The following is a 224152-nucleotide window of genomic DNA, read 5'->3' on the forward strand; positions in this document are numbered from 1 at the left end:
TCGAGCTCGTCTTCGCCCCCGGCCCGTTCGTGAACCACGGGCTCACCCCGCCGACCGGGCACGGCCTGACCGTCGGCGTCGTGCTCCTGCAGCCGGAGAGCCGCGGCCGGGTCGGGCTGAACGGCCGGGACGTGCTGATCGACCCCGGCTACCTGAGCGCGGAGGCCGACGTCAAACGCCTGGTCGCCGGGCTGAGGACGGCCAAGCAGGTGTTCGCGACGAGCGCGATGAAGCGGTACGCGGGCGGGCCGATGGCGCCGTACTGGGGGCCGGAGAGCGACGAGGAGCTGGCCCAGTGGGTGCGCGAGCGCGGCGAGACCCTCTACCACCCCGTCGGCACCTGCCGGATGGGCACGGACGAGGGGTCGGTCGTGGACCCGTCGCTCAGGGTGCGCGGCCTCGAAGGGCTCAGGGTGGTGGACGTGTCGGTCATGCCGACGCTCAACCGCGGCCACACCCATGCCCCGGCGATCATGATCGGCGAGAAGGGCTCCGAGCTGATCCTCGGGAACCGGTAGCCGGGCGCCGCGCCCCGGCGGACCTTGACGTAAGTGAGCACTTGCCCAAGGCTTGTACGGTATGACGCTCTCCACGGATCTGGACATCTCGCAGATACCGTTCTGGGGGCTGCCGCAGGCCGACCGCCTGGAGACCTTCCGGCGGCTGCGGGGGCTCGAACGGCCCCTCTTCGTGCCGGAGCAGACCGTGCCGTTCATCGGCGGCGGCCCCGGCTACCACGCCCTCGTGCGGCACGCCGACGTGACCGAGGCCAGCAGGAACGCGGCCGTCTTTAGCAGCGAGCCGTGCTCCAACAGCATCCCCGACATGCCGCGCTGGCTCAGCGTCTACTTCGGTTCCATGATCAATATGGACGACCCCCGCCACGCCCGCCTGCGCCGGATCGTCTCCAGGGCCTTCACCCCGCGCATCCTGTCCAAGATGGAGGAGGACCTGGCCAGGGCCGCCGCCGAGATCGTGGACGAGGCGATCGAGCGAGGGCCGGACGACTTCGTGGCGCAGGTCGCCGCCCGGCTCCCCGTACGGGTCATCTGCGACATGATGGGCATCCCGCCGAAATTTCATGACCTCGTGTTGCGGCGGACCAACGTCATCCTCGGCAACGCCGACCCCGAGTACACCGGCATCGCCCCGAACTTCAGCCGCGTCAACGTCGCCCGCGGCCTGGCCAGGCTGCTGCACGCCGGCTACTCGCTGAACCGCATGGCCGCCCGCCTCGGCGACGAGCGCCGCAGACGGCCGACCGGCGACCTGGTCAGCCTGCTCGTGGGCGGCGAGGAGCGGCTCAGCCCGCAGGAGCTGGGCTCGTTCTTCATCCTGCTGGTGGTCGCCGGCAGCGAGACCACCCGCAACGCGATCGCCTACGGCCTGAAGCTGTTCACCGACCATCCCGGCCAGCGCGACCTGCTGCTGGCCGACTTCGACGCGCGCATCGGCAAGGCGTGCGACGAGATCGTGCGCTACGCGACTCCGGTGATCCAGTTCCGCCGCACGCTGACCCGGGACCACGAGCTGAACGGCGTGCCGTACAAGAAGGGCGACAAGGTGCTGCTCTTCTACAACTCGGCCAACCGCGACGAGTCCGTCTTCACCGACCCGGACGTCTTCGACATCACCCGCGACCCCAACCCGCACGTCGGCTTCGGCGGCCCGGGGCCCCACTACTGCCTGGGCGCCCACCTGGCACGCAGGGAGATGAGCGTGATGTTCCGCGAGCTGTTCACCCGCCTGCCCGGCATCCGGACGGCCGGTGAGCCCGACTTCCTGCTGTCGAACTTCATCAACGGCATCAAGCACCTGCCGTACACGTTCTGACCGCCTCGGCCAGGGCGTCGTCCTCGCCGCGCCAGGCCACGAACCCGTCCGGCCGCACCAGCACGGTCCCGTACGGCCAGCCCTCGACCACGTGCACCGGGACGCCGGGATCGGGCACCGGCGTCCCGGTGAACACGCTGAAATCGGGGCCGACCAGGTCGAGGGTGGAACGCTCGCCGATCCACACGTGCGGCAGCCGTGAGCCGGGCGAGCCGTCGAGGCAGAGCGTCACGTCCTCGGTCGAGGGCAGCCCCTCGGCCGCCGACGGGCCGCCGTAGCGGTAGCCGAGATGCACGATCGGGGCGTTGACCGCGCCCGCCGCCGCCCTGAGCCGGGCGGCCTCCGGGCCGTGGCCGAAGTGCATCCGCAGGTCCCGCATCCGCAGCAGCGACTGCTCCATCGCCAGCAGCGCGATCGGCCGCCGCTCGTCGTGGTAGCTCTCCAGCAGCGCGGGCGCCGACCGGCCGGACAACACCCGGGCCAGCTTCCAGGCCAGGTTGTGCGCGTCGGCGACCCCGGTGTTCAGCCCGAACGCGCCCGTCGGCGGCACGGCGTGCGCCGCGTCGCCGGCCAGGAAGACCCGCCCCTCCCGGAACCGGTCGGCGATCTGGCCGCGGGCCCGCCAGCCGAGCACGCTGACGATCTCGACCTTCAGCCCGGGGTCGCCGATCGCGGTCCTGAGCAGGTCGGGGCTCGGTTCCTGGGCGGTGTGGAAGACCCATTCGGTCGCGCCGTCGATCGCCATGAGCATCCCGGGCGCCTCAGGGTTGGTGATCTCGGCGAGTGCGAAGCCGTACTCGCCGGTCAGGTGGCTCAGGTCGGCGTGGAACATGACGTTGTGCAGCTCGGGGCCGAGCGTGCCGGGGCCGGTCACGCCGATGCCGAGCGCGGCGCGCACTCCGCTGCGCACGCCGTCCGCGGCGATCACGTAGCGGGCGCGCAGGGTGCGGGTGCCGTCCGGGCCGGAGGCGACCGCCGTCACGCCGTCGGCGTCCTGCTCCAGGGAGAGCAGCTCGGTGTCGTACGCGACCCGCGCGCCGCGCTCACGGGCGGCGTCGAGCAGCACCTGGTCCAGCCGGTTCTGCGGGCAGACCCCGCGCAGCCGGGCCGGCGTATAGGTCATCGTGTCGAACGCCTGCGTACGGGTGGGCAGGCCGGCCGCGATCGCGGCGAGGTCGGCGCCGGCCAGGGTGTCCACGGTGATCTTGCCGAGGGTCGCGACGGACATGTCGACGGCCACCTCGTTCACGGCCTGCTCCAGGCCCGCCTCGCGGAGCAGCTCGACCGTCCGCGGGCCGAGGCCGGTGGCGCGGGGGTGCGCCCGTGGGCCGGGCTCGCGCTCGACGACCAGGGCGCGCACGCCGTGACGGGCGAGGAACACGGCCGCGCTCAGTCCGACGCTGCCGCCGCCGACGATCAGGACGTCATGCGTATGTGGGAACACTGTTTCCGTCATGGGAACACTGTAACCACAGGCGTACGATGAAGGCCAGAGGGGGGAGCCGGATGTCACTGGTCTGGAGTCGCGAGCCGTACGCGCCGAAGCGTCAGGCCCTGAGCGTCGAGGCGATCGTGCGGGCCGCGATCGCGGTGGCCGACGCCGAGGGCCTCGACGCGGTGTCCATGCGCCGGGTGGCGACCGAGGTCAAGTCGGGCACCACCTCGCTCTACCGCTACCTGGAGAACCGCGACGAACTGCTCGACCTGATGGTCGACGCGGTGTGGGGCGAGGGCGCTCCTGGCGAGCTGACCGGCGACTGGCGGGCCGACCTGGCCGGGGTGGCCCGTGACCAGCGCGCGGGCGTGCTGCGCCATCCGTGGCTGGCCGCGCTGATGACCAGCAGGCCGGCGCTCGGGCCCAACTCGCTGCGCCGGGTGGAGCACGCCCTGTCCGCCGTCCGGCCGCTGACCTCCGACATCACGCGGGCCGCCGCCGTGATCGGGGTGATCGGCGACTACGTGCTGGGCGCGGTGGCCAAGGAGCTGGCCGAGCAGGAGGCGCGGCGCCGTACGGGGTTGTCGGAGGAGGAGTGGCGGGCCGCGATCGGCCCCTACGTCCGCGAGGTGATGGCCGGTGGCGCCTATCCGGAGTTCAACCGGCGGGTGGCCGAGGCCGACGACCTGAGCTTCAGCGAGCAGTTCGAGTTCGGGCTGGCGTGCCTGCTGCGGGGGTTCGCGGAGCAAGTCCGCTGAGCAGGGCCTCGACGGCCAGGTCGAAGCGCTCCCGGTGGTCCTCGGGCGTGCCGAGGCCGTCGGCGACCGCCCGCGCCAGCACCGGATAGTCCGCCAGGTCCAGGTCGGGCTGCTCCGGGCTGTCCGGGCCCGCCTCGGCCAGCGTGTGCCCGATCACGAACGTGGACACCGCGTTGATCACGTGCAGCGCCTCCTTGGCGGTGAATCCCGCCCCGGTCAGCGCGGCGGCGGCGCGTTCGACCATGCCCAGGGCGCCCGGCGTGGCCACCGGCCTGATCGCCACCACCGGCATGAGCGCGGGATGCCGCAGCAGCTCGGCCCTGATCGACTCGGCGAACGCCTTCGCCCACACCCGCCAGTCGCCCGACGGCTCGACGGTGACGCGGGAGAGCACCAGCTCGACCAGCCCGTCGAGGACCGCGTCCTTGTTCGGCACGTAGTAGTAGAGCGTCATAGCCTCCACGCCGAGCTCCTTGCCCAGCTTGCGCATCGACAGCCCGGCCGCGCCCTCGCGGTCGATGAGGTCGAGCGCCGCCTCCAGCACCCGCTCCCTTGACATCCGCTCTCTCATACACCGTAAGATACTCCCGTCTTACACCGTAAGAGAGAGGGTTCCGGTCGTGATCGCCGAGTTCTTCGCCGCCGTCAACGAACGCCGCCTCGACGACCTGGGCGCCTATCTGGCCCCCGACGTCGTCGACCACAACAAGATCATCTTCGGCGAGCCGGACGAGCCCGGCGCCGCCTTCGAGGGCATCCGGATGCAGCTCGACGCGTTCGACCCGTTCCACATCGAAGTCGAGGAGGTCGTCGCCGAGGGGGAGAAGCTGGTAGCCAGGATCCGCATGTCGGGCACGCACTCCGGCACCCACCCGCGCATGCCCGTCCCCACCGGGCGCAGCTTCGAGGTCGAGGCGATCTTCCTGGTGACCCTGCGCGAAGGGCGCATCAGCGAGATCCGCGCGGTCAGCGACCGGCTGGGCCTGTTCCTCCAGCTCGGCTGGGACTGGCCGGAGGTCGGCTGACGCCCACTTCTCCCCGCCGGAAGAGGGCGAATGCTAGGTTTCGCATTCATGGAGATCAGGACGATCCACGCCAACGGTGTGGAGTTCGCGTATCTGACCGTGGGGGAGGGGCCGCTGGCCCTGTGCCTGCACGGGTTCCCCGACACCGCCCACACCTGGCGGCACCTGATGCCCGAGCTGGCCGAACGCGGCTACCGCGCGGTCGCGCCGTTCAGCCGCGGCTACGCGCCCACCGAGGTCCCGGCCGACGGCGCGTACGAGGAGGCGGCCCTGGTCGCCGACGTGCGCGCGCTGCACGAGGAGCTGGGCGGCGGCGACGACGCCGTCATCGTCGGGCACGACTGGGGGGCCTTCCCCGCCTACGCCCTGGCCGGGCGCTTCCGCAGGGCCGTCACGCTCGCGGTGCCGCCGCCGGGCGCGCAGCTTCCCGGGCTGCTGGCCTACGAGCAGCTCAAGCGGTCGTTCTACATCTTCCTGTTCCAGACCGTGCTGGCCGAGAGCGCCGCCGCCGACCCGGCCTTCCTCGAACGGCTGTGGCGGGACTGGTCGCCCGGCTACGACCCGGCCGAGGACCTGGAGTTCGTCCGGCGCAGCCTCGGGGAGCCCGCCAACCTGACGGCGGCCATCGGCTACTACCGCGCGGCGCTCGGCACCACGCCCCCCTCGGGCCGTTACCCGGACGTCGACCCGGCCATCGCGGGCCCGGTCCTCTACCTGCACGGTGAACGGGACGGGTGCATGGGCGTGGAGATGGCCAAGGACGCGGCCGGGAGCCTGCCGCCGGGATCGCGGGCCGAGCAGGTGGCGGACGCGGGCCACTTCCTGCACCTGGAGCGGCCCGCGGAGGTCAACCGCCTCATCCTCGACTGGCTCGGCCCCGCCTCCTGAGCACGGCGGTCACCGCGTGCCGCCCCGACAGGCTCATCCGGCCCGTCTCCTGAGCACGGTGATCACCGGGTGCAGCCCCGACAGGCTCACCTGGACCGCCTCCTCGACCCCGAACCCGGCCGGCGTCCCGCCGCCGGCGCCGGGATCGTCGTGGAGCAGCGCCACGGCCAGGCCGCCGGGTTCCAGCACCCGGCGCAGCTCCCGCCACAGCGGGTCCAGGCCGTGCCCGAGCAGGCCGCGCGGCGGCACCTGGCGTCCCCAAGGCGGGTTCACCAGCACCCGCCGCACGCTCCCGTCCGCGACCGGGAGCCGTCCGGCGTCGGCGAGCCCCCAGCGGAACGGGCCGGGAGCGGCGGCGGACAGGACCGCCCGCGCGTTCGCGGCCGCCGCCGCGACGGCGGCCGGGTCGCGGTCGAACCCGGCGAGCCCGGCGTGCGGCGCGAGCGCGTGCGCCTCGATGAGCGTCGTGCCCGCACCGCAGCAGGGATCGAGCACGACGCCCCGGAAGTCCGCCGCGTCCAGCCCGGCCAGCCGGGCCATCGCGGCGGCCAGCGGCGGGTGCAGCGTGCCCGGGATCGAGGACGTCTTGTACGGCCTGCGGTGCAGCGGCCGATCCCCGGCCCGCCGGGCGATCACCGCCAGGTCGCCCTCGATCGTCACCCGCCAGGCCATCGCCCCCGACGGCGGCCGGCCGCCGTCCCGCCGGGAGTGGTAGCGCAGCCGCCACGACCGGGCCAGCTCGTGGCCGACGGCGTCCTCGATGTCGTACCTGGTGTAGTTGCGGCGTCCTGCGAACGAGGCCGACACCTCCATGCCGGAGACGCTGGAAGAATCGGAGGGTCCGGACCCGTCGGGGGCGATCCCGCGGGCCGCCCGCGCCAGCCGGGCGAGCGCGGAGCGGCCGTGGCCGACCCCGTCCACCACGGCCGCGGCCAGCAGCACGTCGTCCGCCGTGCGCAACCCCAGGAGCCCGGCTCCGGGCCTGGTCTCGAACCACACCTCCCGACGACGGACGCCGACGACCGCCCCGAGACGGGCACGCCTGATCTCCGCCGCGACCAAGGGCTCGGCGCCACGCACCGCCCTGGCCACCGCCAAGGTGAGCAACTGTTCTTCTCCCACGTCGCGACCCGGGACGGCGACAGGCCGCCCCGCATCACCGGCGGTGGGTCAGCCCACGGCCCGCCGGCGGATCGCTAGCCGAGGAGGAAGAAGAACGTCATGCGCGGCACCCTACAAAGTCCCCGGCCCCAGGAGCCACAGGTTTTCCCGGTGCTGCCACGTACGGTGTACGTGACAACCATTGACGTAAGTGGTCGCTTTCCGAATGATGGCCCTATGACCGTCCTGGACTTCGACCTTTCGGACCGGAACTTCTGGGCCAGGCCCATGAGCGAGCGCGAGGCGGCGTTCGACCGGTTGCGCGCCCGACAGACGCCGGCCTTCTTCGAGGAGATGGAGATGGCCGTCGCGCCCAAGGGGCCCGGCTACTACGCGCTGGCCAGGCACGCCGACATCCTGGAGGCGAGCCGCAACCCCGAGGTCTTCTGCTCCGGCGACGGCGGCGCGACGAACATCCCCGACATGCCCGCCGAGTTCACCGAGTACTTCGGCTCGATGATCAACATGGACGACCCCCGGCACGCCCGGCTGCGCAGGATCGTCTCCCGCGCGTTCACCCCCAAGATGATCAAACAGTTCGAGTCGGACGTCGAGGCCGCCGCCGTACGGATCGTCGACGACCTGGTGGCCGCCGGTCCCGGCGGCGACTTCGTCACCGACGTGGCCGCGCGCCTGCCCTTGAAGATCATCTGCGACATGATGGGCATCCCCGAGCGCGACTACCGGTTCGTCTTCGACCGCTCGAACATCATCCTGGGCGGCTTCGACCCCGAGTACACCGGCGACGACCTCGACCAGCTCGCCACCCGCCTGCTCACCGCCGGCATGGAGCTGCAGCAGCTCGTCCAGGACCTCGCCGCGCACCGCACCGCCAACCCCACGAACGACCTGACGTCCTCGCTGGTCAACGCCAACATCGACGGCGAGCGGCTGACGATGCAGGAGCTGGGGTCGTTCTTCATCCTGCTGGTGGTGGCCGGCAACGAGACCACCAGGAACGCCATCTCCTACGGCCTGCGCCTGCTCACCAAGAACCCCGACCAGCGCGCCCTGTGGCTGGAGGACGTCGAGGGCCGCGCCCCCGGGGCCGTGGAGGAGATCGTCCGGCTGGCCTCGCCGGTGAACTTCATGCGCCGCAAGGTCACCCGCGACCACGAGATGAACGGCCACCTCTATCGCCGGGGCGAGAAGGTGGTGCTGTTCTACTGGGCGGCGAACCGGGACGAGCGGGTGTTCGCCGACCCGTACCGCTTCGACATCACCCGCCACCCCAACCCGCACGTCGGCTTCGGCGGGCCCGGGCCGCACTTCTGCCTCGGCGCCCACCTGGCCCGGCGGGAGATCACGGTGATGTTCCGCGAACTGCTGCGGCGGGTGCCGCAGATCGAGGGCGGCCGGCCCGACCGCCTGCACTCCTCGTTCATCAACGGGATCAAGCACATGGAGTGCACGTTCTGACCCGGGCGCCGCGGCGACGCCCAGGGCCCGGCGTTACTGCGCGCTCAGCTTGAGCTGGTTCATCACCGTACGGATGTCCGGGAGGAGCTGCTTGCCCTCGTCCGGGATCGACACGAACACGATCGCGGGCACGTCGCCGCCGGTGTTGACCGCCATCGTGACGATCGTGGCCTTGGCCGTGCCGGAGGTCATGGCGTACGCGATGAGCCGGCCGGTCGCGGTCCCGACCTTGATCGGCTGCTGCGCGATCTTCCTGACCTTGTTGCCGGCGGGGTAGAAGTCCTTGCGGGCCTGGAGCACCATGCGCTTGATGACCGGCTCCAGGTCGTCCTCCTGGTAGAGGGAGGACAGGTTCGCCGGGAGCGGCCCCGACATGACCTGGGCGAACTTCTCAGGCGCGACCTGCACGTACTGGCGGGTGTCGTAGCCGAAGGTGGACTTGACCGTGGCGCGCTGGTCGAGCTGCCAGGTGCCGCCCAGGCGGGGCAGGGAGACGCCGGCCGCCGCGTCCTCCACCCGCCCGGTCACCGGGGACGCCTTGCCCGGGTACTTGGGCAGGGCGGGGATCGTGGTGGACGGCTTGCCCGTGCCCCCCTTCGTGGGGCCGGCCGAGGCCGCGGGGGAGGAGGCCGTCTTGCTCTCCGGCGTGTCCTCGCCGGCCAGCGGGCCCGCGAGGAACGCCCACAGCAGCGCCGCGATCAGGGCGATCACGACCGAGCCGCCGAGCGCGTAGATCCAGATGGGCTTGCCCGGCTCGTCGTCCAGGGAGTCGCCCTCGTACTCGTCGCCGAAGACGTTGTTCCAGAGCTCCTGCTGGCGGTCGGGAGGCGGGGTGCGCGAGCCGCTGATCTGACCGGCCGTGACGAACCGGCGGTCGGGGTCGGAGGGGTCGCGGTTCAGGTTGGAGCCGGGGCGGTTCTGGTCGTCGGGGTGGCCGTCGGCGGGCCCGCCGGGCATGCCGGGCGCACCAGGGGCGCCGGGCATGCCGGGGCCCGTCGGAGGCGCGCCGACGTGGGCCGCCGCGAGCGGGCCGGGCTGCATCCCGTTGTCGCCGATCCCGATCATGGTGTCGGCCTGGCGGCCGCCGTACATGACGGTGTGCTCGTCGGCCGGGTGGGCGGGCGGCGCGCCGGGGCCGTCGAGCGGCGACGGCCCCGGCCGGACGGGCGCGTCGAGCGGGCCGGGCGCGCGGCCCAGCGTGACGGTGTGGTCCAGCGGGTCGCCGGCGGGTGCGGAGGGGGCGGCCGAGGGGCTGTTGGGCCAGGGCGCGGGCGAGGAGAGGTTGGACCACGCGCCGGGGGACGGCGTCGGCGGCTGCGACCAGGCGGGCACCGGGTCCTGCGGCCGGACCGGCGACGACTGCTCCGGCCAGGAGACGGGGGTCTCCTGGCGGGGCGTCTCGGGCCAGCCCTGCTCCTGCCGCGGCGGCTCCGGCCAGGACGGCCGCGCCGGCTCCGGCCACGACGCGTCGCCGCCCTGCTGGTGCGAGCGCGGGTCGCCGCGCATGTCACTGCGCATGTCGTTGCGCGTGTCACCGCGCGGGTCGTTGCGGGGGGAGCCGTTGCGCGGGGCGTCGGGCCAGGAGGCGTCGGCGCGCGGCGGTTCGGGCCAGGAGGGCGCCTGCGGCGCGTCGGGCCAGGACGGCTGGGCCTGGGCGGTCTCCGGCCACGACGTCGGCACGCCGGGGGGCTCCTGCCCGCCGGACGGCCAGGAGGAAGGTACGTCGTTGCGGACCTCCGGCCAGGACGGTGGCAGGTGCGACGCCCCGGAGCTCGAGGAATTCTCCGTTGCCATTGCTGCCGGCCCTCCCGAGGTTGTGTCCGGATGTGCCGCTATATCCGGATGTGACGTACCAGGCATGATCTCATGGGATTTTCCAGGAGATACGGCTGGTTTCGCAGCGAAACGAGCGAAGCCGTACGGATCGGTTGGCGGATCCTGCAGCGGCAGGTCGCCCTCCGGTCGACTTGGCTCAGCTGGGTACACCACGCGACGACAGTATTCTAAAGGGACATATGAGGTCACAACGGATACATCACCATCAGGTCTCGCTGGACCTGAAGGGTCTATTGTGCCTGCGCCGGTCGTCCGAGTATCTGCATTCCGCGGAAGACGTGCGCTAGGCTTGACACATGCGTTCCGCGACCCTGCTTCTCAGCGGGCCGCGACGGCCCTGAGAGGTCTCGCCGTCGCGGCTACCCCTCGTCGTGCACGAGGGGTTTTCTTATGGGTCCGAGTCAAGCCAGAAGGACAGTAGCCGTGAGTGAGTACGACCCGCAGGCGCTGCAGGCCAAGTGGCAGCAGCGATGGGAGGAACAGGAGCCCTACCGGGCGAGCGAGGACGCGGCCGACCCCCGGGAGCGGCGCTACATGCTCGACATGTTCCCCTACCCGTCGGGCGACCTGCACATGGGCCACGGCGAGGTGTTCGCCATCGGCGACGTCGTCGCGCGCTACTGGATGCAGCAGGGGTACAACGTCCTGCACCCGATCGGCTGGGACTCCTTCGGCCTGCCCGCCGAGAACGCCGCGATCAAGCGCAACGCCCACCCCGCCGAGTGGACCTACGCCAACATCGAGACGCAGGCCAACTCCTTCCGGCGCTACGGCATCTCCTTCGACTGGTCGCGCCGCCTGCACACCAGCGACCCCGAGTACTACCGCTGGAACCAGTGGCTGTTCAACCGCTTCTTCGAGCGCGGCCTGGCCTACCGCAAGGGCGGCCTGGTCAACTGGTGCCCCAACGACCAGACGGTGCTGGCCAACGAGCAGGTCGTGGCGGGCAAGTGCGAGCGCTGCGGCGCCGACGTCATCCGCCGCGAGCTGACCCAGTGGTACTTCAAGATCACTGACTACGCCCAGCGCCTGCTGGACGACATGGAGCAGCTGACCGGCTGGCCCGAGCGCCTGCTGACCATGCAGCGCAACTGGATCGGCCGCTCCGAGGGCGCCGACGTGCTGTTCGAGATCGAGGGTCGCGACGAGCCGGTCCACGTCTACACCACGCGCCCCGACACCCTGTACGGCGCCACCTTCTTCGTCGTCGCGGTCGACGCCGCGCTGGCCGACGAGATCGTCACCGACGAGCAGCGTCCGGCCTTCGAGGCGTACCGCGCCGAGGTCGCCAAGCTGAGCGACATCGAGCGCCTGGCCACCGACAAGGAGAAGACCGGCGTCTTCCTGGGCCGCCACGCGGTCAACCCGGTCAACGGCGAGCGCATCCCGGTCTGGGCGGCCGACTACGTGCTGTCCGACTACGGCCACGGCGCGATCATGGCCGTGCCCGCCCACGACCAGCGCGACCTCGACTTCGCCCGGCGGTTCGAGCTGCCGGTCAAGGTCGTCGTCCACACCGGCCTGGCCGACCCCGGCGAGACCGGCGAGGCCACGCCCGGCGAGGGCACGCTGGTCAACTCCGGCCCGCTGGACGGCCTGACCAAGGTCGAGGCCATCGCCAAGATCATCGAGATCCTGGAGGTCGAGGGCCGGGGCACCGGCGCGGTCAACTTCCGGCTGCGCGACTGGCTGCTGTCCCGCCAGCGCTTCTGGGGCACGCCGATCCCGATCATCCACTGCGCCGACTGCGGCGAGGTGCCCGTCCCCGACGAGCAGCTGCCCGTCACGCTGCCCGACCTGCGCGGCGAGGCGCTGGCGCCCAAGGGCGTCTCCCCGCTGGCCAGCGCCACCGAGTGGGTCAACGTCGAGTGCCCCAAGTGCGGCGGGCCGGCCAAGCGCGACACCGACACGATGGACACGTTCGTCGACTCGTCCTGGTACTACCTGCGCTACACCTCGCCCGGCTACACCGACGGGCCGTTCGACCCCGAGCAGGTGCGCAAGTGGGGCCCGATCGACCAGTACGTCGGCGGCATCGAGCACGCCGTCCTCCACCTGCTGTACTCGCGCTTCTTCACCAAGGTCCTGCACGACATGGGCATGGTGAGCTTCACCGAGCCGTTCCTGCGCATGCTGAACCAGGGGCAGGTGATCAACGGCGGCAAGGCCATGTCGAAGTCCCTGGGCAACGGCATCGACCTGGGCCTGCAGATCGACGAGTTCGGCGTCGACGCCGTCCGCCTGACGATGATCTTCGCCGGTCCGCCGGAGGACGACATCGACTGGGCCGACGTCTCGCCGGCCGCCTCGCAGAAGTTCCTGGCCCGCGCGCTGCGCGTGATGTCGGAGGCGACCGCCGAGCCCGGCGTGCCGTTCGAGGGCGGCGACGCCGAGCTGCGCAAGGTCACCCACCGCACCATCGACGAGGTCACCAAGCTGGTCGAGTCGCAGCGCTTCAACGTCGCGGTGGCCCGCATGATGGAGCTGACCTCGGCCGCGCGCAAGGCCATCGACTCCGGTCCCGGCGCGGCCGACCCGGCGGTGCGCGAGGCCGCCGAGTCGCTGGCCGTCATGTTGTCGCTGGTGGCGCCCTACGTCGCCGAGGAGGGCTGGGAGCGCCTGGGCCGCACGGCTCCGGTCGCCTTCGCCGGCTGGCCGGTCGCCGACCCCGCGCTGCTGGTGCAGGAGTCGGTCACGTGCGTGGTGCAGGTGGCGGGCAAGGTGCGCGACCGGCTGGAGGTCGCCCCCGACATCTCCGAGGACGAGCTGCGGGCCCTGGCCCTGGCCTCCGACAAGGTGGCCGCCTACCTCCAGGGCGCGCCGCGCAAGGTGATCGTGCGCGCGCCCAAGCTGGTCAACATCGTCCCGTAGGCGAGGCCCCCGGGTCTCGTCCGGTCAGATCCGGCGCAGGGCCGGCAGGAGTTCCTTCTCCGCCCAGTCGAAGAACGGCTCCTGCTGGTCGTGCCCGATCTGCACGAGCGCCACGTGGGTGTATCCGGCGTCGGCGAACTTCTTGACGCCCTGCACGACCGCGTCCAGGTCGTCGCCGCACGGCACGCTCTTCGCGACGTCCTCGGGGCGTACCGAGCCGGCCGCGGCGGCGAAGTTCACCGGGCCGGGCAGCTCGGCCATGACCTTCCAGCCGCCGACGCCCGACCAGCGCCACAGCCGGTGCGCCCGCTCCTTGGCGGCCTCGGGGTCGGTGTCGTAGGCGATCGGCAGCTGACCGTAGACCGGCTTGCCGTGGCCGCCGGCCGCCTGGAACTGCTGCACCACCTCGGGCATCGGGTCGTTGACGACGAGCACGTCGCCCAGGTCGGCGGCGATCTCGGCCGACCTGCCGCCGGAGGCGGCGATGCCGATCGGCACCTGCTCCTCGGGCAGGTCGTAGAGCTTGGAGGAGTCGACGTCGAAGAACTCGCCCTGGTAGGTGACGTAGTCGCCGCTGAACAGCTCCTTGATGATCTGCACGGCCTCGGCGAACATCCGGTGCCTGGTGTCCACCGGCGGCCAGCCCTCGCCCACGACGTGCTCGTTGAGGTTCTCGCCGGCGCCCAGGCCCAGGGTGAACCGGCCCTCGCTCAGCACGCCCATCGTGGCCGCCTTCTGCGCCACCACCGCCGGGTGGTAGCGCATGATGGGGCAGGTCACGTACGTCATGAGCGGCAGGCGCTCGGTGACCTGCGCCGCCGCGCCCAGCACCGACCAGCAGTACGGCGAGTGGCCCATCTCCTCGATCCACGGGAAGTAGTGGTCGGAGATGACCGCGTAGTCGAAGCCGACGCGTTCGGCGGTGGCGGCGTAGTCCACCAGTTCGCGGGCCGGGGTCTGCTCGGACATCAAGGTGTAGCCGATTTGCACCATATGGTCGGGCTACCCAACTTCGTCCGCATTAGGGTCGGGCGTCCGGAGATCAATCGTCACTGCGGAGCTCCTCGATCACCAGCCCCAGGCCGATGGCCAGCAGCCAGAGGTCCTTGGACAGGCCGATGCCCTGCTGGGTCGGGCGCAGGCTGCCCTCCTCGCGCATGCCCGGCGTCCTGAGGTAGAGCCCGAGCAGGCCTGCCGCGAACGCGGTCAGCCCCGCGCCGGCCAGCAGCGACGGCACGAACGGCAGGACGAGCGCGGCCCCGAGGGCGAGCTCGCCCTTCGACAGCAGCCTGGTGAAGGCCACCGGGTCCAGACCGCGCAGGAACGGGTACGTGCCCGAGGCCATGCCGTGCAGGCCGGCCGCCGTCTGCTCGTCGGCCTCGGCCTTGCCGAAGCCGGAGTTCAGGATGATGGCGGCGGCGGCCAGGCGGGGCGGGAGCTGGTGCGGGCGGGCGATAAATCTCATGATTCCTCACAGTGTGTGATTTGTGGCGTTCAGCTCCTTCCCTGCCGTTCCTCGCACATCCGGGGCATCGGACGGTCTTGGCTGTTCGCGTACGGTGGAGCGCTGCTGTGAGAGAAAATCTTTAGCTGGTTTGGTGTCTCGCATTAGTGTCTAGCTGTGACATATGGCGCATACCTGAGATACCCGCACCTGTCCGGTGACCTGGTCACCTTCGTCGCCGACGACGATGTCTGGCTCGCCCCCGTCGCCGGCGGCCGGGCCTGGCGCTTCACCGCCGACCGCGTGCCGGTCTCCTCCCCGCGGTTCTCGCCCGACGGCTCGCGCATCGCGTGGACCAGCGGCAAGGAGGGCGCCCCCGAGGTTTTCGCGGCCGAGCTCGACGGCCCCGAGGGCACGCGGCTGACGCACTGGGGCAACGCGATGACCGGCGTCCGCGGATGGGCCGGCGACGACGCCGTGCTCGCGATCAGCTCCACCGGGGAGGCGTCGCGCACCCGGCTCTGGGCGTACGCCGTCCCGCTCGACGGGGGGCCAGCGGCGCGGCTGCCGTACGGATGGGTCGGCGAGGCGGCCGTCAGCGGCTCGAAGGTGGCCACGGTGTCGCCGGTCTGGCGCGAGCCGTCCCAGTGGAAGCGCTACAAGGGCGGCACGGCGGCCAAGATCTGGGTCGACGCCGAGGGCGACGGGGAGTTCACCAGGCTGTTCGCCGACAGCCCGGCCCAGTACTGGGCGATCAACTGGGTCGGCGACCGGATCGTCTACCTGTCCGACGTGGACGGCACCGGGAACCTCTACTCGGCCCTCCCCGACGGCTCCGACGTGCGCCGGCACACCACCCACGACGAGTTCTACGCCCGCCACGCCACGAGCGACGGCCGGCGGGTGATCTACAGCCACGCCGGGGACCTGTGGCTGCTGGAGAGCCTGGACGCGGAGCCGTACAAACTGGACGTGAAGCTCGGCGGCCCGCGGCCGGGACGGGCGCGGCGGCCCGCGCCCACGCGCGTCGGGGGCTTCTCGCCGGACGCGACCGGGCGGGCCAGCGCGGTCGAGCTCCGCGGCACCGCGCACTGGGTGACCCACCGCGACGGGCCCGCGGGCGCGCTCCGGGTGGAACCCGGCGTGCGGGTGCGCCTGCCGCGCGCCCTCGGCGCCGACGGCCGGGCCGTGTGGGTCTCGGACGCCGGCGGCGAGGACGGCCTGGAGGTCGGCACCCCGGGCGGCGAGATCAGGACCCTGGCCGGCGGGCAGCTCGGCAGGGTGCTCGAACTGACCGCCGCGCCCGACGGCAAGCACGCGGCCGTGGCCACCCACGACGGGCGGCTGCTGGTCGTGGACCTGGAGTCGGGCGACCTGCGGGAGCTGGACCGCACCACGCAGGGCGACATCAGCGGGCTCACCTTCTCGCCGGACTCCGGCTGGCTGGCCTGGGTGCACCCCGACCACGAGCCGCTGTCGCAGATCAAGATGGGCCGCGTGGACGGCACGTCCGTGATCGACGTGACGCCGCTGCGCTTCTCCGACTACGACCCGATGTTCACCAAGGACGGCAAGCACCTGGCGTTCCTGTCGGTGCGCACGTTCGACCCGGTCTACGACGCGCACGTCTTCGACCTGTCGTTCCCGGCGGGCTGCCGGCCGTACATCGTGCCGCTGCAGGCCACCACGCCGTCGCCGTTCGACCCGTCGTTGCAGGGACGCGGGTTCAACGGGGAGGACGACAAGCCGGCCAAGGACGACAAGAAGGACGACGCGCCGCCGCGTACCGAGGTGGACCCCGAGGGGCTGGCCTCGCGGGTGGTGCCCGTCCCCGTGCCGGCGGGCCGCTACGGCAACCTCAGGACCGCCAAGGACGCGCTGCTGTGGCTCCGCCACCCCGTCACGGGCCAGCTCGGCGACGGCACCGAGCCGACGAGCGAGACCGTGCTCGAACGCTACGACCTCAAGAAGCGCGCCAAGGCCGAGCTGGGCAAGGAGCTGCGCGCCTTCGAGGTCAGCGGCGACGGCACCAGGCTCGTCACCAACGGCAAGAACGGGCTGCAGACGCGGGCGGCCGGCGAGGGCGACGAGGTCGTCACGATCGACCTCGACCGCATCACCGTCCAGATCGACCCGGTCGCCGAGTGGCTCCAGGGCTACCGCGAGGCCGGACGGCTCATGCGCGACCACTTCTGGCGCGAGGACATGGGCGGCCACGACTGGCAGGCCACGCTCGACCGGTACGAGCCGCTGGTCTCCTGCCTCGGCAGCCACTCCGAGCTGATCGACCTGCTGTGGGAGGTGCAGGGCGAGCTGGGCACCTCGCACGCCTACGCCAGGGGCCACGACGGCGTCACCGATCCGCGCCGCCGTCAGGGCCTGCTCGGCGCCGACCTGGCCAAGGACGAGGACGGGACGTGGCGGGTCGAGCGCATCCTGCCCGGTGAGACGTCCGACCACGCGGCCCGCTCGCCGCTGCTCGCGCCCGGCGTCGCGATCCGTCCCGGTGACGCGATCGTGGCGGTGGGCGGACGTCCGGTCGATCCGGTACGCGGCCCGCTCGCGCTGCTGTCCGGCACCGCCGACCAGCCCGTGGAGCTGACCGTGCGGCCCGCCGCCGGCGGCTCGCCGCGCCGGGTCGTCGTCACCCCGCTCGCCGACGACAGCCAGCTCCGCTACCACGACTGGGTGGAGAACCGGCGGGCCTTCGTCCGCGAGGCGTCCGGCGGCAGGCTCGGTTACCTGCACGTACCGGACATGGTGGCCACCGGGTGGGCGCAGTTCCACCGCGACCTGCGTACCGAGATGGCCTACGACGGGCTGGTCGTGGACGTGCGCGAGAACAGCGGCGGGCACCTGTCGGAGCTCGTGCTGGAGAAGCTGTCGCGCAGGGTCACCGGCTGGGCGCGGGCCCGCGGCTACGAGCCGATGCGCTACCCCGAGGACTCGCCCCGCGGGCCCATCGTGGCCGTCGCCGACGAGTTCGCCGGGTCCGACGGCGACATCGTCAGCGCCGGGATCAAGAACCGCGCCCTCGGCCCGCTGGTCGGCACCCGGACCTGGGGCGGCGTCATCGGCATCGACTCGCGCTACTCCCTGGTGGACGGGACCGTGGTGACCCAGCCGCGGTACTCGTTCTGGCTGGAGGGGCCGGGCTGGGGCGTGGAGAACCACGGCGTCGATCCCGACATCGAGGTCGTGATCACGCCGCAGGACCGGGTGGCGGGCCGTGACCCGCAGCTGGAGAAGGCGGTCGAGCTGGCGCTCGCCGCCCTTGAGGAGCGCCCGGCCGCCACCGCGCCCGATCTGCCGCCGCTGGGCTGATCCTCCCGCCGAGGGGCGGCCCGTCCGGGCCGCCCCTCGGCCTGGCCGGGTCGTTCCTCAGCTCAGCCTGGTGAGGATCTCCGACAACATCGCCTCCGTCGTCGCGAAGTTCAGCCGTACGTAGTCCGCGCCGCCCGGCCCGAACGCCGCGCCGTCGTTGAGCCGCACCTTCGCCTCCCGCTCGATGACCTCGGCCGTGCCCGGCCGTCCGGTGTGCAGCCACGCCAGGTAGGTGGCCTGCGGGACCCGGTACCCGAACCGGTCCGGCAGCCGCTCGGCGATCAGGCGGCGGTTGCGGTCGAGCAGCGCCCTGGTCCTGTCCAGCCAGGCGTCACCGTGCCGCCAGGCCGCGACCGTGGCCTCCACCCCGAGCAGGTTCGCCGACCCGAACAGGAACGGCGGCTGCGCCGCCACGGCCGCGCGCACCTCGGCGGGGCCGATGTGGGCGACCGAGCAGCGGATTCCGCCCAGGTTGAACGCCTTCGTCGCCGAGGTGAGGGTGACCGTGCGCTCGGGGAGGATCGTGGCGAAGGGGATGTGCCGGTGCGGTTCGTACGTGAGGTCGGCGTGGATCTCGTCGGCCAGGACCAGCAGGTCGTGGCGTTCCACGTGCTCGGCCAGCCCTTCCAGCTCGGCGCGGGTGAACACGCGGCCCGTCGGGTTCTGCGGGTTGACCAGCAGGAGCACCCGGCAGCCGGACAGGTCGGGCACCTCGAACCGCCACGCGTCGCCGTCCGGTTCGAGCTGGATGGGGACGAGCGGGCGTTCCATGGTGTCGAGGGTGGTCAGGAACGGGTGGTAGGCGGGGGTGTGCAGCGCGACGCCGTCACCGGGCCTGGTCCAGAGGTGCAGCAGCACCTGGAGGGCCTGGTTGATGTCGCTGAACGTGTGGACGTACGAGGGGTCGGCGGCCCAGCCGTGGCGGGCGGCCATGCGCTCGGCGAACGCCTCGGCCAGGGGGCCGCTCTGCGGCTGGTCGAGCCAGGTCGGGTAGCCGAGGTCGCCGGCGGCGCGGCGGGTCAGGGCCTCGATCACCTCGGGGGCGGTGGACAGGTCCATGTCGGCGATCCAGGCCGGGATGACCCCGGGGGCGGGGAGTGCCCACTTGAGACCGTCATGCGTCTTTTTGAGGTCCTGCATCTCCTTGGAGACGTTGGTCTCTTTGGGGGCATGCGTCTCTTTTGGGGGGTTCGTGTCGGTCACGGGCACATTCTAGGAGTTTGCGGCGTGGCAGGGCCGTGGGGCGTTTGTGGCTGCGCCGGCGGAAGCGGGGCTCGTTGGAGCGGGGGCGCGCTACCGGTCGTCTTTCGCCTTTGGGGCGCCCTGTCGCGGCATGCGTGATGGACCCGGCCGTGTTGCTGCTGTCCGGGCCTGGAGGGGCGCGAGCGGGGCCACGCGGCGCCGCCCTCCTCAGTGAGGCCGGGTGAAGGGCCCCGCCGGGGAGGGCGGCGTCAGGTGCGTGCGACCTGCGAGGAATCGCCAGATGGCGCGAGCGACCGCAGCCCCCGTACGAGGGAGGCCGGATCGTATGGAAGTCGGACGGCGGCCGCGACCCCCGTGGAGGAGGGCGGCTGCCGGTCGGCGACGGAGTGCTAGAGGCGGCGGAGGACGGCCACCACCTTGCCCAGAACGCTGGCCTCGTCGCCGGGAATGGGCTCGTAGTTCGGGTTGTGAGGCACCAGCCACACGTGCCCGTCCTTGCGCTTGAACGTCTTGACCGTGGCCTCGCCCTCGATCATGGCGGCCACGATGTCGCCGCTCTCTGCGACCGGCTGCTGGCGGACGACCACCCAGTCGCCGTCGGCGATGGCGGCCTCGATCATCGAGTCACCGGCGACCTGGAGCAGGAAGAGCGTGCCCTCGCCGACGAGCTGCTTGGGAAGGGCGAAGACGTCCTCCACGCTCTCCTCGGCCAGGATCGGACCACCGGCGGCGATGCGGCCCACGAGCGGTACGTAGGCGGCGGTCGGCCGGCTCACGGGCGCCTCGTCGTCGGTCGCGTCGGGGTCGACCCACAGCACGGGCTCGCCGGGCAGGCGCACCTCCAGGGCGCGCGGCCGATGCGGGTCGCGCCGCAGGTAGCCCTTGCGCTGCAGGGCGGTCAACTGGTGCGACACGCTGGACGTGCTCGTCAGCTGCACGGCCTCGCCGATCTCGCGCATCGAGGGCGGGTAGCCGCGCTGCTGCACCGAATCGCGGATCACTTCGAGGATCTTGCGCTGCCTGGGCGTCAGGCCCAGGGAGTCGCGTCGGCGCACCGCGAGGTCTGTGACCCCGTTCGCGTCTTCCCGCTCGCTCATGCTCTTCCTCCTCGCCTGGCGGCGGCCCGCCTCACCGGCGAACCTCCCGGTCCGTGGTCTTGATGTCGCACACAGCGACCGTATCGCTGTTGAAGATCATCTTCAAACAATTGTTCGAGTCTTCCTCGAAATTGTTGCCAGCGTGGTGTACAACATCGTACGGGAGTTCGATCGACACCGTGTTCGATTTGCTGATCATATTTTGGCCGCTTCCTCGGGCCAGACGGCGGGAGGTCAATCGTGCGAACGATCCCGAGCACCGACACGACCAGCGAAGACGTCAACCGGCTCACTCTCATCGCCGACGCCACCCGGGGTCGGGGCCGACGGGGGGACGACCCGCGTACGGGCTCCGGCCGGCACGAGAACCGGGCAGAACGGCCCGCGCCCGATTCGAACACCCGGCGCCGCCGTGCCGGCGGCTCCGGTGGCGCCGCGCGCGGCTCGGACCGCCCCCGTCTGTGGCTGGTCCCCTCGCCGCGTCCCGACGCGGACGCGGACACCGACCGGGCGGTGTCGCGGGTCGGCGCGGACCCCCGCCCCGCCGACGCCACGCTCACCGGCCGCCGCCACGCGGGCCGGGGCGTCGCTGCCGGGACGGACGTCTCCCAGCTCCGCGACCGCCCGCCCGAGACCGCCTCCGCCGAGCGCGAGCGGGGTTCGGGCCGACGGGCAGGGCGTCTGGCGCGGGGGCGCGAGGGGCGTCGTCCAGGGGCGGACGTGGCCGAGAAGCGAGGGGCCGGGGAGGCTCCGCGCGGCAAACAACGCCGACGGTCACCCGAAGCACGCCGACGACGTCCGGAGGGCGAGGCGGAGGCGACGGAGACGCGAGGCCGGGCGGCACGACAGACAGGACGGGCCTCGGCGGACCTGCCGGACGGCCGTCGGGAACGACGCCCGGACCCCCGAGGCGATCGCCCGTGGGGACGGCGCCGCCCGGGCGAGCCCGTGAGCCGACTCGACGCTCGAAGGCGCCGCGCCGGTGACAGGGCGGCCGAGCAGACGGAGACGCAGGGGCGGCGTCAGGAGGAGACGGGCGGTCGGCTCGACACGCAGAGGCGAGGCCCGGGACAGACGGCGGAGCGGTCCGAGCGGCGGAGAAGGCGTTCGGGCGAGCCTTCTGACGGGGACCGGGGGCAGGTGGCGGAGCGGTCCGAGCGGTGGGGAAGACGTTCGGGTGAGGCTTCGGGGGGAGAGCGGGGGCAGGTGCTGGCCGGGTCGGGGGGTTCGGGGCGTCGGGGGGCGCGAGGGGACGGGAGTTCCGGTGGGGGAGAGGTTCACGGGGGGCGTGAGGTGCTGGGGCGTGTCGTGGGGGTCGGAAGTGCTCGGGCCGGTAACGGCGGAGGGCGTGTGTGGAGTCGACGGGCGTTGCGGCGGCCGGGGCGTGGCGTCGGAGTGATCGTGCGGAGTGGAGGGGGCAAGGCGCCCGCTCCTCCGGTGCGGCTGACCCGGCGGGGGCGGATCGTGCTCGTGGTGGGCATGGTGTTGCTGTCCTTGGGCGGGTTCTGGCTGGGGACGCGGGCGGCTGGGCATGCGGCCGCGGGTGCCGTGGTGCCTGGCCGTGCGGGGATGTCGTCGGTGGAAGCCGTTCTGGGGGCCGGAGTGTGGGGGATCGCGGACGCGCGGTGACCGGCGCCTTGACGGGTTGCCCGGCGCTCCGTTCCAGCGCCAGGCTGCACGTCCCTCCGCGCCGCCGACCGCCGGCCGCCCACCAGCCGACCGTTGACGGCTGACCGCTGGGGGGGCGGGGCCGGTCTCGCCTGGCGCCTCTGGGCGGGGCGGTCCTGTCGCGTCAAGGGGCCGGTTCCGGTGGGTGTGCGTGGGAGCAGGGCTGATCTGTGGTGGTGGCGGGTGCGGAGGTTCTTGTGGGGATTTCGGGGGTAGGGGGGAGGGTCTTTCGGGAGCCGTGGGAGGTGGGGGGAGGGTGTGGGCTCCGGTACCTTTGTGGGGCCTGTTTGGGCTGGTCGTCGTCGGGTGACGGAGGGCGGCCGGCGCGGGCGCGCGGGGGCCTGGCCGGGGCGACACGCCCGGGGCCTGTGTGACTGAGGGGCTGATCAGCGACTTCGGCTCCACGGTGCCGCTCAACTTGCGTTCATGGTCGCGCGCTTCTACGGTTGGACCACAACATCTAGTAGTTACACCGATGTCGGTTCACCACACCTTGTGTTTCCGTGACCGCACCATGGCGAGCCGTGGGGCGTGCGCGAGCGTACCGCGGCGAGGGTTTTACGCGTGTGGTGTGCCGTGCAGGTCAAGGAGGCGAAGCCGTGCACTGTCCGTTCTGTCGCCACCCTGACACCAGGGTCATCGACAGCCGGTCCACGGACGACGGCGCGGCCATCCGGCGCCGCCGTACCTGTCCCGAGTGCGGGCGCAGGTTCACCACGCAGGAGACCGTCCTGCTGATGGTGAGCAAACGCAGCGGGGTGACGGAGCCGTTCTCGCGGGACAAGGTCGTCGCGGGCGTGCGGCGGGCCTGTCAGGGCAGGCCGGTCAGTGAGGACTCGCTGGCGCAGCTCGGGCAGCGCGTCGAGGAGGCCATCCGGGCCAAGGGCGCGGCCGAGCTGCCGTCGAACGAGGTGGGCCTGGCGATCCTCGGTCCGCTCCGGGAGCTGGACGAGGTGGCCTACCTGCGATTCGCATCGGTTTATCGCGGTTTCGAGAGCCTGGCGGACTTCGAAGCCGAGATCTCACAGTTGAAGGCGGAGAAGGGGGAGTCATGACGGACACGGCCAGCGGTTCAGTGGCGCGCGGGGGAAAGAGGCCGCGTAAGGGGTTGCGGATGAAGCGGATCTTCACCAAGCCCGGCGTGCACCCGTATGACGAGGTCCAGTGGGAGCGCCGTGACGTCGTGATGACGAACTGGCGCGACGGCTCGATCAACTTCGAGCAGCGGGGCGTCGAGTTCCCCGAGTCCTGGTCGGTGAACGCGGCCAACATCGTGACCACCAAGTACTTCCGCGGCGCCGTGGGCACGCCGCAGCGCGAGTGGAGCCTGAAGCAGCTCGTCGACCGGGTCGTCGGCGTCTACACCAGGACGGGCATCGAGCACGGCTACTTCGCCAGCGACGAGGACGCCGAGATCTTCGACCACGAGCTCAAGCACGCGCTGGTCCACCAGGTCTTCGCGTTCAACTCGCCGGTCTGGTTCAACGTGGGCACCGCGTCGCCGCAGCAGGTCAGCGCGTGTTTCATCCTCTCCGTGGACGACCAGATGGAGTCGATCCTGGAGTGGTACAAGGAAGAGGGCGTGATCTTCAAGGGCGGTTCGGGGTCGGGGGTCAACCTGTCCCGCATCCGTTCGTCCAAGGAGCTGCTCTCCAGCGGCGGCACGGCCAGCGGCCCGGTCAGCTTCATGCGCGGCGCGGACGCCTCCGCGGGCACGATCAAGTCGGGCGGCGCGACGCGCCGGGCGGCCAAGATGGTCGTGCTCGACGTCGACCACCCCGACATCGAGGAGTTCATCGAGACCAAGGCGCGCGAAGAGGACAAGGTTCGCGCCCTGCGTGACGCCGGTTTCGACATGGACCTGGGCGGCAAGGACATCGTCTCCGTCCAGTACCAGAACGCCAACAACTCGGTGCGCGTCTCCGACGAGTTCATGAAGGCGGTGGAGAAGGGCGACGAGTTCGGCCTGCGCGCCCGCCTGACCGGCGAGGTCATCGAGAAGGTCGACGCCAAGGACCTGTTCCGCAAGATGGCCAAGGCCGCCTGGGAGTGCGCCGACCCGGGTGTGCAGTACGACGACACGATCAACGACTGGCACACCACGCCGGAGACCGGCCGGATCACCGCCAGCAACCCGTGCTCCGAGTACGTGCACCTGGACAACTCCTCATGCAACCTGGCCAGCATCAACCTGCTGAAGTTCCTGAAGGACGACAACACCTTCAACGTCGCCGACTTCGTCAAGCTGACCGAGCTGATCATCACCGCGATGGACATCTCGATCACCTTCGCCGACTTCCCGACCGAGCGGATCGGCGAGACCACGCGGGCCTACCGTCAGCTCGGCATCGGCTACGCCAACCTGGGCGCGCTGCTCATGGCCACGGGCCACGCCTACGACTCCGACGGCGGCCGCGCGGTGGCCGGGGCGATCACGTCGCTGATGACCGGTGTGTCCTACCGGCGCAGCGCCGAGCTGGCCGGCGTGGTGGGGGCGTACGACGGTTATGCCCGCAACGCCGAGCCGCACAAGCGGGTCATGCGCAAGCACGCCGCGGCCAACGACAACCTGCGCACGGTCGGCACCATGGACGCGAAGATCCACGCCGAGGCGTCGCGCCAGTGGTCGGAGTGCCTGAAGGTCGGCGAGAAGAACGGCTACCGCAACGCCCAGGCCAGCCTGCTCGCCCCCACCGGCACCATCGGCCTGATGATGGACTGCGACACCACCGGCATCGAGCCCGACCTCGCGCTGGTCAAGTTCAAGAAGCTGGTCGGCGGCGGCTCGATGCAGATCGTCAACCAGACGATCCCGCGGGCGCTCAAGCAGCTCGGCTACCAGCAGGAGCAGATCGAGGCCATCGTCGAGTACATCGGCGAGCACAGCCACGTCGTCGACGCCCCCGGCCTGCGCAAGGAGCACTACGAGGTGTTCGACTGCGCGATGGGCGAGCGGGCCATCGCGCCGATGGGCCACGTGCGGATGATGGCGGCGACCCAGCCGTTCCTGTCCGGCGCGATCTCCAAGACGGTCAACCTGCCGGAGTCGGCCTCGATCGACGACATCGAGCAGGTCTACCTGGAGGGCTGGAAGCTCGGCCTGAAGGCGCTGGCCGTCTACCGCGACAACTGCAAGGTCGGCCAGCCGCTGTCGGCCGGCAACGGCGCCAAGAAGGACGAGCCGAAGGCCGTCGAGGCCGAGCCCGAGGTCAAGGTCATCGAGGTCAACCGGCCGACCCGGCGGCGCATGCCCAACCAGCGTCCCAGCATGACCACCCGCTTCACCGTGGGCGGGGCCAAGGGCTACATGACCGCTTCGTCCTACCCTGACGACGGGCTCGGCGAGGTCTTCCTCAAGATGTCCAAGCAGGGCTCGACGCTGGCGGGCGTCATGGACGCCTTCTCGGTGGCGATCTCCATCGGCCTCCAGTACGGGGTGCCGCTGGAGACGTACATGAGCAAGTTCGTCAACATGCGGTTCGAGCCGGCGGGCATGACGGACGACCCGGACATCCGGATGGCCACGTCGGTGATGGACTACATCTTCCGTCGTCTGGCCCTCGACCACCTGCCCTACGACGAGCGGGCGGCCCTTGGCATCTTCTCGGCGGCCGAGCGCGCCGCGCAGCAGCGCGGCGAGGACCCGGCGGCGCTGCAGGAGGCGGTCGACCGCGAGGCGCTGGCCCAGTCGGCGCCGATCGAGGAGAAGCCGAAGCCGGAGCCGGTCAAGGAGCTGACGCTGGAGAGCCACCAGCGGTTCACCGCCGACGCGCCGCTCTGCATGACCTGCGGCACCAAGATGCGGCCCGCCGGAAGCTGCTACGTCTGCGAGGGCTGCGGCTCGACCAGCGGTTGCAGCTGATCCGAGTTGCTGAGCTGAGCTGAGGGGGATCCGGGAACGGGTCCCCCTCACCGGCGTTCGCGGGGTCAGGTCTCGGTCAGCACGTCGCGCAGGACGTCGGGCCGGTCGGTGATGATGCCGTCCACCTGGTACGTCAGCAGGCGGCGCATGACGTCGGGGCTGTCGACCGTCCAGGCGAAGACCTTCATGCCGTGGTCGTGGACGAGCCGCACGTACGAAGGGGTGATCGCGGTGTACGGCGGGTTGACGTATGTCGCGAACCTGGACAGGCCGGACAGCGTGTCGGCGTCCGGCGTGCCGAGCAGCCCGATCGGCACCTCGGGCAGCAGCCGGTGGAAGGCGCGCATCGAGTCCCAGTCGAACGACTGCGCCACCAGCCGTCCCGGCATGAGCCAGACGGGATCGGCGCGCAGCGTGCGGACGATGCGTTCCTCGATGCCCGGGTAGAGCCGGGGCTCCTTGACCTCCATCAGCAGGCCGACGCGGGAACCGGCCATCGCGCGCAGCGCCTCCTGGAGGGGCGGGACCCGCTCGCCGGTGTACTCCCGGTCGAACCAGGAGCCCGCGTCCAGCGTGCGGATCTGCGCGAGCGTGAGGTCGCGCACCCGCCAGGGGGCCAGCTCGGGCAGGACGTGCTCGACGTCGGTGGTCCGGGCGAGGGTGGTGTCGTGCATCAGGACCAGCTCGTGGTCCTTGGTCTCCTGGACGTCCAGCTCGAACATGGCGGCCCCCTGGCGGGCGGCGAGCTGGAAGGCGGCGACGGTGTTCTCCGGCGCGTACGCCGACGCGCCCCGATGGGCGACGTCGACCACAGTGCCGACCGCGGCGGCAGGCGGGGAGGCCAGGGCCAGGAGGACGAGGGGCAGGGACAGGGCGAGTCGCCGGAACATGGATCTCCTCGGTTGGGGGAGGGGACCGACAAACCCGACCATGACAAGGCCGGATGACCGTGAGTTGAGGGCTCGGTAACGGAGTGGTGCCCGCCGGATGAGACTTTGACACCGCGGGCGGCAAGGCTTCTGGGACACGCGTGAGGGGCGGGTCGCCCGTGGCGGCCCGCCCCTCCGGTGTGCAGGTGTTACCTGAGGCCACCGTCCAGCGCGGTGGTGAGGACGCCGGTGTCACCCGACATCTCCCAGATCATCGCGCCCAGCAGCCCCTTGCTCTTGAGCCAGGCGGTCTTCTTGCCGATCGACCAGGCGTCGTCGAACGACCACCACTGACCGTTGTTGCCGGTGTAGCAGTAGGTGGCGACGGCCACCTCGTCGTGGCGGACCGTGCAGCCGGGCACCATGGCGAGCAGGTTGCTGTAGCCGCGGGTGCCCGCCTCCTCCTGGAACTGGCCGGGAGCCGCGCCGTGCGCGTCCTGCCACTCGCCGGCCTTGCCGCCGTCGGTCACCTGCTGCCAGCCGCGGCCGTAGTAGGCCAGGCCGATGGTGAGCTTGCGCGGGTTGACACCGGCCTGGAGGTAGACGTCGACGGCCTTCTCCACGCTGAAGTCCGGGTTGTACGGGCTGTCCGCGTCGAGGTACAGGTTGCCCTGGTGGCCGGTGCGGTTCGGCTCCCAGGAGTTGTCGCTGCCCGCGCCGTGGAAGTCGTAGCCCTGGATGTTGAAGATGTCCAGCGACTTGGCCACCTCGGGCAGGTCCCAGCCGGCGGCGATCTTGGCCGGGTCGGCCGGGGTGAACGCCGTGAGCTGGTACCGCTTGCCGGTCGTCGTCGTCAGCGCGTCGAGCTGGCGGCGGAACTCGGCGATGAGCAGCGTGTTGTTGGCCTTGTCGTTGGCGCCCACGTGGTTGCCCGCGTGTCCTTCGGCGCCCGGCCACTCCCAGTCGAGGTCGATGCCGTCGAAGATGCCGGCGGCCGTGCCCGGCCCGCCCTTGCCGTTGTAGTCGGGCAGGTTGCCCTTGATGTAGGTGTCGATGCAGGAGGACACGAACTTCTTGCGCGAGGCGTCGGTCGCCGCCACGTCGGAGAAGTACTTGGAGTACGTCCAGCCGCCGAGCGAGATCAGCACCTTGAGGTTCGGGTACTTCGCCTTGAGCTTCTTGAGCTGGTTGAAGTTGCCCTGGAGCTTCTCCCAGCCGGTGTCGGCGACGCCGTCGACCGACTGGGCGGAGCTGAACGGCCTGCCGTAGTCGGCCTCGGCGTCACCGGCGCCGTCGCCCTGGTTCGGGTCCTGCGGGTCGGACGTGGTGCCCTTGGTGACGCCCTGCAGGCAGGTCAGGTTCTTGGAGTCGATGTTGGCGAAGGCGTAGTTGATGTGGGTCAGCTTCGCCGCGTTCCCGGTGGTGTCGAGGTTGCGGACGAAGTACTGGCGGCCGTAGATGCCCCACTGCACGAAGTAGCCGACGCGGGCGTACCCGGTCTCGACGATGTCCGACGTCGTCACCTTCACCGGGGTGGAGGCGGCCGAGAGGTTGTCGTACAGGTCGCGGGCCTTGACCGTGAAGGTGTACTCGGTCGAGGGGGACAGGCCGGAGACGACCGCCGTGGTGCCCGTGACGGTCGTGGCCAGGGTCGAGCCGACGAAGACGTCGTAGTTGGCGACGCCGGTGTTGTCGGTGGAGGCCGTCCACGCGAGCGAGACGCTGCTGGACGACTTGGCCGTGCTGCGCAGGCCCGACGGCACCGAGGGCGCCTGCGAGTCGTCGGCCGGGTTGCGGGTGGTCACCTTCAGCGGCGCGGAGGCGGCCGACAGCGTGCCCTTGCGGTCCTTGGCCTTGACGGTGAAGGTGTACTCGGTGTTCGGCGTCAGGCCGGAGACGGTGCCGGAGGTCTCGGTGACCGAGGCGGCCAGGGCCGTGCCGTTGTAGATCTCGTACCCGACGATGGGGAGGCTGCCCTGGGTGGCGGCGTCCCAGGCGAGCGAGACGGTCTTGGTGGTCTTGACCGGCGAGCGCAGGTTCCCGGGGGCGCCGGGCGGCACGTCGGGGGTGCCGTCGCAGTTGACGTCGTTGATCCGGCAGCTCGTCGGTTCGGCGTTGGCGGAGCTCACGGTGAAGCTCGGGCTGTAGGGCTCGGTGGTCGCGCCCGCGTTCACGGTGGTGTTGTAGTGGACGGGTGTCAGCGTGACCGTCCGCCCGCTCTGGGTGAGCGAGCCGTTCTGGGCGTTGCTCGCGGTGACGCCGGCGGGCAGGTCGAAGACGATCGACCAGCCGGTCAGCGCCGTCGTGCTGTTGTTGGCGACGATGAACTTGGCGGAGGTGCCGCTGACGTCGTACGTGGCGCTGACCGGGGGCTTGGCGGGCGGGTCACCGCCGGTGCCGTCGCAGTTGGCGCCGTTGATCAGGCAGCTCGTCGGCTGGACGGCCGAGCTCAGCGTGACCTTGGGGCTGTAGGGCTCGGTGTTCTTCCCCGCCTGCACGGTGTTGATGTAGAAAGCGGGGGTGAGCGTCACCTTGGTGCCGTTCTGGCGGATGGTGGCGTTCTGGGGGTTGCTCGCGGTGACCCCGGACGGCAGCTCGAAGACGATCGACCAGCCGCTGACGGCGGTCGTGCCCGGGTTGCTCACCAGGAAGGTGCCCGTGTTCCCGGAGAGGGAGAACGTGGCGATGAGGCGGCTCGCGGCCTGTGCGGGAAGGGTGCACATGCCGATGATCACGAGAACAGCGATCAGGGGGGTGACTAATCGGCGCACGTCAAGGACCTTTCATTAAAGAAAGTTTCCTAACAATTACGCGGATCGTAAGCCCGTCCCACTGAACTTGCAAGAGCCTGTCTGATCTAGCCTGACAAGATGAGAGGGGTGCTGCCGGTCCTGCTGTCGGCGTGGTTCATGGCCCAGTTCGACTTCTTCGTGGTCAACGTGGCCGCGCCCGCCGTCGAGCACGACCTGAACGCCGGACCGGCGGCCCTGGAGCTGATCGTCGCCGGGTACGCCTTCACGTACGCGGCCGGCATGATCACCGGCGGCCGGCTCGGCGACCGCTACGGCTACCGTCGCCTGTTCGTCCACGGCGTGGCCGGTTTCACCGTCGCCTCGGTGTTGTGCGGCCTGGCCCCCGGAGCGGCCTGGCTGGTGGCCGCCCGCCTGCTCCAGGGCCTGGCGGGCGCCGTCATGGTGCCCCAGGTGCTGGCCATGATCTCGGCCGTCTACCCGCCGGAGCGGCGCGGCCGCGCCATCGGCTGGTACGGCGCCGCCGGCGGCCTCGGCTCCATCGCCGGCCAGGTGCTCGGCGGCCTGCTGCTCACCGCCGACGTGCTCGGCCTCGGCTGGCGGGTCATCTTCCTGATCAACCTGCCGGTCGGCCTGGTCGTCGTGCCGCTGGCCCGCCGGCTGCTGCCCGAGGCCGGCCGTCGCGAGCCCGTCGCGTTCGACCTGCCGGGCGCGGCCGGGCTCGCCGCCGGGCTGGCGCTGCTGCTGGTGCCGCTCGGCCTGGGCAACAGCCTGGGCTGGCCCGCCTGGACGTGGGCCGCCATGGCGGCGAGCGCGCCGGTGTTCGCGCTGACCTGGTGGTGGCAGCGGGCCCTGGCCGCCCGCGGCGGGCAGCCGGTGCTCGACCTCGGCCTGCTCAAGGTCCACTCCTACCTGGCGGGCGTGGCGGCGATCGTCGCGTTCATGGCGTACTTCGCCTCGTTCATGTTCACGCTGACGCTGCTGCTGCAGAACGGGCTCGGGCTCACCGCCTTCCAGGCGGGGCTGGCGTTCGCGCCGATGGGCGTGCTGTTCACCGTGACCTCGCTGCTGGGCACCCGCCTGGTCAGCCGGTACGGGCTCGTCGTCGTCATGGTGGGCGGCCTGGTCACCGCCCTGGGGCTGGCGCTGCTGGTGGTGGGGGCCGGGCGCGGGCTGCCGTCCATCATGGTCGCGCTCGTGCTCGTGGGCTCGGGCAACGGTCTGGTCCTGCCCCGGCTCATCGGCGCCGCGCTGGTGGAGGTCGCGCCGCACCAGGCCGGCATCGGGTCGGGGGTGCTCAGCACGGCGCAGCAGTTCGCCGGCGCGGGCGGCGTCGCCGTGATCGGGGCGGTCTACTTCGCGGTCGCCGAGGGCGGCCACCACGCGCGGGCCATGCGCTGGTCGGCCGCCATCGACCTGGCGCTGATCCTGCTCGTGGTCGCGATGGTGGCCTACAACCGGCGGCGCGCCGTCAGGAAGGCGTCGGGAGCAGGGTCCCGTAGAGCCGCCTGACCCTGATTCTGACCACCAGCCGGCGGTCGGCGACCATGCGGTGCAGGAACGCCAGCTCGCCCCCGGCGTCGCCGAACGACGGCTGCATGGCCAGCAGCTCCAGCCCCACCTCGTCACCCGGCCGGTCGCTCACGGGGGACAGCTCGGCCTCGCCCTCGGCGACGGCGTAGGAGCCGAAGTCGTCGCTGGCGACGTAGAGCGCGCAGCGGGCGTCCTTGTGCAGGCGGCGTACCGTGAGCCGGTCGGCGACGGTCGAGATCCGCACCACCCGGGGACTGGGGTCCCAGGTGTAGACCACGGTGGACAGTTGCGGGGGGCCGCCTGAGCCGTTGGTGGCGAGCGCGCCGAAGCGCTGGCCGGCGAGCAGCGCCGACAGAGCCTCCTCGGGCAGCTCCAGCGGCTGTGCCCCCATCGCCCCCATACCGCCCATTGCCTCCTGTGACATCCCTCGACCCCCGTCGTGATGCGGAGCTGTCAGCCTATCCCGAGTTGTCGGGAGAGTGACTGTGCGTCGGAGATCACCCAATATTCGGAGAATCGTCCGTCCGTCGCACGCAGGAGGTCGTGCCCGGAGAACGAGATCCGAGTGCCCGGCGGGGCGCTCGCGCCGGGCAGGCCGCCCCGGTAGGCGCCGCTGAACGTCCACCGGGCGGCGACCAGGTCACCGTCGACGGCCGGGCCCACGTCGAGCGTGACCCGGACGTCGTCGAACGGCTCGCGGCCCTGCCGGATCGCCTCGGCCAGCCCTTCGGGCCCGTGCACGTCCATGCCGGGCCAGTGGCCGACGAATTCCCGGGTGACCAGGTCGGGCGCGAGGGAGAGGTCGCCGTTCCACAGTTCGAGCAGCCAGCGCTCGTACAGTTCGGTCAGCATGGCGGTACGCCTACCCCCGCGCGACGGGCTCAGCCGCAGTTGCCCCAGCTGGTACGGCCACCGCCCGCGATGTGCCCGTTGGTCCCCTGGATCGTGCCCCAGAACTTCACGCAGGCGCTCTTGGCCCAGTATTTGACCGGCCCGGCGTACTGCCCGAACTTGCCGGCGTCCATGCGCACGATCGGGTCCTGCTTCTCGTCCTTGCGCGCCTTGGGCATGACGGTGAGCCTGGCGCTCATCTGCGTCTTCGAGCCGATGAAGCTCGACTTGATCGTGACGACGCAGTTCTCGCCGGTCCCGCGGTTGTAGAGCAGGTAGACCGTGCCGTAGCGCTGGCCGCTCTGGGTCTTGACGGGCTTCGTGCCGTCGGAGATCAGCCCGAAGCCGGAGCCGCAGATGCTCTGCGGGCTGCTCGCGGCCGTGGCGTTCGCCGGAGCCGCGACAACGCCGCTGAGGCCGATCGCCGCCGTGAGAAGGATTGCCTTTGCCGGCATACGCACTAGTACGTCCCTTTCGGTTGGCCTTGACTCAAGATCTCGACAAGCATGCCCGAAACTCGGTTATCGGTCCAGTTTCATGGAGGAAAGCATGGCGACTGTAGGTTTCCGCTATGACTCTCGCCATCATCAACGGATATGTCGTACCGGTTGACGGAGATCCGATCGAGGGCGGCACCGTCCTGGTCGACGACGGGAAGATCGTCACGGTGGGCCGGGACGTGCCGATCCCCGGCTCGGCCACCGTCGTGGACGCGGGCGGCGGCTGGGTCCTGCCCGGTTTCGTCGAGGCGCACGGCCACCTCGGCGTGTACGAGGAGGCCGAGGGCTGGGCCGGCAACGACACCAACGAGATGACCGACCCCAACGGCGCCCGGCTGCGCGCCCTCGACGCCATCAACCCGGCCGACCAGGGCTTCGCCGACGCGCTGTCCGGCGGCGTCACCACGGCCGTGATCAAGCCCGGGTCCGGCAACCCGATCGGCGGGCAGACGGTCGCGGTCAAGTGCTGGGGCAGGTCCGTCGACGAGATGCTGGTCAGACAGCCGGTGAGCGTGAAGAGCGCGCTGGGGGAGAACCCCAAACGCGTCTACGGCGACCAGAAGAAGCTGCCCTCCACCCGGCAGGGCGTGGCCGCGGTGATCCGCGACGCGCTCATGAAGGCGCAGGACTACAGGGCGAAGAAGGCCGCGGCCGAGCGCGAGGACAAGCCGTTCGACCGCGACGGCACGCTGGAGATCCTGGCCCGGGTGCTCGACGGCGAGCTGCCGTGGTGCCAGCACGCCCACCGCGCCGACGACATCGCCACCGCGCTGCGCCTGGCCGACGAGTTCGGCTACCGGCTGATCCTCAACCACGGCACCGAGGGCCACCTGCTGGCCGACACGCTGGCCGAGCGGAACGTGCCGGTCATCATCGGCCCGCTGTTCACCAGCCGGTCGAAGGTCGAGCTGCGGCAGCGCGCCCTGCGAAACCCGGGCATCCTCGCGCGGGCCGGGGTCGAGCTGGCGATCACCACCGACCATCCGGTGGTGCCCATCCACTTCCTCGTCCACCAGGCCACCCTCGCGGTCAAGGAGGGGCTCGACCGGGACACCGCGCTGCGCTCGATCACCGTCAACCCGGCCCGCATCATGGGCCTCGACGACCGGGTGGGCTCGCTGCGGCCCGGCCTCGACGGCGACGTGGTCATCTGGTCCGGCGACCCCCTCGACGTGATGAGCCGGGCGCTGCGGGTGTTCATCGCCGGGCGCGAGGTGTACTCCTACGTGGACGGGGAATCCGTCGTCGCCGATCCCTATTACCGCGAGTCACGGTGATGTAAGCGACTGTCAAGTGTGCGACGGCCGGGAACGCTCATAGTAGGTGCACTCAGTCGGAGAAAGGCGCCCCCCATGACAGCTCCGCAGTTCGCCAAGAGACCCAGCAAGGCGCTCCTGATCGGCCTGGTGGTCTCAGGCGTCCTCGCGCTGATCGTCCTCGGTCTCATGCTGCGCAAGGGAGGGCCGGTCGGGTTCGGGCTGTCGGCCGTGCTGGGGCTGGCGCCGCTGCCGGTGCTGCTGGCCGCCGTGCTCTCGCTCGACCGGCTGGAGCCCGAGCCGAAGCTGCACCTCGCCTTCGCCTTCGCGTGGGGCGCGGGCCTGGCGATCGTGCTGGGCGTCGGGCTGACGCTGGCCGGGCAGGCGCTGTTCCTGCGGGCCGGGTACGGCGCCCAGCTCGTCAACGACGTCGGCACCGTGTTCCTGGCCCCGGTGATCGAGGAGGCGCTGAAGGGCTCGGCGCTGCTGCTGCTCCTGCGCAGGAAACAGGAGATCGACGGCCTGACCGACGGCATCGTCTACGCCTCCATGGCGGGCCTCGGCTTCGCCGCCGTGGAGAACATCGGCTACTACCTGATCGCGTTCGGCCAGGACGGCACCGGCGCCGCGGTGCGGCTGTTCGTGCTCAGGGGGCTGATCGACCCGCTCGGCCATCCCATCTACACCTCGATGATCGGCCTCGGCGTCGCCTACGCGCTCACCCGCCGCACGCCCGCCAGGTTCGCCGCGATCCCGCTCGGCTACCTGGGCGCGGTCGTGCTGCACGGGCTCTGGAACGGCGCCGCCTCCACCCAGTCGCTGGCCTGGCTGGGCACGGCGTACCTGGTGATCATGGTGGCGCTGGTCCTGCTCATCGTGGTCACCGTCGTCGAACGCCGTCAGCTCGTCTCGAAGATGGGCGTCTACCTGCCCGGCTACGGCAGCACCGGCCTGGTCACGGCGGACGACCTCACGATGCTCAGCACGCTCAAGGCGCGCAAGGCGGCCCGCAAGTGGGCCAGGGGGGCCGGGCTCGGCCGCGCGATGAGCGACTACCAGCAGGCCGCGACCGAGCTGACCGTGCTGCACCTGCGGGCCGAACGCCAGGGCATGGACCCGGGCCGGTTCGAGACGGAACGCGCTGCCCTGCTCAGCTCCATGGCCCACGCCCGACGCTGGTAGCCGGGGTCAGGCTCACGGGCGGGTGAGCAGCGCGGCGGGGGCCGTGACGGGTCAGGTTCACGGGCGGGTGAGCAGCGCGGCCAGGGCCGTGGCCGCGCTCAGCACGATGCAGGCCGCCACCGCCACCGTCGCCCCCTGCTCCACGCCGAACGCGCCGACGACCGCCGCCACGCCGGCCGCGCCCAGGGAGGAGCCGACGTACCGGGCGGTGTTGTTGGCGCCCGACCCCATGCTGACCCGGTGGGCCGGCACGCTCTCGATCGCCAGATGGGTGATCGAGGAGTTGATCAGCCCTGACCCGGCGCCGCTCACCACCAGCCCGGCCACGACCAGCGGCAGGTCCAGCGAGCCGCCCACACCCAGCAGGCCCGCGAACCCGAGCGCGGTCAGGCCGAGGCCGAGGGCCAGCCGGGCGGCGGTGCGCAGGCGTACCAGCCGGGACAGCAGCGACACCGCGAACGACGTGCCCGACCAGAGGCAGAACAGCAGACCGGTCTGCAACGGCGTCAGCGCGTGCGCGGTCTGCAGCACGGTCGGCAGGTAACTGAGCAGGCCCACGACCGCCGCCCCGACGACCAGCGCGCCGCCGGTGGCGACCAGGAACACCGGCCGTCCGAACAGCTCCAGGTCGAGCAGCGGCTCCGGCCGCCGGCGCTCCACCGCCACGAACGCCGCCACCAGCACCGCCGCCAGCACGAACGCCCCGATCACCACCGGACGCCCCCACCCGGCACGCCCTTCGGTCACGCCCGCGACCAGCGCCCCGACGCCCAGGCTGAGCAGCAGCACGCCCGGTACGTCGAACCGGCGCGGCGCGGGGGAGCGCGACTCGTCAAGCAAGCGCGCCGACGCCGCCGCCAGGACGACCGCGCCGGCCGACAACACCCAGTAGACCGCCCGCCAGCTCACCGCCATGGCCAGCGCGCCGGAGACCAGCGGGCCCACCGCCGTGCCCAGCCCGATCATGGCACCATAGAGTCCCGTGGCCCGCACCCGCGCGGCGCCGGAGGGGTAGGCATGGCCGACGATCCCCAGGCTGGCGGCCAGCATCGCCGCGCTCGCCCCGCCCTGCACCAGCCTGGCCAGCACGAACACCGGCACGGACGTGCTCAGCGCGGCCGCCACCCCGGCGACCGCCAGCACCGCCGACCCCCACACCAGCACCCGCCTGCGCCCGTGGTCGTCGGCCAGCCCGCCGGAGACCAGCAGCAGCGCCGACAGCCCGAGCGAGATCCCGCCCAGCATCCACACCGGCCCCGTCGCCCCCGCGCCCAGGGACGCGGCCGTCTGCGGCAACGTCACCATCGGGACCGTGTAGTTCGTCAGCACCAGCAGGGGCGCCGAGGACGCCACGGCGAGCGTGCCCGGCCGGACCCGAGTCAGTTCGGTCATTGAACTCATTCGCGCAACGTACCACGGTTCGATGAATGAACTAACATGGGTTCCATGGCGCTCGGCAAGAACTACGAAGGCCAGGACTGCTCGCTGGCCAGGGCCCTGGAAGTGATCGGCGAACGGTGGACGCTCCTGGTGGTCCGCGACGCCATGTACGGCGTACGCCGCTACGGCGACTTCCTCGCCCACCTCGACATCCCCAGGGCGGTCCTGTCCCAGCGGCTCGGCGCGCTGGTCGAGGTCGGCGTCCTGGTCAAGAGCCGCTACCAGGACAACCCGCCCCGCGACGAGTACGTCCTGACCGCCGTGGGCCGCGAGCTGTGGGTCCCCCTGCTGGCCCTGTCCCAATGGGGCGAGCGCAACCTCGGCGGGGCCGGGCCGCGCCGCCTGTTCCACCACGTGACCTGCGGCGCCCGGCTCGACCCCGTGTCCCGGTGCCCGTCGTGCGGCACGGTCGTCGGGGTGGAGGAGATCGAGGTGCGCCCCGGCCCCGGCCTGGAGCACAACAGGGACGACCCGGTCAGCATGGTGTTGCGTGAGCCCCACAGGATGCTCGCCCCGGTCTCCTGACAGAATCGGGCGGTAACCCCCGAAAGGAGATCAGATGAGCTGGGCGGAGATCGGGTCCGAGGAGGAGTTGCGGGAACTGCTGGGCGAGGTGATGCCGCGGGCCGCGACCAAGGAGCGGGTCCGGCTGCACGCTCGCGACCGCGACTGGCTGGCGGCCTCACCGCTCTGCCTGATCGCCACGTCCGACGACAAGGGCAACTGCGACGTCTCGCCCAAGGGTGACCCGGCCGGGTTCGTCCACGTCGTCGACGACACCACGATCGCCATTCCGGACCGTCCGGGGAACCGCCGGGCCGACGGGTTCCACAACGTCCTGAGGAACCCGCACGTCGGGCTGATCTTCGTGGTCCCCGGCCGCAACGAGACCCTGCGCGTCAACGGCCGTGCCCGGCTCGTGCGCGAGGCGCCGTTCTTCGACGAGATGATCGTCAAGGGCCACCGGCCGCGGCTCGCCCTGGTGGTGGAGATCGAGCAGATCTTCTTCCACTGCGCCAAGGCGTTCATGCGTTCGCAGCTCTGGACGCCCGACTCCTGGAACCCCTCCGCCCTGCCCTCGCACGCCAGGCTGATCAAGGAGGTCCAGGTCGTGGAGGAGACGCTGGAGCAGTTGGAGTCGTACTACAGCGAGTCCTACGCCAAGAGGCTCTACGGCTGATCCGTACGGCCGGCGGGGGGAGCCGGTGCCGTCGGACCTCGGGAGTGCGGGATCGTGCGGGTCAGGCGGCGGGCGTCGGCCCGCCGGGGAAGTGGAGCACGTTCTGGCCGCTGTAGGCCCGCAGGTCGACCACCTTGGGGTCGGCGGTCACGGCGCTTCTGCGGCGGGCCGCCGCCCGGATGTCGCGGATCTTGTGCCTGGCGACGTGCGGCGGCACGACCGCAAGCCTCTTCATGTGAGCCCCCCGTGATGTTCCTGTTACCTCTGTTATCTACCGATACAGCCGTAAGTTCGCTGTAAAGGGTAGCTAATAGGGCAACTTTCGCCCCGAGGGGGTGCACAGATCCGGCTCGGCCGGCGGCTGCGGACGTCTCCTGCTCGTGGATCCCAGGACTCCGACGCGCGTCAGGTCCCCGGAACCAGGCGGGCGGTCACGCCGACCCGGTTCCAGGCGTTGATCATCGCGATGGAGACGACAAGCGCGGCGAGCTGCTTCTCGTCATAGTGCTCGGCCGCCTGCTCCCACACCTCGTCCGGCACGGCCTCGCCGCGGTCGGCCAGGCGGGTCGCCTCCTCGGTCAGCGCCAGGGCCGCCCGCTCGGCGGGGGTGAAGACCGTGGCCTCCCGCCAGGCCGCGACCGACCACAGCCGCTCGTCGCTCTCCCCGGCCTTCTTCATGTCCCTGCTGTGCATGTGCACGCAGTAGCCGCAGCCGTTGATCTGGCTGGCCCGCAGCTTGACCAGCTCGATCGTGGCCGCGGGCAGGTCGCTGCCGTGCATGTACGCCTCCACCGCCAGGAACCCCCGGTACGCCTCCGGGGCGAGCTTGGCGATGTCGATGCGCTGGGTCATGGTGATCCTCCCTGTGTCGTCCGCTTCCATGACGGCTTCCATGACACAGGACGAGGTGGCCCCGCGCGATGTGACAGCTCCGGGAGGGGAATTCTCTGGTCTCAGCCCGCGCAGTTGCCCCAGGAGCTGCGGCCGCCCCACGCCTCGACGCGGTTGTCCGGGGTGCGCGTCCAACCCGCGTACTTCACGCACTTCCAGCTACCGTCGATGTGGCCGGTCTCGGCGTAGAAGCGGTAACGCTGCACGTCCTCGCTCCGGCCACCGCCGCGGACCTCGATGGAGGCGCCGGTGACCGTAGGGGTGCCGCGGTAGGCGATCTTGATCGCCGCGACGCAGTTCTTGCCGGCGCGCTTGTTGTACATCAGGTAGACGTGTCCGAGAACCGCTCCGTCGCGCGTCTTCAGCGCGCGGTGGCCGTCCCGCACCCGCTGGTAGCCCGCGCCGCAGACGCGCTCGGGCGTCTCGGCGGAGGAAGCGGCGGAGGCGGAGGTGGCCGAGGCGGCGTAGGCGGAGGAGGGGACGGCGGCGATACCGGCGGCGACCAGACCGGCCGCGATGACCGTGCGCGTCAGCACGATATTCCCTTCGGCGGGGGATAAAAGGACGTCGTCGATCTTTACCGAGACTTGACCGTAATTCAAGGGGGTTGGTGAATGCCGCTCATCGCGGTGTCCGCCGTCTGGGCCGTGTTCTGGGGAGCCTGGTCGGCCCTGCTGCCGGCGGTCAAGCTGGAGCTGGGCCTCTCGGCGGCGCAGCTCGGCGCGGCGCTGAGCGCCGTGCCGATCGGAGCCCTGCCCGCGATGGCGCTGACCGGCCGGCTGGCCCGCGGACGCGAGCGCCGGGCCCTCATGGCGGCGACCGCGCTGTTCGGGCTCACCGTGGCGGGGCTCGCCGCCGTCACCGGGCCCTGGCAGCTCGCGGCCGCGCTGCTGCTGCTCGGCGCGGCCAGCGGCGCGCTCGACGTCACGCTCAACCTGACCACGGGACGCGTCGAGCGCGAGAGCGGCCGGCGGCTCTTCCAGGTGGTGCACGCGGCCTTCCCGGTCGCGGTCATCGTGGCCGCCCCGCTCGCCGGGCTGGCCCGGTCGCTCGGGGTGCACACCGGGACCGTGCTCGTGGTGATCGGGCTGCTGGTGGCGGCGACGTCCCTGTCGCTGCCGGCCCTGCCCGTCGGACGCGGCCGGCCCGCGCCCTCCGGCGACCCCCGCGCGGGACACCGGCTGTGGGGGCTCGCGCTGCTGCTCGGGACGCTGGCCGGCTGCGTGCTGGTGATCGAGAACGCGGTGGAGCAGTGGTCGGTGCTCCTGCTGGAGGAGCACCGGGACGCCACGCCCCTGACGGCCAGCCTCGCGCCCTCGGTCTACATGGCCGCGCTCACGGCCGGCCGGATCGCCGCACATACGCTGCCCCCGGTGCCGCTGCGCGCGTTGTACCTGGTCGCCGGGGCGGGCGGCGCGGCCGGGATCGCCCTGGCCGGGCTCGGCGGCGGCGTGCCGCTGTCCATGGCGGGCTTCGCCCTGACCGGGCTGACGCTCGGGCCGCTGGTGCCCGCCCTGCTCAGCCGTGCGGCCGCCGACGACCCCACCGGGACGCTGGTGTGGGGCGTGTCCACCGTCTCCTACACCGGGTTCGTCGTCAGCCCGCTGCTGGTGGCGGGCCTGACCGGGCCGTTCGGGCTGCCCGTCGCGCTCGCCGCGCTCAGCCTGCTGGGGCTGCCGCTGATCGCACGCTTCGCCGTCATCGATGGTGAATCAGCCTGAATATGGTGCTTCGTTGGGGAAAGCGCACCACGGATCCGGGTATTGCCCGAGGTGATCGGACCGTGAAGAGGGGATCACCATGGCCGTCTGCGACAACTGCGGCAACGACTACGACATGGCCTTCGAGGTGCACGCGCAGGGCGCGGTGCACACCTTCGACTGCTTCCAGTGCGCGATCGAGGCCATGGCGCCGATCTGCGAGCACTGCGGCACCAAGGTCATCGGCCACGGCGTGCAGTCGGGCGAGCACTGGTACTGCTGCGCCCACTGCGCCCGCGAGGAGGGCAACAAGGGCATCGTCGACCGGGTGATGGCGAGCACGTCCGCCTGACCCGCGGGCGCTACGCCTCCTTGAGATCCAGCAGCGACCGCATGCGGCTCAGGGAGCGGTCGAGCGCGTCCTGAGGCACCGGGGCGGCGAGGTCGAGCGTGATGGCGCCGCCCTTGGCCTCCCAGACGCCGGCCACCCGCCCCTCGTGCACCACCACGGGCGAGATCCAGCCCGCCTGACGGCTGACCTTCGGCTTGAGCGGCGGCGGGACGAGCGGGGCGAGGGTACGCGGCGCGCCCAGGATGAACTGGTCGAAGCCCGGCAGCAGGTGGACGTCCGCCGAGGGCCGGGTGGCGGCCAGGTCGTCGGCGTGCTCGGCCAGCGCGTGGAGAACCGTGCCGTCGTCGGCCCTGACCTCCACCAGCTCGGGGGCCAGCCCCTTGACCCACCCCCTGAGCACCGCCTTCCTGGCCACGCCGCCGAACAGCCAGGTGTCGAACATCTCCGGCGTGGCCGGCCCATGGGCGCCCAGGAACGCCCGCAGCACCCGCACCCCGGCCTCTTCCTGGTCGGGGAGCACCCCCGGCCAGCCCGGGACCCACGATCGCGGCGCGGTGAAGGTCACCTTGCCCTCGCGGGGCGGCCCGTAGCACAGCTCGCCCAGGCGGCTCAGCGGCTTGAGCAGCGCCCCCCACCCGGACGTCAGCGCCTCGCGCAGATGGGCCTGCCCGGTCAGCGCCACGACCTCCTCGACCAGCTCCTCGCGGGTCAGCGGCGCGCCCTTCAACGCCTCAGGGACGGCCTCGATGACGGCCTCGATCTCGGCGGCGGTCACGCCGTGGCCGCGCTGCCAGGAGCCCTTCTCCCAGAAGCGCAGCGTGCTCAGCGCCGCGCACAGGCCGGCCAGCTCGTCGGCGGGCACCAGGTGGAGGGTGCCGCGCATGAGCCAGGTCTTGACCAGGGCACGGTCGGCCCACAGGGCCTGGTCGATCTCGCCCGGGACGGGCCGGGTGCTCCGGACCGCCACCGCGAGCTGGGCCGAGGAGGCGACCTGCGCCTGCACCCCGCACAGCCGGCGCACCACCGAGACCGCGTCGGGCCCGTCGGCCGCCGCCACGAACTGCCTGCGCAGCCGCCAGGCGAGGATCTGCGGCCAGGTGAGGTCCATCGTCATGCGTCACTTCTACCGTCTCCCACCGACAGTCCGTACATCCGCGCTCCTCGCGGCCGTTCCGGTCGCCTTCCTCCCGCAGTCCGTCGACCCGCCGCCCGCCGCCGGGTGGACGTGGCGACGGGCGGCATCTTCATCGGGCTCGGCGTGAAGCCGGCCGTGGAGCGCTGGGCGCGGGTCAGCCGGTGAAGCCGATGTCCTCGTAGCGCAGGTCGTAGAAGCCGCGCGCGCCGACGTTGGCCAGGGTCTGCCTGGCCGCCACGTTCTGCGGACGCTGGTAGAGCGGCAAAACGTTGACCAGCTTCCAGATCAGCCCGTCGGCCTCGTTCGTCTGGGTGCGGGCCGCCGCCGGGTCGAGGTTCTGGGCCGCCTTGTCCATGGCCTGGTCGATCTCCGGCGAGCCAGTCCGGCCGAAGTTGGCGTTCCAGGTCTTGCCGTTCGCTGAGTTCGCGTAGATCCCGTAGCTGCTCGAAATCGGATAAGGCGTGCCGATGTAGGCGAAGGGCGTTATGTCGAAGTTCCCGGGGATGACGTACTTGGTGAAGAAGTCGTCGCTCGGCACCGCCTTGATCGTGAGCTTCACCCCGATCTGGGCCAGCATGTTCTGGGCCAGCTCACCCTCCGACTTGCTCAGCTGCACCCCCGACGGCACCACGAACCGCAGGTCGAGCGGCTGCCCGTTCTTCTGCCTGACGGCTCCGTTCAGCTTCCAGCCGGCCGCGTCGAGCATCTGCTTGGCACGGTCGGGGTTGTAGACGCCGAGACTTCCGGCGTTGTCCAGGTATCCCTCCTGGGTGTTCATGAAGAAGTGGTTGTTCAGCGGCTCGATCGGCCAGTCGAGCCCCTGGAGGTCGGACTGCGCGATGGCCTGCCGGTTGATGCCGAGCTGGATGGCCTGCCGCACGTTGACGTCCTTGAGCAGCTCGCTCGACCCGTTGAAGGTGAAGTGCCGGAAGTCGGGCCCGGCGGCCTGGCGCACCTGCGCGCCCTGCGTGGACCTGGCCCGCGCGTAGTCGGGCGCGGAGGGCCCTACGTCGATGAGGTCGAGCTCCCCGTTGCTGAACGCGCCGATCAGCGAGTCCTGCTCCGAGGCCCGGTAGATGATCTGGTCGAGCTTGGCCCGGTCGCCCCACCAGGTGTCGTCCCGGACGATCGTGATGGTCTTGGCCGTCTGGTCGAAGCCCTTGAACTTGAACGGCCCGGCGGTCACCGGGATCTTGTTCAGCCAGGAGGTGTTGAAGGCCTGCGGGGTCCGGTTCGTCGCGGCCGGCAGCAGCGGCCCGAACAGCGACTGCCAGTCGCCGAACGGCTTGACGAAGGTGACCTTCACCTCGTGGTCGTCCTTGCCCCGCTCGACCTTCTCGATGTCCTGGTAGCCGGTGGCCGAGACGATGTGGAAGTCGGGGTTGCGGCCGTTGAGCGCCTGCCACTGGGCCTGGTAGTCGGCCCACGTGATCGGCTGCCCGTCCGACCACTTGGCCTTGGGGTTGAGGGTGTACGTGACGACCTGCTTCGGGCTCTGGTCGGTGACCTTGGCGTCGAGCACGTAGTCGCGGTCGACGGTGATCTCCGCCTTCTCGTCGGAGACGAACGGCGAGGGCAGCAGCGCGTTGCTGATCACGGCCGCCACCGCCAGGTTGCCGTCGACGTGGTTCCTGTTCCACTGGCTGGGGAACTCGTTGATGCCCCAGCGCAGCGTGCCGCCGTCCTTGACCTTGTCGCGCGGCTGCGGGTTGATGTCGAAGGCCCTGATGGTCTTGTGCGCACCTTGCGTGCCGCTCGTCGAGCCGCCCCCCGAGCCGCCGCCGCCACAGCTCACCAGCGACAGCGAGCCCGTCACGGCGACGGCCACGACAAGACGTGAAGGTTTCATCGAGCGCATTCCTCCTGATCTAGACGACGTCGAGCCTCTCGGCGTAATGGCAGGCCGCCCCCTGGTCGTCGGCCACGGGCAGCACCTCCGGCTCGACGCCCACGCACAGCGCGCGCTCGTCGTCGGTGAGCACCGAGCGGAACTTCGGGCACCGGGTGCGGAAGCGGCAGCCCGTCGGAGGGTGGGCCGGACTGGGCAGGTCGCCTTCGAGCAGGATGCGCTCGCGTACGCGCTCACGGGCCGGGTCGGGCAGCGGGATCGCCGACAGCAGGGCCTGCGTGTACGGATGCGCCGGAGCCCCGTAGACCGCGTCGACCTGCCCGATCTCGGCGATCCTGCCCAGGTACATGACCGCCACCCGGTCGGCGATGTAGCGCACCACGGCCAGGTCGTGCGCGACGAACAGGTACGACAGGCCGAGCCTGTCACGCAGCGAGCCCAGCAGGTTGATGACCCCCGCCTGGATCGACACGTCGAGTGCCGAGACCGGCTCGTCCAGCACCAGCAGCCTGGGCTCCAGCGCCAGCGCCCTGGCGATGCCGATGCGCTGCCGCTGCCCGCCGGAGAAGTCCTGTGGGTAGCGGGCGGCGTGCGCCGGGTCGAGGCCGACCAGCGCGAGCAGCTCGCCCACCCGCCGGGCCGGCCGCCGCTGCCCGTGGGTGCGCAGCGGCTCGGCCAGGATGTCGTAGACCGTCATGCGCGGGTCGAGGGAGGCCATCGGGTCCTGGAAGACCACCTGCATGTCCCGCCGGACCGCGGTGCGCTCGGCGCCGTCGAGGCGGGCGGTGTCGCGGCCGAGCACGACCACGCGCCCCTCCTGCGGCGGGACGAGCTCCAGGATCTGGGTGAGCGTGGTGGTCTTGCCGCTGCCCGACTCGCCGACCAGCCCCAGGGTCTCGCCCCGGCGGATGTCGAAGCTGACGCCGGCCACGGCGTGCACCGTGCCGACCCGGCGCTTGAACAGCGCCCCCTTGAGCAGCGGGAAGTCCTTGACCAGGCCGTCGACCTCCAGCACCGTCTGCTCGCCGCGGACCGCGGGCGCGACGGGCTCCAGGGCCGCGTGACGGCCGGGGGCCTCGGGGCGGACGACCTCCCAGCGGATGCACGCCGCCCGGTGGCCCACCCCCACGTCGAACAGCGGAGGCTCGGCCTCGTCGCACGCGTCGATCTTCAGCGGGCAGCGCGGCGCGAACGGGCAGCCCGGCGGCAGCGCGGCGGGGGAGGGCGGGTTCCCGGCGATCGGGACCAGCGGCTGCCGCCCGCCGCGGTCGACCCGCGGGATCGAGGCCAGCAGCCCCGCCGTGTACGGCATGCGCATCCGGTAGTAGATGTCGTCGACGTCGCCCACCTCGACCGGGCGGCCGGCGTACATGACCAGGACCCGGTCGGCGAACCCGGCCACCACGCCGAGATCGTGCGTGATCATGATGATCGCCGCGCCGGTCTCGCGCTGGGCCTTCTTCAGCACCTCCAGCACCTGCGCCTGGATGGTCACGTCGAGCGCGGTGGTGGGCTCGTCGCAGATGATCACGTCGGGATCGTTGGCGATGGCCATCGCGATCATCACGCGCTGCCGCATGCCGCCGGAGAACTCGTGCGGGAAGGCCAGCGCCCGCTCGCTCGGCGACGGGATGCCGACCAGCTCCAGCAGCTCGACGGCCTTGACCGCGGCGTTCTCCTTGCTCACCCGCTGATGGACGCGGACGGCCTCGGCGATCTGGTCGCCCACCCGGTAGACCGGCGTGAGCGCCGACAGGGGGTCCTGGAACACCATCGACACGGTCTTGCCGCGGAAGCGGGTCAGCTCCCGCTCGGGGGCGCCGACCAGCTCCTTGCCGTGCAGGCGCACCGACCCGGTCACCCGGGCGCTCGGCGGCAGCAGGCCCATGACGGCGGCCGAGGTGACCGACTTGCCCGACCCGGACTCGCCCACGATGCCCAGCACCTCACCCGGGCTCACCGAGTAGCTGACCCCGCGCACCGCGCGTACGTCGCCGAAGGACACGTGGAGGTCGCTGACCTCCAGGACCGGGTTCGCCGCGGGCCTCATCGCCGCGCCGCCGGGTCGAAGGCGTCGCGCAGCGCGTCGCCGATGAGGTTGACCGCCAGCACGGTCACCACCAGCAGCCCGGCCACGAACCAGAACGTCCACGGCGCGTAGACCGCCGTGCGCGAGCCGTCGGCGATCAGCGTGCCGAAGGAGACGTCGGGCGGCTGGATGCCGAACCCGAAGTACGACAGCGAGGTCTCGGTCAGGATGGCCGCGCTGACGTTGAGAGTGGCGTCGACGATGAGCAGCGAGGACAGGTTGGGGATCACGTGCCGGAAGATGATCCGCACCGGCGGCACGCCCATGAAGCGGGCGGCCTGGATGTACTCGCGCTCCTTCAGCGAGATCGTCATCCCCCGGACGATCTTCGAGGTCACCATCCACAGGAACAGCGCCAGCATGATCACGAACAGCACCCACTGCCCGGCCCCGAACAGCGGCGACATGATCGCCAGGATGAGGAAGGCGGGCAGCACGAGCAGCAGGTCGGTGATCCAGCTCAGCGCCCGGTCGGTCCAGCCCGGGAAGTAGCCGGAGAAGGCGCCCACCACGGCCGCGACCGCGGTGGAGACCAGCGCCGCCAGCAGGCCCACGATCAGCGACTTCTGCATGCCGCGCAGGGTCACCGCGTAGACGTCGGCGCCCGTCTGGAGCGTTCCGAACCAGTGCTGGGCCGAGGGCGGCTGCAGGAACGCCGTGAAGTCCTTGTCGGTGTAGGACCACCGGCTGAACAGCGGCCCGACGAACGCCAGCAGGAACATCAGCGCCAGCACCGCGAACCCGGCCAGCCCCTGCGGCGAGCGGAAGAAGCGCCCGGCCACCACCCGCAGCCGCGACGGCGCCCGGCCCAGGTCGCCGGTCAGCTCCTCCGCCAGCTCCTCCTCCGAGAGCGTCATCACGCCCGCACCCTCGGATCGAGCGCGGCGTGCAGCAGGTCGGAGGCGAGCGCGGCGCACAGCACGGCCACGGCGGCCAGGAAGGAGATCGCCGCCACGGTGTTGACGTCGTTGGTGAAGATCGAGTTGATCAGCTGCTCGCCCAGCCCGTGCCAGCCGAAGATCTTCTCGGTGAAGGTGGCCCCGGTCAGCAGGCTGCCGAACGTGAAGGCGAAGTAGGTGGCCACCGGGATCAGCGCGGTGCGCAGCGCGTGCCGGGTCAGCGCCTTGCGCCTGCTCAGCCCCTTGGCCCTGGCCGTACGGACGAAGTCGGCGCCGAGCACGTCGAGCATCATGTTGCGCTGGTAGCGGCTGAAGATCGCGACCAGGCCCACGGACAGCGAGATCGTCGGCAGGATCAGGTGTTGCAGCCGGTCGAGCGCGTACCCCCAGAAGCCGGTCTCCAGGCCGGCGCTGTACTCGCCGCTGACGAGCAGCACCTGGCGGCCGAAGACGTTGTCGTTGGCCCAGGCGCCGGCCAGGATCAGCATGTTGGCCAGCACCACCACCGGCACCGCGAGCACGACGAACGACAGGCCCGTCGAGAGCCGGTCGAACCAGCCGTACTGCCTGACCGCCGCGTACGCGCCCACCAGCACCCCCAGCAGGCTCCCGAAGAGCAGCCCCAGGATGACCAGCCGGAAGGTGACCCCCATCCGCCGCCTGAGGTCCTCGTTGACGGGCGAGCCGGTGACCGTCTTGCCGAAGTCGCCGTGCAGCACCCCCGACGCCCACGTGGCGTAGCGCTGCAGCAGCGGGGTCTTGTCGTTGAGGTTGAGCGCGGTGAGCTGGGCGTCGACGACGGCGGGCGGCGGCTTGGGGGTGCGGTCGGCGTAGTTGGAACGCGGGTCGAGCGCCCCGGCGGCCAGCAGGTACGCCAGGCTCGCGGCCACGCCGACCAGCACCACGTAGTTGAGCAGCCTGCGGGCCAGGAACCCCGCCATCGTCCCCCTCCCGGACGCACACGATAGGTAGTCATACTGCTACAGGCGGCAGCATCGTGGCGCGCGGAAATGCCAAAGAGGGGTTAACGTCCGGAAAGTTCGTCCACGGCGGTGCGCACGTCGTCGCTGGTGATCGTCGTGAGGTCGGCGGAGCTGGCCGACCCGCCGCCCGACGCCTGGGCGGCCAGGCGCACGTCGCGGCGCATCGCGGCCCGCTCGAACAGCGACCGGGCGAAGCGGCCGTTGCCCAGGCCGTCGATCAGCCGCTCCTCGCACACCCAGGCGAACACCTCGTCGAGGTCGCGCAGGGCCTGCTCGTCGAAGTTGTCGCCGGCCTTGCCCGCCAGCAGCACCGCGATCTGCGACAGCTCGCGCGGGGAGTAGCTGGGGAAGGCCACGCGCTGGTTGAACCGGCTGGCCAGGCCGGGGTTGGTGGCCAGGAAGGAGTCCATCTCGCGCGGGTAGCCGGCCAGCACGATGACCAGCCGGTCGCGGTCGTCCTCGGCTCGTTTGAGCAGGGTCTGGACGGCCTCCGAGCCGAAGGCGTCGCCGCCCGCGTAGCCGGGGTTGACCAGGCTGTAGGCCTCGTCGATGAACAGCACGCCGCCGAGCGCCCGGTCGACCAGCTCGTTGGTCTTGATCGCGGTGGCGCCGAGGTGCTGGCCGACCAGGTCGGCGCGATGGGCCTCGACGACGTCGGGCCTGGCCAGCAGGCCGAGCGCGGCGAAGACGCGGCCGAGCACCCGCGCGACGGTGGTCTTGCCCGTGCCGGGCGGCCCGGCGAACACGAAGTGGCGCATCTGCGGCGGCGTGGGCAGCCCGCGCTCCTGCCGCATGCGGGCCACCTGGAGCTGGGCGGCGATGGCGTGCACCTGCCGCTTGACCGGCTCCAGACCGGCCATCGTGTCGAGGTCGGCCAGCGCCTCCTCCAGCGTGGGCGTGGCCACGTAGCCGCGGAAGCGGGCGGTCAGCTCCTCGAACGCCTTCGTCACGTCGGGCGTGGTGGTGGTCACCAGGTCCTGTGTGGTCGGGGTGCCGCCGGCGCCCACCACCCGGACGTCCCTGGCCTGCGCGGCGGCCTCGACCAGGCTGCGCACGAACCGGGCGTTGCCCAGCTCGTCGACCAGGCCGCGCCGCTGGACGTCTTCGAAGAGGCCGAGCAGGGCGCGCCCGGTGTCGGGGCCCATCGTGTCGCCCCTGCGCCGCTGGAGCACCTCGGTGATCTCGGCCAGTTCGGGGGCCGAGTAGCTGGGGAAGCGCACGCGGGTGGCGAACCGGCTGGCCAGGCCGGGGTTGCTGGACAGGAACCCGGCCATCTCCTGCTCGTAGCCGGCCAGGATGATGATCAGGCGCTCGCGGTCGTCCTCGGCCCGCTTGAGCAGGGTCTGCACGGCCTCGGCGCCGAACCTGTCGGGCTGACCGTCGGAGGAGTTGACCAGGCCGTAGGCCTCGTCGATGAACAGCACGCCGCCGAGCGCCCGGTCGACCAGCTCGTTGGTCTTGATCGCGGTCGCACCCAGGAACTCGCCCACCAGGTCGGCCCGCTGCGCCTCGACCACGTAGGGGGTCTCCAGCAGGCCGAACGCGTAGAAGATCTTGGCCAGCGCGCGGGCCACGCTGGTCTTGCCGGTGCCCGGCGGGCCGACGAAGACGAAATGCCTGGTCGGGCGTTCGGCGGTGTAGCCGGCCTCGGCCCGCAGCCGGGTGGCCTCGATGGAGGCGGCGATCGAGCGGACCTGCTCCTTGACCGGCGCCAGCCCGATCATGCCCTCCAGTTCGGCCAGCGCGTCCTCGACGGAGATCTGCGGCGGCGCCCCCGCCTTGTCGGCCTGCTGCTCGGGACGGCTCTCGCGGGCGCGCACGCGCACCTGCTGCTCCTCGGCGGACAGCTCGGCCTTGGCCCGGCGCGCCTGGAGGAACCGGTAGACCAGCATGACGACGGCCGCCGCGCAGGCGCCCCAGAGCGCGGCGGCGGCCGACAGGAACGAGAGCCCGAAGGCCAGCACCCCGGCGGGCACGAGCGCCGCCAGCGTGCTCACCCACGGCGTGACCCAGCGGATGAGGTGGGAGGCGGCGGCCACGGGCAGGGCCAGCGCGACCATCGCGTGCAGCGCCATGGATCCGGGCGGGAAACGCCAGGAGAACAGCGGCAGCACCAGCACGACCCAGCCGGCCACGACCAGCGCCGTCGCGGCGGCCCGCGGGAAGCGCATGGTCAGCGCCACGAAGGCGAGCGCCAGCAGGACGAGGGGGAACGTCGTCAGCAGATCCCAGCCGAGCGCCGCGCCCACGCCCATGGCGGCGATGAGCAGCACGGCGTAGAGCACCCGGCGCACGGCCGGGGGAATCTGGAAATATCGCAGCCTCACCTGCTCGAACAGATCCCGCGCCGCGTCCCGCCCCGCGGCCTGGGCCCTGTCGGACTCACGCATCACGCCTCCCCGGTCCGCCCCCGGTTATACCGCACCCGACCGACGATTGGGCGGGCCTGACACGCTAGGTGGAGGTCACGAAACGGGCGATCAAACGTGCGAATTCGGGGCCGGCGTCCTCCTGGAGGAAGTGTCCGGCGCCGGCGATCACCGGATGGGACAGCCCGGCCGTGCCCGCGACGGCCTTGAGCATGATGGGCGCCATGCCGGCGGTGATGGGGTCGCCGTCGGAGAAGGCCACCAGGAACGGGCGGTCGAGCGTCGTGAGGATCTGCCAGGCAGCGCGGTTGGCGGGCGCCGCGGGGTCGTCGGGCGTGACCGGCACGAGACCGGGCATGACACGCGGGCCCGCTTTGTACGACTCGTCCGGGAACGGCGCGTCGTAGGCCGCCCGCACCTCGTCACTGAGCCGCGTCCGGCAGCCGGCCTGGACCAGGCGGGCGATGTCCAGCGTGGGGGCCGCGGCGACGGTGTCCTTGAAGCGGTGCCAGACGTCGGGCATGGGAATGTCACCCGAGGGCAACCCCGTGTTGGCGGCCACGATCCTGGCCACGCGTTCCGGGTGCTCGGCGGCGATGCGCAGCCCGATCAGCCCGCCCCAGTCCTGGCCGACGACGGTGACGCCGTCCAGGCCGAGCGCGTCGAACAGCAGCGCGCGGGTCCACTCCACGTGCCTGGCGTAGGTGTGCTCGGCCGGGTCCACCGGTTTGTCCGAGCGGCCGAAGCCGATCAGGTCGGGGGCGATCGCGCGCAGCCCGGCCGCGGCCAGCTCGCGCATGACGTGGCGGTAGAGGAAGGACCAGCTCGGCTCGCCGTGCAGCAGGACGACCGGCTCGCCGTCCGCGGGGCCCGCCTCGACGTAGGCCATGCGCGGGCCGTCCGGCAGGTCGGCGTGGCGGGGCTCGTAGGGGAAGTCGGGCAGGCCGGCGAAGCGCTCTTCGGGGGTTCGCAGAGTCCGCATAGAACAAAACTCTAGTCACCGTCGCTGGTGCCGGCCGGGGAACTCGCCGACGAGCACCTGCTTGGGGGTGACGCGCAGGACGTCGGGGCCGGGCCGGGCGATGCCCCGTACCTCGACCCAGAACCGCCGTTGCAGCGGGTCGGCCGCGAACACCGCGACGCGCGGGTCGGCCTCGACGCCCTCCCACGCCTCGGGCCCGGCGATCAGCCGCAGCTCGCCGGAGGAGGTGACGGACCCGGCCGCGCCGACGACCCGGGGGCCCATGGGGTCGCCGTAGGCCAGGACGAGGCTCCTGGCGTAGGAGAACGCCTGGCGTACCTCCGAGGGCAGCGCCACCGAGGGCGCGCCGCCCATGGGCAGGTCGCACATGACGAGGGAGGCCCGCCAGGGCCCCGGCGCGCCGCGCCACCACGAGCGCAGGGCGCGCACCGCGTACACCGCCATCGCCGCGCCCAGCGCGCCCAGTCCCACCCGCCAGCCCCAGGCCGACCCCAGCGCGCCCCCCACGGCGCAGCCGAGGGCGGCGAGCGCCACCAGGCAGCCCGCGGCCAGGAGCCACCCGTCGCCCCTGCCGCGGGCGCGCAGCCAGGCCCGCACCATCGGGAACGGCACCGCCACCGCGGCCACCGCGGCCCTGGGCTCGACCGCCAGCGCCCCGCCCACCAGCGGCACCAGCACCGACCAGGTCCTGACGAGGACGATCCACAACGTCACGCCGGCGTTCCTGGCCGCCGTGCGCTCGCCCGGGACGGACCCCAGCTCGGCCAGCGCGGGCAGCGGCCGCCCCCGCCACGCCTCCGCCAGCACCCGCACGACCGCCAGCGCCGGCCACATCAGCACCACGATCCCGGCCAGCCCCGCCCAGACCGGATCCAGCCAGGACGGCGCCGCCGGCACCGCGCCCAGCAGCAGCCAGGCCGCGAACGCCGGCACCGACAGCCCCGCCGACACCACGGCCGCGCCCAGCCAGGGATCACGCCCGGCCATGGCCGGCACGTACGCCCACACCCCCACCCGCCGCGCCTGCCGGACCGTCAGCGGCACCAGCGCGGCCAGCGCGGCGAACCCGCCCGCCCGGGCCCACGCCGCCGCGTCGAGGGCGAGCGCGGCCGCCGCGACGGCGATCACGGCCAGGGCGAGCAGCAGCCTGACCTGGCGGGCCCAGACCTCCAGCGCCCGCCTGGCCCGTCCCGTCTGGCGCGGGTCGACCGGCCAGGCCGGGTCGTGGTGCGGGCGCGGACGGTCCCAGCGCAGCAGGCACAGGGCCAGGTTCACGCGGGCCTGCGGATGGGCCGGTGCCCTGGCCAGCGCGGCGCGGTAGGCCCGCTCGGCCTCCGGATGGTCGTCGCGCAGCAGCGCCAGGTCACCGAGCAGGACCTCGGGATCGGCCTCCTCGGGCGCGAACCGCGCGGCCAGGACGGCGTCGGAGACCGCCTCGGACCAGCGGCCGGGGATCCGGCGGGCGATGGAGGCCAGGCGCACGCGCGCGGACCAGGAGCCGGGTGCGAGGTCCGCCGCGCGCTCGGCCGGGGGAAGGGCGTCGGCGTCGCGGCCCAGGCGCTCGTGGGCCAGGCTGACGAGGCGGTGGGCCCATTCGTCGCCGGGGTCGAGGTCGGCCGCCCGGCGCGCGGCCTCCAACGCCGACTCGGGACGGCCGGCGTTCAGCCTGGTCAGAGCCTCGGTGCACCACTCGCGTGGGGACTTATCGGAAATATCGTCTTTCCCGGCACGTCCATCGTTCCCCACGGCTCCCATGATCCGGCGACGGATGCGCGATGGATAGATACGGACATATTGCTGTATCTCTCTAGAGAGGTGGGGGCTGTCGTGGATCGGCCGATACCGCTATGCCAGGCGCCTGGCATGGCCTAAGCTGCCACGCAAGCCGGAGTGGAGAGCCGCGGCAGAAGAGGGCACGAGATCGCCCCCCGCGAGTTCCGCCGCTTTCGACCATTCTGCAGGTGCAGGCCCAGGTGACCGGATCGGCCTGCGAGGAGGCCCATGACCGTCACACAGGCCGCACCCCTCGTACGGCGTGCCGATCGCCTGCCTCGGGACAACCGCTGGGCCGTCCTCGTCCTGCTCTGCCTGAGCCTGCTGCTGATCACGGTCGACGCCACCGTCCTGCACATCGCGGTGCCCGCGCTCACGGCCGCGCTGGAGCCGTCCGCCGTCCAGCTCCTGTGGATCATCGACATCTACTCGCTCGTCGTCGCGCCGCTGCTCATCGTGTTCGGCACGCTCGGCGACCGCTACGGGCGCAAGCGGCTGGTCCTGGGCGGCTTCGTGCTGTTCGGCCTGGCTTCGGCGGGGGCGGCGTTCGCGCCCACGCCGCTGACCCTGATCCTGGCCAGGGCGCTGCTCGGCGTCGGCGGCGCCATGATCATGCCGGCCACGCTCTCGCTGATCCGCCAGGTCTTCACCGACCGGCGCGAGCGGGCCGTCGCGCTCGGCGTCTGGAGCGCGGTCGCGGCGGCCGGGGCGGCGGTCGGCCCGCTGATCGGCGGCGTGCTGGTCGGCGTCTGGTGGGGCGCGGTCTTCCTGATCAACGTGCCGATCCTGCTGGTGCTGCTGCCCCTGGCCGTCCGGCTGCTGCCGGAGTCGCCGCTGCGCAGGGAACGCCCCTGGGACTCCCCGAGCGCCGTGCTGTCGGTGCTCGGCCTGCTGGCCCTGGCCTTCGGGCTGAAGGAGGCCGGGTCGGGGAGCCTGCTGCCGTTCTGGGCCTCGGTGCTGGTGTTCCTCGCGGGGGCGGGGCTGCTGGTCGCGTTCGTACGCCGCCAGTCCCGCCTGCCGGCGCCACTGCTGGAGCTGGCCCTGTTCCGGCGGCGCGAGTTCACCACCGGCGTGGCCGGCGTGCTGCTGGGCGTGTTCGCGCTGGTCGGCCTCCAGCTCATGCTGGCCCAGTACCTCCAGCTCGTGCTGGGCGACAGCCCGCTGCGCGCGGCGGTCAGGATGTTGCCGCTGGTGCTGTCGGCGATCACCGGCGGGCTCGCGGCGGCCCACCTCCTGCCCAGGATCGGCATGCGCGCCACCATGAGCGGCGGCCTCGGGCTCGTCGCGCTGGCCCTGACGCCCACGCTCGGCTGGGGCGTCGAGGGCCATCCCGTGATGCTGGCGGTCTGCTTCGTGGGCATCGGGTTCGGCGTGCAGGTGGCGCTGCTGGCCGCCTCCGACACGATCATGTCCTCGGTCCCCGAGTCCCGCGCCGGCGGGGCCGCGGCCATCGAGGAGACCGCGTACGAGCTGGGCGCGGGCCTCGGCGTCGCCGTACTCGGCACGATCACCACGATCGCCTACGCGCCCGCGCTGCCCGCCGTGCCCGGAGTGTCCGCGGGCGGCATGGACCAGGCGCGGCAGTCGCTGGCCGGAGCCGCCCACGTCGCCCGCGAGATCGGCGGCAGCACCGGCGACGCGCTGCTCGACGCCGCACGCTGGGCCTTCGTCAACGCCCTGCACACGACCGTGGTCGTGAGCGTCGTCCTGCTGAGCCTGACCGCCGTCGCGGTGGCCATGCTGCTCAGCCGTGATTGAGGTGTGCCATGGCCCGATCAGGGCAGACAAGTACCGTGAAACAGGCCCTGCGTGATGTCGCCGCCTTAGTCGCCCGCGTCGGGGTGGGCGGCATCTTCTTCGCCAACGGCTGGACCAAGCTGGAGGACGGGCTCACCGCCACCGGCGCGAAGTTCCTCCAGCAGGGCGCCCCGGCACCCGGCGCATGGGCCACGGTCACCATGCTCACCGAGCTGATCGGCGGCGCGCTGCTGATCGCCGGGCTGGGCGTCGCCGTCACCGGGCTGATCCTGTTCGCCGAGGCGCTCGGCGTCTTCCTGGTCGCCCCGCCGCTCAACCCCATCAGCCTGAACGAGCTGATCCTCCTCGGAACGGCCTCCATCCTGCTCGCCGTCGTGGGCGCGGGGCGGCTGTCGGTCGACCACATGGTCGTGATCCGCAGGCGGGAGTCGGAGGCGGCCGACGAGTTCGCCGCCGACGCCGAGGCCGACCGGGTGCTCGCCTCGCTGCGCGACTCCGACGCGCCCGCGCGGCAGTCGAAGCCGGCCGAGGACGCCGCGCCGCGGGCCGAGGACGTCCCCTCGCCCATGGCGGACACCGCGCCGCACCCCCGGCCCCGTACGCGGCCCGTCAAGCCGCCGGCGGCCGAGGAGCCCGCGCCCGATCCGGCGCCGGTCCCGGGCGACACGCTGGTGGCCGGCCGCAAGAAGCCCGCGCCCCGAGGCCGCCGTCCCTCATCGGAGGGCTGAGCGGGCGGGCACGCGCAGCGCGCCCTGGGTGAGCGCGATGGCCAGCAGGATGACCAGCGCGCCCACCGGCTGGTTCCAGGTGATCGTCTCGTCGAGCAGCAGCACGCCCGAGATCACCGCGAACACCGGCAGCAGGTACGTCACCGTCGAGGTCGTCGTCACGCCCGCCATGGTCTGCACCCGGTACAGCAGCAGGTAGGCCACGCCCGTGCCGAGCCCGCCGAGGCCCAGCATGCTCCACCAGACCTCGACGGGCGCCGCGGTGTCCACCAGCGGCACGCCCGCCACCAGCGTGATCACCGCGAGCTGGGCCGCGCCCGTCAGGAGCTGCCCGGCGGCCAGCACCACCGGCGGCTCGGGACGCCGCCCGGTGATGAACCGCCCCATGTACGCCCCGCCGATCCCGTAGCAGAGCGCCGCGCCGAAGCAGGCCAGGCTGCCGCCGAGCTGCCCGCCCGCCATGGGCTGCCACACCCCGAGCACCACCATGACGCCCGCGAACCCGAGGCCGAGCCCGGCCGCCCGCGCGGCGGTCGCCCGTTCGGCGCGCAGCACCAGGGTGAAGGCCAGCGTGCACAGGGGCGTGGTGGCGTTCCAGATGGCGGCGACGACCGAGGAGACGTACTGCTCGCCGTAGGCGAACAGGGTGAAGGGCAGCGTGGTGAGCACGACGGAGGCGATCTGGAAGTGCCCCCACAGCCGCGGGTCGCGGGGGAGCGCTCGCCGGGTGACCGCGAGCGCGATCAGCAGGGTGGCCGCGCCGACCGCCATGCGGCCGAACGACACCTGCAGCGGATGCAGCGCCCCCACCGCGATCTTGATGAAGAAGAAACTGTTGCCCCAGATGGCGGCCAGCAGCAGGAACGCGGGCAACCACCTCCCCGCGGCCTCGCTGCGCACGTACGCCTCCCGTAGATGAACCACCGAGGAGCGTAGCGACCAGGACCGACATTTCTGAAATGTGCGGGGATAAGGTCACGTGTCGGCCGTGAGCCGGGCCACCACCCGCATCTTGTTCATCGCGTCCAGCGCCGCCACCTTGTACGACTCCGCCAGCGTCGGATAGTTGAACACCGCGTTGACCAGGTAGTCGACGGTCCCGCCGCAGCCCATCACGGTCTGGCCGATGTGCACCAGCTCGGTCGCGCCCGTGCCGAACACGTGCACGCCCAGCAGCCGCCGGTCCTCGGAGGAGACCAGCAGCTTGAGCATCCCGTACGAGTCGCCGATGATCTGCCCCCTGGCCAGCTCCCGGTAACGCGAGATGCCCACCTCGAACGGGATCCGGTCGCGGGTCAGCTCGTCCTCCGACTTCCCGACGAAGCTGATCTCCGGGATGGTGTAGATGCCGATGGGCGGCAGCTCCCGCAGCTCCTCCACGGGCTCCCCGCAGGCGTGCTGGGCGGCCACCCGGCCCTGCTCCATCGAGGTGGCGGCCAGCGCGGGGAAGCCGATCACGTCCCCGACCGCGTAGATGTGCGGCACGGCCGTGGCGTAGTGCTCGTCCACCCGGATCCTGCCGCGGTCGTCGGCGGCCAGCCCGGCGGCCTCCAGGTTCAGCTCGGCCGTCCTGCCCTGGCGGCCCGCCGAGTACATGACGCAGTCGGCGGGGATGCGCTTGCCGCTCTCCAGCAGGGTCAGCGCGCCGCGCGGGCGGCGTTCGACGGCGGCGACGTGCTCGCCGAACCGGAAGGTCACCGCCAGGTCGCGCAGGTGGTACTTGAGCGCCTCCACGATCTCCAGGTCGCAGAACTCCAGCATGCGCTCACGCCGTTCGACCACGGTCACCTTGGTGCCGAGGGCGGCGAACATGGAGGCGTACTCGATGCCGATGACCCCCGCGCCGACGACCACCATGGTCTCGGGCACCCGGTCCAGGTGCAGGATCGCGTCGGAGTCGATGACCGTGCGCTCGTCGAACTGCACGCTGTCCGGGCGGGCGGGGGAGGTGCCGGTGGCGATCACGATCCGGTCCGCGGTGACCTTGCGCTCCTCCTCGCCCCTGATCCCGACGGTGTGCGGGTCGAGGAAGCGTCCGGTGCCGGGCAGGACCGTGACGTGGTTGCGGGCGAGCTGGCTGCGGATCACCTGGACCTCGCGGCCGATCACGTGCTGGGTGCGCATCCCGAGGTCGGCGACCGTGATCTCGTCCTTGACGCGGTAGCTGGCGCCGTACAGCTCGCGCTGGTTCAGGCCCGTGAGGTAGAGGACCGCCTCGCGCAGCGTCTTGGAGGGGATCGTGCCGGTGTTGATGCAGACGCCGCCGATCATGTTCCGCTTCTCGACGACGGCCACCCGCCTGCCCAGCTTCGCCGCCGCGATGGCCGCCTTCTGCCCGCCGGGACCGGAACCGAGCACCAACACGTCGTAGTCCGCCACAGGGTCCAGTGTGGGCGCGCAGGGGTTACCGGCGGAAGCCCCGTCGGCGAGACTGCGCGTATGCAACGTGCATTCCGTCAGGTCGACGTGTTCACCTCCGTCCCCTATCGCGGCAACCCGCTCGCGGTCGTGCTCGACGGCCAGGGGCTGGACACCGAGGAGATGCAGCGCTTCGCCGCCTGGACGAACCTGTCCGAGACGACGTTCGTGCTGCCGCCGACCGTGCCCGAGGCCGACTACCGGGTCCGGATCTTCACCGGGAGCGGCGAGCTGCCGTTCGCCGGGCACCCGACGCTGGGCACCTGCCACGCCTGGCTGGAGGCGGGCGGGCGGCCGCGCGACGAGGCGCAGGTCGTCCAGGAGTGCGGCGCCGGGCTGATCCGGGTGCGCAGGACCGACGAGGGGCTCGCCTTCGCCGCCCCCGAACTGGTGCGGTCGGGGCCCGTGGAGGAGGAGCTCGCCGAGCGCCTCGCCGAGAGCCTGCGCATCGGACGCGACCGCATGCTGGCCGTCGAGTGGGCCGACAACGGGCCCGGCTGGGTGGTCGTGCTGCTGGCCGCCGCCGAGGAGGTGCTGGAGCTGCGGCCGGGCGTGATCGAGCACATGGTCGGCGTGGCCGGGCCGTGCCGGGAGGGCTCGCCGTACGCCTACGAGGTGCGCGTCTTCGCCCCCGACGTCGAGGACCCGGTGACCGGCAGCCTGCACGCGTCGCTGGCCCAGTTCCTGCTGCGTACGGGACGGGTGAAGGCGCCGTACACGGCGGGCCAGGGGACCACGCTCGGCCGGGCGGGGCGTGTGCGCGTCACCGCCGACGAGCGGGACGTGTGGGTCGGCGGGGCGGTGGTCACCTGCGTCAGCGGCCGGGTCGCGTTGTGAAGCGCACCTCGTCGCCGGGCCGGAGCTGCGCCGCGACCGGCAGGTCGGCCTGCCGCACCACCGCGATCACCGGGTAGCCGCCCGTGGGCGGGTGGTCGGCGAGGAACACGATCGGCTGCCCGTCCGGCGGCACCTGCACCGCCCCGGCGACCATGCCCTCGCTCGGCAGCTCGCCCTGCCTGGCCCGCGCGAGCCCGGGCCCGCGCAGCCGCACCCCGACGCGGTTGCTGTCCTGGCTCACCGCGTACGGCCCCCCGCACAGCGCCTCCAGCGCCCCCGGGACGAACCAGTCGTCCCGCGGCCCGGCGAGCACCCGCAGCACGGCCGGCGCGGGCCCCGGCGGCGGCGCCAGGTCCACCGAGATGTCCTCGACGGCGAACCCGCCCACCGGCAGCAGCGTCCCGGCCCGCAGCGGCTCGGGGCCGAGCCCCGACAACGAGTCGGTCGACCGGCTGCCCAGCACCGGCTCGACCGCGATCCCGCCGCGCACCGCCACGTACGTGCGCAGCCCCCACTCCGGCGCCTCCAGCCGCAGCTCGCCCCCCGGCGGCACCCAGAACGGCACCCCCATCCGCGCCCCCGCCGGAGCGCCGGTCAGCGCCGCCCACGCCCCCTCGCGGAAGCGCAGCCGCGCCTGGCCGAACGTCACCTCGACGCCCGCCGCGTCCTCCCGGTTGCCCACCAGCCGGTTGGCCAGCCGCAGGCTCGGCGCGTCGGCCGCCCCCGAGCGCGGCACCCCCAGGTGGGCGTGGCCGGGCCGGCCCAGATCCTGGACGGTCGCGTACGGGCCCGGCGCGATCACCTCGATCATGCTCGCTCGAACCGCACGCGCATCCCCGGCCGGAACAGCGACGGCGGATCGGCCGACACGTCCCACACCCGCGTGGTCGTGCGCCCCAGCAGCCGCCACCCCCCGGGCGAGGCGGTCGGGTAGACCGCCGAGTACGGCCCCGCGACCGCCACCGACCCGGCCGGCACCGACGTGCGCGGCGTGTCGAGCCGCGGCAGCTCCAGCACCGGGTCGAGCCCGGTCAGATAGGCGAACCCCGGGGCGAACCCCAGCCACCCGACCACCAGCTCGCGTCCGGTGTGCCGGGCGACCACCTCCTCGGCCGAGATCCCGGCCAGCGACGCGACGGAATCGAGATCGGCCCCGTCATAGACGACCGGAATCGTCACCACCGGCCCGGCCACGGCACCCCCTGGCGGCCCGCCCGCCTGCCCGGCGACGGCCGCCAGCCGGGCCCGCAACCGCTCCCGGTCCGCGCCGGGAGCCACCACGAGCACGGTCTCCGGCCCCGGCACGATCTCCACGACCCCTTCGGGCCGGTCGGCGCGCAGGGCCGCGTCCAGCCGGTGGGAGGCCGCCAGTGACCCGGTCTCGACGAGCAGCGCGTGCTCTCCCGCCGTACGGATCACGCGAACGCCTGCAGGACCACTCCGGCCGCCAGCAGGTCGTTGCGCACCGCACGGGCCAGCCCGACGGCGTCAGGCGTGTCTCCGTGGACGCACAGCGAACGGGCGGAGACGGACACCGGACTGCCGTCGACGGCCGCCACGGAGCCTTCCAGGGCCATCTGGCGGGCCCGCGCGGTCACCGCCGCCGCGTCGTGGATGACCGCCCCCGGCTCCCGCCGCGAGACCAGCGCCCCCGCCGCCGTGTACGCCCGGTCCGCGAACGCCTCGCTCACCGTCGGGACGCCCTCCGCCGCGGCCACCTCGTGCACCACCGACACCGGCAGCGTCAGCACCGGCAGCGAGGGGTCGTAGTCGGCGACCGCGTCGATCACCGCCGCCGCCTGCTCCTTGTCGCGGCAGATGCGGTTGTACAGGGCGCCGTGCGGCTTGACGTAGGACACCCGGCCGCCCATCGCCCTGGCGATGCCGTCGACGGCGGCGAGCTGGTAGAGCACCTCGGCGCACAGCTCCTCGGGCTCGACCTCCATCTCCCTGCGGCCGAAGTGGGCCAGGTCGCGGTAGGACACCTGCGCGCCGATCGACACGCCGCGGTCGACGGCCGCCGCGCACGTGCGCCTGATCGTCACGGGGTCGCCCGCGTGGAAGCCGCAGGCGACGTTCGCGCTGGTGACGATGTCGAGCAGCGCGAGGTCGTCGCCGAGCCGCCAGATGCCGAAACCCTCACCGAGGTCGGCGTTGAGGTCGATCGCCATCCCCCCATCATGGCGGCAGCGCTACCTCGGCGCGACGAACAACGTCTGAGTCGCCGCACCGACTTCGCCGCGCTCGTCGTACAGGGTGGTCCGGGTCAGGCCGCGGCCGGACGGGCCGATCGCGGTGGCCGCGTCCATGCAGGTCCACTCGCCGACCGGGGTGCGGAACAGCGAGATCGTCAGGTCGACGTTGACGAACAGGTGGGTGGCGAAGTCGACGGCCGGGCTCACGCCGTTGCCGCTGTCGGCGAACGCGGCCAGCCGCTCGAACGGGGTGATCTCCTCGCCCTCCACCAGCGGCACGGTCAGCCTGCCCCACACCGTGGCCGGGCCGGTCAGCATCGGGCCGCCGGCGGCGAACCGCCAGTCGAACGCCCTGCCGTAGCCGAAGCCCGACACCAGGTAGGACTCCGCGTGCTCGGGCGAGGGCGGCGGCACGGGCGCGGGCGGCTGCGCGGCCGGGGTGGCGGGCGTGTCCGTCTCGCGGATGCGCCACGCGGTGGCCCTGGCGTACTCCCGCCCGCCGGACAGCACGGCCGCCGACAGGCACTGCACCCGCTTGCCGTCGCGGACGACGTCGGTGACGACCTCCAGCTCGGCGACGGGGACCGGGGCGAACACGTCGACCGCCAGCCTGGACAGCGCCAGGCCGGGCCGCGGCGCGGTGCGGTCGAGCTCGTGCGCGATCAGCGCGGCCACCGGGCCCATGTGCTGGGTGCCCGGGTCCCACGGCCCCTGGGTGTGCTCGGAGGCCAGATATCGCCCATGGGCCAGCCTGCGGTACATCGACATGGGGACGAACTCTAGATCTCGTCGGGGATGTCGGCGATGTCGTCGAGCGCCGCGGCCAGCTCGTCGGGGTCGCCGCCGATGCGCTCGGCGATCTCGATCAGCACGTGGAGCACGTCGTGGCGGTCGTGGCCGAGGTCGAGCAGGCGCTGGGCGGCCTCCCACAGCTGCGGCGGGTCGCCGTCCCACAGCCGGGTCGCGATCTCCTCGTGCCAGGCCAGGTGCTCCTGGTCGATCACGCCGTCGTGGTCGATCTCGAGTAACGTGCGCCGGTCGGCCTCGTCGGCCGGGTTGAGCCGGTCGAGGTCGATCCCGTTGTGCCGGCCCTGCAGATACGGGAACGCGAACACCCGCCTGGCCAGCGCCGACAGGTCGCCGTCGGGCAGCAGCCGCTCCAGCAGCGGCCGGTCGAGCCCGAACGACGTCGGGTCGCGGTAGGCCTCGGGGAATTTGCCCGTGGCCTCCCACACCGCGTCGAGCGTGGCCTTGAGCCCCTGCTCGGGCAGCCCGGTGCGGCGCGCGGCGAAGCGCACCCACGCCGACAGCACGTGCGGCATCGCCTCCTGCTCGGCCACGCTCAGCATCACCTTGCGCGGCAGCCAGTCGAGCAGGAACGTCTCGCACTTGGTCGGGCTGACCCGCAGCGGCCGGTTGAAGTCGCGCTCGCAGCCGTAGTCGATGATGTGGTCGGCGCAGCGCGAGGCCGCCGACGGGTCCGACAGGTGCTCGGCCGCGTCGGAGGCGAGGAACTCGGCGGCCAGCATGGCCCGCCGCTCGCGGCTGTAGGGCGCCTCGATGTGCAGCGGCGCCGGACGCTTGCGGCCCGGCGGCAGCGCCTTGAGCCGGGCCCGGGCGAAGGCGTGGTAGGCGCTGTAGCTCTCGCTCACCGGCGGCGGCGTCTTGGGCTCCCTGGTGGCCTTCATGGCCGACTCCAGCAGCGCCCTGGCCTGCTCGGGCTGGATCTCCTCGAACAGCAGCATCGGGTTGCCCGCCGCCTCGGCCCTGGCCTGCTCCAGCAGGTTGTCGACGTGCGAGGACACCCACGCGTCGCGGGCCATCCCGCTCATGTTGTGGTCGACGACCACGACCAGCGCGTGCCGGTCGCTGGGCACCGATGCCTCGTTCCAGCGGTAGGCGAACGTGCAGATCACCGTGTCCTGGTCGCCGTAGGCGTCGCGGGAGACGTAGCAGCCGGTGGGCTTGACCGCGCCGACCTTGTCGGCCCATCCGGGCCTGGCCACGCCCGACTCCATCATCGCCAGCGCCGCGCCCTCGGCCTTGGCGCCCTGGCGGGCGGTGCCCAGGTAGGCCAGGCACACCAGCAGCGTCAGGGAGGCCGGGGTGCCGGCCTTGGCCGCGTAGTCGACCAGGCCCTCACCGAGGACCTGCTCCACGTCACCGCCCCTGACCCGCCTGCCCCACCAGGCCCCGATCATGTCTGAGACCATCAGCTCCGCGTCGAGAGGGCTGCGCACCGCGAGCAGCTCGCGGGCCGCCTGCACCATCTCCTGGAACACGTCGTCGGGCGGGCTGCTCTCCCGGGGATCTCGTCGGTGTCGGCGCACGCCCTCACTCTCTCGTATTCCAGGCGCAAACGGCGAAGAGAACTCGGCCTGGTGACCCCGATGTTATCGGTGGAACCGCGATCAGCGGGGACTTCGGGGCGGCGGGGCGGAGTTCACGATGGCGAGCAGGTGCTCGCGGGCGATGCGTTCCACGACCTCGGGCGTGGCCGGGACGCCGAGATGCTCGGCGCACGCGCACACGTCGGCCACGCACCGGTCGATGGTGTCCACGGGTACGGTCAGGAACTCTTCGGCCAGCCGGAGACTGACCGGCTCCTTGAGGAAGCGTGTGGCCAGAGCGAGCATAGATGTGAGATTCCTCTGGAGACCCGGGAGCAAACCCCCAGGAACGTATGCAGGGTGACTTGCGATCCCATTTCATCTTTTCTCGGCCTTGTGTCAAGGCTCTGCGGCGCCTGTGTTCGCTTCTCGTGCAAAGCTGTTTCCATGCGCATCCAGCTCGTCCAGCGGGACGAGGCAGACGAGCTCCTCGGCCGCAGCCCGCTCGCCCTGCTCGTCGGCATGCTGCTCGACCAGCAGATTCCCATGGAGTGGGCGTTCACTGGGCCGTACACCATCTCGGAGCGGCTGGGGCACGACCTGACCGCCGAGGAGATCGCCGCCTGCGATCCCGAGGCGTTCGCCGCGCTCCTCGCGCAGAAGCCGGCCGTGCACCGCTACCCCAAGTCGATGGCCGCCCGCGTCCAGCAGCTAGCGGCCTACCTCGTCGAACACTACGACGGGCGGCCCGAGGGCATCTGGAGCGACGCGGCCGACGGGAAAGACTTGTTGAAACGACTGCAGGCCCTTCCGGGATACGGCAAGCAGAAGGCCCAGATCTTTTTGGCATTGCTGGGCAAGCAGCTGGGGGTCCAGCCGTCAGGCTGGCGTGAGGCGGCCGGACTCTACGGCGAGGAGGGGTCATACCGATCGGTCGCCGACGTGGTCGACACCGACAGCCTGGGCCGGGTGCGCGCCGCCAAGCAGGAGGCCAAGCGCGCGGCCAAGGGCGAGTAACCTGATCTTGCTGCGCAATGTGGAGCGACTTTGACAGGATGCGTTGACCCTTATGGCGACCGGGCGGCGGCGGGGGCTTCCGTCAGCGCATGCCCATCGCCGATGATGTACTGCAGAATCCGGTCGCCCGGAGCTGCGCTACGCCGATACACAGTTATGGAGATGTGCCGCGTGGGAGACCCTGGCACGCGACGGAGGTGCCGACCATGAGCGCCGAGACCTCCGTTCCCCGTCCCCGGGAGTCGGATGTGGACATCTCAGACTCCGCCCTGTTCAAGGGCATGCTGTCGGAGGCCGAGTTCGCCTTCGCGTTCTTCGACGGCGATGGCCGCGTCCAGCGGGTCAACGACGTGTTCAGCGACGTCGTCAGCGTGCCCGCAGAGCGCCTGGTGGGCCGTGCGCCGATCGAGGTGCTGGCGGCCGACCTGAGCCAGATCATCACCCACGCCGTCCAGGCCGTCATCGAGAGCGACGCCCCGGTCACCGAGGGCCGCGTGCGGGTGCGCTCCGCCGAGGGCGACACCCGCCACTGGTCGTTGTCGTTCTCGCCGGTCCACGACGAGGCGGGCGAGCTGCGCGCCATCGCGCTGGTGGGCCTCGACGTGACCGAGAGCAGGCAGACCGAGGAGGCGCTGCGCCGCAGCGAGGAGCGCTACCGCTCGCTGGTCGAGGCGCAGTCCCAGCTCGTCTGGATCACCTCGCCCACGGGCGCCGTCGTCGAGGACGCGCCCCAGTGGCGCGCGATCACCGGCCAGGGGCTGGAGGAGTACCTCGCCAACGGCTGGCTGGAGGTCGTCCACCCCGAGGAGCGCCAGCAGACCGAGGAGGCCTGGCGCGAGGCGCTGCGCGGCCGCACGATGTTCGAGTGGAACTACCGGGTCCGCACCCGGGCCAGCGGCTACCGCCACTTCGAGGTGCGCGCGGTGCCGATCATCAGGCACGGCAGGGTCGTGGAGTGGGTCGGCGCCAACACCGACGTCACCCCGCAGCGCGAGGCCGAGGAGATGCGCGGCAGGCTGACCGACCAGCTCGGCGCCGCCGCCCTGCGCACCGCCCGGCTCCAGGGCGCCACGGCCCAGCTCGCCGAGGCCCTCACGGTCGAGCAGGTCGTCCAGGTCATCATCGACGTCGGCCGCACCGCCCTGGCCGCCGACCGCTCGGCCGTGGCGCTGCTCGACACCGACCGCGCCGCGCTCAAGCTGGTCAACGGCGAGGGCATCCCCGAGGTCCAGGGCTCGGGCGACGAGATCCCGTTGTCGCACTCCAACGTCATGACGATGGCCGTCAACAGCCGCCGTCCGGTCTTCGCCGAGTCGCCCGAGTCGCTGAAGGCCCAGTTGCTGGAGGCGGGCGACGACGAGGAGGCCCTGGCCGGCTTCATCAGCCAGGGCGACGAGCGGGCCTGGGTGGGCCTGCCGCTGCTGGCCGCCGGCCGGGCGCTCGGCGCGCTGCGCTTCTCGTTCACGCGCCCGCAGAAGATCTCCCAGGAGGACGGCGTCTTCCTGGAGGCGCTGGCCGGGCAGTGCGCCCTGGCCGTCGAGCGGGCCACGCTCTTCGAGCGCGAGCACCGCACCGCCGAGACGCTGCAGCGCAGCCTGCTGCCCGACCGCCTGCCCGTGGTCAAGGGCCTGGTGCTGGCCCAGCGCTTCCGTTCGGGCAGCCGCCACGTCCAGGTCGGCGGCGACTGGTACGACGCGTTCGTCCTGCAGGACGGCCGGGTCGCGGCCGTCGTCGGCGACGTCATGGGCAAGGGCGTCAAGGCCGCGGCGGGCATGGGCCGCATCCGCAACGCCATGCGGGCGCTGGCGCTCACCAACCCGCCGCCCGCGGCCGTGCTCACCGGCCTCGACCGGGTCTTCGAGGCCACGGAAGAGGAGGAGCAGGTCACGACGCTGGCCTACATGGTGGTCGAGCCGGTCACCGGCGAGGGCACGCTGGCCATGGCCGGCCACCCGCCGCCCGTCCTCGTCTCGCCCCAGGGCACGGCGATCCTGTGCGACGCCGAGCCCGGCACGCCGCTGGGCTGGCCCACCAGCCGCCGGCAGTTCCGGTTCGTGGTGCCCCCGGGACACACCGCAGTGCTCTACTCAGACGGTCTCGTGGAGAACAGGAAGCGAGGGCTTGACGCCGGTCTCGCAGAGATTTGCAGTGTTGTGACCGAAGCGCCGCCTGAGGTGGTGAGTAGTCCTCACATGTTGCTGGACTTCCTGGTTGACCGGATGTTGTCGGGATATGAACAGGATGATGACGTTACCGCGCTCGCAATTCACGTTCCGCCGGCCACGAAGAGTGACTGAATGAAACAGTCATAACGGTTGCTTTCGGGTATCAGTGCCCCGCTTACGTACGCACTACTGTCTTGGTCGGCCTAGGGTGGAGGACAACCGCCGGGAGGTGGCCGTATGGAGTGCGGGGTCGTGCCACAATGCTGTGTCGGGTCCGTCGCGCTTCGCACGGCCTCACCGATCTCCGAGAGAGGCAACAGCCCCCAGCGGGCATCTGGGTCCATTGTCGCCACGCGTTCGTTCGAGAGGTGTTCGTGTCGCCTGCAAGTTCGACTCGCTCGAAGCCACAAGAGCTGAACGAGCCCGTCATTCAGCGACTGCTCGAGCGTGGGCGCTCGCAGGGTTTCCTCGAGTCTGAGGATGTCCGTCAGGCCTTCGAGGAGGCGGACATCCCCATGTCGCACGCCGCCGCGTTCTTGCGGAACCTCAGCAAAGAGGGCGTGACCGTGGTGGTGACCGCCGCGGATTCGGCTGCGCCGAAGAAGTCTCGTGGTCCAGCAAAGCGCCGCACCGCTGCCCCCGTCAAGACCAAGACGGCAGCGGCCGCCAAAGAGCAGCAGCCCGAGACCGTGACCGCGGTCGTGGGCGCCGCTGAGGCCGAGCCGGCCAAGAAGCCGGCCCCGGCCAAGAAGGCCGCTCCCGCTCCGAAGAAGGCGGCTCCGGCCGCCGCCAAGAAGGCCAAGCCAGAAGTCAGCGCTGGGCCTGCCGAGACCAAGCCGAAGGCACCCGAGGGCGTCAAGGCGACCGACGCGGACGACGACGATCTCGAGCTCGACGGCGACGTGGAGCTGGAGGACCTCGAGGACATCGAGGTCGACGACATCGTGGCCGAGGACGACTCCGACTCCGAGGGTGACTCCGACTCCGACTCCGACGACGACTCCGACGACGAGCCCAAGGCCGCCGACGTCGCCGCCGCCACCGTGGACAAGACCGAGGACGAGGTCCTCATCCTGTCCGACGACGACGACGACGCCCCGGTCGCCCAGGTGGCCGCCGCCGGCGCCACCGCCGACCCGGTGAAGGACTACCTCAAGCAGATCGGCAAGGTCCCTCTGCTCAACGCCGAGCAGGAGGTCGAGCTGGCCAAGCGCATCGAGGCGGGCCTGTTCGCCGAGGAGCAGCTCGGCGGCGGCGAGACCGAGAGCCTGCCGGTCGACGTCCGGGCCGAGCTCGAATGGATCGCCGAAGACGGCCGCCGGGCCAAGAACCACCTGCTGGAGGCCAACCTCCGGCTCGTGGTCTCGCTGGCCAAGCGCTACACCGGGCGCGGCATGCTGTTCCTCGACCTGATCCAGGAGGGCAACCTCGGCCTGATCAGGGCCGTGGAGAAGTTCGACTACACCAAGGGCTACAAGTTCTCCACCTACGCCACGTGGTGGATCCGGCAGGCGATCACGCGTGCCATGGCCGACCAGGCGCGGACCATCCGCATCCCGGTCCACATGGTCGAAGTGATCAACAAGCTGGCCCGCGTCCAGCGACAGATGCTGCAGGACCTCGGCCGCGAGCCCACGCCGGAGGAGCTGGCCCGCGAGCTGGACATGACGCCCGAGAAGGTCGTCGAGGTCCAGAAGTACGGCCGCGAGCCCATCTCCCTCCACACCCCGCTGGGTGAGGAGGGCGACAGCGAGTTCGGTGACCTCATCGAGGACTCCGAGGCCATCGTGCCGGCCGACGCCGTCAGCTTCACGCTGCTGCAGGAGCAGCTGCACTCCGTTCTCGACACGTTGTCGGAGCGGGAGGCGGGCGTCGTGTCCATGCGGTTCGGCCTCACCGACGGGCAGCCGAAGACGCTCGACGAGATCGGCAAGGTTTACGGGGTCACCCGTGAGCGCATCCGCCAGATCGAGTCGAAGACCATGTCCAAGCTGCGTCACCCGTCCCGGTCCCAGGTCCTGCGCGACTACCTGGACTAGGAGCCACCTCGTCGATCGCCCCGTCCGGAACCTTCCGGGCGGGGCGATCGCCGTTTCGGCGTCCGTCAGGCCGGGTCGGTGACGTGCACGTCGAGGAGCCAGGGGCGGTTCGCCCGCGCGGGCTCGGTGAGGTCGACCGTCCAGCCCAGGTTGCCGAGGGTCTTGGCCAGCTCCTCGGGGGTGCCGGGGGCCTCCTCCTGCTGGAGCAGGACGCGGGCGATCTCACCCCGGGTGGCCTTGGCCATGTGGCTGACGACCTTGCCGTCACGGAAGACGCGTACCGACACCGACCGGTCGCCGGGCTGCCACGCCCCCGCGTACGTGGACGAGCGCAGGTCCACCACCAGCCCCCGTATGCGGTCCAGCTCCTTGGCCAGGTGGGTGCGCCAGTAGGCGGCCAGACCGCCCAGCGGCGGCAGGCTGACGCCCATCGACAGGCGGTACGGGGGCACCTGGTCGGTGACGCGCAGCACGCCCCACAGGCCGGAGAAGATCAGCACGGACTCCTCCGCCCTGGCCCTGGCGGCGTCGTCCAGGGTGTTCAGGCCGAGGTTGTCGTACAGGACGCCGGTGTAGAGGTCGGCGGCGGGCAGGGTGGGGGCGGTGGGCAACGCCGTGTTCTTGGCCGCCTCGCCCGCCAGGCCGGGCGTCAGCCCGAGCACCTGCGCGGCGTCGCGGCGCTTGGAGGCCCGGATGAGCGCGGAGACGACCCGCTTGCGGGCACGGTCGAGCTTGGGGAAGGACAGCTCCCCGAGCGGCGGCCCGCTCCCCTCGGAGGCCTTTCCTTCGGACGGCGGCAGCAGAATCAGCACAACCCCACACCCTAACGGGCCGGTCAGAGGGTGTTCGCGCTGGTCGGCTAGGCTGCGCGGATGAATGTCGACCTGCTGGTGCACCAGGCGTGGCCGGCCTACGAACAGCGTTCGCATGACGGCTGGGTGCTGCGTAGCGCGGGAGGCGTGACCAAACGGGCGAACTCGGTGCTGGCCCTGCACGCCCCCGCCGACCTCGACGCCGCGATCGGCGCCGCCGAGGCGTTCTACGGCGAGCGGGGACAGAGCTGCGCCTTCTCCATCGGCCCCGGCACCTGGCCCGGCCTGGACGCCGAGCTGGCCCGCAGAGGCTACGAGCTGGTCGACCCGACGCTCATCATGGCCGGTTCGCCGCCGGCCGAGTCGCACGGCCCGGTCCGGATCGAGGACCACCCGTGGCCGGAATGGCTGGAGACCTGGTGGTCCGTCGACGGCCGGTACGGCGCCGGCCTGGAGGAGGCCACCCGCATCTGCACCGGCGTGCCCGCCTGGTACGCGGCCGTCGAGGAGGACGGCGTCCCGGTCGCGGTCGGGCGGGTCGTGCCGCAGGGCGACACGGCGGGGATCTTCTGCATGGCGACGTTGCCGAGCGCCCGGCGGCGCGGCCTCGCGCGTACGGTGCTGCGTGCTCTGACCAGGCATGCCGGGGCGAAGAGCGCGTATCTGGTCACCACCGAGCCCAACCGGGCGGCCCAGGCTTTGTACCGCGGCGAGGGATTCCAGACCGTCGGCCGGTACCACTACCGCGTGCGCAACGGCTGAACGCAGAACGGCGACCCCGGCGTGGTGCGCCGGGATCGCCGAGCTGGACGTGCAATATGAGGTTATGTGATCACAACGAACGCGTCAGCGATCGTCGTTGGGGTTCATTGAAGGGGTTTCGCTGAGGCGAGCCGACTCGTCCAGGATGTCGGCGCCCTTTTCGCGCAGCGCTGCGACGTGCTGACGCCCATGGTGGGCGCAGAACAGCAGCTCCCCACCAACAGGCAGGGTCGCGCGAATGTAGGCCTGGGCGCCGCAGCGGTCGCAGCGGTCGAGGGCCGTCAGCGGCTTAACGGGGGCGAGAGCTCCAGTCACGTATCGCCTTTCGGGTCACCCCCGCCGAAGCGAGGATCTGGCGTCAGTCACTTGAGACAACATCTAACCGGACGTGGACGTTCCCAATCTCCGCCTCGCTACGCCCAGAGCAGAATGTGTCCGAAAGTAATGGCGATCAGCCGGTTGGTAACGGCAAACGTGTCGCCATGGCAAGCTTGTACGCGTGCCTAAGGGAAGAACGGTAGGCTACGCACACGTGTTCGATGCTTAGACCAGGGGAGCAAGAGTGACGGTAGTGGAGGCGGGTTACACGGCTCGTCACCTGTCGGTGCTTGAGGGCCTCGAGGCCGTACGCAAGCGGCCGGGCATGTACATCGGGTCCACCGACAGCCGCGGGCTCATGCACTGCCTCTGGGAGATCGTGGACAACGGCGTCGACGAGGCGCTGGCCGGCCACTGCGACCGCATCGAGGTCGAGCTCTACGCCGACGGCTCCATCGAGGTGCGGGACAACGGCCGCGGCATCCCCGTTGACATCCACCCCAAGACCGGCCTGGCCGGTGTCGAGCTCGTCTACACCAAGCTGCACGCCGGCGGGAAGTTCGGCAGCGGCTCCTACGGCGCCTCCGGCGGCCTCCACGGCGTGGGCGCCTCCGTGGTCAACGCCCTGTCCTCCCGGCTCGACGTCGAGGTCGACCTCGACGGGCGGGTCCACGAGATCAGCTTCAGGCGCGGCGTGCCCGGCGTCTTCGACGGCGACGGTCCCACGGCCAAGTTCAAGAAGAAGTCCGGGCTGCGGATCGGCGGCAACCTGCCCAAGAACGTCACGGGCACCCGCGTGCGCTTCTGGGCCGACAAGCAGATCTTCCTGCCCGACGCCGAGGTCTCGCTCGACGAGATCCACGTGCGCCTGCGGCAGACCGCGTTCCTGGTGCCCGGCCTGACGCTGGCGGTCTTCGACAGCAGAGGCGAGGAGCGCACCGGCGAGGAGTTCCGCTTCGACGGCGGCATCTCCGAGTTCACCGAGTTCCTGGCGCGCGACGAGCCCGTCTGCGACGTGCTGCGCCTGCAGGGCGTGGGCCACTTCCACGAGACCGTGCCGGTTCTCGACGACCAGGGCCACATGACACCCACCGAGGTGCAGCGCGAGCTCACCGTCGACGTGGCGGTCCGGTGGGGCAAGGGCTACGAGTCGACCATCCGCTCGTTCGTCAACGTGATCGCCACGCCCAAGGGCGGCACGCACCTGACCGGTTTCGAACGCGGCCTGGTCCGTACGATCAACGAGCTGCTGCGCGAGACCCGGCTGCTGAAGAGCGGCGACGACCCGGTCAACAAGGAGGACATCTCCGAGGGGCTGACCGGCGTGGTCACCGTCCGGGTGCCCGAGCCGCAGTTCGAGGGGCAGACCAAGGAGGTCCTCGGCACCTCGGCGGCCACCCGCATCGTCTCGCACGTCGTCTCGCGCGAGCTCAAGGAGCTGTTCGCCAACCCGCCGCGCGGGTTCAAGCAGCCGCTGCGGGCCGTGCTGGAGAAGATCGTCGCCGCCGCCAAGGCCCGCATCGCGGCCCGTGAGCACCGCGACAACCAGCGGCGCAAGAGCGCCCTGGAGAACTCGGCGCTGCCGGCCAAGCTGGTCGACTGCCGCAGCGACGCCGTCGACCGCAGCGAGCTGTTCATCGTCGAGGGCGACTCCGCGCTCGGCACGGCCAAGCTGGCCCGCGACTCCGAGTTCCAGGCGCTGCTGCCGATCCGCGGCAAGATCCTCAACGTGCAGAAGGCGTCCGTGAGCGACATGCTCAAGAACGCCGAGTGCGCCGCGATCATCCAGGTGGTGGGGGCCGGGTCGGGGCGTTCGTTCGACATCGAGGCGGCCCGCTACGGCAAGGTCATCCTCATGGCCGACGCCGACGTCGACGGCGCGCACATCCGCTGCCTGCTGCTCACCCTGTTCCACCGCTACATGCGGCCGATGGTGGAGGCCGGGCGGGTGTTCGCGGCCGTGCCGCCGCTGCACCGCATCGAGCTCACCAACCCGGGGCGCGGCAAGGAGAAGTACATCTACTGCTACTCCGACGCCGAGCTGCACAAGGTCCTGCGCGACCTGGAGCGGCGGGGCAAGCGCTGGAAGGACCCGGTGCAGCGGTACAAGGGCCTGGGGGAGATGGACGCCGACCAGCTCGCCGAGACCACGATGGACCCGCGGCACCGGGTGCTGCGCCGGGTGCGCATCGAGGACGCCGAAGGGGCCGAGTCCATCTTCAGCCTGCTGATGGGGAGCGACGTGGCGCCGCGGCGGGAGTTCATCGTCAGCAGCGCGGCCGAGGTCGACCGCGACCACATCGACGCCTGATCCGGGACGGGCACCTTCTGAGGCCGGTTGCCCCGGCCTCAGGGTGTCCCCGGTGGCTCCAGAGAGGGACACCAGCCTTGAGAGGGCCGGGGCCGCAGAGGGAATCTGAGGCTCCGAACGGCCCCGGCGCGGGCCCGGTTCTCGGAGGACATACCGGTCCCACGGAATGCCTGAGCGTCAGAGGGTTCCTGGCTCCAGAGGGATCGCGGGCCTCACCGTGATGCGCCTGGTGTCAGCAGGCATCAAGCCGAGCTGGCCTTGAGGTGTGTCGTGCTCGTTGTCGCCGTGTGAGGCGGCCGGGTGGGGCTCTCGGGGGTGTGGGTATGCCGCCTCCGGTGGCGTCGAGGCCTGAGGGTGCCCCTTCGGCTGCTCAGGGGGCCTGGGGGCGACGCCTCGGCGCTACGGCCACTCGTAGAGCTACGGAGGTCCGGGCGGAGGTCGAGGCGCTCCAGGGGCGTTCTGGGGCCGTGGGGGCCCTTCCGGGGGCGAGGCTGCAGGCCCGTCGCGGGCGGCACGAATGACTGCTCTCGGTAATGGTTGGTTGCTTAGTGTTATCGCGGGTCGAGTGGGTACGGGCGGGATGCCGCCGTTTCGCGGGCAATCGGTCAGGGACGAGTTCATGTGGCTCGCCGGCCCCCGATCACGCGCTCGGGGCGTGGTCGCGGGGGAGGGGCGTTCGATGGGGCTGGCTGCGGGAGCGGCGGTGGATCTCGGAGCGGCGCGGATGCAGATGGCGTTGTCGCTCGGCTGGCACATCGTCATCGCCTGTCTCGGCGTCGGGATGCCGGCCATCACGTTGCTGGCCGAGTGGCGGGGGCATCGCACCGGGGACAACAACTACCGGCTGCTGGCGCGGCGGTGGGCCAGGGCGCTCGGGGTGCTGTTCGCGGTCGGGGCGGTGTCCGGGACGATCCTGTCGTTCGAGATGGGGCTCCTGTGGCCGGGCATGATGGGCGTGTACGGCGAGGTCATCGGCCTGCCGTTCTCGCTGGAGGGCATCGCGTTCTTCGTCGAGGCCATCTTCCTCGGCATCTACCTGTACGCCTGGGACCGGCTGCGTCCCGTCCCGCACCTGTTGTCGGGGATCCCGATCGTGCTGGCGGGGGTGGCCAGCGCGTTCTTCGTGGTGGCCGCCAACGCCTGGATGCAGCAGCCCACGGGGTACCGGGTGGAGGGCGGCCGGATCGTCGCCGTCGATCCGTGGGCGGCGATGTTCAACCGGGCCACGCCGCCGCAGACCGTGCACATGATCCTGGCGGCGTTCATGGTGGCCGGGTTCCTGATGGCCGGCGTGTACGCGGTCGCCATGCTGCGCGGCCGCCGGGACCGCTACCATCGCCTCGGCCTGCTGCTGCCGCTCACGGTCGCGGCGGCCGTCACCCCCGTGCAGATCGGCGTCGGCGACTGGGCCGCGCACTTCGTGGCCGAGTACCAGCCGGTCAAGCTGGCCGCCATGGAAGGCGTGTTCCGGACGAGCCGCGACGTGCCGCTGCACCTGGGCGGGATCGCGGTGAACGGCGAGCTGAAGTACGCCCTGGAGATCCCCTACGGCCTGTCCCTGCTGGCCCACTGGAACCCGCACGCCGAGATCGCCGGCCTGACCGAGGTCCCGCCCGCCGACTGGCCGCCGGTCAACATCGTGCACTGGGGGTTCCAGGTCATGGTGCTGCTGGGCTTCGCGCTGCTGCTGCTCGCGGCCTGTCTCGCGCTGTCCTGGAAGCGGCGGCGTGATCTGCCGCGAACGCCGTGGTTCCTGCGCGGTGTCGCGCTGTCGGGCGTGGCCGCCGTGCTGGCGCTGGAGAGCGGCTGGGTGGTCACGGAGGTCGGACGCCAGCCGTGGATCGTGTTCCGGGTGATGCGCACGTCGGAGGCGGTCAACCCCGCGCCCGGCCTGGTGTACGGGTTCGCGCTGGTCACCGCCGTGTACGTGGCCCTGACCGTCGCCACCGTGTACGTGATGCGCCGCCTGTCCCGGGACGTGCCCGTGCCGCTGGCGCCGCAGGAGCCCGACGTCACCGGCTACAAGGTCGTGTGACCATGCCGCTGCCGCAGATCATGCTGGCCGTCACGTGGGTCGGGCTGACGGCGTACGTGCTGTTCGGGGGCGCGGACTTCGGCGGCGGCGTCTGGGACCTGCTGGCCGGCGGCGCCGAGCGCGGCCGGCGGCGGCGGGACCTGGTGGAGCACTCCATCGGCCCGATCTGGGAGGCCAACCACGTGTGGCTGATCTTCGTGATCGTGCTGGCGTGGACCGGAGTGCCGTCGGTGTTCGCCTCGGTCGCCTCCACCCTCTACATCCCGCTCACGCTGGTGGCGCTGGGTGTGATCGGGCGCGGCGCGGCGTTCGCCTTCCGCAAGGTCTCCGCGCGGCTCTGGCAGCGGCGGCTGTTCGGCGCCACCTTCGCCTTCTCCTCGGTGGTGACCCCGTTCTTCCTCGGCGCCGCGGCGGGCGGCATCGCCTCCGGACGGGTGCCGCCCGGCATCGCCAAGGGCGACCTGGTCCGAAGCTGGCTCAACCCCACGTCGATGGCGGTCGGCGCGCTGGGCGTCGCCACGGCCGCGTACCTGGCCGCCGTCTACCTGACCCGCGACGCCCGGCGCGGCGGCGAGGAGGACCTGGCCGAGGAGTTCCGGCGGCGGGCGCTGGGCTGCGGGGCGGTCGTCGGCGTGCTGGCAGTGGTGAGCCTGCTCGTGCTGCGCGCCGACGCGCCCGCCCTGTTCACCGAGCTGACCTCGGGCCGAGCCCTGCCGCTGCTGGTGCTGTCGGTGCTGGCCGGGCTGGCCTCGCTGGTGCTGCTGTGGCGGCGGGCCTACCTCGCGGTACGCGTCACCGCCGCGCTGGCCGTGACGGGGCTGCTGTGGGGGTGGGGCGTGGGGCAGTACCCCGTGCTGCTCCCCGGCCTGACCCTCGACCGCGCCGCGGCCACCGACGCGGTGCTGGGCGCCAGCCTCGGGTCGCTGGCCGTCGGCGCGGTGCTGCTGGTCCCGTCGCTGTGGTGGCTGTACGCCACCTTCCAGCGTGATCGGGGCGAGGCTGTCAGTCGGCGACCGGCATGAGCCGGCCCGTGCGGACGTCGTAGATCGCGCCCGTCACCGGCATGTCGGCGGGCAGGAACGGCGTCGTGCGGATGCGGGTAAGGTCGTGCCGGAGCGCCACGCCCTGGTCGGGGACGGTGTGGAACTCCAGGCTGCGGGTGTCCACCCCGCGGGCGCTGGTCAGCTCGTGCACGTCGCCGTCCGTCACCTTGGTCATCCCGCAGTCGGTGTGCGGCATGACCAGGACCCGCTCGACGCCGAGCAGGTACACGGCCAGGACCAGCGTGCGCAGCACGTCGTCGGTGACGCGGGCGCCGGCGTTGCGCAGGATCTTGGCGTCGCCGGGCTGCAGGCCCAGCAGGCCCAGCGGGTCGATGCGGGAGTCCATGCAGGTCACCACGGCCAGCCCGCGGGCTGCGCGGCCGGTGAGCCCGGAGTCGCCGAAGTCCTTGGCGTACTTCGCGTTGGCGGCATAGAGGTCGTCGAACGCAGTCATGCCTCAGATCTTCCCTTACGTCCCAAAGATGATGCTTTCCGGGGTGGCGACTGGCGCGAGTTCCCGAAGGTCCCACCAAATACACTCACCTTGAGTGATGATGTCGTCACCATCTGTACGTCGTCGAAGAGGTCAGTCGTGAGTAGGTCCGAATCGCTCGCCGCGTATCTCCGCGCTCAGGCCCGGCGCCGCCTCGACCGCGTGGAGTCCAACGACGACGGGCGCAACGCCAGATGCGCGCTGGCCCTGCTCGACACCGCCGCGTACGCCGCCGGCCTGCCCGAGGACGACCCGATCATCCTCATGCTCGACCAGGCGGGCTGCTACGGCCCGCTCGGCTGCGAGGAGTTCGACCCGGGCGAGGCCGGGGTCCGGCTGATCCGGTCGTGGACCGGTGGTGAGCCGCACGAACTGCTGCTCGCGTTGCCCGCCGCCATCGAGGCCGCCGCCTCCGCCTGACACGGTCAGGCCGTGGGCTCGTTCCCCGGCCGCCACTTGATGCCGCAGCCGATCGAGGCGCGCTGGTCGGCCGGGACGGGGTCGCCCGCGAGCAGCGCGTCGACCGCCGCCCGGAGCGAGGAACCCGTCACGGGGACCGGGTTGCCGGGGCGCGACCCGTCGAACTCACCCCGGTAGACGAGCCGCAGCTCGCCGTCGTAGAGGAAGAAGTCGGGCGTGCAGGCCGCGCGGTAGGCCTTGGCGACGTCCTGGGTGTCGTCCAGCAGGTACGGGAACGGGAACCCCGCACGCCGGGCCTGTTCGGCCAGGTGTGTGGGATCATCGTCCGGGTAGTTCACGCTGTCGTTGCTGCAGATGCCCACCACCGACAGCCTGGAGCCGTAGCCGGCGGCCAGCGCTCCGAGGCCCGTCTCGATGTGCCGTACGTAGGGGCAGTGGTTGGACAGGAAGACCACCAGCGTGGCGGGTGAGCCCTTGAGGTCCGCGAGCGAGACGCTGCCGCCGTCGATGGCGGTGAGGTCGAAGGACGGCGCGGGCGCGCCCAGGGGAACCATGTACGAGTTGGCAGCCATGACCTTCATTCTCGTCGGCGGGGACGCCGGCGAAACAAGTCCAGGAGGTGAATGATGGACGGCATCGCGGAGTTCCGCACGACGGTCCTCGACTGCCCGGAGCCGCGGGCGCTCGCCGAGTTCTACTCTCGGTTGCTCGGCTGGCCCGTCACGTACGAGGACGAGGACTGGGTGGTCGTCGAGGACGGCGGCTCGCCCAAGCGCCTGGCCTTCCAGCGCGTCCCCGGCCACCGGCCGCCGACGTGGCCGGACGGCGAGCGGCCGCAGCAGCTCCACATCGACGTCACGGTCACCGACCTGGACAAGGCCGAGCGGCAGGTGCTGGAGATCGGCGCGACCAAGCACGAGCGGCAGCCGAGCGAGGACGACAGCTTCCGGGTCTTCCTCGACCCCGCCGGCCACCCGTTCTGCCTCTGCAAGGACTGAGCGGGCGCCTGTCCCGTCCCGGAGCAAGGCGTGAGCACGCGCCCGCCCCGCACGGAAGCGGGGCGGGCGCGCGGTCAGCGGGCCGCCTGGGCCAGCAGGTCCACGGCCTTGCGCGGGCGGCCGGAGGCCAGTTCGTGGTCGGCCGCCGCCTGAAGGTCGAAGCGCCTGCCCGTGGCCTGGGCGACGTCCCTGGCCACCGAGACCACGGCGTCGTCCACGGCCGCCGAGTCGGTGCGGGAGCGTTCGAGCAGCGAGGCCGACGTCCCCACGGCGGCCAGCACGGCGCGCGCGTCGCGGACCGAGCCGTCGGCGTGCCACGCCCGCTCGCCCAGCGCGAGGGTCAGCGCCGCCGCCGCGGCCCTGGACGGTCCGTCGCCGCCGGCGAGCGTGTCACGGGCGGCCCTGAGCCGGTCCCGCGCCCGATCGGTCCGCAGGCCCCATCCGTACGGCCACAGCGGGTCGTAGGCGGCGTCGCCCACGTTGACGGGCACCTGCGCGGCCGTCCGGAACCAGGTGAACGGCAGCCGCCCGGTGTACGGCACGGCCCCGAACAGCGGGTCGGCCACCCCTGAGCCCTCGGTGCCCGGCAGCCAGGCCGCCACCACCGCCTCGACGCCCGTCAGGTCGCCCAGCGCCAGCGGACGCCCCGACACGACCAGCACGACGCATCTCATCGCCGCGCACACCCGGTCCACCGCGGCCTGGTCGGCCGCCGACAGCTCCAGCGTGCGCCCGGCGCGGCCCACGTCGCCCACACCTTCCGCGTACGGCTTCTCGCCCACCACCACGACCCCCACGTCGTGCCCGGCGAGCGGCGCGGAGGCGTCGGCCGAGTAGGTGACCGACGCGGCGCGGGCCCGGACGGCCCGCAGGATCGTCGTGCCCGGGGTGATCGGGCCGGAGGAGCCCTGCCAGGTGATCGTCCAGCCGCCCGCCTGGGCGCCGAGGTCGTCGGCGTTCGAGCCGGCCACGTACAGCCTGGCGGTGGGGCTCAGCGGCAGCAGGGCGCCGTCGTTCTTCAGCAGCACCTGCGACCTGGCCGCCGCCGTACGGGCCACCGCCCGGTGCGCCGCCGAGCCGACGTCGCCGATGCCGGACCGGTCGGCGTACGGGCGCTCGAACAGGCCCAGCCGGAACTTCTGCGTCAGGATCCTGGAGACCGCGTCGTCGATCCGCGACAACGGCACCCGCCCGGCCTCCGCCTCGGCCTTCAACGCGGCGAAGAACGCCGGGTACGCGTACGGCACCATGATCATGTCCAGGCCGGCGTTGACCGAGGTGCGCAGGTCGCTCGCGTAGTCGCCGGGGAGCTGGTCGATGGCCTGCCAGTCGCTGACCACGAACCCCTTGAAGCCGAGCCGGCCCTTGAGCACGTCGATGATCAGCTCCTTGTGCGCGTGCATCTTCAGCGGGCCGTCGCCGAAGTCCACGCTGGAGAAGGACGGCATGACGCTGCCGACGCCGCGCCTGACCGCCTCGGCGAACGGCGCCAGGTGGAGCGCCTCCAGCTCCGTCCTGGTGGTCCTGGTGACGCCCTGGTCGATCGTGTAATCGCCGGTGGTCGAGGAGCCGTACGCGGTGCCGCCGTCGCCGGCGTAGTGCTTGGCGGTGGCCAGCACGCCGTTGTCCTGGAGGCCGTCCACGATCGTGGCCAGCCTGGAGACCAGGGCCGGGTCCTCGCTGAAGGACTCGTACGCGCGGCCCCACCGGTCGTCGCGCGAGACGCACAGGCACGGCGCGAAGTCCCACGGGACGCCGGTGGCCCTGACCTCGCGGGCGGTGATCTTCCCCTCCTGCCTGACCAGCTCGGGGTCGCGGGTGGCGCCCATGCCCACGTTGTGCGGGAAGATCGTCGCGCCGACGACGTTGTTGTGGCCGTGCACGGCGTCCACGCCGTAGATCAGCGGGATCTGCAGGCGGGTCTGCAACGCTCGGGCCTGGAAGGCGTCGATCATGTCGGCCCAGGCCGCCGGGGTGTTGACGGCCGGGGTCGAGCCGCCGCCCGACAGCAGCGAGCCGAGCACGTACGTGGCGATGTCGCTCTGCTTGGCCAGCGCGCCGCGTTCGGCCTGCGTCATCTGGCCGACCTTCTCTTCCAGGGTCATCCGGGCCAGCAGGTCGGCCACGCGTTGCCGGACCGGGCGGCGCGTGTCCAGGTAGGGCAGGCCGTGCGCGTTGATCACGATGACCGGCTGCTCGGCCGGGGGCCTGGCGCCGGAGCCCGAGAGGGTGAGGGGGATGGTCTCGGCGACCTCGTTCTCGCCGTCGGCGAGCGTCTTGACGGTGAACGTCCTGGACGAGCCGGAGGCCGTGCCCGCCGGGAAGGTCAGCGTGCCGCGCGCCGGGGTGTAGTCCGCGCCCGGGGTGGCCGTGCCGGTGCCGGTGGCGTAGTCGACGGTCAGGGCGGCGGGCAGGGGGGCGCCGTCGGCCGTGGTGAGCGTGACGCCCACCTGGGCGACGCCCTTCTCGTCCACCGTGTAGACGGGCCTGGTGGTGGACAGGCGGGCCGGGCGGGGCGGGGCGGTGCCGTAGACCTGGACGTCGTCCCAGATCAGGGTGCCCGAGGCGGCCGGCAGGCGCATCGAGTAGCCCCACATGGCGACCAGGTCGAGCTCGCCGTCCGTGGGCGCGCCGCCCGGCTGGTAGTCGGCGCGGCGGACGAAGTCGGCGAAGGGCGTCCTGATCTGCCGCCAGCCGGTGGTGTCGTCGGTGAAGGAGGACTCGAACAGCTCGGACGCGCCCGCGCCGGCGCCGCCGTCCTTGATCTCGAAGAAGACCTTCTGGCCGGAGCCGGTGCCGTTCACCCAGAACGAGAAGCCCTCGTACGGGGACCAGTCCTGGGTGGCGGACAGGTCGTGGGACCAGCCGCCCCACTGGCTCACGTCGTAGACCGCCTTGAGCGCCCGGTTCGCCGCGGTGGCGTCCGGGCGGTCCTGGGCGGGCTGCACGGTGAGCGTGGGGGTGGAGGGGGCGTCGTTGCCCCAGGCGGACACGCCTTGGGGGACGCCGTCGGACTCGAAGTCGGTGACCGTACGCGGTTCGGCCGCCGCCTGGGCGGCGGGCGGGACGACGGCCAGCGAGGCGACCAGGGCGAGGGCCGTCCATAACGATGGTCTGGCTCGGAACACGTTACCTCCCAGCAGAGAGAGCGCTCTCACGAAGGGATCGTGCCGCGAGCCGGTTTCATAACAGCCTGACGGGAAACCGCTCTCGCCCGCGTCCGGCGGAGGGGGCCGGGCCCGCCTCCGCCGGACGGCGGTCACTCCTCGTCGGCCGCCTGAGGTGTCGGCGCGTCCGTCTCGGGGCCCGCTGCCAGGGCGCCGCCGACGGCGCCGATGGTGTGCGTCAGGCGCACGCCCGAGCCGTCGCGGCGGCCCACCTCCTCCGGCAGCGGCACCGGCTTGCCCACCGCCGACACCGCCTTGGCGGGCGCGGGGCCGGCCCAGGCGAGCAGCAGCTCGTCCTCGCCCTTCAGGAAGCGCTGGGCCCGCACGCCGCCCGTGGCCCGCCCCTTCGGCGGGAACTCGGCGTAGTCGGAGACCTTGCCGCCGCCGACCTGCGTGCCCGGCAGCGCCGTCGAGGACCCGGCCACGGTGACCACCTGCGACGGACGCGAGGGGTCGACCACGCCGAACCAGACCACCCGGGCGCCGTCGTCGAGCCGGATGCCGGCCATGCCGCCCGCCGGACGCCCCTGGGGACGCACCAGCGAGGCCGGGTAGCGCAGGAGCTGGGCGTCGGAGGAGATGAAGACCAGGTCGTGGTCCTCGGAGTCGAGCTCGGCGGCGCCCACCACGGTGTCGCCGTCCTTGAGGGCGATCACCTCGAAGTCGTCGCGGTTGGCCGGGTAGTCGGGCACCACCCGCTTGACCACGCCCTGGGCCGTGCCCAGCGCGAGCCCGGGGCTGTCGGGATCGAGCGAGCCGAGGCCCACGACCTTCTCGTCCGGCTGCAGCGAGACGAACTCGGAGACCGGATGGCCGCCCGACAGCGTCGGCGGGTTGGCCGAGGGCGGCAACGTCGGCAGATCGACCACCTGGACCCGGATCAGCCGCCCGAGCGAGGTCACCACGCCCACCTCACCGCGTACGGACGTGCGCGCCACCGACACCAGCACGTCGTGCGCGGACCGATCGCCGTCACCCGCCAGCGGAGCGGCGTCGGACGTGCGGGCCAGCAGCCCGGTCGAGGACAGCAGCGCCCAGCACGGGTCGTCGGCCACCTGCAGCGACACCACCGGCGTGCGGGCCACGCCCGGCGCCTCCAGCAGCACGGTACGGCGCGGCGTGGCGTACTTCTTGGCCACCTCGGCCAGCTCGCCCGAGACCACCTGCCGCAGCTTCGTCTCCGAGGACAGGATCTCGGTGAGCGCCGCGATCTCCTGGCTCAGCGTCTCCTTCTCGCTGTCGAGCTCCAGCTTGTCGAACCTGGTCAGCCGGCGCAGCGGCGTGTCGAGGATGTAGGCGGCCTGGATCTCGGTCAGGTCGAAGACCTCCATCAACCGGGCGCGGGCCTGCGCCGAGTCGTCGGAGGAACGGATGACCTGGATGACCTCGTCGATGTTGAGCAGCGCGATGATCAGGCCGTCGACCAGGTGCAGGCGCTCCTCGCGCTTGCGCCGGCGGTACTCGGACCTGCGCCGCACGACCTCCAGCCGGTGGTCGACGTAGACCTGCAGCAGCTCGCGCAGGCCGAGCGTGCGCGGCTCGCCGTCGACCAGGGCGACGTTGTTGATGCCGAAGGTCTCCTCCATCGGCGTGAGCCGGTAGAGCTCCTCCAGGACGGCCTCGGGGATGAAGCCGTTCTTGATCTCGATGACCAGGCGCAGGCCCTTGTGCCGGTCGGTAAGGTCCTTCAGATCGGCGATGCCCTGGAGCTTCTTGTTGGTCACCAGCTCCTTGATCTTGGTGACCACGCGCTCGGGGCCGACGTTGTAGGGCAGTTCGGTGACGATGATGCCCTTGCGCCGCGGCGTGATCTGCTCGACCGCGCACCTGGCCCGCATGCGGAACGTGCCGCGGCCGGTCTCGTAGGCGTCGCGCACGCCCTGCAGCCCGATGATCGAGCCGCCGGTCGGCAGGTCGGGGCCGGGCACGAACTTCATCAGCTCGTCGAGCGTGGCGTCGGGCTTCTTGATCAGGTGACGGGCGGCGGCCACGACCTCGGCGAGGTTGTGCGGCGCCATGTTGGTCGCCATGCCGACCGCGATGCCGGTGGTGCCGTTGACCAGCAGATTGGGGAACGCCGACGGCATGACCGTGGGCTCGGTCTCCTGGCCGTCGTAGTTGGGCTTGAAGTTGACGGTGTCCTCGTCGAGCGACTCCACCATGAGCATCGCCGCCGGGGCCAGCCTGGCCTCGGTGTACCGCATGGCGGCCGGCATGTCGTCGGGGGAGCCGAAGTTGCCGTGGCCGTCGACCAGCGGCAGGCGCATGGAGAACGGTTGCGCCAGGCGCACGAGGGCGTCGTAGATGGCGCTGTCGCCATGGGGGTGGAGCTTGCCCATGACGTCGCCGACGACGCGAGAGGACTTGACGTGGCCGCGGTCGGGACGCAGGCCCATCTCGCTCATGGAGTAGAGGATGCGCCGCTGCACCGGTTTGAGGCCGTCGCGAGCGTCGGGCAGAGCCCGCTGGTAGATCACCGAGTACGCGTACTCGAGATAGCTCTTGCGCATCTCGGAGGAGACGTCGATGTCGACGATCCGCTCCTCGAAGTCCTCAGGCGGGGGTGCAGTCGTACGTCGGGCCATGTCGAACATTGTGCCGAAGAGACTCGGGTGCCCGCGACTCGTCGGCGCGTCTCCTGGCCTTGACCAAGCAATTGCTTGGGTCTTACCGTCGGAGACGAGGACCCCGTCCCCCCGCCTCCGGAGGCTTCGCCATGATCGAGTTCCATCCCGTGACCAAGCACATCGGCGCCGAGGTCACCGGGGTCGATCTGCGCAAACCCCTCTCCCCGGAAGACGTCGCGACCCTGCGCGAGGGGTGGCTGAGGCATCTGGTGCTGTTCTTCCGCGACCAGCACATCGACGACGAGCAGCACCTTCAGTTCGCCCTCAACTTCGGCACACTCAACCATCCGGCGTTCAAGAAGGACTCCGGCAGCCCGATCCACGTCCTCGACCAGACCTCCCCGAAGGGCGAGGGCGGCGACGAATGGCACAGCGACAACACCTTCGAGCCCACGCCGCCGATGGGCTCGCTGCTGCGCTGCATGCAGCTGCCGAGCGTGGGCGGCGACACCTGCTGGGCCAACACCTACCTGGCCTACGAGACGCTGTCGCCGTCGATCCAGCGGCTGTGCGACGAGCTGACGGCCGTGCACGACATCACGATGTCGATGAAGAAGGCGATCTCCAAGGGGCACCCGTTCGACCTGGCCGAGATCCAGGCCAAATGGCCGCCGATCGAGCGCCCGGTCGTCCGCGTGCACGCCGAGACCGGCCGCAAGGCCCTGTTCGTCAACCGCGCCTCCACCACCCGCCTGGTGGGGCTGAGCGACCGCGAGAACGAGGCCCTGCTGCCGATGCTCATCGACCACATCCGCTCGCCCGAGTACCAGTGCAGGCTGAACTGGCGCCCCGGCACGCTCGCCTTCTGGGACAACCGCCCCACCCAGCACTACGCGGTCGCCGACTACACCGAACGCCGCCGCATGCACCGCGTCACGATCAACGCGTTCCCCGAGCACGCGGACGGGCAGGGCCTCACGGCTTGAGGCCCGCCCAGCTCGACAGGGCGAGGAACAGGAGCAGCAGGGCCTCCACGCCGTAGACGATGTTGCGTCCCGTCGGGCCGATGAGCACGTACGCCACGGCGGCCAGCGTGCACCCCACCACCAGGATCACGTCGACGACCCCCAGGACGATGGCCAGCGCCAGGCGTACCAGGAACCACAGGAAGCCCAGGCCGAACCAGCTCGACATCGTGGAGTCGTCGTAGGCCCACCTGGACAGCGCCATGGGGGAGTAGAAGGAGGCGTCCCAAAACTCCTGCCAGCGGTCACCGATGCCCGCGGAGCGCTCTTTGACGGCGGTCTCGGCGTTCCTGAACTCGATGGTCCGCACGGTGCCGTTCGTGACGTCAACGATCACCTGGCGGCGGACGACCTGGATCACGGCCGTCCCGTTGACCACGGCCGTGAACTCGCCGGAGCCGCTGTTCACCTTGTAGATGTGGTCGAAGCCCGCGACGTCCGGGTTGTCCGGGCTCTTGCGGGCGTCGCGGACGACGACGTAGAAGGCGTCGTCGTCCGCCTCGGGCAGGTTGTACGCGGCGCCGATCGAGAAGACGCCGACCGGCGTGACCAGCGAGGTCTCCCCCGAGACCTGGACCATCCCGTCGGACCCCCACTCCAGCTTCACCGGGAGGAAGGCGGGGTGGTAGGAGGCCTTCACGCCGGTTCCGGCGCAGCCCGCCGTGGTGAGGATCATGACTGCCAGGACCACCCTGGCCACCATCTCGAAGTGGTCTTCCATGCTTCTGCGGCGGCGCGTCGTCGCCGCCGGTGCCGCCGAGGTGCAGGCAAGCCCCGTCATCAGCCCTCCTGGGGGCGAAAGCCGCTTGACGACTGCTCAACGTTCCTCCCCCGCCCAACGTTCCTCCCACCCCCGGCTCCCGCCCCCGAGCTCCCGGCCCCGGAGGCCCTTCCGAAGGGACAGGACCGTGACGGCCCTCCGCATCCTTCCCCCTCCCTTCCGGAGGGACAGGGGCCGTGATGGGCCTGTTCCGTCGGTGGGAGCTGGTAATAAGGGGGGCATGATTGAAGCCCCCGACGCGGCGATGCTGCGCGAAGAGGCCGAGGAGCGCCTACGGGCCCTGGCCGGCGACCATGCCCGGCTGCGAGACGACCAGTGGTCCGCCATCGAGGCGCTCGTGCTCGACCGGCGCAGGGTCCTCGTCGTGCAGCGCACCGGCTGGGGCAAGTCCGCCGTCTACTTCGTGGCCACCGCCCTGCTGCGCGAGCTCGGCGAGGGCCCCACGGTCATCGTCTCGCCGCTGCTCGCCCTCATGCGCAACCAGATCGCCGCCGCCGAGCGCGCCGGCATCAGGGCCGTCACGATCAACTCCGCCAACCCCGAGGCGTGGGAGGAGATCTACGGCCAGGTCGCCGAGGGCATGGTCGACGTGCTGCTGGTCAGCCCCGAGCGGCTCAACAACCCCGACTTCCGCGACAACGTGCTGCCCGAGCTGGCCGAGAGCGCCGGCCTGGTCGTCGTCGACGAGGCCCACTGCATCTCCGACTGGGGCCACGACTTCCGGCCCGACTACCGCAGGCTCGCCACGCTGTTCGACGAGCTGCCTCCCGGCATCCCCGTGCTGGCCACCACCGCCACGGCCAACGCCCGCGTCACCCGCGACGTCGCCGAGCAGATGGGCGAGGGCACGTTCGTGCTGCGTGGCGCGCTGGAGCGCGAGAGCCTGCACCTGAGCGTCGTCAAGCTGCCCTCGGCCGAGCAGCGCCTGGCCTGGCTGGCCCAGACCCTGCGCGAGCTGCCGGGCTCGGGCATCGTCTACACGCTCACCGTCGCCGCCGCCCACGAGATCGCCGGCTACCTGCGCGAGCAGGGCCACGAGGTGGCCGCCTACTCCGGGCAGACCGACCCGGCCGAGCGGCTGGCCGCCGAGGAGGCGCTGCTCAACAACAAGATCAAGGCGCTGGTCGCCACCAGCGCGCTCGGCATGGGGTTCGACAAGCCCGATCTGGGGTTCGTCGTGCACGTCGGCGCGCCGCAGTCGCCCGTCGCCTACTACCAGCAGGTCGGCCGTGCCGGGCGCGGCGTCGAGCGCGCCGAGGTCATCCTGCTGCCCGGCGCCGAAGACCGCGAGATCTGGGCCTACTTCACCTCCCTGGCCTTCCCGCCCGAGCCCGTCGTGCGCGCCACCCTCCAGGCGCTCGAACAGGGCGGCGTGATGTCCACCCCGGCCCTGGAGACCGCGGTCGACCTGAGCCGCAGCCGCCTGGAGATGATGCTCAAGGTCCTCGACGTCGACGTCGACGGCGCCGTACGCCGGGTCAAGGGCGGCTGGGAGTCGACCGGCGAGCCCTGGGAGTACGACACCGAGCGCTACGCCCGCATCGCCGCCGAGCGCAAGGCCGAGCAGGACGCCATGCTGCGCTACCTGACCACTGAGGAGTGCCGCGAGCAGTACCTGCGCCGCCACCTCGACGACGACACCGCCACGCCCTGCGGCCGCTGCGACAACTGCACCGGCCGCCACCGTTCACCGGAGATCGCCGCCCAGGCCGTCGAGACCGCCCGCGAACGCCTGAGCAGGCCCGGTGTCGAGATCGAGGCGCGCAGGCAGTGGCCGACCGGCCTCGCCGACCTGTCCGGCAGGATCAAGCCCGAGCTCGGCGCAGAGCCGGGCCGCGCGCTCGGCCGGCTGACCGACATCGGCTGGGGCAACCGGCTGCGCGAGCTGCTCGCCGGAGCCGACGGGCCGATGGCCGACGACATGTTCAAGGCCGTGATCCAGGTGTTGTCGGCGTGGGGCTGGCAGGAGCGGCCGGTGGCCGTGGTCAACGTGCCGTCCGCGACGCGTCCGCAGCTCGTGCGCGGCTTCGCCGAGCGGCTGGCGCAGGTGGGCCGGCTGACCTACCTGGGCGAGCTGGGCTACCGGGCGGGGTCGCCGGGCCGGCAGTTCAACAGCGCCAAGCGCGTCCAGGCGATCAGAGGCACCCTGGCGATGCCCAAGGAGCTCGGAGCCGCGATCGCCGACTGCGGCGGCCCGGTGCTGCTGGTGGACGACCGCGTGGACACCGGCTGGACGATGACCCTGGCGGCGGCCCTGATCCGCCACGCGGGCGCACCGGCCGTGCTCCCGCTCGCGCTGGCCACCACCTCGTAGCGGCGCCAGGGAGAACCCCGGCTGGGACGGCGACGCCCCGGCCGGGGAGGGGACGGGTCAGAACGGGGGACGTGCGCCCAGGTGCATGATCGCCTTGGCCGCGAGCCGGCAACCGGCGGCCAGCGACTCGGCCGGCGGCTTGCCGGCCAGCCACGGCGGCAGGAACCCGGCCGAGAACGCGTCGCCCGCGCCCGTGCCGTCAACGATCTTGTCGACCGGCTCGGCGGCCACCCGGACCGGGTCGGGACGGCCGTTGCTGAACCACAGCGCACCCTCGGCGTTCATCTTGATGATGACCTGCGGGAACCACGCGGTGAGCACCTTGGCGGCGGCCTCGGCCTCGTCGCGGCCGGTCAGCACCTTGGCCTGGTCGATGTTGGCGAACAGCAGCTTCGCGCCGTTGGTCCATTCGAGGAAGGGCTCGGCGCCCGTACGCTCCAGCGGAGCCGACGAGGCGCAGTCGACCGAGATCGACATGCCGGAGCGCCGCGCCATGTCGAGCGCCGCGAGACCGGCGTCGCGCGAGCCCTCGTTGATCAGCGTGTAGCCCGACAGGTGCAGGTGGGCGCCCGAGGTGAACAGGTCGCGCGGCAGGTCCTCCGGCGACAGGGCGGCGTTGGCGCCCGGGTCGGAGAGCATCGTGCGCTCGCCCTTGTGCGTGACGAGCACCACGCAGGTGCCGGTGGGCCGCTCGGGGTCCATGACGAGCCGGGCGTCGACGCCGTAGCCCATCAGTTCCATGTCGCGGTTGCGGCCGGTGATGTCGGCGCCCCTGCGGCCGATGAAGGCCACCTCCGCGCCCTCGACGGCGAGCCACGAGGCGATGTTGGCGCCGGAGCCGCCGCCGTGCATCGTCACGATCGCGGGCGTGTCGCTCGCGCGGGCGAGCGCGTAACGGGCGCGCGCGACCGCGTCGGTCATGAGATCGCCCACCACGACGACCCGCGTCATGATGCCACCACCTTGCTGCCTTCAGAACGACCCTGGCCACGGCAAAACTAACAGCTTCCGGGCTGTTCGTGGGGCTGACCCCGGACACCGGGCAGCAGTCGATGCACAAGCGTTGCCCAATGAGGCCCACCGGTCTTGGCATGTGGGATGCGGGTTTACGCTCGTGGCGTGGAGGCACAGTATCCGGCTCACTGGGAGGCCGACGTCGTTCTGGCCGACGGGGGCACCGCGCACGTACGCCCGATCAGGCCCGCCGACGCCGACCGTCTCCGTGCTTTCTACTCCCGTCTGTCCGCCGAGTCGATCTATTTCCGGTTCTTCGGCCCCCGCCCCCGGTTGTCCGACCGCGACGTCGAACGTTTCACGAACGTCGACTACGACAACCGTGTGGCCCTCATCGCCACCATCGGCGCCGAGATGGTCGCGGTGATCCGCTACGACCGCACCGAGCCGGGCGAGGCCGAGGTCGCCTTCCTGGTCGAGGACGCCCACCAGGGCAGGGGAGTGGCCTCCGTCCTGCTGGAGCACCTGGCGGCCACGGCCCGCGAGCGCGGCATCGAGCGGTTCGTCGCCGACGTGCTGCCCGCCAACATGAAGATGATGGGTGTCCTGCGGCAGGCCGGCTACACCGCGGAGAGCCGGTTCGCCGACGGCGTCGTCCGCATGACCCTCGACCTGACCCCGACCGAGACCTCGGCGGAGGTGACGGCCTCGCGCGAGCACCGGGCCGAGTCCCGGTCGATCGCGCGCCTGCTGGCGCCCGGGTCGGTCGCGGTCATCGGCGCCTCGCGCGAGCCCGGGGGCGTCGGCCAGACCGTCCTGCGCAACCTGCTGGCCGCCGACTTCACCGGCCCCGTCTACCCCGTCCACCGCCAGGTGCGGGCCGTCGCGGGCGTGCGGGCCTACCCGAGCGTGACGGCGATCGACGGCGAGGTCGACCTGGCGGTCGTGGCCGTGCCCGCGGAGGGCGTGCTCGACGTGGTCAAGGAGTGCGCCGAGAAGGGCGTCCACGGGCTGGTCGTGGTCTCCTCCGGCTTCGGCGAGACCGGCGCGTCCGGCCGCGCCAGGCAGGACGAGCTGGCCCGCATCGCCCGCTCCTACGGCCTGCGCGTGGTCGGCCCCAACTGCCTCGGCATCGCCAACACCGCCCCGGCCGTCAAGCTCAACGCCACGCTGGCCGCCACCGTGCCGGGCCGCGGCCGGGTGGGCTTCTTCAGCCAGTCGGGCGCGCTCGGCACCGCGCTGCTCCAACGGGTGGCCCAGCGCGGCATGGGCATCTCGTCGTTCGTCTCGGCCGGCAACCGCGCCGACGTCTCCGGCAACGACCTCCTCCAGTACTGGGAGGAGGACGACGCGACCGAGGTCATCCTGCTCTACCTGGAGTCGCTGGGAAACCCGCGCAAGTTCACCCGCCTGGCCAGGCGCATCGCGCGCAGCAAGCCGATCGTGGTGGTCAAGAGCGGCGGCACCCCGGCCGGCCACTCGGCCGAGGAGCTGGGGCTGCCCGACTCCGCGATCAGCTCCCTGTTCGCCCAGGCGGGCCTGATCAGGGTCGACGACCTCATCCAGCTCTTCGACGTGGGCCAGCTCCTGGCCTACCAGCCGCTGCCCGCCGGGCCCAGGGTCGCGCTGGTGACCAACTCCGACGCCCTCGGCCTGCTGGCCGCCGACGCCTGCCTGGCGGCCGGCCTCGAACCGCGCCCACCGGTCAACCTGGGCGCCGCGGCCGGGCCGGCCGAGTTCGGCGCGGCGCTCGCCGGCGAGCTGGCCGCCGAGGAGGTCGACGCCGCCGTCGTGATCTACATGCCGCCGATCCCCGGCGAGTCGGACGAGGTGGCGGCCGAGCTGCTGCGCGTCTCGCAGGGGTCGGCCAAGCCGGTGCTGGCCACGTTCCGCGGGCATCTCGGCATGCATCCGTCGTTGCGGGTGCCCGGCGACTCCGGCGGCGTGCCCGCGCGGGGCTCCATCCCGTCGTACGCGGCGCCGGAGGAGGCCGTCAGGGCCCTGGCCCACGTGGTGCGGTACGCCACCTGGCGGGCGCATCCGGCCGTGCCGCCGCCCGAGCTCGACGGTCTCGACACCGCCCGCGCCCGCGCGCTGGTCCTGGCCGCGCTGTCCGGCGCACCGGCCCCGGCGGGGGAGGAGCCGGGCGGGTTCGCCGAGCCCGGTCCGCCGGTCGAGATCGACGCCGCCGAGCTGCTGTCGTGCTACGGGCTGACCGTCTGGCCCGCGGAGGTCGTCCGCTCGCCGGAGGAGGCCGTGGCCGCCGCCGAACGGCTCGGCTGGCCGGTGGTGCTCAAGGTGGCCGACCCGGGGGCCTCGCGCCGCGCCGGGACCGTACGCCTGGGGCTGACCGGGCCCGAGATGGTGCGCAACGCCTACGCCGAGTTCGCCGACCAGCTCGGCGAGCGGGTCGAGCTGGCCGTCCAGCGCATGGCGCCGCAGCCGGCCGTGCCCACGGTCGTGGGGGTCGTCGAGGATCGCGCGTTCGGGCCGGTGGTGTCGTTCGGGCTCGGCGAGGTGACCGCCCGACTGCTGCTCGACCAGGGCTTCCGGCTCGCCCCGCTGACCGGCGAGGACGCCGCGGCCCTGGTGCGTTCCGTCCGCGCGGCCCCGCTGCTCTTCGGCCAGTACGGTTACCCGCCCGTCGCCGTCCCCGCCCTGGAGGAGCTGCTCGTACGTGTGGGCCGCCTGGCCAACGACCTGCCGGAGGTGGCCCGGCTCGACCTCGACCAGGTGTTGGTGGGGGAGTCGGAGGTGCTGGTCCTGGGCGCCCGCGCCACCCTGCGCACCCCGGCCGGACCACGCCTGGACGGCGGCCCGCGACGGCTCTCCTGACCACGCCCACCATGTCGTTCATGTCTAGACAAAGACGTTCATAGAGCGTTATGTCTGGCGGGTGAGTGCACTGCGCGGCCCTGGCAGGATGGAGGCATGAGGGAAACCCGAGTCTCAGCCGCGGGCCTGCGTGAAGCGATCGAGCGCAGCGGCTACTACCCCGACCTCGTCACCGATGCGGTCGAATCCGCGCTGGGCAAGGAGGCCGTGACCGCGTTCGTGGTCCACCACGAGGCCACCTTCGATCCCGCGATGGAGGTTCGCAGGCACGTCACCGTCCTGGTGCTGTCGACGACGAGGCTGCTGGTCTGCCACACCGACGAGCACCCGGCGGTGGAGGGCGTCTCGGCCTCCCACGCGTCCACGACGACCGAGGCGGTCCGCCTGAGCCGCGTCCAGTCGGTGGCCGTCACCCGCGTGGTGCCCGACCCGGCCTCCTACGTGCCGGGCGTGCCGCCCACCGAGGTCACCCTGACGATCGGCTGGGGCGCGATCTCCCACGTCGACCTTGAGCCGGCCACCTGCGGCGACGAGAACTGCGACGCCGACCACGGCTACACCGGCGCCATCACGGCCGACGACCTGTCGCTGCGGGTCAGCGAGGCGGCCGACGGTCCAGAGGCGGTCACCCACGTGCTGGCCTTCGCCAAGGCGCTCTCCGAGGCCACCGCCCGAGCCGCCGCCTGACCACACCCGGCCACCCCCACAGCAGCCGCCAGAGCCACCGTCAGGGCCGCCACAGCCATCCGCCGGGCCGCCGCCGGGCCACGGCCGGCCACTAGGATGTGGGGATGCTGCCGGACTACGGCGCCGGGTCGCTGGCGGACCTCCCCGGTTCGCTGCTGGCCGCCCTCGGCCTGACCGAGCCCAACCCGCTGGCCCTCGACCCCGCGGCGCGCGTCTGCCTGCTCCTGGTCGACGGCCTGGGGGTCGAGCTGCTCCGCGCCCACCCCGAGACCGCCCCCTTCCTGTCCACCCTCCCCGCCCGCACCCTCACCGCCGGTTTCCCCGCCACCACCGTCACCAGCCTGTGCTCGCTCGGCACCGGCCTGACCCCCGGCGAGCACGGCATGGTCGGCCTGATGCTGGCCGTCCCCGGCACCGGCCACCTGTTCAACTGCCTGCGCTGGACGCTCCCCGGCGGCCAGACGATGGACCCCGACGAGTGGCAGCCCGCGCCCACCGTCTACCAGCGCGCCGCCGCCCAGGGTGTCGACGCCGTCTACGTCGCCCCCGCCGAGTTCGAGGGCTCCGGCCTGACCAGGGCCGTCTACCGCGGCGTGCGCTACGTGGCCGCCGACGGCGTCGACGCCACCGTCGCCCGCGTCGCCGAGGCCCTGCGTGCCACGCCCCGCGCCCACGTCACCGCCTACTACGGCAACCTCGACGCCGTCGGCCACATGGCCGGGTGGGGTGGCGAGGAGTGGCTGAGCGAGCTGGCCGTCGTCGACGACCTGGCCCGGCGGCTGGCCGAGTCTCTGCCGCCCGGCTCGGCCCTCTACGTCACCGCCGACCACGGCATGGTCAACGCCACCGAGAAGATCGACGCCGAGAGCGTGCCCGCGCTGACCGAAGGGGTGGCGCTGCTCGGCGGCGAGGCCCGGGCCAGGCACGTCTACGCCCGTCCTGGAGCCGCCGGCCACGTCCTGGAGGCGTGGCGCGCGACCCTCGGCGACCGCGCCTGGGTAGTGTCCAGGCAGGAGGCGGTCGAGTCCGGCTGGTTCGGGCCCCGGGTGCGCGAGGCGTGGCTGGGCCGCATCGGCGACGTCGTGGCCGTGCCCCGGGCCGGCCTGGCCCTCACCGCCCCCACCCGTCATCCGATCGAGGCGCTGTTCACCGGCTACCACGGCTCGCTGACCGCCGCCGAGCTCAACGTCCCGCTGCTGGAGGTAACCACCCGATGAGTGCGCTGATCACGCCCGCCGAGCTGGCCGCGCTGCCCGACGTGTCCGTGCTCGACGTGCGCTGGCGGCTGAACGGCCCGCCCGGGATCGAGCTCTACCGCGAGGGGCACCTCGCGGGCGCCGTCTTCTGCGACGTCGACGCCGACCTCGCCGCGCCGCCCGGCGCCGCCGGCCGCCACCCGCTGCCCGGCGCCGGCGAGTTCCAGCGGGCCATGCGGGCGCTCGGCGTGTCCGACGGGCGTCCGGTCGTGGTCTACGACGACGCCGGCTCCACGACCGCCGCCCGCGCCTGGTGGGCGCTGCGCTACTTCGGCCATCGATCCGTACGCGTGCTCGACGGCGGCCTGACGGCCTGGGCCGAGGCCGGCCTGCCGCTCACGAAGGACGAGCCCGAGGTCGTGCCCGGCGACTTCACCGCCAGGCCCGGCGGCATGCCGACCCTGACGGCCGACGAGGCCGCCGCGGTGGCCGCCGAGGGCGTGCTGCTCGACGCCCGCGCCGCCGAACGCTACCGGGGCGAGGTCGAGCCCGTCGATCCGGTGGCCGGTCACGTGCCCGGCGCGGTGAACGCGCCCACGACCGGCAACGTGGGCCCGGGCGGCAGGTTCCTCGCCTCCGCCGACCTGCGTGACCGCTTCGCCGCGCTGGGCGTGCGCGAGGGTGTCCCGGTCGGCGCGTACTGCGGGTCGGGCGTCACCGCCGCCCACGAGGTGCTGGCCCTGGAGCTGGCCGGCCTGCCCGCCGCCCTCTACGTCGGCTCCTGGTCCAACTGGGTCGCCGACCCCACCCGCCCGGTGGCCACCGGCTGAGGCCGGCACCTGGTCAGCCGGCCGGGTAGAGGGGCCGGTCGCCCGCGCCGAAGCAGACGAACCCCAGCAGCCCGGTCTTGGCCGACGCGCAGGCCAGGGCCGCGTCAGGTGCCTGCCCGGAGGCGAGCAGCTCGTGGAAGGCTCCCATCATGGCCATCGCGGCCTCGTCGCCGATGGGCACCATCCCCGCCACCACGCACGAGCTCCCGTGCGCCAGGAACGTGCCCGGCAGGCCCAGCGGCGCCCCCTCCGCCGGCGTGCGGGCCATGCCCGAGTTGCACGCCGACAACACGACCAGCTCCGGCGCGCGGCTCAGGCCCAGCAGGTCGTAGGCCATGAGCTGCCCGTCGCCGAGGGTGATGCCGGACAGCAGCGGGCTGCGGGCGTTGAAGGCGCCGTGCGCGGCCAGGTGGAGGACGTCGGCCGCGCCGAGCGCCGCCAGCACGTCGGCCCTGCGGCCGGGCACCTCCCGCCCACCCGGATGGCAGGCCAGCACGCGGGCCACCTCCTCCTCGGCATGGACCAGCGCCGGCCCGGCCGCCGCCAGCACCACCGGGGCGGCCTCCCGTACGCGGGCCCGCCGCCGCGCCCCCGCCCAGGCCGCCGCGCTCGCCGCCACGCTCACGGGACGTTCGCGCAGCCCCGGCAGCGCGCCCCACGGCAGGGTGTGCAGCGGCCCCACGGGCACCACCACCAGCGGCCGGTCGCCCAGCTCGGCCCTGAGCGGCCCCAGCAGCAGCCGCTCCAGCTCCGCACCGGCGCCGGTCAGCTCCGTGAGCTCCCGCGCGGGACCGGCCACGTCGAGCCCCGCACCCCACTGACGCAGGGCGTGGCGCAGCCGCATGATCGCCTCACGCGCCTGCCGCACGTCGCCCAGCCGCCGCAGGATCAGCCGTTCACCGGTGACGAGCACCGCCAGCAGCGTCTCCTCGTCGGCCACGAACTCCACCAGTGCCGCGCCGTCGAGCGCCGCCCGCACCTGGTCGATCTCGGCCAGGCCGCACGCGTGCTCCGGCGCCGCGACCGCACGCCACCGCTCGGCCCACTCGAACACCTCGCCCACGCACCCGTCGCGCACCGCCAGCCCCAGCCCGAAGGCGGCCAGCCGCTCCCCGGACCGGGCCGCGTGGGCACGCAACGCCGGATCCTCGAACGTCTCCACCTGCCCGCTCACCTCGGCCAGCCCGTCACGGACCGCCCGCAGCGCCCCCGCGACGTCCTCCCGCAGCGCCGCCTCCAGGGCCAGGGCGTGCTGGCGTACAGTCACCGGGATCTGCGCGAGCTGCGTGGGCTGCGGCTCGGGGGCCAGCGAGGTCAGGCGGGTGCCGGCGGGCATCCAGCGCTCGGCGCGCTCGGCGTGCCGGGTGAGCCTGCGGAGCTGCGCCGAGGCCACCGGATGGTCGTCGACGGCCAGCGCCGCCTCGGCCGCGGCCAGCCGCAGCGCCGCGGCGGCGGCCACGTGCGAGGAGACGTCCTCCAACTCGTCGGCGCACCGGATCAGATCGGTGACCAGCGCGGACGTGACCGGCCCGAGCACCAGCCGGGCCCGCAGGACGACCTCCTCAGCCAGCGGCAGCCACGACAGCCGTTCCTGCTCGGCCAGCTCGCGCGCCGCCTGCTCGGCCACCTGCCGCGCCCGGTGGGGGTCGCCGGTGAGCAGCTCGACCTGGGCCAGCTTCAGCCGCGCCTCGGCCAGCGCCACCTGCGCGCCGGAGGACTCCAGATCGGGCACGGCCAGGCTCAGCATGGCCCTGGCCTCGCCGGGCAGGTGGGCCGCCAGCAGCGCGCCGGCGAAGTCGGCCCGCATCGTGGCCAGCCGCTCGGGGAAGCCGAACAAGGTGTCCTCCGCCTCCCGGTAATGCTCGAACGCGCCCGCGATGTCCCCCCGCCGCACCGCGAGGAACGGCAGGTTGGCGGCCGACAGCCGGGCCAGGTGGCGCAGGCCGGCGTTCCGGGCGAGCTGCAGGCAGGCCGCGATGTCGCGCATGGCGGACTCCCAGTCGCCCCGGTAGGCGTGGATGAGCCCCCGGTTGAGCAGGCCGCCGGCCAGGAAACGCCGGTCGTCGACCGTGCCCGGTGCGGCCACGAGGGCCCGCAGCGCCCGGTCGCAGGCGGCGATGGCCTCCTGGTGACGGCCCAGGTGGGCCAGGGCGACCGCCCGCTGCGTGTCGAGCTTGGCGCGGTCGAGCGGGGACAGGTACGCCCATGCCAGGGCGGCCACGCGCAGCGCCTGGAGCGGGTGCCCCCGCTCGGTGCGTACGGTGACCAACGACAGCCGCGCCTGGGCCCGGCGCTCGGCCGGGGCGTCCGGGATGGCGATGGCCTGCCGCAGGCAGTGTTCGGCACTGAGAAGGTCGCCCAGCTCGCGGGCGGCCAGCGCCATGGCGCGCAGCGCGATCGCCTCGGCCTCCGGCGCTCCGGCACGGCGGGCGGCGGCGAGGACGGTGCGGCCGGCGTAAAGGGCCTGTTCGGGATCGACGTGCGCGCGCAGCACGGCGGCCTCGGCCGTCTCGACGAGCGGACCGTGGTCGGCTGCTGATCCTGGTGGGGGTGACGTGACGCTCATGGGGGACTGACCGGCGGGGAGGAGGGGGCGGGGGTGTACGGCGCGGACGTGTGCCTCGGCGGAGGCGTCACGGCCGGATGCGCACCCACCTGGTCTGGACGGGCGCGTGACCGGGACGGTGGCACACCACGCTCAGCCACCCCGGCGGCAGCCCGGTGACCGCGAACCGGCCGTTGTGGGCGATCTGCCGGGTGAGGGTCAGATGCGGGGTGCGCACGTCGACGACGGAGTCTTCCCCGGGGTCGGGGAAGATCTGACCGGCGACGTCGATCAGCCCGTCGCCCACGGTCACCTCCAGGTCGAAGGTGAGACCGTCGGTGACGAACCGCACCAGCTGGGCCCCGTCGTCGAGGTCGGCGGCGACGGACCGCGACGCGCGGCCCTCGGCGGGGTCGGCCGGGTCGGCGGTCACCGCGTGCGGAACGCGCAGCCCGTAGATCTCACGCGCGGAGGCCGACACGTGCCCGGGCATCGGATCCATTCCGGCGGCGAGCCGGAGGGCCGCCAGGAAGTACTCGTCGTTGATCATTGCGCTGTCTCCTGTAGTGAGAGCAGAGTGCGCAGTTTCTCCAGGCAGCGGGCCCTGGTCGGCCCCACGCTGCCCACGGGCAACCCGAGCCGCATCGCCATCTGCTGGTTGCCCAGATCGGTCGCGACCAGCTGCAGCAGAGTACGGCAGGGTTCCTGCAGGGCGGAGACCGACTTCCACAGCAGGCGCCTGCCGTCGGCCTCCAGCACGGCGGACGCGGGATCCGGCTCCTCGACGGCCCCGAAGGTGGGCCTTCCCTCCGGATCGCTGACCAGCAGGCCCGACGACTCCTTCCGCAGCAGGAGGAGCGCCTCACGGCGGGTGGTCGTCATCAGCCAGCCGCCCACCCGCGAGGGGTCGCGGATGTCGTGCATGTGCTGGAGCAGCCGCAGCCAGGCGCCCTGGACCGCGTCGGCGGCATCGGCCTCGCCCAGCCCGCACGAGCGGGCCAGCGCCCACATGCGCGGGCCGAACCGGGACTCCAGCTCGTCCCAGGCGGATCGGTCGCCGTCGGCCGCGTCGAGGAGCAGCTTCGCCGGATCGCGCAAGTCGCTCATGCGGCCTCCTTTCGTCCCACACGGGGAGGTCATCCTGTCTCCTCGTGATTGACTGAGGACTGAGCGTAAACTCTACAGACTCGTGGGTACGAGAACTCCCAGATCGGGAATTTGCCGGGACCGCCGGGAGTCGAGCAGTCGCTCCACGGCTTCCTTGGCCGGTTCGCTCCGGGCGGCGTCGGCCACGGCCCCCGACACCAGGGCGGCGGCGAACGACGTGCCGCTCCAGGCGGCGTAGCCGCCGAACTCGCCCGTGTCCAGGAAACTGCTGGTCAGCCAGTCGCCGCGGGCGCAGGCGTCGACCCAGGTGCCGTACCCGGAGAAGGGCGCGCGGCGCTCCTGCGCGGCGTCGAGGGCCGCCACGCCCACCGCGCACGGCAGGGCGGCGGGCCAGAACGGCCGGTCGGAGGCGGTGTTGCCGGCGCAGGCCACCGTCACCGTGTCCTTCAGCGCGCCGATGGCGTCGGACAGCAGGGGCGGCGGCCGGTCGTCGAAGGAGTGGCAGCCGAAGGAGAGGTTGAGCACCTGGGGCGGGTCCTCGCGCATGCGGTGGAGGGTGCGCACCACGGTCGCCTCGTCGCCCAGGCCGTCGCCGTCGAGCACCCGGCGCACCCGGAGCCTGGCCCCGGGCGCCTGGCGGGTCAGCAGGCCGGCGACGAACGTGCCGTGCCCGGCCTGCGTCCCCTGGACGGCGTCGGCTCCCTCCGGGCCGAGCCGGGTGTACCAGTCGCTGCCCGACCACCACGGATGTTTCGCCACGCCGGTGTCGAGCACGGCCACGACCACGTCGGAACGCGACCTGCCCGCCCGGTACGACACCGGCGGCACGGGGAAGGGCCGGGAGGCCGGGCCGCCGAAGAACAGCGGCTGGCCGGTGACCACGTGGTTGGGCGAGGCACGGAAGCCCCGGTCGCGCAACTCGGCGGTGATCTCGCACGGGTCCACCCCGGCCGACAGATGCAGGACGGTCACTCCGTCGGCCTCGGAGACCGCCTGCGTCCAGCGGGCGGCGACCGACACCGCGCCACGGTCGACCAGCACCTGACCTGGCCTGATGTACGCCTCGCCGACAGATTGCATGTCCATGAGGCGGTATGTTTCCCCGCCTGCCACAACTGTCACGTGACACGCCCGCACCAACTTGGTATGGCCCCCCTCTGGTGTCCGATGGCGACCGACGGTAGTCTCTCCCTAGTCACTTGTGATCATCCCGGGGCGAGGCCGTTGGGGAAGGCGCACCTCGTACCGAAACGGGAGGTCCGGTGTCTGCTCGTGGCGTGCTTTACGTCCACTCGGCTCAGCCCGCGCTGTGCCCTCACATCGAATGGGCAGTCGCGGGTGTCCTTGGCGTGCCCGTTGATCTGACGTGGACACCGCAACCAGCCGCGCCGAACGTCGTGCGCGCGCAGGCGGAGTGGGAGGGCCGCGCCGGCATCGCGGCGGCCATCGCCTCTTCCCTCATGGGCTGGCAGCGCCTGAGATTCGAGATCACCGAGGATCCCTCGCCCGGCGTCGACGGCTCCAGACACGCCTACACGCCGACGCTCGGCGCCTTCACGGCGGTCATCGGCGCGGCCGGGGACATCATGATCTCCGAAGACCGCCTGCGTGCCGCCATGATGACGGCCGCCCAGGGCCGGTCCGTGCTGGAGGACGAGCTCGACAAGCTGCTCGGCCGGCCGTGGGACGAAGAGCTGGAGCCCTTCCGGTACGCCGGCGACGGCGCTCCCGTCCGCTGGCTGCACGCCGCCGTCTGACCCGCCCCACCTCCCGCTGAGCGCCCGCCGAGGGCGGCCGGCATCGGGCCGCCGTGCCGCGCCTTGTGATTCAGGCCATCACCAAGGCGTCAAGCAGCGGAAAGGCCCCGCACCGGGCATCGGTGCGGGGCCTTTCGCGGACGGGTCTACAGCGGGATGTTGCCGTGGGCGCCCCTGGCCGGGGTGGCCTGGGCGAGCACCTTGGCGATGGCGCCGCGCGTCTCGGCCGGCTCGATCACCTCGTCGACGACGCCCAGCTCCTGGGCGCGGGCCAGGCCGCCGGCGAGCTTCTCGTGCTCCTCGGCGAGCCGCTGTTCCAGCGCCGGCCGCTCCTCGTCGGAGGCCGCCGCGAGCTCGCGCCGCTTGAGCACGCGCACCGCCGCCACGGCCCCCATGACCGCCACCTCGGTGGTCGGCCAGGCGAACACCTTGGTCGCGCCCAGCGCCCGCGAGTTCATCGCGACGTACGCCCCGCCGTACGCCTTGCGCGTGACCAGGGTGATCCTGGGAACCGAGGCCTCGGCGAAGGCGTGCAGCAGCTTGGCGCCGCGCCGGACCACGCCGTCGTGCTCCTGGCCGACACCCGGCAGGTAACCGGGGACGTCCACGAGGACAACCAATGGCACCCCGAAGGCGTCACACATACGTACGAAGCGGGCGGCTTTCTCGGCGGACGTGGCGTCGAGGCAGCCGGCCAGCCGCAACGGGTTGTTGGCGACGACGCCGACCGTCCGGCCGCCGAGGCGGCCCAGCGACGTGACGACGTTGGGCGCCCATTTGGCGTGCAGTTCGACGCCGTCCTCGTCGAGCAGGCCGTTGACCAGCGGCTTGACGTCGTAGGCGCGCCGCGCGGACTCGGGCAGCAAGGAGGAGAAGTCGACCTCCTCCACCTCGCCGGGACGCACCCTGCCCTGGTGGCCGAGCAGCGTGGCGAGCCGGCGCGCCTGGAGGTAGGCGTCGGCCTCGGTCTTGGTGACGACGTGCACCACGCCGCTGCGCCTGCTGTGGGGCTCGGGGCCGCCCAGCGCCTCGGCGTCGACGTTCTCGCCGGTGACGCTGCGCACGACGTCGGGGCCGGTCACGAAGATACGGCCGGTGTCGGCCAGGATCACCAGGTCGGTGAGCGCGGGGCCGTAGGCGGCGCCGCCGGCGGCCGGGCCGACGACCACCGAGATCTGCGGCACGACGCCCGACGCCTTGGTCATGGCCGCGAACACCCGGCCGACGGCGTGCAGCGACTCGACGCCCTCGGCGAGCCGGGCGCCGCCGGAATGCCAGATGCCGATGACCGGCACCCGCTCGCGGACGGCCACGTCGTAGGCGTGCACGATGTGCTCGCAGCCCTCGCTGCCCATCGCGCCGCCCTGGAAGCGGGCGTCGCTGCAGAAGGCGGCGACGGGCACGCCCTCGATCCGGCCCATGGCGGCCAGGACGCCGCTTTTGTCCTCTGGGGTGATGAGCCGCAGCGAGCCCTCGTCGAGCAGCGCTGTCAGGCGGACGACTGGATCACGGGGATCGGCGGGCTCCTGGCCGGAGCCCTCACCCACCACCCGGCTGTCCAGTACGGTCATCAAGCCCCCTTGAAGACGACGGTGACGTTGTGCCCGCCGAACCCGAAGGAGTTGTTGACGGCGGCGAGGTCGCCCTGCGGCAGCGGACGGTTCGCGCCGTGGACGATGTCGACCTCGATGCCGTCGTCGAGGTTGTCGAGGTTGATGGTGGCCGGGACGATCCGCTCCTGCAGCGCCTTGATCGTGAAGACGGACTCGATGCCGCCCGCGCCGCCGAGCAGGTGACCGGTCATGGACTTGGTCGAGGTGACCAGCGGGTGGGTGCCGATGGCCTTGGCCACGGCCTGCACCTCGCCCACGTCGCCCGCCGGGGTGGACGTGGAGTGGGCGTTGACGTGCTTGACGTCGAGGCCGGTGATCTCGGCGTCGGTCAGCGCCTGCGTCATCGCCATGATGATGCCGCGGCCCTCGGGCTCGGGCTGCGTGATGTGGTGGGCGTCGGCCGAGTAGCCGACACCGGCGGCGTAGGCGTAGATGCGCGCGCCGCGCGCCTTGGCGTGCTCCTCGGACTCCAGCACCACGATGCCGGCGCCCTCGCCGAGCACGAACCCGTCGCGGTCGCGGTCCCACGGCCGGGAGGCGCCCTGCGGGTCGTCGTTGCGGGTGGACATCGCCCGCGCGGCGGCGAAGGCCGCGATGTTGAGGCCGTGGATGGCGGCCTCGGTGCCGCCCGCGACCACCACGTCGGCGCGGCCGAGCCGGATCATGTCCATGGCGTAGCCGATCGCCTCGGCGCCGGAGGCGCAGGCGGAGACGGTGGCGTGCACGCCCGCCTGGGCGCCCAGGTCGATGCCGATCCAGGCGGCCGGGCCGTTGGGCATGAGCATCGGCACGGTGAAGGGCGACAGCCGGTTCCAGCCGCGCTCCTTCCACGTGTCGTAGGCGGTCAGCGTGGTGGTGATGCCGCCGATGCCGCTGGAGACCACGACGCCCAGCCGCTCGGGGGCCACCTCGGGGGCGCCGGCGTCCTGCCAGGCCTCCCGGGCGGCGACCAGGGCGAACTGCTCGCTGCGGTCGAGACGGCGGGCCTCGGGGCGGGGCAGCACCTCGGTGGGGTCGACCGCCGCCGTCCCCGCGAACCGCACGGGGACGGAGTCGATCCACTCCGTGGTGAGGGTCTCCACACCCGACTGACCGGCGAGGAGCGCCGTCCAGGTCGAGGTGACGTCTCCACCGACGGGCGTCGTCGCGCCAAGCCCGGTGACGACGACACGTACCCGGTTCGCACTCACGTTTTCGCGCTCCTTACTGGTCAGAACTGGTTTGTCAGGCCTGGATGAAGTTGAGGACGTCCTTGACCGTCTTCAGGTTCTTCAGCTGGTCGTCGGGGATCTCGACGCCGAACTCGTCCTGAGCGGCCACGGCGATCTCGACCATGGACAGGGAGTCGATGTCGAGGTCGTCGACGAAGCTCTTCTCCGGGGTCACCTCGCCGGCCGGAATGCCGGTGATCTCGTTGATGATCTTGCCGAGGCCCGCGAGGATCTCCTGCTCGGTGGCAGCCATGTCGCTACTTCTCCTTTATTTTCTGGTTTCTGTACGGCTCTCGCCGTACGAGCTCTGAACAAGTACGGCGGGCGCCGTACCGGATCCTACGGAATCTCGATCACTTGGCCCGCATAGGTCAGACCGGCGCCGAAGCCGAGGATGAGCGCGAGGTCGCCTGAGCGGACCTCGCCGCGCTCCAGCATCCGCGAGAGCGCGAGCGGAATGGAGGCCGCCGACGTGTTGCCCGCGGTGACGATGTCACGGCCGATGACGGCCTTGTCGGCACCGAGCTTGCGTGCGATGGCCTCGATGATGCGCAGGTTGGCCTGGTGGGGCACGAACGCCGCCAGCTCCGAGGGGTCGACCCCGGCGCGGGCGCACGCCTCCAGGGCCACCGGGTGCAGCGCGGTGGCCCAGCGGAAGACCGTCTGGCCCTCCTGGGTGAGGAACTTCGTGCGGTCGGCGATGGAGATGGCCTCGGACTTGTCGCCGGAGCTGCCCCACACCACCGGGCCGATGCCGGGCGTGTCGGACGGGCCGACCACGGCGGCGCCGGCGCCGTCGGCGAAGATCACGGCCGTGGACCGGTCGGTCCAGTCGACCCACTGCGACAGCTTCTCCGAGCCGATGACCAGCACGTTCCTGGCCGCGCCGCCGCGGACCGCGGCGCTGGCGGTGGCCAGCGCGTAGCAGAAACCGGCGCAGGCGGCGTTGACGTCGAACGCGCCCGGGGACTTGATGCCCAGCCGGTGGGCCACGACGGCCGCGGCGTTGGGGATCTGGGTCTCCAGCGTGCAGGTGGCCACGATCACCAGGTCGACCTCGTCGGGGGTCAGGCCGCTGGCGGCCAGCGCCTTGCCGCCCGCCTGGGCCGCCATGTCCTCCACGGACTCGTTGGCGGAGGCGACCCGGCGCTCCTTGATCCCGACGCGGGACTGGATCCACTCGTCGTTGGTCTCCATGGTCTTGGCCAGGTCGTCGTTGGTGACGATGTTGTCCGGCTGGTAATGGCCGAAGGCCAGAATCCGGGCGCCTGGGGCGATGTCGGGGATCCTCATTTGATCAGCTCCCTGGCCGCGTCGAGGTCGTCGGGTGTCTTCAGCGCCACGGTCTCGACGCCCCGCAGGCCGCGCTTGGCGAGCCCGGTCAGCGTGCCGCCGGGCAGCAGCTCGATCATCTTGGTCACGCCCAGCTCGGCCATCGTCGCCATGCACAGGTCCCATCGGACGGGGCTGCTGATCTGCGAGATGAGCCGCTGGACGAACTCGGCGCCGGTGGCGGCGGGCCGGCCGTCGGCGTTGGACAGCAGCGTGACCCGCGGGTCGCCGGGCACGACGTTCCAGGCCGCCTCGCGCAGGGCGTCGACGGCCGGGGCCATGTGACCGGTGTGGAACGCGCCGGCCACCTTGAGCGGGATGAGCCTGGCACGGGCGGGCGCGTCGTCCTTGAAGGCGGCGAGCTGCTCCAGCGTGCCGCCCGCCACGATCTGGCCCGCGCCGTTGATGTTGGCCGGGGCCAGCCCGTGGCGCTCGATCGCGGCCAGCACGTCGGCCTCCACGCCGCCGAGCACGGCCGTCATGCCGGTCTCGGTCACGGCGGCGGCCTTGGCCATGGCCTGGGCGCGCTCGCGGACCAGGCTCAGCGCCTGCTCCGGGGTGAGCACCCCGGCCAGCGCGGCCGCGGCGAACTCGCCCACGCTGTGGCCGGCCAGCACGTCGGGGGAGGCCCCCAGCGCCTCGGCGGCGGCCAGCGCGGCGGCCACGAGCAGCGGCTGGGCGACGGCGGTGTCGCGGATCTCGTCGGCGTCGGCGGTGGTGCCGTAGGCGACCAGGTCGATCCCGGCGACCTCCGACCACGCGCCGAGTCTGTCGGCGAGGCCGGGCAGCTCGAGCCAGGGGGTCAGGAAGCCTGGGGTTTGGGCACCTTGGCCCGGAGCGACGAGTACAAGCACAAAAACCACCATGCCCTGTAGAACTTCGACACGCGGATGGAGATCCGTACGAACTTTGTCCGGGGTGTTTTGTAGGAACCCTACAGTGAAGATTTCGGGAATGTTACGTTAGGGCCCGCCATGCCGCAGCGCCCTCAGAAAGCCTGCCGAGGATGAGGCCGACCTGCAGCGTGAAGGCCGACCTGCCCTCGGTGGGCTGGTAGCCCGTGAGTTCGGTGATCTTCTTCAGACGGTAGCGGACCGTGTTCGGGTGCACGAACAGCAGCCGCGCCGTCGCCTCCAGGGAGGTGCCCTGTTCGAGGTATGTGGCAAGCGTATCGAGCAGGGGTGTGCCGGCCAACGGCAGGTAGACGTTCTCGATGAGCTGCTCCCTGGCGTCGGTGTCGCCGTCGAGCGCGCGTTCGGCCAGCAGGTCCTCGGCGTGCACCGGCCTGGGCGCGTCCGGCCAGCCTGCGGACGCCTTCAGCCCGGCCAGCGCGGCCCGTGCCGACCGCGCGGCGGCGTGCAGATCGGGCACCTCGGGGCCGATGACGATCGGGCCCACGCCGAAGCGCGCCACGACCTGCCGGGCCGCGTCCTGGACGCTGTCGGCGCCGCCCACGATCACGATCAGCCGGTCGGCCTGCACGCCGGCCAGCAGGTCCATGCCGATGCGGCGGCCCTTCTCGCGCAGGCCGTCGATGACCGCGCGGGGGTCGTCGTCGGGGGCGTGCCCGGCGATCACGACGACGGGGGAGGAGGTCCAGCCGAGGGCCGCGGCCCAGGAGTGGAGGCCGTCGTCGACCTCGCCCCGCACCAGCGCGTCGACGATCAGCGCCTCCAGCCGGGCGTCCCAGGAGCCGCGGGCCTCGGCCTCGCGGGCGTAGACATGGGCGGCGGCGAAGGCCACGTCGCGCGTGTAGCGGAGCATCGCCTGCTGGAGCTGGTCCTCACCGCCCGGTGCGGCCAGCTCGTCGGTCTGGGCCTCGACCACCTCGACCACGATCCTGACGATGTCGACCGTCTGCTGGAGCGAGATCGAGCGTTTGAGCTCGCGTGGCGCCGTGCCGAAGAACTCGATGCTGGGCGTCGGCCGGTCCTCGCCAGCGTGCTGGAACCACTCCACGAACGCGGCGATGCCGGCCTGGGCCACCAGGCCCACCCACGAGCGGTCCTCGGCGCTGAGCGCCCGGAACCAGGGGAGCTGGTCGTCCATGCGCGCCATCGCCGCCGTGCCGAGCGCGCCCATCGCACGCTCGAGCCTGCGGGTGGTGTCCTCCCGAGTCCGGTCTGTCACGCCTCCTAGAGTGCCAGGTCGGTTCCGATGACCGTAACCGTGGTGTTTCAGATGACCGCAACCGCCGTGATCAGGCCGATCGCCACGTGGGTGACCGCGAGCAGCCGCGCGCCGGGCTGCAGCTCCGGCTCCTTCACCAGGTCGCGTACGGAGATGCCGACGACCTTGTCGAACACCAGCATCGCCACGGTCTGCACCACGATGCCGACCAGCCCGAACACGGCCGTGCCCGCGAGCCCCTCGGCCAGCCGGCCGCCGGAGGACCAGATGGAGGCGGCCACGATGAGGCCGATCGCGGCCAGCGCGGACGTGGTGAGCAGCGTGGCGTTGGCGTTGCGCTCGGTGCGGATGATCTCGCTCAGCTTGCCGGGCGTGGCCCAGTCGATCACGTAGAAGCCGACGATCAGGAGGATCACGCCGACGGCGGCGTACGCGGCGATCGCGCCGGCGCCGCGGGCCAGTACTTCGAGAAGGGTCACGTCATTTCCAATCACGGGGGTGCTTCAGCTCGCAATGCGATGAGGGACGAAGGAGGAGGTGTCGTCGGTGATCAGGCCGGTGGTCTCCCTGATGCCGAGCCCGGCGGCCTCGTCGGCGACCACCCAGGCGCCGAGCACCGGCCGCTGCCCCTCGAAGGCGGGCAGGGCCTCGAAGCCCTGGAAGACGTAGCCTTCCTGGCCGTAGCGGCCCGGCGTCTCCTGGGTGCCCTCGGGGGTGACGATGCGCATGGACGCGCCCTCCCTGCCGAGCAGCGGCTTGGCGATGTAGGAGGTCAGCTCGCGCGGGCCGTCGAGGTAGGCGGGCAGCAGGTTCGGATGGCCGGGGTAGAGCTCCCACAACACGGCCAGCAGCGCCTTGTTCGACAGCAGAGACTTCCACAGCGGCTCGATCCAGGTGGAGTGGCGCACCGCGTGCCGGCCGAAGTCGTCGGCCAGCATCCACTCCCAGGGGTAGAGCTTGAACGCCGAGCGGATCATCTCCTCGCCGGCGTCGACGAAACGGCGGTTGAGCTCGTCCCAGCCGATGTCCTCCATGGCCACGGCGACCGTCCGGCGGCCCGCCTGCTCGGCGGTCTCCTGCAGGTAGGCGACCGTCATGGCCTCCTCGCCCGTCTCGTCGGCGTTGGTGAAGGCGAAGTGCGTGGGGCCGGGCGGCAGCGGCAGCTCGCGCCACCGCTCGATCAGCCGCTCGTGGATGGAGTTCCACTGGTCGTCGCCGGGGTGGGTGTCCTGGAGCCAGAACCACTGGATCACCGACGACTCCAGCAGCGACGTCGGCGTGTCGGCGTTGTACTCCAGCAGCCGGGCCGGGCCCGTGCCGTCGTAGCGCAGGTCGAAGCGGCCGTAGAGGTGGGGGTCGCGGCGCTCCCAGGAGCGCGCCACGGCGTCCCCGGCCCACTCGGGGACGGCGAAGTCGGCGTAGCGGCCGGTCGAGACGACGTGCTCGACGGCCCGCAGGCACATGCCGTGCAGCTCCTCGACCTGCGCCTCCAGCGACTCCACCTCCTCCAGGGACAGGACATAGTGGACCGACTCGTCCCAGTAGGGCCTGTTCAGGCCCTCGGGGTGGGCCGCCCGGTGGTAGGCCAGGCCCTGGCTCTCGATCGTCTTCTCCCAGCCGGGACGGACGATGCCATGCTCGCGGCGCACGTCAGCTCCCGCCGCCCCAGCTGTTGCCGAAGCCGCCGCGCTGGATCGACTTGCCGCTGCGGCTGGAGATGTTGACGTCCGACGGCCGGTACGTGGTGCCGCCCTGCATGCGGTTGCCCACCCGGTGGCCGCCGTAGTACCACAGGTACGCGCCGCGCGAACCGCCGTAGAAGTGGGACCCGCTGCCGCCGCTGCCGCCGTCGTCGTCGCAGTAGTCGTCGTCGACGACCTCGTACGTGCCGTCGTCGAGCTGCACCACGCAGTCGGCGGTGACGTCGTCGTCGTCCTGGGTGGCGGCGCAGTAGCCGACCAGCATCACCGACAGGACCCCGAGAATGGTCAGCGGGACGGCCTTGGACGACTTGCGCGGGGGTGTGGGGGCCGGCTTGTGCGGCGGCGGATATGCCATCTAGCTCCTGCTTTCCTGGGCGATCAGCCTATCGGTGGGCCTTGTCCCCGTTCAACGCCGGTGACCGTCCGCTCGGGTATGAATGGACTCATGGAACCGGTTCAGGCCCTGCGCGAGATCGCCTTCCTGCTCGAACGCGCAGGTGAGCCCACCTACCGGGTCCGCGCGTTCCGCCGCGCGGCCGCGGTCGTGGACGACCTGCCGGAAGGGGAGCTCACACGGCTGGCCGCCGCCGGCGGGCTGGGCGACCTCCCCGGCATCGGCAAGGTCACCGCCCTCGTGATCAACGAAGCCCTCGACGGACAGGTTCCGACGTATTTGCGTAGGTTGCGGGCCACCGAGGGCGTCGAGCTCGACGCCGAGACCGCGGCCCTGCGCGAGGCGCTGAAGGGCGACCTGCACAGCCACTCCGACTGGTCCGACGGCGGCTCGCCGATCGAGGAGATGGCCGAGGCCGCCAGGGGGCTCGGCCACGAGTACTGGGCGCTGACCGACCACTCGCCGCGCCTGACCGTGGCCAAGGGCCTGTCGGCCGAGCGGCTGGAACGGCAGCTCGACGTGGTGGCCGGGCTCAACGAGCGGCTGGCGCCGTTCCGGATCCTGACCGGCATCGAGGTCGACGTCAACCTCGACGGCTCGCTCGACCAGGACCCGGCCCTGCTCGGACGGCTCGACGTGGTCGTGGCCAGCGTCCACTCCAAGCTGCGCATGGACCGCGAGGAGATGACCCGCCGCATGGTCACCGCCGTCGCCAACCCCCTGGTCGACGTGCTGGGGCACTGCACGGGGCGAGTCGTGCGGGCCGGCGGCGAGCGCGGGGTCAAGAGGCCGGAGTCGGAGTTCGACGCCGAGCTGGTCTTCGAGGCGTGCCGGCGGTTCGGGGTCGCCGTGGAGATCAACTCCAGGCCCGACCGGCTCGACCCGCCCAAGCGGCTCATGCGGCTGGCGTACGAGACGGGGTGCGTGTTCTCGATCGACTCCGACGCGCACGCGCCCGGTCAGCTCGACTGGCAGCGGTTCGGCTGCGAGCGGGCGGCCCGGTGCGGCATCGAGGCCGGCCGCATCGTCAACACCTGGCCCCTGGAACGGCTCCTGGAGTGGACGGCGGCGTGAGTCCCGGCGCGGCTCCTGGGGTGGACGGCGGCGTGAGAGGTGGGTGTCCGGGCGGTTAGGGCGTTCTTGCGTGGCCCGTGCGGGGCCGGTGATTGTCGGTGGCGGCGCGTAGCGTTCCGGCTGTGAACCGTACCGACCGGCTCTATGCGCTCGTCGAGGACCTGCGCGCCATCGCGCCACGCTGCCGCTCCGCCCGCGAGCTCGCCGAGCGGTTCGAGGTCAGCGTGCGCACCATCGAGCGCGACATCACCGCGTTGCAGGGGTCCGGGGTGCCGATCTACGCCGAGCCCGGTCGCAGGGGCGGCTACGCCCTCGACAAGAAGATGTCGCTGCCCCCGCTCAACTTCACCCCGGCCGAGGCGGTGGCCATCGCGGTGGCGCTCAGCCAGGCCGGCGACCAGCCGTTCGGCCGCCAGGCCCGCAGCGCGTTACGCAAGGTGGTCTCGGCCATGCCGGGGCCCGAGGGCGACCTGGCCAGGGAGCTGGCGCGGCGGGTGCAACTCGTCAGCGAGCCGCCCGAGCCCGGCTCCCAGATCCGGCCGCTCGGCGCCGAGGGCATCTCCCGGGCGATCGAGGAGGCGCTGCTGCGGCGGCGCGTGCTCAGGCTCGACTACGCCGACGCCAAGGGTGCGCTCACCTCGCGCGACGTCGAACCGGGGGTGTTCCTGGGCGGGCGCGGCGGTTTCTGGTACCTCGTGGCGTGGTGCCGGTTGCGGGAGGACGTCCGCGTCTTCCGGCTCGACCGCATCGCCTCGGCCGTCGTCACCGTCGAGCGTTGTCCCGAGCGGCCGCTCGAAGGGTTCGCCCCCGACGTGCCGGAGATGGTCGTACGCGGAACCATGCTCGATTAAACATGCGAAAACACCGACATAGGGTTGTCGCCGTAGCGATACATCGTTGTCTTGTTCGAAAGACGAGGAGATGACGATGGACAACACGGTGACCTGGTTCGAGGTCGCGACCGATGACCCCGAAGGCGCCGCGCGCTTCTACGGCGAGCTGTTCGGCTGGTCGTTCAGCCGCGACGACGACGGCCCGCTCGACTACCGCATGGTCAACTACCCGGGCGGCGAGCGTCCCGGCGGCGGGCTGTTCAACACCAAGGGCGACTTCCCCGCCCACGCGGTGTTCCACGTGCAGGTCGCCGACGTCGAGGCCGCGTGCGCCAAGAGCGAGTCGCTCGGCGGCAAGGTGGTCATGAAGGTGATCGACGACGGCGCCGGCACCGACTTCGCCTATCTGCGTGACGTCTCGGGGAGTCTGTTCGGAGTCTTTCACCGCAGGTGAGCCCGCCCGGCGGCGGACGCCGCCGGAGCGCGCGGGACCGTGCCCGCGATCGTGCCCCCGGGGAAGCACCTTCCCCGCCGAACCGGGGCCGCGCGACCGAGGCCGTCCCGTCTCGGAGCGGTTCACCCGCCCTGGACACGCCGCCGATCGCCGAGCGGCGGCGCGTCCAGGGCCCCTTCCCCCGGCAGGGGCGTTCTCAGAAGGCGGCGGCCGCCAGCCAGCGGGTCAGCAGGTCGCGGTCGCCGAAGACGGCCGGCGACCGCGGGGGCCGCCGACCGTAGAGCAGCAGGAGCAGCTCGCTCGCCGGGCCGCGTACGGCGGCGTCGCCCTTGGTGTGGCCGCGCTCGCAGCTGACCGCCCCGGCGGCGCCCTGCGTCACGGTCCACTCGCCGTCGACGTCGCTCGCGTGGAGGTGGATCGTGGCCCCCTCCGCGCCGAGCCCGGCCAGCGACCGGGTCACCCAGGTCGCGTACGGCAGGTTGTGCAGGAACTCCTCGATGCCGTCCACGGCGGTCGCCGCCGGGATCTCCGGGTCCAGGCCGAGTGCGAGCTCGGCGTCGGCCCGGTGGATCACCAGCTCGAAGAGCATCCTGGGCGCCCACCACCCGGCCCGCAGGTCCGGCCCCCACGTCCACACCGCGAGGTCCGGGTCGGTGGCGCGCAGCACGTCCAGCAGGTCGGCGGCCCCCTCCAGGAGCCAGGCGGCGTCGCCGCTCGCCCCCTCCGCGAGCCCGCTGGGCACCTGCCGCGACCAGACGCGCTCCCGCACCTGGTTGCGCAGCACGTACGCCGCCCAGCGATGAGTCTGGCCGACGTGCGTGACGAGCTCGGCGAACGTCCATCCCGGGCAGGTCGGCACCGGGACCGACAGGTCGGTCGCCAGCGCCGCCAACCGCGCGGCCTCGTCCTCGATCCGGGTGATGAAGGTGTCGTTGTCGGTCACCCGTCACACACTAGGCCGCCGGGCAGGTCGCGCCCCTGCTGGGCAGCTTGCCCTCCACCAGGTACGCGTCCACGAGCCCCTGCACGCACTTGCTGCCCGACAGGTACGCCCCGTGCCCCTCGCCCTCGTACGTGACCAGCCGCGCGGTCCTGAGCTGGGCCGTCAGCCGCGGCGCCCACTGGTACGGCGTGGCCGGGTCGCCCTTGCCGCCCACGACCAGGATCGGCGCCGAGCCGGTGGCGTTGACGTGCCGCGCCTGGTTGCTGCCTTGGGCCGGCCACACCCGGCACAGGCCGCCCGAGCCCTCGCTGCCGAACAGCGGCGAGATCTTCAGCGCCGCCTCCTCGGTGCGCCGCAGCTCGGCCTCGCTGGGCCGTTCGGCGGTGTCCACGCAGGTGATGGCCGGGAAGCTGGTCATCTGGGTGGAGTAGGTGCCGTCCTCCGAGCGTCCGGTGTAGGAGTCGGCCAGGTACATCAGCGCCTCGCCGTGGCCCTTCAGCGCGTCGCCGAGCGCCTTCTCCAGGAACGGCCAGGTCAGCTCCGAGTACAGGGCGGCGGCCACGCCGGTGGAGGCCAGGCCCTGGGTGAGCTGCCGGCCGTCCACCTGCAGCGGCTTGGTGGTGAGCTGGTTCATCAGGTTCTCGACGTTGGCGTTCGCGGCGGTCACGTCCTTGCCGACCTCGCAGCCGCCCTTGACGCAGCTGCGCAGGAAGCTCTCGTACGCCTGCTGGAAGCCGCGGGTCTGGGTCAGCGTGCGCTGCTCGAAGGTGACGGTCGGGTCGAGGGGCGCGTCGAGCAGCATGCGGCCCACGTTCTGGGGGAACTGGGTGGCGTAGACGGCGCCGAGCTGGGTGCCGTACGACATGCCGACGTAGTTGAGCTTGGGGTCGCCGACGGCGGCGCGGATGCGGTCCATGTCGCGGGCGGCGTTCACGGTGCCGACGTAGGGGAGGATCTTGCCGGAGTGCTCCTGGCAGAGCCGGGCGAACTCCTTGTTGGCGTCCAGGCTCTCCTGGTGCGTCTGCGCGTTGGTGGGCAGCGTGTTCAGCGAGACGAACCGGTCCATCTGCGCGCTGTCGCCGCAGCGTACGCCCGAGCTGCGCTCGACGCCGCGCGGGTCGAAGCTGACCAGGTCGTAGTGGGCGCGCAGGGAGGTGAGCGCCTTGGCCGCCTGGTCGAGGGTGTCCACGCCGGAGGCGCCCGGCCCGCCGAAGTTGAACACCATCGAGCCGAGCCGCTTCTTGGGATCGGTGGCCGACAGCTTGATGAGCGCCAGTTCCAGCTTCTCACCGTCGGGGCGGGAGTAGTCGAGGGGCACCGCCAGCTTGCCGCAGCGCACCGAGGCGTCCGTCTTGGCCGGTGGCTCGCCGTCCGGGCGCCTGATGTCGGTGCACGGCCCCCAGACGATCTTGTCGGTGTCGGCGCCGGGGCCGTCGGTGGCGGGCTCTGCGGGTGCACTCGCGCAGCCCGCGGCCGTCACGAGCAGGGCGGCGGCTAGGACGCGTCGCATACGAACATTCCCCTTCGTGTCTCCGGGGGAAGTAGTGCCCACCATACGGGACCCCGCGTCAAACCTGGGTGAGGCGGCACGCACCCCTCCTGGACGTGCCGCCTCATCCGGCTGACCGCGCGGAGACCCGGACATGACGGCGCTCCCGCGAGAAGTTCTTCGCGGGAGCGCCCCTTCCGGATGACTCAGACGCCCATCGACTGGGTGTCGTTGCTCTCCGCGCCGCCGGCTTCGGTGACGCCGTTCTTCAGGTGGTAGCGGGCGATGGCCTCGCGCAGCACCTCGCCGTCGAGCTCGCCCCGCTTGACCAGCCGGGTGAGCACGGCCAGCGTGATCGAGGCGGCGTCCACGTGGAAGTGGCGGCGCAGCGCCGAGCGGGTGTCGGACAGGCCGAACCCGTCGGTGCCCAGCGAGGACCAGTCACCCGGCACCCACTGCGCGATCTGGTCCTGGACCGCCTTCATGTAGTCGCTGACGCCCACGAACGGCCCGTCGGCCTGCGAGAGCACCTGCGTCACGTACGGGACGCGCTGCTCGGCGTCGGGGTTGAGCAGGTTGTGCTCCTCGCACGCCAGCGCCTCGCGCCGCAGCTCGGTCCACGACGTCGCCGACCACACGTCGGCCGACACGCCCCACTCCTCGGCCAGCAGCCGCTGAGCCTCCATGGCCCAGGGACCGGCCACGCCGGAGACCAGGATGTTGGCCTTCGGACCCTGCGTCTGCGGCGCCTCGGCGAACTTGTACAGGCCCTTGAGCAGGCCCTCGACGTCGAGATCGGCCGGCTGCGCGGGCTGCAGGTAGGGCTCGTTGTAGACGGTCAGGTAGTAGAAGACGTCCTCGGGCTGCTCGCCGTACATGCGGCGCAGGCCGTCCTTGACGATGTGGGCGACCTCGAAGGCCCAGGACGGGTCGTAGGAGACCGCGGCCGGGTTCGTCGAGGCGATGAGCGGCGTGTGGCCGTCTTCGTGCTGCAGGCCCTCGCCGTTGAGCGTGGTGCGACCGGCGGTGGCGCCGAGCAGGAAGCCGCGGCCCATCTGGTCGCCCATCTGCCACATCTGGTCGCCGGTGCGCTGCCAGCCGAACATCGAGTAGAAGATGTAGACCGGGATCATGTGCTCGCCGTGCGTGGCGTAGGCGGTGCCGGCCGCGATGGTCGAGGCCATCGAACCAGACTCGCTGATGCCCTCGTGCAGGATCTGCCCCTGCACGGCCTCCTTGTACGACAGCAGCAGCTCCCTGTCGACCGCCTCGTACGTCTGCCCGTGGGGCGAGTAGATCTTGGCGGTCGGGAACATCGCGTCGAGACCGAACGTGCGGGCCTCGTCGGGGATGATCGGCACGAACCGGTGGCCGATCTCCTTGTCGCGCATGAGGTCCTTCAGCAGGCGCACGAACGCCATGGTCGTGGCGACCTGCTGCTTGCCCGAGCCCTTGCGGAACTGGCTGTAGACGTCGTCGCCGGGCAGCTTGACCGGCTTGGCGCGCATGACCCGCTTGGGCAGCACGCCGCCGAGCGCCGCGCGCCGCTCCTTCATGTACTGGATCTCCGGGTCGTTCTCGCCCGGGTGGAAGTACGGAGGAAGCTCGCCCTCCAGGGCCGAGTCCGGGATCGGCAGGTAGAGCCGGTCGCGGAACTCCTTCAGCTCGGCCTTGGTGAGCTTCTTCATCTGGTGGGTGGCGTTGCGCGCCTCGAAGTCCTTGCCCAGCGTCCAGCCCTTGATGGTCTGGGCGAGGATCACCGTCGGCTGGCCGACGTGCTCGCGGGCCGCCTTGAAGGCCGCGTAGACCTTGCGGTAGTCGTGGCCGCCGCGCGACAGCTTGCGGATGTCGTCGTCGGACAGGTGCTCGACCATCTTGCGCAGGCGCGGGTCGCCGCCGAAGAAGTGGTCGCGGATGTAGCCGCCGGTCTCGACCGAGTAGGTCTGGAACTGGCCGTCGGGCGTGGTGTTCATCTGGTTGACCAGCACGCCGTCGACGTCGGCCGCGAGCAGCGGGTCCCAGTCGCGGCCCCAGACGACCTTGATCACGTTCCAGCCGGCGCCGCGGAAGTACGACTCCAGCTCCTGGATGATCTTGCCGTTGCCGCGCACCGGGCCGTCGAGCCGCTGCAGGTTGCAGTTGATGACGAACGTGAGGTTGTCCAGCTCCTCGCGGGCGGCCAGGCCGATCGCGCCGAGCGACTCGGGCTCGTCCATCTCGCCGTCGCCCAGGAAGGCCCACACGTGGCTGCGCGAGGTGTCCTTGAGCTCGCGGTTGAGCAGGTAGCGGTTGAACCGCGCCTGGTAGATCGCACCGATCGGGCCGAGACCCATGGAGACCGTCGGGAACTCCCAGAAGTCGGGCATGAGCCGCGGGTGCGGGTAGGAGGGCAGGCCGTGGAAGCCGTGCGACAACTCCTGCCGGAACGCGTCGAGCTGCGCCTCGTTGAGACGGCCCTCCAGGAAGGCGCGGGCGTAGATGCCCGGCGCGGCGTGGCCCTGGAAGAACACCTGGTCGCCCGACTCGCCGTGGTCCTTGCCGCGGAAGAAGTGGTTGAAGCCCACCTCGTAGAGCGAGGCCGCCGAGGCGTAGGTGGCGATGTGGCCGCCCACGTTCGTGCGGGCGTTGGCCCGCGACACCATGACCGCCGCGTTCCACCGGATGTAGGCGCGGATGCGCCGCTCGACGTGCTCGTCGCCCGGGAACCAGGGCTCGCGCTCCGGCGGGATCGTGTTGATGTAGTCGGTGCTGCGCAAGCCCGGCACGCCGACCTGGTGCTCGCGGGCCCGTTCCAGCATGCGGAGCATGAGGTAGCGGGCTCTGGTGCGGCCTTCGGTCTTGACGACATTGTCGAGAGACTCGAGCCACTCGTTGGTCTCACTGGGGTCGACATCAGGCAGCTGGCTGGGTAGGCCGTCGCTGATGATCGAGAATCGCTGGCGTCCGGAAGCCACTGGGTCTCGCCTTCCGAGAATGACTGAAGTCTGGTCTGGGTCGCCTTCCATCCTGGTCGCTAGCCGTAGAAAACGCATCTCTACTGACGGGTAACCAGAGCGTCCCTGCTGGCAGGGCCATGTTGGTGGCCTAGACCACCGATGGTAGGACGAATAGCCACCAAAGGTTACATCGGTGGAGCAATTTAACAAGACTAGAAAACGGACGAAATTTCGCCCCAATCCTAGGGGGCTGTCCCGGTGGGTCGGCCGCCGCCCTCACCCCTCCCCCGAACCGGCCGCTTCTCACGCAGCCGCGGCCCCGGGCCCGGGCTGGGACGCGGGCCCGGGCTGGGACGCGGGCCCGGGCGGGGACGCGCGGGGCGGGGCTGGGACGCGCGGGGCGGGGCGTCGGTCGGGGTGGGCGGACGTCTGCGGGGTTTGGGCAGAGCCGGGTGCGGCGGCGGGGTGTCGGTCGGGGTGGGCGGGCGTCGGCGGGATGCGGGTCGGGTTGGGCGGGGCGTGGGTCGGAGTGGGCGGCGTGGGCGGGGTGTCCGCCGGGCCGGCCCGGCGGGGGTGTTGATGATGAGCGGGCGTTGGCGGCATGGGTCGGGTGGCGCGCCGCGCGAGTCTAACCACCCACCTCGCGGTGCGACCCGGCGGGGCGCGCGTTCGCGAAGGGCGCAGACCGGCACCACCTCGCCCCTTGGGTTGCTCCGGGTGAGTGCGCGGCCTGGCGGGGGACCTTGTGGGGGTTTGGCCCCGGCGGGGACCTTGAGGCGTGCCGCAGGGTCAGTGCCCAAGGCGGCTTGGGAGCCTGTCCCGGCGCGCCGAAGGCGTGCGGTGTCTGGCCATGCCTCGCTCATCGCCTCGTGATCGACCCACCGAGGCCTCAGGCGTGGAGCCCATACCTTTTACCCGCCTATTCAAGAGGTGTGGCCGCAGTCGTCGGCAGGCCCACGCCTGCGGGCTCCTCGCCACCCCCACCGGCCGGCGGGCGCGCGGCTACTCGGTCGGACGCCGTCCCCCCACCCCTCCTCCTCCAGACGGACGCCACCCGATCCGGCCCCCTCAGGGCCCGTCGCTGCAGAAATGAGGCCATATCGGAATCATCAAGCGACAGGGCACCCCGAAGCTCCGCGATCACGCCCCTGACCAGCAGAGACGCCGAAGCGGCCAGGGGCCGCCGCCGAACCACCGTCCGGCCACGAAGCCCGGAACACCCGACCCCCCTTGCGTAACGTTTCGGTCATTGTTTTCGGCCCGAATGAAGACCCGGCAAAAAATCGCCGTACGCGGCATCCGCTCTTTTCCTCGGCGGTCCGTCGTACCAATGTGGAAGGTATGAATGCGACGGCAGGAGACCGGCTCCTGATGCACGGCAACACCGTCGGCGAAAGGGAGCGGGGCGGCGTCATCATCGAGGTCCACGGCACGGACGGCGGGCCTCCCTACAGTGTGCGGTTCGACGACGGCCACACCGGGCTGGTCTTTCCCGGTCCTGATGCCGTCGTTGTGCCTCAGTAGGATTTCCCTGTGAGATCAGAAATCATCTCCGTGGCCACGGGTTCACGTGAGACCGTGCACGACATCACCGCTGAATGCGCAGATTTCGTGCGCGCGCAGGGAGAAGACGGCCTGTTGCACGTTTTCGTACCGCACGCGACCGCGGGCGTGGCCCTGCTGGAGCTAGGGTCGGGCAGCGACGACGATCTGCTCGCCGCACTGCGTGACCTGCTCCCGGCCGACGACCGCTGGCGTCATGCCCACGGTTCGCGCGGTCACGGCAGGTCGCACGTCATGCCCGCGCTGATCCCGCCATATGCCACGATCCCCGTGCTGGGCGGGAGAATGGCGTTGGGCACCTGGCAGTCCGTCGCGCTGGTCGATCTCAATGTCGACAACACGCAACGTCAGGTTCGCCTGTCGTTTTTGTCGGGTTGATTCTGGCCGACTACGGCCGTACCCGTGGCGACCGTTGACGACTGAGGGTCACAGCGTGTGGACTGTGCCGAAGCGATAAACCGCATAGAGCGGGGCCACTCAAGCAGGAGGGATAAACGTGAGCGCGACCGCGGGTCAGGCGCAGGGCGAGCGCGGCCTGGCCGAACGACTTGGCCTCAAGCCGGGTCAGGTGGTGCAGGAGATCGGTTGGGACGAGGACGTCGACGACGAGCTTCGCGACTCCATCGAGGACCTGACCGGCAACGAGATGCTGGACGAGGAGAGTGACGACGTCGTCGACGTTGTGCTGCTGTGGTGGCGCGACGGCGACGGGGACCTCTTCGACGCCCTCAGCGACGCCATGCGAGCACTCGCCGAAGCCGGCCAGATCTGGCTGCTGACTCCCAAGGCCGGGCGCGATGGCCACGTGGAGCCGAGCGACATAGGGGAGGATGCCGCTACCGCGGGTCTCTCGCAGACCAGCAGCATCTCCGCCGCACCCGACTGGTCCGGGACCAGGCTCGTCGCCCCGAAGGGCCGACGTTAGGAAACTCCGAGGCCGGCCGATACGGCAGGATGGTCGCTGTGAACGCACATCCTGCCGAGGTCGGCGCCATGGCTCCGGATTTCGAGCTGCAGGACCAGCACGGCGCCCCGGTGAGACTGTCCATGTTCCGGGGCGAGAAGGTCGTGCTGGTCTTCTATCCGCTTGCCTTCAGCGGGATCTGCGAAGGCGAGCTCACCGCGCTGCGTGACCAGCCTCTCGACGCGCGGGTGCTCGCCGTGTCCGTCGACTCCGTGTTCGCCTTGCGTGCCTGGTCCGATCGGGAAGGTTACGGATTCGCCCTACTCTCCGATTTCTGGCCACACGGACAGGTCGCCCAGGCGTACGGTGTGTTCGATGAGGCGAAGGGGCTCGCGCGTCGGGGGACCTTCGTCATCGACGGCGAGGGCGTGATCCGGTGGTCGGTGATCAGTCCGATCTCCTCGGCACGCGACGTCGCCGACTACGTCAAGGCACTCGCCGACATTTCATGACCTCGGAGGGAACGATGCCCTGCTACCGATGCGGGGCCCGGCAGACCGACCCGGTCCGTGGCGCCAGCCCGTGGCAGCGCGGGGTGCGCAACGAGTCCCAGGTGCTGATCTGCCCGGACTGTCAACGACTGCACGACCTCGACCTCGACTCCTGCGGCACGTGCGGGTCCACCGCGCTCATCTGCCGGTTGGGGGAGGTCGAGTGCCGCGGCTGCGGCGCCGTCCGGATGGCTCGGGCGTCGGAGGGGTTCGGGGAGCAGGGGGCGTACGTCGGGTCGGGGGCTCCGCCGGGGCTGTCGGCGGAGGTCGAGGCGGCGCTGAACCGGGTGCTGGGCAGGGCTTGACCGTCCGCGTCTCGCCCGTGCCTCCCCGCCGTCGGCCTGGGATGATCACCGGCTCGGGATCGTCCCGCCGTCGTCTCGATGCGCGGACTCCCGCTCCCTCCCACCTGAGAGATTCTCAAGCGTCTTTTCGGACATTTGCTGACCTGCGCTATCGTCTCCTTTCGTGTCCGCTATGAGTTCGTTCGTCGTCGCTCTCGACGTCGGTGGCACGTCCATGAAGGGCGGCCTGGTCAGCGAGTCCGGCGAGGTGCTGCTGAGCGAGCGGCGCCACACCCCTCGCGCCGACGGTCCTGAGGCGGTCGTGTCCGCCATTTCGGACTTCATCGGCCACCTGGCCGCCTCCGGCGACGGCGACCCGGCAGGCGTCGGTCTGGCCGTCCCTGGGCTGGTGTCCGAAAGCGCGGCTCTCTACGCGGCGAACCTGGGCTGGCGGGACGTCCCCGCCTCGAACTTCACCACCCTGGACATCCCCGTGATGCTGGGCCACGACGTCCGTACGGGCGGCCTGGCCGAGAGCATCCTCGGCGCCGGAAAAGGTGTCTCCGACTTCCTCTTCCTCCCCATCGGCACCGGTATCGCCGGCGCGTCGATCATCAACGGCGACCCGTACGGCGGCTCCTCGGGCTGGGCCGGCGAGATCGGCCACACCCCCGTCTTCCCCGACGGCGAGCAGTGTGCGTGCGGTCAGTTCGGCTGCCTGGAGACGTACGCCTCGGCGGCCTCGGTCGGACGCCGCTACAGCCAGCGCGCGGGCGTCGAGGGCGTACGCGCCGAGCAGGTGGTCGCCTCCGACGACCCCATCGCCATCGAGGTGTGGGACGAGGCCGTGGAGGCCCTGTCGCTCGCCCTGGCCACGTACACGCTGCTGCTGGACCCCTCGGTGATCGTCCTCGGCGGCGGCCTGGCCGAAGCCGGTCCCGCTCTGTTCGACCCCGTACGCACGCGCCTGGTCAAGCGCCTGGCCTTCCGCGACGCACCCCCGCTGATCCCGGCCGCGCTGGGCGTCGACGCCGGCATGCTGGGCGCCGCCCTGCTGGGCTGGCGAGCCGCCGGCCGCCCCGAAGTGGGCCCCGGCTGGACGGTGAATGTGCGATCGGCCCCCCGGGTGTCGTAAGGTTAGTGCCGATCCGGGGGCGGTTAGCTCAGCGGTAGAGCACTCGCCTTACAAGCGAGGGGTCACTGGTTCGAACCCAGTACCGCCCACCTCGTCGAACAGCCCCGTTTCCCATCGCGGAAGCGGGGCTTTGTGCCATCAGCCGGGTGTGAGGGGCCTTTTCACCCGGGCCGAGTGGCCGCGCGGCGAAGTTGCTGTGTCGGAGGATGCCGCCTCGCGCCCCGGTGAAGATCAGCGCGTCGGTTTCCGAAGCTGTGAACTCGTCCAGATGTTCGCGGAGCGCCGGATGATCGTTTTCGGGGTGGCGGTCTTACGGACACCCGCGCGGGACCTGGGCGGCCCGATGAGGAGTTCGTCCGCGTCGAGTTCTACGTGTTGTGCCGAACGCTGACGGTCCGGGCATTCAGGTCCAGGTCCATCCGCCGGCGCCGGCGTGGAGTTGCGGCGTGTGGAAGGAGACCCGAGGGTGCGGATCGGAATCGGGTCGCAGGGACAGAGGGATGTAGGTGCAGGGCTGGTTCTCGCTCATGCCGCCCCCCTTGACCGTCCGGGAGGCCGTGGAAGCCGCGCTCGATGGAGCGGGCGAATCGGGTGGCTGCATGGGCGAGCTGGTGGCCGAAGTCGAGCGCCAGGACGGGCTCGCGGCGGGTGAACGGGTGGCCGAGGGCGAGGGCGAGGGCGCGGGCGGCGTGCCCGGTGGTCAGCCGGATCACGGGGCGTCCTTTTCGGCCGAAGCCTTGTTCTGAGCCGATTGGGCGGTCTGGCGGGGCGCGTGCATCTCGCGAGCCTTGATCGAGTACGCGAGGCGTGATGGCGATGCCGTTGAACTCGACCGGACGGGCTCGACCTCGCCGACGATGTAGCAGCCGTGCGGTGTGGTGACGTCCGTGTCACCAGTGCGATAGACAGTCCCCCAATTCGAAGGCCCGACATCTGTGGAGGATCCGGTGCGAATCCTGTGGGGCTGTGTCGCCCTGGCCGTGATTGCCCCACTGGTCGGACTGTTCCTGCTGATCATGATCCCGGTGTGGCGCGACAACGCACGCCTCGACGACCTTTACGAGCGCGTCCTCGCACACCCGCTCCCGCCGAACAGCCGAGATGTCTTCCTGATGGACCGCGATGTGACCTTTGGCAAGAATCTGGTCGGCGGCAGCGGATCCTATTGTGACTACCGGGTCCGGATCACGCTGCAAACAGCGCTCACTCCACAGGAGATCCGCCGCCACTATGACAATGCGGTCATCCCTGGAGCTGAGTCGAAAACGATGATCTCCCTGTACTTCGGGGACGATGGCGATGGTGGAGGTCGCAGGGTCATCGTCGAGGCGTACGACTCCCACGACTGGGACGGGGATTGGCGCTGCTACTAGCGGGCCTTCTGCTCCGCGCTTGCGCTGAGCTCTGCACCTGCCGAGTACGGCCGCGACGACGGCTAACCAGTGACCCCAGGTTGGGCCGAGTCGGCCAAAATGACCGCCAGTTTGAGGCCTTCGTCGGCGAAAAGTCGTCCTGCCTGTTCACCCTTGGCACGTGTTTCCAGAAGGACGAGCCGGGAGGAGCCGTCGCGTTGGGGTACGACGCGGATCTGCCGCACCTCGCTGAAGCCCATCTTTTGTAGTTCGGGGTGGATCGCCGTCGGTGACCAGCTCACCTTCCAGGCGCGGTCGAAATCGATGATCTCCAGTTGTCCGTCATAGGAATAGGGGACCGGTCCGTCGAGGGTGACGGCGAACGAGGCGTAGTAGGTGGCGGCCTCCCCGACATTCAAGTAAGCCTTGGGGCGGACGCGGATGTCCTGGATGGTCATCCGCTTGGCCTGGGAGCCCTTGGTGAAGGCGGTGTAGACGCCGTCGAAGTCTCGGGGAAGCTCCAGCACCTGGGCTTTCATGGCGGACAGGTCGCCGCGCTGCCAGGCCGTCAGGAACGCGGTCGCCGTCTGCTGGGGCGAGCCTTTGGTGCGTACCGTCAGGTGGACGGCAATGCCCAAACCGAGGACGGCGGTCAGGGCTACGGGGATGGTGATCGTTGTCCGTCGCCGCCGGCGAGAAAATGCGGGCATATAGGGCGATCCTATTGGCTGGGCCACAACACTCAGAACCCGAGCCCGACCGCCCTTGTGTCCTCGGACGGGGACGTCCGTCACAAACGGCGCCCTGTGCCGACAGTCCGACACCGGCCCTTTCGCCCAAATCCGCACGGAGATCGGCCGCCTGTCGACCGACCTGGCGGGTGGCCTCATTGGGGAGTCATTCGCCCCTGCATGGCTGGTCGCCATACGTGCTGGGGGAGATCGACGATCCAGGGGTCGTTCCTCCTCTTGGCTCACCGAGTAGCGTCGCTGATCTTCGAGCCGTGGATCGCAGGTGACCAACTAGGGTTCTTCCATGCCCCCTGGCAAGGCTTTCCTCATACTGATGTGCGCCGCGTCAACACTGTCCGGCTGTGCAACCTCCTCCTGGCAGGGCATTGGAAGCGCGAAGCTGTCGGTGGACGAGCGTACTTTGACGGTCGATGTGATATTCGGTGCCCCTGACGGGTCCCCGCAGCTCTGTGACAGAGTGACGGACACCGAGCTGGACGAATCCTCCTCACAAGTGGTCATCGGGATCTTGGTGGAGGAGGACTGTCCTCGGCAATGGCCCTGGGAGGAGCCTGTGTACTCCAACCTGGTTGCCTACTTGCATCCGGTGAAGTTCACCCTGAAGCGACCTCTTGCTGGAAGAACCGTCATCAACAACACCGACGGTAAGCATGTGCGGATCTATCCGGGCGAGCGCAAGTCCGGGTGACTCCGGCTGATGGGGTGCGCTGCCAGGGGCGCGAGCAGGAGTCGTAGAGCTGTGGGAAGCTCAGTGGCAGTACCAGGCCGTTCACAGTCGTTCGGGATGGACCGAGCACGTCCTCTGACCTGCAGCGAACTGTCTGGAACGGCTCGAACTGGATCTTTGATCCGCAGGTTTCAGGGACGTTCGTCGCTGGCTCGGCCTCGCGGGACATACGCGGGATGATCTTCCCGGGTATGGGGAGGACGGGCCCCGTACACCAAGGTCAGAGGCCAGATGCGGTCAGTAACGTCAGCCCGCTGTAAACCGTCGGCAGTTCGACCAATGCGGGCGGATCGCCCGTGGGTGTGCCGGATTTGCTTCCGTGCCATCTGCGTGCCGCAAGGCCGTGCCACACCGTGCCCGATCCCGCGAGCGAACACCACGTCAGAGACATGATCGCCGTGCCATTAGGCTGCATCGATCACGTGCAGAGAAGCGCCCCGCAGGTAAGGGGGCCAGGTCCAGACGTACGGCCAAAGGATCACGGCTCCTTACAGCGAGGAATCACTGGTTCGAACCCAGTGCCGCCCACCTCGTAGAAGACTGGAGATCGACTCCCGCGCCACGTCGACCGGTTCCCCGACTGGGACGACCTCAAGAGCCACGCCCAGTACCGCAAGCGGTCCGGCCTCTTTCTAGCAGTGAATCCCTTTCAACCCCAACGGCCACATAGGCTACGCCCATGGGACGGCTGTCCGGAATCGCCGGGTTCCGCATACTTCGGGTGGTGTCATGCAAGACGTTCCTCCTGCCGTCAGCGAAGACCCGCCCAGGAAGAAGTCGTTCTGGCGCAGTTGGAAGGGGGGCTGTCTGGTCGCTCTCCTGTCGCCGGTGATGGCCTTGGGGCTGCTCGTACTCTTCTTCATGATCCCCATGTGGGTCAACGACGGGAAGCTGGCGGGCATGATCAGCCGGTTTGAGCGTTTCCCCCTGCCGCCCACGACCGGGTGGGTCGGCCAGGGCGAAGGATCCGTCGCGCTTCGCGGCAACGGCAACCACTGTGACTACCTCGCTCGCTTCACGCTTGAAACGGGCTTGAGCGTCCCCGAGCTCGAGGACTATTACGACCGGGCGAACATCGTGGGGATCGACGGAGATCGGCCCGACATCACGATGCGGGCTCAGGAGTCGTCGAAACCCACCGCTCACGGCGGCCACGTGGTGATCGTGGAACTGTTCGACAGCACAGAAGCGGGCCTGGACCTTCGCTGTCACTGATGAACCCTTCCTCTCCCGGCTGCAGGGTGCTGGTCACAGGGTGATCGCAAGCTTGATGTTCGCCTGATGACGTAAGAAACCCCTGGTAGATGGATTGATCACCACAACCATGGGCCTCGAATGCTCGCGGTTTCATGGGATGAACGTCCAGGTCCTCGCCTCACCGAACGGGACGATCGTCTGGACCTCTGGAGCGTTGCCGTGCAATGCCCACGACCTGAGCGCCGCCCGCATCTCGGGCATCCGGCGCGCTCTGGAGAAGGCCGGGGTCATCACCCTGGCCGACAAGGCGCATCAAGGAGCCGAAGGCGCGGCGATCACCCCGTACAAGGGCGACCCTGCTGGCTAACTCGGGTTCAGACTGCGAGGGTCTGGTCGAGGCGGGCGAGGTGGCTAGTACGAGTGCGGTCGAGGGGGTGGCCGTTCCACCAGGCATCAAGCCGGGTGAGATTGAGAGCAGTAGCTGAGATGACGTGTTCGAGGTGGACCTTGCGGAGTCCGCGATAGCGGGCTCGGCGGATGCCAGTGATGGCGACGGCTTGCCGGATGGTGCCCTCTACTCCGGCGCGGATCTTGTACTTGTGCTGCCAGTCTTGGCTGCTCTGCTGGGTGCGGGCGACGTCGAGGGCTTGCTGCTGGGCTTGGGTGTGGCGCAGGGTGATCTGGCGTCGGCCGCTGATACTGCGGGTGCATGCGGTCCTGGCGGGGCAGGGCGTGCAGGTCTTCGCCGAGAATCTGACCACGATGGTGTCCAGGCCGCGCTGGATGGTCGGAGTCCAGGAGATGCTGGTCTGTCCTTGGGGGCAGGTGGCCTGTTTGGCGGTCCAATCGATGGTGAACGCGGCCCGGCCGTACCCGGTGGCGGCGCGGGCCTGGGGCGAGGAATCGAACCGCACCGGTGCGACCAAGGCCAGCCCGTAAAGATCACGGGCTGAGACGATCAGCTCGGCCGTAGCGTATCCGGAATCGACATAGTGCTCGGCCGGAAGCAAACCCCGCCGCTGGAGTCCTTGATGGATCGAGGCCGTCATGGCCATGTCCGCGACGGTCGCGTCGGTCGTCGCCACGTTCGTGATCAGGTTCGGCGGCGAGCTCGCGTCGCCGTCCTCGCCGATCCTGCTGGTGGCGCAGGTTTCGCTGATGTGGACCTTGTAGCCGTTCCAGAACACGTCGGCTTTGGCCGACCAGCGGGTGTCTGGATCATAGGGCGAGGCCAGCCGATGTCTGCCGGGCGGCAGCCCCGCTCCACCCTCGCGCAGGGACCGCCGCCGTTCGACCACCTCCCGCCCGCGAGCATCGATGGTCCGGACGAAGTTCTGGATCAACATCACGCGCAACGCCTGCACCGCGGGCAGTTCCCGCAGCCAGGCGGGAGAGAACGGCGCGTAGAGGGCCGCGCAGAGCGCGTACCCGTCAGCGCCGTAGGCCCGCGCGAGCTGCTCCTGCTTGGCCTTGGAGGCCGGCAGCCGCCAGGAGTCGACTCGCGCCTGATACCGATCCGCCCAGTCCGGCACCTCCAGCACCTGTTCCACCCAGCCGGGCGCGGCTGCGGCGAGGGCTTCCAAGGCGGCCCGCACGCATTCGCCGGCCAGCTCGACCCGGTTCAGGTCCCGCACCGCCGAGATCACATGTGTGGCATCGGTGCGCTGTTTCCCGCCCGCTTTCACCAATCCTCTGGCCTGCAGCGTCTCCAGCAGCAGGTCCAGGACCCGCTCCTCCAGCCCATGGGCGATCACCCTCGACCGGAACTCACTCAGCACACTCGCGTCGAACCCTGGATCGTCCAGCTCCAGTCCCAGCGCGTACTTCCACGACAGATCCGTCCGGACCGCTTCAGCGGCCCGTCGATCGGTCAGGTTCTCCACTCGCTGCAGCACCGTGATCAACGCCAGGCGGCCCGGAGACCATCCCGGTCGCCCCTCCGTCCCGAACGCGGCCACGAACTGCTCATCGGCGAACAACTCACCCAGCTCATCCCGCACCCGAACGGGTAATGGCATCTCCCGCCGCCCCCGATACATCACCCGGATCGCCTCCGCCACCAACGGCGACGGCTCCGGCCACGGACACGGCTGCACAGACACCGAAACACCCAAACACAGCCGGGATAAGAGAACGACGGCCGCCCTTCATGATCCACCTGACCCAGCAGATCACGAACCACACCACGCACGCCGCGAGTTAGCCAGCAGGGTCAAGGGCAGGAACAAGCCCCCACCCCAGAACAGGCCAACCGCTCCCACGCCGAGCTCCGCGGACCCGGAGAACGCGCAAACGCCCAGCTGAAGAGCCGGAAGATCCTCCGCAAGCCACGCTGCAGCCCCGGCAAGGCCGGCCACCGCTGCAAGGCCATCGCCGTCCTTCGGAACCACCGCGTTGCCCAAGGTGCGACCCCGAAACCGACTGCATCCCACAGGAACTCAGCGACGAATTGACTTGGTGATCTAGGCATCACCATAAAGCTCGTGCAGGTACCGGTGAGTTCGAGGAAGCCTCCGAGCGCGCTCCTTCCTGTTGTCGAGCTCCCATTCCTCATCAGTGGGATTGGGAAACGCGAACAACTCATGGCCACGAGACCGAAGGGCTTCCGCTAGTTCGTCACGCTCCTGGCCTGTCACTTGATCCCAGGCCCTGCAGGCTACGTAATCCAGTTCTTCGAACTCGGGCCAGTCATCGTCCGTCCACCTTTCCTGGTTCCGCCGCATCAGGACAAGTCGCTGAGTCGCCGGCACATCCACCAGAGCATCGGGCTCTTGAGCCACCCGCTCGAAGGTCTCCCGGCCAAGTCCGACGAGCCACATCTGGAAGTACCGGAAGCCGTCATCGGACCCGCCCCCGAACAGGGTGCGCATCGCACCCCACATCAGCCATGTGTCGACCTTGCGTCGCTCTGTGAGGACCCCTGGTCGCGGGCATGAAAAAACCCCGGCCGACTGGCGGGGTTGCCCATGTGCAACGTCGCGGAGTGACGATACCTGATGACTCTCCAAGGGACATGAAGTCCCGGATTCAGCTCTCTTGATCGACGTCTGTACTCGACCGGGAGCCCGATTCCTTCACAGAGGCCGTACGCGATAGGGGAGCTACCTGGCGGGTGGCGATCAACGGGGATCGAGTGAACGCCACGTACGCGCCATCCGGTAGGCCCTACCAACGGTTGGGCGGTGTGCAGGATGGGGCGGCTCCTGGATGATCTCTAGCGTCAAGGAACATGAGGAAAACCCGCAAGACGCTTGGGCTGCTCGCCCTGGCCTGCGCCGGACTCGTGCTGGCCACGGCCACCGCCCCCGCCGCACTGGCCCTGTCCACCCCTCAGGTGGAGCAGGGCTCGCTCGTCTCGGCCAAAAAGATCAAAAGCCTGTCCGCCACGGAGATCGCCGCGTACCTGCGCGAGTCGAAGTTCCCCGTCCCACCCAAGGCCCAGGGCGCCGACCTGTACGCCGTCGTCTACCGTACGGTCGGCGTGGACGGCAGCCCGACGACGGCCAGCGGCACCGTGGCCGTCCCCCACAAGTCCAGGAAAGACCTGTGGACGGTCAGTTACGAGCACGGCACGACGGCCACCAGGGCCTACGTCGGCTCGATGGACGAGGGCGACGGGCGGGCGGTGCCGATGATGTTCGCCGCGGCAGGGTTCATCGCCGTCGCCCCCGACTACCTCGGGCTGGGCACGGGCCCCGGCTTCCATCCGTACATGGACCACGCCAGCGAGGCCTCCGCCACGGTGGACCTGCTGCGCGCCGCCCGCTCGCTCGCCACCGGCCAAGGGCGGAGGCTGAGCGGGGACGTGCTGGTCACCGGCTTCTCCCAGGGCGGTACCGCGACGATGGCGGTGGGCCGGCAACTGCAGGCCGGCCCCGGGCTCGGGTTCCGGCTGCGCGGCCTCGCGCCGATCTCCGGGCCGTACGAAGTGCAGCACGTCCAGTTCCCCGAGCTGATCGCGGGACGGCTGGATCCGCGCACCTCGGCGTTCTACCTGGCGTACTGGACCGCCTCCATGAACCGGCTGCACCACTTCTACGACTCGCCCGCCGAGGCGTTCCAGGACCCGGCGGTCGAGGCGCTCTACGACGGGAATCACACGTTCGACGAGATCATCGCCGGGCTGCCCGCCTCACCGCTGGACGTGCTCACGCCGAAGTTCCAGCAGTGGTACCTGAACCCGTCAGGGGCGGTGCTGAAGGCGCTGGAGACGAACGACGACACGTGCTCGTCGTGGCGGCCCCGGGTGCCTGTACGGCTGTTCGCGGCCCGGGGCGACCGGGAGGTGGTGGCGCGCAACTCCCGCAACTGCCTGCGTGACCTGCGGCGACACGGCACGGACGCGACGCTGACCGACGTTGGGGACATCGGTCACATGGACTCGCCCCTCGCGGCGATGCCGACGGTGTTGCGGTGGTTCACCGATCTTCGGTGACCGGCTTTCTGATCGGCATGACCATCCTCGTGTGACGGGGCCCGGCACCGCTGGAGTCGCCGTCAGCAGGCGTCCGCACCGGGAGGCGTGGGCCCGCGACCGGCTCGGCACCGCCGCCCGGCTGCACGTGGGCGAAGACGACCATCCCGACATCTGGCCCGCAGCAACCTGGCGGTCGTGCTGGACACGGGGGGCAGAGAGATTGGGAACGGAATCCGGCGTCAACGGGGTTCTCTCAGGTCAGTGACCCCCTGCCGCTGGGGTCTTCCGGACGTGGTTGACACCGGATTCCGTTCCTCGAAGGCCCCCTCGTCATCGGCTTCGGCGAGGTCTGCCTGTGCGGACACGCCGCGGAGCATGATGCCCGCGAAGACCGCGACGGCGAGCAGGATCAGCGCGGCGATCCCGCCGGTCCGTGCCAGCGCGGTCGTGAACGAGTCGGTCGCGGCCATGGCCAGCGCCGCTCCGATCGCGCTCGGCAGCTCCTGGGCGTAGAACAGCGCGGCGGCGAGGGTCTCCTTCGCGGCCGCGAGCACGCCTGCGGGCAGTCCTGCCGGAGCGGCGTCCGCAAGGCCGGTGCGGTAGAAACCGAGGAGGACCGAGCCGAGGATCGCGGTGCCGAAGGCGGTGCCGAGCTCGTAGGCGCTCTCGCTGATCGCGGCGGCCTGGCCTGACTGCTCGGGACGCACCGAGCTCATGATGAGGTCGTTGGTGAGCGTCATGCCCACGCCGGCGCCGAGGCCGACGAGGCACAGAGCGATCGCGATCCTCCACGGTTCGGTGTCGGGAGTGAGCGTCAGGAGGGTCGCGAATCCGCCAGCGGTGATGAGCACGCCCACGGAGACGATGATCGAGGTGGGGATCCGCTTGACGAGCGCGGCGGCGATGAACCCGGCGAAGGCGGAGACGGCGGCCTGGGGCAGCATCCACAGCGCCGACTGGATGACGCTGAGGCCGACGACGAGCTGCAGGAACTGGGTGAGGGCGAACAGTGCTCCGACCAGCGAGAAGATCGACAGCAGGTCGGTGAGCACCGCCCCGGTGAAGGCTCGCACCTTGAAGAGGCGCACGTTGATCATCGGCACCGGCATGCGCAGCTGGCGGATCACGAACAGCGCGAGCAGGAGGAGCCCGGCGAAGAAGGTGACGAACCCGATGCCGGGCTCCTTGCCCTCGGCGAAGGTCTTCACGCCGTAGACGAACGAGATCATGCCCGCGAGCGAGAGCACGATGCTGGCGACGTCGATGTTTCCGGGGCTGGGGTTCTTGCTCTCCGGGACGAGGAACGGCGCGAGGATGAGCAGCAGCACCATGACCGGGATGTTCATGAGGAAGGCGGCGTGCCAGCTGAACGTCTCGATGATCCAGCCGCCCACGATCGGGCCTGCGGCGGCGCCCAGCGCGCCCATCGCCGACCAGACCGCCATCGCGGTCCGTCGCTGGTTGCGGTCGAGGAACATGTTGCGGATGAGGGACAGTGTCCCCGGCATGATCGTCGCGCCCGCGACCCCGAGCAGGGCGCGCGAGCCGATCAGCATCCACGGTTCGGTCGAGAGAGCGCCCAGGGTGGAGGCGATCGCGAAGACGACCGCACCGATGAGCAGCACCTTGCGCCGGCCGAAACGGTCGCCCAGCGTCGACATGGTGATGAGCAGGCCGGCGAGCAGCAGCGAGTAGATGTCGAGCATCCAGAGCTGCTGCGTGCCTGTCGGCTTGAGGTCCTGGGTGATGTCGGCCAGTGCGAAGACCAGCACCATGCCGTCGATCGCGATGAGCAGCATCGGCAGCACGAGCACGGCCAGTCCGATCCAGGTGCGAGTTGTCGCTCGCGGTGTGTTCTCGGTCATCTTCCCTCCAGACCAGTTACTACACCAAGTGGTATACTAACCCTGCGGAGACGAGGAGGGGACATGGCACGACCGAATGCGCGACCGGCGATGATCGAGGCGGCCCTGCGCGTCGTTGAAGAACGCGGCATCACCGCGCTCACCCTGGACGCGGTCGCGGCCGAAGCCGGGGTGACCAAACGCGGGCTGATCTACCACTTCCCGACGAAACACGCTCTGCTCACCGGTATTCACGAGTTCCTCGCCGACCGCGTCGAGCGGGGACTGCGCGAGGCGACCGGCAAAGAACCGGAGGAGGCGACGCTCGCCGAACGCACGAGGGGATACGTGCTGGCATGCACCGCAGCCTCCACACGTCTGGAGACGCGTCTGATCGCCGAGGCGGGCAACGAGCCCGACTGGATGGCTCCCTGGCAACGGGTCTACGACCGCTGGTTCCCCGGCGACGCGGCGCCGATCGATGAGCACGACGACGAGGCGATGCGGTGCCTCATGGCGCGCATGGCCGCCGACGGGTTCTGGGGATACGAGAACGCCCTGGGCGCCTCCTTGCCGACTGGGGCCAGGAAGCGACTCGTCGACGACATTCTTGCCCTCATCCCTGAGCCGCCGACGTCCTGAGCGGTTCGCCCGCCGCCTGGCTTGCCCGACGAGGGGGCCGGGCGACGCGATCTGCCCCAGTCGCCGCCGACCACCTGCTCGGCGGCGAGAACCGTCCGCCAAATAGTTGATCTTGAGTAGTGATCGGGCGACGGCTGGGCGTTTGTGCCGGTGACCCCTGGACTGCATGAGCGTCCGGCTGACCGCATGGGGTGCACGATCAACAACTGCGAGGCTGCCGCGTAGCTCAGCTGCCGGCCGGTCAGGACCGGGCAGGAGTGACCGGCGGAGCTGCGGGCTCAGCTCTTGAAGTAGTGTCCCGCGTTCAGATCGGCGATGAGCCCGGGTCGGCCGGGACGCCAGTCCAGCAGCTTCTGGGTCAGGGCGGAGGAGGCCGGCATGTCCAGCGTGACGAAGGAGGCCAGCCAGCCGAAGTGCTCGCCCGCCTCCCGCGCGGTGATCGCGGTCACCGGCACGCCGAGCCGGCGCCCGATGACGCCGGCGACGTCACGTACCGGCACACCCTCCTCGGCGACGGCGTGCAGCCGCGCGCCCGCGGGAGCCTCCTCCAGGGCCAGCCGGTACAGGCGGGCGGCGTCCAGCCGGTGCACGCTCGGCCACCGGGGGTCGCCGTCGCTCACGTACGCGGAGACGCCCTTCGCGCGGGCGATGCCGATCGCGGCCGCGACGAACCCCGGGTCACCCTCCCCATGCACCAGCGGCAGCCGCAATACCGAGACCCGCACCCCGCGCTCCGCGAACGACAGCGCCACCTGCTCGGCCGCCCCTCGGGGCGAATGCGTCCCCGGCTCGTCCTGCTCGGTGCCGACGCGGCCGGGCGGGAGCAGGCCGGTGCCCGAGGTGACCACGAGCGGCCGGCCGGACCCCGCCAGCGCCTCGCCGAGCGCCGCGATGGCTCGCCGGTCGGTCTGGTTGGCGGCCTCGAAGTTCGCGAAGTCGTGCACGAAGGCCAGGTGGATGACACCGTCGGCGGCGGCGGCCCCGTCGCGCAGGCCGGCGAGGTCGTCGAGCGAGCCGGGGTGGGGCTGGGCTCCGGCGGCCCTCAACGCGGCGGCGGCCTCATCCGTACGGGCCAGACCGGCCACCTGGTGCCCGGCCTCGATGAGCTCACGTACGGCGGCGGACCCCACGAAACCCGTGGCGCCGGTGACGAAAACACGCATGATGATCTCCTTCTTCAGCGGTGTTCCCATCGTCGGAGCCGGTGCCGTGCGGCGTCCAAAGCCTGTCGCTCATCGGGCGATACGTTTCAGGCATCACCGCAGTAGGCTGCGGGCATGCCCCAGTCGCCCGATCTCGATCTGCGGCTCGTACGCTACTTCACGGCCGTCGCCGAGCACCGGCACTTCGGCCGCGCCGCCGAGGCCCTGCACATCACCCAGCCGTCGCTGAGCCGACAGATCCGCGCCCTTGAGCGGCAACTGGGCGCCCTCCTGCTCGACCGAACCCCGCAGGGCACGCGACTCACCGAGGCGGGCGAGGTCTTCCTGCCCCGCGCGAAGACGCTGCTGCACGCGGCCGCCCGAGCGGCGGCGCAGGCCCGCGCCGCCGCTCGGCCCAGCCGGATCACCATCGGGTACACGATGGGCCTCATCGTCACGCCGGCCGTGCGCGAGCTGCGCCGCCTGCATCCGGATGCCGACGTACGCACCTCACACGTGGCCTGGAACGAGCCGCGCCCCGCTCTGCTCGACTACCGTGTGGACGCGGTGGTGACCCGGCTGCCGTTGGCGACTGATGGGCTCGACGTGACGATCCTGTATGGCGAGCCGCGCGTGCTGCTGCTCTCGCGCGACCACCGCCTGGCGGGCAGGGGATCCGTGACGCTCGCCGACATCGCCGACGAGCCGTTGCCCCGGCTGGCCGACCCGGACCCGGCCTGGGAGGCGTACTGGCGCATCGATCCCAGGCCCGACGGCCGCCCGGCCCCCGACGGCCCCGTCATCGCCGACATCGAGGACAAGTTCGAGCTGATCGCCGCCGGGGAGGCGGTGGCCATCGCGGGCGGCCCGACCCTTGTCAACCTCCGCCCGGACATCACCTCGATCCCCTTGGAGGGCGTCGAGCCGAGTCACGTCGTGCTGGCGACCCGGGCCGGCGACCGCAACCGCCTGGTGTCGGCGTTCCGCAAATCCGCCAGGGCGCTGCTCACCGGTTCGCGGGCAACCCTGAGGTCGCCGGAGGCTGCGGGTGGTCCGGCGGGTGGATGACGTATCACCTGCTCACCCGCCTGCTGGACCACCACACCCGGCAGGCGCCGCACCCCCCAATCTCCTGACACGAAACCAGCCACGCGCCTGTCGCCGCGACGCTCGCGCAGCAGGGTGGTGGCGGGCCTGCCGCAGCACCAGGTGCGAGATCATCATGCCTGCGGCCGCGGCCACGTCGGACGCGACCGCAGGCGAGGGCCGGACGACCTACCTGCCGGATTGCCTCACCTCGTACCCGGCGGCGGTGAGTACCTGGGTGGGGGCGCAGAGTCCGGCGGCCACGTCGACGCCGACCATGTGGACCAGCAGGGCGGCGCCATCGAACGCACTGCGCCCGAACTCCAGGCCAAGAGCCGCCACCAGCAACTCGCCAACATCCGCCGCATCTACGGCCCGGAGAAAGAGGCCCTCGGCGCCCTGGCCACGACGCCGGAGCGGCGGGCCCGATGGGGCGCCGCCGCGACGTGAGGCCCTGGCCTGAAGACTCTCCTCAGATGCCCGGATGGCGGCGGCTCACGACCCCTTGCGGCTGCGCTTATCCCCCTCCGGCCTCGTCGTAGGGCGCCCACCCCTTATCCAGAAGGTGGAACCCCGCATCGATGGCCGCCGCTGGATCGGGCTCACGGATGGCCATGAGCTGAATCTGCAGGGCAAACCGGACGTAGAAGCGGATCTCTTCGCTTGGCTCCTCCAGCCCGAATTCCTCGGTGATCACCGCGACCAAGGCATCCTCGTGGCGCAACCACATCTTCTCCGCGTAGTCGACCAGAGCCGGCGTCTCCTCCATGAGAGCGAGTATGTGACTCTGCGGCTCGGATTTGAGCGCGGCGATTTCGGAGAGGTAGTGGGCCTTCAGCGCGTCGGAGATCGAGGTCCCCGCCATGCGGCCACTCACCGCAGCAATCAGGCGTTCATGTCGCTCACCTTCGTCACTGAAGACAAGCGCCTCCTTGTGTGGGAAGTGTGTGAAGACCGTCTTGGGCGACACATCGGCCGCATCTGCGATCTCGCGCACAGTCACCGCATCGAAGCCGCGTGCAAGGAAAAGCGTCGTCGCCGCCTCCAGGATCGCCGCCCGCGTCGCCGCCTTCTTGCGCTCACGTCGGCCCGCCGTCGCTGCATCCACCATGGCGCATACTCTACACCCGGACACTAAGGATATTGACAGTAAAAGTAGTCTCGATGTAGTAATTGAGTGAGTTCAGTGAGAGGTTCTCGCTCATGGGCGTACTCGTTGACGGGTTGCCGGGCTCCTGGCCAATGAGGTCTTAGCCCAGCCGCTCGGCCTCCCCGGCGCGCCCGAAAATCGCCGCCGCCGATCGGGAGTCGCAGGCACACGCGAGCCGCGTCAATCTCCGGCGGGCCCTCCCGCCAACCCCGGCCATCAGAAAGGGACCGACCATGTCCGAAGCAATTGACTCACGGTCTAGAAGTCGCGAGATGCCTTCCCACGTGCGCTTGCCTCCGCAGCGCCGAGTGGCGGGAGCGTTGCTCGTCGCCGGGCCGGCGATCTTCCTGCTCGGGGAGTTTGTCGCCGCCGCAGCGTGGACCGACCCCGCCTACAGCTACACGCACCATTTCATCAGCAACCTCGGAGTCCACGGGCCCTCGACTCTGTTCGGGCAGTACATGTACTCGCCCCTAGCCTGGGTAATGAATGCCGGATTCCTCCTCTTCGGGATCACGATCCTGGCCGGAGTGGCCACGCTGCGCGATCTGTCGGACGGCCGCCGTTGGGCCATGCTCGCCCCCGCGACGCTGCTGGCCGTCGGCGGCGTCCTGCTCGCGCTGTTTCCCGGATCTGGCGAGGCACTCAACAACGGCACCGGCGAGTACCACAGCATGGGAGCCTTCGCCGGCTTCGTCGGTGGGAACGCGCTGGCCATCGTGCTCGGAAGCAGGTGGCGGCGCATCGGCATCTCTCCGCGAATGGGGCGAGCACTGATCACGGTCGGCATGATCGGTCTGCTCTCGATGGTGCTCTACCTCGCGATGATCTTTACCGCGGGCGACACCCCCATCGGCATCATCGGCCTCATCGAACGCGGCGCCGTTCACCCGTTCCTGATCGGCCTCATCTGCGCTGGAGCATCGATCTGGAAGCGGAAGACGTGAACGAACCCCTGCGTCCTCCGTCACCACGGAAATGGCAGCCTGACGCCGAACTCTTCGAGCACCCGGCACATGCAGGCAGAACTCCCGCTCGAACCGCGCCCGGCCCGCGCCCACGATCCACTCCACTCGCCCCGGCGGCTCGATCTTGGCCCCCGAGTAAGCCCGGTTCGCCGTACCGCTCCTGCTCGGGGGCCAAGGGGATCCTCCGACGACGTCGACCGGGCACCCACCGAGATCGCGGCCAGTGATGATCGGCTTTCCGAAGTTTCGGGAGTCGCCCATGCGCCCGCCCGCGGGTGCGTACCGTCAGGGCCGTGACCAGCCTGCCCGCACCCCCGCACGCCCCCGTCAACTCGCCGGTCGACCCGGTCGACCCGGGCGCTGTCGTCACCGACGCCAGCGCCCGCTTCGCCACACACCTGGAGCTGCTCGCCCACCAGCTCGGCGAGCACAGCCTGGACGACGCCGAGCGCGAGCGCCTGGCCGCCGCACTGGCCGGCGTGCAGTGGACAGTGGCCAAGGTCGGCGAGCTCATCATGACCTCCCCACCGCAAACAAGCAGCGCCTGAGCAAGCCGGCCCGCGTGCTGATCCCCAGGGGGATCGGTACAGATTTTTGGCGGCAGCGCTGAGGGCGGAGACGTTTCTCCAGCTCGCGGCCATCACTTCCGGGCTGGCACGACCGGACAGAATGACCACATTCGGTTCGGACAGGTCCAGCTGCGCCCGTAGTTGGCCTGTCGTTAACGGCGCTGTGACGAAGTACATTCGAAGGTCGTAAGCCCTGGTCAGCGCCGCTTTCTGAGGGTGAAGTCAGCGGGAGCGTCGGCGGGCCGCGGGGTCGTGTTCGGCGGTGATGCGGGCGGAGGTCTCCTCGCCCAGACGGACGTACCGGCCGAGGCTCCACTACCAACGCCTGTTCTTGGAGACCTTTTGGGAGAGCTGCTGGCGGCAGGGTTCGTGCTGGAGCAGCTGATCGAACCGCGCCCCACGGCCGACCTCCGGGAGATCGACGAAGCCGCCTACGACAGGCTCCACCAAGTGCCGTCCTTCCTTGCGGTGAAGCTGCGACGTCCTTGACCGCGAGCCACGGACCTCATCGCGTCCCGGAGACCGCTGAGGGCGCGGCACCGACCGAAGGTTCGGGCCATGCTGCGATCTTGAGAGCGGACGCAGCCGGTCGAGGCGGTGAGCACCGAGGCTCGGATGATCCAGTGTTCGGGGCTGGGCCGAGTTCTTGCCCAGGAAGATCGAGGTGGTGGCTTGCGGGCCGCATGTCAGGTGAACGCCGCCAGGATGGCCATGGCGCCGTCGTCCGAGTTGCTGATCGTCAGATAGACCTCTTGGCCATCCCACTCGGTGCTTACGCCGTCGAGTCCGTCGACACAACGGAGGCACCCGTCTTCTTCGGGATCATCGATCCGACTCCATCCCTTGGCGAGGAACTTCTCGAAAATCTGCTCGCTGGTCATCGTGCGTTGTGCGCTGAAGACAAGGGAACCGCCGCTTCCGGAGTCACAGTCGTCTTCTTCCATGACAGTCTCGGCGACGGTCACAGGGAGAAGTGCCAACACGATCTGCTTCAGTTGGTTGATCTCCTTCTTCGCCTGTGCCTCGCACATTGCTCCGCAGCCGGTCAATGCGGTGACGAAGACGGCACCTGCTGCGATGACTGCGCAGGTTCTCGTAAGGCGATTCATAAGTCTTCGACTCCAAGGACTCTCGGGCGCGGTGGCTGCGACAACGGATAGCCGCCCTGGCCGGGGACCGCCTGTGCGGTTGTCGTAGATACGGAAGGTGTCGAAAGGGAGCTGCCGAGGTTCGGGTGCCGAACTCGGTAATGGGCGGCGCAGTCGGTCGGCCATAGTCTGTCCCTCTCGAAAGGGCGCGTTTTTAGCAGATACGAAGGGGATGGGCAGTGTGTCGTCGATGGGGTATGGCTGGTTCGTCGAGGAGTGCCAGAAGGACAGTGATCTGGTCGGTGTGACGTTCGTGCGAGGCCTGTCGCCGGAGGAAGCGTTGCGTCGGATTGGAGCCGGTCCCGGGGACACCTCGCGCGAAGTGGGCATTGCCGCCTACGCGGCAGACGGAGGCGCGGTCCTGATTGATTATCATGGGCAGCCACTCCCGGAGACCCTCTCGCAAGGGACGGAGATGGCGAGGGTCATCACAGGCATCACCATGGACGAGTACTTCGTCTACGCCGTCGACGAGGTGGTGGTGACGGAATTCGAGCCGTTCTTCCCCGGCGGGCGGGACGGCACCGACCCTGACCACCTGCTGACCCATATGCGAGAGCTGAGCATGCCGCTGGACGGAGAGGCCGACACGGGGACCTCCACCGCTCTCGCCCTCGCGCTGGCTGCACGGGCCACCGGGGTCACCCTGACGCCGACCCACTACGCGGCCGAGCCCGTCGTCGGGTCGATCGACTGAAGGTGACGATCACGGATCTCATGGTGGCGGACGATCATTCCGCTGCAGGCAAGCATGTACCGTTTCGTGGCTACTCGGTGTCCCGGTGGACGGGCGGTACGGGCTGGGGCGGCTATCGGGACGGTTTTTGAGGGTGGCAGGCCGGGGCGGACGGTGGGACTCTGGGGGGCGAGGCGACCTGCTGGAGGAGATCGTGAATCACCCCGAGTTGACCACGAACATGGTCCTCGCCGCCATCCGGGACCACGAGTTCGCAGCCTACGACGTCCTGGTCAAGGAGTACCGGTCAGAGGCCGTGATCGCAGCGTTCACGGACGCGGCCAGGTCGGGCTTCACCAGCTTCGGTGTAGCGGTACATCTGGCGTCGTTGACGGACAAAGGACGTAAGCACCTCGCGGGCTGAACGGCGCGGTGGGTCTCACGAATGAGCCGTAGGCGGTTGTTCGCCTCGACCACGAGGCTGATTTCCAGCTTGCGGCTCCTGCCCTGGGCGGTGCGTCCCGGGGCAGGCCAGTGCCTTGGCGTAGGGTCGAAGTGTGAACGATCAGGGCGTTCCGCCGTTCGCCCGGGCCCGTGCCGCGTCCGGGGCGCTGTTCTTGGACGACCGTGGTCGTGTGCTTCTCGTCCGTCCTACGTACAAGCCGTTCATGGACATTCCGGGTGGGTGTGTCGAGCCGGGGGAGACCCCGTACGAGGCCTGCATTCGGGAGGTGCAAGAGGAGCTGGGTATTCGGCCGGCCATCGGGCGCCTTCTCGTGGTCGATTGGTCGCCTTCCCCGAAGGTGGGCGACAGGGTCCTGTTCGTGTTCGACGGCGGCACGTTGGACGACGCACTGCTCAGGCAGATCAGGTTCGTGGACAAGGAACTGAGCGCCTATGAGTTTCACTCCGTCGAAGAACTGGACGGATTGTTGATCGAGCGGCTTGCCCGTCGCCTCAAAGCGGCCGTCACGGCGCGAGAGCTTGGCGGGATCATCTATTTGGAGCGCGGCCAGGCCATTCCCGTCGAGTAACCATCTGAGTGGCAACGGTCTTCTGTCCGGGCCACGACTGCCTTCATGGGCAACCATTCGCGGCGGACGGTTGGGGGCTTTCCGCATTGTGGATGCGCATGGAAGGCTTTCCGCCGTGGCTGACTCGGATGAACCCGTACGGGATGAGAAGTCGAGAGACGATCGCGGCGAGATCGAAATGGTCGGTGCGGTCGGTACCGCGCTTCTCGTTCTCGGTGGAGCGCTGTGTGTCGGGGCGCTCGTGTTCGGCGATGGTGAGCCGACGTGGCAGATACTCGGCGTCTTCATGCTCGCAGTGGTCGCGGGGCTGGCTCTGCGTATCGAAGCGGCCATTCGTAGCCGGTGAGCGTTCTTCTTCTTGAGGTCTGAAGGGGCGTCGCGGCCTGACGGTCGGCCCCCAGGCCGGCTCGGCGACGGTTTCTCCGCCACCGCCGTGGACGAGATCTGCGCCAGGGTCGGTGTGACCCGTGGCGCGTTCTCGCCGCAGACCAGAAGGCTGGTCGAGGCGCCGGGGGCGCTCGGCTGGACCGCCATGCGGGACATCCAGGCGGGGTGCAAGGAGCAGATGCGCCGCGGGCTGGCCATCGCGATCGAGGCCGGGTGCATCCCGGACCGGCCGCTGGACCCCGTGACCTCACTGCTGTACGGGGGGATCTGCGAGAGCGCCCTGGACATCGCACGCGCCCCGGACCAGAGTGCCGCGCTGGAGGACTCGGTGGCGGAACTCGACCTGGTACTCGCCGGTGTCGCCCACCGGTCAGGTCGCGGCTGCGCGCACACGAGATGAAGGCGCCGATCCGGTGCGGCCACGGTTCTCAGGCCGTACCATCCGCCTTGGGATCAGGGAGCCGGGCCCGGCTCTGATGGCGCTGTTGCCTTGCGAAAGGGGCTTCTGCTGTGTCATCCCTCGAAGAGGCGCTGGAGTCCAGGGATCATCTCGTCGCCGTCTGGAGCGCCTTGGTGCGGGACCGGGGCGGCCGGGTCAGTACGGATGACGGCATCGTCCACATGTGGGCTGACAGCTCGTTCGGGTTCTGGAACACCGTGACCCTCGCCGGCGCGGACATCTCGGCGGACGCGCTCGGCGAACAGCTCACGCGGGCGGCGTCGTTCATGAGGGCCAGGTCCGAGAGCGGGTATCTGTGGGTCTTCGAGGATCTGCTGAGCTCCCGGGCGAAGGCGAGCCTGGCTCAGCGCGTCGCCGAGGCCGGTCTGGAGGTGGCGTTCTCGGGCCGGGGCATGGCGGGCGACCTGTCGGTGCCTGAGCCGTGCCATCCGGACCTGGAGTTCCGGCGGGTGGAGAGCGAGGAGCACCTCGCCGCGTACGGCGACGTCAACGCACGTGCCTACGGCATGACGCCCGAGGCGGGCAGGGCCGCCCTGGCGGGTTCGGAACTGTGGCGCGGCGACGTCCACGCCTATCTCGGATACCGCGACGGACGGCCGGTGACCTGCGCCGCCACCGTCGCCGGCCCGGGTTCGATCTTCCTGGCGCTCGTCGCCACCCTGCCCGAGGAGATGCGCAAGGGGTACGGCGAGGCCGTCACCCGTAAGGCGATCCACGAAGGTGCCAGGTGGAGCGGGCACCGGCGGCTGGTTCTCCACGCCACGCCGGCCGGGCAGCCCGTGTACGAACGGATCGGCTGTCGCGCCAACACGGCCATCCACTTCCTCCAGCTCGCCGCCGCGGGCTGACAGGCCGGGTTGCCGTCCCCAGGGGCGACGCGCTCCTCAGGAAGGCTGACCAGGGGCCGAGACCCTTTCGTCATGCCTACTTCGGATGATCACGGGTAGCGCTGTGCAACCACCCCAGCTACAGAAGTGGAAGCCGGCATGATCACTCTCATTCTGCTCATCCTCGCCCTGGCCTGCTTCGTCCTGTCCGCCTTCAACATCGGCGGAGCGCGCGTCAACCTGCTCGCACTCGGTCTGGCGCTCTGGGTCCTCAGCGAGATCATCCCGAAGCTCGGCGAGCTCTGACCCCCGGCGCCTGAGACCACCCCCGACGGGCAGGAACACTCACATGGACGCCCTCACCATCCTCGCCCTGCTGGCGCTCCTCGCCGGCATCCTGGTCGCCCTCACCCAGAAGGTGTGGCCCATCGCGTTGTTGTGCGGAGGTCTGTTCCTGTCCGTCCTCGCGGACGCCGGTCTCATCATCAGGTAGGCGAGCCCCCTCGCCTCCCCCCGGCGGGGAGAGGTGAGGGTTGCTCGTGCCTCAGCAGTAGGCGATGCCAGTGACGGTGAACGGGATGTTGTGGTACGGCGTGTACTCCGACCGCTGGCCAGGGGAGACGCAGGGGCCGCCCTCGGGCCAGGAGCCGACCTGCGGGTCGGGATGGGTGACCCGGATGACCACGGCGTAGTTGCCGGTGCCGCCGGTGCAGTACGCCCAGGCGGTCTTGCCGTCGCGGCCGGTGGTGCAGCCGGTCGGGGAGGCATGTGCGGGGGAGGCGGCGCCGGCTAACGCGACGGCGGTGAGGACGGTGGCGAGGGGCAGGGCCAAGTGCTTTCTCGCGCGCATGTGCTGACCTCCAGCGGGTCGTCAGGCAGTGCACTCTCAGGAAAGCTTCCTAAGAGAAACTAGTCGCGCCGTCCCCGGCGTCAAGCCCCTGCCCGGTGTCCGGACGAACGGTCAGCGGGGGCGGGGGCCCTTCTTCTTGCGGCCGGTCGGCGCGGCGCGGCGGCCCGAGCTTTTCTGGGCGGGCTTGGGGGACTGGCGTTGCGTCGGCTTCTGCGTTGGCTTCTGTGCCTGCTTCTGCGGAGGTGAGGCAGGGGCGCGGCCCCGGGAGCTGTTCGCCGTGCGGCCGCGCACGATGCCGATGAAGTCCTCCACCAGGTCGGTGGTCGCGTTCGTGGGCCAGGCCAGGGCGACCTGGGACTGGGGGGCGTCCGTCACCGGGCGGTAGGTGAGGTCTTTGCGGTGGTGGAGGCGGGCCAGTGACTGGGGGACGAGGAGCAGGCCGGCGCCGGAGGCCACCAGCTCGATCGCGTCGGCCGTCGTGGCGGGACGGGTGAAGGCCGGCTGTCCGGGCCGGGGCGTCCACTCGATGGTGTCGTCGAGGGGGTGGAAGATCTCCTCGTCGGCCAGGTCGGCGAGGGTCACCTCGTCGGCGGCGGTCACGGCGTGGTCCTTGGGCGCCACGACCACCGTGGTCTCGACGTAGAGGGGGATCGCGCTCAGGCCCTCGCGGTCGATCGGCAGCCGGACGAACGCCGCGTCGGCGTCGCCCTCCCGCAGGAGGCCCAGCGCCTCCAGGTTGGGGACCGTGAGCAGGGTCAGCGGCACGTCGGGCAGCCTTTCGGCCCAGACGCCGGCCCACTTGGCGGGGGTCACGCCGGGCACGTACGCCAGCCGGAAGCCGCTGCCTGTCTCGTCAGTCACGTCCTCAGGGTATCGATGTCGGGGACGGTGTTCCGACTGGCTAGGCTTGGGGCCATGACCTCGTCCAAACCGAAGAGCATCCAGACGATGAAGCCCGAGACGGCGGCCAAGAAGCTGGGTGTCCTTCTCTCGGCCACGCCCGCGGAGTTCCAGGCGGGTGTCGTCTCCAGGGACGAGCTGAACGAGCTGCAGGCCAAGCCGCCCGCGTGGCTCGCCGACCTGCGTCGTAACGGGCCGCATCCCAAGCAGGTCGTCGCCGCGAAGCTCGGCGTCTCGATCTCGGGCCTGCTCAGGGGCGGGATCACCGAGCCGCTCACCACCGCCGAGATCGACGCCCTGAAGGCGGAGAACCCCGACTGGCTGGAGCGGGAGCGGACCGTCCAGGCGGACAACCGCAAGGAGGCGCTCCGACTCAAGGAGCGCTAGCGGCGCGGGCCGGACGCGGTTGCGGCCCGCCTGATGGAGGCAGGCCGCGGTTCGCGATCCGGTCAGGCGCGGGCGAGGTCGGGGATGCTCGACAGCCCGTGTGCGAGGTCCTCGTCGGTCGGCTCGTCGTCGGGGAGCAGCCCGGCCTGGTACTTCTCGTAGGCGGCCAGGTCGAAGTGGCCGTGCCCGGACAGGGCGATCAGGATCGCCTTCGAGCGGCCCTCCTCGCGGCAGCGCAGCGCCTCGTCGATGGCGGCGCGCACCGCGTGCGCGGACTCGGGGGCGGGCACGATGCCCTCCTCGCGGGCGAACAGCACGCCCGCCTCGAAGCAGTCGTTCTGCCGCATCGCGACCGCCTCCATCAGCCCGTTCTCGACGGCCCGGCTGATCAGCGGCGAGATGTCGTGGGCGCGCAGCCCGCCGGCGTGCACGGGCGGCGGCACGAACCTGTGGCCCAGCGTGTGCATCCGCGACAGCGGGGTGAGGCGGGCGGCGTCGGAGTGGTCGTAGGCGATGCGGCCACGCGTCAGGGTGGGGCAGGCGACCGGTTCGGCGGCGATGAGCCGGATGTCGCGGCCGCGGCGGAGCTTGTCGCGCAGGAACGGGAAGCACATCCCGGCCAGCGTGCTGCCGCCGCCGCAGGGGCCGACCACGATGTCGGGATAGTCCTCGGCGAGCTCCATCTGGAGCATCGCCTCCTGGCCGATGACGGTCTGGTGCGCGCACACGTGGTTGAGCGAGCTGCCGCGCGTGTAGCCCAGCTCGGGGTTGGCGTAGGCGACCTCCAGCGCCTCGGACTTGGCGATCCCGAGGCTGCCGGGGTGGTCGGGGTCCTCGGCCAGCACGGCCCTGCCGGCCGCGGTCAGCGGGCTGGGGCTGGAGTTGCAGACCGCGCCGTACGCCTCCATCAGAGCCCTGCGGTACGGCTTCTGCCGGTAGCTGACGCCCACCATGAACACCTGCGCGCTCAGCCCGAACATCGCCGCGGCCGAGGCGATCGAGCTGCCCCACTGGCCCGCGCCGGTCTCGGTGACCAGCCCGGTCTTGCCGACCTGCTTGTTGTAGTACGCCTGCGGCACCGCGGAGTTGGGCTTGAGGCTGCCGACCGGCGAGACGCCCTCGTACTTGTAGTAGATGCGGGCGGGGGTGTCGAGGGCGCGTTCGAGGCGGCGGGCCCGGTAGAGCGGGGTCGGCCGCCACTGGCGGTAGATGTCGCGGACCGGGCCGGGGATCTCGAACTCCGGCTCGGTGCTGAGCTCCTGGTCCACCAGCGGTTCGGCGATCGTCCTGCACAGCTCGGCGCGGCTGATCGCCGCGCCGGTGGCCGGGTCGAGGATGGGGGCCGGCTCGCCGAAGTCCGCGGCGATGTTCAGCCACGTGTACGGGATGTCGTCCTCGTTCAGGGTGTATTTGACGCGCTCGTTCAACGGATACCTCTCAAGGGGACTTCGTCGATGGGTGTCAGACGCCCGCTTCCGCGGCCAGCGAGCCCTGCACGGTCTGGTCCCGGCCGCCCAGCAGCCCGGGGTGGGCGGTCCGGAACCCCTCCAGGACCAGCTCGTAGGGGAAGTCGTCGAACTCGCCGTGCCAGTGCAGGAACTCCATGTGGCGCCGGCCCGACTCGTCGTGCGGGTGGTAGACGCTGTCGGCGGCGCCGTCGAACTCCAGGGGCTTCAGGCGGTACAGCCGGCAGAGCAGCTTGTTGAACACGGGGGTGGCCTTCACCCAGCGGCCTTCGAGCTGGACGGAGACCAGGCCGTGGAAGCGGAACACGTCGCCGCCGACGAGTTCCTTGAGCCGCCCGGAGGCCAGGTGGTTGCGCACGTCGGCGAACACCAGCCGGGACGGGATGCCGAGGGAACGGGCGGCGGCGGCGTACACGACCGACTTGTGCAGGCAGAAGCCGCTGCCGCGGGCGATGATCGTGCTGGCCCGCAGGCCGTCGCGGGACATGTCGATGTCGTAGACGTCGTACAGGATGTCGTCCCGCACCTTGTAGTACAGGCGCACGGCCTGCTCGGTGGGGGTGGTGGCGCCTTCGACGGCCCGTTCGGCGAACTCGCGCACCACGGGGTGGCCGGCGTCGAGGAACTTCGTGGGGGCCAGGTCAGCGGTCATGTGTGTGACTCCTTGAGGCCGAGCATCCGGGCGATGCGGATCCGTTGCATCTCCGAGGTGCCGGAGTAGATGGTGCCGCCGACCGCGTCCCGGAGGTCCTTCTCCAGCCCGGTCCCGGTCAGGTAGCCGCTGCCGCCGAAGATCTGGATCGCGGCCAGCGCCGACCTGACGTTCGCCTCGCTGGCCACCACCTTGGCGATCGCGACGTCGGTGGCGACGTCCCGGCCGGCCACGAAGCCGCGCGCGGCGTCGTACAGCCAGCGCCGCGCGGTCTCCACGTCGATCTTCATGTCCACGATCCGCCCGGCGACCAGCTGGAACGAACCGATCGGACGGCCGAACTGGCGGCGCCGGGAGGCGTGCTCGACGCAGCGGTCCAGCCGGTGCCGCATCGCGCCGACCTGGACGATGAAGGAGCACAGGATCTCCCACCGCATCACGTGCTCCAGCACGGTGAACCCCATGCCGGGCCGGCCCACCACGTTCCCGGCCGGGACGCGGCAGTCGCGGAAGGTCAGCTCCCCGAGCGGCGACGTGCGCAACCCCATCTTGGGCACGTCCGGGCCGGTCAGCAGGCCCGGGGTGTCCTTCTCGACCAGGAAGGCGGTCAGGCCGAACGGGCCCAGGTCCCGGTCGGTCACCGCGTAGACCACGAACAGGTCGGCGACCGGGCCGTTCGTGACGAGCACCTTGTCGCCGTCGAGGATCCAGTCGTCGCCGTCCTGTTTGGCGGTCATGCCCATGCCCAGCACGTCGGACCCGCCCCCGGGGTCGGTGATCGCGTGCGCGGTGATCGTCGTCCCGTCGCAGATGCCGGGCAGGTGGCGGGCCTTCAGTTCGGGGCTGCCGAAGCGTTGCAGCGGGATCCCGGCGCTCACGATCTGCGTGCAGAGCGAGAAGCAAAGCCCGCCGTCCCGGCAGCCCTCGCCGAGCCCCTCCAGGACGTACATGGTGCTGAGCAGGTCCAGGCCGCGGCCGCCCCACTCGGGGGCGAACGGCAGGCGCAGCAGGCCGGAGGCGCGCACCTGCTCCCACTTCTCCGCGGGCAGGCCCGCCGCCCGATCGGCTTCCAGGTGGCCTTCGCCCAGCACCTCGTACCAGTCCGCGAACTCGGCCCGGAGCTCGCGGTGTGTGTCGCTCCACTCGTCCATGGGTGACCAGATCCGTCAGTAGTGGGAGAACTGAGCCTCAGCCAGCCGGTGGCGCTCGTCGCCCTGCAGCGCGGGGGAGAAGACGCAGATCAGCCGCAGGTCCTCGCCGGGGTCGGCGATCAGGTGGTGCGGGTCGTTCTGGTCGAGGGCGTACATGGTGCCCGGCTCCAGGACGTGGTGGCGTCCGTCGGCGTCGATCACGGCGCCCCGCCCGCTGATGCAGTAGCACGCCTCCAGGTGCTTGCGGTACTGGAGGGGGGAGCTGGTGCCGGCCCAGACGATCGTGTCGGTGAGCGAGTAGCCCATGCCGTCGCGCTCGACCAGGAAGCGGTGGCTCAGGCCGTTCCCCCACTCGACCGGCGTCACGTCAGAAATCTTGCGGATGATCATTGCAGTGTCCGTTCTGCTGGTGCTGATAATGCGTTTCCGACGAATTCACGAATGGCCGCCACGGTCCGGAAGTTCTCCGGGGCGATGTCGAGCTCGTCGACCGGGACGTCGAACCTGTCCTTGATCCAGCCGATGAGCTTCAACAGGCCCAGACTGCTGATGACCCCGTTGCGGAAAAGGTCGTAGTCGGCCTCGAGTTCGTCGGGCGGAGTATCGGGGAGATACTCGGTCACCACGAATTCTTTAATCTGGCGTGTGATGTCCACGAAAGGCAGCATCACACGCGCGCGCACGCGGCGGCATCTCCGAGAATGCGCGTGCCCGCAATATGGCTTTGCGTGTCAGCCGATGCGCTTCCGGTCCACCTTTCCGGTCGAGGTACGCGGGAACGGCTGCTCGACCAGCCTGATGGCGGACGGGATCGCGGCCCGCGGCAGCCGCATCGCGCAGTGCGTACGCAGGCGCAGCCCCGACAGCCGCCCCGGCCCGGTCCCGCGGACGAACGCGGTCAGCCGGGTCTCGGCCCCGTCCACGGCCGGGACGACGGCGGCCTCCACGACGTCGTCGTGCTCCAGCAGCACCCGCTCGATCTGCTCCAGGTTGACCCGGATGCCGCGCACCTTGAGCTGGAAGTCGTCCCGGCCGACGAGGAACAGCCGGCCGGCGGCGTCCCGGCGGACCAGGTCGCCGGTGCGGAACCAGCGGCGGCCGTCGGGCCCGGTCACGAACCGGCCGGTCGCCGCCGCCGGGTCCGGCGTCACGTACCCGGTGGTCTGGAACGGCGTCCAGACCAGCAGCTCGGTGCCGCCGTCGTCCGGCGGGACGGGCGCCAGGTCCGGGCCGAAGGCGGCGACGACGCCGGGCAGCGGCCGGCCGATCGGCAGGGGGCCGGGCCCGGCGGCCTCGGCGGCGTCGAACTCGTGCCAGAAGCTGTCGTTGGTCTCGGTGCAGCCGTAGACGTTGTGCAGCCGGGCGCGCGGGAACCTGCGCGGCAGGCCGGCGCGCAGGGGGACCGGCGCGTGGTCGCCGGTGACGACGACGTGCCGCACCGCGGGGAAGACGCCCTCCTCCAGCAGCTGGTACAGCATGGGAACGCCCTGGACGACGGTGACCCGCGAGGCGGTGAAGAAGTCGGTGACGTAGCGCGGGTTGGCGGCCAGGGCCGGGTCGACCAGGGCGACGCATCCGCCGTGCCGCAGCGTGGCCCACACGTCCAGCAGGCACAGGTCGAAGTTGAGCGGCGCGTAGTTGAACACCACCTCGCCGGGGCCCAGGCCGAACGCCTCCCCGGCCCAGCCGGTGAACCGGGCCACCGCGCCCGCCGGCAGCGGCACGATCTTCGGCGCGCCGGTCGAGCCGGAGGTGGTCAGCATGAACGCGGTGTCCTGTTCGTCGACCGCGACCGGCTCCGGGACGGCGGGCCCGTCGCCGTGCCCGCCGATCACGGTGGTGACCACGTCCGGGTGCTCGGCGGCGTCCTCGGGGGTGGCGGCGAGCACCTCGACGCAGCCCGCCCGCGCGCACAGCTCGCCGAGCGCGACCGTGCCGAGGTCGATCGGCGGCAGCAGCAGCGGCCGGCCGGCCGCCAGGCAGCCGAGCACGAGCGCGACCGCCTGCGGCGATTTGCGGGCGAGCACCGCGACCGGGCCCGGCGGAAGGGCGTCCAGTTCCTTTTGGGCCCGTCCGGCCCGTGCGGCGAGTTCGGCGTAGCTGACGATTTCCGTCCGGGTGCGCAGCGCCGGCGCGGACGGTTCTCTCTTGGTGTGCGCGATGAAATCGCGGAGCAATTCTGTGGTCATCGGAGGTCACCCATCGATTTCTTGGTTGCCGGATACCAATGATTTTGTTCGATGTGCGACTTCGGTATCGGGAACGCGGGCTTCAGCTAATTGCCCGCGCCCGGCAGCTTCCTGTCAGCGAGAAAGGGTCAGGACCGTACTTCCAGTTCTTCCGCCCGCTCCGGCGGGGCCGCGGGGGCGGGCGTCTCCTCCTCGGCGCGGGTCGCCAGCACGCACCCGCCCAGGATCAGCACGAACGAGACGACGATCAGGGCGGTCAGCGGCTCGTCCAGGATCAGCACCCCGGCGACGATCGCCACCGCCGGGTTCATGTACGTCGACACCAGCGCCCGCGACGGCCCGGCCTCCTTGATGAGCTCCACGAACACCACGAACGCCAGCCCGGTGCAGACCACGCCCAGCCCGGCCAGCGCCGCCAGCACCTGCCCGCTGGGCATGGCGGACGGCCAGGTCCAGATCGCGGCGGGCGTGTAGACCAGCGCGGCCAGGGTGAGGCAGGCGGCGGTCAGCGGGAGGGTGGGCAGGTCGCGCAGGTACCGGTCGGCGATGAGCGGCGCGATCGAATAGCAGAGCGCGGTCAGCAGCACCTCGCCCATCGACCAGGCGTCTCCGCCGCTCAGGTGCGGCCCGGCCAGCACGGCGACGCCGGCCAGCCCGACCACCAGCCCGGCCCAGCGGGCCCTCCCGAGCCGTTCGCCGCCGCCGCTCAGGCGGGCCAGCGCCACGCCGAGAATGGGGGCCGCGGCGATCAGCAGGCCGCTGGTGGAGCTGGTCAGCCGGCGTTCGGCGTCCGACAGCAGCCACCAGGGCGCCAGGATCTCCAGGAAGGCGAACGCGATGACCGGCCGCCAGTACCGCCGGACCATCGCGAGCTGCCCGCCGCGGATCGCCAGCGGCAGGAGCAGCGCGGCGCCGATCGCGGTGCGCGCGAAGACCAGCACGGGCACCGGCACGCCGCCGACCGCGACCTTGATGAGGAGGTAGGGGATGCCCCAGATCACGGACATCAGCGCGAACAGCACCCAGCCACGGCGGCTCACATGCGGCTCCTTGGGATCGGGATGGACGGCCTGCTCGGGACGAGGGGCACGCGAGCGGCCGGCGACGGAACAGGGAGGGCGGGGACGGGAGCGGCGCCGGGGATGCGGGCCGTCGGCCTGCGTGAGACCGACGGCGAATCCATGAAAATCCTCCAGCCTATTCGCTGCCGCGCGACAATTCCCGCACGAAAGAATTTCTCCCGAGAATTGCACGGCGCCCGTGTCGCGGCTTCTTCCAACGTGCTCTTTCAGTGGACAATCGGCTCGATCCCAGGGGATGCTGGACGCGCGACCGGAGTGCCGCCGATCGGTGTCCTCGCAGGTCAGTCGCGAATCACCGGCTCTCGCCGGACGGCATCGGGCCGCTGGTCCCGCCGCGCCAAGCCGTGCACTGTCACCCTGAAACGGAGGGAAACCACCAATGACTGATAAATCCCCCAATCCCGCGCTCCGGCAGCTGGACGTCCTCATCGGCACCTGGCGGGTCAGCAACGTCGAGGACGGCGTGCCGGCCGACGCCGGCACCGTGCGCTTCGAGTGGCTGGAGGGCGGCAACTTCCTGGTCCAGCACGTCGACCTGGCCGACACCAAGGCCGTGGAGTACATCGGCTACGACGAGGAGAGCAAGACCCTCAAGTCGCACCTCTTCGGCCAGGGCGCCGAGATCCTGAAGTACACCTGGGAGGTCAGCGGCGACACGCTGACCATCTGGTACGGCGACCAGGGCTCGCCCGCCCGCTTCGTCGGCAAGTTCAGCGAGGACGGCAACACCAACGCCGGCGCCTGGGAGTGGCCCGGCGGCGGCTACCAGTCGACCATGACGCGGGCCTAGCCTTCCCGGTTCTCCGCCCGGCGGCCGAGGTCGCCGGGCCGCCCGTGTTCGCTAGGCGATCTGGCAGGTTCTTGTCAAGGATGACCGAAACATCCGTAAGATACGTGGCCTATTGCTACGGATGTGACTTGGGGGCCTGACGTGACGCTGCTGTCCCGGCGAAACCTTCTCAAAGCGGGCGCGATCGCGGTACCGGCCGCGGTCCTCGCGCCCGGAACGGCCGCGCGGGCGGCGAGGCCGATGCCCGGGGTCGAGATGTCGGGGATCGCCCCCGCCTCGCTGGCCGGGTTCGACAACGTGGTGAAGAAGTTCGTGCTGGACCGGCGGATCACCGCCGCGCAGCTCGCCATCATGAAGAGCGGCAAGATCGTCCTGGCCCGGGGCTACCGCTACAACGACTTCTCCAGGGCCCTGCCTACGGTGTCGCCGACGTCGTTGTTCCGGATCGCCAGCCTGAGCAAGAACATCACCTCCGCCGCGATCATGCGCCTGGTGCAGGACGGCAAGCTCAGCCTGTCGGCCAAGGTCACCCAGCTCCTCGGGCTCACCCCGCTCGACACCCGCATGGGACAGGTCACCGTACTGCGCCTCATGCAGCACCTCGGCGGCTGGGACCGCGACGTCTCCAAGGACCAGCTCTGGCTGGACCACACCATCTCGGCCGCGCTCGACGTGCCGCTGCCGATCAGCCACGCCGACATCATCAAGTACGCCACCGCCCGGCGGCTCGACTTCGACCCCGGCGCCAAGATGGTCTACAGCAACTACGGCTACCTGCTGCTGGGACGCGTCATCGAGAAGGTCTCCGGCATGTCGTACGAGTCGTACGTCAAGACCAAGCTGCTCAAGCCGCTCGGCATCACCCGCATGCGGCTCGGCCTCAGCCTCAGGAACGAGGCCGCGCCCGGCGAGGTCGCCTACGAGTCGCAGTACACGAACAAGTCCGTGGTGGACACCTCCGGCACCGTCGTCCCCTACCAGTACGGCGGCTTCAACATGCCCAACCAGGACGCCAACGGCGGCTGGCTCGCCTCCGCCGTCGACCTGGTCCGCTGGACGCTCGCCTTCGACAAGCCCGGCACGGTGCTGACCTCGGCCTCGATCGCCAAGCTGTTCGCCAAGCCGGAGATCGGCGTCAACCAGTACGGCTCCTGGTACGGCGGCGGCTGGTGGGTGCGCCAGGTCACCGGCCACCTCAACACCTGGCACGACGGCTCGATGCCCGGCACGTTCTCCTACCTGGCCCGGCTGCAGAACGGCTTCAGCTACGCGGTCGTGTTCAACCGCAGGGAGGAGACCGGGTCGCTCGACTTCGACACGATCGACGACGACATGAACAAGGTCAGCGTCTCCTCCTGGCCCACGACGGACCTGACGTCCCGCTACTTCTGAGGACGCCGGAAGGCCCGGGGGCTCACTTCGCCGACCGGAGCTCCTTCAGGTACTCCTTCAGCGGCTTGAGCCCCGCCGCCGCGCGCCGTTCGTCCACCCGTGCCTCGTCCTCGATCGGGGTGCGGGGGCGCCAGCGGCCCTCGGGGGTGGTCTCCCACTGCGTCCCGTACACCTGGGGCCTGTGCTCGGCCACCCGTACCCGGTCCACCAGGTAGGCCAGGTCGGACGGGTCGGCGTCGCCGTCGTCCACCGCCCGCCGCATCATCTCCAGGCCCCGGCGTTGCAAGGGCAGGTCGCGGTCGGCGTGCTGGACGAGCGCCCACGCCGCCCGCGCGCCGTCCTTGCCGACCAGCTCGAACCCCGGCCAGCCGTACGCGTCGAGGATCTGCCGGATGCGCTCGGTGTTGGCCTTCTCGACCCGGTCCCAGTCCTCCTGGCTGGCCTCCAGGGTGCGCTGCTCCTGGTCCGCCTTGAGCATCGTCAGCAGCTCGGCCCGCAGCGCCGGGTTCTTGGGGGCGTCTTTCTTCGGGGTGTCGCCGCACGCCGAGACCACGACCAGCGCCGCGAACAGCCACAGGAATAAGGCGCGCATGGCCCGATCATCACCCGGTCCGTCCGGAGATGCGAGGGGTGTCCGCGGCCCTTCCGGCGGCCGGCGTGGGTCACATCCGGGTCCGCGCGTACGCCTGGAGCGCGTCGCGGACGAACCGCGCGCCGTCGGCGTCGTCGTACATGGTGGCGAAGCGGGGATCGTCGACGTACATGTCGCCCAGGCAGGTCACCATCTCGATCGAGCGCTCCCGGTCGCCTTCGGCCGTGGGCGTGCCGGGGATCCGGCTCAGCCACCGGACGTGCCGGGCGGCCATCGCCTGGGCGGGTTCCGAGGTCGGCGAGATCCCCGACCGCGCCGCGGCGACCCAGGCGGCGACCAGGTCCTCGGCGGCCTGCTTCCAGGCTCGCTGCTGGTCGAGGGTCTTGCCGTGCCACCAGTCGTTGCTCACCCGGAACACGCGCTCGCCCCAGCGCGAGATCACCTCGTCCTTGTAGGGGTCGTTGAACCCGGCCAGCATGACGTCCTGCTGCGGTTCCGTCCCCGCGCGCAGGGCGTCGAGCGTGTCGCGCGCGGAGCGGATCTGCCGTTCGACGCGGTCCCGTTCCTCCTCCAGCGCGGTGATGTGGGCACGGAGCCCGTCGCGCACGTCGACCTCGTCGGTCAGGACCTCGGCGATGGCCGGCAGACCCATGCCGAGCCGGCGCATCAGCAGGATCCGCTGCAACCGGACGACCGAGGTGGAGTCGTAGTAGCGGTACCCGTTCGCGCCGACCCGGGACGGGGCCAGGAGCCCGAAGCTGTCATAGTGCCGCAGGGTGCGGCTGGTGACGCCGGCCCTGACCGCGAGTTCCTGGATCGTCCATTCCATCCCTCCAGTGTCACCCGCGGCCGAGCGTGGCCGCGATGACCTCCGAGCTGTCGGCGTGCAGGGCCTGCACCGCGCTCTGCCCGGTCGCCGCCAGGTAGGCGTCGACCAGGCGGTTGCCCGCGGCGTACCCGGCGCCCATCGGCAGGCCCACCGGGGTGAGGCCGAAGCGCTCGGCGCTGGGGTCGCCGTGCACCCAGGCGGTGAAGTTCTGCATGCCCGTCACGTCGAGCCCGGTGAGCACCTTGTCGAAGACGGCGTCGTCCTTCAGGTGCGGCACGCCGAGGCGGGCGTGGCCGAGCTCGTCGCCGTAGAGGCTGCGGGCGAAGGCGTCGGCCAGGCCCTCGGAGACGATGTGCTCGCCGACGGTGACGGTCATCGGGTCCCACACCACGCCGCCGGGGCTGAACCTCAGGTTGTGGTGGAGCTCGTGCACGACGGTGGCCTCCAGCCGCTCCACGTTCTCGGGGAAGGGCCACAACGTGATGGCGATGTTGCCCGAGATGCCGCCGAACCCGGTCACTCCCAGGCAGGGACCCATGAAGTGCTGGTCGGCCGGATCGCCGAGGACGAACAGCACGGTGATGTCCGGGGCCTCGAACCCCGGCGTCGCCTCCAGCAGCACGGCGAGAGCGTCGTCGAGCGCCCGCCGCATCCGCTCCCAGGCTCCGGCCGCCGCCAGGGTCTCCAGCGCGTCGAGGCAGCGCTCCTCGTCCCGGTCGATGGGGAACCCGGACGTCTCGCGGTGGATGGCCACCAGGTCGATCTCGCCGGGCTGGTAGCGGTACATGCCGCTGTTGGGCTCCAGCATCGAACGCAGCAGACCGGCGCGCTCCGCGACGGGGGCCAGCAGAATCCGCCGCATGGCGGAGTAGGTGTCAAGAAGGTTGATGGACATGGCCCGGATGCTAGAAGTTGACGCAGCGTCAAGGTCAAGCCGGTGGGTTCCGGGCCGGCGGCGGGTCAGAATCCGATGGGCTCGCGGAGCAGCAGGACGGTGCCGCGTCCGGGCTGGTACTCGGCGTGGAGGATGAGCAGGCGGTTGACGGCGCTGGGCGACCCATAGACCGTCAGGGCACGGGCGTTCTCCAGCGGCAGGCAGTGCTCTTCGACGCGGCGCAGCGCGGTGCTCAGGTCGGGCACCACCTTCTGCGCCCCGACGACCCAGATCGCGCGGGCGGCGCCGCCGGCGTAGCCGGGCAACTGGCTGCCGCTGCCCGAGGCGATCACGATGGAACCGGTCTCGGTGACCGCGTGGACGCTGCCCACGGCGACGTCGGGGCTGGCGCGCAGCCGCCGGATCTCGTCCGCCTGGGTGCTGCGGTCCATGGCCAGGGTGCGCGGCTTGACGGCCTCGTACCGGGTGCCGGTGTTGAGGTCCTCCTCGATGCCGGACAGGCGGAGGGTCTCGCTGGCCCCGGTGAACACGCCGGCTCCGGCGGGGATCAGCTCCCTGACCCGGGCACGCGCGGCGGCGGCGTCGTCGAGGATCTCGACGGTGAAGCCGTGCGCGGTCAGCGCGGCGGCCGCCCGCTCCAGGCGCTCCGAGGACGCCGCGTCGGCGAAGGGGGGTTCCGTGATGGAGATGGTCATGATGTCCCTGTGCTTCCTGTTCGCTGGATGATGGGTGGGTTCTCAGCGGTTCGACAACGCAGCCCTGAGAAATGTGAGGACGATACGTCGCCTCACATTTCGGCTCGCCGTCTTGTCGAACGGGTGAGTACAACCACGACACAGGGAGCGAAGGCGCCATGACCACCCGATCCGAGCCGGAGCCGAGCCTGGACGCGATCATGAGCGAGCGGCGTCACCTGACCAACCTCGCCTACCGGCTGCTGGGCTCGCTGGCCGAGGCCGAGGACGCCGTCCAGGAGACCTACACCCGCTGGTACGCCATGTCCCGGGAGGAACAGGACGCCATCAGGTCGCCCGGCGCCTGGCTGACGACGGTCGCCAGTCGCGTCTGCCTCAACGTGCTCGGCTCGGCACGAGCCCGGCGGGAGACCTACGTGGGCGAGTGGATCCCCGAGCCGCTCCCCGACGGCGCCGTCACCGACCCCGCCGACCGGGTCACCCTGGACGAGTCGGTCAGCCTGGCCTTCATGGTCGTGCTGGAGTCGATGACCCCGGCCGAACGGGTCGCGTTCGTCCTGCACGACGTCTTCTGCCACTCCTTCGCCGAAGTGGCCGAGATCGTCGGCCGTTCCCCGGCGGCGTGCCGCCAGCTTGCCTCCTCGGCCCGTCGCCGTGTCCGGGCCTCGCGGCCTTCACTGACGACCCCGGCCGCCCGGTCCGCCGGCGTCGTCAGGGACTTCAAGCAGGCATGGGAGGCCAAGGACATCGACGCGCTGATCGGCCTGCTCGACCCGGACGCCAAGGCGATCGCCGACGGCGGCGGCCTGGCCGTCACCTTCCCGCATCCCATCGAAGGCGGCGAGCAGATCGCCCGCGCCTGGGTCGAGATCGCCCGCCTGCGGCCCGACGACATGACGTTCCTCGAATGCGCGGTCAACGGCCAGCCCGGCCTGGTGGCCCGGCAGGACGGCGTCGTCGTGACGGTGTTCGCGTTCGAGGTCGCGGACGACCGGATCAAGAACATCTGGGTGGTCCGCAACCCCGACAAACTCCGTCGCTGGACGACGACCGGCATCGCCTGAGGAGGCGTTCCGAGCGGTCGGCGCGGCCCCTGGTGGCGAGCCCTGCCGCCGGCGGGCTCAGCTCGTCGTGATCTCGCTGACGGGCGAGCCGGGAGGCAGGGCGCGTACCTGCTCGTGGATCTGGCCGGCGATGTTGAGCCCGACCACGAAGTCGATCACTCCCAGGTTGTCCACGTCCACCTCGCCTCCGAGAACCGGCGGGCGCGTGAAGTCGTACACCTGCCCGGCGGCCGGAGTCAGACCTCGCTGCTCGGCCGCCTGTGCGAGGCTCGCCAGCAGATAGTGCTCCCGGCCGTCGACGGTGCTCAGCTCCGCCAGCAGCGCGTCGGCGTCCTCCCAGGATCGGGTGAGGCTGCCCTGCATCGCGTCGAGCCACCAGAAGCCGTCCGCCGCCTGGAGGATGACGTCCCCGAACAGGGACGCGAGCACCGGCACCTTGCCCTCCAGCCCGATCCAGCGCCAGGACTCCAAGCCCTGCTCGAACTGTTCCGGCGTGAAGTCCTTCGTCAATTCCATCCCGATATCAAACCGTATGTCCGTTACGAGCGGGACCGCCGGCGGACAGGAGGTCCGCTGAAAATTTCTTTGCGGCGGGATGTCGAGAACCGGGGTCCGGCTCCGTCCCAGCAGCGGAACACGGGCCACACTGGACCGTACAGCTCGAAGGAGAACGCTGATGGCCAAGTACCTGCTGCTCAAGCACTACCGGGGCGCGCCGGCGTCGGTCAACGACGCGCCGATGGACCAGTGGACGCCGGAGGAGGTCTCGGCGCACCTGCAGTACATGCGCGACTTCGCCGCCCGGCTGGAGGAGACCGGCGAGTTCGTCGACAGTCAGGCGCTCTCCCCGGAGGGCACGTTCGTCCGCTATGACGGCGAGGGACGGCCGCCGGTCACCGACGGCCCGTTCGCCGAGACCAAGGACCTGATCGCCGGCTGGATGGTGATCGACGTCGAGAGCCACGAGCGGGCGGTGGAGCTGGCCGGCGAGCTGTCGGCGGCGCCGGGGGCGGGGGGGAAGCCGATCCACGAGTGGCTCGAACTGCGCCCGTTCCTGGTCGAGCGTCCCTCGGTGATCGAGTGAACGAGTCGCTGCTGCGGGAGCTGGTGCCCGCGGTGATCGGTGTCCTCGTCCGTCGCGGAGCGGACTTCGCGTCGGCCGAGGACGCCGTGCAGGAGGCCCTGGCCGAGGCCGTACGCGTCTGGCCGGACGACCCGCCCCACGACCCCAAGGGCTGGCTGGTCACCGTCGGCTGGCGCAAGTTCCTCGACGTCGCCCGCGCCGACGCCTCGCGACGGCAGCGCGAGACCCGCGTCGAGAGCGAGCCCCCGCCCGGCCCGGCCGAGGCGGTGGACGACACGCTCCAGCTGTACTTCCTGTGCGCGCACCCGTCCCTGACGCCGGCCTCGGCCGTCGCGCTCACGCTGCGCGCGGTCGGCGGCCTGACCACGCGCCAGATCGCGCAGGCCTACCTCGTGCCCGAGGCGACCATGGCCCAGCGGATCAGCCGGGCCAAGCGCATGGTCTCGGGCGTGCGGTTCAACCAGCCCGGCGACGTCGCCACCGTCCTGCGCGTGCTGTACCTGGTCTTCAACGAGGGCTACTCCGGTGACGTCGACCTCGCAGGCGAGGCGATCCGGCTCACCCGCAGGCTCGCGGCGCGGATCAAGCATGAGGAGGTCGCGGGCCTGCTCGCGCTCATGCTGCTGCACCACGCCCGGCGTCCGGCGCGCACCGCGCCCGACGGACGGCTGGTGCCCCTCGCCGAGCAGGACCGCGCCCTGTGGAACACCCGCCTGATCGCCGAGGGCGTCGACGTGCTCCAGGCGGCCCTCGCCCGCGATCGGCTGGGCGAGTTCCAGGCCCAGGCCGCCATCGCCGCGCTGCACGCCGACGCCCCGACGGCCGAGGAGACCGACTGGGTGCAGATCGTCGAGTGGTACGACGAGCTGGTGCGCCTGACCGGCAACCCCGTGGCCCGCCTCAACCGGGCCGTCGCCGTCGGCGAGGCCGACGGTCCGCGCGCCGGTCTGGCCGCCCTGGCGGACCTCGACCCCGCCCTGCCCAGGTACGCCGCCGTCGCGGCGTACCTGCACGAGCGCGACGGCGACCCGGTCACCGCGGCCCGGCTCTACGCCGAGGCCGCCCGGTCGGTGCCCAGCCTTGCCGAACGCGACCACCTCACCCGCCAGGCCGCCCGGCTCAACGCCCGATCGCGCGGCTGAGCCCCTGGGGCCGACGGCGTGATCCCGTCGAGTCACCGGGGGTACCGAGGCCGGCCTCAACCTCCGGTGATGACGAGCACCAGCCCGGAGGCGATCAGCCCCGCCTCGACCGCCACCACGAAGGCCCCGGCGGGCAACCGCTCGACGATCTTCTTGCCCGCCCACGCGCCGGCCGCGCTCGCCGGCGCCAGGGCCAGCCCGGTGGCGGCGCCGGTCGTGGTGAGCACGGCGGCCGCGCCGAAGACGATCAGCTTGGTCAGGTGCATCACCACGGCGGCCGCGGCCTCGGTGCCGATGTACGCGCCGCGCAACAGACCCCGGGCCAGGAAGAACGGGGCGACCATCGGCCCCATGGAGCCGACCAGCGCCGATCCGAACCCGGACGCGGCTCCCACGGCCGCGAACGCCGCGTCGTCCAGCCGGACGCCATGCGGCCGCCGGCGTCGCCAGACCACCATGACCAGCAGGAACACCCCGATGACGCGGGTCAGCGCGGCCAGCGGGGCGGCGGCGAACACCAGCGCCCCGGCCACGGCGGCGGGGACCGCGCCGGCCGCGAAGACGCCCACCAGACGCCGGTCCACCTCGGCCCGGTTGAACCACACCCGGCTGCCGTTGCCGGCCAGCTGCGTGACGGTCAGCACCGCGACCGCGTCCCGGGTGCCCAGGACCGCGACGAACACCGGCAGCAGCAGCACCCCGCCGCCGAACCCGGCCACGGCCGACAGCACCGCGGTGGCGAACGTCGCGGCCACCATGACGGCCATGACCAGGACCGTGTTCACGATGATCAACGCGGTGGGGGCCATGTCACTCTCCGGACGACGAGCAGCAGGGACATTCGGGAGCGCAACCGCCACAGCCGTCGCCCCGCCCCTCGGCGCCGCTGACGGCCGCCGGAACAGACGTCGCCGGCGCCGAGCCGGCCGGAACAGAGGCCGCCGGGGCCGAGCCCGCCGGGACGGCGCAGCAGGTGTCGCCGCGCCACGCCTCGCGGCCTTCCTTGACCGCGACGGCCGCGATCACCAGCGCGGCGATCGGGTCGGCCCAGGACCAGCCGAAGGCGCTGTTGAGCGCCAGGCCCACCAGCAGCACGCCGGACAGGTACGTGCACAGCAGCGTCTGCTTGGAGTCGGCCACCGCCGAGGCGGAGCCGAGCTCGCGGCCCGCGCGGCGCTGCGCGTGGGACAGGAACGGCATGACCACCAGCGACAGGGCGGCCAGCACCAGGCCCGGGGTGGAGTGCTCGGCCTCCCCGGCCCCGAGCAGGGCGCGGACGGCGTCGACGGTGACGTAGGCGGCCAGCGCGAAGAAGGAGATCGCGATGACCCGCAAGGCGGCCCTCTCGCGGCGCTCGTGGTCGGCGGCGGAGAACTGCCAGGCCACCGCGGCGGCCGAGGCGACCTCCACCACCGAGTCGAGCCCGAACCCGATCAGCGCGGCGGAGGAGGCCACGGTCCCGGCGGTGATGGCCACCACCGCTTCGATCACGTTGTAGGTGATGGTCGCCGCGACCAGCAGCCGGATGCGACGCCGCAGGACCGTCCGCCGCGCCGTGGCGGCGAGGTCGAGGGAGCTCACGACACCGCCTCCCCCGCAGCCTGTCCGGTGCGAAGGGAGACGGCGTGGCCGGTGGCGGCCAGCAGTTGCTCGGCGGAGGCGAGCAGGTCCATCAGCTCGGGCCGGGTCAGCGAGTAGAACGACTGGCGGCCTTCGGCGCGGTAGTCGATCAGGTCGCAGCCGCGCAGGCAGGCCAGGTGCTTGGACACCGTGGACTGGGCCAGCCCGAGCTCGGTGGTCAGATCCACCACACGGGCCTCGCCACGGGCCAGGCGCTGGACGATGCGCAGCCGGGTCTCGTCGGCCAGGGAGTGGAAGAGCGCGGCCGCGGGGGAGATGCCGGCGGCGATGTCGGTGCTGACACACCGGCCACCCTCAGAATCAATCGCCATATGGCGATGTTAACCCGAATCCGTGATGTGTTGGCAGGCCGGTCCGTGCACCCGCCTTGCCGCCCGGCCATGCGGTCACCGTTCGCAGACGACTCCGTCGCCGTCGCGGTCCTGGTACCAGGCGTACTCGGGGTCGACGCCCCGGCGGTACGGGCCGTAGCCGGCGGCGTTCGCCTCGGCGCAGGTGCGGAAGCGCGGGTCGGTCCCGGCGGGCGGAGCCGTCGGGGTGGGGGACGGGGTGGGGGTGGAGCTGGTGGTGTCGCACCTGCCGGACCAGATCCGCAGCTTGTCCGCCTTGGCCTTCGCCTGTTCGGCGCGGAAGAGGGTCGTGTACTTGTCGGCCGGCTTGGACGGGACGGCCTTGCCGTAGCCGTAGCGGATCAGGTTGCGGTTGAAGTGCACGCCCTTGGCGCTCCAGACGTGGAGGGGCAGCCGGCCGATGCGGTCGGTCCTGCCGGTGAGCAGGCGGGCCGTCGTCCCGGGTGGCAGGAGGGTCGCCGTGCGGGCGGTCGCCGCCTTGGACCAGCACCGGCCGCGCTCCGGCGTGTCCACCCCCAGCAGCTGTACGCGGACCTTCGTGGTGCCGCGCATGACGTCGACGGTGTCGCCGTCCATGATCTTGACGACCCGGACGGCGACAGTGCCTCCGGGGATCCCGGCCGCCTGGGCCGGAGCGCTCAGGGTGAGGGTGAGGGGTAACAGGGCGGCCGCGGTGGTGACGATCCTGGCCGTGCTCGGGCTCGTACGCATGAGGTGACTCCAGGGGCGGAAGGTCCGGACGGGAGGAGACGCGCCCGTGGAGACAGGGGTGTACCGCCGAAAGGGAAGGATTGTGTCACTCCTGGTCGGGGTGCGGCGACGCTGCGCTTAGGGTTTGTCTGGTCGCCGGGCCCTCGGGTGCGGCCGTTGTCCATGTTCAGAGGCTTGCGAGCGCTCGCCGGTCCGCCCGCGCGGCGGGTGCGCGTACGTGGCGGGCGGGGCCGCCGAGGCTTGTCCGGTGTCGAACCGGCGATATGCTCGCACTGGTGTTCGATAAGCTGCCTCTGGGGGAGTGTCGTGGTTGTCACCAAGGAAGCCGGATGGGTGGGCCTGAGCTGGGATGACTGGTCCGATCTCGGCGAGATCCGCGCCCGGCTCGACTCCGGCGCCGACCCGCATGCCGACCTGTGGCACGAAGGGCCGCCGCTGCACCTCGCGGCCGAGTACGGCTCGCCCGACGTGGTCGCCGAGCTGGCCCGCCGCGTCGGCGACGTGGACACCCCGTACGAGGGGCGCAGCGCTCTCTGGCGTGCCGTGTTCGCCCACCGCAGGGACAACGCGCTCGCCCTGGTCGCCGCCGGGGCCGATCCTTGGCGGCCGATGACGGGCGGCTGGTCGCCCGGCCGGCTCAGCCTGGCCGGCCCCAACCCCGGGCTGTTCTTCCCCTTCCCGCGCGACAAGCCCTCGCTGTCGGAGGCGGAGAACGCGGCCGTCGTGGAGGCCGAGCGGCTGATCGAGGCCCTGGGCGACTTCGAGTACGAAGGGCTGGGGCTGGTGTGCGTCGCGGGCGTCACCGCGGCGGAGGCCGCGCGGCGGCTGGGTGCGACGGTGGCCGAAGGGGCCGGGATCGACGGGGTCCTCGACGGGCCTTACCCGGGGGAGAGGGCCGGTCTCGTGGGCGCCACCGACGTGCCGGGCGGGTGCGTGGTCAGCCAGCGCCGGGGGCACGAGGTGACGAGCGCCGACGTGATCGACCGCCTGTCGGCCGGGACCGTCTGCTACGCGATGTTCGCCGATCCGAAGAGCGGCAACCTGGGGTACGGCTCGCGGCACGGGGTCGTCGAGGAGCGGGACGCGTACCCGGGCGGCGGCCTGGTGTCGCCGGACAGCTCGTCGGACGAGGTGCTGACCGCCTTCCTGTACCAGGGGGAGGCTGTGGCGTACTGCTGCGCGTACGCGGGGCTCCGACTCACCGACGCCCGCCCCGTCCTGGGCCCTCCCGACATCTGGCTCCACCTCCCACCCCACGACTGAGACCTCCTGCGCACGCCGCTGTCGGCGAGCCGGTGGGCGGTCAGGGCATGGCGGCCGAGGCGGCGCCCAGGACGGCTCCGTGCGGGCCCAGGGTGGAGAGCCGGATGGGGACGGAGCCGAGGCCGCGCGGCGCGTACCGGCGGACGGTCTCGACCAGTGGGACGGTCAGGAGGTCGCCGAGGCCGGTGACGCCGCCGCCCAGGACGATCACGTCAGGGTCGAGGAAAGTGGCGGCGGAGGCGATCGATCTGCCGAGGATGAGGGCGGCCTCGCGGATCACCTCGCGGGCCAGGGGGTCGGTGGCGTCCCGCTGACCGGTCGTCTCGGGCGAGCCTGGTAGGTCGGTGGAACCGGAGAAGGTCCGTGCGGCGTGCCCCGGGGGCGCGGGGATGAGCAGGGATTCGAGGTTGGTGGCTGTGCCGCCGCGGGTGCGGTAGGTGGACAGGATCGCCGGGCCCGACGCGTACGCCTCCAGGTGGCCGGTCGCGCCGCAGGGGCACAGGCGGTCGGTGTCCGCACCCGGGGGGAGGACGGCCGGGGTGTGGCCGAGGGAGCCCGTCATGCCGTTGCGGCCACGTAGCAGTTCGCCGTCACGTACGAGGGCGCCGCCGATGCCGGTGCCGATCGTGAGGACCAGGGCCAGGCGGCTGCCCTTGGCCGCGCCGTGACGGGCCTCGCCGAGCGCCCAGGCGTGGACGTCGTTGAGCACCGTGACCGGCAGGCCGAGCCGGTCGGTGAAGGCGGTGGCCAGGTCGGTGCCCCGCCAGCCGGGCAGGGCGTCGGTGGCGTGCGTGACCACGCCCTTGTCGTCGATCGTCCCCGCGCTGCCGACTCCGCAGGCGATGACCTTCATGCCGGCGGCACGGGCCTGGGCGAGGCGGTCCGCGGCCAGGTCCAGCGCGGCGGCCAGCACCGCCGTCGCGCCGCCTTCGGCAGGCGTCGGAACGCGGGCGGGGAGGTGGATCTCCGCTTCGGCGGAGGCCGGGGGCGAGGTGGGGAGGTGGGGTTCTGTCTTGGGGGAGGTCGGGATGAGGGCGGCGGCGGTCTTGGTGCCGCCGATGTCGATGCCGAGCACGACCGGGGTGCCGTCCGTGGGGCGTTGTGCAGCGGGGGCGGATGGGGTCACCGGGGGCCTCCCTTGGGGGTGGACGCGGTGAGGTGGCGGGTGATGGCCAGGGGGTCGGTGATGGCGGCGCCGATCACGACCGACCATGCGCCGCGGGCGAACGCCTCCGCCACGTGGACGTCCGTACGCAGCCGGCCTTCGGCGACCGTACGGACCCCGAGGGCGGCGAGCTCGCCGACCAGGTCGAGATCGGGCTCGTGCACGAGCCCCGCCCCAGGCGCGGAACCGGCCCTGAGGGTGGGGGAGAAACCGGGGGCGGTGGCGGCGGCTCTCGGGTGGGGGGAAGGGGCGGGGGTGGTGTACGGGGTGTAGCCGGAGAGCGTGGTGGAGATCAGGGAGGCGCCTCGGTTCCAGGCTCGCAGGCCCTCCTCCGCGGTCGACACGTCGGCCATGACGGGCACTCCCAACTCCTCTCGTACCCGTTCGACCAGGGCCGCCAGGTCACCGGCCGCCGGTTCGGCCTCGGCCGTCACCTCCAGGGCGACCATGTCGGCGCCGGCCCGCACCAGGTCCTCGCACAGAGCGAAGGACGGCGTGATCAGCGGACGGGCATGAGGGCGGGGGACCTTGGCGAGTCCGATGAGGGGCAGGTGTGTGACGGCCTTGACCGCCCGGACGTCCTCCGCGCCGTTCACCCGCAGCCCGGCCGCGCCGCCCAGTTCGGCGCAGCGGGCCAGCAGCGCGATGGTGCGCGGGTCGCGGAGGGGGTGGCCCTCGGGGGCCTGGCAGCTCACGACCAGGCCGCCTTCGATCGCGGTCACCACATCCATCTGGTACAGCCCAATCTGTCGATCTGAGAGGAAAAACAAGACGCAGTTGCTCGATTGGTATAGCCCAATTACGATCAGAGCGTCAAGAGGCGCACCCCGACCGAGGACGGCCACCCGTGACGAAGATCGGCCAGCTCACAGACCATCTGCTCACGCTCATCGAGACCGAGCTGAAGCCGGGCGAACGGCTGCCCGCCGAACGCGATCTCGCCGAGGAGTTCGGGGTCAGCAGGCTGACCGTGCGGCGGGCGGTCGACCGGCTGGAGACCGACCAGCGGGTCTACCGGGTCCAGGGAGCGGGGACGTTCGTCGCCCACCGGAGCATCGCCAAGACGATCGAGCTGACGTCGTTCAGCGAGGACATGCGGGGGCGCGGGCTGGAGCCGGGGTCGCGGCTGCTGGAGGCGGCCGAGGTGCCCGCGGGCGCGCGGGTGGGGCAGGCGCTCGGCGTCAGCCCGGCGGACGCGGTCGTGCGGCTGTGCCGGGTGCGTACGGCCAACGGTTCGCCGATGTGTCTGGAGCGCGCGCACGTTCCGGCCGCGGTGGTGCCCGGCCTGCTCGACCGGCCGCTCGGCGGGTCGCTGTACGAGGTGCTGGCGGGGGCGTACCGGATCAGGCTGGAGCGGGCCGAGCAGTCGATCAGGGCCACGGTGCTGGAGCCCGAGGAGGCGGAGCTGCTGGAGGCGGCGCCGCTGTCGCCGGCGCTGCTGGTCGAACGGGTGGCCTACGACCAGCGGGGAAGGGCTGTGGAGGCGGCCAAGTCGATCTACCGGGGCGACCGCTACTCCTACGAGATCGCGATCCGCCGGTGAGGGCATGGCGGAGCTGGTGCTCACCGGGGCCGCCGCCGCGGACCTGCGGCGCCGGCCGCAGCGGGAGATCCGCGGCTGGAAGGGCGTCTGGTGGCTGGGCATCTTCGTGCAGCCGTTCGGCCCCATCGCCTACCTGACGTACGGCAGGCGGAAGGGTCACGGGAGCTGACGGAAGCCGCCGTATCCGTTGGGGCTCATCCGCGGGTGTCCACCCAGACGCTCACGGTCGTGTGCGCCGTGATCCCGGTGCAGGAGGTCTGCCCGGCCGGCACCCACGGGCCCACGATCGGGATCAGGCCGACCTCGGGCCGGCCCGTGGCCGGCGCGGCGCAGCCGGCGGTCCGTCTTCTCGCGTTCATGCGGGGCTCCTCGGAGGTGTGCGCGCGGCGAGGATTGCTTAGGAAAGTTTCCTAAACATTAGGCCCGGAAAGCCGCACCGTCAACGGGTCACCACCGATCGTGGACCTGCGGCCGGATGAGCTCGTCGTAGACCGACCGCACGGCGTCCAGCGTCTCTCCGGGAAGCGGGCCGAGGTCGGCGGCGGAGGCGTTCGAACGCGCCTGGCCGGGGTTGCGCGCGCCGGGGATGACGACCGAGACGCCGGGCTGGTCGAGGATCCAGCGCAGCGCGAACCGGGCCATGGACGCGCCCTCGGGCACCAGCCCGGCCAGCCTGCGCACCGCCTCCAGCCCGGTGCCGAAGTCCACGCCGGAGAAGGTCTCGCCGACGTCGAACGACTCGCCGCGCCGGTTGTAGGTGCGGTGGTCGTCGGGGGCGAACACGGTGTGCTCGTCGTAGCGGCCCGACAGCAGGCCGCTGGCCAGCGGGACACGCGCGATGACGCCCACCCCGGCCGCGCGGGCGGCGGGCAGGACCCGCTCCAGCGGCTTGAGCCGGAAGGCGTTGAGGATGATCTGCACGGTGGCCACGCCCGGCCTGGCGATGGCGGTCAGCGCCTCCTCGCAGGTCTCCACGCTGACGCCGTACGCCGCGATCCTCTGCTCGGCGACCAGCGTGTCCAGGGCGTCGAAGACCGCGTCGGAGGAGTACACCGGGGTGGGCGGGCAGTGGAGCTGGACCAGGTCGAGGGTGTCCACGCCGAGGTTGCGCCGGGAGCGCTCGTTCCAGGCGCGGAAGTTGTCCAGCACGTAGTTGGACGGGACCTGCGCCACCCTGCGGCCCATCTTGGTGGCCACGGTGAGCCCGGGATGTGCCTTGGCGAAGCGGCCGACGATCTGCTCGCTGCGGCCGTCGCCGTAGACGTCGGCGGTGTCGACGAAGGTGACGCCCGCCTCCACGGCCGCCTCCAGGGTGGCGAACGCCTCGTCCTCGCTCACCTCGCCCCAGTCGGCGCCGAGCTGCCACGCGCCGAGGCCCACGACGCCGACCTGGCGTCCCGTACGTCCGAGTGTGCGATGTTCCATGCTGTTTGTCCGTTCGTCTGGTTGCTGCGACCAGTGTCCCGGACGGTGAGGTCCGGGCGCGCCGCGGGGGCGCGCCCGGCTCGCCTTCAGCGGGGCCGGTAGCTGCAGCGCACGCCCGTGTGCACGGTGGCCCGCAGCTCCTCGCCCAGCGCCTGGTCGGCGGAGGAGACGCGGGAGATCGCCCGCCTGATCGCCTTCCCGACGGCGATCCGCGCACGTTCCTCCGTGCCCGTGAACGGCCGCGCCCGCCCGCCGATCCCGGTCGCCGCCGACAGCTCGGCCACCAGCCACTCGCGCTCCAGCCGCAGCGCGGCGGCCCGCTCGATGTCGTTCATCGCCTCCAGTTCGTCGATCTCCTCCTGCAACTCGCTCAGCCGCTGCCGGTAGGTCTCCCTGGCCAGGTCGTCCAGCACCGGCTGCGCCGAGGCGGGCTCGCTCTCCTGCGCCGGCGCGCCCGCGGCCAGGTCGGCGGCGAGGATCTCCCGCCCCGGATTGGCGATCAGGGTCGCCAGGTGACCCATGCCGACGCTGTGCTCGACCACCACCAGCCGCCCCCCGTGCTCGACCTGCCAGTGCCGTCCGTGCCTGCGCAGCCGGAACGCCCCGTGCGCCCCGGTCGCCCGGCCGACCACGGCGGGCAGCACCATGCCGAGGTCCCTGGCCTCCTGCGCGGCGGTGCTCTGGGCGGCCCGCGCCGTCCTGTCCTGCGGCCCGTCGCGCAGCGCGAGCGCCTGGCCGAGCCGCCAGCGCGACAGCGTCGCGGCGGGCCAGTGGCCGAGCGCGAGATCGGCCCGTACGGCCTCCGCCAGGTGCCCGGCGGCCCGGTCCACGTCGCCGGTCGTGAGCGCGGCCATGCCGAGGCTGTGCTGCACCGAGCCGAGGCAGAGCACGCCCAGGCTGGCCACCACCGGCAGAGCGGCGAACGGCAGCAGCAGCGCGTACGCCTCGGCGGCGACGGCGGCGTCCTGGAGCAGGTGGGCGGTCTCGACGACGCAGTACATCGAGAACAGCCACGTGCTCGACCTCGGCAGGTCGGCCAGGTCCCGGCCGCGCAGCCGGGCCAGGTGGCCGGCCGCCGCCCTGCGGTCGCCCGAGGTGGCCGCGGACAGCGCGAGGCCCGCCAGGTAGGAGTTGTCGACCGGGCTGAGCGTGGGCGAGCTGACCAGGTCGGCCAGCACCGGCAGCAGCTCGGCCGTGCGGCCCTGGTACCAGCGGATGGCGGCGATCTGGCCGCCGTACCAGCCGGTGGCGTCCATGTCGCCGGCCTTGAGGCCACGCTCGAAGCAGTCGCCGGCCATCTTCTCCGCCTGGTCGAACAGGCCCGCCCTGATGGCCAGCATCACCCTGATCACGTCCGTCACGAACCCGACCGCCAGGTGGTCGTGCTCGGCCAGCAGGCCCTGCAACTCCTCCAGGCAGCGTCCGGCGTGCGGATCGGCGGCCAGGTAGAGGTCGACCGTCCGCCACAGCAGGCCCATCAGCAGGTCGCCCCTGCGCCCGGTGACCGCCGCCTGGCCGATCAGCTCCCTGGCCAGCTCCAGCCGCGCCGACCCGTGCTCCGGGCCGAGCAGGCAGTGGTGGGCCAGGCTCAGCGCCTCGGCCAGCGCCGCCGGCTCGCCCGCGCTTCTGGCACGCTCGACCAGCCGCAGGATCTCCTCGTGTTCGCCCGCGCTGTAGTCCTCCTCCCCGCTCATCCTGATCCGCAGCCGCAGCGCCAGCGGCGAGTACGGGTCGACCAGCGACAACGCGTGCCGCTGGCGCGCCCGCACCATCTCCGACTCCGCGCACGTGCGGTGCTCCTGCACCCACACCCCGCCCAGGCCGACCGCGGCCCTGGCCAGGGCGGGCACGTCGCCGCACGACTCGGCCTGCCGGTAGGCCGAGTCGAACCAGCGCCTGGCGGTCTGCAGATCCCCGTTCACGTACAAAGCGCGCTCACCGAGCACGAGCGCGAGCCTGATGTCCGGACACGAGGGCAGGCGAACCCTCAGCTCCTCTAAAACGCCCACGGTTTCCGTCCCCATTCGGTCATCCGGGCTGAGCTTCCAGACGGTCCCCCGAATACCGTTCTGCTGTAACGACGTGCGGGGGCGGTGGACGGTTCAACCGAATGCGCTGGTTACCCTGTGCGCATGATTCGCCCCGCCACCCCAGAAGACGTCCCGGCCGTCGTGAGCATGATCCGTGAGCTGGCTGCGTACGAGAACGCCGTCCACGAGGTCCGCGTGACCGAGGACATGCTGCGCGACTCGCTGTTCGGCGAGCGGCCCGCCGCGTTCGCCCACATGGCGGAGGAGAACGGCGAGCCCGTCGGCTTCACGATCTGGTTCCTGACCTACTCCACCTGGCGCGGCGTGCACGGCATCTACATGGAGGACCTGTACGTGCGCCCCGAGCACCGGGGCGGCGGCCACGGCCGCGCGCTGATGGCGGAGCTGGCGAGGATCTGCGCCGAACGCGGCTACCAGCGCCTGGAGTGGTCGGTGCTCGACTGGAACGAGCCGTCCATCGCCTTCTACGACAAGCTCGGCGCCGTGCGGCAGGACGAGTGGCTGAAGTACCGGCTGACCGACGAGCCGCTGGAACGGCTGTCGCGCTGAGCCCGCCGGCGGCCAGGCGTGCCGCGCAGGTCGCCCCCCGGCATGACCTGCGCGGCCTCCCGTCACACGCCGACGTGCGACCTGGACCGCTGGCCCTGGGTGCTGTCGAACATCTCGGTGCCCTGCTCTTCGAGGTCCTTGTGGGTCTCCTCGATCCGCAGCGCGACGCCCATCGCGAAGAACGTGGGCGCCCACTCGCCGATGAAGATCCCCCACCGGTCGGCGCGGTCGAGGCCCGCGCCCTCGTTGTTCTTGGAGATCATCCAGGAACAGAAGGACAGGCCGATGGACGCCAGCCCCGCGGCGTACATGTGGCCTGACTTGATCCCCATCTGGTGCAGCTTCTTGATCATTATTCCCCCCTTTGCCATGAGTGCTGTTACCCCGGGGAAGACCGCGTAACCAGCGAGAACTGCGTTCATGTCCGGCATGTTTCGCAGGTGACGGTTGTGCGCGCCTTGTTACAGCGGTGAATCACCTGTAACCGGCACACCGCCGGCGGCTGCCGGAACGCGTAACGCGCCCTTCCTACCGTGGTGCTCCCGACGCCGAGCGGAGGAGAGAGTGATGGCGCGCTGGATCACCGAGTGGCACCCCGACGACCCGGCCTTCTGGGAGCGGACCGGCAGGCACGTCGCCCGGCGCAACCTGGTCTTCTCCATCGTGGCCGAGCACCTCGGGTTCACCGTCTGGACCCTGTGGAGCGTCGTGGCCACCAGGATGGGCGCCTACGACTTCTCCACCGACCAGCTCTTCTGGCTCGTCGCGCTGCCGAACCTGGTCGGGTCGGCGCTGCGGGTGCCCTACACGTTCGGGCCCGGCCGGTTCGGCGGGCGCGACTTCACCGTGGCCGGCGCGGTGCTGCTGCTGGTCCCGGCCGTGCTGCTCGGGGTGGCGGTGAACGATCCCGGGACGCCGTACTGGCTGTTCCTGGTGATCGCGGCGCTGGCGGGGGTGGGCGGCGGCAACTTCGCCTCCAGCATGGCCAACATCACCTACTTCTACCCGCGCGGCCGGCAGGGGCTGGCGCTCGGGCTGAACGCGGCGGGCGGCAACATCGGGGTCAGCTCGGTGCAGCTCGTCGTGCCGCTGGTGATCGGCTCGCTGGGACTGGCCGCCGCCGGGTGGTTCTGGATCCCGTTCATCGTGGTGGCCGCGGCCTGCGCGTGGTTCTTCATGGACAACCTGGCCGGCGCCAGGGCCGAGCCGCGCGAGCAGCTCGCGGTGGCAGGACGGGCGCAGACCTGGATCATGTCCTTCCTGTACGTCGGCACGTTCGGGTCGTTCATCGGCTACTCGACGGCGTTCCCGCTGCTGAGCAAGAGCCTGTTCCCCGATGCGCCGTACGCGGCGGTGGCGTTCGCCGGGCCGTTGCTCGGCTCGCTGGTCAGGCCGGTGGGCGGCTGGCTGGCCGACCGGCTCGGCGGCGCGCCGGTGACGCAGTGGAACTTCGCGGCCATGGGCGCCGGGGTGCTGCTGGTGTGGCTCGCCGGCGCCTCCGGCGGCTTCTGGCTGTTCTTCCTGGCCTTCCAGCTGCTGTTTCTCACCGCGGGCATCGGCAACGGCTCGACGTACCGGATGATCCCGGCGATCTTCCAGGCCAAGGCGGTCGCCGAGCGCGGCACCGGCGAGGAGGCCCTGCTGCACGGCAGACGTCAGGCCGCGGCGGCGATCGGCATCATCTCGGCGGTCGGCGCGCTCGGCGGGTTCCTCGTCAACCGGGCCTTCGGGATGGCCTACGCCTCGGCCGGCACCCCCGCACCGGCGTTCCTGGCCTTCGCCGCCTTCTACGCCGCCTGCCTGGCGCTGACCTGGTGGTGCTACACGCGCACCGTCGGCGTCAAGGTCGTCGCCAACCTCGCTCACGCCCAGGTCTGACATGACCAGGACACACTGCCCCTACTGCGCGCTGCAGTGCGGCATGGAGATCGGGCCGGGGCTGGAGATCAGCCCCAGGACCGACATCCCGGCCAACGCCCCCGGCGCGCTGTGCCAGAAGGGATGGACGGCGGCCGAGCTGCTCACCAACGGCGAACGCCTGACGACGCCGCTGCTGCACGGCGAGCCGGTGGAGTGGGAGGCCGCCCTCGACCACATCGCCGACCGGCTGGCCGGGATCCGCGCCGAGCACGGCCCCGACGCCGTGGCCGTGTTCGGCGGCGGCGGCCTGACCAACGAGAAGGCCTACCAGCTCGGCAAGTTCGCCCGGGTCGCGCTCGGCACCAGCCAGATCGACTACAACGGCCGCTTCTGCATGTCCTCGGCCGCCGCCGCCTCCATCCGCGCCTTCGGCCTGGACCGGGGCCTGCCGTTCCCGGTCACCGACCTGGACGACGCCGACGTCGTGCTGCTGGCCGGCGCGAACGTGGCCGAGACCATGCCGCCGCTGGTCCGCCACCTGTCGGGGCCGCGGCTGATCGTCGTCGATCCGCGCCGCACCCCGACCGCCGGGCTCGCCTGGCTGCATCTCCAACCCGCGCCCGGCACCGACCTGGCCCTCGCGCTCGGGCTGCTGCACCTGGCGATCGCCGACGACCTCGTGGACGCCGACTACGTCGCCGCCAGGACCACCGGGTTCGACGACGTGCGCACCTCGCTGGCCTCCTGGTGGCCCGAACGCGTCGAGCGGGTCACCGGGGTGCCGGTGCACCGGATGCGGCAGGCCGTCCGCGCGCTGGCCGCCGCCCGCAACGCCTACGTCCTGACCGGACGCGGCGCCGAACAGCACGCCAAGGGCACCGACACCGTCACCGCGTACGTCAACCTGGCCCTCGCGCTCGGACTGCCCGGCCGGTACGGCTCCGGCTTCGGCTGCCTGACCGGCCAGGGCAACGGCCAGGGCGGCAGGGAGCACGGCCAGAAGGCCGACCAGCTCCCCGGGTACCGCAGGATCGACGATCCGGCCGCCCGCGCGCACGTCGCCGAGGTGTGGGGCGTGCGGGCCGAGGACCTGCCGGGGCCGGGGCGGTCGGCGTACGAGCTGCTGGACGCGCTCGGCACCCCGCGGGGGCCGCGGGCGCTGCTGCTGTTCGGGTCCAACCCGGTGGTCTCGGCTCCGGGGTCCGCGCGCGTCGGCGGCCGGATCGCCGGGCTGGACCTGCTGGTGGTGGCCGACGTGGTGCTGTCGGAGACCGCGGCGCGGGCCGACGTGGTGCTCCCGGTCACCCAGTGGGCCGAGGAGGACGGCACGATGACCAACCTGGAAGGCCGCGTGCTGCTCCGCCGCCGGGCCGTCGCGCCGCCGGAGGGCGTCCGCAGCGACCTGGACGTCGTCGCCGGGCTGGCCGCCAGGCTCGGGCACCGCTTCGACGCCGAGCCGGCCGCCGTCTTCGACGAGCTGTGCCGGGCCACCGCGGGCGGCGTCGCCGACTACTCCGGCATCACCTACGAGCGCATCGCCGCCGAGACGGGTGTCTTCTGGCCCTGCCCGTCCGCCGGCCACCCCGGCACGCCCCGCCCGTTCCTGGACCGCTTCGCCCACCCGGACGGCCGCGCCAGGTTCGTCCCGGTCGAGCACCGGCCCGCGGCGGAGGAGCCCGACCAGGACTACCCGGTGTACCTGAGCACCGGCCGGATCCTGTCCCACTACCAGAGCGGCGCCCAGACCCGCCGGATCGCGTCGCTGGTGCGGGCCGCCCCCGAGCCGTTCGTGGAGCTGCACCCCGACCTGGCCGAGCAGCTCGGCGTCGCCGCGGGCGACCTGGTGCGGGTCAGCAGCCGCCGGGGCCACAGCAGGGCGGTGGCCAGGATCAGCGACGCCATCAGGCGCGACACCGTGTTCATGCCCTTCCACTGGGAGGGCGCCAACCGGCTCACCAACCCGGCGCTCGACCCGGTCTCCGGGATGCCGGAGTTCAAGGTCTGCGCGGTCAGGGTGGAGAGGGAGTCATGAGGCTCGTCGTCGTGGGGAACGGAATGGCCGGGTCGCGCCTGGTCAGCGAGGTGCGGGCGCGCGACCCGCGGATGCGGGTGACCGTGTTCGGGGCCGAGGCGGGGCCGCCGTACAACCGGGTGCTGCTGTCGGACGTGCTGGCCGGCGGTTCGCGTCCCGACCAGGTGCGCCTGCTCGATCCGTCCTGGTACGCCGCGCACGCCGTCGAGGCCGTGCCCGGCGCGGAGGTCGTCCGCGTCGACCGGGACACCAGGCACGTGGTGACCGCGGACGGGCGGCGCGAGCCGTACGACGTGCTGGTCCTGGCCACCGGCAGCGAGGCGGTCGTGCCGCCGCTCCCCGGCGCGGGGCGGGCCGTCCCGTTCCGCACGCTGGAGGACTGCGAGCGGATCATGGAGGCCGCCGGGCGGGCGCGCCGGGCGGCCGTCGTCGGCGGCGGGCTGCTCGGCGTCGAGGCCGCCCGCGGCCTGGCCGGGCGCGGCCTGCCGGTCACGCTGCTGCACCTGGCCGGGCACCTGATGGAACGCCAGCTCGACGCCGAGGCGGGCCAGGTGCTGGGCGAGACCCTGGCCGGGCTCGGCGTGGCGACCCGAACCGGCGTCAGCGCGGCCGCGGTCGAGCCGGACGGCGTCCGGCTGGCCGGCGGCGAGCTGGTCGAGGCAGACCTGGTCGTCCTGGCCTGCGGCGTGCGCCCGGTCACCGGGCTCGCCGCCGAGGCGGGGCTGGAGGTGCGGCGCGGCGTCGTCGTGGACGACGAGCTGCGCACCGACGACCCCTCGATCTTCGCCATAGGCGAGTGCGCCGAGCACCACGGCACGGTGTACGGCCTGGTCGCCCCCGCCTGGGAGCAGGCCGCCGTGGCCGCCGAGGTGATCACCGGCGGCCAGGCCCGCTATCGCGGCTCCCGGCTGGTCACCAGGCTCAAGGCCGAGAGCGTCGAGCTGGCCGCCATGGGCGAGACGCACCTCGGCGAGGAGCACGCCGAGGTGGTGCGCTTCAGCCACCGCGCCCGCGGCACCTACCGCAAGCTCGTCATCCGCGACGGGCGGCTGGTGGGCGCGATCCTGCTGGGCGAGAGCGACGCCGTCGGCACCCTCACCCAGCTCTTCGACCGCGGCGGCCCGGTGCCCGGCGACCGCGCGGGGCTGCTGTTCCCGGGCCTGTCGTCGGCGCCTGTCGCCGGCAGCCCGGTGCTGATGCCGGACGCCGCCGTGGTCTGCCGGTGCAACGACGTGACCAAGGGACGCATCCGGGCGTGCTGGGAGGCCGGCGCCCGCGACGTGGCCGGGGTGGCCGCCGCCACCAGGGCGACCACCGGCTGCGGCACCTGCCGCGACGCCGTGGAGGGCATCGTCGGCTGGCTGTGTGAGCAGGAAGGAGTTCCGGTATGAGGATCGTCGTCGTCGGGTACGGCCCGGCCGCGCACCGCTTCGTGGAGACCCTGGCGGGCCGGGGCTTCGACGGGCGGGTCACCGTCATCGGGGAGGAGCCGCGTCCGGCCTACGACCGGGTGGCGCTGACCTCGTACCTGTCGGGGACCAGCGTGGCCGACCTCACCTATCCGGTGCCCGCCGGGACCGTGACCAGGCTGGGCAGCCGCGCCGTCGCCGTCGACCGGGAGGCGCGGACGGTGACCGTCGAGGGCGGGGCCGCCGAGCCGTACGACGTGCTCGTGCTGGCCACCGGGTCGGCGCCGTTCGTGCCGCCGGTGCCCGGACGCGAGCACGCCCACGTCTACCGCACCATCGAAGACCTGGACGCCATCCGCGCGGCGGCCGCCGACGCGGCCGAAGGCGTCGTGGTCGGCGGCGGCCTGCTCGGCCTGGAGGCGGCCGACGCGCTGCGGACGCTCGGCCTGCGGACGCACATCGTCGAGATGAGCCCCTGGCTGATGCCGCGCCAGGTGGACGAGGGCGGTGGCGCGGTGCTCAGGGGCCACGTCGAGGCCCTCGGGCTGGGCGTGCACGCCGGCGCGGGCGTCCGGGAGGTCGTCACCGGCCCGGACGGCCGGGTCGCCGGGCTGCGCACGCCGGACGGCACGCTGATCGAGGCCCAGGTGGTGGTGTTCTCGGCGGGCGTCAGGCCGCGCGACGAGCTGGCCAGGGCGTGCGGGCTGGAGGTGGGCGAGCGGGGCGGCGTCGTGGTGGACGCCGGGATGCGTACCTCCGACCCGTCGATCTACGCGATCGGGGAGTGCGCGCTGGCCGGCGGCATGGTCCACGGCCTGGCCGGGCCGTGCAACACGATGGCCGAGGTGGCCGCCGACCGGATCACGGGCGGGACGTCCTCGTTCGCGGGCGCGGACCTGTCCACCAGGCTCAAGCTGCTCGGCGTCGAGGTTGCCCAGTTCGGCGCGATGGACGGCGCCCTCGACGTCACCTACATGGACCCGGTGGCCGGGGTCTACAAGAAGCTGTTCATCAGCGACGACGCCCGGACCCTGCTCGGCGGCATCTGCGTGGGGGACGCGGGGCCGTACGCGGCGTTGCGGCCGTTCGTCGGCAAGCCGTTGCCCGCGCCGCCCTCCGACCTGCTGTTCAGCGGCTCGGGGGCGCGGCTCGACCTGCCCGACGACGCCCAGGTCTGCTCGTGCAACAACGTGTGCGCGGGGGACGTCCGGCACGCCGTCACCGGCCTGGGCGTGACCGACGTGCCGGGGCTCAAGGCGTGCACGCGGGCGGGCACCACGTGCGGGAGCTGCGTGCCGATGCTCAGGCAGTTGCTGGAGAGCTCCGGCGTCGAGGTCGGCAAGGCGCTGTGCGAGCACTTCGCGTTCTCGCGGGCCGAGCTGTTCGACATCGTCCGGGTACGGAAGATCACGACGTTCTCCCGGCTCGTCGCCGAGCACGGGCAGGGGCGCGGCTGCGACGTCTGCAAGCCGGCCGTGGCCTCGATCCTGGCCTCGCTGCACAACGGGCACGTGCTGGACGGCGAACGGGCCGCGTTGCAGGACACCAACGACGCCTTCCTCGCCAACATCCAGAAGAACGGCACGTACTCGGTCGTCCCGCGCATCCCGGGCGGTGAGATCACGCCGGACAAGCTCATCGTGATCGGCGAGGTCGCCCGCGACTTCGGGCTCTACACGAAGATCACCGGCGGGCAGCGCATCGATCTGTTCGGCGCCCGCGTCGAACAGCTCCCGGACATCTGGCGGCGGCTCGTGGACGCCGGCTTCGAGTCCGGCCACGCCTACGGCAAGGCCCTGCGCACGGTGAAGTCCTGCGTGGGCTCCACCTGGTGCCGCTACGGCGTCCAGGACGCGGTCGGCCTGGCCATCGCCCTGGAGTTGCGCTACCGCGGCCTGCGCTCGCCGCACAAGCTCAAGTCGGCCGTGTCCGGCTGCGCCCGCGAGTGCGCCGAGGCCAGATCGAAGGACTTCGGCGTCATCGCCACCGAGCAGGGCTGGAACCTATACGTCGGCGGCAACGGCGGCTTCCGTCCCCGCCACGCCGACCTGCTGGCCACCGACCTGAGCACCGACGACCTGATCAGGACCGTCGACCGGTTCCTGATGTTCTACGTCCGCACCGCCGACCGGCTGCAACGCACCGCCGCCTGGCTGGAGTCGCTGGACGGCGGCCTCGACCACCTACGGAAGGTGATCATGGAAGACTCTCTCGGCATCTGCGCCGACCTCGACGCCCAGATGGAACAGCACGTCGCCACGTACGCCGACGAGTGGGCGGCGACCCTGGACGACCCGGAGAAGCTGGGCAGGTTCGTCAGCTTCGTCAACGCCCCCGGCGTGCCCGACCCGTCGATCGTGTTCGCCGCCGAGCGCGGCCAGATCAGGCCGGTGACGGCCCGATGAGCTGGACCGCGGTCTGCGAGTACGCGGCCCTGCTGCCGGAGCGCGGCGTCTGCGCGCTGGTCGGCGGCCGGCAGGTGGCGCTGTTCCGCACCCACGACGGGCACGTGCACGCCCTGGACAACCTCGACCCGTTCAGCGGCGCGTACGTGCTCTCGCGCGGCATCGTCGGCACCAGGCGGGGCGAGCCCACCGTGGCCTCGCCGCTGCACAAGCAGGTCTTCTCACTGGTGTCGGGGACCTGCCTGGACGAGGAGGCCGTCCAGGTGCCCGTGTACGCCGTACGGGTGGCGGGCGGGCGGGTGGAGGTCAGCGTTTAGCCGATCAGGCCACGGGCATTGACCTGCTGAAACACGGGGACAGGGGGTGTGCGTGGCCTACGACCCCTCCGCCTACGGGCGCCGGATCGCCGACATCTACGACGCCACGGTGACGGAGCTGCCGACCGGCGACGCCGTCGAGCGGCTGGCCGCGCTGGCCGACGGCGGCCCGGTGCTGGAGTTCGGCATCGGCACCGGACGGCTGGCGCTCCCGCTGGCCGCCCGCGGCCTGAGCGTCGCCGGGATCGACGCCTCGCCGGAGATGACGCGCGAGCTGCGCGCCAAACCCGGCGGCGAGGCCGTCCCCGTGACGGTGGGCGACTTCTCGGCCGAGCGGGTCGAGGGCTCGTACGGGCTGGTGGTGCTGGCGATCAACACGATCTTCGCGCTGCCCACCCAGGAGGCGCAGGTCAACTGCTTCGCCAACGCGGCGCGGCATCTGCGCGCGGGCGGGCGGTTCGTGGTCGAGGCGTGGGTGCCCGACCCGGCCGCCTTCCGCGACGGCTCGGCCCTGCGGCTGCTGTCGCTGGCGCAGGACGTCGTCCTCGTCGAGGCGGCCACCCTCGCCCCCGCCACCCAGCACATGCGCACCACCCGCGTACGGCTGACGGACCAGGGCGTGCGGCTGCTGCCCGCCGACCACCGCTACGCCTGGCCGTGCGAGCTCGACCTGATGGCCAGGCTGGCCGGGATGGCCCTGGAACACCGCTGGGCCGACTGGATCGGCACCCCGTTCACCGACGAGAGCCGCGCGCACGTCTCCGTCTACCGCAAGGCCGCGTGATGCGCCTGCCGCCCGCGCGTGGCCCGCTCACCGACCTGCTCTTCGACCGGCTCGCCCGGCCGCCCGCGACGCTGCCCGAGCCGCCCGCCCCCGCCGATGACGAGGATCTCCAGCTCGCCCTGTTCGCCTGCTACGAGCTGCACTACCAGGGCTTCGACGAGGTCGACGACCGCTGGGAGTGGGAGCCGTCGCTGCTGCGCCTGCGCGGCCTGCTGGAGGGCCGCTTCGAGCGGGAGCTGGCCGAGGCCGTGCCGCGTCCCGGGCCGGTGCCGCCCGGCGAGGTGCGGCGCGCGCTCACCGCGATGACCGCCGAGGACGAGGACGAGCCGTCGGTCTCCCTGTTCCTCCAGCGCGAGGCCGGGATCGAGACCTTCCGCGAGTTCGTCGTCCACCGCTCGATCTACCACCTGAAGGAGGCCGACCCGCACACCTGGGCGATCCCGCGCCTGCGCGGCCGGTCCAAGGCCGCCCTGGTGGAGATCCAGGCCGACGAGTACGGCGGCGGCCGCCACGAGCGCATGCACTGCGAGCTGTTCGGCCACACCATGCGCGGCCTCGGCCTCGACGACTCCTACGGCGCGTACCTGCCGAGGGTGCCCGCGGTCACGCTGGCCGTCAGCAACGCCATGTCGCTGTTCGGGCTGCACCGGCGGCTGCGCGGCGCGCTGGTCGGACATCTGGCCGCGATCGAGATGACCTCGTCGCTGCCCAACCGCCGCTACGCCATGGGCCTGCGCCGGCTGGGCGGCGACGCGGCGACGGCCCGCTTCTTCGAGGAGCACGTGCAGGCCGACGCCGTGCACGAGCAGATCGCCGCGGGCGACCTGTGCGGCGGCTTCGCGTCCGCCTGCCCCGCCCTGACCGGCGACGTCCTGTACGGCGCCGCCTGCGCCCTGGCCCTCGAACGCCGCTGGGCCGGGCACGTGCTCGGCCGCTGGGAACGCGGCGCCTCCTCCCTGCTCGACCGGCCGGTGCCCGCGTGATCGACCTCGACTACGTGATCCCGCTGCGCTGGCAGGACGACTCCGGCCTCGACGAGCTGACCGGATACCTGCGCGCCCTCGCCCCGCACGTACGCGTGACCGTGGTGGACGGCAGCCCGCCCCAGCTGTACGCCCGGCACGCCCGCCGATGGCGCTGCCTGGTCCGGCACGTCGGCCCGGCGGCCGGCCTGTCCTTCGCCAACGGCAAGGTCAACGGCGTGACGACCGGGCTGCGGCTGGCCCGGGGCGACCGCGTCGTGATCGCCGACGACGACGTGCGCTACGACCTGGCCGCCCTGGCCGAGACGCACGCCCTGCTCGCCGACGCCGAGCTGGTCAGGCCGCAGAACTACTTCGACCCCGCCCCCTGGCACGCCCGCTGGGACACCGCCCGCACCCTGCTCAACCGGGCGTTCGGCGCCGACTACCCGGGCACGTTCGGCGTCCGGCGGTCGTTCTTCCTGGCCATGGGCGGCTACGACGGCGACGTGTTGTTCGAGAACCTGGAGCTCGTCCGCACCGTGCGCGCCCACGGCGGCCGCGAGCTGCGTCCGCCCGGCCTGTACGTCCGCCGCCTGCCGTGCGACGCGCGGCGGTTCTGGTCGCAGCGGGTGCGGCAGGCCTACGACGACCTCGCGCAGCCGGTGCGGCTGGCGTCCTTCCTGGCGGTGCTGCCCGCGCTGGCCCTGGTACGCCGGCCGCTGCCGCTGCTGGCCGCCGCCGGGGCGGCCGTCGGGCTGGCCGAGGCCGGGCGGCGGCGGGCCGGAGGGAGGCGCGTCTTCCCCGCCTCGGCCTCGCTGTTCGCGCCGGTGTGGGTGCTGGAGCGGGCGGTGTGCTCCTGGCTGGCGGTGGGCGCGGCGTGCACGGGCGGCGTGCCGTACGCGGGAGGCAGGCTCGCGCCGGCCGCCCACTCGGCGCGGTGGCTGCGCGAACGGGCTCAGAAGTCGGCGGGCGGGTCGGGCTCGCTGGACGCCTGGAAGCCGACGGACTTGTGCGAACCATCGCAGAACGGCTTGGTCGACGATCGGCCGCACCGGCACAGCGCGACCGTGGCCCTTCCCGGGTCGATCGGCTCGCCGTCCTGAGTCAGCAGCTCGAAGGAGCCCCGGATCAGCAGCGGTCCGTCCGCACAGGGTGTGACGGTGGTCGTCGGCTCGTCCATCGCCGTCACCTGCCCCGCCGACCGGCCGGCTACACGGCCTCGACCGGTGGAAAGACGTGCGGGGAACGGTGAGCCGCAGGCAGGACGCACCGCCGCCCGGACCGGACGCTGGCGCAGCGTTCGGCGTCCTCGCGCTGGGGCAGTGGCTCGGGGTTCGCCTGTGTTGGCCGCACTGGAGGGACGCTATAGGCGGGCCTTCCCCGTCCGGTCTCGGCGCGGCAACGATCGTGGCTCTGAACGATCACACCAATGACAGTGAAGCGTGACCGTGAGTAATACCGGCCCGAGGTAAAGGGGTCGTGCGGAGTGCCTAAACCGGGCATTCGGTGACGACTGGCGCGGGCATCAACCCGGCCATGAGCAAGATTTTTCAGCGCAGGGCACTCCTGCTGGCCGCTGTCGTCCCCGTCGTCCTGGTCGCGGGCTGCTCCTCGGGGAGCAACACGCAGGCGATGAAGGGCGAGGCCAGCCCGGCGACGCCGACCGAGACCATGATGACGCCCACCGAGACCGGCATGGAGTCGCCGACCGCGACCGAGACCACCACCGAGACCGCCACGCCGACGGGCACCGCGCCGGCCGCCACCCAGCCGCGCGCCGCCGTCCAGAACTACTTCAACGCCCTGAAGTCCGGGGACGTGAACCAGATCGTGAAGTCGTTCACCGACGACGCCGTGGTGGCCATGGACGGGGAGGCGACGGCCACGGGCGCGCAGGCCATCCGCACCGTGTTCCAGCAGAAGCTCCAGGACGGCAACGACGTGAAGAACGCCACGCACACCATCGACGAGACGCGCAACATGGGGAGCCAGGACGCCTTCGCGCGCTCGACCAGCAAGCAGGGCGACACCAACTACCGCGAGTTCTTCGTGCTCACGCACCAGGGCAGCCAGTGGCTGATCTCGCGCTTCATGAACAACCAGGGCGGCTGACGGATCTCGCTCGGAATACGGTAGGGGGGTACCGTGTTGCGGTCGGTGTAGCGAGCGAGAGGACCGGGAGATGGCCGGGTACACCGACGGCAAGCAGGACCACCTCCGGCGGCTGCGCCGGATCGAGGGCCAGGCGCGGGGCATCCAGCGCATGGTGGAGGACGACAAGTACTGCATCGACATCCTGACCCAGGTATCGGCGACGACCAGCGCGTTGCAGTCGTTCGCGCTGTCGCTGCTGGAGGAGCACATGGCGCATTGTGTGGTCGAGGCGGCACGCAAGGGCGGGGCCGAGGCGGAGGCCAAGGTCAAGGAGGCGGCCGACGCCATCGCCCGCCTCGTCCGTTCGTGACGGCCCGCGCGGCCTTCCCAGGGGCGGGTTAGCTTGGGGGACGTGCAGGATCTCTCGCGGTTCCAGAATCCCCGCTTCGCGCAGGCGTACGAGCGCATGAGCGCCGAGTCGGAGCGGCGCGGGGCGGCCGAGCACCGGCGGCGCCTGCTGGCCGGGCTGGGCGGGCGGGTGCTGGAGCTCGGCGCGGGCAACGGGATGAACTTCGCGCACTACCCGGCGACCGTGCGCGAGGTGGTGGCCGTCGAGCCCGAGGACCGGCTGCGCGAGCTGGCCGGCCGGGCCGCGGCCGGTGCGCCGGTGTCCGTGCGGGTGGTGGCCGGGCATGACGCGGACCTGCGGTTCGAGGACGCCTCCTTCGACGCCGTGGTGCTCTCGCTGGTGCTGTGCTCGGTGCCGGACCAGCGGGTGACGCTCGGCGAGGTGTCCAGGGTGCTCAGGCCCGGGGGTGAGGTGCGGTTCTACGAGCACGTGCGCTCCTCGCGGGCCGCCGGCGCGCTGGTGCAGGATCTCGTGACGCCGCTGTGGCGGCGGATGGCCGGCGGGTGCCGGCTCAACCGCGACACCGAGCGCGCCATGACCGACTGCGGGCTGGTGGTCGAGGAGCGCGAACGGTTCGCCTTCCGGCCGTTGCCGTTGTCGCCGAGTATGCCGCACATTCTGGGACGCGCCAGAAAACCGGCTTGACCGGCCGATCCGAACCTGTGGCAAAAAACCGGTTTGACCGGTTGTCTGGCCGGCCCGAATCTGCGGCACATTCCGGGACGTGCCGGAAAACCCGGTTGACCGGCCGGTTTCGTCGCGGTGACTTTGGCGATAAATCGGGAAATATGGGCTTTTGTTGTTGCGCGCGTTATTGTGCTGCGGTGTCGCCGGGGATGCGCGGAGTGATGCGACGCTGATCCACCAACGCCAGATAGACCGCGAACGCCCCTTGCGCCCACATCCCGGCCTGCTGCGCGGTCAGCCGGACCTCCTCGCCCTCATGCGTGACGATCAGATAACCGCCCGGCGCGCGTCGCCAGGCCACCAATACGTTCTCGTAAACCAGAACGTCGAGCATCGCGGTCAGATATTCGCCTCCGGTGGCGGACACGGCGTAAGCCTCCTCGCCCCTCGCCGAATTCTCGCCCTGATTCGTGCTGACTCCATTGTGCTCGCCGTACCGGAAATTGTCGCACCCGACTGGCAGGGTTTCCGGCATGCACGCCCTCTCCGTTCCCGGCTTCCGCCGGCACAGGCCGATCCCGACCTGTTCTTCGGCCACTTCCTCGACCTGTGGTCGGCCGGCCCCGACACGGTCCCGCCCGACGTGCGCGCCGCCTACCTGGCGGCCTGCCGCACCCCCTCGGCCATCCACGCGATCTGCGCCGACTACCGCGCCGGCGCCTTCGACGACGTGGCCCACGACCAGGCCGACCGCGCCGCGGGCCGCCTGATCGCGGCTCCCACGCCGGCCGTCTGGCAGGACCCGGGCGGTCACGCCCTGCCCTTCGACCCGGCGGCCGTCTGGCGTTCCTGGGCCCCTGACCTGTGCACCCTCGTCCTGCCCGGTGGTCACTTCCTGCCCGAGTCCCAGCCGGAGGCCGTGGCCGAGGCGATCGGCGAGCTGCTCCTCTGATCGGCGGGTGGAACCTGGCGGGGCCGGGCGGTGTATGGGGTGCGGAGGTGCACGATGAAGAGAACTCTGGCCGTACCGATGGTTGCGGCCGTTGTGCCGACCGTCCGGCTGTCCGTCGTGTCGGCGGTTCGGGTGGTCGCCGTGGTGGCTGTTGTGCTGGCCGCTCTGGCGGCGTCCGTCCGGTGGGAGGCTCCGGCCTTCGCGTCCGTACGCGGGGGATGGGCGGTGACCTACCTCGATCCGCCGCCGACGGTGTTCGCGGGCGGGACTCCGTACACGGTGGGGTTCTGGGTGTTGCAGCACGGCACGCATCCGTACGTGGGCAAGCTCGACCCCGTCGGCCTGCGCCTCACCCGTGCCGACGGCAGGACCGTCACCTTCCTCGGCACCCCGCTCCCGGAGGCCGGCCACTACGCCACGTCGGTGGTCGTGCCGGACGGGGTGTGGAAGGTGACGGGCGTCCAGGGCTGGTTCGAGCCTTATGCGGTGGGGACGCTCACGGTTCCGGGGCGGCTGGTGGTCGACCCGGTGCCGCCGGACAGGGTGGCGACGTTCGGTGGGGGAGGGGAGGACCCTTGGGGCGCGGTCCGGCCACCGGGGTTCCCTGCGGGCAAGACCGCGCCCGTGTTGACGAGGGGCGAGGCGGAGGCCGAAGGAAGCGCGACCACCGGTGGCCCGTCCGGGCAGGTTCCGTCCGGGCGGGTTCCGTCCGTGGAGGCTCCGGGCGCCGGGGCTGCGGGGCGTGAGGGGGCGGCCGATGGGGTTCTGGGGGGTGGGGTTCCGGCGTACGCGCTGCTGCCGGCGGCGGTGGGCGGCGCCTTGGTGATGCTCTTGGCGTTACGCCTGCCTCGTCTGGTGGGCAGGTCCCGCCGTCCCGGTTCGCATGCTGAGGATCCTCCCGGTGCGGATGGCTCGACGGAGACCCTCACCATCGGACGCTGATCCCGACCTCGGCCCCGGCTCTCGTCGGCGGGCTGCGCCGGGGTGCGGGTGCTTGCCGGCGGGGCGTCGTGTTTGGGCTGGTGACGGGGGTGTTCGCAGGTGGATGTCGGTCGTGGGGAAGGTGGTTCTCGGTTGCTACGGTGAGGAGCAGGTTGTACTGATCTTCGGGGCTCTGCGGCAGGTGAGAGCGGTGGGCGCTGTGCTGGGGCTCGTGGCGCTGCTCGCCGCCGGGGTCGCCGGGGTCTATCTGGCCTCCCTGGTCCTGTCGCCTCGGGGAGTCGTGCGGGTGGGGCCGTTCCTGTCCGGGGCGCGGGCGCGGGAGCACGCCGTCTCGCGCTTCCACGTCCGCTGGTACGCCGTGACGCTGGTCTTCCTGGCCTTCGACATGGAGATGGTCTTCATGTACCCGTGGGCGCTCGTGGTGGCCGAGGTGGGGGTCCCGGCGGTGGTGGAGATGTTCGCCTTCCTGGGGCTCCTGCTGGTCGGGGTGCTGTACGCGTGGCGGGAAGGGGCGTTCCGGTGGGCCTGAGGGGGTGGCTCCTTCGGCAGGCGGCGCTTCGGCCCCGGGTGCTCGTCGTCCCCTCCCCGTACGGGACGGGGGCGCGGTTGCTGGTGGAGGCGGAGGTGGGCCGTCGTGGCTGGCCGGTGGCGGCGTCCCCGGCGGAGGCGAGCTTGGTGGTGGTGTGCGGACGTCCGGGGCCGGAGCTGGCGGGGGCCGTACGGGGGGTCTGGGGGGCCGTTCCGGTCCCGAGGGCGTTGGTGGGACTGCCGCCGGACGTCTCGGGTGGTGAGGTCGTGGCCGCGTTGGACGGGGCGGCTCGCGTCCTGGGGGATGAGCGGGGTCAGTGGGCGGACGCCCGTGACATGGCCTCGGGTTCGTCCGGGGACGGCGCGGGCGAACCGCCCATGGCTGAGCGAGGGGCCGATCGGGACGGGCTGAAGCTGGATCGGCTGCACGTGCCGTTGGGGCCCGTACTCGTGGACTGGCCTGCCGGTCTGGTGGTGGAGACCGTCCTGCAAGGGGACGTGATCCAGGAGGCGCAGGTGAGGGCCCTTTCGGCCGAGGGCGCGCGGGGTGCGTTCTGGGAAGCGCGGCCGGGGGAGCGCCGGGAGGAGACGCGGCGGCGTACGGCGGCGGCCCGTCTGGACAGCCTCGGCAGGCTGCTCGGCGTGGCCGGGTGGCCGGCTGCCGCGAGAGAGGCCCGTCGTCTGAGGGATCGCCTGCTCGCGGGCGCCGTCGATGACGGGGACAGGCGTCGGTGCGTCCGGTTCACGCGGCGGGTGCGTCGGTCGTGGGTGCTGCGGTGGATGTTGCGCGGCGCGGGCCAGATCGGCCCCGACGCCCCGACACGGCTTCAGGGGGACGCCCTGGATCGCCTGCACCGATGGCTCGACGAGATCGAAGCCATGGTCGGGGTGGCGGAGCCCGGGGAGGCGGGTGAGCGTGACGGGGGTTCCAGGGTGGTGAGGGAGTGGGGTGGGCGCGAAGGGAGCGTCGGGGCCTTCGGTGGCGGGAGGGGGTCGGTGGGTGAGGTGCTGGCGTTGTTGCCGGGTCTTCTGGTCGGTGCCGAGCTCGCTGTGGCACGGCTGATCGTGGCCGGTCTCGATCCGGACCTCGACCGACTTCCAGCGGGGGCGGAGGCCGGAACGCGGGACGGGTGAGTCCGGGCGGGCAGCCCGAGCCGGTGAGTCGGGGGCGGGGCGGCCGGGTGGTGAGTTGGGGTGTCGTCGCTGCCGAGGGGGGCCTGGGGAGGGGGCGGCGAGGAGGCGAAGGGGTGCTGATGGCAGCGGGGGTGATGGCCTTGGGGATGGCTGCGGGGGTGGTGGCCTTGGGGATGGCGGTGTTGGTGTGGGGGGCGGCGGCCTTTGACGCGGCGCTCGGAGGGGCCCGGGGGGTCCGGGGGGTGGTGGGGGCGCCGTTCAGGGAGGGGGCGCGGTTGGTGGTGCAGCAGCGGCGGCGGACGGATCGGGCCGACGTCCTGCTCACCCGGGCCGGGGTCGTGGTGTTGCCGCTGGCCGCGTTGCTGGCCGCCGTCGTCCTGCCGGTCGGGGGTGCGCCGGTACTGGACATGGGCGCGGGGGTGGTGTGGTTCAACGCCATGGAGGTGTGCGTCTGGGGGGCTCTGTGGCTGGTCGGATGGGGGGTCAACGCCGTGTGGCCGCTGGTCGGCGGCTACCGGTTCCTGGCCCAGGGCATGGCGTACGAGCTGCCGCACATGTTCGTGCTGATCACCGCGGGCGTGGGGGCGGGGTCGTTGCGGTTCGCGGACGTCGTGGCGGCGCAGCGGGGGTTGTGGTTCGTGGTGTGGATGCCGGTCGCGTTCGTGGTCTATCTCGTCTCGGCGGTGGCGATGGCGTTCTGGGGGCCGATGGGGCAGCCGGTCGGCCGGGACGTGTGCGGCGGCGTGCCGGGCGAGCTGGGCGGGCCGGACCGGCTGGTCTTCCTGGCCGGACGGTACGCGCTGCTGGTCGTGGCGGCGGCCGGGGCGGTGCCGTTGTTCCTCGGGGGCGCGGCGGGGCCCGTGCTGCCCGGCTGGGGGTGGGGGCTGCTCAAGACCGTGGCGGTGCTGGCCGTGCTGGTGGTGGTCAGGCATCGGGTGCCGGTTGTGCGGATGGATCGGTTCGTGCAGTTCTCGTGGGTGGTGCTGATCCCGCTCACGCTCCTGCAACTGCTGGTCGTCGCGATGGCGGTGCTGCCATGAGCGCGGCGTTCTGGGGGCTGGCGGTCGTCGCGGTGGCGGGTGGGGTGGCGGTGTTCGTGGTGGACTCGATGGCGCGGGCGACGTTCGCGCTGCTGGTCTCCTTGCTGGCCGTGGGCGGGACGCTGCTGCTGATCGACCTGGAGTACCTGGGGGTGCTGGTCGTCCTCATGATGGTCATGGAGATGATGGTCATGGCCGTCTTCATGATCATGTACATGATGAACCCGGCCGGGCTCATGCCGATGAAGATGGTGCACAACCGGCGGGGCGCGGCGGCCATCGCCGGGACGGTGTTCGTCCTGCTGGCGGCCGGGGCGCTGCTCGCGGCCCCGCCGAGCCGGCGCGGACGGCCGCCGGCCGACCCCACGCACGCGCTCGGCCTGTCCCTGATGGGGCCGAAGATGCTGGTCATGATGGTCGTCGGGGTGTCCATCCTGGCGACGATGATCTCGGCCGTGCTGCTGGCCACCCACCGGGGACGGTACGACCGGTGACGCTCCAGGCCTTCCTGCTGCTGGCCGCCGCCCTGTTCTCCGTCGGCCTGTACGGCGTCCTGTCCCAGCAGTCGATCGTCATGCTCATGATGGGCCTCGAACTCATGATCAACGGCCTGATCGCGGCCGGCGGCGCCTTCTGGTACCACGTCGCCCCGGCAGCCGCGGACGGCCAGGTCCTCGTCCTGGTGGCGGTCACCGTGATGGCGCTGGAGATGGCGATGGGCTTCGCGGTCACCACGGCCGTCTTCCGCGCCCGCGACGTGGACATGACCGACGCCGCGGGAGACCTCAAAGGATGAGCCCGTCCCTGTGGCTGCTGCCCGCGCTGCCCGCCGTCGCCGGCGCGCTCCTGATCCCGGTACGCCGCGCCGCCGCCGCCCTGTCCGCCGCCCTGTCCGCCGCCCTGTCCGTCGCCACGGCCGTCGCGACGCTCGGGCTGGCCGTGCACGCGGCGGTGACCAGGCCCTCGGCGACGGCCCGGTTGATCTTCGGCGAAGGGCTGGCCGTGGACGGGCTCTCGGCGGTCATGGTGGTCACCGTGGCGGCGGTCGGGCTGGCCGTGCTGGTGTTCGCGGCCGGGGAGCGGCGGTCGGGGCGCTTCCACGGGCTCATGCTGATCTTCCTGGGCGCGATGCTGGCGACGGTGACCGCGACGGACCTCGTCCTGCTGCTGATGGGCTGGGAGGTCATGGGGGCGATGTCGTACGCGCTGATCGGCTACCGGTGGCGCGACCGGGAGCACGTACGGTCGGGCGCCGTCGCCTTCGTCACCACCCGGGCCGGCGACCTGGGCCTGTACGTCGCCTGCGGCGCGGCGCTGGCCGGCGGCGGCGGGCTGGCGCTCGCCGGGCTGCCGGGGCTGCCGCCGCCGTGGCGCGACCTGGTGGCGGGCGGGGTCGTGCTGGCGGCGCTGGGCAAGTCGGCGCAGGGGCCGTTCGCGTTCTGGTTGTCGCGGGCGATGGTGGGCCCGAGTCCGGTCTCGGCCTTCCTGCACGCGGCGACCATGGTGGTGGCGGGGGCGTACCTGCTGATGCGGCTGCACGCCCTGCTCGCGGTCACCGGCTGGGCGGCGGCGGTGGTGGCCTGGACGGGGGCCGTGACGGCGCTGCTGCTCGGGCTGGTGGCGGTGGCGCAGCGGGACCTCAAGCAGCTCCTGGCCGCCTCGACGTGCGCGCAGGTCGGCTTCATGGTGCTGGCGGCCGGGGTGTCGGCGGTGTCGGGCGGGACGGCCCACCTGGTCGCGCACGCGGCGGTCAAGAGCCTGCTCTTCCTCGCGGCGGGGGCCTGGCTGGCGGCGCTCGGCACCAAGGACCTGGCCGGGCTGCACGGCGCGGCGCGGCGGTTCCCGCTGGTGGGGGTGGTGTTCGCGGTGGGGGCGGCGGCCTTGGCGGGGGTGCCGCCGCTGTCGTTGTGGGTGACGAAGGACGCCGTCCTCGCCGGGGTCGGGCAGCCGGGCCTGCGCGTGGTGGCGTTCGCGGCGGGGATGGTGGCCGCCCTGTACGCGGGGAAGGCGCTGGCCGAGGTCTGGCGACCCGCCGACACGGCGACCGGGGCCGGGACCGCGACCGCGACCGCGACCGGGGCCGGGGCAGGGGCAGGGACCGGGACCGCGACCGGGGCCGAGCGGCGGGCCTCGGGTGGGGCGGCGGGGGCGGAGCTGCTGCCGCTGCCGGTGCTCGCCCTGGTGGCGGCCGGGTTCGGGGTGGTCGGGCTGCCTGCGGTGCACGGCTGGTGGTCCCGGCTGGTCGGGGATCCGGGCGCGCCCGGCCTCACCGCGGGTGAGCTGGCCCTGTCCGGGATCCCGGCGCTCGCCCTGGTGACCGCCGCGATCGCGGTGCGGCCCGGGACGTCCGCGTTTCCGTACGCGGGCGGGGTGTTCGGGCGGTGGCTGGGGTTGGAGAGGGTGGCGCGGGGTGTGGTATGGGGGCCGCTGCTGGGGGCGGCGCGGTGGGTGGCGTGGTTCGACGAGCGGGTCGTGCAGGGTGCGGTCGAGGCCGTCGCGCGGGCGGGGCTGGGGGCCGCGCGGCTGGCCGGGAGCCCGTTCGAGGCAGGGCTGGACGACCTCGTATGGCGGGCCGGCGGCGCCGTACGACGCCTCGGCGGGCTGGCCAGACGCCCTCAGACCGGGCAGGTCCACACCTACTTCGCCCAGGCCGTCGTCGCCCTCGTCGTGCTGGCCGTCGTGTTCGCGATCGTGAGGTGAGGCGTGCTCAACGTCGTCGTGTTCCTGCCGCTGGCCGCCGCCGCCCTGCTCGTCCTGCCGGGCGTCACCGCGCGCGCGGCCGGCCGGATCTGGCTGGCCGCCTCCGCCGCCGACCTGGCCCTGGTCGTCGCCCTGTGGACCGGGTACGGAGGCGGCCTGGCGTACGAGACCAGGGTGCGCTGGATCCCCACGGCGGGCGCCGGCTACCACGTCGGCGTGGACGGCCTGTCGCTCCCGCTGATCGCCATGACCGCGGTGCTGTTCCTGCTCTGCGCCGTCCAGTCGCTGCGCGAGCCCACCAGGCCCAAGGCGTACGCGGCGCTGTTCCTGTTCCTCCAGACCGTCTCGACCGGGCTGTTCGCGGCGCTCGACCTGCTGCTGTTCTTCGTCTTCTTCGACCTGTCCATCGTCGGCATGTACTTCGTGATCGTCGGCTGGGGGCACGGCGACCGGGCCAGGTCCGCGCTGACGTTCTTCCTCTATACGTTCCTGGGCTCGCTGGCGCTGCTGCTCGGGTTCATCGGCCTGTACCTGGCCGCCGACCCGCACACCTTCGACCTCGCCGACCTCACCCGCCGCCCGCCGGACGCGGGCGCGGCGGTGCTGCTCGCGATCGGGATCGGCCTGGGGGTCAAGACGCCGGTCGTGCCCGTGCACACCTGGCTGCCGCCCGCGCACACCGACGCCCCGGCCGCGGGCTCGGCCATCCTCGCCGGGGTGCTGCTCAAGATGGGCACGTACGGGCTGGCCCGCATCGCCGTGCCGCTGCTGCCCGGCCCGTGGCGCTCGTACGCCTGGCTGGTCATCCTGATCGGCCTGGTCAGCGTCCTGTACGGCGCCCTGGTCGCGCTCGCCCAGGAGAACCTCAAACGGCTGATCGCCTACACCTCGGTCAACCACATGGGCTACGTCGTCCTCGCCCTGGGCGCCGCCGGGCTGGCCGGCGGGCCGGCGCGGGCCAAGGAGCTGGCGGTCACCGGCGCGGTCACCCAGATGGTCAGCCACGGCCTGGTCACCGGCGCGCTGTTCCTGATCACCGGCGTGCTGTGGGACCGCGCGGGCGGCTACGCCCTCGGCCGGTACGGCGGCATCGCCGGACGGGCCCCCGTGCTGGCCTGGCTCACGGCGGTGGCGGCGTTCGCCTCGCTCGGGCTGCCGGGACTGTCCGGGTTCATCGCGGAGTTCCAGATCTTCACCGGGGTGATCGGCTCGGGGGCCGTGGTCGCGGGCGCGCTGTCCGTCGTCGGCATCCTGATCACCGCGGCGCTGTTCCTGCGGGTGCTGCAACGCGCGTTCCTCGGCGAGCCGGGCGAGCTGACGCCGCGGGTCACCGACGTGCGGCCGCGCGAGCTGGCCGCGATCGCCCCGCTGCTCGTCCTGTCGCTGCTCATCGGCCTGGCCCCGCGCCCGCTGCTCGACCTGATCGAGCCTGCCGCCCGCGCCGTCGTCGCCCTGGCGGGCCGATGACCGCACCCCATGACGGCGCGGCGGTCACCGGCCTGCTGCCGGAGGTCCTGATGCTGGCGGGAGCCGTGGCGGCGCTGGTCGCGGGGCTGTTCGTGCCGCGCCACCGGCAGCGCGTGGCCGCCTGGATCTGCATGGCGGCGCTCGCCGGGGCCATCGCGGCGAGCGCCGCCGCCCTGCGCCGCCCCGCCGCCCTCGCCTTCGACGCCTACGCCGTCGATCCGCCGACCGGCGCGGCCCGCCTGACCGTCTGCCTGGCCACCCTGCTCAGCGTGTGGCTCGCCACCGGACGGGCCAGGGGGAACAGCAGGGAGACCGAGCTGTACACGCTGATGGTGCTGGCCGCGCTGGGGTCCGTCCTCATGGCGGGGGCCGACGACCTGCTCGTGCTCGTGGCGGCGTACCTGCTCGCGAGCATCCCGGCGTACGCGCTGGCGGGCTTCGCCAAGGACGCGTCCGGCACGGAGGCGGCGCTCAAGTACTACCTGATGGGCGCCTTCCTCGGCGTGCTCATGCTGGCCGGGGTCACCCTCGTGTACGGCTGGTCCGGCGCCACCGCCTACCCCGCCGCGCGGGCCCCGGCCGTGGGCGCGGTGCTGCTGCTGGCCGGGCCGCTGTTCAAGGCCGGGGGAGCGCCCGCGCACTTCTGGGTGCCCGACGTCACCGAGGGCACGTCGGCGCCGGTGGCGGCGTTCGTCACCACGGTGCCCAAGATCGGGGCGCTGGTGGCGCTGTACCGGCTGGCGACGACGGTGCTGGACGAGCCCGCGCTGCTCGCCGTGCTGGCCGCCGGCACGATGACGCTGGGCAACCTGGCCGCCTTCCAGCAGGAGAACGTACGGCGGCTGCTGGCGTACTCGACGGTGAGCCAGGCCGGTTACCTGCTGGTCCCGGTCGCGGTGGCGGGACGCACCGGCCTGGCCGCGCCCGCGCTGCTGTTCTACCTGGCCGCCTACGCGGTGACGAACTTGGGCGCGTTCGCCGTCGTGGTCGCCACCGGGGCCGAGCGGCTGCGGGACTACGCGGGGCTCGGCCGGCGGTCGCCGTGGACGGCGTTCGCGCTGGTGGTCTGCCTGCTGGGGCTGGTAGGGACGCCGCCGACCGCCGTGTTCGCCGGGAAGCTGCTGATGTTCGCGGCGGCCTGGGACGGCGGGTACGCCTGGCTCGCGGTGGTCGCCGCCGCCAACACGGTCGCCAGCCTCTTCTACTACCTGCGCTGGATCCGCCCGGTCTTCGCCGCGGAGGGCCCGGCGCGGCCCGCCGTGCCGAGCCCGGTCGCGCAGGTGTGCGCCGCCGCCTCGATCCTGCTGGGCCCGGCCGCCGGGCTCGCCGTGCTGTTCGCCCGCTGACCGTCCGCCGCGACGGGCGCGCGGGTCACAGGTCGCTCTCCTGGACGTCGAGGATGGCGACCGCGACCTCGACCGCCCTGGCCGCGTCGCCCGCCTCGATCGCCTCCAGCAGGTCGTCGTGCGACGGGTCGGGCGCCAGCGCCGCCTGCTCCTTGTCCCTGACGCTCTCGCGCAGCGCGTCGCGCATGCTGCGGTAGAGGTCGGCCAGCAGCGGGTTGTGCGCCGCGTCGGCCACCAGCAGGTGGAAGTCGGCGTCGGCGTCGGCGAAGCCGTCGAGGTCGCCGGTGCGCGCGGCCGACCCGCGGCGGGTCAGCGCCTCGCGCATCGCGGCCACGTCGTCGCCGGTGCGCTTGACCGCCGCCAGCCGGGCGGCCACCAGGTCGAGCCCGCGGCGCACGTCGATGATGTCCATCGCGGCCGCCCGGTCGAGCCGCCGGCGCAGCGCCACCTGCGACTCGTCGGTGGCGGTCACGTACGTGCCGTCGCCCTGCCTGGTCTGCAGCAGCCCGGCGTGGGCCAGCACCCGCACCGCCTCGCGCACCGACAGCCGGCTCATGCCGAGGCTCTCGGCGAGCCGGCTCTCGGACGGGATCTTCGTCCCGACCGGCCACGCCCCGCTGCCGATCTCCCTGCGCAGCTCCTCGATGGCGGAGTCGACGAGCGAGGTCCGCGCGACGTTACGCATGCGATCCCTTCCGTCCCGGTGGGCCTCCAGCCTAGAGGAGGGCGGCGGCCAGCCGCTCGATCGTCTCGCGTCCCTCCAGCGGTGTCAGCCAGGCGGCCGGCAGCGCCGCCGCGCCGCGCACGGCGCCCACCAGGTTGCCGCAGACCGAGCCGGTGGAGTCGCTGTCGCCCGAGTGGTTGACCGACAGCAGCAGCGCCCGCTCGGGCGACGGCTCGGCCAGGGCGCAGTAGACGCCGATGGCCAGCGCCTCCTCGGCCACCCAGGCGCCGCCCAGCGACTCGACCCGTTCGGGGGAGTGCGGGCCGGACGCGGCCAGGTCGAGCGCCGCGCGCAGGGCGCCGGACGTCTCCTCGTGCCGCGGCCGACCGGCCAGCAGGCCGAGGGCGTGGTGGACGGCGTCCTCCAGGGGCTCGCCGGTCATCACGCGGGCGACGATCGCGGCGAACGCGCCGGCGGCCAGGTAACCCGTCGGGTGGCCGTGGGTGATCTGCGCGCAGACCGCAGCCAGCTCGAACGCGGCGCCCGCGTCGTACGGCGCGAGCAGGCCGAACGGCGCCGAGCGCATGACCGTGCCGCAGCCCTTGGAGTCGGGGTTCACGGGGCCGGGCGTGCCGAACGGCGACGGGCCGGGGAAGGGCCGGCGCAGCCCGGACAGGCAGGCGTTGCCCGGGGCCCGCCGCGAGTACAGCCAGCCCTCCTCGCGCAGCGCGCCGGTCCGGTGGGGACGGTCGGCGGGCGGGGGCGCCCGGTGCTCCTGGGTGTCGAGCCAGCGCAGGTACGCCTGCCGCACCCCGCCGGGCGTCGGATCGCGGGTCAGCGCCTCGACGGTGAAGAGGGTCATCTGGGTGTCGTCGGTGACGAGCGCGCTCGTGCCCCGCCAGGTGGCGACATATCCGGTGATGCCGTCCTGGCCGTGATGCCGGCGGATCTCCCGCAATGACTCGAACTCGATGGGCGCCCCGAGCGCGTCGCCGATCGCGCCGCCGAGCAGGCAGCCCCGGATCCGGTCCTGTACGTCCATAGCTGGGATCTTGTCAGCTTTGGGGGCGGGTGAGAGATTGCGGGGTAAATCTAGACACTTGTCACGGAGGTCACGCGTGCCACAATTACGCCCGGCCCTCTTCGCGGTCGCCCTCACTCTGGCGATCGCGACCCCGGCACAAGCCGCTGCCGGACCCACGATCACCGTCAAGGACGGCCGGACGCAGCCGGTCTTCTCCTACGCCGACGCCGTCCGCGAGCACGTGTACGTCGAGTCCACCGTGGACAGCGACCTCGACGGCGCGCTCGACAGGGTCAGGGTGGACATCATCCGTCCCAAGGAGTCCGGTCCGGGCCTCAAGGTGCCCGTGATCATCGACGAGAGTCCGTACTACGACAACTCCGGGCGCGGGAACGAGGGGGAGCGCAAGCAGTACGACGCTTCCGGAAACGTCACGAAATTCCCCCTGTTCTACGACAACTACTTCGTCCCGCGCGGCTACGCCGTCCTCAACGTGGACATGCTCGGCACCACCAGGTCCGACGGCTGCCCCGACATGGGCGGCAAGGCCGACGTGCTGGGCGGCAAGGCTGTCATCGACTGGCTGAACGGCCGGGCCAAGGCGACCAGGGCCGACGGCACCCCGGCCGTGGCCGACTGGACCACCGGCAAGGCCGCCATGATCGGCAAGTCGTACGACGGCACGCTCGCCAACGCCGTGGCCGCCACCGGCGTCGAGGGCCTGAAGACGATCGTCCCCATCTCGGCCATCAGCTCCTGGTACAAGTACCAGCGCTCGAACGGCGTGGTCTACAACTACGACTACGCCTCCTGGCTGACGAACTACGTCGACACCGACCCCGAGGCCAAGTGCCAGGCCGTCCGCGACCGCATGGACGCCGAGGACGGCGACGACACCGGTGACTACAACGCCTTCTGGAACGAACGCGACTACCTCAAGGGCCTGCTCGGCGACGCCTCCAAGGTCAAGGCCAGCGTGTTCGTCGTGCACACCGTCAACGACCTCAACGTCCGGCCGGACAACTTCTCCGCCTGGTGGCAGGCCCTGGCCCAGCGGAACGTGCCGCGCAAGATCTGGGTCGGCCAGTACCAGCACGTGGACCCGTTCGACTTCGAGGGCCGCAGGGACCTGTGGGTGGACACCCTGCACCGCTGGTTCGACTACTGGCTGCACGGCGTCCGCAACGGGATCACGAACGAGCCCCGCGCCGACGTGCAGCTCGGCCCGGCGCAGTGGACCACCCAGCGCGACTGGCCGGCCCCGTACGCGCTCAAGGCCGTGCTGCGGCCCGCCGCCGACGGCTCGCTCGGCCTGCTCAGGGCCCGCGGGAACAGCACCGCCACCTTCACCGACCTCGCGCTGAGCGAGAACGAGATGGTGGCCGACGTCGGCACGGCGCAGCCGGGCCGCGCGGCCTTCACCACCGGCGCGCTCCCGCTCGACCTGCGCCTGTCCGGCGTCCCCACCGCCGACCTGCGGGTCAAGCTCGACAAGCCCACCGCCAACCTGACCGCCCTGCTCGTCGACTTCGGCGAGGACACCCGCGTCGACTGGCGGCGCGGCCAGGGAGTCACCACGCTCACCGAGGAGGACTGCCACGGCGAGAGCACCGCGGCCGACGACGCCTGCTACAAGAAGGTGACCACGAACGTGGCCACCCGCCCGCTGGAGATCGTCGCCCGCGGCTGGATCGACGTCCAGAACCGCGACTCGCTCAGCCAGGCCCGGCCGCTGCCCGTCGGCACGTACGGGACGGTCAAGTGGCTGACGCTGCCGCAGGACTACACGTTCAGGAAGGGGCACCGGATCGGCCTGGTGCTGGCCGGGACCGACACCACCTACACCAGTGAGGAGGGCACCGGCGCGACCGTCACCGTCGACCTGGCCGGCAGCAGCGTGGCCGTGCCGTTCGTGCTCGGGACGCCGCTGACCGACGTGCCCAAGGACGGCGCCACGTTCAGGGGACCGCGGCAGCTCGACCTGCCGGAGCCCGAGCCCGGGTTCCAGTTCTTCTAGCCGCGCGTGAGGCCCCGGCGTGTCCGGGGCCTCATCGGCAGTTGCTCCAGTGGACGCCGCGCTCGGCGTCCAGCCGCCGTACGCCCTTGTCCCTGGCGATCGTCCAGCTCACCGGCAGGGCGAGCGTGCCACGGGCGGTCGCCGTGCCGCCGGTGCGCAGGCCGTCGCCGGTGGCGCGGGCCGTCCAGACGATGGTGATCCGGCCGCGCCGCACGTCGGGCCCTCCGGGGCAGCCGGGCCGCGACCGCGGGTCCGTGACCCGGAACGTCGTGCCGTCCACGACGATGCCGCGCGTGCCGGTGGCCGAGACGACGCGGCAGGTCCCGGTGCACGACAGGGAGAACGACCCGGCGCGCCCGGACCCCAGCGAGACCGACCGGGGCGACACCCGGGCCGTGGGCGGGTCCGGTTTCGGCAGTTCGACCTTCCTGTCCTGGGACGACAGGCCGGAGCCGGCGGCCGGGCCGATCGCGGCCGTCCAGCGCGTGGGCGTCTCGGCCGGGAGGCTCGACTGCGCCGCCGTCCTGGTGACCGTCGTCGCGGGGTGGGCGCGGGCGTTGAGCACGGCCCAGACCAGGCCCACCACCAGCAGGCCGACGCCCAGGAGCAGGCCGAGCCTGGCCACCGCGCGGATCGGGGCCTCGGTCTCCTGCTCGGGCTCCTCGGGCTGCTCGCGCCAGAACTCCTGCCAGGGCGCCTCGCCGTCGAGCCGGTCGAGGGCGCCGGGCTCGCCGTTCCAGCCGATGCCGCCGTACCGGATGATCATGGCGCCGGGTGGGGCGGCGGCGCCGTCGCCGCCGGCCTCACCGACAGCTCCACCGACAGCTCCACCGACAGCTCCACCGGCAGCTCCACCGGCGGGGCCACCGACGGCGCTGCCGTTGGCCGTGCCGTTGACGACGGTGCCGCTCAGGCCGCCTTCGGCGCGGTCGCCGTAGACGAGTTTGTCGCCCGGCGAGCCGCGGAAGGGCCGGGTGCGGCTCGTCGGGGTGAACGGGTGCCGGCCGCGCGCCGCCGGTCCCGGAGGCTCCTGGTCGGCGGCGGCCGCGCCCGCCGCCGACCAGGGCTTTCCCGGTGTCGCCGTCGTGGGGTCGGCGACCGGGGGCCTCGGCGTTGCCTCCACGCCCGGCGGGGCCCCGAGGGGCTCCACCAGGGTGCGTGCCTGCACGGGGAAGCCGTCAGCCCGCCAGAAAGGTGCGTCGGCGGGCAGCGGCTGCGCCGAGGCGAGCCGGGTGGGCAGTGTGCCGGGCAGCGCCGCGATCGGCAGCCGGCGCAGCAGCGTGGCGGCCGACATGGTGCGGGGCGCGGCCCGGCAGGCGGCGCAGCCCTGGATGTGACGGCTGATCCGGGCGCGGGCCCGCCGCCCCGGCGAGGTGACCCAGGCCGCCACCCGCGTGGTCAGATCAGGACATCCCGTACGGCCGCGCGCGGCGATGATCGCGGCGAACCAGCCCTCCAGCCCGTCGGACGCCCGCGTCACGACGGCCCGGACCTCGTCCTGGCTCAGGCTGAAGACGGTGGCCAGCTCGGCGTCGGACAGGCCGTGGCGCAGGGACAGATCGAGCAGCTCGCGCAGCGGCCGGTCGAGGGAGAGCAGCGCCTCGGGCAGCAGCTCCGACATCCGCCCCGGACGCGACCACGAGCCGATGCTGGCCGGCTTGGCCACGAACGCGCGATGGGCGCGGGCCAGGGCGTAGAGCCAGGGCCGGTACAGGGCGGGGTCGGGCATCCGGCCCGCGTAGAGGTGGGCGGACACCAGCGCGCCCGCGACCGCCTGCTCGGCGTCGCCCGCGGCCAGCTCGGTGCGGCAGTAGTCGTAGAGGCCGGAGCCGTGCGTGTCGCACAGCTCGCGGATGGACTGGCGCGCTTCGTCCGAGAGCGTTCGCCACATGCGGTGTCACACCTCCTCAGCGGTGTCTCAGACGGGCCGGGCTCCGCCGGTGGAGCCGGGAACGGTGTCGAGCAGCGAGGCCTGCGCGAGATAGGCCCGCGTGGCCTCCGGGTCGCCGGCGATGGCCCGCAGCCCGGCCATCGCCGCGGCCAGCCGGGCGCTGTCGCGCTCGCGCACGCCGGCCGGCCGCGTCCCGCCGCGCGGCATCACCCGCTGCAGCAGCACGGACCGCCGCCGCCACGCCCACGCCTCCAGCGCGGTGGGCGGCGCGAAGCCGCCGAGCACGGCCGCGATCACCTGGCCGACCTCGGCGGCGTCGTGGATGCCGGCGTTCATGTTGAGGCCGCCGACCGTGGAGGTCAGGTGGGCGGCGTCGCCGACGAACAGCACCCGTCCGCAGCGGTAGGAGGTCAGCACGCCCCTGGACAGCCCGAACCGGTCGGCCCCGGTCACGTGGATGGGCCCGCTCGCCCCCGGCAGGGCGCGGCGGACCAGCATCGAGACGTTGGGCGAGGACAGCGGCTCGGTGGCGTCGCAGGGGATCCTGAAGATGATGCGCCAGTGGTCGGGCAGCGCGAGCAGCGTGCACGACTGCTGCACGTCGCGGACGTGGGTGAGCGGCGCCAGGCTCGGCAGCAGCCGGTCGAGCGGCGAGTCGGTGAACACCCGCAGCGCCTGCGTCGGGTAGGCCGACCGGGGAAAGGGCAGCCCGAGCGAGCCGCGTACCGTGCTGTGGCCGCCGTCGGCGGCGATCATGTACCGGGCCCGCGTCCAGGTGTGGCCGACGCGGACCCGGATGCCGGTGCCCCCCTCGGAGACCCCGTCGACGCGCGTGCCGAAGCGCACGTCGACGTCGGGGTAGGCGTTCAGGGCCGCGAGCAGCAGCGGGGTGAGCGCGGCCTGGTCGGCGTGGAGCTTGAACGGGTGCTTGGTCAGGCCGTTGAGCCGGTTCATGCCCATCTCGGCCAGCACGATCCCCGACCGGTCGCGCCACTGCACCCGGTCGACCACGCGGCCCTTGGCGACCAGTTGCGAGGCCACGCCCAGCTCGTCGAGCAGGTCGAGCGTGGCCGGGTGGAAGGTGCAGGCCCGCGCCTGCACGGCGAGCTCGTTCTCCCGTTCCAGCACGGTGACCGGGATCCCGGCCCTGGCCAGCGAGAGCGCCGCGGTCAGCCCCGCCGGGCCGGCCCCGACCACGATGACGCCGTTCATGCGGGGCGCCTCCCCTGTTCCGCCATGTGGCGGCGGTAGGGCACCCGGCTGAGCGTGACGTGCTCGCCGATGGCCCGCGACAGGGCCCACCAGGCGGTGCAGAGGTTGGACGTGAGCAGCGTGCGGTCGTTGCCGGCGCTGAGCGGCCCGAGCACGGGCAGCGTGGCCATGCCGGTGCCGGTGAACAGCAGCACCGCGTCGCCGGGCACCTCGGCCCGCTCGACCTGGGTGATCAGCTCGGCCGGGGTGACCGCGTAGGAGGAGTAGCCGCCCTTGGCGGCCCGCACCTGGACGACCTGCGTGACGTTGAGCCCCGCCGTCTTCCAGAAGCGCTCGGCCAGCTCGGTCAGCCACGGCTGGTACGGCGAGACCAGCACGATGTCGCTCGCGCCGACATGCTCGACCGCCTCCCTGGTGGCCTGTGTGGAGGACGCGAACGGCACGCCGGTCGAGGCCGACAGCCGGGCGCACTGGTCGCCGTCCTCGTCGGGCCCCAGCAGGTAGCGCGCCTCGCTGCAGGCCATGACCAGGGCGTCGAGCGGCAGGCCGTCGAACGCGCAGACCATGCCGGGCAGCGCCTCGTTGTAGCTCTCCAGTCGTTCGGCGAGCGCCACTCCCCGGTGCACGGGGAAGCGGGTGACGTGCATGTCGGCGCGCGAGCCGAGCAGGCGGGTCAGCTCGGGCTCCGCCGAGGGATTGGCGGGGGCGACGATCACGCCCACCCTGCCGCGGCTCATCTCACACCTTCCGGGTCGTGGACCGTGCGCATGACGGTCAGGCCAGCGCCTGGTCGATCTCGCCGATCGCCTGGACGGACACCTGCCGGATCCGGCGCAGCCGGTGGACGGTGCGCGCCGGGGCCTCGGCCCGTGCCGGCTCGTCCCGGCCCTCGCCCCTGGGCTCCGCGGGCTGGGGCCGCGCGCCCCGGGCGTGCACTTCGTGCGGCTGCCGCCTGGACACCTCGTCGGTGAGCATGATCACTCCTGTCAGTCGCGGATCCGGGTGAAGCGGGCCGGGCGCGGCCCGCGGAGGTCATGGCCACCGGCACGGGGGCCCGCACGGATGCCGGCCCCCGGAGGGGGCGGTCGATCAGAGTCGTGGCGCCCGTCACGCCGATCGTCGCGCCCGGCGTCGCCGCCGTGCCGGTGGGGTCGATCGGGGAGCCGGGCGGGCCCGCCTCCTCGATCGCGGAGGCCGCCGCCCGATCACGGGCGGACGACCGCGAGGAAAGCCGGCCCCAGGCACTACCCCTTGAGTTGGCCGGCACGCCAGCCGCTACCGCGCCGGCCGTCAGCACCGTGCCGACTTTGTCGAGCACGTGACACACGGTGCCGGAGGGATGGGGTAGAGCCGGAGCCGGCCGCTTGAGGGCCGCCACCTTGGCCGTCGCAGCGGCAGCCGGCGTGGCCGCGTGCCGGGTCGGCGGGTCGGTGGGCGGCGAGGCCCGGCGTCGGGCGAGGAAGATCGGCGTCATCGCGCCGTCTCCGGATCGAGCGCGGCGGCGGTCCTGTTGGGCACGCTGACGCAGACCATGCGCTCGGTCAGTCCCGCACGCGGCCCGGAGGCGCGCGAGCGGACGGGCGGCGCGTCGCCGGCCACCGTGCGCGCGACCCTGGAGGCCAGCGCGAGGTGCTCGGCGCAGCGCCGGCCCACCTTCGACTCCAGCCCGGCCACCTGGGCCAGCCTGAGCCTGATGGGTTCCAGCGACGACCTGCGTTCGAGGCCGTCGAGGTCGGCCAGCCGGGCGGGCCAGCGCAGCGCGTCGCGGCAGCGGTCGACCACCGCGGCGGGCAGCTCGGCGGCGGGCAGCCCCTCGTGCCGCAGCCGGGTGGCGATCATGACGGCCGCGAACGACGTGCGGTCGAAGTGGGCCAGCCGGCCGGACAGGGCCGCGCCCAGCATCCTGGCGCGGTGGCCCAGGCAGACCGCGCTCCAGCCGAGCAGCAGCAGCCGGTCGGCCCCGGGCTCGGTGTGCCAGCCGGCCAGCCGCAGCTCGCGGGCCATGCGGTGGTGGAGCCGCCAGCGGTGGCGCGGGCTGTCCAGCCAGACCTCGACCCCGCCGAGCGGCAGCTCGGCGACATGGACGTCACGGCTCGTCAGCGGGCCGGCGACCCGCGCGCAGATGCGCCGGACCACCTGCTCCTGCCCCCGGGAGACCGGATCTTCCAGGAAGCGCGAGCCGCCGAGGGAGTCCATGGTCACGTCCGGCCACCTCCTCCCCGGAGACTCTCGCGAATCGTCCGGGCTGTTAAGCCACAGTTACCACGCGCTCCGATACTGTGCTGGAAAGAGGGGCTATGTCAACTCACACTTTGCGAATAAGTTGGTACCTACCCGCCGGGCAGAGCTGGCCCGCGTGGCAGGGGACAGTGGGGGTCTCGTACCTTAGGCTGGGAAAAGTTCACGGGCGGTAGGAGGTGCGCCGTGGCGAACTTCGCCGAACGGCTCGATCTCGCGCTGACCAAGCGCGGCTTCACAGGCGCGCAGGTCGCCTCCGCCCTCACCGAGGCGGGCATACCCATCACGCGCGCCTATGTCAGCCAGCTCCGCACCGGCAAGCAGACCAACCCGACGCTCCAGGTGCTCCGGGCGCTGGCCGCCTGCCTCCAGGTGAGCGTCGGCTGGCTGGTCGGCGACGAGCACTACGAGTCCGGCGCGGTCGAGGACCTGCAACTCCGGGCGGCCGCGATCGGCCTGTCGGCCTCCGGGCTGTCCGAGGGGTCGCTGGCCGTCCTGCGCGGCGTGGTCGAGCTCGCGCGCCGGGCCGAGGGGCTGCCCGGCGAGCCGGAGCCGGCCCCCGAGATCCCCGACGCCGCCACGCCGCTCAACGACTCCCAGCGCCGCGCGCTCGGCAAGCGGCTCCACGGCCTGCGCATGGGCGTGCAGCTCTCGGTCGAGCAGGTCGAGATCGCGCTCGGCAGGGGCGCCGCCGCGATCCCCGCCATCGAGGAGGGCCGCCTCGCGCCCACGCCGATCACCGTCGAGCGCCTGCTCGGCCTCTACGGCGTCACCGCCCCGCCCGTCCGTGAGTACGTGCTCTCCCTGGCCAGGGGCGAGCGCGAGGCCGCCTGGTACGACGCCCAGTCGGTGCCCGTCTGGCTGGCCACCGCGTACGCGCTGGAGCAGCGGGCCACGGTGATCCGCACGTACCATCCGCAGTTCGTCCCGCCGATGTTGCAGACCGAGGACTACGCGCGGGCCGCGCTCACCGTGGCCGGGCCCGCCACGCTCGGGCAGCCGTCGGTGGAGGAGGCCCTGGCGCTGGTCATGGCCCGCCAGGAGGTGCTGTCCGCGGCCGGTGACACGGTGTTGTGGGCGGTGATCGACGAGGCCGTGCTGCTGCGCTCGATCGTCGGCCCGCACGCCCAGCTCCGCCAGCTCGACCTGCTGCTCGACCACGCCAAGCGGCCCAACGTCTCGCTGCACGTCGTGCCGGTCGACGACCCCGCGTACGTGCCGCGCACCGGCCCGTTCACGCTGTGGCGCTTCGCCGAGGCGTTCGAGCCCGACGTCGCCTGCGCCCACGGCATCGAGTCCGACGAGCTGATCACCGACGTCGCCGCGGTCGAGACCTACCACCAGGCGTTCACGAAGTTGTCGGTGACGACCACCACCCGCGAGGAGACGTACGAGGTGCTGGAGGCCCACCGCGAACGCCTCTCGCGCTCGATCGGAAAATGATCTCCTCACGGGCGGGCCATTCAGGTAAGGCATATTTCCGTAGAATTAATGCTTTTCCTGTTGTCTTCCGGCGCGTATCGAGGATCATATGGTCTGGGTCATCGAGTGGGGTCCGAAAGGACATCTTTTCCCGAGATAGTGGGCGAGGGGAAAGGGGCAACACTCAATGCGTCAGCGTGCCATCCGAAACTTGGCAAAGCTGGAGATGACCCGAGCGACGACAACCCGGGTGCTCGACGCGGCCGCGGGCGGGAAGAACAACTTCTCGGCCGACCGCGATCTGGTGCGCCGATATGACCAGGCCGCGTCCGTGACGACCACCGCCGCACGGGCCGTCCTGCAATTCCTGATGCGCGTGGTCCGTCATTTGGCGGCGGAAGGCGTGGACCAGTTCATCATTGTGGGAAGCGGCGTGCCCAGCGGTCTTCCCGCGGGCCGGCAATTGCACGACGTGGCCATGGGAGGCCCAGGCGGCGCGCCCGCCCGGGTGGTCTACGTGGAGAACGATCCCATGGTGCTGGCCCTCGCGCGGGCCACCATCGAGCCGATCACCGACCTGGTCCGCGTGGTCGAGGGCGACGTGCGGGAGATCGACGCCATCCTCGACGACGGGGTGGTGCGGCGCTTCCTCGACTGGGACCGGCCCTTGGCCGTGCTGCTGCTGTCCACCCACAGCCTGGCCGACGACGCGTACGTCCACTACGTGCTCGAACGGGTCCGCCGGGCGGCGCCGGACGGCAGTTACCTGTCGCTGCTGCAGACGACGTTCGACGGCGTGCCCGGCGAGCTGCTGCCGGCGATCCGCGACCTGCTGGCCATGACGTTGCCCGGCCACGCGATCCGCGGCAGGCAGGAGGTGGCGGCGCTGCTCGACGGTCTGGTGCTGGTCGATCCGGGGCTGGTGTGGGTCCCGGAGTGGCGGCCCGACGGCTCCGGCACCGCCTGCTCCGACCGGCCGAGCTCGTCGGGCACGTACGGCGCCGTGGCCCGCGTCCCCTGAAGCAGGGGCGGGGCCGCGGCGCGGCGTCTCCGGGTGTCAGGCGCCGGTGGAGGCGGTGGCGGGCGTGGCCGGTTCGCCGGCCGCGCCCTTGGACGGCTCGACCCCGAACGCCAGCACCGCCACCACGGCCAGGACCAGCGGGACCGCCCCGAGCAGCGCGGTCGTGCCGATCGACGGCGCCGCGGCCCCGGCCACCAGCACGGCGGTCACGGCCACGCCGCCCGCCTTGCCCATCCCCGCCGACAACCCCGAGCCGCGCGAGCGCACCCGGGTCGGGTAGATCTCCGAGCTGTAGGCCGCCAGCACCGCGCCGATCGTCGCCGTCCCCACGATCGGCCCGGCCAGCAGCAGGTACAGCCAGGTACGGTCGTGCGCCAGCGTCTCGCCGGAGAAGGCCAGCACCGCCAGCGCCGCCCCCACCAGCGCCGACAGCGTGACGATCGTCTTCTTCGCGCTCCACAGGCCGTACATGGCGGCCGAGATGAAGATCAGCGGCAGGCCCAGCAGCGTCGAGTCGCGCAGCGCCCGGTCGGCCGTCTGCTGGTCGAGGCCCAGTTTCTGCAAATTCGACGGGATCCAGAGCTGGAAGCCATACGTGACCAGGCCGATGCTCAGCCCGAGGACCACGACCGCCACCGTCAGCCCGGTGAACGGGCGGCGGAACAGCCGCGAGTAGCCGCCCGCGTGCTCGTCCTCGACGCGCTCGACGTCGGCGGTGACCTCCTGCGCGGCCTCCTCGGTGGTGGCGGCCGCGCCGTACCGGGCCAGGACCGCGCGGGCCTCGGCGTCGCGGCCGTGCGCGAGCAGGAAGCGCGGCGACTCGGGGATGAACCGGTTGAGCAGGATGAGGAACACCCCGGTCGGCAGCCCGACCAGCCACAGGACCCGCCAGGAGAACGTCGGCGCCAGCGACGCCGACAGCCAGCTCGCCGCCAGGTAGGCGACGGCCAGGTTGCCGCCGATGAGCACCATCACCCAGCCCTTGTGCCGGGGCGGGATCGTCTCGGCCAGCAGCGAGAACGTGATCGGCAGCATGCCGCCCGCGCCCAGCCCCATGGCCACGCACATGGCCAGGTTCCATTCGAAGTCGGGCATGACGCCGCAGATCGCGGTGCCGATGAACAGCACCCCGGCGAACAGGATCGACGGCTTGCGCCCGATCTTGTCGCCCATCCAGCCCCACAGCAGCGAGCCGAGCACCGTCCCGGTGAGCCCGGCCAGCGGCAGCAGCGCCACGGGCAGCTCGCCGGCCGGGTTGAGCGCGGACTTCAGGCCGTACTCCTTGGCCATGCCGGGCGCGACGAAGCCGAGCGTGATCGGCTTCATGGCGTCGATGATCACCGCGACCGACATGACCACGATCAGCCCGATGTGCGCCGGCCGCATGCGCGCGTCGTCCAGCGCGCGGACGCGTACCTCGGCGGCGGGCCGGGCGGTGAGCGCGCCGGGCGGGATCAGCCCGTACGCGGTGACCGCCAGCCCCGCCACGATCAGCGCCATGCCGATCGCCATCGGCGGGTCCATCGGCATGCCCGCCAGGCGGTAGTGCATGTCGGCGCCGTGCAGGTACATCGGCAGATGCAGCACGACCCCGGCCACCGTGGCCAGGAAACCGAGCCAGAAGTACAGCGGTCGAGCCAGCTCGACGCCCCCCATTGCCCCTCCGTGAGCAGATCAGTGAGCAGATCCGTGAGCAGATCCGTGATCAGAGCAGGCGGCCGCCGCGCAGCCGCCATTCGACGAACAACACCCGCATCGGCCCGTTCACGAACAACCACTGGCCGAGCCAGACGAAGGCGAACATCACCGCGAACGCCCCCGCGCCGACCGGGCCGGTGACCCCGGGAACGAGCCCGCCGTCCAGCAGCAGCCACGTCAGCAGCCCCTCGGGCACGGCCGTGACCAGCCCGAACAGCGTCGGCCAGTCCTTGTCCCAGCGGAACTGCATGAGCAGGTGGTACAGCAGCTCCCAGCCGACGCCCGCGACGGCGACGACCAGCAGCACGAGATAGGCGTCCTTGAAGGACATCGGCAGCACCAGGGTGATCAGCGCGGTCAGCGCCGCGCCCACGGTGGCCAGCGTGAACAGCCGGGTCTGCAACCGCCCGGCCAGCGTCGGGATCAAGCGGGCCTCCTGTTCGCCACCCACCGCAGCCACTGGGCGGCGGACCTCATCGGCCCGAGCCCCTTGCAGAACCCGCGCCTGGTCAGGTCGGCGGCGATGTCGAGCGCGGCGGTCTGCATGCCCAGGAAGCTGTCCACGGCCAGGAAGTGGTTGCCGGCCGTGGCGGCGCCCGAGGCGTACAGGACGCCGCCCTCGCTCTCGGCGCCGAGCACCTCGAAATGCGGGCCGACGCGCAGCCGGCCGGCCTTGTTGGGCTGGGCGCCGCCGTGCCGCAGCAGGTCGTCGAGCACGCGGTGCTCCGGCATGTCGGCCTCCAGCCCGGTGCAGTCGATGATGAAGTCGGACACGTACTGCATGGCGGCGGCGTGCACGCTGCTGGTGTGGGTGACCAGGCGGCCGTCGGGGGCCTGCTCGATGCGGTCGACCACGGCCTGGGTGGGGTGGTACCAGTTGCCCTGGCGGCCCCTGCGCATCTGCTCCTGCCAGCGGGCCAGCTTCGGGGTGGTGGTGCCGGCCACCGTCTTGGAGATCGCGGCGCGCTGCTCGGGCGTGGCCTTCCTGAAACGGGCCTTGAGCTGGCCGCCGAAGGCCGACTTGGGCATCGTGAACGCCTGGTAGGCCCAGCCGTCGCCGCCCTGGCGCCGCATGAAGACGCTGGGGCCGTGCGGGCCGGCCACGTACGTGCGGAACAGGTGGACGATCTGGGTGTGCAGGCCGTACCGCTCACGGTCGTCCATCAGGCGCTGGAGCACCCGCGAGGCCACGATCCCGGCGCCGCGCACGACCACCACCCCGGGACGCTTGCGCAACTGGTCGTAGACGTGCTCGTGCGGCTCGTACGCGTTGACCACCCGGTACCGCTCGCCCTTGGCCTGCCGGAACTCCTGGAGGTCGTCGAGGAACTTCAGCCCCGGGTAGCCGACGGCCAGGTGCACGTACTGGGAGCGCAGCACCACCCGCTTGGTCGGCGAGGTGCCCGACGGCGGCGTGAGCACGGTGAAGTACCCGCCGCCCAGCCGTTTCCTGACCATGCGCACCTGGCCCTTGGCCAGCATGTGCCAGTAGCCGATGCGGTCGGCCTCGCGCCGCACGGTCTGCGTGACCAGCCCGGCGCGCGGGCTGTAGAAGTCGGTGAACAGCGGCTCGGCGAGCACCTGGAGGATCGGCTTGAGCGAGCCGTCCTGCCACGCCTCCTGCACCGCGTACGAGGGGAAGCCCCAGATGTTGTCGGGACGCGCGCCGGCGTCGGAGCGGATGCGCTCGTGCGCGGGCAACTGGGAGACGCGGGTCAGGTACTCCCACGTCTGCCACGGGGTGTCGCTGGTGGACAGCACCCGCATCGCGGGGATCGGCACGCCCCGGACGCGCAACACGTCGACCAGGGTGAACGAGCCCAGCCCGCCGCCCACCGACACCAGCGGCACGTCATGGACGGGGATGCCGGCCGCCTGCACCAGCCGGTCCGTCCAGGACGAGGAATGCAGCAGCTCCGGAGTCAGATCTCCCCGTGACATTCTGTGACCGAGCCCTCCCTGTCGCGGTTAAAGCTAGCGTAAAAGCCGGGCATTCAGTCCCACCAGAACGACCAGGCGTGTTGCCCGATGATCTGGTCGGCGTACCCCTGGAGGTCGCCCGGCCCCTGCACGACGTTGTCGGGGCAGAACGCCCAGTGCTCGGCGGCGACGTGCAGGGCGTGCTCGGGGTCGGCGGGCGGCGCGGCCACGCTCAGGTCGAGCGTGTTGAACCCGACGCTCACCACGCGGGCCCCGAACCGGTCCTCCCAGCTCCGCACCACGGCCGCCAGCGGCACCATCCACTCGTTGTGGTGCAGCGCGCCCTGCCAGCCCATGACCGCCAGCGCGTCGGCCCCCCGGCCGGCCGCCACCAGCCCGAGCGGCATGCCCTTGGGCGCCAGCTCGCGGGCCAGCCAGTCGGCCACGTCGCCGGGGTCGGCGCGGGGCACCCCCGGCGGCGCCAGCCCCGGGCAGAGCGCCCCGTACGGCTCTAACTCCGCCAGCGCGTCGCGCGGCATCTGCGACACCCACTCCTGCCACACCTCGGTCATGAACCCCTCGGCGGTGAAGTGGCCGATCAGCAGCGGGTCGTCGGGCACGATCTGCCCGATCGCCCACGGCTGGGCCGACTCGTCGAGCAGGACCGGCCACAGGCCGCTGTGCGGATGCCAGACCCGCATGAAGGACCAGTCCTCGCCCGCGGCGCGCTCGTCGCTCATCCAGAACGCCGGCCGGGCCGCCGCGACCTGCCGGGTGTAGGCCGGGTCGGGCCAGACCACGTCGCCTTCGGGCAGGCCCGGGGGCAGTCTGCGCCCCTTGCCGCCGTCGGCGAACAGCTGGCACAACTCAGGTGGCAGCTGGTGATCGTCCATGCCCTACCGTTCCGATACCGAATCCCGTCTCGGAGATGGTAGTGCCGCGGGTCGCCCCGGGTCTTTGGTGGCACGCGAAACCTTCTCGGACCAGCGGATGCGGTGCTTCACGGCACAATGATGGCTGTGATCCCCTTCGACGCGGTTCTCACCGATCTTGATGGCGTGCTCCGCCTCTTCGACCACACCGTCCAGGCCGAGATCGAGGCCAGGTACGCCCTGCCGCTCATGGCCACGGCCTTCGCCCCGGAGCTGATCGAGCCCGCCACGCTGGGCCGGATGACCGAGCGCGAGTGGCTGGACGCGGTCGCGGTCGCCCTCGGCGGCGACGAACGCGCCAGGCAGGCGGTGGCCGAGTTCGGGGCGGTGCCGTTCCGGGTGGACGAGGAGGTCAGGGCGCTGCTGGCCAAGGCGCAGCAGCACGTGCCGGTGATCATCGTGACCAATGCCATGGACACCGTGGAGGAGCACCTCGACCGGCTGGGCCTCACCTACTTCGCCGACGACCTGGTCAGCAGCGCCAGGGTCGGGGTGGCCAAGCCCGATCCGCGCATCTACGAGATCGCCGCCGAACGCGCCGGGGCCGACCCCGCGCGCTGCCTGTTCGTCGACGACCGGCTGCCGAACGTGGAGGCCGCCAGGGCGCTCGGCATGACGGGCGTGCACTACCGCAGCGTCGCCGACCTGGCGGCCGTCCTCGGTCACCTCTGAGCGAGGACGTGCGACGGCCCCGCCCGCGGGGAAGCGGGCGGGGCCGTCGGCGAGGTCAGTCGGCGCAGATGGCGAACACGCTGATGCCGACGTCGTTGTAGCCGATCTGGCGGCCGAGGGCGATCCAGCCGCGGGCGTCATCGGTGGGGAACGACCCCACCAGGATCGCGCCGTTGCCGCGGGCCTCGCCGCCGCCGCCGAGGACGTGCTTGCTCCCCGGGCAGTAGACCGTGCGGCGCTGGAAGTTGGGGACGTTCGCGTTGGGCAGGGTGACGAGCTGGTAGCCGGGCGGCAGCGCCGCCTGCCGGGTGGCCGCCGAGACGGGGCTGGACGCCTGGAGCGCCACGACGGTGGCCGTCACGCAGGCCGCGGTGGCGAGGGCGGCGACGGAAAGGAACAGAGACTTCTTCGATGGCATGGTCTCTCCTTGGCCTGTTCCCTGACGGTCACGGTTTCCGGGCAGCACGCGGCACGCCGGCTTGTGCGGTGCTGTGGGGGGAGACGTGAGGGCAGGGACGAGGGTGCTGACACGTTGAGTATCTGCTCCGTCGCATTCCGTGTCCATACGTGATTCTCAGGTTTTCCGGAGATCCCGCCAGGTGGGAGGTGTTTCCGGCGCGGCTCGCGCCGGCCGCGCCGGAAACGTCGAGGGCCCCCGGGGGTCAGTAACCGCCGCCGCCGTAGGGCGACTTCGTCTTGGGGGCGGAGCGCGGCGTGGGCGCCGGCGTGCTCGCGGGGGCGGCCGAGGAGGTGGGCTTGGTGCCGGCGGGGGCGATCATCCCGATCAGGCCGTGCTTGGCGCCGTCGATGCCGGCCGAGAACCACAGCGTGTTGACGCCGCCGGTGGCCGCGGTGCCGGGTTCGAGGTCCCACAGGCCGGGGAGCGTGACGGGACGGCCGTTGGACGTGGTGATCGCGCCCAGGTGGCGGTTGTTCTTGTAGGCGTGCACGGTGCCGTCGCCGAAGTTGCCGACCAGCAGGGCGCCCGCGTACTGGCCCCAGCCGCGCGGCGCGGCGGTCATGGCCCAGGGGGCGTTGAGCCCGACCTTGGAGATGCGGCCGGTCAGGCGGCCGTCGGCGTTGAAACGGCTCACGAAGCCCTTGCCGGCGCCGAAGACGGGCTTGCCGGTGGCACGGTCGCGCAGCGCGTACGACACCCAGACGCTGCCGTTGACCACGGCCACGTTGTAGGCGTTGTAGCCGCGCGGGACCTGCGAGTCCTGGAACTGCCAGCCGGCCAGGCGGATGCGCCGGAAGTTCTCGTCGAAGGCGTGCACGCGCCCGTGCGCGAAGTCGGCGGCCAGCAGGAAGTCGCCGTCGCCGGTCCGGACGAGCTCCAGACCCTTGTAGTCGGCGCCACGGGTGAACGCGGCGATGACGGCGTTGGCCGGGTCCGCCTCGGCGTTCCAGCCGGTGATCGCGCCGCTCGGGCTGCAGAAGATGAACGTGGCGGGCCGCCCCTTCACGGTGAAGCCGTCACCCGGGTTGAACACCTGGCCGGTCGGGGAGCCGCCCGGGATCCACACCTCGGTCTTCTCCTTCCTGCCCGTGCCGGAGTAGACGGTGGCGGTGCCGGTGCCCGCGTTGGAGACCCACAACGTCTTGCCCATGGCCAGGCCCCACGGGTTGACGACCTTGGGGTCGGTGACCGGGGCCTTGCCCTTGACGTCCGACACCAGGTTGATGACGTCGAAACGGGTCCTGGTGGTCGCGTGTGCGGGGGCGGTGAGAGTCGCTCCCGCGACGGCCGCGACAGCGCAGAGTGTGATGATGCGGAGTCGCATCCGTGCCTCCTAGTTAGCGCTTGTGACGCGAGATACGCGGAGGGCGTGGAGCGGGTTCAGCCGGGCCGGAAATATCGGTAGGCGAGTTTTCCCGTCCAGGGCGGGGGAGAAGGAGAGTCATGAACGTGTTGGGCATCGACATCGGCGGCTCGGGAATCAAGGGCGCCCCGGTCGACACCGAGGCCGGAGAGCTCGTCAAGGAGCGGTTGCGCATCGCCACGCCCCAGCCGGCCAAGCCCGAAGGGGTGGCCGAGGTGGTGCGTCAGATCGTCGAGCACTTCGACTGGGACGGCCCGGTCGGCGTGACCTTCCCCGGCGTCGTCGTCGACGGGGTCGTGCACACGGCGGCCAACGTCCACCACTCGTGGATCGGCGTCGACGCCGCCCGGCTGTTCGGCGGCGCGACGGTGCTGAACGACGCCGACGCCGCCGGCATCGCCGAGATGACCTTCGGTAGGGGCCGCGACCAGAAGGGGACCGTGCTGATCCTGACCTTCGGTACGGGCATCGGCAGCGCCCTGTTCGCCGACGGCACACTCGTCTGCAACACCGAGCTCGGCCACCTGGAACTGCGCGGCAAGGACGCCGAGGAGCGCGCGTCGGCGCGGGCCCGCGAGGAGCACGACCTGAGCTGGGAGAAGTGGGCCGATCGGGTCGAGGAGTACCTCAGGCACGTGGAGATGCTGTTCTCGCCGGGCCTGATCGTGATCGGCGGCGGCGTGAGCAAGAAGGCCGACAAGTTCCTGCCGCACGTCACCCTCGACACGCCCGTGGTCCCCGCCGCCCTGCAGAACGAGGCCGGCATCATCGGGGCCGCCCGCCACGCCGCCAGCCGGACGGCCGGATAGGGGGACGGGCGGCGCGGCGATATTGGGATGCGGGAGGCGGCCCGTGTCGGGCACCATGGGCCGTTGGCTCCGGGGCCACGGGGCTCAAATATCCTGAAAGCAGTATGGGAACGCCTCCGTTGTCCTCTCCGCTCGCCGACCTCCAGTCCCGCCTGCCCGAGCTCATGCCGCGCGACCAGCGGCGGCTGCGGCGCAGGCTCGACGGCATGCGCCGGGTCCGCTCCCGTGACGCCCGGGACAAGATCGCCACCGAGATCCTCGCCGACGTCGAGCGGGCCGAGCAGCGGCTGGCGCGCCGCCGCGAGGCCGTGCCGCAGGTCCGGTATCCGGAGAACCTGCCGGTCTCCCAGCGCAAGGACGACATCCTGGCCGCCATCCGCGACCACCAGGTCGTGATCGTCGCGGGCGAGACCGGGTCCGGCAAGACCACCCAGATCCCCAAGATCTGCCTTGAGCTCGGGCGCGGCGTGCGCGGCCTGATCGGCCACACCCAGCCGCGCCGCATCGCCGCCCGCACCGTCGCCGAGCGCGTCGCCGAGGAGCTCGGCACCGAGCTCGGCGAGGTCGTCGGCTACAAGGTCCGCTTCACCGACCAGGCGAGCGACCGCACCCTGGTCAAGCTGATGACCGACGGCATCCTGCTGGCCGAGCTGCAGAACGACCGCATGCTCGACCAGTACGACACCCTGATCATCGACGAGGCCCACGAGCGCAGCCTCAACATCGACTTCATCCTCGGCTACCTCAAGCAGCTCCTCCCGCAGCGCCCCGACCTCAAGGTCATCATCACCAGCGCCACCATCGACCCCGAGCGCTTCTCCCGCCACTTCGGCGACGCGCCGATCATCGAGGTCTCCGGCCGCACCTACCCGGTCGAGGTCCGCTACCGCCCGCTGGCGGAGGACGACGACCAGACCGGCGGCATCGTCGACGCCTGCCGCGAGCTGGTCACCGAGGGGCCCGGCGACATCCTGGTCTTCCTGTCCGGCGAGCGGGAGATCCGCGACGCCGCCGACGCCCTGACCAAGGCCGACTTCCGCAACACCGAGATCCTGCCGCTCTACGCCCGGCTGAGCGCCGCCGAGCAGCACCGCGTCTTCCAGCGCCACACCGGCCGCCGGATCGTCCTGGCGACCAACGTGGCCGAGACCTCGCTGACCGTCCCCGGCATCAAGTACGTGGTCGACCCGGGCTTCGCGCGCATCTCCCGCTACAGCCACCGCACCAAGGTGCAGCGCCTGCCCATCGAGCCTATCTCGCAGGCCAGTGCCAACCAGCGCAAGGGCCGCTCGGGCCGCACCTCCGACGGCATCTGCATCCGGCTCTACGAGGAGGAGGACTTCCTCGGCAGGCCGGAGTTCACCGACCCGGAGATCCTGCGCACCAACCTGGCCTCGGTCATCCTGCAGATGACCTCGATCGGGCTGGGCGACATCGAGGCGTTCCCGTTCGTCGAGCCGCCCGACCGCCGCCAGGTCAAGGACGGCGTCAACCTGCTCCACGAGCTGGGCGCGTTCGACGCCCAGGGCAAGCTCACCGGCGTCGGCCGCAAGCTGGCGACCCTGCCGGTCGACCCGCGCCTTGGCCGCATGGTGCTGGAGGCCGAGAAGAACGGCTGCCTGCGCGAGGTGATGGTGATCGCCTCCGCGCTGTCCATCCAGGACCCGCGCGAGCGGCCGTCCGACAAGCAGCAGCAGGCCGACGAGAAGCACCGGCGCTTCGCCGACCCCGAGTCCGACTTCCTGACCTACCTCAACCTGTGGAACTACCTGCGCGACAAGCAGAAGGAGCTGTCCTCCAGCGCGTTCCGGCGGCTGTGCAAGGCCGAGTTCCTCAACTACCTGCGGGTCCGCGAGTGGCAGGACATCTACAGCCAGGTCCGCCAGGCGCTCGGCGCACAGCCCGGCAGCGTGGCCGCCGACCCCTACCAGGTGCACGTGTCGCTGCTGGTCGGCCTGCTGTCGCACATCGGCGTCAAGGACGTCATGGACAAGCAGCGCGCCGCCGACGGGCGGCGGCCCATGCAGGAGTACATCGGCGCGCGCAACGCCCGCTTCGCCATCTTCCCGGGCTCGGCGCTGGCCAAGAAGCAGCCGCAGTGGGTGATGTCGGCCGAGCTGGTCGAGACCTCGCGGCTGTGGGCCCGGGTCAACGCCAAGATCGAGCCCGACTGGGTCGAGCCGCTGGCCCAGCACCTGGTCAAGCGCACCTACTCCGAGCCCCACTGGGAGAAGAACCAGGGCGCGGTGATCGCCCTGGAGAAGGTCACCCTCTACGGCGTGCCGCTCGTCGTCGGCCGCAAGGTCAACTACGGTCGCGTCGACCCCGACCTGTCGCGCGAGCTGTTCATCCGGCACGCCCTGGTCGAGGGCGACTGGGACACCCACCACCGCTTCCTGAAGGACAACCGCCGGCTGCTCGAAGAGGTCGAGGAGCTGGAGAACCGGGCCCGCCGCCGCGACATCATGGTCGACGAGGAGGTCCTGTACGACTTCTACGACCAGCGCGTCCCCGCCGACGTCGTCTCGGCCAGGCACTTCGACTCCTGGTGGAAGAAGGCCGGGCGGGAGCAGCCCGAGCTGCTCACGTTCTCGCCGGAGATGCTGGTCAACGAGGGCGCCGACATCAGCGCCCGCGACTATCCCGACACCTGGAAGCAGCTCGGTCAGCGGATGAAGCTGACCTACCAGTTCGAGCCGGGCGCCAACGCCGACGGCGTCACCGTCCACGTGCCGTTGCAGGTGCTCAACCAGGTCAACGCCGACGGGTTCGACTGGCAGATCCCGGGCCTGCGCGAAGATCTGATCACCGCGTTGATCCGGTCGCTGCCCAAACACGTGCGCCGCAACTTCGTGCCCGCCCCCAACTACGCCAAGCAGGTGCTGGCCGGGGTCAGGCAGGGCGGCGAGCCGCTGCTGGAGGCCGTCGAGCGCGAGCTGCTGCGGCTCACCGGCGTCCGGGTGCCGCACGACGCCTGGCAGCTCGACCAGGTGCCCGACCACCTGCGCATCACCTACCGGGTGATCGACGAGCGCAAGCGCACGGTCGCCGAGGACAAGGACCTCGACGCGCTCAAACGCCGGCTCGCGCCGCGCCTGCGCAAGACGCTGTCGGAGGCCGGCGACGACCTGGAGCGCACGGGCCTGCGGACCTGGAGCTTCGGCACCCTGCCCAAGGTGTTCGAGCAGGGCCGGATGAAGGGCTACCCGGCGCTCGTCGACGCGGGCGACTCGGTCTCCGTCAAGATCTTCGAGACGGCCGCCGAGCAGCGCCGCGCCCACTGGCCCGGCACCCGCCGGCTGCTCCTGCTCAACGTCACCAACCCGGCCAGGTCCCTGCTCGGCGGCCTGTCCAACCAGGCCAAGCTGGCCCTGTCCCGCAGCCCCCACGGCGGCGCCGTGGCGCTGTTCGACGACGTGGTCAACGCGGCCGTCGACAAGCTGATGCTCGACCTCGGCGGCCCGGCCTGGGACCCGGCCGGGTTCGACCGCCTCTACCAGCACGTCCGGGCCGTGCTGCACGACACGGCGGCCGACGTGCTGGCCAAGGTCGAGCAGATCCTGAGCGTCTGGCACGCCGTGGGCACCCGCCTCGACGGCCTGCGCGCGAGCGCCTCGACCGACGACGTGCGCGACCAGCTCGGCAAGCTCGTCTTCAAGGGCTTCGTCACCGCCACCGGCACCCGCCGCCTGCCCGACGTCCTGCGTTACCTGCGGGCCATCGAGCGCCGTCTCACCAAGCTCCCCGAGGAGCCGTGGCGGGACGAGGAGTGGATGGACCGCGTGCACAAGATCGAGGACGACTACCAGGACCTGCTGGCGAGCCTCCACCCGGCCCGCCGGGGCGACCCCGACGTGACGGAGATCCGCTGGATGATCGAGGAGCTGCGGGTCAGCTTCTTCGCCCAGACCCTCGGCACCCCCACGCCGGTGTCGGAGAAGCGCATCACCAAGGCGATGGAGAAGCTGCGGCCCTGAGCTCGGGGCGGCACACAGATGAACAGGGGGAATGATGGTCAAGGCCGTCAAGGCCGTCGTGCTCGACGTCGGCGAGACGCTGATCGACGAGACGCGCATCTGGTCGCGCTGGGCCGACCGGCTGGGGGTGAGCAGGTTCGTGCTCATGGGCGCGCTCGGCGGCATGGCGGCGCTCGACCGTTCCCACCGGGAGGCGTTCGAGCTGGTCCGGCCGGGGCTCGACGTGAAGGCCGAGATCGCCGCCTGGGAGCGCGACGACCCCGACGGCCTGCGCAACCACTTCGACGCCGACGACCTCTACCCCGACGTGCGGGTGGCCCTGGCGGCGCTGCGCGCGGCCGGGTTCCAGGTGATCATCGCCGGCAACCAGCCCCGCCGGGCCTTCGACGCCCTGGTGGCGATGGACCTGCCGGTGGACTCCGTGCACACCTCCGAGGGCTGGGGGTTGTCCAAGCCCGCTCCGGAGTTCTTCGCCAAGGTGGCCTCGGTGGCCGGGCGCGAGCCGGCCGAGATCCTCTACGTCGGCGACCGGCTCGACAACGACGTGCTGCCCGCCGCCCGCGCGGGCATGCGCACCGCGTTGCTGCGCCGCGGTCCGTGGGGCTTCCTGCACGCCGAGCGGCCGCAGGCCAAGACCGCCGACGTGATCGTCGACGACCTGCACGACCTGCTGCCGGCGCTGCGACGGCTCATGTGAGGGTTGCCGGCACCCCCCTCAGGTGAGGTCCTCGTCGGGGTCGATGCGCAGGGCGCGTTCCTCGGCCGACAGGTCCTCCCGGTCGGCGTCCCAGTCCACGCCGATGGCCTCGTCCTCGGTGTCGGGGTGGGCGCCCTCGTCGGGCTCGGTCAGGCGGTGTTCCGCCCGCGGGGCGCGCCGCGGGCGGTCGGGCAGCTCCTGGCGCAGCCGCTCGTCGAGCGTGGCCTCGCGCTGGGGGTCGTCCTCTTTGACCTCGTGGTGCAGGCCGAGGTCGTCGGTCCACTCCCTGACCTCGATGTCCTGCTCGTCGGCCATGCCGAATCGGTCCGGAGGTAGTTCGCTCATACTGCGCCCCTACCCACCATGCGGACCGAAATCCTATGACTTGGCCCGGTTTAGGGCGTCCGGTAGCGCATCCTTGTCCATTCAGCGGCCGATCGCGGCGCCGACGAGGGAGCGGGGGTCGGCGGCGCCCGCCAGCATGCCGTCGGGACGCACGTCGATGAGGTGGGCGTGGCCGAAGGCGCCCCCGTACGGCAGCGTGCGCACCGGGTGGCCGAGCGCGGTCAGGCCGTCGGCCCAGGTGGTGCCCTCCTCCAGGTCGAGCACGGCGTCGTCGGGGGCGTCCCAGGTGTCGAAGCCGTTGCCGCCGCCCAGCCGCCAGCGCGGGGCGGCCAGCGCCTGGCCGGGCTCCTCGCCGTGGCGCAGCAGGCGGGTGATGACCTGGGCCAGGATCTGCGGCTGCGCGTCGCCGCCCATCGTGCCCACGACCGTGCGCAGCCCGCCGCCGGGACGGGTGATCAGCGCGGGGGCCAGGGTGTGCGGCGGACGGCGGCCGGGGCCGTACTCGGCCGGGTGGCCGGGACGCAGCGAGAAGCCGATGCCGCGATTGTGAAGGTTGATCCCGGTACGCGGCTCGAAGAGCATGCCGCCGAACCCGGACGCGTTCGACTGGATCAGCGACACGCCCATGCCGTCGCCGTCGACCGCGCACAGGTACGTCGTGTCGCCGTCGGCGGACGGCGCCCGTAGCCGGTTGCGCCTGACCGGGTCGACCAGCGCCCGGCGGCGGACGATCTCGCCGGGGTCGAGCAGGTCCTTGGCGTCTTCGTGCAGCAGGGCGAGCCGGTCGTGCCCGGCGGCCCTGGCGGCCTCGGCCAGCAGGTGCGCCCAGGCCGGATGGCGGGGCGAGCCGGGCAGGTCGAGCCCGTCGAGGACGGCCAGGGACATCAGCAGCAGGTAGCCCTGGGAGTTGGGCGGCATCGACCAGACGTCGTGGCCGAAGGCGCGCACCCGCAGCGGCTCGACCCAGTCGGCGCCGGGGGCGGCCAGATCGGACTCGGTGAACTCGCCCGCGCCGAGCTCGATCAGGCCCTGCCCGAACTCGCCGAGGTAGAAGCCGTCGCGGCCGCCGTCGGCCACGGCCTGGAGGGCGCGGGCCACGCCGGGGCGGGTGATCCGGTCGCCGGCCTGACGTACGTGGGCGAAGTCGCCGCCGCCGGGCCGCCCGGCCGCCGTTCGGGCGCCGGGGACCAGCAGCGGGGAGGCGGGGAAGCCGTCGCGGGCCAGCGCGATCGCGGGCCGCAGCAGCTCGGCCATGGGCAGGCGGCCGTGCCTGGCGTGCAGGGCGAACCACCCGTCGACGCAGCCGGGCACCGGCGTCGACCGGATGTCGTGCAGGTGCGGCATGCGGGTGTGCCCCTCGGCGCGCAGCCGGGCGGGGTCGGCGCCGGACCCGGCCCGGCCGGAGGCGTTCAGCGCGGTGACCGTGCCGTCGTGGACGAGCGCGAACAGGTCGCCGCCGAGGCCGCACATGTGGGGTGCGACCACGGCGAGCACGGCGTTGGCCGCGATCGCCGCGTCGGCCGCCGAACCGCCGCGGTCCAGCGCGCCCACCCCGGCGGCCGAGGCCAGGTGGTCGACGCTGGACACCATGCCGTTCGGGGCGTATCTGGTGTTGTGCACGTGAAGAGACTAAGCCCGTCCCGGAGTCAGGCGTTCTCCAGCCGTGGACGGAAGGCCGCCTGACGGACGGTCCGGCCGGACAGGCGGGCCAGCACGAGCGCCGCGAGCAGCGTCGCGGCCACGCACGACACGCCGCCGACGCCCAGCGACAGGCGCGGCCCGAACGCGTCGCTCAGCCAGCCGAGCAGCGGGCCGCCGATCGCGCCCGCGCCCGCGCTCACCATGCCGAGCGCGGCGAGGACCCGCCCGCGCATCTCCTCGGGGCTGTCGAGCTGCGCCCGCGCCGAGACCGTGGTGTCGATGATCACCGCGCCCGCCGCGATCGGCAGCATCATCGTGGCGAACGTCCCCAGGGCGGGCATCAGGCCGCTCAGCGCCTGCGCGACCCCGGTCAGGAACGCGGTGACCAGCAGCAGCCGGATCGTCAGGTGCGGCCGGGCGGCGGCCAGGAAGCCGCCCACGACGGTGCCGACGGCGAACACGGTGGACAGCAGGCCGTACCCGCCGGCTCCGGCGGCCAGCGGGCCCGCGCTCATGGCGGCCATGGTGACCTGGTAGTTGCGGCCGAGGCTGCCCAGCACGAGCGAGAGCGCCAGCACCACCAGCAGCCAGGGGGTGCGCAGGACGTACCGCAGGCCGGCGGCGACCGCGCCGGGCTGCCGCTCGGAGGCGGCGAGCCGGTGGAACTCCGCGCGCCGCATGGCCGCGACGGCCCCGATCACGACGAAGAAGGTGGCCGCGTTGAGCAAGAAGAGCCCGCCGTTCCCGGTCAACGGCAGCAGCACGCCGGCCAGGCTCATGCCGAGGATGCGCCCGGCCGAGTTCAGGACCGAGCCGAGCGCCATGGCGTTGGGCAGGTCGTCCGGGGGCACCACCTCGGCCCCGAACCGTCCCAGCGCCGGGCCGCCGAGCGCGGAGACCACGCCGCCCGCCAGCGCCACCGCGTAGATCGGCACGACGGAGTCGACGCCGGAGAAGGCGATCAGCGCCAGCACGGCGGCCAGCGCGGCCTGCGCGAGCTGCGCGGCCACGACGACGGGCCGGGTCGGCAGCCGGTCGGCCAGCGCGCCGCCCCACATGCCCAGCAGCAGCGTCGGCAGCGCCTGCATGACCAGGCTCAGCCCCACGCTGGTGGCCGACCCCGTCATGGTGAGGATGAGCCAGTTCACGCCCAGCACCTGCATCCAGGTCCCGGTGACGGAGACGATGTCGGCTCCGGCCCAGAGCCGGTAGTTGTGGTGGCGCAGGGCGCGGAAGGTGGAGGAGCGCGGTGGCAAGACTGGTCCTAGCCTCGGAAGGGGCAAACGGGGGAGTCAACGCGCGGCTCGATCGCGACGATACCGATTTGCCCGAAATGTGAGGTAAGACACGTTTAAAACTGGTTTAGGGCGAAATTTCAGACCAATTCGAGCGGGCGGTCCCGGTCCACCAGGGCCGCGTAGTGGCCGCCGAGGGCCATCAGCTCGTCGTGGGTGCCGCGTTCGACGACCTTCCCGCGGTCGAGCACGACGATCTGGTCCGCGTCGCGGACGGTCGACAGGCGGTGGGCGATCGTGATCGTCGTACGGCCCCGCGCGAGCGTGTCCAGGGCCTCCTGCACGGCTCGCTCGGTCTGGGTGTCGAGGGCGCTGGTGGCCTCGTCGAGGATCAGCACCGGCGGGTTGCGCAGCAGCGTGCGGGCGATGGCCAGGCGCTGCTTCTCGCCGCCGGAGAACCGGTAGCCGCGCTCGCCCACCATCGTGTCGTAGCCGTCGGGCAGCGAGGCGATGTGGTCGTGGATGCGCGCGGCCCGCGCCGCCTCCTCCAGCTCCTCGTCGGTGGCCGCCGGGCGGGCGAAGCGCAGGTTGTCCGCGATCGAGGCGTGGAACAGGTACGTCTCCTGCGAGACCACCCCGACCACCTCGCTCAGCGTCTCGAACGTCAGGTCGCGCACGTCCACGCCGTCGATGGTGACCCGGCCGCCGGTCACGTCGTACAGGCGGGGGAGAAGGTAGCTCAGGGTGGTCTTGCCCGAGCCGGTCTCGCCCACGACGGCCAGCGTCGTGCCCGCGGGGACGGTGACGTCGACGGCGTCGAGCGTGCGCTCGTCCTCGTAGGCGAAGTCGACCCGCTCGAAGCGCACCTCGCCGTGTACGCGGTCCAGGGTGCGGGTTCCGGGGTGGATGTCCACCGACAGGTCCAGGTACTCGAAGATGCGGCCGAACAGCGCCAGCGAGCTCTGCACCTCGACGCCCAGCCGCAGCAGCGACACCGTCGGCCGGAACAGGCTCGACTGCAGCGTGGTGAAGGCCACGAGGGTGCCGACGGAGATGACGCCGGTGTGGCCGACGGCCCAGTAGATCAGGGCGGGCATCGCGGCCATGATGATCTGGATCGACGACTGCCGCCAGCGTCCGGCCATGCTCGTCCGCACGCCCAGCTCGGCCAGCTCGTCGGAGGCGCGGCCGAACCGTTCGGTCAGCTCGGCGGAGCGGCCCATGGTCCGGCCCAGCAGGACGCCGCTGATCGACAACGACTCCTGGACCATCGAGGAGATCACGGCGAGCTTGCGCTGCCGTTCGCCGGTGATGCGCTTGCGCTCGCGGCCGACCTTCCTGCTGATCCACACGAACACCGGCAGCAGCAGGAGGGAGATCACCGTCAGCCGCCAGTCGAGGGCGAGCATGGCCACGATCGTGGCGAACACGGTGGTGAGGTTGGAGATGATCGAGGTGGCGGTCGAGGTGACCACCGACTGCATGCCGCCGATGTCGTTGGCGATGCGCGACTGCACCTCGCCCGTCCTGGTGCGGGTGAAGAAGGCCAGCGACATGCGTTGCAGGTGGGAGTAGACCGAGATGCGCAGGTCGTGCATCACCCGCTGGCCCACCGTGGTGGAGATCAGCGTCTGCAGCACGTCGAACACGCTCGTGGTGACCGCGACGGCGATCATGCCGAGCGCGAGCAGCGTGAGCAGCAGCGCGTCGCGGGACGGGATCGCCACGTCCAGCACCTCGCGCAGCAGGAACGGCGAGGCCAGCCCGACCAGGGACGACAGCAGGATGAACGCGCCCACCAGGGCCAGCCGGCCGCGGTAGGGGGTGAAGAGCCCGATGATGCGCCGCAGTGGCGCGCGTGGTTCGTCGGCCAAATGAGGCCTCCTTTCGGATGTCCACTCAAACAGAGGCTAACTCATAATTGTTCCGGCTAAACTCATCGGTATGGGAGAGAAGGAGCTGGCGGAGCTCTTGCACCTGGTCGGCAGGCGTCTACGGCACGGATACGTGCATGGGCTGGTGCCGCTCGGGCTCAATCCGGGGCAGGCGCGGGCGTTGCGGGTGCTCGGCGACGCCGACCGGCCGCTGCGCATGGTGCAACTGGCCGACGAACTGCGGATCGTGCCGCGCTCGCTGACCCCCGTCGTGGACGCGCTGGAGGAGGCCGGGCTGGTGCGCAGGGAGGTCGATCCGGCCAACCGCCGCTCGACGCTCGTCGTGATCACCGACGCGGGCCGGGCCATGGCCGAACGGGCGAGGGACGCCCGCAGGGCGGCCGGCGAGGGCCTGTTCGCGGTGTTGTCGCAGGAGCAGCGGGACCAGCTCAGAGACCTCCTGGCCGTGGTGGACGGCCAGTTCGGATGAGCGCCGTGCCGAGGAGAGGTGGCCGGTCCGGATGACCGCCGTGTCCGGGGGAAGCCGCCGGTTCAGACGGGGGTGCCGCCGATGACGGTGCCCAGGCAGGGCGGGCGGGCCATCAGCGCCGAGTACGGGTAACGCCCCCGGGCGTCGAAGACGGCGAAGTCGGCCCGGCTGCCCGGCCCGAGCGAGCCGACCCGGCCGGGACCGGCGGCCAGGCCCAGCGCCCGCGCCCCGCCCAGTGTCGCGGCCTCGACCAGGCGGCGGTCCAGCCCGCGTAACCGCAGGCCGAGCTCCCGGGCCCGCCGCCGGACGCCCGCCGCGAGCCCCAGCAGGTCGCCGGTGCAGCCACGGTCGTGGTCCTGGCCGCCCGGGTTCCGGCCGTCCGGGGCGTGGCTGCCCAGGGCGAGGCGGTTGCCCTCCTCCAGGAGGGCCAGCACGTCGGCGGCCCGCGCGGGGTCCGGCGGGCAGACGGCGACCACGCTCCGCCGCAACCGCAGCAGCTTGCGCTCGCCGGGGTCGAGCGGCCGGGCGCAGGTCACGTGGCAGTGGGGGCCGAGCACGCCCGCCTCGTCCAGGGCCATGGGCGAGTGCCGGTCCAGCCCGGCCAGCAGCCGCAGGCCGAACGTCCTGGCCAGCACGGCGACGTCCTCCAGCACGTGGGGGTCGCGGGTGCGGGCCGCGATCCCGACCGGGCACGGCCGGTCCACCTCGCGCAGCGCCGTGATCAGCGCGTCCCGGTCGTGGTCCTCCCACTCCTGCTCCGAGGCGCTGGAGGCGGCGACGTACGCGATGTCCGGCACGCCCGGCACGCCCGTGAGGTCGGCGGGCTCGGCGGGGTCGGCCACCACGGAGGCCCGCGTGGTCACGCCCGGTCCCGGCGGCGCCGGGCCGCAGCAGGCGTCCACCAGCCCGGGCACGATCGCCCCCGGCCAGCGGATCTCCTCCGCGACGGGGAAGCAGGACAGCAGTTCGGCCCGCGAGCCCACCTGGAGCACCCGCTCGCCCCTGATCACCACCGTGCCGTCGCGCACGGGCTCGGCGCAGACCGGCAGCACGAGGGGAGCGGAGTGGGCCACGACGGGCGCGGGCGCGCGCCTGCCCAGAACCGGCCCGGAAGCCCGGACAGCACGCTTCGCACCCGCCATAGGCGCTCCCGTCGGATTTTCCCTTTTGGCATTAAACGCGAGCGATGCCGGGGAAGGCAATCAGTCGCCGCGGGCGCCTCGGGGCTGGTAGCGCCCGGACAGGCGGGCCAGTTTCAGGCCGAGGTGCAGGGCCAGCCGCTCGCCGCCGTCCTTCAGGTCCGTACGCGCCAGCTCCTCCACCCGTTGCAGCCGGTAGTACAGCGAGGTGCGGTGCAGCCGCAGCGCCCGGGACGTCGCCACCGCGCTGCCCGCCAGGTCCAGGTACGTCTCCAGCGTCTCCAGCAGCGGCAGGTACTGCTCGTCGGCCAGCAGCCCGTCGAGCCCGGGATGCACCTCCTGGTCGGGAAGCTGGGTGAGCATCCGGTAGACGCCGAGCCGGGCCCACTCGGCCGACCGGCCGAGCCCCGGCACCCGCGCGGTCACCTCGGCCGCGTGCCGGGCCTCCGCGTACGACCCCGCCGCCTGCGCCAGCTCGTCCCGGGTACGCCCCACCCCCACGACCACGGGCACCGGCATGGCCGCGTGCAGCTCGTCGGGCGGGACCGGCGGCCCGGCGGTGAGCAGCACCGCGTGGTCGTAGCGCACCAGGTGCAGCGGATGGTGGCCGCTCAGCCGCCGCCGCAGCGCCAGCAGCCCCTGTTCGAGCGCCAGGCGCAGCCCCTCGTCGGGCTCGGCCGAGCGGGGCCGCGCCACCAGCACGGTCACCGGCTGGCCCTGCGGGAACGCCCCGGCCTCGATGAGCTGCCTGGCCGCGTCCCGTTCGCCGCGCAGCAGCCCGGTGACCGCCTCCAGCTCCCGGTGCGAGGCCAGCCCGGTGGCCAGGCTCTCGTGGAACAGCGCGAGCGCCAGCCCGGGGACGGCCGCCACGGCCTCGGCCACCTGCTCGGCGGACATCGACGGACCGGCGTCGATGAACCACAGGAAGCCGAGCAGGCCGTCGGAGTGCCGCAGGGGGACGCACACGCGTGGCAGCAGGCCCAGGTGCGGCGCGCCGGCCGTGCGCAGGGGGGCCTGTGCCTCGTGCACGCCCGCCGCCCGCAGCCACTCGCGCACCTCGGGGGTGGTGTGCCGGCGCAGGATGGAGTCGCGGCGGATGTCGTCCATGGCGCCGTTCTGCTCGCTGTAGGCGATCACGCGCTGCACGCGGTCCTCCAGCAGCAGGGGACGTCCGAGACGGACGGCGAGGTCGTCCACGATCCGCTGGAGATCCGCCAAAGCTCCACCTAGGTCACGCTGGACATTTCGACAAATGTCGGAAGGGTTGATACACGTCTTCCCTACAGCTGATCGGTGATCTCCGTCAATAACGTCTATACCGTCAATCCGTGAATGCCCCGAAGAAGCTGCTGAAGGGTTTGCTGGCGGCCATCGTGCTGATCCCGGTGAGCCTGATGGCGACCCCTGCTTCCGCAGCACCCCCCACCGCTGACCCCGAGTACCCCTGGCGGCAGAACCACTGGCCGCAGACCCAGCCCTGGCAGCAGGACGAGTCGGCCGACGCCCAGACGTTGCGCGCCCGTCCTCCCGGTGGCCTCACGCCCCTTGACCCGCAGAACTGGGAGAACCCCGACCACATGACGTGGGCGGACTACAAGAAGCCTCCCGGCACGAACTGGAGCGACCCGGCCGTCAAGGGCTCCAAGCGCACCTTCAAGGGCGCGCTGGTGCTGCTCGACTACCCCAACCAGGCGTTCGTCGTCACCCAGCCCAAGGGCTCGACGATCTACGCGAACCCGAGCGCCGAGGCCCACGACGTCCCGCGTGACCAGGTGGCCAAGTTCTACCAGGACTTCCTCAACACCCCGAACGCCCTCAACAAGGGCCACACCATCCACGAGTACTGGATGGAGGACTCCGGCGGCCGGTACGGCGTCGACCTGACCGGATTCGGCCCGTACACGATGCCGGGCAAGGACCACGAGTACGCGCTGGAGCCCGGCTTCAACGGCACCTCCGGCTGCCCGGCGGGCGACACCTGCAACAAGAACCTGCGCATCGACGGCCACAACGCCTGGATCAACGCCGTCGGCGAGGACGTCGCCAAGCAGTACGACTTCGTCTTCTACCTCAGCGCCGGCCAGGACGAGTCGTCCACCTGGCAGGAGTTCGGGATGATGAAGTTCCCGACCAAGGAGGACGTGCCCGACGAGTGGGGCCCGCCGGACCCCGCCCTGCCCAACTGGCTGAAGACCCGTTACGTCGACTGGTCCTCCTGGCAGGCGGCCTCCAACTTCTGGCCCAACGCCAACATCGGCGTCGACTCCGTCCAGGCCGAGAGCTCCGGCATGGCGGTCTACGCCCACGAGTTCAGCCACATCCTCGGCGTGCTGGACAACTACAACAACCCGTACGGGGTGCCGCCGGTCCGGGCGTACACCGGCGTGTGGGAGATGCTCAGCCGCGGCAGCTTCAACGGCCCCGGTGGACCGCACTCCCGCTGGCTGATCCCGCCCACGGCCGGCGCGTCCATGGGCGCCCAGCACATGCTGCGCAACAAGCTCAAGCTCGGCATGGTGGACGAGCAGAACGTCCTGCGCCTGTCGCGTGAGGCGCTCGACGAGTCCGGCCTGGTCACGGCCAAGATCCTGGCCCGCGCCGTACGGCCTGGGCAGGACGACCTGTCGGGCGTCAACATCACCTTCGACGCCCCCGGCGACAAGAGCAGCTGCTCGGCGACCGACCCGCTGTGCGACCGCGGCGGTTACCAGAACTACACGGTCG

General features: G+C 71.7%; 213 protein-coding genes, 1 tRNA gene and 1 pseudogene (2 of these 215 cut by a window edge). 106 read left to right on the forward strand and 109 right to left on the reverse strand.

Annotation, left to right across the window (positions count from 1 at the left end; all coding sequences use genetic code 11):
* Both ACWCSU_RS06010 and ACWCSU_RS06015 read left to right on the forward strand, forming a co-directional pair.
* Nucleotides 1-518, forward strand: the 3' end of a protein-coding gene (locus ACWCSU_RS06010) for a GMC family oxidoreductase (protein ID WP_449933876.1). It extends 1027 nt beyond the left edge of the window; only the last 518 of its 1545 coding nucleotides appear in the window; its start codon lies off the left edge, out of view; its stop codon occupies nucleotides 516-518.
* Nucleotides 519-579: 61 nt separating this feature from the next.
* Nucleotides 580-1833 (forward strand): cytochrome P450, encoded by a 1254-nt coding sequence (locus tag ACWCSU_RS06015; protein ID WP_449933878.1) that lies wholly within the window; start codon nucleotides 580-582, stop codon nucleotides 1831-1833.
* Here ACWCSU_RS06015 and ACWCSU_RS06020 read toward each other — a convergent pair.
* Nucleotides 1808-3289, reverse strand: coding sequence for an FAD-dependent oxidoreductase (locus ACWCSU_RS06020; RefSeq protein ID WP_449933880.1), 1482 nt, complete (start codon nucleotides 3287-3289; stop codon nucleotides 1808-1810). The genes ACWCSU_RS06015 and ACWCSU_RS06020 overlap by 26 nt on opposite strands.
* 50 nt (nucleotides 3290-3339) lie before the next feature.
* Here ACWCSU_RS06020 and ACWCSU_RS06025 point away from each other — a divergent pair, with 50 nt between their 5' ends.
* Nucleotides 3340-4026: a TetR/AcrR family transcriptional regulator C-terminal domain-containing protein gene (locus tag ACWCSU_RS06025; protein ID WP_449933882.1), complete on the forward strand. Its 687-nt coding sequence runs from the start codon at nucleotides 3340-3342 to the stop codon at nucleotides 4024-4026.
* Here ACWCSU_RS06025 and ACWCSU_RS06030 read toward each other — a convergent pair.
* Nucleotides 3962-4597, reverse strand: coding sequence for a TetR/AcrR family transcriptional regulator C-terminal domain-containing protein (locus tag ACWCSU_RS06030; RefSeq protein WP_357698676.1), 636 nt, complete (start codon nucleotides 4595-4597; stop codon nucleotides 3962-3964). The genes ACWCSU_RS06025 and ACWCSU_RS06030 overlap by 65 nt on opposite strands.
* 49 nt (nucleotides 4598-4646) lie before the next feature.
* Between ACWCSU_RS06030 and ACWCSU_RS06035 the strand changes: the two genes are divergently transcribed.
* A complete protein-coding gene (locus ACWCSU_RS06035; RefSeq protein ID WP_449933884.1) occupies nucleotides 4647-5051 on the forward strand; it encodes an ester cyclase in 405 nt (134 codons plus the stop codon).
* A gap of 30 nt (nucleotides 5052-5081) precedes the next feature.
* Nucleotides 5082-5939, forward strand: a complete 858-nt coding sequence (locus ACWCSU_RS06040) for an alpha/beta fold hydrolase (protein ID WP_449933886.1) — start codon at nucleotides 5082-5084, stop codon at nucleotides 5937-5939.
* 33 nt (nucleotides 5940-5972) lie between these two features.
* Here the strand turns inward: ACWCSU_RS06040 and ACWCSU_RS06045 are convergent, their stop codons facing one another.
* Entirely contained in the window at nucleotides 5973-7046 is a 1074-nt protein-coding gene (locus ACWCSU_RS06045; RefSeq protein ID WP_449933890.1) for a methyltransferase domain-containing protein, read from the reverse strand.
* A gap of 231 nt (nucleotides 7047-7277) precedes the next feature.
* Between ACWCSU_RS06045 and ACWCSU_RS06050 the strand changes: the two genes are divergently transcribed.
* On the forward strand, nucleotides 7278-8519 hold the full coding sequence (locus tag ACWCSU_RS06050) for a cytochrome P450 (RefSeq protein WP_364090784.1): 1242 nt from the start codon (nucleotides 7278-7280) through the stop codon (nucleotides 8517-8519).
* 33 nt (nucleotides 8520-8552) lie between these two features.
* Here ACWCSU_RS06050 and ACWCSU_RS06055 read toward each other — a convergent pair whose 3' ends face one another.
* Nucleotides 8553-10199 (reverse strand): hypothetical protein, encoded by a 1647-nt coding sequence (locus ACWCSU_RS06055; RefSeq protein ID WP_449933892.1) that lies wholly within the window; start codon nucleotides 10197-10199, stop codon nucleotides 8553-8555.
* Nucleotides 10200-10745: 546 nt separating this feature from the next.
* Here ACWCSU_RS06055 and leuS point away from each other — a divergent pair.
* The gene (gene leuS, locus ACWCSU_RS06060) at nucleotides 10746-13226 is read left to right on the forward strand and encodes a leucine--tRNA ligase (RefSeq protein ID WP_357698662.1); all 2481 of its coding nucleotides are present in this window, start codon (nucleotides 10746-10748) and stop codon (nucleotides 13224-13226) included.
* A 24-nt stretch (nucleotides 13227-13250) separates the two neighbouring features.
* Here the strand turns inward: leuS and ACWCSU_RS06065 are convergent, their stop codons facing one another.
* Both ACWCSU_RS06065 and ACWCSU_RS06070 read right to left on the reverse strand, forming a co-directional pair.
* Nucleotides 13251-14219, reverse strand: a complete 969-nt coding sequence (locus ACWCSU_RS06065; RefSeq protein WP_449933895.1) for a TIGR03557 family F420-dependent LLM class oxidoreductase — start codon at nucleotides 14217-14219, stop codon at nucleotides 13251-13253.
* A gap of 49 nt (nucleotides 14220-14268) precedes the next feature.
* The gene (locus tag ACWCSU_RS06070) at nucleotides 14269-14691 is read right to left on the reverse strand and encodes a hypothetical protein (RefSeq protein WP_357698657.1); all 423 of its coding nucleotides are present in this window, start codon (nucleotides 14689-14691) and stop codon (nucleotides 14269-14271) included.
* Nucleotides 14692-14847: 156 nt separating this feature from the next.
* On the opposite strand from ACWCSU_RS06070, the gene ACWCSU_RS06075 reads away from it, so the two are divergent.
* On the forward strand, nucleotides 14848-17994 hold the full coding sequence (locus tag ACWCSU_RS06075; RefSeq protein WP_449933897.1) for a S41 family peptidase: 3147 nt from the start codon (nucleotides 14848-14850) through the stop codon (nucleotides 17992-17994).
* A gap of 57 nt (nucleotides 17995-18051) precedes the next feature.
* Here the strand turns inward: ACWCSU_RS06075 and ACWCSU_RS06080 are convergent, their stop codons facing one another.
* Both ACWCSU_RS06080 and lexA read right to left on the reverse strand, forming a co-directional pair.
* The gene (locus ACWCSU_RS06080; protein WP_449933899.1) at nucleotides 18052-19197 is read right to left on the reverse strand and encodes a MalY/PatB family protein; all 1146 of its coding nucleotides are present in this window, start codon (nucleotides 19195-19197) and stop codon (nucleotides 18052-18054) included.
* A gap of 389 nt (nucleotides 19198-19586) precedes the next feature.
* Nucleotides 19587-20294, reverse strand: coding sequence for a transcriptional repressor LexA (lexA, locus tag ACWCSU_RS06085; protein WP_352325993.1), 708 nt, complete (start codon nucleotides 20292-20294; stop codon nucleotides 19587-19589).
* A gap of 2267 nt (nucleotides 20295-22561) precedes the next feature.
* On the opposite strand from lexA, the gene nrdR reads away from it, so the two are divergent.
* Together nrdR and ACWCSU_RS06095 are read left to right on the forward strand one after the other, a co-directional pair.
* Nucleotides 22562-23017, forward strand: a complete 456-nt coding sequence (gene nrdR / locus ACWCSU_RS06090) for a transcriptional regulator NrdR (protein WP_103955744.1) — start codon at nucleotides 22562-22564, stop codon at nucleotides 23015-23017.
* Nucleotides 23014-25824: a vitamin B12-dependent ribonucleotide reductase gene (locus ACWCSU_RS06095; protein ID WP_357698650.1), complete on the forward strand. Its 2811-nt coding sequence runs from the start codon at nucleotides 23014-23016 to the stop codon at nucleotides 25822-25824. Before nrdR ends, ACWCSU_RS06095 begins: the two co-directional genes overlap by 4 nt.
* Before the next feature lie 65 nt (nucleotides 25825-25889).
* Here ACWCSU_RS06095 and ACWCSU_RS06100 read toward each other — a convergent pair whose 3' ends face one another.
* Both ACWCSU_RS06100 and ACWCSU_RS06105 read right to left on the reverse strand, forming a co-directional pair.
* Complete coding sequence (locus tag ACWCSU_RS06100; RefSeq protein WP_449933902.1) at nucleotides 25890-26714, reverse strand: glycerophosphodiester phosphodiesterase; 825 nt, start codon at nucleotides 26712-26714, stop codon at nucleotides 25890-25892.
* Nucleotides 26715-26902: 188 nt separating this feature from the next.
* Nucleotides 26903-29464, reverse strand: a complete 2562-nt coding sequence (locus ACWCSU_RS06105; RefSeq protein ID WP_449933904.1) for a glycosyl hydrolase family 18 protein — start codon at nucleotides 29462-29464, stop codon at nucleotides 26903-26905.
* 99 nt (nucleotides 29465-29563) lie between these two features.
* On the opposite strand from ACWCSU_RS06105, the gene ACWCSU_RS06110 reads away from it, so the two are divergent.
* Nucleotides 29564-30955, forward strand: coding sequence for an MFS transporter (locus ACWCSU_RS06110; protein WP_449933906.1), 1392 nt, complete (start codon nucleotides 29564-29566; stop codon nucleotides 30953-30955).
* Here ACWCSU_RS06110 and ACWCSU_RS06115 read toward each other — a convergent pair.
* The 3 genes from ACWCSU_RS06115 to ACWCSU_RS06125 form a co-directional block, all read right to left on the reverse strand.
* Nucleotides 30915-31367 carry a pyridoxamine 5'-phosphate oxidase family protein gene (locus ACWCSU_RS06115; RefSeq protein ID WP_357698640.1) on the reverse strand — a complete coding sequence of 151 codons (453 nt, stop codon included), beginning with the start codon at nucleotides 31365-31367 and terminating at the stop codon, nucleotides 30915-30917. The genes ACWCSU_RS06110 and ACWCSU_RS06115 overlap by 41 nt on opposite strands.
* Nucleotides 31368-31429: 62 nt before the next feature.
* On the reverse strand, nucleotides 31430-31828 hold the full coding sequence (locus ACWCSU_RS06120) for an ester cyclase (RefSeq protein WP_449933908.1): 399 nt from the start codon (nucleotides 31826-31828) through the stop codon (nucleotides 31430-31432).
* A 29-nt stretch (nucleotides 31829-31857) separates the two neighbouring features.
* The gene (locus ACWCSU_RS06125; protein WP_449933910.1) at nucleotides 31858-32322 is read right to left on the reverse strand and encodes a hypothetical protein; all 465 of its coding nucleotides are present in this window, start codon (nucleotides 32320-32322) and stop codon (nucleotides 31858-31860) included.
* Between the two features lie 116 nt (nucleotides 32323-32438).
* Between ACWCSU_RS06125 and ACWCSU_RS06130 the strand changes: the two genes are divergently transcribed.
* Together ACWCSU_RS06130 and ACWCSU_RS06135 are read left to right on the forward strand one after the other, a co-directional pair.
* Nucleotides 32439-33644 (forward strand): amidohydrolase, encoded by a 1206-nt coding sequence (locus tag ACWCSU_RS06130; RefSeq protein WP_364090741.1) that lies wholly within the window; start codon nucleotides 32439-32441, stop codon nucleotides 33642-33644.
* Nucleotides 33645-33719: 75 nt separating this feature from the next.
* The gene (locus ACWCSU_RS06135; RefSeq protein WP_449933912.1) at nucleotides 33720-34805 is read left to right on the forward strand and encodes a PrsW family intramembrane metalloprotease; all 1086 of its coding nucleotides are present in this window, start codon (nucleotides 33720-33722) and stop codon (nucleotides 34803-34805) included.
* A 57-nt stretch (nucleotides 34806-34862) separates the two neighbouring features.
* Here the strand turns inward: ACWCSU_RS06135 and ACWCSU_RS06140 are convergent, their stop codons facing one another.
* On the reverse strand, nucleotides 34863-36197 hold the full coding sequence (locus tag ACWCSU_RS06140) for an MFS transporter (protein ID WP_364090735.1): 1335 nt from the start codon (nucleotides 36195-36197) through the stop codon (nucleotides 34863-34865).
* 54 nt (nucleotides 36198-36251) lie between these two features.
* On the opposite strand from ACWCSU_RS06140, the gene ACWCSU_RS06145 reads away from it, so the two are divergent.
* The gene (locus tag ACWCSU_RS06145; RefSeq protein ID WP_357698629.1) at nucleotides 36252-36770 is read left to right on the forward strand and encodes a winged helix-turn-helix transcriptional regulator; all 519 of its coding nucleotides are present in this window, start codon (nucleotides 36252-36254) and stop codon (nucleotides 36768-36770) included.
* Nucleotides 36771-36804: 34 nt separating this feature from the next.
* The gene (locus ACWCSU_RS06150) at nucleotides 36805-37425 is read left to right on the forward strand and encodes a pyridoxamine 5'-phosphate oxidase family protein (RefSeq protein ID WP_357698627.1); all 621 of its coding nucleotides are present in this window, start codon (nucleotides 36805-36807) and stop codon (nucleotides 37423-37425) included.
* Nucleotides 37426-37486: 61 nt separating this feature from the next.
* On the opposite strand, the gene ACWCSU_RS06155 is transcribed toward ACWCSU_RS06150, so the two are convergent.
* From ACWCSU_RS06155 to ACWCSU_RS06165, 3 genes are all read right to left on the reverse strand, one after another.
* Nucleotides 37487-37660, reverse strand: a complete 174-nt coding sequence (locus tag ACWCSU_RS06155; RefSeq protein WP_449933915.1) for a hypothetical protein — start codon at nucleotides 37658-37660, stop codon at nucleotides 37487-37489.
* 170 nt (nucleotides 37661-37830) lie between these two features.
* Nucleotides 37831-38277 (reverse strand): carboxymuconolactone decarboxylase family protein, encoded by a 447-nt coding sequence (locus tag ACWCSU_RS06160; protein ID WP_357698622.1) that lies wholly within the window; start codon nucleotides 38275-38277, stop codon nucleotides 37831-37833.
* Between the two features lie 101 nt (nucleotides 38278-38378).
* On the reverse strand, nucleotides 38379-38852 hold the full coding sequence (locus ACWCSU_RS06165) for a hypothetical protein (protein ID WP_449933917.1): 474 nt from the start codon (nucleotides 38850-38852) through the stop codon (nucleotides 38379-38381).
* A 78-nt stretch (nucleotides 38853-38930) separates the two neighbouring features.
* Between ACWCSU_RS06165 and ACWCSU_RS06170 the strand changes: the two genes are divergently transcribed.
* Nucleotides 38931-40037: an MFS transporter gene (locus ACWCSU_RS06170; protein ID WP_449933919.1), complete on the forward strand. Its 1107-nt coding sequence runs from the start codon at nucleotides 38931-38933 to the stop codon at nucleotides 40035-40037.
* Nucleotides 40038-40116: 79 nt separating this feature from the next.
* On the forward strand, nucleotides 40117-40368 hold the full coding sequence (locus ACWCSU_RS06175) for a hypothetical protein (RefSeq protein ID WP_357698615.1): 252 nt from the start codon (nucleotides 40117-40119) through the stop codon (nucleotides 40366-40368).
* Between the two features lie 10 nt (nucleotides 40369-40378).
* Here the strand turns inward: ACWCSU_RS06175 and ACWCSU_RS06180 are convergent, their stop codons facing one another.
* From ACWCSU_RS06180 to ACWCSU_RS06215, 8 genes are all read right to left on the reverse strand, one after another.
* A complete protein-coding gene (locus ACWCSU_RS06180; RefSeq protein ID WP_449933921.1) occupies nucleotides 40379-41482 on the reverse strand; it encodes a winged helix DNA-binding domain-containing protein in 1104 nt (367 codons plus the stop codon).
* Nucleotides 41483-41657: 175 nt separating this feature from the next.
* Entirely contained in the window at nucleotides 41658-43352 is a 1695-nt protein-coding gene (locus tag ACWCSU_RS06185; RefSeq protein WP_449933923.1) for an ABC transporter family substrate-binding protein, read from the reverse strand.
* Nucleotides 43353-43371: 19 nt separating this feature from the next.
* Nucleotides 43372-45402: an ABC transporter ATP-binding protein gene (locus ACWCSU_RS06190; RefSeq protein ID WP_357698607.1), complete on the reverse strand. Its 2031-nt coding sequence runs from the start codon at nucleotides 45400-45402 to the stop codon at nucleotides 43372-43374.
* Nucleotides 45399-46298, reverse strand: a complete 900-nt coding sequence (locus ACWCSU_RS06195; RefSeq protein ID WP_449934760.1) for an ABC transporter permease — start codon at nucleotides 46296-46298, stop codon at nucleotides 45399-45401. The genes ACWCSU_RS06190 and ACWCSU_RS06195 overlap by 4 nt, the downstream gene beginning before the upstream one ends.
* On the reverse strand, nucleotides 46298-47281 hold the full coding sequence (locus ACWCSU_RS06200; protein ID WP_364090709.1) for an ABC transporter permease: 984 nt from the start codon (nucleotides 47279-47281) through the stop codon (nucleotides 46298-46300). Before ACWCSU_RS06200 ends, ACWCSU_RS06195 begins: the two co-directional genes overlap by 1 nt.
* 83 nt (nucleotides 47282-47364) lie before the next feature.
* Nucleotides 47365-49713: an AAA family ATPase gene (locus ACWCSU_RS06205; protein WP_357698602.1), complete on the reverse strand. Its 2349-nt coding sequence runs from the start codon at nucleotides 49711-49713 to the stop codon at nucleotides 47365-47367.
* A gap of 64 nt (nucleotides 49714-49777) precedes the next feature.
* Nucleotides 49778-50674: a haloalkane dehalogenase gene (locus ACWCSU_RS06210; RefSeq protein ID WP_449933927.1), complete on the reverse strand. Its 897-nt coding sequence runs from the start codon at nucleotides 50672-50674 to the stop codon at nucleotides 49778-49780.
* A 15-nt stretch (nucleotides 50675-50689) separates the two neighbouring features.
* Nucleotides 50690-52429 carry a hypothetical protein gene (locus ACWCSU_RS06215; RefSeq protein WP_449933929.1) on the reverse strand — a complete coding sequence of 580 codons (1740 nt, stop codon included), beginning with the start codon at nucleotides 52427-52429 and terminating at the stop codon, nucleotides 50690-50692.
* Nucleotides 52430-52675: 246 nt separating this feature from the next.
* Between ACWCSU_RS06215 and ACWCSU_RS06220 the strand changes: the two genes are divergently transcribed.
* Nucleotides 52676-54205 carry an MFS transporter gene (locus ACWCSU_RS06220; protein ID WP_357698595.1) on the forward strand — a complete coding sequence of 510 codons (1530 nt, stop codon included), beginning with the start codon at nucleotides 52676-52678 and terminating at the stop codon, nucleotides 54203-54205.
* A gap of 35 nt (nucleotides 54206-54240) precedes the next feature.
* Nucleotides 54241-54933, forward strand: coding sequence for a DoxX family protein (locus ACWCSU_RS06225; protein WP_357698592.1), 693 nt, complete (start codon nucleotides 54241-54243; stop codon nucleotides 54931-54933).
* On the opposite strand, the gene ACWCSU_RS06230 is transcribed toward ACWCSU_RS06225, so the two are convergent.
* The gene (locus ACWCSU_RS06230) at nucleotides 54919-55857 is read right to left on the reverse strand and encodes a DMT family transporter (protein WP_449933931.1); all 939 of its coding nucleotides are present in this window, start codon (nucleotides 55855-55857) and stop codon (nucleotides 54919-54921) included. The genes ACWCSU_RS06225 and ACWCSU_RS06230 overlap by 15 nt on opposite strands.
* Nucleotides 55858-55908: 51 nt before the next feature.
* Complete coding sequence (gene sthA, locus ACWCSU_RS06235; protein ID WP_449933934.1) at nucleotides 55909-57312, reverse strand: Si-specific NAD(P)(+) transhydrogenase; 1404 nt, start codon at nucleotides 57310-57312, stop codon at nucleotides 55909-55911.
* 60 nt (nucleotides 57313-57372) lie between these two features.
* Here sthA and ACWCSU_RS06240 point away from each other — a divergent pair, with 60 nt between their 5' ends.
* Complete coding sequence (locus tag ACWCSU_RS06240) at nucleotides 57373-58188, forward strand: PhzF family phenazine biosynthesis protein (protein ID WP_449933936.1); 816 nt, start codon at nucleotides 57373-57375, stop codon at nucleotides 58186-58188.
* On the opposite strand, the gene ACWCSU_RS06245 is transcribed toward ACWCSU_RS06240, so the two are convergent.
* The 6 genes from ACWCSU_RS06245 to ACWCSU_RS06270 form a co-directional block, all read right to left on the reverse strand.
* The gene (locus tag ACWCSU_RS06245; RefSeq protein ID WP_357698584.1) at nucleotides 58166-58999 is read right to left on the reverse strand and encodes a 5-oxoprolinase subunit C family protein; all 834 of its coding nucleotides are present in this window, start codon (nucleotides 58997-58999) and stop codon (nucleotides 58166-58168) included. The two genes, ACWCSU_RS06240 and ACWCSU_RS06245, sit on opposite strands and share 23 nt — an antisense overlap.
* Nucleotides 58996-59607: a 5-oxoprolinase subunit B family protein gene (locus ACWCSU_RS06250; RefSeq protein WP_449933938.1), complete on the reverse strand. Its 612-nt coding sequence runs from the start codon at nucleotides 59605-59607 to the stop codon at nucleotides 58996-58998. The genes ACWCSU_RS06245 and ACWCSU_RS06250 overlap by 4 nt, the downstream gene beginning before the upstream one ends.
* Nucleotides 59604-60359, reverse strand: coding sequence for a LamB/YcsF family protein (locus ACWCSU_RS06255; protein ID WP_449933940.1), 756 nt, complete (start codon nucleotides 60357-60359; stop codon nucleotides 59604-59606). Before ACWCSU_RS06255 ends, ACWCSU_RS06250 begins: the two co-directional genes overlap by 4 nt.
* A 21-nt stretch (nucleotides 60360-60380) precedes the next feature.
* On the reverse strand, nucleotides 60381-61151 hold the full coding sequence (locus tag ACWCSU_RS06260) for a thioesterase family protein (protein ID WP_357698575.1): 771 nt from the start codon (nucleotides 61149-61151) through the stop codon (nucleotides 60381-60383).
* A gap of 11 nt (nucleotides 61152-61162) precedes the next feature.
* Nucleotides 61163-62653, reverse strand: a complete 1491-nt coding sequence (locus ACWCSU_RS06265; protein WP_364091049.1) for a hypothetical protein — start codon at nucleotides 62651-62653, stop codon at nucleotides 61163-61165.
* Between the two features lie 141 nt (nucleotides 62654-62794).
* A complete protein-coding gene (locus tag ACWCSU_RS06270) occupies nucleotides 62795-63019 on the reverse strand; it encodes a hypothetical protein (RefSeq protein ID WP_357698572.1) in 225 nt (74 codons plus the stop codon).
* A 141-nt stretch (nucleotides 63020-63160) separates the two neighbouring features.
* Here ACWCSU_RS06270 and ACWCSU_RS06275 point away from each other — a divergent pair, with 141 nt between their 5' ends.
* The 3 genes from ACWCSU_RS06275 (at nucleotide 63161) to ACWCSU_RS06285 (ending at nucleotide 67934) form a co-directional block, all read left to right on the forward strand.
* The gene (locus tag ACWCSU_RS06275; RefSeq protein ID WP_449933943.1) at nucleotides 63161-63730 is read left to right on the forward strand and encodes an HhH-GPD-type base excision DNA repair protein; all 570 of its coding nucleotides are present in this window, start codon (nucleotides 63161-63163) and stop codon (nucleotides 63728-63730) included.
* A 206-nt stretch (nucleotides 63731-63936) separates the two neighbouring features.
* On the forward strand, nucleotides 63937-66027 hold the full coding sequence (locus tag ACWCSU_RS06280; RefSeq protein WP_357698567.1) for a SpoIIE family protein phosphatase: 2091 nt from the start codon (nucleotides 63937-63939) through the stop codon (nucleotides 66025-66027).
* 242 nt (nucleotides 66028-66269) lie between these two features.
* Entirely contained in the window at nucleotides 66270-67934 is a 1665-nt protein-coding gene (locus tag ACWCSU_RS06285; RefSeq protein WP_449933945.1) for an RNA polymerase sigma factor, read from the forward strand.
* A gap of 65 nt (nucleotides 67935-67999) precedes the next feature.
* On the opposite strand, the gene ACWCSU_RS06290 is transcribed toward ACWCSU_RS06285, so the two are convergent.
* Entirely contained in the window at nucleotides 68000-68746 is a 747-nt protein-coding gene (locus tag ACWCSU_RS06290) for a YaaA family protein (protein WP_449933947.1), read from the reverse strand.
* A gap of 60 nt (nucleotides 68747-68806) precedes the next feature.
* On the opposite strand from ACWCSU_RS06290, the gene ACWCSU_RS06295 reads away from it, so the two are divergent.
* Complete coding sequence (locus ACWCSU_RS06295) at nucleotides 68807-69508, forward strand: GNAT family N-acetyltransferase (protein ID WP_449933949.1); 702 nt, start codon at nucleotides 68807-68809, stop codon at nucleotides 69506-69508.
* 84 nt (nucleotides 69509-69592) lie between these two features.
* Here the strand turns inward: ACWCSU_RS06295 and ACWCSU_RS06300 are convergent, their stop codons facing one another.
* Nucleotides 69593-69823 (reverse strand): DUF7455 domain-containing protein, encoded by a 231-nt coding sequence (locus ACWCSU_RS06300; RefSeq protein ID WP_125639804.1) that lies wholly within the window; start codon nucleotides 69821-69823, stop codon nucleotides 69593-69595.
* 247 nt (nucleotides 69824-70070) lie between these two features.
* Here ACWCSU_RS06300 and ACWCSU_RS06305 point away from each other — a divergent pair, with 247 nt between their 5' ends.
* From ACWCSU_RS06305 to ACWCSU_RS06315, 3 genes are all read left to right on the forward strand, one after another.
* Nucleotides 70071-72137 carry a DNA gyrase/topoisomerase IV subunit B gene (locus tag ACWCSU_RS06305; protein ID WP_449933951.1) on the forward strand — a complete coding sequence of 689 codons (2067 nt, stop codon included), beginning with the start codon at nucleotides 70071-70073 and terminating at the stop codon, nucleotides 72135-72137.
* Nucleotides 72138-72840: 703 nt separating this feature from the next.
* Entirely contained in the window at nucleotides 72841-74172 is a 1332-nt protein-coding gene (locus tag ACWCSU_RS06310) for a cytochrome ubiquinol oxidase subunit I (protein WP_449933953.1), read from the forward strand.
* Between the two features lie 2 nt (nucleotides 74173-74174).
* Nucleotides 74175-75194, forward strand: a complete 1020-nt coding sequence (locus ACWCSU_RS06315; protein WP_449933955.1) for a cytochrome d ubiquinol oxidase subunit II — start codon at nucleotides 74175-74177, stop codon at nucleotides 75192-75194.
* On the opposite strand, the gene ACWCSU_RS06320 is transcribed toward ACWCSU_RS06315, so the two are convergent.
* Nucleotides 75175-75669 (reverse strand): beta-class carbonic anhydrase, encoded by a 495-nt coding sequence (locus ACWCSU_RS06320; protein ID WP_357698551.1) that lies wholly within the window; start codon nucleotides 75667-75669, stop codon nucleotides 75175-75177. The two genes, ACWCSU_RS06315 and ACWCSU_RS06320, sit on opposite strands and share 20 nt — an antisense overlap.
* Nucleotides 75670-75807: 138 nt before the next feature.
* On the opposite strand from ACWCSU_RS06320, the gene ACWCSU_RS06325 reads away from it, so the two are divergent.
* Nucleotides 75808-76128 (forward strand): hypothetical protein, encoded by a 321-nt coding sequence (locus ACWCSU_RS06325; RefSeq protein ID WP_352357718.1) that lies wholly within the window; start codon nucleotides 75808-75810, stop codon nucleotides 76126-76128.
* Between the two features lie 5 nt (nucleotides 76129-76133).
* Here the strand turns inward: ACWCSU_RS06325 and ACWCSU_RS06330 are convergent, their stop codons facing one another.
* Nucleotides 76134-76700 carry a thioredoxin family protein gene (locus ACWCSU_RS06330; RefSeq protein ID WP_357698548.1) on the reverse strand — a complete coding sequence of 189 codons (567 nt, stop codon included), beginning with the start codon at nucleotides 76698-76700 and terminating at the stop codon, nucleotides 76134-76136.
* Between the two features lie 51 nt (nucleotides 76701-76751).
* Here ACWCSU_RS06330 and ACWCSU_RS06335 point away from each other — a divergent pair, with 51 nt between their 5' ends.
* On the forward strand, nucleotides 76752-77126 hold the full coding sequence (locus ACWCSU_RS06335; protein ID WP_357698546.1) for a VOC family protein: 375 nt from the start codon (nucleotides 76752-76754) through the stop codon (nucleotides 77124-77126).
* Between the two features lie 74 nt (nucleotides 77127-77200).
* Here the strand turns inward: ACWCSU_RS06335 and ACWCSU_RS06340 are convergent, their stop codons facing one another.
* Together ACWCSU_RS06340 and ACWCSU_RS06345 are read right to left on the reverse strand one after the other, a co-directional pair.
* On the reverse strand, nucleotides 77201-80284 hold the full coding sequence (locus ACWCSU_RS06340) for a glycoside hydrolase family 3 N-terminal domain-containing protein (RefSeq protein ID WP_449933959.1): 3084 nt from the start codon (nucleotides 80282-80284) through the stop codon (nucleotides 77201-77203).
* A 101-nt stretch (nucleotides 80285-80385) separates the two neighbouring features.
* Complete coding sequence (locus tag ACWCSU_RS06345) at nucleotides 80386-82878, reverse strand: DNA gyrase/topoisomerase IV subunit A (protein WP_449933961.1); 2493 nt, start codon at nucleotides 82876-82878, stop codon at nucleotides 80386-80388.
* A 131-nt stretch (nucleotides 82879-83009) separates the two neighbouring features.
* Here ACWCSU_RS06345 and ACWCSU_RS06350 point away from each other — a divergent pair, with 131 nt between their 5' ends.
* Nucleotides 83010-83846, forward strand: coding sequence for a TauD/TfdA dioxygenase family protein (locus tag ACWCSU_RS06350; protein WP_357698538.1), 837 nt, complete (start codon nucleotides 83010-83012; stop codon nucleotides 83844-83846).
* Here the strand turns inward: ACWCSU_RS06350 and ACWCSU_RS06355 are convergent.
* Complete coding sequence (locus ACWCSU_RS06355) at nucleotides 83836-84666, reverse strand: hypothetical protein (protein WP_357698536.1); 831 nt, start codon at nucleotides 84664-84666, stop codon at nucleotides 83836-83838. The two genes, ACWCSU_RS06350 and ACWCSU_RS06355, sit on opposite strands and share 11 nt — an antisense overlap.
* Nucleotides 84667-84886: 220 nt before the next feature.
* On the opposite strand from ACWCSU_RS06355, the gene ACWCSU_RS06360 reads away from it, so the two are divergent.
* A complete protein-coding gene (locus ACWCSU_RS06360) occupies nucleotides 84887-86980 on the forward strand; it encodes a RecQ family ATP-dependent DNA helicase (protein WP_449933964.1) in 2094 nt (697 codons plus the stop codon).
* A 57-nt stretch (nucleotides 86981-87037) separates the two neighbouring features.
* Here ACWCSU_RS06360 and ACWCSU_RS06365 read toward each other — a convergent pair whose 3' ends face one another.
* Nucleotides 87038-87931, reverse strand: a complete 894-nt coding sequence (locus ACWCSU_RS06365; RefSeq protein WP_357698532.1) for a carbohydrate kinase family protein — start codon at nucleotides 87929-87931, stop codon at nucleotides 87038-87040.
* Between the two features lie 168 nt (nucleotides 87932-88099).
* On the opposite strand from ACWCSU_RS06365, the gene ACWCSU_RS06370 reads away from it, so the two are divergent.
* The 4 genes from ACWCSU_RS06370 to ACWCSU_RS06385 all read left to right on the forward strand — a co-directional run bounded on the left by ACWCSU_RS06370 (nucleotide 88100) and on the right by ACWCSU_RS06385 (nucleotide 93482).
* Nucleotides 88100-90769 (forward strand): bifunctional acetate--CoA ligase family protein/GNAT family N-acetyltransferase, encoded by a 2670-nt coding sequence (locus ACWCSU_RS06370; protein ID WP_357698529.1) that lies wholly within the window; start codon nucleotides 88100-88102, stop codon nucleotides 90767-90769.
* 96 nt (nucleotides 90770-90865) lie between these two features.
* The gene (locus ACWCSU_RS06375; protein ID WP_352323634.1) at nucleotides 90866-91456 is read left to right on the forward strand and encodes a DUF5998 family protein; all 591 of its coding nucleotides are present in this window, start codon (nucleotides 90866-90868) and stop codon (nucleotides 91454-91456) included.
* Between the two features lie 104 nt (nucleotides 91457-91560).
* Nucleotides 91561-92673 carry an alkaline phosphatase family protein gene (locus ACWCSU_RS06380; RefSeq protein ID WP_449933967.1) on the forward strand — a complete coding sequence of 371 codons (1113 nt, stop codon included), beginning with the start codon at nucleotides 91561-91563 and terminating at the stop codon, nucleotides 92671-92673.
* On the forward strand, nucleotides 92670-93482 hold the full coding sequence (locus ACWCSU_RS06385; protein ID WP_449933969.1) for a sulfurtransferase: 813 nt from the start codon (nucleotides 92670-92672) through the stop codon (nucleotides 93480-93482). The genes ACWCSU_RS06380 and ACWCSU_RS06385 overlap by 4 nt, the downstream gene beginning before the upstream one ends.
* Nucleotides 93483-93495: 13 nt before the next feature.
* On the opposite strand, the gene ACWCSU_RS06390 is transcribed toward ACWCSU_RS06385, so the two are convergent.
* The 4 genes from ACWCSU_RS06390 to ACWCSU_RS06405 all read right to left on the reverse strand — a co-directional run bounded on the left by ACWCSU_RS06390 (nucleotide 93496) and on the right by ACWCSU_RS06405 (nucleotide 98220).
* Nucleotides 93496-96048, reverse strand: a complete 2553-nt coding sequence (locus tag ACWCSU_RS06390; RefSeq protein WP_449933971.1) for a CHAT domain-containing protein — start codon at nucleotides 96046-96048, stop codon at nucleotides 93496-93498.
* 67 nt (nucleotides 96049-96115) lie between these two features.
* The gene (locus tag ACWCSU_RS06395) at nucleotides 96116-96577 is read right to left on the reverse strand and encodes a hypothetical protein (protein ID WP_357698518.1); all 462 of its coding nucleotides are present in this window, start codon (nucleotides 96575-96577) and stop codon (nucleotides 96116-96118) included.
* The gene (locus ACWCSU_RS06400; RefSeq protein ID WP_357698515.1) at nucleotides 96574-97134 is read right to left on the reverse strand and encodes an RNA polymerase sigma factor; all 561 of its coding nucleotides are present in this window, start codon (nucleotides 97132-97134) and stop codon (nucleotides 96574-96576) included. Before ACWCSU_RS06400 ends, ACWCSU_RS06395 begins: the two co-directional genes overlap by 4 nt.
* 72 nt (nucleotides 97135-97206) lie before the next feature.
* Nucleotides 97207-98220, reverse strand: a complete 1014-nt coding sequence (locus tag ACWCSU_RS06405) for a S8 family peptidase (protein ID WP_449933974.1) — start codon at nucleotides 98218-98220, stop codon at nucleotides 97207-97209.
* 176 nt (nucleotides 98221-98396) lie between these two features.
* On the opposite strand from ACWCSU_RS06405, the gene ACWCSU_RS06410 reads away from it, so the two are divergent.
* Complete coding sequence (locus ACWCSU_RS06410) at nucleotides 98397-98891, forward strand: DUF3145 domain-containing protein (RefSeq protein WP_357698511.1); 495 nt, start codon at nucleotides 98397-98399, stop codon at nucleotides 98889-98891.
* Nucleotides 98892-99037: 146 nt separating this feature from the next.
* Here ACWCSU_RS06410 and ACWCSU_RS06415 read toward each other — a convergent pair whose 3' ends face one another.
* The 9 genes from ACWCSU_RS06415 to ACWCSU_RS06455 all read right to left on the reverse strand — a co-directional run bounded on the left by ACWCSU_RS06415 (nucleotide 99038) and on the right by ACWCSU_RS06455 (nucleotide 107235).
* The gene (locus tag ACWCSU_RS06415) at nucleotides 99038-100462 is read right to left on the reverse strand and encodes an acyl-CoA carboxylase subunit beta (RefSeq protein ID WP_357698508.1); all 1425 of its coding nucleotides are present in this window, start codon (nucleotides 100460-100462) and stop codon (nucleotides 99038-99040) included.
* Nucleotides 100462-101694, reverse strand: a complete 1233-nt coding sequence (fabF, locus tag ACWCSU_RS06420) for a beta-ketoacyl-ACP synthase II (RefSeq protein ID WP_357698505.1) — start codon at nucleotides 101692-101694, stop codon at nucleotides 100462-100464. Before fabF ends, ACWCSU_RS06415 begins: the two co-directional genes overlap by 1 nt.
* 34 nt (nucleotides 101695-101728) lie before the next feature.
* Nucleotides 101729-101968, reverse strand: coding sequence for an acyl carrier protein (locus ACWCSU_RS06425; RefSeq protein ID WP_125639869.1), 240 nt, complete (start codon nucleotides 101966-101968; stop codon nucleotides 101729-101731).
* Between the two features lie 86 nt (nucleotides 101969-102054).
* Nucleotides 102055-103008, reverse strand: coding sequence for a beta-ketoacyl-ACP synthase III (locus ACWCSU_RS06430; protein ID WP_449933977.1), 954 nt, complete (start codon nucleotides 103006-103008; stop codon nucleotides 102055-102057).
* Complete coding sequence (locus ACWCSU_RS06435) at nucleotides 103005-103901, reverse strand: ACP S-malonyltransferase (RefSeq protein ID WP_449933979.1); 897 nt, start codon at nucleotides 103899-103901, stop codon at nucleotides 103005-103007. The genes ACWCSU_RS06430 and ACWCSU_RS06435 overlap by 4 nt, the downstream gene beginning before the upstream one ends.
* Nucleotides 103902-104004: 103 nt before the next feature.
* Nucleotides 104005-105129 carry a PucR family transcriptional regulator gene (locus ACWCSU_RS06440; RefSeq protein WP_364091046.1) on the reverse strand — a complete coding sequence of 375 codons (1125 nt, stop codon included), beginning with the start codon at nucleotides 105127-105129 and terminating at the stop codon, nucleotides 104005-104007.
* 95 nt (nucleotides 105130-105224) lie between these two features.
* Nucleotides 105225-105656: a DUF350 domain-containing protein gene (locus ACWCSU_RS06445; protein ID WP_364090593.1), complete on the reverse strand. Its 432-nt coding sequence runs from the start codon at nucleotides 105654-105656 to the stop codon at nucleotides 105225-105227.
* A gap of 24 nt (nucleotides 105657-105680) precedes the next feature.
* The gene (locus ACWCSU_RS06450; protein WP_449933981.1) at nucleotides 105681-106826 is read right to left on the reverse strand and encodes a glutathionylspermidine synthase family protein; all 1146 of its coding nucleotides are present in this window, start codon (nucleotides 106824-106826) and stop codon (nucleotides 105681-105683) included.
* Between the two features lies 1 nt (nucleotide 106827).
* Complete coding sequence (locus tag ACWCSU_RS06455; protein ID WP_357698495.1) at nucleotides 106828-107235, reverse strand: hypothetical protein; 408 nt, start codon at nucleotides 107233-107235, stop codon at nucleotides 106828-106830.
* Between the two features lie 90 nt (nucleotides 107236-107325).
* Between ACWCSU_RS06455 and ACWCSU_RS06460 the strand changes: the two genes are divergently transcribed.
* The 3 genes from ACWCSU_RS06460 (at nucleotide 107326) to ACWCSU_RS06470 (ending at nucleotide 109635) form a co-directional block, all read left to right on the forward strand.
* Entirely contained in the window at nucleotides 107326-108348 is a 1023-nt protein-coding gene (locus ACWCSU_RS06460) for a PHP domain-containing protein (protein ID WP_357698493.1), read from the forward strand.
* A 122-nt stretch (nucleotides 108349-108470) separates the two neighbouring features.
* Complete coding sequence (locus ACWCSU_RS06465) at nucleotides 108471-109199, forward strand: helix-turn-helix transcriptional regulator (RefSeq protein ID WP_357698491.1); 729 nt, start codon at nucleotides 108471-108473, stop codon at nucleotides 109197-109199.
* 76 nt (nucleotides 109200-109275) lie between these two features.
* Nucleotides 109276-109635 carry a VOC family protein gene (locus ACWCSU_RS06470; RefSeq protein ID WP_449933985.1) on the forward strand — a complete coding sequence of 120 codons (360 nt, stop codon included), beginning with the start codon at nucleotides 109276-109278 and terminating at the stop codon, nucleotides 109633-109635.
* Nucleotides 109636-109831: 196 nt separating this feature from the next.
* Here ACWCSU_RS06470 and ACWCSU_RS06475 read toward each other — a convergent pair whose 3' ends face one another.
* From ACWCSU_RS06475 to aceE, 3 genes are all read right to left on the reverse strand, one after another.
* Nucleotides 109832-110578 carry a maleylpyruvate isomerase family mycothiol-dependent enzyme gene (locus tag ACWCSU_RS06475; protein ID WP_449933987.1) on the reverse strand — a complete coding sequence of 249 codons (747 nt, stop codon included), beginning with the start codon at nucleotides 110576-110578 and terminating at the stop codon, nucleotides 109832-109834.
* 10 nt (nucleotides 110579-110588) lie between these two features.
* Entirely contained in the window at nucleotides 110589-112088 is a 1500-nt protein-coding gene (locus tag ACWCSU_RS06480; RefSeq protein ID WP_357698485.1) for an alpha/beta hydrolase, read from the reverse strand.
* Nucleotides 112089-112273: 185 nt separating this feature from the next.
* Nucleotides 112274-115021, reverse strand: a complete 2748-nt coding sequence (gene aceE, locus ACWCSU_RS06485) for a pyruvate dehydrogenase (acetyl-transferring), homodimeric type (RefSeq protein ID WP_449933989.1) — start codon at nucleotides 115019-115021, stop codon at nucleotides 112274-112276.
* 1212 nt (nucleotides 115022-116233) lie between these two features.
* On the opposite strand from aceE, the gene ACWCSU_RS06490 reads away from it, so the two are divergent.
* From ACWCSU_RS06490 to ACWCSU_RS06530, 9 genes are all read left to right on the forward strand, one after another.
* The gene (locus ACWCSU_RS06490) at nucleotides 116234-116527 is read left to right on the forward strand and encodes a DUF1918 domain-containing protein (protein ID WP_364090574.1); all 294 of its coding nucleotides are present in this window, start codon (nucleotides 116234-116236) and stop codon (nucleotides 116525-116527) included.
* A 9-nt stretch (nucleotides 116528-116536) separates the two neighbouring features.
* Nucleotides 116537-116944, forward strand: coding sequence for a secondary thiamine-phosphate synthase enzyme YjbQ (locus tag ACWCSU_RS06495; protein WP_357698479.1), 408 nt, complete (start codon nucleotides 116537-116539; stop codon nucleotides 116942-116944).
* Nucleotides 116945-117062: 118 nt separating this feature from the next.
* Entirely contained in the window at nucleotides 117063-117491 is a 429-nt protein-coding gene (locus ACWCSU_RS06500; protein WP_357698477.1) for a DUF3052 domain-containing protein, read from the forward strand.
* A gap of 29 nt (nucleotides 117492-117520) precedes the next feature.
* Nucleotides 117521-117982, forward strand: coding sequence for a peroxiredoxin (locus tag ACWCSU_RS06505; protein WP_357698475.1), 462 nt, complete (start codon nucleotides 117521-117523; stop codon nucleotides 117980-117982).
* A gap of 14 nt (nucleotides 117983-117996) precedes the next feature.
* Nucleotides 117997-118326 carry a hypothetical protein gene (locus ACWCSU_RS06510; protein WP_357698473.1) on the forward strand — a complete coding sequence of 110 codons (330 nt, stop codon included), beginning with the start codon at nucleotides 117997-117999 and terminating at the stop codon, nucleotides 118324-118326.
* 172 nt (nucleotides 118327-118498) lie between these two features.
* Nucleotides 118499-119440, forward strand: a complete 942-nt coding sequence (locus ACWCSU_RS06515) for an ROK family protein (protein WP_357698471.1) — start codon at nucleotides 118499-118501, stop codon at nucleotides 119438-119440.
* 17 nt (nucleotides 119441-119457) lie between these two features.
* Nucleotides 119458-119529 (forward strand) — tRNA-Val (locus ACWCSU_RS06520).
* 417 nt (nucleotides 119530-119946) lie between these two features.
* Nucleotides 119947-120186: a hypothetical protein gene (locus ACWCSU_RS06525; protein ID WP_449933994.1), complete on the forward strand. Its 240-nt coding sequence runs from the start codon at nucleotides 119947-119949 to the stop codon at nucleotides 120184-120186.
* Between the two features lie 201 nt (nucleotides 120187-120387).
* Nucleotides 120388-120813: a hypothetical protein gene (locus ACWCSU_RS06530; protein ID WP_449933996.1), complete on the forward strand. Its 426-nt coding sequence runs from the start codon at nucleotides 120388-120390 to the stop codon at nucleotides 120811-120813.
* A 62-nt stretch (nucleotides 120814-120875) separates the two neighbouring features.
* Here the strand turns inward: ACWCSU_RS06530 and ACWCSU_RS06535 are convergent, their stop codons facing one another.
* Nucleotides 120876-121502, reverse strand: coding sequence for an NTF2-like N-terminal transpeptidase domain-containing protein (locus tag ACWCSU_RS06535; RefSeq protein WP_449933998.1), 627 nt, complete (start codon nucleotides 121500-121502; stop codon nucleotides 120876-120878).
* Between the two features lie 325 nt (nucleotides 121503-121827).
* Between ACWCSU_RS06535 and ACWCSU_RS06540 the strand changes: the two genes are divergently transcribed.
* From ACWCSU_RS06540 to ACWCSU_RS06550, 3 genes are all read left to right on the forward strand, one after another.
* The gene (locus tag ACWCSU_RS06540; protein ID WP_449934000.1) at nucleotides 121828-122232 is read left to right on the forward strand and encodes a hypothetical protein; all 405 of its coding nucleotides are present in this window, start codon (nucleotides 121828-121830) and stop codon (nucleotides 122230-122232) included.
* A gap of 768 nt (nucleotides 122233-123000) precedes the next feature.
* Nucleotides 123001-123486, forward strand: a complete 486-nt coding sequence (locus tag ACWCSU_RS06545) for a hypothetical protein (RefSeq protein ID WP_449934002.1) — start codon at nucleotides 123001-123003, stop codon at nucleotides 123484-123486.
* A gap of 94 nt (nucleotides 123487-123580) precedes the next feature.
* Nucleotides 123581-123835, forward strand: coding sequence for a transposase family protein (locus tag ACWCSU_RS06550; protein ID WP_449934004.1), 255 nt, complete (start codon nucleotides 123581-123583; stop codon nucleotides 123833-123835).
* A gap of 7 nt (nucleotides 123836-123842) precedes the next feature.
* Here the strand turns inward: ACWCSU_RS06550 and ACWCSU_RS06555 are convergent, their stop codons facing one another.
* Together ACWCSU_RS06555 and ACWCSU_RS06560 are read right to left on the reverse strand one after the other, a co-directional pair.
* Complete coding sequence (locus ACWCSU_RS06555; RefSeq protein WP_449934006.1) at nucleotides 123843-125528, reverse strand: IS1182 family transposase; 1686 nt, start codon at nucleotides 125526-125528, stop codon at nucleotides 123843-123845.
* A gap of 402 nt (nucleotides 125529-125930) precedes the next feature.
* On the reverse strand, nucleotides 125931-126476 hold the full coding sequence (locus ACWCSU_RS06560) for a DUF4240 domain-containing protein (protein WP_449934008.1): 546 nt from the start codon (nucleotides 126474-126476) through the stop codon (nucleotides 125931-125933).
* A gap of 221 nt (nucleotides 126477-126697) precedes the next feature.
* Between ACWCSU_RS06560 and ACWCSU_RS06565 the strand changes: the two genes are divergently transcribed.
* Nucleotides 126698-127903 carry a hypothetical protein gene (locus ACWCSU_RS06565; protein ID WP_449934010.1) on the forward strand — a complete coding sequence of 402 codons (1206 nt, stop codon included), beginning with the start codon at nucleotides 126698-126700 and terminating at the stop codon, nucleotides 127901-127903.
* Nucleotides 127904-128124: 221 nt separating this feature from the next.
* Here ACWCSU_RS06565 and ACWCSU_RS06570 read toward each other — a convergent pair whose 3' ends face one another.
* Nucleotides 128125-129750: an MFS transporter gene (locus tag ACWCSU_RS06570; protein ID WP_449934012.1), complete on the reverse strand. Its 1626-nt coding sequence runs from the start codon at nucleotides 129748-129750 to the stop codon at nucleotides 128125-128127.
* A gap of 90 nt (nucleotides 129751-129840) precedes the next feature.
* Here ACWCSU_RS06570 and ACWCSU_RS06575 point away from each other — a divergent pair, with 90 nt between their 5' ends.
* Nucleotides 129841-130371 (forward strand): TetR/AcrR family transcriptional regulator, encoded by a 531-nt coding sequence (locus ACWCSU_RS06575; RefSeq protein WP_449934014.1) that lies wholly within the window; start codon nucleotides 129841-129843, stop codon nucleotides 130369-130371.
* Nucleotides 130372-130649: 278 nt separating this feature from the next.
* On the opposite strand, the gene ACWCSU_RS06580 is transcribed toward ACWCSU_RS06575, so the two are convergent.
* Nucleotides 130650-131534, reverse strand: coding sequence for an SDR family oxidoreductase (locus ACWCSU_RS06580; protein WP_449934016.1), 885 nt, complete (start codon nucleotides 131532-131534; stop codon nucleotides 130650-130652).
* Nucleotides 131535-131648: 114 nt separating this feature from the next.
* On the opposite strand from ACWCSU_RS06580, the gene ACWCSU_RS06585 reads away from it, so the two are divergent.
* Together ACWCSU_RS06585 and ACWCSU_RS06590 are read left to right on the forward strand one after the other, a co-directional pair.
* On the forward strand, nucleotides 131649-132581 hold the full coding sequence (locus ACWCSU_RS06585) for a LysR family transcriptional regulator (RefSeq protein ID WP_357698447.1): 933 nt from the start codon (nucleotides 131649-131651) through the stop codon (nucleotides 132579-132581).
* A 219-nt stretch (nucleotides 132582-132800) separates the two neighbouring features.
* Nucleotides 132801-133049: a hypothetical protein gene (locus ACWCSU_RS06590; RefSeq protein ID WP_449934018.1), complete on the forward strand. Its 249-nt coding sequence runs from the start codon at nucleotides 132801-132803 to the stop codon at nucleotides 133047-133049.
* Between the two features lie 67 nt (nucleotides 133050-133116).
* Here ACWCSU_RS06590 and ACWCSU_RS06595 read toward each other — a convergent pair whose 3' ends face one another.
* Nucleotides 133117-133710, reverse strand: a complete 594-nt coding sequence (locus ACWCSU_RS06595) for a TetR/AcrR family transcriptional regulator (RefSeq protein ID WP_357698442.1) — start codon at nucleotides 133708-133710, stop codon at nucleotides 133117-133119.
* A gap of 311 nt (nucleotides 133711-134021) precedes the next feature.
* Here ACWCSU_RS06595 and ACWCSU_RS06600 point away from each other — a divergent pair, with 311 nt between their 5' ends.
* From ACWCSU_RS06600 to ACWCSU_RS06610, 3 genes are all read left to right on the forward strand, one after another.
* Nucleotides 134022-134696: a DUF998 domain-containing protein gene (locus ACWCSU_RS06600; protein WP_449934020.1), complete on the forward strand. Its 675-nt coding sequence runs from the start codon at nucleotides 134022-134024 to the stop codon at nucleotides 134694-134696.
* Nucleotides 134697-135010: 314 nt separating this feature from the next.
* A complete protein-coding gene (locus ACWCSU_RS06605) occupies nucleotides 135011-135265 on the forward strand; it encodes a hypothetical protein (RefSeq protein ID WP_357698438.1) in 255 nt (84 codons plus the stop codon).
* 363 nt (nucleotides 135266-135628) lie between these two features.
* Entirely contained in the window at nucleotides 135629-135775 is a 147-nt protein-coding gene (locus ACWCSU_RS06610) for a hypothetical protein (protein ID WP_357698436.1), read from the forward strand.
* 197 nt (nucleotides 135776-135972) lie between these two features.
* Here ACWCSU_RS06610 and ACWCSU_RS06615 read toward each other — a convergent pair whose 3' ends face one another.
* Nucleotides 135973-136395 (reverse strand): hypothetical protein, encoded by a 423-nt coding sequence (locus ACWCSU_RS06615; protein ID WP_449934023.1) that lies wholly within the window; start codon nucleotides 136393-136395, stop codon nucleotides 135973-135975.
* Between the two features lie 211 nt (nucleotides 136396-136606).
* On the opposite strand from ACWCSU_RS06615, the gene ACWCSU_RS06620 reads away from it, so the two are divergent.
* From ACWCSU_RS06620 to ACWCSU_RS06655, 8 genes are all read left to right on the forward strand, one after another.
* Entirely contained in the window at nucleotides 136607-137131 is a 525-nt protein-coding gene (locus ACWCSU_RS06620; RefSeq protein ID WP_449934025.1) for a DUF6461 domain-containing protein, read from the forward strand.
* Nucleotides 137132-137324: 193 nt separating this feature from the next.
* The gene (locus ACWCSU_RS06625) at nucleotides 137325-137534 is read left to right on the forward strand and encodes a hypothetical protein (protein WP_357698431.1); all 210 of its coding nucleotides are present in this window, start codon (nucleotides 137325-137327) and stop codon (nucleotides 137532-137534) included.
* Between the two features lie 133 nt (nucleotides 137535-137667).
* On the forward strand, nucleotides 137668-138144 hold the full coding sequence (locus ACWCSU_RS06630) for an NUDIX domain-containing protein (RefSeq protein WP_449934027.1): 477 nt from the start codon (nucleotides 137668-137670) through the stop codon (nucleotides 138142-138144).
* A 115-nt stretch (nucleotides 138145-138259) separates the two neighbouring features.
* Nucleotides 138260-138490 carry a hypothetical protein gene (locus ACWCSU_RS06635; RefSeq protein WP_449934029.1) on the forward strand — a complete coding sequence of 77 codons (231 nt, stop codon included), beginning with the start codon at nucleotides 138260-138262 and terminating at the stop codon, nucleotides 138488-138490.
* An 87-nt stretch (nucleotides 138491-138577) separates the two neighbouring features.
* The gene (locus tag ACWCSU_RS06640; protein WP_357698425.1) at nucleotides 138578-138931 is read left to right on the forward strand and encodes a hypothetical protein; all 354 of its coding nucleotides are present in this window, start codon (nucleotides 138578-138580) and stop codon (nucleotides 138929-138931) included.
* A 110-nt stretch (nucleotides 138932-139041) separates the two neighbouring features.
* Entirely contained in the window at nucleotides 139042-139839 is a 798-nt protein-coding gene (locus tag ACWCSU_RS06645) for a GNAT family N-acetyltransferase (protein WP_449934031.1), read from the forward strand.
* Nucleotides 139840-139977: 138 nt separating this feature from the next.
* On the forward strand, nucleotides 139978-140124 hold the full coding sequence (locus ACWCSU_RS06650) for a hypothetical protein (protein WP_357698421.1): 147 nt from the start codon (nucleotides 139978-139980) through the stop codon (nucleotides 140122-140124).
* Nucleotides 140125-140167: 43 nt separating this feature from the next.
* Nucleotides 140168-140311, forward strand: coding sequence for a hypothetical protein (locus ACWCSU_RS06655; RefSeq protein ID WP_357698419.1), 144 nt, complete (start codon nucleotides 140168-140170; stop codon nucleotides 140309-140311).
* A 51-nt stretch (nucleotides 140312-140362) separates the two neighbouring features.
* On the opposite strand, the gene ACWCSU_RS06660 is transcribed toward ACWCSU_RS06655, so the two are convergent.
* Together ACWCSU_RS06660 and ACWCSU_RS06665 are read right to left on the reverse strand one after the other, a co-directional pair.
* Nucleotides 140363-140668 carry a hypothetical protein gene (locus ACWCSU_RS06660; RefSeq protein ID WP_357698417.1) on the reverse strand — a complete coding sequence of 102 codons (306 nt, stop codon included), beginning with the start codon at nucleotides 140666-140668 and terminating at the stop codon, nucleotides 140363-140365.
* Nucleotides 140669-140779: 111 nt separating this feature from the next.
* On the reverse strand, nucleotides 140780-141529 hold the full coding sequence (locus tag ACWCSU_RS06665) for a LysR family substrate-binding domain-containing protein (protein ID WP_449934034.1): 750 nt from the start codon (nucleotides 141527-141529) through the stop codon (nucleotides 140780-140782).
* A gap of 54 nt (nucleotides 141530-141583) precedes the next feature.
* Here ACWCSU_RS06665 and ACWCSU_RS06670 point away from each other — a divergent pair, with 54 nt between their 5' ends.
* On the forward strand, nucleotides 141584-141955 hold the full coding sequence (locus tag ACWCSU_RS06670) for a DUF5997 family protein (protein ID WP_357698414.1): 372 nt from the start codon (nucleotides 141584-141586) through the stop codon (nucleotides 141953-141955).
* A gap of 62 nt (nucleotides 141956-142017) precedes the next feature.
* Here ACWCSU_RS06670 and ACWCSU_RS06675 read toward each other — a convergent pair whose 3' ends face one another.
* From ACWCSU_RS06675 to ACWCSU_RS06705, 7 genes are all read right to left on the reverse strand, one after another.
* Nucleotides 142018-143382, reverse strand: a complete 1365-nt coding sequence (locus ACWCSU_RS06675) for a TrpB-like pyridoxal phosphate-dependent enzyme (RefSeq protein ID WP_449934036.1) — start codon at nucleotides 143380-143382, stop codon at nucleotides 142018-142020.
* Between the two features lie 34 nt (nucleotides 143383-143416).
* Complete coding sequence (locus tag ACWCSU_RS06680) at nucleotides 143417-144073, reverse strand: transglutaminase-like domain-containing protein (RefSeq protein WP_357698410.1); 657 nt, start codon at nucleotides 144071-144073, stop codon at nucleotides 143417-143419.
* On the reverse strand, nucleotides 144070-145224 hold the full coding sequence (locus ACWCSU_RS06685) for an acyl-CoA dehydrogenase family protein (RefSeq protein WP_357698408.1): 1155 nt from the start codon (nucleotides 145222-145224) through the stop codon (nucleotides 144070-144072). The genes ACWCSU_RS06680 and ACWCSU_RS06685 overlap by 4 nt, the downstream gene beginning before the upstream one ends.
* A 15-nt stretch (nucleotides 145225-145239) precedes the next feature.
* Nucleotides 145240-145614 carry an ectoine synthase gene (locus ACWCSU_RS06690; protein WP_357698407.1) on the reverse strand — a complete coding sequence of 125 codons (375 nt, stop codon included), beginning with the start codon at nucleotides 145612-145614 and terminating at the stop codon, nucleotides 145240-145242.
* Nucleotides 145611-145880 (reverse strand): acyl carrier protein, encoded by a 270-nt coding sequence (locus tag ACWCSU_RS06695; RefSeq protein WP_357698405.1) that lies wholly within the window; start codon nucleotides 145878-145880, stop codon nucleotides 145611-145613. The genes ACWCSU_RS06690 and ACWCSU_RS06695 overlap by 4 nt, the downstream gene beginning before the upstream one ends.
* Nucleotides 145881-145955: 75 nt before the next feature.
* Nucleotides 145956-147413 carry an AMP-binding protein gene (locus ACWCSU_RS06700; protein WP_357698403.1) on the reverse strand — a complete coding sequence of 486 codons (1458 nt, stop codon included), beginning with the start codon at nucleotides 147411-147413 and terminating at the stop codon, nucleotides 145956-145958.
* A gap of 128 nt (nucleotides 147414-147541) precedes the next feature.
* Nucleotides 147542-148453 (reverse strand): DMT family transporter, encoded by a 912-nt coding sequence (locus ACWCSU_RS06705; protein WP_357698401.1) that lies wholly within the window; start codon nucleotides 148451-148453, stop codon nucleotides 147542-147544.
* Nucleotides 148454-148874: 421 nt separating this feature from the next.
* On the opposite strand from ACWCSU_RS06705, the gene ACWCSU_RS06710 reads away from it, so the two are divergent.
* Both ACWCSU_RS06710 and ACWCSU_RS06715 read left to right on the forward strand, forming a co-directional pair.
* Nucleotides 148875-149285 (forward strand): hypothetical protein, encoded by a 411-nt coding sequence (locus tag ACWCSU_RS06710; protein ID WP_357698400.1) that lies wholly within the window; start codon nucleotides 148875-148877, stop codon nucleotides 149283-149285.
* A 240-nt stretch (nucleotides 149286-149525) separates the two neighbouring features.
* Nucleotides 149526-150677 carry a serine hydrolase domain-containing protein gene (locus ACWCSU_RS06715; protein ID WP_357698399.1) on the forward strand — a complete coding sequence of 384 codons (1152 nt, stop codon included), beginning with the start codon at nucleotides 149526-149528 and terminating at the stop codon, nucleotides 150675-150677.
* Nucleotides 150678-150699: 22 nt separating this feature from the next.
* On the opposite strand, the gene ACWCSU_RS06720 is transcribed toward ACWCSU_RS06715, so the two are convergent.
* From ACWCSU_RS06720 to ACWCSU_RS06735, 4 genes are all read right to left on the reverse strand, one after another.
* Nucleotides 150700-151269, reverse strand: a complete 570-nt coding sequence (locus tag ACWCSU_RS06720) for a DUF6624 domain-containing protein (RefSeq protein WP_449934040.1) — start codon at nucleotides 151267-151269, stop codon at nucleotides 150700-150702.
* A 70-nt stretch (nucleotides 151270-151339) separates the two neighbouring features.
* Nucleotides 151340-152098: a MerR family transcriptional regulator gene (locus tag ACWCSU_RS06725; RefSeq protein ID WP_449934042.1), complete on the reverse strand. Its 759-nt coding sequence runs from the start codon at nucleotides 152096-152098 to the stop codon at nucleotides 151340-151342.
* A gap of 10 nt (nucleotides 152099-152108) precedes the next feature.
* Complete coding sequence (locus ACWCSU_RS06730) at nucleotides 152109-152993, reverse strand: DUF2268 domain-containing protein (protein ID WP_449934044.1); 885 nt, start codon at nucleotides 152991-152993, stop codon at nucleotides 152109-152111.
* Nucleotides 152994-153058: 65 nt separating this feature from the next.
* Entirely contained in the window at nucleotides 153059-153688 is a 630-nt protein-coding gene (locus ACWCSU_RS06735) for an LUD domain-containing protein (protein WP_449934046.1), read from the reverse strand.
* A gap of 158 nt (nucleotides 153689-153846) precedes the next feature.
* On the opposite strand from ACWCSU_RS06735, the gene sigJ reads away from it, so the two are divergent.
* Nucleotides 153847-154752, forward strand: a complete 906-nt coding sequence (gene sigJ, locus ACWCSU_RS06740) for an RNA polymerase sigma factor SigJ (RefSeq protein WP_357698390.1) — start codon at nucleotides 153847-153849, stop codon at nucleotides 154750-154752.
* Between the two features lie 57 nt (nucleotides 154753-154809).
* Here the strand turns inward: sigJ and ACWCSU_RS06745 are convergent, their stop codons facing one another.
* Nucleotides 154810-155268 (reverse strand): T6SS immunity protein Tdi1 domain-containing protein, encoded by a 459-nt coding sequence (locus tag ACWCSU_RS06745; protein WP_449934048.1) that lies wholly within the window; start codon nucleotides 155266-155268, stop codon nucleotides 154810-154812.
* 160 nt (nucleotides 155269-155428) lie between these two features.
* On the opposite strand from ACWCSU_RS06745, the gene ACWCSU_RS06750 reads away from it, so the two are divergent.
* Both ACWCSU_RS06750 and ACWCSU_RS06755 read left to right on the forward strand, forming a co-directional pair.
* Nucleotides 155429-155836, forward strand: a complete 408-nt coding sequence (locus ACWCSU_RS06750; protein WP_357698388.1) for a YciI family protein — start codon at nucleotides 155429-155431, stop codon at nucleotides 155834-155836.
* The gene (locus ACWCSU_RS06755) at nucleotides 155833-156978 is read left to right on the forward strand and encodes an RNA polymerase sigma factor (RefSeq protein ID WP_449934051.1); all 1146 of its coding nucleotides are present in this window, start codon (nucleotides 155833-155835) and stop codon (nucleotides 156976-156978) included. The genes ACWCSU_RS06750 and ACWCSU_RS06755 overlap by 4 nt, the downstream gene beginning before the upstream one ends.
* Before the next feature lie 56 nt (nucleotides 156979-157034).
* On the opposite strand, the gene ACWCSU_RS06760 is transcribed toward ACWCSU_RS06755, so the two are convergent.
* The 4 genes from ACWCSU_RS06760 to ACWCSU_RS06775 form a co-directional block, all read right to left on the reverse strand.
* Nucleotides 157035-157787 carry a TSUP family transporter gene (locus ACWCSU_RS06760; RefSeq protein ID WP_449934053.1) on the reverse strand — a complete coding sequence of 251 codons (753 nt, stop codon included), beginning with the start codon at nucleotides 157785-157787 and terminating at the stop codon, nucleotides 157035-157037.
* A gap of 1 nt (nucleotide 157788) precedes the next feature.
* Complete coding sequence (locus ACWCSU_RS06765) at nucleotides 157789-158559, reverse strand: cation transporter (protein ID WP_449934055.1); 771 nt, start codon at nucleotides 158557-158559, stop codon at nucleotides 157789-157791.
* A complete protein-coding gene (locus ACWCSU_RS06770; protein WP_449934057.1) occupies nucleotides 158556-158930 on the reverse strand; it encodes an ArsR/SmtB family transcription factor in 375 nt (124 codons plus the stop codon). Before ACWCSU_RS06770 ends, ACWCSU_RS06765 begins: the two co-directional genes overlap by 4 nt.
* A 75-nt stretch (nucleotides 158931-159005) precedes the next feature.
* A complete protein-coding gene (locus ACWCSU_RS06775) occupies nucleotides 159006-159680 on the reverse strand; it encodes a thermonuclease family protein (protein WP_449934059.1) in 675 nt (224 codons plus the stop codon).
* A gap of 306 nt (nucleotides 159681-159986) precedes the next feature.
* On the opposite strand from ACWCSU_RS06775, the gene ACWCSU_RS06780 reads away from it, so the two are divergent.
* Nucleotides 159987-160943, forward strand: coding sequence for an ankyrin repeat domain-containing protein (locus tag ACWCSU_RS06780; RefSeq protein WP_449934061.1), 957 nt, complete (start codon nucleotides 159987-159989; stop codon nucleotides 160941-160943).
* A gap of 40 nt (nucleotides 160944-160983) precedes the next feature.
* Here the strand turns inward: ACWCSU_RS06780 and ACWCSU_RS06785 are convergent, their stop codons facing one another.
* Both ACWCSU_RS06785 and ACWCSU_RS06790 read right to left on the reverse strand, forming a co-directional pair.
* Nucleotides 160984-162069, reverse strand: coding sequence for an ROK family protein (locus ACWCSU_RS06785; protein WP_449934063.1), 1086 nt, complete (start codon nucleotides 162067-162069; stop codon nucleotides 160984-160986).
* Nucleotides 162066-162839 (reverse strand): N-acetylmannosamine-6-phosphate 2-epimerase, encoded by a 774-nt coding sequence (locus ACWCSU_RS06790; RefSeq protein ID WP_449934065.1) that lies wholly within the window; start codon nucleotides 162837-162839, stop codon nucleotides 162066-162068. The genes ACWCSU_RS06785 and ACWCSU_RS06790 overlap by 4 nt, the downstream gene beginning before the upstream one ends.
* A 116-nt stretch (nucleotides 162840-162955) precedes the next feature.
* On the opposite strand from ACWCSU_RS06790, the gene ACWCSU_RS06795 reads away from it, so the two are divergent.
* Nucleotides 162956-163651, forward strand: a complete 696-nt coding sequence (locus ACWCSU_RS06795) for a GntR family transcriptional regulator (protein ID WP_449934067.1) — start codon at nucleotides 162956-162958, stop codon at nucleotides 163649-163651.
* Nucleotides 163652-163655: 4 nt separating this feature from the next.
* Nucleotides 163656-163820: a PLDc N-terminal domain-containing protein gene (locus tag ACWCSU_RS06800; RefSeq protein ID WP_449934069.1), complete on the forward strand. Its 165-nt coding sequence runs from the start codon at nucleotides 163656-163658 to the stop codon at nucleotides 163818-163820.
* Nucleotides 163821-163845: 25 nt separating this feature from the next.
* Here the strand turns inward: ACWCSU_RS06800 and ACWCSU_RS06805 are convergent, their stop codons facing one another.
* From ACWCSU_RS06805 to ACWCSU_RS06815, 3 genes are all read right to left on the reverse strand, one after another.
* Nucleotides 163846-164010 carry a hypothetical protein gene (locus ACWCSU_RS06805; protein ID WP_449934071.1) on the reverse strand — a complete coding sequence of 55 codons (165 nt, stop codon included), beginning with the start codon at nucleotides 164008-164010 and terminating at the stop codon, nucleotides 163846-163848.
* A gap of 88 nt (nucleotides 164011-164098) precedes the next feature.
* On the reverse strand, nucleotides 164099-165076 hold the full coding sequence (locus ACWCSU_RS06810; RefSeq protein WP_357698365.1) for an aldo/keto reductase: 978 nt from the start codon (nucleotides 165074-165076) through the stop codon (nucleotides 164099-164101).
* Nucleotides 165077-165162: 86 nt separating this feature from the next.
* Entirely contained in the window at nucleotides 165163-167085 is a 1923-nt protein-coding gene (locus ACWCSU_RS06815) for a hypothetical protein (RefSeq protein WP_449934073.1), read from the reverse strand.
* 123 nt (nucleotides 167086-167208) lie between these two features.
* Between ACWCSU_RS06815 and ACWCSU_RS06820 the strand changes: the two genes are divergently transcribed.
* Nucleotides 167209-167676, forward strand: coding sequence for a GNAT family N-acetyltransferase (locus ACWCSU_RS06820; protein WP_364090458.1), 468 nt, complete (start codon nucleotides 167209-167211; stop codon nucleotides 167674-167676).
* Between the two features lie 62 nt (nucleotides 167677-167738).
* On the opposite strand, the gene ACWCSU_RS06825 is transcribed toward ACWCSU_RS06820, so the two are convergent.
* On the reverse strand, nucleotides 167739-168029 hold the full coding sequence (locus ACWCSU_RS06825) for a hypothetical protein (RefSeq protein ID WP_357698359.1): 291 nt from the start codon (nucleotides 168027-168029) through the stop codon (nucleotides 167739-167741).
* 214 nt (nucleotides 168030-168243) lie between these two features.
* On the opposite strand from ACWCSU_RS06825, the gene ACWCSU_RS06830 reads away from it, so the two are divergent.
* Genes ACWCSU_RS06830 through ACWCSU_RS06865 form a run of 8 tightly spaced genes read left to right on the forward strand, consistent with a single transcriptional unit; the run spans nucleotide 168244 to nucleotide 178551 of the window.
* Entirely contained in the window at nucleotides 168244-169554 is a 1311-nt protein-coding gene (locus tag ACWCSU_RS06830) for an MFS transporter (protein WP_449934076.1), read from the forward strand.
* A 1-nt stretch (nucleotide 169555) separates the two neighbouring features.
* Nucleotides 169556-171568 (forward strand): molybdopterin oxidoreductase family protein, encoded by a 2013-nt coding sequence (locus tag ACWCSU_RS06835; RefSeq protein WP_449934078.1) that lies wholly within the window; start codon nucleotides 169556-169558, stop codon nucleotides 171566-171568.
* Nucleotides 171565-172959, forward strand: a complete 1395-nt coding sequence (locus tag ACWCSU_RS06840; RefSeq protein WP_449934080.1) for an FAD-dependent oxidoreductase — start codon at nucleotides 171565-171567, stop codon at nucleotides 172957-172959. Before ACWCSU_RS06835 ends, ACWCSU_RS06840 begins: the two co-directional genes overlap by 4 nt.
* Complete coding sequence (gene nirB, locus ACWCSU_RS06845) at nucleotides 172956-175382, forward strand: nitrite reductase large subunit NirB (protein ID WP_449934082.1); 2427 nt, start codon at nucleotides 172956-172958, stop codon at nucleotides 175380-175382. Before ACWCSU_RS06840 ends, nirB begins: the two co-directional genes overlap by 4 nt.
* Nucleotides 175379-175699: a nitrite reductase small subunit NirD gene (gene nirD, locus ACWCSU_RS06850; RefSeq protein WP_357698349.1), complete on the forward strand. Its 321-nt coding sequence runs from the start codon at nucleotides 175379-175381 to the stop codon at nucleotides 175697-175699. The genes nirB and nirD overlap by 4 nt, the downstream gene beginning before the upstream one ends.
* Before the next feature lie 52 nt (nucleotides 175700-175751).
* Complete coding sequence (locus ACWCSU_RS06855) at nucleotides 175752-176483, forward strand: class I SAM-dependent DNA methyltransferase (RefSeq protein ID WP_449934084.1); 732 nt, start codon at nucleotides 175752-175754, stop codon at nucleotides 176481-176483.
* Nucleotides 176483-177466, forward strand: coding sequence for an iron-containing redox enzyme family protein (locus ACWCSU_RS06860; protein WP_364090442.1), 984 nt, complete (start codon nucleotides 176483-176485; stop codon nucleotides 177464-177466). The genes ACWCSU_RS06855 and ACWCSU_RS06860 overlap by 1 nt, the downstream gene beginning before the upstream one ends.
* The gene (locus ACWCSU_RS06865; protein ID WP_449934086.1) at nucleotides 177463-178551 is read left to right on the forward strand and encodes a glycosyltransferase; all 1089 of its coding nucleotides are present in this window, start codon (nucleotides 177463-177465) and stop codon (nucleotides 178549-178551) included. Before ACWCSU_RS06860 ends, ACWCSU_RS06865 begins: the two co-directional genes overlap by 4 nt.
* Here the strand turns inward: ACWCSU_RS06865 and ACWCSU_RS06870 are convergent.
* Nucleotides 178515-178628, reverse strand: a pseudogene (locus ACWCSU_RS06870) (hypothetical protein); the annotation flags it as partial. The gene ACWCSU_RS06865 and the pseudogene ACWCSU_RS06870 overlap by 37 nt on opposite strands.
* Before the next feature lie 356 nt (nucleotides 178629-178984).
* On the opposite strand from ACWCSU_RS06870, the gene ACWCSU_RS06875 reads away from it, so the two are divergent.
* The 3 genes from ACWCSU_RS06875 (at nucleotide 178985) to ACWCSU_RS06885 (ending at nucleotide 180596) form a co-directional block, all read left to right on the forward strand.
* Nucleotides 178985-179560: a YybH family protein gene (locus tag ACWCSU_RS06875; RefSeq protein WP_357698341.1), complete on the forward strand. Its 576-nt coding sequence runs from the start codon at nucleotides 178985-178987 to the stop codon at nucleotides 179558-179560.
* A 70-nt stretch (nucleotides 179561-179630) separates the two neighbouring features.
* The gene (locus tag ACWCSU_RS06880; RefSeq protein WP_352322745.1) at nucleotides 179631-179912 is read left to right on the forward strand and encodes a metal-sensitive transcriptional regulator; all 282 of its coding nucleotides are present in this window, start codon (nucleotides 179631-179633) and stop codon (nucleotides 179910-179912) included.
* A 42-nt stretch (nucleotides 179913-179954) separates the two neighbouring features.
* Nucleotides 179955-180596: a class I SAM-dependent methyltransferase gene (locus ACWCSU_RS06885; protein WP_449934089.1), complete on the forward strand. Its 642-nt coding sequence runs from the start codon at nucleotides 179955-179957 to the stop codon at nucleotides 180594-180596.
* Between the two features lie 166 nt (nucleotides 180597-180762).
* Here ACWCSU_RS06885 and ACWCSU_RS06890 read toward each other — a convergent pair whose 3' ends face one another.
* Nucleotides 180763-181005 (reverse strand): VOC family protein, encoded by a 243-nt coding sequence (locus tag ACWCSU_RS06890; RefSeq protein ID WP_364090434.1) that lies wholly within the window; start codon nucleotides 181003-181005, stop codon nucleotides 180763-180765.
* Between the two features lie 57 nt (nucleotides 181006-181062).
* Between ACWCSU_RS06890 and ACWCSU_RS06895 the strand changes: the two genes are divergently transcribed.
* The 10 genes from ACWCSU_RS06895 (at nucleotide 181063) to ACWCSU_RS06940 (ending at nucleotide 190687) form a co-directional block, all read left to right on the forward strand.
* Nucleotides 181063-181530: an alpha/beta fold hydrolase gene (locus ACWCSU_RS06895; RefSeq protein WP_449934092.1), complete on the forward strand. Its 468-nt coding sequence runs from the start codon at nucleotides 181063-181065 to the stop codon at nucleotides 181528-181530.
* A gap of 54 nt (nucleotides 181531-181584) precedes the next feature.
* Nucleotides 181585-182472, forward strand: coding sequence for a hypothetical protein (locus ACWCSU_RS06900; RefSeq protein WP_449934094.1), 888 nt, complete (start codon nucleotides 181585-181587; stop codon nucleotides 182470-182472).
* 190 nt (nucleotides 182473-182662) lie between these two features.
* The gene (locus tag ACWCSU_RS06905) at nucleotides 182663-183001 is read left to right on the forward strand and encodes an NADH-quinone oxidoreductase subunit A (protein ID WP_449934096.1); all 339 of its coding nucleotides are present in this window, start codon (nucleotides 182663-182665) and stop codon (nucleotides 182999-183001) included.
* Nucleotides 182992-184134: a hypothetical protein gene (locus ACWCSU_RS06910; protein ID WP_449934098.1), complete on the forward strand. Its 1143-nt coding sequence runs from the start codon at nucleotides 182992-182994 to the stop codon at nucleotides 184132-184134. Before ACWCSU_RS06905 ends, ACWCSU_RS06910 begins: the two co-directional genes overlap by 10 nt.
* 119 nt (nucleotides 184135-184253) lie before the next feature.
* A complete protein-coding gene (locus ACWCSU_RS06915; protein WP_449934761.1) occupies nucleotides 184254-185174 on the forward strand; it encodes an NADH-quinone oxidoreductase subunit H in 921 nt (306 codons plus the stop codon).
* Complete coding sequence (locus ACWCSU_RS06920; RefSeq protein ID WP_449934100.1) at nucleotides 185171-185668, forward strand: NADH-quinone oxidoreductase subunit J; 498 nt, start codon at nucleotides 185171-185173, stop codon at nucleotides 185666-185668. The genes ACWCSU_RS06915 and ACWCSU_RS06920 overlap by 4 nt, the downstream gene beginning before the upstream one ends.
* Nucleotides 185665-185970, forward strand: coding sequence for an NADH-quinone oxidoreductase subunit NuoK (gene nuoK, locus ACWCSU_RS06925; protein ID WP_357698325.1), 306 nt, complete (start codon nucleotides 185665-185667; stop codon nucleotides 185968-185970). The genes ACWCSU_RS06920 and nuoK overlap by 4 nt, the downstream gene beginning before the upstream one ends.
* Nucleotides 185967-187874 carry a proton-conducting transporter transmembrane domain-containing protein gene (locus ACWCSU_RS06930; protein ID WP_449934102.1) on the forward strand — a complete coding sequence of 636 codons (1908 nt, stop codon included), beginning with the start codon at nucleotides 185967-185969 and terminating at the stop codon, nucleotides 187872-187874. The genes nuoK and ACWCSU_RS06930 overlap by 4 nt, the downstream gene beginning before the upstream one ends.
* Before the next feature lie 3 nt (nucleotides 187875-187877).
* On the forward strand, nucleotides 187878-189341 hold the full coding sequence (locus ACWCSU_RS06935; protein ID WP_357698321.1) for a complex I subunit 4 family protein: 1464 nt from the start codon (nucleotides 187878-187880) through the stop codon (nucleotides 189339-189341).
* On the forward strand, nucleotides 189338-190687 hold the full coding sequence (locus tag ACWCSU_RS06940; protein ID WP_449934105.1) for an NADH-quinone oxidoreductase subunit N: 1350 nt from the start codon (nucleotides 189338-189340) through the stop codon (nucleotides 190685-190687). Before ACWCSU_RS06935 ends, ACWCSU_RS06940 begins: the two co-directional genes overlap by 4 nt.
* A gap of 25 nt (nucleotides 190688-190712) precedes the next feature.
* Here ACWCSU_RS06940 and ACWCSU_RS06945 read toward each other — a convergent pair whose 3' ends face one another.
* Both ACWCSU_RS06945 and ACWCSU_RS06950 read right to left on the reverse strand, forming a co-directional pair.
* The gene (locus ACWCSU_RS06945; protein WP_357698317.1) at nucleotides 190713-191372 is read right to left on the reverse strand and encodes a FadR/GntR family transcriptional regulator; all 660 of its coding nucleotides are present in this window, start codon (nucleotides 191370-191372) and stop codon (nucleotides 190713-190715) included.
* Nucleotides 191373-191403: 31 nt separating this feature from the next.
* Entirely contained in the window at nucleotides 191404-192393 is a 990-nt protein-coding gene (locus ACWCSU_RS06950) for an ADP-ribosylglycohydrolase family protein (RefSeq protein WP_449934108.1), read from the reverse strand.
* A gap of 76 nt (nucleotides 192394-192469) precedes the next feature.
* On the opposite strand from ACWCSU_RS06950, the gene ACWCSU_RS06955 reads away from it, so the two are divergent.
* Nucleotides 192470-194392 (forward strand): Xaa-Pro dipeptidyl-peptidase, encoded by a 1923-nt coding sequence (locus ACWCSU_RS06955; RefSeq protein ID WP_449934110.1) that lies wholly within the window; start codon nucleotides 192470-192472, stop codon nucleotides 194390-194392.
* Nucleotides 194393-194423: 31 nt separating this feature from the next.
* Here ACWCSU_RS06955 and ACWCSU_RS06960 read toward each other — a convergent pair whose 3' ends face one another.
* From ACWCSU_RS06960 to ACWCSU_RS06980, 5 genes are all read right to left on the reverse strand, one after another.
* Nucleotides 194424-196283: a hypothetical protein gene (locus tag ACWCSU_RS06960; protein WP_449934112.1), complete on the reverse strand. Its 1860-nt coding sequence runs from the start codon at nucleotides 196281-196283 to the stop codon at nucleotides 194424-194426.
* A gap of 27 nt (nucleotides 196284-196310) precedes the next feature.
* Nucleotides 196311-197495, reverse strand: a complete 1185-nt coding sequence (locus tag ACWCSU_RS06965) for an FAD-dependent oxidoreductase (protein WP_357697782.1) — start codon at nucleotides 197493-197495, stop codon at nucleotides 196311-196313.
* Complete coding sequence (locus tag ACWCSU_RS06970) at nucleotides 197492-198232, reverse strand: maleate cis-trans isomerase family protein (protein ID WP_357697784.1); 741 nt, start codon at nucleotides 198230-198232, stop codon at nucleotides 197492-197494. The genes ACWCSU_RS06965 and ACWCSU_RS06970 overlap by 4 nt, the downstream gene beginning before the upstream one ends.
* A 37-nt stretch (nucleotides 198233-198269) precedes the next feature.
* On the reverse strand, nucleotides 198270-198470 hold the full coding sequence (locus ACWCSU_RS06975; RefSeq protein WP_357697786.1) for a hypothetical protein: 201 nt from the start codon (nucleotides 198468-198470) through the stop codon (nucleotides 198270-198272).
* A gap of 495 nt (nucleotides 198471-198965) precedes the next feature.
* A complete protein-coding gene (locus ACWCSU_RS06980) occupies nucleotides 198966-199697 on the reverse strand; it encodes a hypothetical protein (protein WP_357697788.1) in 732 nt (243 codons plus the stop codon).
* A gap of 222 nt (nucleotides 199698-199919) precedes the next feature.
* Here ACWCSU_RS06980 and ACWCSU_RS06985 point away from each other — a divergent pair, with 222 nt between their 5' ends.
* Both ACWCSU_RS06985 and ACWCSU_RS06990 read left to right on the forward strand, forming a co-directional pair.
* Nucleotides 199920-201176, forward strand: coding sequence for a Scr1 family TA system antitoxin-like transcriptional regulator (locus ACWCSU_RS06985; protein WP_364090385.1), 1257 nt, complete (start codon nucleotides 199920-199922; stop codon nucleotides 201174-201176).
* Nucleotides 201177-201366: 190 nt separating this feature from the next.
* Nucleotides 201367-202176, forward strand: a complete 810-nt coding sequence (locus ACWCSU_RS06990) for an SAM-dependent methyltransferase (protein ID WP_449934116.1) — start codon at nucleotides 201367-201369, stop codon at nucleotides 202174-202176.
* 36 nt (nucleotides 202177-202212) lie between these two features.
* Here the strand turns inward: ACWCSU_RS06990 and ACWCSU_RS06995 are convergent, their stop codons facing one another.
* The 4 genes from ACWCSU_RS06995 to ACWCSU_RS07010 are packed head-to-tail and all read right to left on the reverse strand — an operon-like array spanning nucleotide 202213 to nucleotide 206687.
* Complete coding sequence (locus ACWCSU_RS06995; RefSeq protein ID WP_449934118.1) at nucleotides 202213-203832, reverse strand: MFS transporter; 1620 nt, start codon at nucleotides 203830-203832, stop codon at nucleotides 202213-202215.
* Between the two features lie 49 nt (nucleotides 203833-203881).
* Entirely contained in the window at nucleotides 203882-204301 is a 420-nt protein-coding gene (locus ACWCSU_RS07000; protein WP_449934120.1) for a hypothetical protein, read from the reverse strand.
* Nucleotides 204298-205815, reverse strand: a complete 1518-nt coding sequence (locus ACWCSU_RS07005) for a hypothetical protein (RefSeq protein ID WP_449934122.1) — start codon at nucleotides 205813-205815, stop codon at nucleotides 204298-204300. The genes ACWCSU_RS07000 and ACWCSU_RS07005 overlap by 4 nt, the downstream gene beginning before the upstream one ends.
* A 53-nt stretch (nucleotides 205816-205868) precedes the next feature.
* The gene (locus ACWCSU_RS07010; protein WP_357697800.1) at nucleotides 205869-206687 is read right to left on the reverse strand and encodes a DUF4253 domain-containing protein; all 819 of its coding nucleotides are present in this window, start codon (nucleotides 206685-206687) and stop codon (nucleotides 205869-205871) included.
* Nucleotides 206688-206813: 126 nt separating this feature from the next.
* Between ACWCSU_RS07010 and ACWCSU_RS07015 the strand changes: the two genes are divergently transcribed.
* On the forward strand, nucleotides 206814-207398 hold the full coding sequence (locus ACWCSU_RS07015) for an HAD family hydrolase (RefSeq protein ID WP_364090371.1): 585 nt from the start codon (nucleotides 206814-206816) through the stop codon (nucleotides 207396-207398).
* A 55-nt stretch (nucleotides 207399-207453) separates the two neighbouring features.
* Here ACWCSU_RS07015 and ACWCSU_RS07020 read toward each other — a convergent pair whose 3' ends face one another.
* Nucleotides 207454-207816 (reverse strand): hypothetical protein, encoded by a 363-nt coding sequence (locus ACWCSU_RS07020; RefSeq protein ID WP_357697804.1) that lies wholly within the window; start codon nucleotides 207814-207816, stop codon nucleotides 207454-207456.
* Nucleotides 207817-208060: 244 nt separating this feature from the next.
* Nucleotides 208061-209182 (reverse strand): TIGR03118 family protein, encoded by a 1122-nt coding sequence (locus tag ACWCSU_RS07025; protein ID WP_449934125.1) that lies wholly within the window; start codon nucleotides 209180-209182, stop codon nucleotides 208061-208063.
* Between the two features lie 119 nt (nucleotides 209183-209301).
* Here ACWCSU_RS07025 and ppgK point away from each other — a divergent pair, with 119 nt between their 5' ends.
* The 3 genes from ppgK (at nucleotide 209302) to ACWCSU_RS07040 (ending at nucleotide 214704) form a co-directional block, all read left to right on the forward strand.
* On the forward strand, nucleotides 209302-210030 hold the full coding sequence (gene ppgK / locus ACWCSU_RS07030; protein ID WP_357697808.1) for a polyphosphate--glucose phosphotransferase: 729 nt from the start codon (nucleotides 209302-209304) through the stop codon (nucleotides 210028-210030).
* A 104-nt stretch (nucleotides 210031-210134) separates the two neighbouring features.
* On the forward strand, nucleotides 210135-214007 hold the full coding sequence (gene hrpA, locus ACWCSU_RS07035; protein WP_449934127.1) for an ATP-dependent RNA helicase HrpA: 3873 nt from the start codon (nucleotides 210135-210137) through the stop codon (nucleotides 214005-214007).
* A gap of 31 nt (nucleotides 214008-214038) precedes the next feature.
* Nucleotides 214039-214704 carry an HAD family hydrolase gene (locus tag ACWCSU_RS07040; protein WP_364090359.1) on the forward strand — a complete coding sequence of 222 codons (666 nt, stop codon included), beginning with the start codon at nucleotides 214039-214041 and terminating at the stop codon, nucleotides 214702-214704.
* Nucleotides 214705-214722: 18 nt separating this feature from the next.
* Here the strand turns inward: ACWCSU_RS07040 and ACWCSU_RS07045 are convergent, their stop codons facing one another.
* The 4 genes from ACWCSU_RS07045 to ACWCSU_RS07060 form a co-directional block, all read right to left on the reverse strand.
* Nucleotides 214723-215049 carry a DUF5709 domain-containing protein gene (locus tag ACWCSU_RS07045; RefSeq protein ID WP_357697814.1) on the reverse strand — a complete coding sequence of 109 codons (327 nt, stop codon included), beginning with the start codon at nucleotides 215047-215049 and terminating at the stop codon, nucleotides 214723-214725.
* An 81-nt stretch (nucleotides 215050-215130) separates the two neighbouring features.
* Nucleotides 215131-216669, reverse strand: a complete 1539-nt coding sequence (locus ACWCSU_RS07050) for a gamma-glutamyltransferase family protein (protein ID WP_449934130.1) — start codon at nucleotides 216667-216669, stop codon at nucleotides 215131-215133.
* A gap of 26 nt (nucleotides 216670-216695) precedes the next feature.
* Nucleotides 216696-217946, reverse strand: coding sequence for an MFS transporter (locus ACWCSU_RS07055; RefSeq protein WP_357697818.1), 1251 nt, complete (start codon nucleotides 217944-217946; stop codon nucleotides 216696-216698).
* 119 nt (nucleotides 217947-218065) lie between these two features.
* Entirely contained in the window at nucleotides 218066-219799 is a 1734-nt protein-coding gene (locus ACWCSU_RS07060; protein WP_449934133.1) for an ABC transporter ATP-binding protein, read from the reverse strand.
* 70 nt (nucleotides 219800-219869) lie between these two features.
* On the opposite strand from ACWCSU_RS07060, the gene ACWCSU_RS07065 reads away from it, so the two are divergent.
* The gene (locus tag ACWCSU_RS07065; protein ID WP_357697821.1) at nucleotides 219870-220289 is read left to right on the forward strand and encodes a MarR family winged helix-turn-helix transcriptional regulator; all 420 of its coding nucleotides are present in this window, start codon (nucleotides 219870-219872) and stop codon (nucleotides 220287-220289) included.
* Nucleotides 220290-220351: 62 nt separating this feature from the next.
* Here ACWCSU_RS07065 and ACWCSU_RS07070 read toward each other — a convergent pair whose 3' ends face one another.
* Both ACWCSU_RS07070 and ACWCSU_RS07075 read right to left on the reverse strand, forming a co-directional pair.
* Entirely contained in the window at nucleotides 220352-221431 is a 1080-nt protein-coding gene (locus tag ACWCSU_RS07070) for an amidohydrolase family protein (protein WP_449934135.1), read from the reverse strand.
* A 60-nt stretch (nucleotides 221432-221491) separates the two neighbouring features.
* Nucleotides 221492-222646, reverse strand: a complete 1155-nt coding sequence (locus ACWCSU_RS07075; protein ID WP_364090346.1) for a PucR family transcriptional regulator — start codon at nucleotides 222644-222646, stop codon at nucleotides 221492-221494.
* 110 nt (nucleotides 222647-222756) lie between these two features.
* Here ACWCSU_RS07075 and ACWCSU_RS07080 point away from each other — a divergent pair, with 110 nt between their 5' ends.
* Nucleotides 222757-224152 carry the 5' portion of a M6 family metalloprotease domain-containing protein gene (locus ACWCSU_RS07080; RefSeq protein WP_357697826.1) on the forward strand. Its footprint extends 716 nt past the window's final position, so the window shows 1396 of its 2112 coding nt (coding positions 1-1396); it begins with the start codon at nucleotides 222757-222759; its stop codon lies off the right edge, out of view.

Source organism: Nonomuraea sp. NPDC001699 (assembly GCF_053596455.1).

Coding starts and splice junctions, on each gene's coding strand:
- ACWCSU_RS06320 (WP_357698551.1), bottom strand. CDS start 75,669: ATGACTGCGTTCGACGACCTCTATGCCGCCAACGCGAAGTACGCCAAG.
- ACWCSU_RS06160 (WP_357698622.1), bottom strand. CDS start 38,277: ATGACCCAGCGCATCGACATCGCCAAGCTCGCCCCGGAGGCGTACCGG.
- ACWCSU_RS06840 (WP_449934080.1), top strand. CDS start 171,565: ATGAGGCTCGTCGTCGTGGGGAACGGAATGGCCGGGTCGCGCCTGGTC.
- ACWCSU_RS06170 (WP_449933919.1), top strand. CDS start 38,931: ATGCCGCTCATCGCGGTGTCCGCCGTCTGGGCCGTGTTCTGGGGAGCC.
- ACWCSU_RS06180 (WP_449933921.1), bottom strand. CDS start 41,482: ATGACGATGGACCTCACCTGGCCGCAGATCCTCGCCTGGCGGCTGCGC.
- ACWCSU_RS06255 (WP_449933940.1), bottom strand. CDS start 60,359: ATGGCGATCGACCTCAACGCCGACCTCGGTGAGGGTTTCGGCATCTGG.
- ACWCSU_RS06440 (WP_364091046.1), bottom strand. CDS start 105,129: ATGGGCGCGCTCGGCACGGCGGCGATGGCGCGCATGGACGACCAGCTC.
- ACWCSU_RS06380 (WP_449933967.1), top strand. CDS start 91,561: ATGCTGCCGGACTACGGCGCCGGGTCGCTGGCGGACCTCCCCGGTTCG.
- ACWCSU_RS06240 (WP_449933936.1), top strand. CDS start 57,373: ATGCAACGTGCATTCCGTCAGGTCGACGTGTTCACCTCCGTCCCCTAT.
- ACWCSU_RS06095 (WP_357698650.1), top strand. CDS start 23,014: ATGACGGACACGGCCAGCGGTTCAGTGGCGCGCGGGGGAAAGAGGCCG.
- ACWCSU_RS06540 (WP_449934000.1), top strand. CDS start 121,828: ATGCCCCCTGGCAAGGCTTTCCTCATACTGATGTGCGCCGCGTCAACA.
- ACWCSU_RS06210 (WP_449933927.1), bottom strand. CDS start 50,674: ATGCGGACTCTGCGAACCCCCGAAGAGCGCTTCGCCGGCCTGCCCGAC.
- ACWCSU_RS06375 (WP_352323634.1), top strand. CDS start 90,866: ATGAGGGAAACCCGAGTCTCAGCCGCGGGCCTGCGTGAAGCGATCGAG.
- ACWCSU_RS06770 (WP_449934057.1), bottom strand. CDS start 158,930: ATGGCGATTGATTCTGAGGGTGGCCGGTGTGTCAGCACCGACATCGCC.
- ACWCSU_RS06790 (WP_449934065.1), bottom strand. CDS start 162,839: ATGGATGTGGTGACCGCGATCGAAGGCGGCCTGGTCGTGAGCTGCCAG.
- ACWCSU_RS06455 (WP_357698495.1), bottom strand. CDS start 107,235: ATGGCATATCCGCCGCCGCACAAGCCGGCCCCCACACCCCCGCGCAAG.
- ACWCSU_RS06570 (WP_449934012.1), bottom strand. CDS start 129,750: ATGACCGAGAACACACCGCGAGCGACAACTCGCACCTGGATCGGACTG.
- ACWCSU_RS06820 (WP_364090458.1), top strand. CDS start 167,209: ATGATTCGCCCCGCCACCCCAGAAGACGTCCCGGCCGTCGTGAGCATG.
- ACWCSU_RS06385 (WP_449933969.1), top strand. CDS start 92,670: ATGAGTGCGCTGATCACGCCCGCCGAGCTGGCCGCGCTGCCCGACGTG.
- ACWCSU_RS06535 (WP_449933998.1), bottom strand. CDS start 121,502: ATGCCCGCATTTTCTCGCCGGCGGCGACGGACAACGATCACCATCCCC.
- ACWCSU_RS06915 (WP_449934761.1), top strand. CDS start 184,254: ATGGCAGCGGGGGTGATGGCCTTGGGGATGGCTGCGGGGGTGGTGGCC.
- ACWCSU_RS06480 (WP_357698485.1), bottom strand. CDS start 112,088: ATGCGACGCGTCCTAGCCGCCGCCCTGCTCGTGACGGCCGCGGGCTGC.
- ACWCSU_RS06120 (WP_449933908.1), bottom strand. CDS start 31,828: ATGCTGACCGAACTGTACGAGCGCTGGCTGCTCGAACTGTGGAACGGC.
- ACWCSU_RS06260 (WP_357698575.1), bottom strand. CDS start 61,151: ATGTCGATGTACCGCAGGCTGGCCCATGGGCGATATCTGGCCTCCGAG.
- sigJ (WP_357698390.1), top strand. CDS start 153,847: ATGACCACCCGATCCGAGCCGGAGCCGAGCCTGGACGCGATCATGAGC.
- ACWCSU_RS06350 (WP_357698538.1), top strand. CDS start 83,010: ATGATCGAGTTCCATCCCGTGACCAAGCACATCGGCGCCGAGGTCACC.
- ACWCSU_RS06825 (WP_357698359.1), bottom strand. CDS start 168,029: ATGATCAAGAAGCTGCACCAGATGGGGATCAAGTCAGGCCACATGTAC.
- ACWCSU_RS06195 (WP_449934760.1), bottom strand. CDS start 46,298: ATGACGCTCTCGGAGGAGGAGCTGGCGGAGGAGCTGACCGGCGACCTG.
- ACWCSU_RS06050 (WP_364090784.1), top strand. CDS start 7,278: ATGACCGTCCTGGACTTCGACCTTTCGGACCGGAACTTCTGGGCCAGG.
- ACWCSU_RS06130 (WP_364090741.1), top strand. CDS start 32,439: ATGACTCTCGCCATCATCAACGGATATGTCGTACCGGTTGACGGAGAT.
- ACWCSU_RS06015 (WP_449933878.1), top strand. CDS start 580: ATGACGCTCTCCACGGATCTGGACATCTCGCAGATACCGTTCTGGGGG.
- ACWCSU_RS06175 (WP_357698615.1), top strand. CDS start 40,117: ATGGCCGTCTGCGACAACTGCGGCAACGACTACGACATGGCCTTCGAG.
- ACWCSU_RS06020 (WP_449933880.1), bottom strand. CDS start 3,289: ATGACGGAAACAGTGTTCCCACATACGCATGACGTCCTGATCGTCGGC.
- ACWCSU_RS06690 (WP_357698407.1), bottom strand. CDS start 145,614: ATGATCATCCGCAAGATTTCTGACGTGACGCCGGTCGAGTGGGGGAAC.
- ACWCSU_RS06595 (WP_357698442.1), bottom strand. CDS start 133,710: ATGGTGGATGCAGCGACGGCGGGCCGACGTGAGCGCAAGAAGGCGGCG.
- ACWCSU_RS06995 (WP_449934118.1), bottom strand. CDS start 203,832: ATGGGGGGCGTCGAGCTGGCTCGACCGCTGTACTTCTGGCTCGGTTTC.
- ACWCSU_RS06460 (WP_357698493.1), top strand. CDS start 107,326: ATGGAACCGGTTCAGGCCCTGCGCGAGATCGCCTTCCTGCTCGAACGC.
- ACWCSU_RS06710 (WP_357698400.1), top strand. CDS start 148,875: ATGACTGATAAATCCCCCAATCCCGCGCTCCGGCAGCTGGACGTCCTC.
- ACWCSU_RS06745 (WP_449934048.1), bottom strand. CDS start 155,268: ATGGAATTGACGAAGGACTTCACGCCGGAACAGTTCGAGCAGGGCTTG.
- ACWCSU_RS06415 (WP_357698508.1), bottom strand. CDS start 100,462: ATGACCGTACTGGACAGCCGGGTGGTGGGTGAGGGCTCCGGCCAGGAG.
- nirB (WP_449934082.1), top strand. CDS start 172,956: ATGAGGATCGTCGTCGTCGGGTACGGCCCGGCCGCGCACCGCTTCGTG.
- ACWCSU_RS06960 (WP_449934112.1), bottom strand. CDS start 196,283: ATGTGGCGAACGCTCTCGGACGAAGCGCGCCAGTCCATCCGCGAGCTG.
- ACWCSU_RS06875 (WP_357698341.1), top strand. CDS start 178,985: ATGAGCAAGATTTTTCAGCGCAGGGCACTCCTGCTGGCCGCTGTCGTC.
- ACWCSU_RS06360 (WP_449933964.1), top strand. CDS start 84,887: ATGATTGAAGCCCCCGACGCGGCGATGCTGCGCGAAGAGGCCGAGGAG.
- ACWCSU_RS07025 (WP_449934125.1), bottom strand. CDS start 209,182: ATGCGACTCCGCATCATCACACTCTGCGCTGTCGCGGCCGTCGCGGGA.
- ACWCSU_RS06470 (WP_449933985.1), top strand. CDS start 109,276: ATGGACAACACGGTGACCTGGTTCGAGGTCGCGACCGATGACCCCGAA.
- ACWCSU_RS06805 (WP_449934071.1), bottom strand. CDS start 164,010: ATGAACGCGAGAAGACGGACCGCCGGCTGCGCCGCGCCGGCCACGGGC.
- ACWCSU_RS06330 (WP_357698548.1), bottom strand. CDS start 76,700: ATGGCTGCCAACTCGTACATGGTTCCCCTGGGCGCGCCCGCGCCGTCC.
- ACWCSU_RS06270 (WP_357698572.1), bottom strand. CDS start 63,019: ATGCTCGCTCTGGCCACACGCTTCCTCAAGGAGCCGGTCAGTCTCCGG.
- ACWCSU_RS07040 (WP_364090359.1), top strand. CDS start 214,039: ATGATGGTCAAGGCCGTCAAGGCCGTCGTGCTCGACGTCGGCGAGACG.
- ACWCSU_RS06430 (WP_449933977.1), bottom strand. CDS start 103,008: ATGAGGATCCCCGACATCGCCCCAGGCGCCCGGATTCTGGCCTTCGGC.
- ACWCSU_RS07045 (WP_357697814.1), bottom strand. CDS start 215,049: ATGAGCGAACTACCTCCGGACCGATTCGGCATGGCCGACGAGCAGGAC.
- ACWCSU_RS06215 (WP_449933929.1), bottom strand. CDS start 52,429: ATGGGAGCCGTGGGGAACGATGGACGTGCCGGGAAAGACGATATTTCC.
- ACWCSU_RS06365 (WP_357698532.1), bottom strand. CDS start 87,931: ATGACGCGGGTCGTCGTGGTGGGCGATCTCATGACCGACGCGGTCGCG.
- ACWCSU_RS06940 (WP_449934105.1), top strand. CDS start 189,338: ATGACCGCACCCCATGACGGCGCGGCGGTCACCGGCCTGCTGCCGGAG.
- ACWCSU_RS06620 (WP_449934025.1), top strand. CDS start 136,607: ATGGGCAGTGTGTCGTCGATGGGGTATGGCTGGTTCGTCGAGGAGTGC.
- nirD (WP_357698349.1), top strand. CDS start 175,379: ATGAGCTGGACCGCGGTCTGCGAGTACGCGGCCCTGCTGCCGGAGCGC.
- ACWCSU_RS06615 (WP_449934023.1), bottom strand. CDS start 136,395: ATGAATCGCCTTACGAGAACCTGCGCAGTCATCGCAGCAGGTGCCGTC.
- ACWCSU_RS06945 (WP_357698317.1), bottom strand. CDS start 191,372: ATGCGTAACGTCGCGCGGACCTCGCTCGTCGACTCCGCCATCGAGGAG.
- ACWCSU_RS06880 (WP_352322745.1), top strand. CDS start 179,631: ATGGCCGGGTACACCGACGGCAAGCAGGACCACCTCCGGCGGCTGCGC.
- ACWCSU_RS06720 (WP_449934040.1), bottom strand. CDS start 151,269: ATGCGCGCCTTATTCCTGTGGCTGTTCGCGGCGCTGGTCGTGGTCTCG.
- ppgK (WP_357697808.1), top strand. CDS start 209,302: ATGAACGTGTTGGGCATCGACATCGGCGGCTCGGGAATCAAGGGCGCC.
- ACWCSU_RS06245 (WP_357698584.1), bottom strand. CDS start 58,999: ATGATCGAGGTGATCGCGCCGGGCCCGTACGCGACCGTCCAGGATCTG.
- ACWCSU_RS06065 (WP_449933895.1), bottom strand. CDS start 14,219: ATGGTGCAAATCGGCTACACCTTGATGTCCGAGCAGACCCCGGCCCGC.
- ACWCSU_RS06810 (WP_357698365.1), bottom strand. CDS start 165,076: ATGGAACATCGCACACTCGGACGTACGGGACGCCAGGTCGGCGTCGTG.
- ACWCSU_RS06685 (WP_357698408.1), bottom strand. CDS start 145,224: ATGGACGAGTGGAGCGACACACACCGCGAGCTCCGGGCCGAGTTCGCG.
- ACWCSU_RS06670 (WP_357698414.1), top strand. CDS start 141,584: ATGACCTCGTCCAAACCGAAGAGCATCCAGACGATGAAGCCCGAGACG.
- ACWCSU_RS06930 (WP_449934102.1), top strand. CDS start 185,967: ATGAGCCCGTCCCTGTGGCTGCTGCCCGCGCTGCCCGCCGTCGCCGGC.
- ACWCSU_RS06265 (WP_364091049.1), bottom strand. CDS start 62,653: ATGGTGCAGGCGGCCCGCGAGCTGCTCGCGGTGCGCAGCCCTCTCGAC.
- ACWCSU_RS07065 (WP_357697821.1), top strand. CDS start 219,870: ATGGGAGAGAAGGAGCTGGCGGAGCTCTTGCACCTGGTCGGCAGGCGT.
- ACWCSU_RS06135 (WP_449933912.1), top strand. CDS start 33,720: ATGACAGCTCCGCAGTTCGCCAAGAGACCCAGCAAGGCGCTCCTGATC.
- ACWCSU_RS06970 (WP_357697784.1), bottom strand. CDS start 198,232: ATGAGCCGCGGCAGGGTGGGCGTGATCGTCGCCCCCGCCAATCCCTCG.
- ACWCSU_RS06125 (WP_449933910.1), bottom strand. CDS start 32,322: ATGCCGGCAAAGGCAATCCTTCTCACGGCGGCGATCGGCCTCAGCGGC.
- ACWCSU_RS06515 (WP_357698471.1), top strand. CDS start 118,499: ATGAGTTCGTTCGTCGTCGCTCTCGACGTCGGTGGCACGTCCATGAAG.
- ACWCSU_RS06775 (WP_449934059.1), bottom strand. CDS start 159,680: ATGCGTACGAGCCCGAGCACGGCCAGGATCGTCACCACCGCGGCCGCC.
- ACWCSU_RS06950 (WP_449934108.1), bottom strand. CDS start 192,393: ATGGACGTACAGGACCGGATCCGGGGCTGCCTGCTCGGCGGCGCGATC.
- ACWCSU_RS07010 (WP_357697800.1), bottom strand. CDS start 206,687: ATGGACGATCACCAGCTGCCACCTGAGTTGTGCCAGCTGTTCGCCGAC.
- leuS (WP_357698662.1), top strand. CDS start 10,746: ATGGGTCCGAGTCAAGCCAGAAGGACAGTAGCCGTGAGTGAGTACGAC.
- ACWCSU_RS06975 (WP_357697786.1), bottom strand. CDS start 198,470: ATGCTCACCGACGAGGTGTCCAGGCGGCAGCCGCACGAAGTGCACGCC.
- ACWCSU_RS06335 (WP_357698546.1), top strand. CDS start 76,752: ATGATGGACGGCATCGCGGAGTTCCGCACGACGGTCCTCGACTGCCCG.
- ACWCSU_RS06750 (WP_357698388.1), top strand. CDS start 155,429: ATGGCCAAGTACCTGCTGCTCAAGCACTACCGGGGCGCGCCGGCGTCG.
- ACWCSU_RS06425 (WP_125639869.1), bottom strand. CDS start 101,968: ATGGCTGCCACCGAGCAGGAGATCCTCGCGGGCCTCGGCAAGATCATC.
- ACWCSU_RS06830 (WP_449934076.1), top strand. CDS start 168,244: ATGGCGCGCTGGATCACCGAGTGGCACCCCGACGACCCGGCCTTCTGG.
- ACWCSU_RS06730 (WP_449934044.1), bottom strand. CDS start 152,993: ATGTCCATCAACCTTCTTGACACCTACTCCGCCATGCGGCGGATTCTG.
- ACWCSU_RS06185 (WP_449933923.1), bottom strand. CDS start 43,352: ATGAAACCTTCACGTCTTGTCGTGGCCGTCGCCGTGACGGGCTCGCTG.
- ACWCSU_RS06205 (WP_357698602.1), bottom strand. CDS start 49,713: ATGCGTGAGTCCGACAGGGCCCAGGCCGCGGGGCGGGACGCGGCGCGG.
- ACWCSU_RS07070 (WP_449934135.1), bottom strand. CDS start 221,431: ATGGCGGGTGCGAAGCGTGCTGTCCGGGCTTCCGGGCCGGTTCTGGGC.
- lexA (WP_352325993.1), bottom strand. CDS start 20,294: ATGAGCGAGCGGGAAGACGCGAACGGGGTCACAGACCTCGCGGTGCGC.
- ACWCSU_RS06275 (WP_449933943.1), top strand. CDS start 63,161: ATGCGCATCCAGCTCGTCCAGCGGGACGAGGCAGACGAGCTCCTCGGC.
- ACWCSU_RS06100 (WP_449933902.1), bottom strand. CDS start 26,714: ATGTTCCGGCGACTCGCCCTGTCCCTGCCCCTCGTCCTCCTGGCCCTG.
- ACWCSU_RS06315 (WP_449933955.1), top strand. CDS start 74,175: ATGCCGCTGCCGCAGATCATGCTGGCCGTCACGTGGGTCGGGCTGACG.
- ACWCSU_RS06355 (WP_357698536.1), bottom strand. CDS start 84,666: ATGACGGGGCTTGCCTGCACCTCGGCGGCACCGGCGGCGACGACGCGC.
- ACWCSU_RS06735 (WP_449934046.1), bottom strand. CDS start 153,688: ATGACCATCTCCATCACGGAACCCCCCTTCGCCGACGCGGCGTCCTCG.
- ACWCSU_RS06190 (WP_357698607.1), bottom strand. CDS start 45,402: ATGAGGCCCGCGGCGAACCCGGTCCTGGAGGTCAGCGACCTCCACGTG.
- ACWCSU_RS07005 (WP_449934122.1), bottom strand. CDS start 205,815: ATGTCACGGGGAGATCTGACTCCGGAGCTGCTGCATTCCTCGTCCTGG.
- ACWCSU_RS06025 (WP_449933882.1), top strand. CDS start 3,340: ATGTCACTGGTCTGGAGTCGCGAGCCGTACGCGCCGAAGCGTCAGGCC.
- ACWCSU_RS06760 (WP_449934053.1), bottom strand. CDS start 157,787: ATGGCCCCCACCGCGTTGATCATCGTGAACACGGTCCTGGTCATGGCC.
- ACWCSU_RS06280 (WP_357698567.1), top strand. CDS start 63,937: ATGAGCGCCGAGACCTCCGTTCCCCGTCCCCGGGAGTCGGATGTGGAC.
- ACWCSU_RS06510 (WP_357698473.1), top strand. CDS start 117,997: ATGCCCTGCTACCGATGCGGGGCCCGGCAGACCGACCCGGTCCGTGGC.
- ACWCSU_RS06565 (WP_449934010.1), top strand. CDS start 126,698: ATGAGGAAAACCCGCAAGACGCTTGGGCTGCTCGCCCTGGCCTGCGCC.
- ACWCSU_RS06835 (WP_449934078.1), top strand. CDS start 169,556: ATGACCAGGACACACTGCCCCTACTGCGCGCTGCAGTGCGGCATGGAG.
- ACWCSU_RS06800 (WP_449934069.1), top strand. CDS start 163,656: ATGGCGGAGCTGGTGCTCACCGGGGCCGCCGCCGCGGACCTGCGGCGC.
- ACWCSU_RS06030 (WP_357698676.1), bottom strand. CDS start 4,597: ATGAGAGAGCGGATGTCAAGGGAGCGGGTGCTGGAGGCGGCGCTCGAC.
- ACWCSU_RS06115 (WP_357698640.1), bottom strand. CDS start 31,367: ATGGGGGCACAGCCGCTGGAGCTGCCCGAGGAGGCTCTGTCGGCGCTG.
- ACWCSU_RS06070 (WP_357698657.1), bottom strand. CDS start 14,691: ATGAGATTTATCGCCCGCCCGCACCAGCTCCCGCCCCGCCTGGCCGCC.
- ACWCSU_RS06150 (WP_357698627.1), top strand. CDS start 36,805: ATGAGCTGGGCGGAGATCGGGTCCGAGGAGGAGTTGCGGGAACTGCTG.
- ACWCSU_RS07020 (WP_357697804.1), bottom strand. CDS start 207,816: ATGCCATCGAAGAAGTCTCTGTTCCTTTCCGTCGCCGCCCTCGCCACC.
- ACWCSU_RS06700 (WP_357698403.1), bottom strand. CDS start 147,413: ATGACCACAGAATTGCTCCGCGATTTCATCGCGCACACCAAGAGAGAA.
- ACWCSU_RS06575 (WP_449934014.1), top strand. CDS start 129,841: ATGATCGAGGCGGCCCTGCGCGTCGTTGAAGAACGCGGCATCACCGCG.
- ACWCSU_RS06900 (WP_449934094.1), top strand. CDS start 181,585: ATGAAGAGAACTCTGGCCGTACCGATGGTTGCGGCCGTTGTGCCGACC.
- ACWCSU_RS06660 (WP_357698417.1), bottom strand. CDS start 140,668: ATGCGCGCGAGAAAGCACTTGGCCCTGCCCCTCGCCACCGTCCTCACC.
- ACWCSU_RS06145 (WP_357698629.1), top strand. CDS start 36,252: ATGGCGCTCGGCAAGAACTACGAAGGCCAGGACTGCTCGCTGGCCAGG.
- ACWCSU_RS06725 (WP_449934042.1), bottom strand. CDS start 152,098: ATGGAATGGACGATCCAGGAACTCGCGGTCAGGGCCGGCGTCACCAGC.
- hrpA (WP_449934127.1), top strand. CDS start 210,135: ATGGGAACGCCTCCGTTGTCCTCTCCGCTCGCCGACCTCCAGTCCCGC.
- ACWCSU_RS06715 (WP_357698399.1), top strand. CDS start 149,526: ATGCCCGGGGTCGAGATGTCGGGGATCGCCCCCGCCTCGCTGGCCGGG.
- ACWCSU_RS06505 (WP_357698475.1), top strand. CDS start 117,521: ATGGTCGCTGTGAACGCACATCCTGCCGAGGTCGGCGCCATGGCTCCG.
- ACWCSU_RS06405 (WP_449933974.1), bottom strand. CDS start 98,220: ATGGACATGCAATCTGTCGGCGAGGCGTACATCAGGCCAGGTCAGGTG.
- ACWCSU_RS06345 (WP_449933961.1), bottom strand. CDS start 82,878: ATGGCCCGACGTACGACTGCACCCCCGCCTGAGGACTTCGAGGAGCGG.
- ACWCSU_RS06650 (WP_357698421.1), top strand. CDS start 139,978: ATGATCACTCTCATTCTGCTCATCCTCGCCCTGGCCTGCTTCGTCCTG.
- ACWCSU_RS06600 (WP_449934020.1), top strand. CDS start 134,022: ATGCCTTCCCACGTGCGCTTGCCTCCGCAGCGCCGAGTGGCGGGAGCG.
- ACWCSU_RS06585 (WP_357698447.1), top strand. CDS start 131,649: ATGCCCCAGTCGCCCGATCTCGATCTGCGGCTCGTACGCTACTTCACG.
- ACWCSU_RS06580 (WP_449934016.1), bottom strand. CDS start 131,534: ATGCGTGTTTTCGTCACCGGCGCCACGGGTTTCGTGGGGTCCGCCGCC.
- ACWCSU_RS06655 (WP_357698419.1), top strand. CDS start 140,168: ATGGACGCCCTCACCATCCTCGCCCTGCTGGCGCTCCTCGCCGGCATC.
- ACWCSU_RS06200 (WP_364090709.1), bottom strand. CDS start 47,281: ATGGCGGGGTTCCTGGCCCGCAGGCTGCTCAACTACGTGGTGCTGGTC.
- ACWCSU_RS06155 (WP_449933915.1), bottom strand. CDS start 37,660: ATGAAGAGGCTTGCGGTCGTGCCGCCGCACGTCGCCAGGCACAAGATC.
- ACWCSU_RS06920 (WP_449934100.1), top strand. CDS start 185,171: ATGAGCGCGGCGTTCTGGGGGCTGGCGGTCGTCGCGGTGGCGGGTGGG.
- ACWCSU_RS06545 (WP_449934002.1), top strand. CDS start 123,001: ATGCAAGACGTTCCTCCTGCCGTCAGCGAAGACCCGCCCAGGAAGAAG.
- ACWCSU_RS06400 (WP_357698515.1), bottom strand. CDS start 97,134: ATGAGCGACTTGCGCGATCCGGCGAAGCTGCTCCTCGACGCGGCCGAC.
- ACWCSU_RS06395 (WP_357698518.1), bottom strand. CDS start 96,577: ATGATCAACGACGAGTACTTCCTGGCGGCCCTCCGGCTCGCCGCCGGA.
- ACWCSU_RS06965 (WP_357697782.1), bottom strand. CDS start 197,495: ATGAACGGCGTCATCGTGGTCGGGGCCGGCCCGGCGGGGCTGACCGCG.
- ACWCSU_RS06390 (WP_449933971.1), bottom strand. CDS start 96,048: ATGAGCGTCACGTCACCCCCACCAGGATCAGCAGCCGACCACGGTCCG.
- ACWCSU_RS06295 (WP_449933949.1), top strand. CDS start 68,807: ATGAATGTCGACCTGCTGGTGCACCAGGCGTGGCCGGCCTACGAACAG.
- ACWCSU_RS06860 (WP_364090442.1), top strand. CDS start 176,483: ATGCGCCTGCCGCCCGCGCGTGGCCCGCTCACCGACCTGCTCTTCGAC.
- ACWCSU_RS06680 (WP_357698410.1), bottom strand. CDS start 144,073: ATGACCGCTGACCTGGCCCCCACGAAGTTCCTCGACGCCGGCCACCCC.
- ACWCSU_RS06110 (WP_449933906.1), top strand. CDS start 29,564: ATGAGAGGGGTGCTGCCGGTCCTGCTGTCGGCGTGGTTCATGGCCCAG.
- ACWCSU_RS06220 (WP_357698595.1), top strand. CDS start 52,676: ATGACCGTCACACAGGCCGCACCCCTCGTACGGCGTGCCGATCGCCTG.
- ACWCSU_RS06040 (WP_449933886.1), top strand. CDS start 5,082: ATGCTAGGTTTCGCATTCATGGAGATCAGGACGATCCACGCCAACGGT.
- ACWCSU_RS06140 (WP_364090735.1), bottom strand. CDS start 36,197: ATGACCGAACTGACTCGGGTCCGGCCGGGCACGCTCGCCGTGGCGTCC.